Origin of the sequence: Halobacteriovorax sp. RZ-2, from assembly GCF_043196685.1 — a bacterium.
Taxonomy (GTDB): Bacteria; Bdellovibrionota; Bacteriovoracia; order Bacteriovoracales; family Bacteriovoracaceae; genus Halobacteriovorax_A.
The window spans coordinates 287,155-517,840 of record NZ_JBEBMR010000002.1 but is presented as its reverse complement, the minus strand read 5'-3'; the positions used below and the strand labels follow the sequence as shown (position 1 = coordinate 517,840).

Below are 230,686 nucleotides of genomic sequence, written 5' to 3'. Positions count from 1 at the left end.
TATACATCGGATTCGTTATCATAATATTGATCAGTATATAGACTATTTAAATCACCACCTAGAGCTGTGCCACTTCGACTTTCTCCAAATGGGAAGTACTTTTGGTTAAATACTACGTTTCCAGTTGAGTCAGTTCTTAAAACTGTCGATTGTTGGTGATTTTGATGAATATGGCTAAATGTACCAGATGAATCGAATGAAGCGATTCTCTGTTCGCCTAAGAATACGTGATAAACAGGATTACCTGAGTTCACCTCTGTATATTTACCAATGTATTCAGTTTTATTGGTACCTACAGATTTCTCAACTCGCATATTTTCATGATCATAAATATAATTTGAAGTAGTTGTTCCATCTGAAAAAGAATTTAGTCGATTACTTTCATCAAAATTAAATGTCTTAGTCCCTATATTTGATAAATTCCCAAAGCCATCAAAGGTGTAACTAGCTGAATCATAATTTGTTAAAACTTGAGGTCTTGCTTGCTCGTATGAATAAGACTTGACCACACCATCCACTTCTTTTTGAAGGATATTTCCAATTTCATCATAAGTTAGGTCTCGCTTCTTCACACTATTTAAGAAATACTCTTCTAATCTGTTTAATGAGTCATAAAAGAATTGTTCGGACTCAGAGTATACAGTTTCATCAATTCCAATAATTTTAGAACTGCTATCATAAGAATAAGTGTAATTTAAAAGATCATTTGTATTGTTAGCAATAATCAATGATAGTAATCGATAACTTTTGTCAGCCGAGTTATAAACATACTCATCACTAATACCGTTAGATCGATCAACTAAAGTTGGCATATTAAATTCATTGTAACTCACATTAGAAACTAATGAAGATTGTGCGCTGCCATTTTTGACGTAATCAACACCTACAACATGGTTATTATTTGCATAATTATAAAAAACTTCAAGGGAGTTCGAATTGATTTGAGGGTAGACAATAGAATTTAGTCTTCCATTCACCTCGTGATCAAATGTAGTAGTATAGCTGCCACTTGAAGTAGTCTGAGTTTCAGAAGCTAAAGAGTCATAGATATTATAATTATAAGACTTACTTCCCTGTCCATAATTAACACTTGTAAGCTTTCCTATTCCATAACTTGAAGAGACTTCATCATAATTTAAGACGATATTTGAAGCAGTAGAACCTGTACCATAATCAACCAGCTCCTTTCTCCCAAGCTTATCGTAATCATATTGTATTTCTCGAAATGATCCAATTAGGTTTGAACATGTTGCACCAGTGAAATAGTCATACTCTTTTCTACTGATAATAAGATTATCATTATTATGAGCATATTTAACAACTCCGACAGTAGGGTCTTCCTTACAAGCTCGTCTGTTTTGAAAATCAAAGTAAAAGTTTGTAGAAGACAAATGAGGATCTACAATAGATGTAACATTATCCATAATATCATGCAAATAAGAGTTCTTATGACCTTGATCATTTTCAACTTCACTCACACGAGAGAACTCATCAATGAAAGTAATTAATTTATGTCTGTTCTCATCATATATCGTTTTCTTTCCTACTTCGTACTTATTTTCAATAAAAGAAGGATCTAGTGTAGTATGCTGCGGATTGAAACGAAATTCTTCGCGCATTAAGGGGTCATATTGAACTACTGTCTGGCCATTAGAGTTCGTAATATTTTGATTAAAACCATTAACGAATATTGGGTTATATATTTTATATTCCTGTCCATCAATATTAAATTCTTTTCTAACTTGTGTATATGTTGAAGAACTAACTCCTTCTGATATTTTAAAGATTTCTTTTCCTTGAGTATCAAGAAACACTTTTTCATCAAAGGTATCTGCTTCGCCACTAACTTGTCTTGCTTTAGTAATTATCGTTGATAAAGTTGTATTTGAGCCAAAGCTATATTCATAAGAAATAGTCGGTAATAAAGAGGAATCAGCTGGCCCTATCATTTTAACAGGCCTTAAATAACTATCATATTCCAGGGCATGAACTCTTAAATTTTCATCTGTGAAACTTATCATAGTTCCGGTATCAATATCATAGTTTGCTGAAACGAGGTGTCCTAGTGGATTTTGAATTGAAGTTAAATTAATGAAATTAGCATCATAGAAGTAAGAGGTTTTATTATTACGGCCATCATATGACTCTTTAATATTACCAGAGTTATAATAGGTGTAATGAGTTTTTTCTACATATGATGATCCATCATATCTTTCGATTGAAGAAACATTACCATCACTCGTATAACATAATGAAAGATCGTCATACAATACTCTTTGAGATGCGACAAGAGTGTCATTAGAGTCATAGAGTGATTCTTCACAAACCTTATTTAAAGAGAATAAGCCAGACTGATCTAAAGCATACTGCTGAGTTAACTTTCGATATATGCTATCACTACTTGAGTACTCTGACTTTACAGACTCTGTTAAGAATCCATTTTGAAATGTATATGAATAGGTTGTTTTATTAGAGCGAGTGTTATTGCCATATTCATCCCCTTCGACTTTTAATGTTTCTGTTAGATTGGCCCTTTTACTCTCATTACTAAAAGATTCATCTAATAAAAAAGAATTATAAGTATGATGTTCGGACTTTAGAAGATCACCTAAAATGTTTTCGGTATCAAATGTAAAAATTGACTTCTCAGTTAATAGGCCCTTCAAGTAATAATCTAAATCACCTTGATTATATATTTTCTTTTGTACGTATGTTGGTCTAGAGTTATCTCCTAAATTAATCTCGACAATCTCATTAAAGCCCCTAAACTCGTTAGATATTCCGTTATAGTACGGTGACTTATATTGAATATCCTTTTCGATTAAACGAGAAGGGTATCCAAATATTGTTGTCTTAATTTTAGTAACTGCTGCAAATGAGACACCTGTACTATTCTCCTTATTCACCACTTCAAAAGCTGTACTTGGTGTATATTGTATTTCAACTTGTTTTCCTTGATTATTATCAATTAACCTTAAAAGGTTATCCCCAGTTTTATAAAAAGATAGGTATCTGAAATCTCTCTCATAATTTGTCCAAACAACATCTGACACACCATCACCATTAATATCAAATATATCAATATGAATATCTTTATCTGAATAATTTATTAATTTATCAAAATATTTAAAAATTGGAGAAAAACTACCATTTGATCGTCCATAAACAATAGCAACACCAGCTTTATTTGCGACTAAGTAATCAACTATTCCATCACCATTAAAGTCTGCTATAAACTTATTCAAAGCACTGTTTTTTGAAATTTGCCAAATTTCTTTATTTGATTCATCAAATCTTATCGATTGTACTTGTCCAAAATCACCATTACCAAGACTTGGGAAATAGTAGACCCCTGTTGAATCAATTTTTCCAAGATCAACAAGGCCATCACCGTTAAAGTCACTAATTAAAGTAGACTTACTTGCTAAACTTAATGCCTTAGATGACAGCGAAGGATAAATAATTTTCTTATATGAACTTTCACCATCACTTAAAATTGAAATAAGTTTTTCTGGTAAACGGATTAGGAAATCCAAGTGTCCGTCTCCATTTAGATCGATAGTTCGAACTTCACTTGAACTATAATTATAATGTGGAAGAAGCGATAACTTAGAAAATTCATTTGAAAATGAAAAGCTACCATTCTTATCAACTCCACCTTTAAATACCTTTGGCGCTAATCCTGAAACGACAAAATCAACAACTCTATCTCCATCAATATCCATTAATTTAGTTTGTTTAGAGTCTAAGATATTTATAAAACTACTATCAACATAGTGGCCTTCGAAGCCATTTCCATAGTTATTAGTCCATACCTTCAGACCATTTCTAGATGTTTCAATATAGTCAACAAGGCCATCTCTATTTAAGTCAATTGTCAAAGTATTGCTCGATTTAAAATTTGGTATTATAGAGTCATTAAAAGAAAATGATTGAACTTCAGGTGCTATGCTATTTCCGTACGAAAATTCAACAGGTGGATTTATATCCTCTCCTACTGAATCATCGACCCCCTTTACTGTGATACGCTCTAAATAAGGAATTTTTGCATTATTAGAATCACTATATTCTAAAATATAGTGTTTAATTATACGACCAGAATTAGACTTCACATATATATCACTACATAGCTTATCTAATTGTTCATATACACCTGAACGATATGAACTTTTAAAAGAATCGCTCTCCTGATACTCAAAAGTAATCTGATATTTATATGTAGCACCATTGTAGCCATATCTTATTTCATCAAGATACTTATAATTCTCGCCACTGTAGTGATAAGTTATCAGATTTCCAGATCGATCTTTTTCTTCACTAATAAGCCACTTTGTCGTACCACTTGATGATGAATGACGAGATGTAGAATTTACTCCAAAAACATCTTCACTCAGGTCAGAGTAATATATATTCCATATATTGTTTTCATGATGATAACGATTACCATTTTGATTTATTTTAGGTGCATACCAATTATCAGAATTACCATCAAAGTTTACTTTTATTAAATCCCCTTCAGATGAATAGAAGCTGTCACCTTCTTGAAATGAAGGAACACCATTTCTCAAGTTTCTTGAAATGTTTTTAAGATTTAAGTTCCAACCTAACCCAAATTCACTTATCCCATTTGAAGAATTATATATAATTCTAATTTTAGGCGCATGATCATTGACACCCTTTGGTAATGAGAGTGAATACTGATAATTAAAATTACCTGTATTTGATGAGTCAACAACTTCACCAGTAAAGCCAGAAATTGTTCCTGGCCCCGAAGGTAAAGAGAGTGCCTCAGGGACTATTCCTGTTGAATAGTCCTCTAAAGCAAGTAAGTTAGTATTAAAAATTAGTAAACCAAAGAGAATAATCTGATTGCGCACTTATACACCTTACAAAGTTAACTTAAGAGACTTTGAGTAAAATCCCGGATAATCGAGTAACTGACCTTCTTTTCTATATGAAGAACGAATCTTGAAGTTTACGGACTCAAGTCCTGTGTATCCTTCAGTGTCAATGGTCTTTTGACATTCAAAGTATTCACCCATATCAGTACAATTATCTAAACTATGAATATCAGATATTCTATAGCCGTTATTATTGTTCTTAGATGTATAAATTTGAAAAGATTCAATATTATCAAAAGCGACGCTGTCTTTAGAAATACTCCATTTAATATCAGCAGTTTGATTAACATCATCATAACTAACTAATTCTAAAGTATCAGGAGCTGAAGCACAGTAGTTCACAGGCTCACTTTTTAATAATTCTGTAGAGTTAAACCAGAAGACTAGTTTTACACCTTGTAGAATTGGCTCGCTATCTCCCTCTGTGTACATCTGAAGCATTGGGTCAGTTAAGTCCATACGCCAAGTTGTTGCAAAGCTAGTTTTTCGAAATGATTGCCTTTCAAAGAAACGACTATTTCTAAGTTCTGTATAATCAGAATTTACATCAGTAAGAATGCGACTACTCCAAGCATTGATTCTTCTTTGCTGTGCAGGCATCCAATAGTCGGTCTCCCTTCCATCTAAGTCATAAAATTGATTCTCTGAGCCATGGACAAGTAGTGATTTAGTACTTCTAACATACGGATTTTTAAAAAAGAGATGTTCTCTTGCTGGATCAAGATCAAGTAAAATCCCGACTTTTTCGATCATTACTCTAGTTTGATCATTTAGGCCAAAACCTGAGCACATAACATCTTCTAATCTAATTCTTAACTGTGTTTTTCTTTCTTTAGGATTTAATGAAATAAGTTCTTGCATTTCATCATAGCTTAAATCGTAAACAACAAATCCTCGATTAGGATTTAACAAATCATTCTCAGCAGTAATATCTAGAATCTGATCCTGCATTCTTTCCATATTTTCGTGGTAATAATCACCCTCAAAGTAGTTTGCTTTACTTCCTATCGACCTATAGTCACTGAAGTATAAATAATTAAAAGCGTTAACAACTAGAATATAATATCTATCCAAACGTTCTAAATTTTTAGAACGTACCCAATTTAAACCTTCAAGCTCTTGCTCATAAAACCTTCTTGAGGCATCAAGCAATAAAGACATTGATTGACGACTTTTATTCATTCGTGAATATGTTGCAATAAGTTCTCGAGTATTGTTTACTTTCTCTTCCGTATATTTAGCTTGTTCTTTACAATGCGTTACCTTAACATCTGTCAACTCGTGCCCGTGTTCTTTTAGCTTAATATCTCTTTTTATAATATTAAGTTCTATTAAATACCCTATCTCAGCTAATAAAATTTGCTTCACTTCAGAAGGATACTCTGGAAACTTTTTTTCAAATAAGTCTGATGCTAAAGAATAGGGATTAGGAATGTATGCAATATTCTCTAAGATATTTGATAGTCCACAGTTTTCGCCAAAGTCATCACATTCTTGGTCCATCCAAGAATAATACTGATCTAAATAATTACTAAATTTTGTAGCTTTACTAATTTCAACATTTAGTTCTCCATTATTCAACGCGAGAGCTAAATCGGAATCATTTGACCTTAACCAGAGTTTTCCACCTTCAATATAATTATCAATTTCAAAAACTCCATCAGCACCAACTTCAAAAACTTCACAGTTTGATCCATTTGGAACTTCAGAACAGTAAGACCCTATTAATGTGCCTAAAGGAATATTAGGAACAATACTCGTACTAAGCTTAAAACCATACGTTCCACCAACTCCAGCACTACTGTTTAGTGATTCTGAAGAACCTTGGCTTGCACTTCCTCCTACGCTAAAAAAGCCAGTACCAAAACCAGCACTCACTCCTTTTCCTGTTGAATTCGAGACTCCTTTAGAAGCAGAGTTACTAAATGAAAAGGAATATCCATCAGGACCAGACTTTAATGTACCAGTATTAATTCTATCAACAATATGATTATCACTTACCTCAATATTTTGTAACAAAAGCTTTTGTTGCTCGGGTAAAGTATCTCCTAGAAGACCAGTAAATGTTCCAACAACTTTTCTTACGGCATTTTTTAAAAATTTACCTACAGACTTAAAGAACATTACATCAATATTGCCATTCACACTTTCGTATATATGATCAGCCTTAAAAAAAGAGGTTGCACTTCGATTGGCCCAAGAGCCAGATGCATTTATTCTAACCTTTTCTCCTTGAGCAAACTCGATACCTGTATCTTGCCATCCTAAATTTGCTTTAACACTAAATGTTTCAGTTCCTGCTGAATTCGAGTATTTGTAATCATAAATTTTATCAAAATTGGAGTCAATATTCTTAACTAATAGATTATACTGTTCTATTGCTTTTTTATACTCCTCAGTTTCAAACTGATCTTGTGCTTCATAAGAGTTTACACATGATAAATACTCCTGATACTGACTTTGCTCACTTAAAAGATAATTTTCTTCACGGATCACACTCTGATCGACTCCGACTACGTTTAAGTCTTCATTGATGTAAGCTGTTTTAAGGTCAATAACGTTCTTATTTAAGCTTCTTGCTAACTCGTCATATTTCCTTTGTTGAGAAATTAAGCCGTTCAATCTATTTATCAAGTGCTCTTTAAAGTCTAAATTTGTTGCGTACACATCTGCAACATTAGAAATACGGCCAAGATTAGCAGCACCACTTAATAAAAGTTCAGCTTTTGAGTATGCTTCTCTTTTATAGAATAAAAAATCCTTTCCTAGATTTAGATTCCCTACCCCCTCTGGACATTCTACTCCAGAGCAATATACATTTCTATACTCCTCAAGAGCCAAATCTCTAAAGTTAAGGTAATCTTCTACAATACGATTATTTAGACTAAGGCTATTTGTGAAATCAATTTCTTGATTTTTTAATACTTTTACAACATCGTTTTCAAGTGCCTTAGCTTTTTCTAAATACGCATCTCCAAGAGCAATTGATGTCTTTGCAAGCAGTTCATCAGTTGTATATGCTTGAGTACATAATACAAAAAAAGAAGATATCAGTAATAATTTAATTTTCATTTTTAATCGCCTTTAACTTCAATAGTCGTTGCTTAATTATTTTTAATTCATCTAATCTGTCTGATGAATAAAAATCCACACTATTTATTCTCACCAATTCTTTTTCTAAAAGAGCTATCTTTTCAATATTCACCATTTTAGAATCTTTATTACTTGAAAAAGAATCGTAGGATACAATACTCAAAAGAAGCCCAAAAAATAGAAGAATAAAAAAGTATTTTTTATACATCACTCCCCCAACTTCTTAAAAACAACTGGATTTCTTTCGCTAGTTTTAATGAAATTACATCATTATTTTGTATTAATAACTCAGTTGTATAATTCAGTGAATTAACTACCTTATCCTTTAAAACATGATTTAAGTTGGAATCAAATACATCTAGTCCTACAATTTCTGATAGATAACTATATAGATTCACTTTCAATAATTTCTTACCTGCCTCATCGAGAGACAAATATAAATTCAATATTGTTTTGATCATTTTCTGATCGAAAATCAGATCAGTTATCTCTGATGAAATGTCGTTATTTTCTGAAATTAACAAATTTTTAAAATATGTAACCTTACAATCTTGATCACATGAACTTGGATCTAAATCAATTTCATACTGGCTTGAATTCAAAAGAATCCCACCTCTTTCAGTAAAAACTTGCGACAAGAGCGCTCTTGTTAATTCAATAAATCTAGATTTCTTCACAACATCATTTGTTCCAAGGTTATAAACTTTAGTGTCTAACAAAGTGACAATAGAGTCTGAATATTGATAAAATTGAAATAGATTGAAGAAGTGTTCACTTAAATCAATATTTAAACCTGACTTAAGTAGACCATTTGTTTCATCTATGACACCTTCATTTAAGACTCGTAATGAATTAGCCTGCGAACTAGACATATTAGAAAATACATAACTAACCTTAGATATACGACCACAATTTTCATTTATTAAAATATCGATCTCACAAGGGCCACTATCCCCCCAATCAATTTCGGTTAATGCTGAAAATAGAGAGGGCCATTTACTTTTAAGACTATAATATGAGTTATAAACGTTTATCTCTTGCGTATAATCTAAAACATCTGCATTTGAAGAAAACCTATTTTCACTAAAGTATTTATTGAATAAGGTATAACCGACAGATTCATTTAATAGACTTGTAATTGTATTCGAAATAAAAGATAAACCACTCTCCAAACGCTCTACATTAATTGATTTACCCGGCTCAAGATAATAGGCGGTCTCAAGATTTCTTTTCATACCGTTTAACCAATATCGATTTTTAAACTGCTCAGAAGCTTTGAGATGCAACTCACTCTGAGTACTTGCAATGGCAGAAATAGAGAGCAAGGCTAAAAATAGACCACGATTAATTAAAGACATCGTTAACTCCTTTTGGCCCATAACTTACATTGTAAGTTATTACTTTTGCCTTTACATTTAGTGCTTGATAGTCACTTCCGAAAGGATCTACAATATGCTGAAATGTAACTACATTATTTCCATTAGCCATATTTACTGTCCCACAAGTGCCTGCTTTAATCTTCTGTAAGTTTAAATATATATTTTCAGTACTATATAATCCCTCTAAGTTATCTGAGATTTCTCCTGTACACTTTGTCTCAACACACTCAGTAATTAAACAATTTCTAATTGATGTGCCATTAAGTAGTATGTCAACACTACCTTCTGCAATACTGTTATTTTTCTTGAATTCTAAGCTATTAACCCTATCTTTATTTAACAACGTTATAACTGTGTTATTCGGCTTCTTAACAGAATACGCAAGTTCTACTAGTTGTGTTTCAAAATTAAGATTAAAATTAAGATTTAAACTATTATATTGATCAATATTTCTACTTACCTGAACTATATTTCGTGAACGTAAAAGTGCTTCACGAAATTTTAAATTTGAATCTGTTGTCGAATTATCTTCAACACACGACATGAGACATAATAGACATGGTAAGATATATAAAATCCTGTTCATTTGTCTCTCCTCTTATTCTGTATCATTTTGCAGAATGATTGAATATTGAACCGTGCCGCCCTTACTTTCCAATCCTTCACTAAGGAAAAAATTATGCTTCATTCCTTCAAGATTATTTTCTAAGCAACTAGTAATATCAACTTTTTCATTTAAACTGAAAGATCCCGATAATTCAGATTGAAGTAAGCGATCAACAGTTGAATCAGTATTCCAACAATCTGTTTCATTGCATTTAGAAATAACTATATGCTTTAACTTACACTTCTTTCCAATACAACTTGTATCGGTAGGCCCAATACTTGTCCCCTCAGTTGTACATTCAATATTATTTCCAATGTATAGATCTAAATCCCCAAACTCTATGACAGGCGGTGCAGGCAATATTTTGGACTTTACTAAAGACTGTTGAGCATTATTAATGACAGTAACAGCAGTTGTATTTAATGCTTCTGTTTTAATCGTTAAATATACTTTTTGCGCATCTAAAAGTGTTTCAAAATTTAGTCTGTCGCTATTATTTACATCAATTTGTGAGTTCGATGTATATACAGAAGCTGTCTTCTTTACCAATTTTACAAAATCTTCGTTTAGACTATTTGCAAATGAAGAAGTAATTAAAAATAAACAATAAATATATCTCATAAATATTCTCCTTAATTTGACCTTAGTTGTCTTTCTATCCACTTATTAAACAGTAGTTCATATTGTGGACCAGTCGCTGCCTCAAAGTATATTTCATTGTTTGGTAGCAAATCATATCTTTCAGCAACACCAGGTTTCTTTTTACACCAGGGATCTGTAGCCTCATCACAATAAGCACATCTATTTTCTGTATTTAAAAGATAAGATGTTGTAGTTTGGCCTGTATAATCATCAATTACGACATATGGTCTTTGAAGTTTAAAATTCATTCCTTGTGCAGGACAATTTACTCCCTGAAAATAAATTGCTTTCATACTTGGTGCAATATATTCAGGAAAAGCGTTAGGAGATGAAACAGTATTACTATCAATTAATATCATTCGATATCCCCCTATATGAGTAGTCACATTCCCTTCAGTCTCTACAACACCTAAGATTGTTTGAGCCAATATCCAATTAGAGTCATAAGGTGATTCAGGACCATTTGAATTGTAGCTAAGAATACAATTAAAGTTGCTACCATCTTTAATTAAGTATAAGTACATAGTAAATGAGCCTTGACGAACAGAACCATCAAAAGCCCCTGGCCCATTACTAATTGTACCGGAAGAACTATATTTACAGACTATTTCTGTACTGTTAACTAAGAAGTCGTTACCAATATAAATAGCTCCTTTACCAATTTTACTATAGACCATAGATGCGTCATTAAAAAAATCAGAACTCGGAGCACTGCTTATATGAGGGAATCTTTCGACGTTTCTTACTGGTTCTTCAGGAGTTGGATTTAATTCTTCTGCTAGACCGTCAATCTTAACAATTACTTTTTTAGTTGAAGTGTCATACGCAAGTTCACCATTTGACATAGTCGATAAAGTAAAATCACCCGTAAGATACGGTAATACAAGTCTAATCGCTCCTGATGAGTAACCCTGTTGTATTATCAATAAAAATAAAAATGTCCCTACGACATATGAAATGCGTTTTTTCATTTTCGCTCTCTCCTTAAGCAGATTGTTATGAGTAAAAAATAATTTAAATAAAGATTTCAAAGGCATAACTTGAAGTCAATTTCCAGAAAGTTAACTCCTTAAACCTTTATTCTAGACATGACACACCTTATCCCTGGAGAACAAAAAACATTTACACGGGCCAAGCAATTATTCTGAATCTCAATCTAAAGAAATCCTTAAGAAAAAGTAAAAACAACAAAAGGTTTAAAGTCAGAAGATGTTTGAAAATAGTCTTGGGGAAAATAAAAATTTAAGCTGAAAAAAAATCTTTTACTTATGAAGCTACCTATATAGTTGCATATAAAATTTAATATAATCATATTTCGTATCTCTTATATAAAATTAAGGTCATTAGTTATCCCCTTAATATTAATCCCAGACTTGCGAATATAAATCTGCATCGTCTTCAAATCCTTCCAGCCTCCCATGGACATAACCTTAATGGGCTCAATCCCTTTAGAGAGCATGATCGTGGCCCAAGATGCCCGAAGATCATGGAAGCGAATAAGAGGTAGATTTAATTCTTTTAAGAAGTCTTTTAATGGCTTTGCCTGAGTGCCTGTTTCCCAATCCCTAATCCTTGGAAGTACAAACTCCCCTTCTTTATTTTCGTAAAGTTCTTTGATGACAGGCATAAGGCTTGGAGCAATTTCAACGACTCTGTCGTCTCCCGACTTAGTAGTCTTAAGGCCATTAATTTTATTCCAAGAATGGGTGATATAGATAAGTCGATTTTGAAAATCGACGTTCTCCCACTTAAGAGCATATAGTTCACCGTTACGAAGTCCTGTGTAGCAAGCCACAGCCCAGACAGGAAACCATTCATGGTTTCTTTCTTTTGCTTCTCGTAGAAGAATCTTTATTTCTTCTTCCTTAAGCATTTTTTTGATTTTCTCGTTCTTTTTAAATTTAAGTCTAGGGCAAGGATCGCGATAAATGATGTCGTGCTCAACTGCGTACCTAAAGACGGCTCGTAGATACTTAAGCATACTTTTTCGATGGGCCTCAGAAAACTTTGCACAGTCATCTAAGATGAAATCTCTAATTTCAGAAGTACTAAATTCGTTAATTCTTTTCTTTCCCCAAATATGAAAGGTATTGGCCTTTATACATTGCTCGTAATTTTTGAGCGTGTTCTTAGCGATTCCACAATTGGCGTAGTAGTCTAAAAACTTCTCGACTAGATCAGGCCAAAGAGGATGAAGGTTCTCGTTAAACTTCTCCCCCATTTTGATAATTAATTCTTTGTATACCCTTTCCGCTTCATACTTAGTCTTAATTCCCTGACGCCTTATGCTTTTAGATTGCTTCGTTACAGGATGTCTTCTGTGGTACGTGACCACGTAATGTTTCTTTTCTCTGTCGTATTTAATTCCCATTGCGACCTCCACTTAACCTATGAAGGTATTCAAAAAAGCTTTAACAGCTCTTAGTTTAGATGGCTCAAGCCTTTTAATTATTTCGATACACTCGCCACGCATATTCTCAGGAAGAATAATATCGCCGTGGAGCATCTTCTCGAATTCTTCATAGCTGTAACCGTAAACATCAAGGTAGCTTGCAATGATTGGTTTGGTGAGATCTCGCCTTCCATTTTCAGAATGACTAACCGTAGACTCTGAGATTCCCATGATTCTGCCTACGGCCCTGACTGATAAATTTCGTGACTCTCTAAGATACTTAAGAAGTTTCCCTTCTCTCGTTTCGACCTTGAGATCGCATCTTCTGTTCTTTTTCTTTGTCTGTTTTTTCTCGTTTTTCTTGGCCGTCATAACTACTCCTTTTGTGTAAAAACGCCGTTTAAGTAGCCCAAACCGATACACTGAGTAGTTGTTTAAAATCAGAAACTTAACTGCATTTTTTAGGCATTTTTTGGCATTTTGCTACACTGTATAGTTCATCAAAAATGCTATAGCCAAAATGTTAGCCACAAATAGCCACATCAAGACAATTTGAGACAAGTTAAGACAGGTCAAAGTGTCTGATAAAAACGCAAGTTACTGTAATTAAGTAGCTGATTTTAATAATGTTTAAGGAAAGAGGGCTTCCACCACCGGAATCCGATGGTGGAGGTGGTGGGAATCGAACCCACGTCCGAAATAGCGTCTTGATAGCGGCCTACGTGCGTAGTCTTCATTTATCGTCAGAAGACAAGACTGTCCGTGATACGTGACCTCGGCAAACCCCGGTGAGTGATTAACGAGATGCCCCGGCAGGCTCGAAACCTAGTTAACCAGCAGATTCAACTGGATTGCTACATTCTGTTTCTTGGCAGTAGCGCCTCACAAGACTAATCCTAATTAATTAGGCAGCCATTGGCATTGCATAATCGTCTGCAATTAACGGTGGACTCCTTTTTACCAGGACCGTGGAGACCAACCTGGACACGCCCGGATACCTGTCAACCATCCCGTCGAAACCAGGGCACCCCCATTAGATTTTGACTTGCGGATATTTGGAACAAATATACGTAAGCGGCAGTATAGCACAGCATTTCAAAAGTGGAAAGAGATCGGTTCAGAGTTTTTTCGCTGCGCGAGATTATCTCACATTATTTCTCAATTTTCTGAGACTTGTAATTACACAAGTCCACAAGTAACTGGGAAACAAAGAGATAAAGAAACCCACTAAAAAGTGAAGCACTTACCGCCAAGGCCATTCCCAATTCAAAATTTGTACCCTTCAGAGCAAGACAATAAAAAGTTATACCTGCAACAGTAATCGCACCAACAATATGTGAAACGCCAGCATAATATTCTAGTAAATCCAATAGTGAACGAACTTGATTAAATTGGGTTATTTTTCCAACACTAACCCCACTCTCATGTCCTAATATTGAATTGTAAATGAGGCCAAATATTGAAACGATAATCATAAATGCAACGAGAAAGAATAAGATTGAAATGCTTATGCTAAACTTCCCCTGTAAATAATTAATTGAATAGAAATATCCTAGTACTGGTGAGAGTAAAAGGCATGGCCATAAATATAAGCTCGTTTTATTTGAAAATTTCATTCTCTGTTTCCTAGTCTCTAAATTGAGGTCTTCCAAAATTTACTTGTAACTCTTTAAAATAATCCTCAAATTCTTCATAGAGTCTCCCTCGTAAATATTGAATTTAACGAAAGCTACTCCAATCTCATCTCAAAAACGAAATATTCCCAAATTGAAATAGAAACAATTTTAAGTGAAATAATTGATGAGTTCTATAGACTTGGATAGCCAGAAAAAGCAAAACCCCGTAAAAACGGGGTTCTGATTTGGTCAATTGTAGAAATCCTTTCAGGGACGTCTATAAAGCGAGTGTATCATAATTTTGACCGAGGTTCCACTTTCTCCTCCCAATGATGGGAGTTCAAGGAGAAAGTCATGGATGACTTATGGTCAATTGTAGAAATCATAATCTATGTAGTTAAAATTATTTTAATCTTACGGAAATTGTGATTTCGGGGGCGTAGTGAAAACTGCGCCCTTTTAAATTTAGTGATTAAGCACCGCCAAAATCACCTCAAGCGCCTCAACCTGATCATTGAGTCCCATGGTCTCAAAACTTGGAAGATGAACGAAGCCGGCCTTGGCGCGCATCTTTTTTTCTTCAATTATGTGGCGAATGCCATAGAAGACGTGATTGCACACGAAGCGTCCGCAGTCGCGAGAGATGGCCACGGGAATTTGCGCCGCAAGAAGGGCGTCTTCAATCTCCCCTATAGGAAGAGTGGAATCGAGAGTTGCAGCTGCTCCCTCAAAGATCACTTCGTTTACGGGGCAATTGCCTTCGTTGTCTGGGATGCTTGCATCGTTTAGGTTGTGAGCGAGGACTTCGAGGTTTACTTCCTGGGCCTTTTCGTTAAGGCCAAAGCAGATGATATAGTCGGGATTTAAAAAGAAGGCCTCCTTCTTTAAGATGGCCAAGCTCTTTTCAAAAACTGTGGGTAGAATTAATTTGTGAACCTCAAGGTGTGAGAAGTTGGCCGTGGTCGCCTCCACCACTTCCCCACTTGGGTTAATGAGATTATTTCCAAAGGCATCAAAACCTGTGATTAAAACTTTCTTTGCTCTCATATCATAAATCTCAGTATGCCACGTACTCTAACTTAAATCCCCACGCCTCTTCATCAATATTTGTGCGTGGATAGATTGAGTTATTCTTTTCACTATACGAAGTCTCACAACGTCCCTCACTCACCTCATCCATCGTCAGAAAATTTGTGCGAATGACACTTCCATCTTTTGTGGAGATGGCAAGTTCAGCTGCGCCGTAATGAAAGACAATCTCCGAATCTTTATAATTAATCTCAAGAAGGTTTTGCGTCACATACTTTTTGCCAAGTACCTTCACATCGGTGCGATAAATCATGTACTGATCCATCACAAAGAAATTATCACCTGATAAGATCATCTTACGAAATGAATCTTCCTCCGTTGTATAAGCGCCACTGCACTTATAAAGCGTGTTGATTTCAAATTTCCCACCAAGGTTTTTTAGCACGACTTTGCCTTCTCGATTTCGAGTCATGGTATGCCCAAGGTAGAGATAGGCCATGCAATCACCATCTGTAGAGATCGCTCCGGTATAACTTGTGGTTAAATCTCCAGGGTGGCGTGACTTTAGAAGATCTGCTGAAAGGCCACAATTATAAACCTCATCCTTCATTTGATAATCTTGATAACAGACATCCACTTGATGCTTTAGGGCCTTTAAGTAGTTAAGCTTCTGGCCAACACTTGTGCGAAACTTGGCCTGGCCTTCGGCGTCTTCGGGATAAAATGTCTTTTGAAGCTCGGCCTTAAGATCACTTTTGTAAGTGTCTGCGATGGCCTCAAGATTTGAGCAGTTATTTGCGTAAGAGCTAAGACTTAAAGTTGCGATTAGGATTATTTTTTTCATAGGAATATCCTCCCAAATTCTGATCCCATCGCCTAATAAAAACTTATGACATCTAATGACATATCAAGTACTTACCCTATCAATATATTCGAACAGATTCCGATAAGAAGTATGTGAAGAAATATGTAATTTCAATACTTTTACTCCTCTTAATGCTACTTAATGCCACGGCCTCTGCATTAGATGCTGCCCTATTAAGTAGTGCCCAAGAAATTATAAAAAAGCACGGTATTGAAGATGGCCTAACGAGCGAAGAGAAGTTTAATGCCTATATCGTCTTAGCATTTGAGCTTGAAACCTACGGCCACTTAGACAAGGCCATAAGCTTCTATGAAAAGGCCCAAAAACTTAAACCTAAAAAAGTTGACCCATTAGAGTTAGAAACATCCTACCTCTTTGCGCTTTATAAATTCGATCAGGCCAAGGCCAAGAGCTATTTTCAGTCATATCAAAAAGCGATTGCTTCCTCTATAGATTCCGATAAAGACGAGATTCTGCGTTTTTGGAAGAATGTCTTTTCTAATTCAAAACAAATTCAAAGTGGATTCTATGGCCAATTCTTTAAAGATAAGAATGTCAAAGAACTCATGGCCAAGAAGAAATACTCAAAGGCCCTAGCTCTTAGAAATCCTTCAGGACTAGAACATGCAAATATAAATGCCAAGCTTGAATACGACACTCTTTCACGTCTAAAGGGTAAAAAGCATGGCTTCTACTGTGAGCAAATGCTTAAAGAGTTTCCAAATTCCTACGCGGTCTCGATGGAGATCTGTCGCTATTTAAAATCAGGAAAGCTAAAACATAAGGGATTAGATGAGTTAATTGAAAGAGCAAAGAAAGAAGCTCCTGCTCTGGTGCATATAGCCTCTGCTCTTAAGGATATTAAGTAATGAAGTTACTGGTATCCATTTTCTTTCTCATTTCTTTACTAGCTCTCGGCTCGTGTAACCAAGCAGGACTAGGAGCTGTTACGGCGGTAAAAAATCTTATCACAACTCCTTATCGTGGAGCGAAGTCGGCCATTAGTAATTATCAATACAATCAAATTAAAAGCGCTGAGGAAACCAAGAGACTTTCATTTCAGCAACATGTACAACTTCTGTCATCTGAACAAGTGGATTGTCAGCGTCCGACAAGAGAAACAGCTTTTGAAGACTTTGGGAATATCCTTAAAGAAGTTCGCCAGCAGGTTTGTTCGTGTAAGAGTTGGGGAAGCTGCACAAGTGAGACTTGCTCATGTGAAACCCTATGTCCAAATAACTTTGATATTTTCAAAAGACGCGATCCCATAATTGAAAATAGCAAAATAAATAATTCAATGGCCTTTAGAAACTACGATTCCATCACATTATCAGATATTGAAGGGACTCAGGGGTATTGCTGGGGACATGCTTCTCTAACATCAAAGTTTAATCGCCTTGCCTTCTTTGATGGCAGTAAGAAAGAAGCTCGCGCTAACTTGGATGCTGCTCCAGATTCAAAAGAGCGCAAAGAATCCCTTGAATACTACAAGAAGATTATTGATGATATTGCCGATAATAAAGTTCGAAAAATCCCTGGTTTTAATAACCTTTTTGAGCTCTCATATCACCCAGACCTTCAATCATATCTTGCCACAAAAATGTCAAAAGAGTGGGCCAACAAGGCCATGACTTTTCAAGGCCTAAAGACAACATTGTCAACGTCACCAATGAAGCGTGAAGATTCTCAAAAGCTACTTGAGGATATAAAGAAGAAAATTGATAATAACCAACAGCCACAACTTGTCTTCACAAGAAAAGAAAGCGCTGGTTTTACTCATACAACCCTAATTTCTGATTATCGAATCGTCGATGGAAATATCGAACTTTGCGTACGAGACAACGACAACGAACCTTTTTTAAATCATATGTGTCACAATAGAATTAAAATCAATGAGAATGGCGGCCTTTACTACAACTTTCCAAATTGGGGAGAGCTTGGAGGAGCGACAATCGCTCACAATGATAATGCTGATGCTGCTGTTCAATTTCATGAGTTAAGAAGTCATTGTGCAAGTGAAAAAGATTGTCCACTAAATGAATAAAAAAAGACCCCTTGGACGAGGGGTCTAATTTTAATTATAAATTTCTTTGATTCTTATTTTGCTTTTACATCGATTACTTTACTTTGTAGTAATTCGCCTTTGTAAGAAACATCGACTTTAAACTTAAGTTTGTCGTCTTTTGTCTTTTTCTTAAACTTGTAAGTTAGGGCACCAGTTGCTGTTACACCGCGACCAGGAGCTGCAACCTTAGTTGATCCCTTCTTAAGTTCAACAAACTTATCCCCTTCTAGTACACTGATTGCAACATCGTAGCTTCCAGGAACAAAGTCACGTAGACCAGTTAGTTTTACTTTTACATCGTGGCTTCTAAACTTACAGTTAAATAGACCTAGCGTACACTTGCGATCCTTAACCTTGTCATCAAAATCAAGGGCAACTTGAACTTCTGGGTTAACCACAACGTTTGCATTGAATGTTGCAATTTCAGTGTAGCTTCCACTTAGCTCATCACCTGGGTAAGTTAACTCGATCTTCATTTCGATATCTGATCCTGGGCGAGCGTTATTTGCAACCTTAGCTTGGATAACATCAGTTAGTTCAATTTGTGCTTGTGCAGGTAGAACTCTTAGGTTTGCACGAGAGTTTACGATCTCAACATTTGAAGTCGCTGCTACAACTTTTGCACTGATTGCCCCACGGTTTGAAGCAAGCTTTCCGAAGTTTACAAGCCCAAGTCCGACAGAGAATTTTCCGTCTTGAGTTAGACCTTTTGCATCTTCAGTTTTAACACTTGTTTGTGCTGCTTGGTTTAGGCGAACAACAGCGTTACTAGCAAATAGCTTCTTTGCTTGTGACTTACCTAGAGCAAGCATTTCTTCTTTAGCTGCTTGGATATTCTCATCAAATCCAGCTTCCTGGCCATCGGCCGCACCATTTTTGAATGCAACCCCTTCACCTTCTAAGCGAGCTTCAGCAAAGGCAGTCTTGTAGGCCTTGTCGAAACCTTTTTGCGTTTCGGCCCCAAAGTTACCAGCGGCAGCTTCATCACGAGAACTCTCAAAGAAGTCCACGTAGCCTGCGAAGTAAGTATCTTTGTGACTAACATTAAATTCAGCTTTATAAGCGGCATCGTAAGAAGCACCACATGCTTTCTTGAACTCATTAACACCTTTGTAAACATCAAAACAATTTTTGAAATCTTCATCGATATCGATACGAGTTGGCGCAGTGTACGCATACTGAGGAAGCGCTTTTGTTTTTGCACGATCATTTTCATAAGATTCGATCTCTCTTTGCGTTTTTGCGATCTCTTGATCAACTTTAGAGTTGAAAGCTGAGCTTAAAGACTCAGGAGACGCTTTGTATTCAGGAGCGATAAAATCTAATGCTTCAAAAGCTGGTGAAACAAATTCTTGTGCCAATGAGAAGGCTTTCTCTAAGAAAAGGCTTCCGTTAACACTATTTGATAACATTACTCTATTTGTTGGTTTATTAGAGAAAGTCTCGCTCTTAACTTGCTCATATCCTTTTGGAAATTCTTGTGACTTTGCTAAGCTCTTGGCCTTTGCAACACCAGCTTCATACCCTTTTGCAAAACCTTCATCATAGCTTGCTTGAGAATTAACACCGGCCTCATACCCCTTTGTAAGACCATCTTCTTTTCCATCCACAAGTCCCGCAAGGTAGCCACGTAGCTCACCTAGCTTCTTCCCGTTGGCACTTCCAAAGAAGTTTGCATCTTCTTGGACATCAGCGCTTGCCTTGTACTCTCCTGCTGTTGCACCAGCGGCTTCCCCTTGAGAAGCTCCAAGAGCTTTTGCATCTCTTTCGTATTGAACGTAAAGGTTACTACGGCTTTGGTAAGCTTGGTATTTCTCATTTGTGATATCTTCAAGATCACTTGCAACAGTGTCTGCTCTTGCAAATTCTTCTTCTTTCACAAGCTTATCTTCTAATAGACGGCCTCTTTCACTTTCAAGATCTGCAATGCGATCTTCGTTACTTGCCATCTGTGATCTTTTCGATGCGATCACACTAGAGTTTTGCATGATTCGCTGAGATGAATCAGCGATGATATTTTGGTTAGCAACAAGTCTTTCACTTCTTGCCTGAGATTCTTCTTCAAGCTCAAGTCTTGTTACGTGAAGAGAATCAAGACGATCAACAAGTAGCTTGATATCTGATTCAACCACTGAAAGTCTTCTTTGGTATGAATCGCGCTCGGCCACAAGTGCCTTTTGTGTATTTCTAAGTGAGCCAACTTCACGACGTTGAGTCTCAAATTGATTCTTTTCGCGATTAAGCTCATTTCTAAACTTCTTAAGATCAGAGTCGATTAGAGCAACTCTTTGTGTCGCTTTTTGCTTTTGATCTCTAAGAGAAGCAATATCACCCTCAAGGCGTTTGATATCTGACTTCACCTGAGCAAGCTTAGCTTGTGCCTTATCAAGAGTTGACTTCGCTGATACTTGAGCAGTCTTAGCAGAGTTAAGTTCACTCTTAGCAGAAGCAAGTCTTTGCTTAAGTTTTTCAAGCTGAGGTGCCGCTTGTGCGATCTCGGCCTCAACGGCCTTGATATCTTGACGAAGATTTCTAACTTCACCTTTTTTCGTATTAACTTCAGACTCAAGGATAGCAATCTTATTGCTTCCACCATTGATTGTATTTTGCGCCTTTGCAATCTTCTTATTAAGTTGCTCAAGATCAGCAACAACTTTTGCTAGGCGTGTTTTCGTTTGTTGAATTTTATCTCTTAGGATTTTACGACGCTCTCTAAGATTCTTGATCTGGTTAGCATTACCACGGTCATTACGATCACCGGCCATTAAATCCTTAAGGGCCTGCTCTACTTGTACCATTTCAGCTTCTAGAACCGATCTCTTGTTATCAAGATTAGTCTTTTGAGAAGCAAGAGTTCCTCTTTCTGATTTAAGGCCATCAATTTGTGACTTAGCACTCTCTAATTCACTCTTTGCTTTTTCAAGCTCACTTGTCTTTGCCGACAGGGCCGTTTGAGCAGAGCTTAATTGAGACTGAAGATTACTTCTCTTTTGAACAAGAGGCTTAACAGCTTGTTCTTGCTTTGAGATTTTATTTTCGATTTGAGTAACTTTGGCCTGGGCCTCACTAACTTGTGTATTTGCAGCTTGAAGCTTTGAGCGAGCACTTGTTACTTGTGACTCAAAAGTTGAAACCTTTGACGTTGCTTGGGCAAGGTCTTGTTTCTTTGATTTCATTTCTTCTTGGATCTTTGGAAGCTTGATATTTAAGCGGTCACGCTCATCAATTGCTTTTGAGATATTTGATTCTAGGGATTTGATTTGATTTCTTGTTCGATCTAATTTCTTTTGAGCATTGCCCAGGCGATCATCATTTGTTCTAAGGCTAGAGAGAACTGAATCAAGGGCACGCCTTAGGTTGCGGGCCGTATTTCGAGGGCCAGCAAGCTCAGATTCTGTGCGATTGATATCGCTATTTACGTCACCGAGTGAATCAGCAAGTCTTTGAAGCTCTTGCTCAAGTCCTTGGTTTTCAAAACTTAACTCAGAGATTGTTGTCTCTAGGTTTATATTCTGTGCATTTAAATCTGAAACAACAGCGATGGCCTCTTCGATTTCTCTCTTAGAGATCGAGATCTCACTTCCGTTGGCCTCAAGTCTGGCCGCTAGCTCATGGATAAGATCACTGATTTGAGTGGCAGACATTCTGGCCGCATCACTTTGGGATTTTGCTGAGTTGTAAGAGCTTAGGTAGGTGCGGTAATCAATCTCGTCTGGTAATCCCGCATGTGCACTGGCCGCCATGGCCATAACTGACAATAAAACAACTTTTCTGCTTAGTGCATTTGATCTCATCATGATTCCCTCTCCTTTTGATCACTTTGATAAGAAGTGTTTTATAATTCCCTTTTGAAAATGTTGAGAGTGCTTCAAAAAGAAATTAATTTATTGAGGCGATTGTAAGTTTTTATCAGAAAATGACATTATGATTTGAAATATTTACAAGATTTAAAGGCCAAAAAGGCCCACCTATTTACTAAGTGGGCCCTTTTGACATTACTTCACTTTAACATTGAAAACTTTGGTATGCAGTACGCTCCCCTTATAGAGGACATCCATTTTGAATTTTAACTCTTTTCCACCGGCCTTCTCTTTAAACTTGTAAGTGAACTTACCTGATTCAATTTTCCCTTGGCCTGGAACTGGCATTTTTGCAGCTGTCTCGTTTAATTCAAGGTACTTACCGCCTTCTAGAACTTCTAGTTTTACATCAAACTCACCAGGAATATTGTCGCGAATCCCCTTAAGTTGGAACTTAATATCGTGCGATTTATACTTGCAAACTAGCCAACACTTTCCATATTCAACAGTCTCATCAAAGGCAACTGCATATCTGATATCTGGATTAGGCAGAACAACTGATTTAAACGTCGTCACCTCTGTGTACTTATCCTTCAGGCTGTCACCTGGATAAGTAAGCTCAATATCCATCGTTACAATAGAGCCAGGTCTCGCATTATTGGCAATCTTTGCAAAGATAACGTCTTTTAGATCAATCTTTGTTTCAGCAGGAAGTTCTGCTAGATTCACCTTCTTGTCAAAGACTTCAACGTTATCACTTGTTGAGATAACCTTAGCAGAGATAACACCCTTCTCACTTGCCATCATTCCGAAGTTAACAAGGCCAAGCCCAACTCCAAAATTACTATCTTGAGCAAGTCCTCTAGGATCACCACTTGTTAAGATAGCTCCTCTAGATTTATCAACTCTGACAACGGCCTGCTCTTGGAACAGGGCCTCACCTTTCATTTTCCCTTCAATTGCCATTTGCTCACGAAGTTCTCCAAGGTTCTCCTCTTCAGCTAGAAGTGCACCATCTTTCTTTCCGTTTTCAAATGCAACTCTTTGACCTTCAATCATTGCATCACCAAATCCATAACGGTGACCACGATCAAGACCTTGCTTATGAGTCTCTGGATGATCATTAGTTCTCGCTTCTTCTCTAGCATCAACAAATAGTTGATCATACTCTTCAAAGTAAACCTTACGGTGTGAAGCTAAGAATTCTTGGTCATAAATTTCATGATAAGACTCTTCACAAATTGTTCTTAGTTCTTCGACTTCTTTGTAAACTTTTTGACAACGAAGCTTCGCCTTCCCTTCAGTAATCTCAGTCGGTGCTGTGTAAACATATTCTGCACTTCCCTTAATCTCTTCAGTATTGCTTATTAGGGCCTCAATTTCATTTTCAATACGAACAATCTCTTCTTCATATGTTTCTTTTGAATCACCTAGATCAAAAGGTACGTGATCTGAGTGGTCATCATTAGCAGTGCTATCTTCATCAAGACCTGCAAGATAAGGCATCTCAGAAGACCCCATAAAGAATTCTCTTTCTTGAACCTTATTTGTCAGAACCACATGATTACTTGGAAGAACAGACATCTTTAATTCTTTTGCTTCCGTAAAGGCCGCATGAAAGTCTTCTTCCATAGCAACTTTCTTAGCGTTCTGTAGTCCGATTGCATATCCTTCGTGATGGCCAAGATCATAATCTTCTTGAGAGTTCACACCTTGGTTATAACCATCAGTCTTCCCTTGCTCTAGACCTTCCCCTAGACCAATAAGGTAGCTATCAAGCTCACCAACATTTTGCCCATTCATGCCACCATACTTATTAGCATCGGCCAATGCATCAGCAGATGCTGTTTCTGAACCGATACTTGCACCATCAGTGATTGCATCAACTTGTCCGAGAACTTTTGATTCACTCACATATTCATTGTATAGGTTTTGACGAGTCTCATACTGAATACGAGTATCCTGAGTTGTTTGCTCTAACTCATTAGCTCTTGCTTCAGAAATAACGAGAGTGTCTTCTGTATTCGTTTTTCTAAGCGTAAGCTCAGCATTTTCTTTTTCAAGTTTTTCAACAAATTCTTGACCAGCTTTTAACTCAGCTTGATTTTCAACGATGGCAGCAGTATTCGTTCTAAGACGAGAACGAGTTGTCACGATTTCATCAACAAGCTCAGACTTTCTCTTCTCTTTAGTCGATACAATAACGTTTAACTCTTCATTTCTCTTATGTGCATCTTCAGACATTTTTTGAGTTTCAAAGATTTTGTCATTGATACCTGAAACCTTCTTCTGTTGTAGGTCACGTTTTGCTTCAAGAGTCGTGTGATTTCTTGCAAGCTTGCCAGAGTTCACTTCAGTTTCAACTAATAAATTTTGAGTCTTAAGATGGTCATCTTTTAATTCTTTAAGAGACACTTGAGCAACTCTTAGCTTATCTTTAGCAAGAAGCTCTTTCTTTCTAAGGGCGTCTCTCTCTTCATTTAGGACTTCAATCTCTCCATTCACAAGTCTAAGCTGATGCTTTACCTCTTCGTATTCTGTAATCGAGGCACCAAGATCATCTTGCGAGCGCTTTAGCTCAAGCTTTGCTTCTGCTAAAGAAGCTTCAAGCTGCTTAAATCTTGGAGCAGCTCTAATGATCCTCTCATCAACTGCAACAAGAAGAGACTCTTGATATCTAAGTTTCTTCTCAGCACTTTCATATTGCTTCTCAAGGTGCATTAATTTTAATCCACCATCTTTAAGCTTATATTCAACAACTGAGAGCTTTCTCTTAATAACATCATGCTCATCATCTAAAATCTTAATCTCACCTTCTACTTCAAGCTTCTTGGCTAAAAGATCCTTTCTTTGAGAGGCTTGATCATCTCCCAATTGTAGTAAGTCGATTTCGATTTTTTCTAATTCATGTTTTTTGATTGTTTGATCAGCGTCGATTCTTTCCATCTCAGCTTTATATGCACTTGATTCAACTTTTAATGAATCCATCACTTCTTGGTACTTAATTAGTGCAACATGTGATTTTGCATATTCTTTCTTTTCGACACTGATATTAGAAAGAATTGTATCTCTCTTTCTCAGTAAAGGACGAATTGAGCTTGTTTGCTCATTATATTCAATATTGATATCTTCAGCTCTTAGCTTTGCTGCACGAAAGATTTCTCTCTTTCTTACAATAAAAGTATCAAGCTTTTCCATTTCTAATTCTAAAGGTCTCACTTTTGGAGCCACTAGATCGAGCTTTTTCTTATTAGCAGATACTTTCTTTAAAACACTGCTATAATCTTTCGTTAGGCTCTTTACTTCAACTGCTTTATTTTCAGTTTGTTTGCTTAAGAGTGTCACTCTTGCCTTTAGAGAAATAAGCTTATCCTTATTCTCTTTGCTAAGAGCTGTATTGGCCTCTAGCTCGGCCAGTGTTTCTTTTAAAATTGATTGCTCAACTTCAACACTCTTCTTTAAAGATGTTAGCATGGCCTCATTATTATTAATGATAACTCTACCTTCACTAAGCTCTTTCTTAACAGAAGCTAAGATTTCTTCAACCTGCCCCTGCTCTCTAACTAATTCACTTAAGTTAACTTCAAGAATTTCACTCTCTCCGCTTAACTCATCGATCATAGCAGTAGCATCAGCAACGATCTTCTTCGTTAACTCAAGATCATGAGTGTTTACTTCAAGCATCTCTGTCATCTTTAAGATTTCAGATTTAAGCTCTTCAACTTTGAATTTTGCTGATTGACTTTGAGTTTTTGAATTATCATAAAGCTTTGAATACTTCTGATAATCGATCTCATCCGGTAATGTTGCATGTGAAGCAACGGCCATAAGTGATAAAATAACTAATTTTTTACTAATTCCGATTGAACTCATATTCTCCCCTTCTTCTTAAAGATCAAAAGACTAACTTAATGCACAAAAAAAAGCCCATTGGTATAACCAACAGTCTCATTTGCGTCTAAAATTTGTGAGGAGTATTAAAGCAACTTGAGATTTAATTTAAATTTTGAGGATTGAAAAAATGCCTGGCCGCAACTTAAGCAGAGACAGGAAAAGACGGCGGCCAGGCTTTTACACACAAGATAAGGACTTTTCAATAACCTCAAATAAACATTATTTTGACTGATTCACATTGTAAATAGCTCTTCTCAAACTTTACCTTTTCTTTACTTAAATACTTGGCAGATATTAGAAAATTTTCTTGTTTTGAAAAATGGACGTTTTAATAAAAGAAACACAATCAAGTATGGGTTTTTAATAAACCGAGCAAAATACTCTAGTGAAATCTCCTTTTCTGCCGGTATCTAAACACCTAAATTTATTATATACTTTAAAGGTATAGCTATTTTCCAGATTACAATAAAATCTCTACATAAATGGAAAGGGGGAACAAATGAAAAAGCTTTTTACACTATTACTTTTAGGTTCTGCACTAGTTATGACTTCATGTGGTTCATCATCAAAAACTGATGATTCATCTTCTGTAGAATCTGTTGATTACAACAATGCTTCACTTGAAGTAAATGGTGACTCAGACTCTGGTAAAGCAGGTAATCTAAGAACTGTTTATTTCGCATTCAACTCTTCAGGACTTAGCTCATCAACAAAGTCAACTCTTGAAGCAAACGCTGACTTCTTAAAAGAAAATACTTCTGTTGAAGTACAAGTAGAAGGTCACGCTGATGAAAGAGGTGGACGTGAGTACAACATGGCACTTGGTGAAAACCGTGCACGTGCAATTAAGAACTACCTAGTAGCTCTTGGTGTTGATGCTTCAAGAATCTCAACGACTTCTTACGGGAAAGAAAGACCAATTTCATTTGGTCACAATGAAGATTCTTGGTCACAAAACAGAAGAGGAAACTTCGTAATTATTGCAAAGTAATCTTTAAAAAATGAAAAAATTAAAAAATAAAATCACATTTTTAATTTTACTTCTATCTTTGGGTAGCTGCGGTCTTACGACCGTACGCCCGAAGTTAGAAATGACTTATGCACAGGTTGCTTTCCTTGCGGCCAAGGAAGCTGGCGGACAAACACTCGCCCCTAACCTCTACCGAAAGGCCGAATTCTACTACTTAAAAGCGAAATCAAGCTACAAGAGAAAATTCTTTAATAAAGCTAAGAAGTACGCCATTCTTTCTAAGCAATTCTCAGAAAAGGCCGAATTCAAGGCATATCGTAAGAAAACTCTCGATAGCATTTAATATATCTTATTCGGAGAATTTCTCATGAAGAAAACTTCCCTACTTACTACGATTACATTAACTACATTAATGGGTGCTTCTATGACGTCTTGTAAAACACAAGAACAAATTGAGCGCGAACAAAAAATCAATACCATGTCTGTGCAAATGCAACAGAATCAAAAACTAAACGCTGACTCTGTTTCAAAGATGCAGGAGCTGCAAGATAGTGTTCTCCAATTCCAAGGACAACTTGAAGAGTACACTAATGGAAAAGATCAAAAGCTTGAAACTGTTGATCAAAAACTTCTAAAACTTGAAGAACAAAACACTGCTCTTACTGACGAAGTAACAAAGCTTACTGCTAAGATTGAAGAACAAGATAAATTCATCAAAGAAGTGCTGGCACTGTTAAAAAAAAAAGAAAGTAAGCGAAAAGAATTAGCAAAAGCTAAAAATCGCTCGCCTTATAATCAGGCCATGTTCCTTTATGGGAAAGGTAAATACAGTGAAGCTCGTCCAATCCTAGAGAAGCTTTTTAAAGAAGGTAAAATAAAAGGAAAAAGACGTGGGCGTATCATTCACAATCTGGGAATGATTTCTTATATCCAAAAGAGAAATGACGATGCTGTCACATACTTCTCGACTCTTTATACATCAATGCCAAGCTCTGCTTACAACGGTAACGGACTAGTCTATCTAGCAAGAACGTTTAAGAGACAAGGGCAAACAGAACAGGCCATTGTGACTCTTGAAGAGATGCTTAAGTCATTTCCAAAAAGTCGCCACGTCCCTACTGCTAAGAAGCTATTAGCTAGTTACAAAAAATAAGGTATGTAAATAATGAAACGAATTTTAGGACTCCTAGGCTTAACCTTTGCTCTTTCTTGCCAAAGTATTATTGACTTAGATCGTGATAGTGAAGAGATAAAGATTGAAGGACCGAAGTTTTCGATCCTCTTTTCTCACTCAATCTCTGGTGAAACTCATCCATGTGGCTGTCGCCAATTCCCTCTCGGAGGTCTTCCTCAAGTAGCGGGTTTTATGAGTGAATTTAAAAAGGATCATCAATACCTCTATATCGACACAGGTGATATGCTCTTTCCTTCATCTGTTGTCCCAGGACATATTGAAAAGTCTCAAAAATTTGCAGCGGTCTCACTGGCAAAGGGATTAGATAAACTTGGCCTGAAGTATACAATCCCAGGTGATCAGGACTTAGCAGCAGGACTCGACTTCTACAAAGAAGTTCTTTCTCAAGTTAGTTTTAAAGTCCTCGTTTCAAACCTTGCTGATAAAAACTCACTACCCCACCAAGAGTTTGCTAAGATTACTTTTGGAAAGAGCACAATCTTTCTAACAGGAATCGTTGCCGGGGGAACCCTACAATCTGAATACAGAGACCTATTTGTTAACCCAGTTAAAAACTTTAAGGACACAATAGCGAAGCTTAAAGAAGCAGGCTTTGATGAAAAGAATCCTCTTCATAAACTTGTTCTTATGTCTCACGCTGGACTTGACTATGATAAGAAGTTTGCTGAAGCATATCCGGTTATTGACTGGATCATTGGCTCTCACTCACAAAGCTTCACTAATTACTCAATTGATGTTGGAACAACTCAAATCGTTCAAGTTCTTTCTAAGAATCACTACCTTGGTGAAGTCGCCTTCTCTGCAGGGCCTGAAAAGCTAGAAAAGGAATTTTCTTACCATGAGATGCGCGAGCAATTAGGAGAAAAGATCCCAAATAATCCATTCACAACTTTTATTAATAACCACAAGCAAGAGCTTGATAAGATTCGTGACCAGGAACAAAAGAGCCTAAGCTTTGCTGACACTGGAATCAAGAAGCTTTCAGATACTAAGAGTTGTCTTGAGTGTCACTCTGATCAAGGTGATCACTGGGCAAAGACTCCTCACGCGATTTCTTTTGGAACGCTTATGATTGCCAAGGAAGAGAATAAAACAAGCTGTATGCAGTGCCACTCTCTTGGAATGAATGAAGAAGGTGGTTATATCAACCACAACGATATTGTGCACTTTAAAGACTTAAAAACAAGTGATGCAAAATTTAAGGCCCACAAAGACAAGTACTGGCAGGATGTAACAAAAGCCTTTAGTGGTGTGACTTCTGTTCGTAAGCTTGATTCTAAGAAGATTAAATCAATTCGCGTTGCATGGGATAAGGCCAATGAGAAACACAATGTGGAGCACTCATTTGCCAATGTACAGTGTCTTAATTGTCACGCTATGGTTACAGATCACCCATTTGCTATTGAAGACGAGACTCAAAAGAAGGCCCATACAAAGGCCGCGATTAAGAATAAGTGTCTTGGTTGTCACACAAGTGACCAATCACCTGAGTGGTATAAGAAAGATCGCGATGGAATTTATTCTGGAGTAAATGACGAGTACTTCGATAAAATGTATCAAAAAATGACACACTAAAATTTATAAGGGGGCCTCACTTCTTACTGATAGTCCCCTTTTCTTAACTTTCTTTCCACATCTTTTTTCTGCTGATCAGATCTCTTATCATGAAGCTTCTTCCCTTTTGCTAGGGCGATTTCAAGCTTAACACGTGAGCCTTTAAAATAGATGATCGTTGGAACAATCGTAAGCCTTTCGGCCTTTGCACGGTGAGCGATCTCAGCAATCTCTTTTTCATGTAAGAGTAGCTTTCTCTTTCTCGCCTCTTCGTGATTGAATTGATTTCCAAATTCATACTCAGGAATTTTGATATTATTGGCCCAAACTTCGCCGTTCTTATCAATTGTAATATGGGCCTCACCAATCGAGACCTTTCCCGCACGTAGAGACTTAACCTCAGTTCCCACTAAGGACATTCCTGCTTCGTAAAGTTCAAGTAATTGATAGTCGAACTTCGCTCTCTTATTTTTGGCTATTATTTTCTTTCCCATAATTTACTCATTTAAATACTTATATAAATTTTGAAGGTCCTCTAATTTTAGCGCTTCTGCTCTAACTGTCAAAGGCTGATTGATTTTGGCCAAGGCCTGTTCAATCTTATCCGCAGGAGCATAGGTCTTAAGAACCTTACCAAGCTGCTTTCTCTTAAATTGAAAGACTGCTCTTAAGAATTTCTCAAACTTCGTAAACTCAGAAAGAGGGATCACTGGACTCTCCAGGCGTTCAAAACTAATAACAGCTGAGTCAACCTTTGGCGGAGGAGTAAAGGCACCAGGAGGCGCTTTAACAAGCAGAGATGTCTTAAAATATGTTTGTGATAAGGCCATTAGTGAGCCCATGAAATTCTTCTTTGAAGCGAAGGCAAAGACCTTATCTGCCACTTCTTTTTGAAACATCAGCGTCATATACTTAATAGATGGAGTCTGTAAGAACTTAAGAAGTAGTGGAGTTGAAATATTATATGGCAGGTTTGAAACAAGCCATGTCCTATCCCCTAGCCCCTTTTCACCGATAAAGGCTTCAAAATCAAATGCTAAGGCATCTGTAAAATTAATATTTTCGGCCTTAACAATTGGCGCTAGATATTCAATCATGCGCTCATCTTTTTCAACCACGTGAAGGTTTTCATTATGAGCAGCTAAATTCTTTGTCAGAATTCCCGGACCTGGCCCGACTTCAATAATATTGCCTGCAGACTCAGCAAAGTCGTCTGTAATTTTTGAAATAATATTTTGATTATTTAAAAAGTGCTGACCGAGATCTTTATTGGCCCAAGGTAGTTTTGTTTTTGACTCATCCATGATTAGGCCTTCCTATGTTCTTTCTTATTAATAAAACGTGATCTCGCATCGATACTTAGTGTGTCTGGATATTGAATACGACTATTATAATTTCTAAAAGCATAATTTGCGATCATGGCACCGTTATCAGTACAGAATTTAGGCTGCACAAAATGCACTTGCTTATACTTTTCTTTTAAAACTTGTCTCAGATAGCTATTACAAGCAACTCCACCACCAACAACAATTGGAAGGTTATTAAATCCTTTCTCTTTTGCGGCCTCAAGGGCGTAGCGAAGCTTAAGCTTAAGAGCTGAAACAATGGCGTGCTGGTAAGAAGCACAAATATCTTTGGTATCCTGATTGATATCTTCTGGTGACTTCACAAGATACTGAGGGTTCTTATCAAGGAACGTTCTTAAAGACGTCTTCACCCCTGAAAAGCTTAGGTTACAATCTTTTGATCCCTTTAAACCAATTGGGAATTCAAAGCGATTGATATCACCTTCTTTGGCAAGGTCATCAATAATACGGCCAGCTGGATAGCCAAGGCCCATAAGCTTTCCACCCTTGTCATAGGCTTCACCTGCGGCATCATCAATCGTCGAGCCAAGAACTTCAATCTCATCACTTGCTGTCACAAGTGTGTAGAGACTATGTCCCCCACTGACTAAAAGTCCTAAGTATGGATATGAGACTTTCTCTGTAAGATGAATTGCTTCAAGGTGAGCAAAGAGGTGGTTTACTGCAAAGAGGTCAACTTTCTTTAAAAGAGAAATTGTCTTAGCAGCATTAAGTCCCGTTAAAAGTGGCCCAAGAAGCCCTGGGAAAGTTGTCACGCCAACAAGATCAATATCTGAAAGCTTCACACCGGCCTTAGCAATTGTCTGCTTGATAAGAGGAGCTAGCTTTTCGAGGTGATTTCGCGAGGCAATCTCAGGAACAACTCCACCCCATTGGGCAAGCATCTGCTCTTGAGAAAATAGCTCAAAGGCCAACACTTCAGGAACCTCTCCTTGAGAAATCTTATCTGGATCTCCCTTGAGAACTGCAACTGATGTGTCATCACAACTTGTTTCAATACCTAAAATATATTTAGTGGCCACGAAATATTCCGATCTTACGAGTAAATAATAAGATGCACCCTATCATTATTTTAAGATTTTATCGACAATTTTGATGATTTTTTCAAAGTGATCGCGTCCGAAATTATCCGCTAAGTACTGATAAATAGTACGGCTTTCGTCGAGGTTGTAATTGCGAAGCTCAATCTGCTTAGCAAGTTCATGAGCAACAATAAAGACGGCCGTTAGTGGCTTGATCTGATTGGCATAAAGTCCACGAGGAAATCCTGAACCATCCGGCCTTTCATGGTGATTGATTAGAATCTCATACATATTCTGATCAGTTAGCCCTTCTTTCTCAAGCATCTCACTCATCAAGCGCCCATGCCCTAGAACGACGTTCTTATCATAATCAGAAAGCTCGGCCTTAAGTAGTTCTTCTTGGGAAGAAATACGGGCCAGAGCCTCATCTTCAAGAAGAAGATCGTGAAAGACAGAGGTGCGGATTATGGTTTCAATATTATCCTTCTTTCCCCATGCTAGCTGCTTTAAGATCTCAACCCCAAAGAGGCTCGTCAGATAGCAGTGGTCATAGAGATAATTAGTCATATTCTCGCGCTCTTTTAAAAGAGTTTTAAGCTTAAGACTTCCCTGCGCAAGTTTTGAAATATTTGAAATATAGCTATCGACAACAGTCGATGTTCCAGTGCTAATTCCATAGCGGCCAACAAGACGCTTAAGAGTCATCATTGACTTCTGAGCAATATCTAAGTGTTCAGCTGGAGTGGAAGGATCATACTTTAAGAATGAAACCTCTCCTGCTTTATTCACATACTCATCAATATCGTCCTTGTTGATATAGAGGTAATTAATATCGCGATCCAGATAGCTTTCAATTTGAGAAATTGTAAATGTATCCCCGCGGTGAATAACCTTTACGAATTTTGAATCACTAAGTTTTACGTAAGTATCACAGATGGCCAGTGTTCCCCTAAGGAAGTATTCAGTATTGATCTTCTTATAAGCACTACTAGACTGAACAAAAGTCGAGATCCCACCAAGTTGTGTTAAGAGCTTTTCAAATTTAACAAATGAAAATGGCTTTGGCAGATGCTCTCTTTTCTTGTGATAAGTTACATCTCTTTCAAAATTTACAAATTCTGCTTCAGTATATGAAGTGATAATAAGAGATGGAATATTGCAATCGATAGCATCACAAAAAGAGAAGATATCCTCATCCCCTTCTCGGAAATAATCTGAAACGATTAGCTTGAAATCTTTAGATGACTGAAGCTTTGCCTTTAATTCCTTAAAATTAGAAACACGAACAACATTCACACCCTGGAAAGCATTCTCGATTCCCAAGACATAAATATCACTAAGTTCAAAATCTGGTTCGGCCACTAGTACGTTAAAACTCATAGAGGATATTTTAACACTTCCATGCTTAGAAACTAGAAGGAACTTTGTGCTTTAACGAACCCAGTATAAAACCATTGCGATATAGCAGCTTAAAAAGACAGCACCAGCAATGCGGTAGAAAGACCTTTTTGCAAAACAAAGTGCAAGTAAGAATAGGGCCGCAAATATCAGAGCAGACATCTCAGGTATAAAGTTTTCTGCAATTTTGATTTTGTAAAATGCTAAACTTCCCAGAACGAAGGCCGCATTGAAAATATTTGAACCGATAATATTTCCTGTGATGATATCCGAGTTCTTCCCCTTCTTGCTTGTCATGATGGCCGTAACAAGTTCAGGAAATGAAGTTCCAAAGGCAACAAAGATGGCCGAAATAACATAATTTGAAATTCCAAATTCTAGAGCGACAGCTGTTCCACTCTTAACAAGTAACTCTCCCCCACCATATAAAAGAGCGAACCCAGCAAAGAGATGAATGATTTCTTTTGGCCCAATTTTCTCTTCCTGACTTTGAGGCTGTTTCTGGTCTCCAAGGTGAGCACGTTCCTTTTTCATTGAAGCGAATGTGTCCCATAGATAGAAGGCCATAAAACCAATAAGTAGTGCACTTCCCCACCAGTAAACCTGGTCTTGTAAAAGAACAATTGCAAGAATGGCCGTAAGCGCTAGATGTAGTAGAAGTTGTTTCTTAATCTCTTGTCCAGAGATGAAAAGGCGCCCCATAAGTCCCGACACACCAAGAATCAGAAAGAGATTTGCAATATTTGAGCCCACGATATTTCCCAGAGCAATCCCCGGCTCACCGCGATAACTTGCCAGCTGAGAAACAAAGAACTCTGGAAGAGATGTTCCGAAACCAACAATGAGAAGGCCAATAACAAGTGGTGATAATCCAAGGGCCAATCCAATCTTTTCCGCGGACTCCAGAGCAAACTCCGCACCGTAGTAAAGCATAACAATAGCAAGAATTAATAACACAACTTGTAAAACCATATTTTATTTCCAATAATTAGCTTATGACTAATTCAAATAAGACATCTAATAAAAATCTCAACGACATTTTTTCTAAGTTTAACAAAAAGACATTCAAATATCTAAATATTTCGACATGCTTGATTGCAGATGCCTTTGTCGCTCTTTACCTTTATTTAGTTTATGCTAACCCGAAGACCTATCACGAAAGCTTTAAGATTGCTTATCAATCACTAAGACTTGTTGATCCAAGCATTGCAGATGGAATAAAGGATCCAAACTTTCAAAATCAGCTTATCCAACTGATGATTCAGACTGTGATATCAATTATTTGTATCTACCTTGTCATTCACTTTATTATTTATATTTTTCGTATCTATAATAAGAAATTTGCTCACGGCTATATCAAATTCTACGCCTGGACAGGTGGGGTGCTCATGACAATCATAGCGCTCTTTAACCTTGGGACACCAAGGGTTGCCATGTTCTTAATTCCAGGGTTACTTCTACTCTTTAATGCACTGGGATTTAAGCACGAGAGTCAAATGAAGGAAGAATAAAATTTGTTAAGTGAGGAAGGGTCCAATCAGGCATGCTACGAGCTTGCCCCTTAGCTTTTTGTAGTCCACAAACTGCAAGCAAGAATGAATCGAAGGCCCTTACATTCTTTACAATAACTTCTAGGTCATTATCGTAAATAAAGATTCCTAACTTATTTTCAATCTTCTTCACAATATCAAGACGGGCCTCTACCCCAAGGTCAAGATCCGTTAAGTTGACGATATTCTTTTTAAGAATAATTCGACTCTTAAGCAGTTCAAGTAGAATAAGATTCACATGCCCTTCATAGAATTGGCACTCTTCTGGAAAGTGTCTCTTCATATAAGAGAAGCGTGAAAGCATCATAAGAGATGTATTTCCAAATGAATCGAAAGTTGTATTAAATAGTTCTAAGAGTTGATCGTGGTAAGAACACCAAATCCAAAAATCAAGTGAGCGATTCCAATAAGGAATAAAGCCTTTCTTAAGCCTTCTCTTAAAAGACTTTGAAAGCATAAAGTCATTTGATTCTTTTCCAAATGTGTCGCGATAAAAGTGAGTGAGATCCTCAAAATTTCTTTTGCGCTCATACTCTTTTGGATTCTCTTCTTCCATCTTGCGATCTAACTCTAGGATTGATGCAATATCTTCGCGAACCTTCTTCACATCCCCTACTGGACATTTTGCAACACCAGGACACTTAAGGTCACAATTGTGACAAGGAGGTTTTGAAAGTGGAAAGTCGATAATAACGTGTTCAAGATTATACTTATCAATCCACTGGTTGAGGATATCATCTCCGTCCTCAACATCTTCATCGCGAACTTCATCTTTTACATGAAGAATTGATTTAAGAAACCAGCGTCCGCTTCCCTCGTGGTGATCAAGAAGACAGAAGAAGAAATTATCTCTTCGCCCACCCTTCATTGAAAGTCCTGCAACACGATTGAAGCTTAAATTCATAATGGTTTCTCGACACTAAATTCTAACACCTGCATATCTTTTGCACGTGATAGTTCTTTTAAAACTTGGCCCTTGTGTTGAGGTCCATGTGCAAGTAAGAAGCATCCGCCTCCTCCAGCTCCACATACCTTCATTCCAATAACCAAATTTTTTTCACGTAATTTATTATAGATCTCACGCATATCATCTGTGACGATACCTGAGAAAAGTTTTTCTCTTTGAGCACCTTCTTGGCAAAGCATTCCAAGAAAGTCATCGTACTCACCATTTCTAATGGCGTTGTAAGCACTAAAAGTAAGATCACGAATTTTTCCAAGCCCTTCTCTTACACCATTTTGGTTATCAAAGAAGTCTTTATAGACTTGCCAATTATTGATGGCCGAAAGTCTAAGTTGTCCCGAGTACACAAGTGTTAGATGTGACTCCACAAAACTTTTAAACTCTTCATTGTAGAGCTGCTCAACTTCAATACAACTATTTGTAGCCTTAAGAGCAAGCACCCCTCCATAAAGAGCAGGATAGTAATCTTGATATCCACATGGGCCCTTATTTAAAATCTTGGCCTCAATATTTTGAACTGTATTAATTGCGGTTTGACGATGAAACTCAACACCAGCGTAATCACATAGCGCCTTATAAACAGTTACTCCCATCGATGAAGAACCACCAAGGCCTGCACCTGGAGGAGAACCTGACTCCGTCGTTAAACGAATTCCACTTGTTAACTTAAAGTGATGAAGGATCTGAGCAAGAAAAGAGAGTGGCCCAAAAGTGTCACTATCAAAATCTTCATAAGTAAAATCAACGCTAGAGTGTCTTGTGACAGAATCGTAGTCAATTGAAACAAACTCAACGCCTTCAAATTCAATTTCCTCAACCATAACCTTGGCCTTAAGTGAGGTCGCAAGATTTAGAGTTATTGTATGTCTTAAGACCTGATTTAGAGGAACGATATCAAGTGTTCCACCAAGAAGGTCAACGCGAACTGAACCTTCGGCCTTGGCAATCATATTATCCATTATAAATTCCAATATACGGAAGCTCTCGGTAGCGGCCATCGTAATCAAGCCCGTAACCGATAACAAATTTATCTTCAATCTCAAAACCGAGATAATCGATTTCAACATTATGTTGTGTTTTAACTTTCTTATGGAGAAGAGTCGCTAATTTAATTGTCTTAGGTCCTCTCTCTTTTAACATCTTAGTAAGCTCACTAATTGTTAAACCAGTATCCACAATATCTTCCACAAGAATGACATTCTTGTCTTTGATATCAACTTTAATATCTTTGGTGATTGAGATCTTTCCAGTACTTTCAGTACCCTTGTAAGAGCTCGCTCCAATGAAGTCAAAATATACTGGAGAATTCATTTGGCGAATGAGGTCGGCCACGAAGATGAAAGCACCGTTTAAAACTCCGATGATGACAACTTCCTCTCCTTGAAAGTCTGAATCGATCTTAGCTGCTAATTCTTTAATTCTTTCATTAATCTTCTCTTCAGAGAAGTAAGTTTCGATTGCCATGAATTCTTCCTTAATTCCTATACAAATGAATTATTTAAAATTTCTCCAACGCCACCTGCGCCAGGAACAATATATTGTTTTCCAGTAAGGCCAACTTCTTCATCCCATAGAGTTCCTGGAATCGTCTTTAAGACGTGATCAGGAGATAGCCCACGATCTAAGCGCAGAGCATAGATCTCAACATCAGGATGGTCTTTTTGCATTCTCTTAATATACTCAGGTGTGACGATAAGATTAAGTGAAATATACTTAAGTGCACGTCCCTTAACTTTGTCTTTATAGTGTCCAATGGCAAATGACATTGAACCACCTGTGGCACCCATCGGATCAGGAAGGAGAACGATAGCGTTTTCTTGGCCACCGCCAATCTTTGATCCTGAAACATCAACACCTATCACCTGCTCATTCTCATCAACCTTACGTTGAACATAGAAGTGATCTTGGCGAATGAGTTCTGGGTTTAAAAAGTAATTTAGGTTTTCAAAACAGATATGACTTGGAAAAGTTCCTGCTCGTGCAAGGTCGACACAAAGAACAGGTTGCTCTCTCTTTATCACTTCTTGCTTAAAGATGGCCTTATCTGTAAGTCCGGCCATACGAGAGCGAACTTCTACAACTTCTTTAGGAAAAGAGTTTCCAAGTACAGACTCAAGTAGAATGAAATAGAGTTTATGAATTAAGTGATTTAGTTCTGGCTGAATGACACCTTCACTTGAAAAGCGCGCAAGTAAACTCTCAGCAAGAGGATTGGAGAGAATGAAAACATTCTCTCCATATTTATGTTCGATTTGACTTATTTTGTAATGATTCGAATTTTTAGATTGTGTTTTCATTGTTCAATTTCACCTCGCCATTAGAGTTTACCTCTTTTAGGCCTCCAAGTGAAATCGAAAATGCCTTAACATCTTCATCTTCTTCGTAGTAATCAAAGTGAGCTCGACAACGTGCTTCGTAAAGATCGGCTTCACCTACTAAGACAGTTTTTGAATTGTCAGTTGGTAATCTGTATGACTTCGAAGCAGGTGCTCCACAAACAGTACAGATTGCTTGAATCTTCATCACATCATCAGCAATACATAATAGCTCAGGCATTGGGCCAAATGGCTTTGATTTGAAATCCTGATCAAGACCAGCACAAATAACGCGAATTCCACGACGTGCTAACTTTGAAACAACTTTAATAATAGTTGCATCAAAGAATTGAACCTCATCAATTGCCACGATACGAGTTGAATCATATACCTTCTGTAAGATTTCAACAGCGTCTTTGACTGGTTCAGCTTCCACGTGTCTCTCTGAATGGCTTACGACATTCGTTTTGTGATAGCGATCATCAATAACAGGTTTGAAAATTTGAACTTTTTGACGAGCAATTTGTGCTCTAGTTACTCGACGGATAAGCTCTTCCGTTTTTCCAGAAAACATTGGGCCGCATACGACTTCAATGCCACCAGTTGCGTGTGCGTGACTTGCGTACATTGACTTAAACTCCTCTTAATGTCAGATATTTTTTTGTGTTGTGTCTCTAAATTCTATTATGACGGCCGGGCCAGTTTTAGGCCACTTACATCTTCTTTCAAAACTGGAAGGCAACGCGCTCAACGCGTAAAGACTAAATAAAGCTTATCATGAGCATAAGGTACATCATCATAAAGAGCATGAAGCCTACAATGAGTAAAATCGGAGACATAAGAATGAAGAAGCTCTGCACAAACGAGAAGCGAAGATTATAACGCAGACCAAAGTATAGGTAGATTGCCTGAGAAATAAATTTTAAAAAATCTCCAAAGATTGGAATAATTAAGAAGAAATTCCCAACTAACGCACCTGCAATCACGTCTTCTAACTCAATATCCTTTAGGTCTTTATCAAAGAGACTGGCAAAGATTGTGATAATTAAACGCCAAAACTTAACAAATACCCAAGCTGAAAGTGGGAAGAAGACGACTTTAAATAGTGTCGAAAATAGAAAAAGTTTTTGCTGAAACTCACTCGATGAAAAAACAGCTGGCAAGAATCCATCTTCTGCCATTTTCCCTGCGAGGTTAATTCCAATATGAATTTGTGCTAGTGAGTAGAGGCCATAGATAAAAACAAATGGCCAAGAAGCTAGGGCGAAGTCAGCGAATTTTAAATTAATTCCGCGCTCACTCTCCTCTTTTACGATCTCAAAAAGTCTCGCTTCTTTGATACGCTCAATCTCTAACCTATGCTCAGCAATATTTGAGTTCACAAGTTTAGGATAAAGAAGATATTTAATGTATTGAATATATATTTCTAGCACGTCTTTATTTTAATCGAGTTCCTAATAAATTGAAACTAGGCAATGACCTACTTTTTCAGTTCAGTAAAGAAGAACTCTTTTGGTGTTTGTAAAACTTCACGAAATTTCTCGTATGGAATACTTGAGCGATCTCGATTCTTATCCTTTGCATCTGCTGGGAAGGCCGTCTCAAAGCGAGCAATAAGCCACGTCGTCTTTGTGCCATCTTTAACGGCCAAATAAAATGACTGATTTAATTCAATCTTTTTGCCCACCATGAAGCTAACAATTTTTCCATTGGCAAAATTAAATGTGATAGTCTCTGCCCCATCAAATTTTAATAAGGCCTCGTTAATATCTTCACTATCGAGGATGCGATCAACCTTTAGCTTCTGAAGCTCATCGTAGAAAAGATTAAGATTCTCTTCAATTGCATTTTCTACTTCAATTATATTTCCCGCAACGCTGATTGAATTAATCTTTCCGTAAGTTGAAAAACTTAGAATACTTCTTTTCTGATTTATCAGGGCCACTTCTTTTTGCTCATCTTTTTCAACTAAGAAGTAAGCAGCAAAGATAGAAAGAACTAATATGATAAAGAGATAACGATTTTTCATTAAGCTGAAAACTTCCTTCTCTGGAAAAGAACCAGAGCAATCACAAGGTATGCTAGAGGAAGAACAACAATCGAAAAGTAGAAGATCACTTTCTTTTCAATATCTGAAACGAGAAGTGGAATCTCTTTAAATACCACCGAGTGAAGTGATGTTAATTGTCCTTGACCAGATAACCAGTGATATAGGTTTGAAATATACTTAAAGTTACTTTGGTAGCTAAAGAATTTATTTGAAATGAAGGCCGAATTCCCAATGGCCACCATTGCAGGAACACCATCTCTTGTAAGGGCCGCGGCCATATCAATTGGCCCTTCGATATCTTCACTATCTTTTTTCACATCCCCTGCAATCACCGAGATCATCTTCTTCTCGGCCCAGCTCTGTGGTGTGGATGTCGCTAGCGCGTGGTAACTTCCCTGCTCTTCTTGAGAAAGAGTTGATGAAATTGATGAAACAAGTGGAAAGAAAACTCTCTCTTTAAAGTCAGAGTTAATATTTAAAGAATCAAAGCGAGAAATTATTGGTGCTGTTCCCTTTGATGACTCAAGCCCATTTACAGGGTCCATCACAATATCATTAGCGATATTAAGACCGTTTGTAGAAAAGAACTTCTTAAGATTTGGAAGTTTTTCTCCGTGAAAATTAGGCATGATCGCAGCGAAGATACGGCCACCATCAAAGTAATAACTTTCTAATTTTGAAATCTCTTCTTTTGAAAAATCATTTGTTGGCTCAAGTATTGTGAAGACATCACAAGATTTTGGGATCTCATTTGCTTTTAGAAGATCAACAATATTTAAGCGATAAGCAGATTGCTTTAATACATGTAGAAGCCCTGTGAAGCCATTATCTGAGCTATCTTGAAATTTCGCATTATAATTAAAACAAATTGCAGGATCTTTTTCTCTTTCAAGACGAATTAGGCCATTGGTAATTCCTAGTTCTAGAATACGAGTCACCACAACTTTCTTAAGTTCTGCACCATCTTGCTTGGCCAAGACAATTGAAGGCGAAACAGTCACTCCATACTGAGCAATCATATCTGGCCTTAACTCTGGATCATAGAACTTTGTCACAAGAGAAGGATTTTGATTCTTATAAAGCTCAAGAAGAGAAAGGATCGCGTTCTTTGAGTCTTTATTAGAAAAGACCACCATCTCTACTTTATCATCAATCTTTTTAACTGTTTTAACAGTCAGCTCAGAAAGAGTATTTAATTGTCTTTTACTTAAGTCCCAAATTGGCCCACGTTTAAAGACAATAAGATTTAAAACGGCAAGGATACAAAATAGTAAGAAGAATGCCGTAAAGTTAGAAAGAAGATTCTTTCCAAAAGTACTTTTTACAAAATTTCTAACTTCTTCAAGGTGAAAGTAGAAAGTTAGAACAGTTAGGCAAAGAGCGATAATAAATGTCGCACCTACTAAGAAGATATGCTCAGGGATAATGAGAAATAAGAAACAAGCGATTAGATAGAAAATTGCACATAAGCTTAGGGAAATCTTTTTCATTTTCTAACCCCCAAATTACGAATGCCAATGAAGCTAAAGAAGCCGATAAAAGAAAAGATATAAACTAAGTCAAAGCTTGAGACTGCTCCCCTAGCAAAGTAGAAGATATGTGAGCTAAAACTAAAGTATCTCATCATGGCCTGAATCATTTCATTATCAATAACATTCGAGCTTGCATAAATAATTAAGAAAGAAAAAAGTGCACCAAATGAAATAACAATGGATGCAATATAAGAGCGACTTAATAAAGAAGCGTTAAGCCCAACAATTAAGTAACAAAGCCCTAGTCCATAAATTCCCAGCATATTCGTAAATAAAATGGCAAAGTCGTTAAAGCCTTTTGGCGCTAAGAAAAGAGGAAGTATAAAAATAGGTAAAGTAATAAAGACGAGCTTCGTTGCAGCTGCCAAGTACTTGGCAAAGAAGATTGAATCATCTGTTAAATTTGAAAGCTTTAGAAGCCCAAAGGTATTTTCTCTCTTCTCTTTAACAAAGGCCCCCATCGTTAGCATTGGAGCAAAGAAGAGTAGAATAAAATTTAGGGCCGAAAAAGTCGGAGCGATCACAAAGTCCACAATTGTCTTATTTGTTAACTGTGGTGCCATTTGAAGATTATTATAGAAAATTGCAGACATAATAAAATTTGAAATGGCCGCAAAGATATAAATAATCGGAGAAGAGAAGCTTTCGCTAATTTCTTTCTTATATATAAGTTTAATACCTTTAAAGAGAGGAAGTTTCTTATTCATGCGTCTCCTCCTTCTTTGCCGTTAGCTTCTTAAAGATATCCTCAAGCCCAACCTTGATATTTTGTTGCGATAAAATAGCTAAGTCATTTTGAGCAAAGTACTTTGAAAGTGTAATTCTTAAGTCACTATCTTGTGTTTGCCCACTAAACTCGTAAACGCCATCCTTATTAATAAAACTTATTCCCATCTCTTTTAGGCCCTGAAGCTTTGCTTCATCCACTGATTCAAACTCAACTTCAACTCTTTGAGAAACTTCAAGCTTCTTCTCAATATCTTTAATTGGCCCATGAGCGACGATAACCCCTTCATGTAAAATTGCGATATCATCACAAATCGAAGCAAGATCACTTAGCTGGTGAGAAGAAATAAAAATTGTATGATCTTTAGAAAGATCCTTAATCACATCTTTAATTTGAATGATGGCATGAGGGTCAAGGCCAACTAACGGCTCATCTAGAACAAGAAGCTTTGGGTTGTGGCAAATTGCAGCAGCAATCCCTACTTTTTGTTTATACCCCTTTGATAGATTTTCAATTCTTTGGTGCGCGACTTCCTTAAGCCCACACTTGTCGATAACTTCTTCAATTGAATAAGTCTTATCTGCAATCTGATAAATCTCTTGGACGAATTTTAGAAATGGCCTCACACACATATGGCGATATAAAGCAGGCTCTTCAGGTAGGTAGCCGATCGTTAGCTCGCTATCTTTAATAAGACTGCCAGCTGTATACTCCTGCTCTTCAAGGATGATTTTCATAAGAGTCGACTTACCTGCACCATTTGGCCCAAGAAATCCTAAGACTCCTTTGCGACCGATTGTGAGATTCACCCCTTTGAGAACATCTTTACCAGGAAATGTTTTTCTAATGTCCGACAACTCTACAAGGTTATTGTCACTCATTCCATAAGTCCTTAAATTAAAAATCCTTCTTTAAAATCCTAACAAAAAATGAAACAATAAGAAAAGTCTTAAAATTTAATCATTTACCTAACTCTGCCGACTAGGATAAATATGACCAGAAATGTAGATCGCTTTAAGAAGCTTATTGAAAAAGCTAATAATATTGTTATTACAACTCACATCTTTCCAGATGCCGATGGTATTGGAAGTGAGATTGCCCTGTGTATGGCCTTAAGAAAATTAGGCAAGAATGCAATTTGTATTAACGAAGAAAAGTTATTCGATCGCTATCGCTATCTAGATCCAGATGGTGTGATTACAAATTACAATGATTCAAAAGACTACTTTGATAAAATTGATCTATTTATCGTAACAGATACTAACGCTCTTCCAAGAATTGGAAAGAACGTTCAAGAGCTTGTTTTAAAATCAAGTGAACTTCTATTTATTGACCACCACCCTTGCCCTAAAGAGATCGCGGCCATTCACTGCGTGGACTCAACAAAGGCAGCAACAGGAGAATTGGTTGGCGAATTAATCGAGGCCCTTGGTGTAAAATTTGATAAGAAGATGGCCTTGGCCCTCTATACTTCAATCATTATCGACACAAGCTCATTCCGCTACCCTACAGTAACAGGAAACACTCACCGAATTGTTGCCAAGCTTATGGATACGGGAATTTCACCTCCGCAAGCCTTCAATCAAATCAACGGTGTTAAACAAGTTGAGTATATGAAGCTCATTGGAAAGGTTCTTTCATCTTGTCAGATGAGTCCAAACGGCAAGGTCGCTTGGATTTCTTTAACAGAAGAAGAAATTGAAAGCTTTGGTTGTGAAACTGAAGACACTCATGGCTTTATCAATCACCTTCTTATTCTTGAAGGAATCGAAGTTGCTTGTATGTTTAGAGAAGTTGGCGACAAGGTTAAGATTTCATTTCGCTCAGTTAACCAGACAGTTGATGTTGGCGTGATTGCACAGGCCCTTGGTGGTGGTGGGCATAATCACTCTGCAGCGACAATCATTGATGGAAACCTTGCTAAGGTTATTCCTGAGGTCATTGAAAAAATTGAATTAATGATTGAGTAGAAACGACTCTTTATTGATTAAGAATCTTTGCTAGAACATCTCTTTCTTTATCAGAAAAATTAAATGCTCCTGCTGTTAGCACACCCTTAAGCTTTTCTTGAGTTGCTGGATCCTTTGGATCATTCTTTGCGATATCCCCAAATGGCTCACCTTCTGGAGTAATCTTTACTTCGGCCTTTGTTGCCTCTTTGATAACTTCTGCTTTCTCTTGAGCAGGAACAGGTGCTGCTGCAGGTGGCTTTGGAGCCGCTTGTGCCTGCTTACTCGCCTTGTGTTCAGCGATAGCAGCTTTCATTTTTTCTTCTTTTTCTCTTTTGTGATTTTCGATCTTGGCCTTTATTTCGCCTCTACTTAGCTCAGAAGGCCTTTCACGACGAACAATCTTTTGTCCGCTAGTTGATCTAGGAGCTACAGAATCCGAAGAAACCTCGCTGCGACTAACTCTCTTTGTTGCAGGATTTGAATTCGTTCGTAAATTTGTTCTGTCACTTAATAATCTCACCCTTCTATTTTAACCTTTTCCCCTAGCAGATGTTAGGTGGAAAATTTCGTGGGATCCCCCCTCCTCGCACAAGGTTTCGACCAGTTACCTAGGCGGTGGCCATTTTCTACGGCAGTTTTCAAAGTAAAATTCTCAAGTAGTCATCCGGCCGTCACCCCTCAAAAAAAGTCATGGAGCCCTCTTCTAACCTACTAAAATCATTCAAAGAATTTTCAAAAAATTTACATTTTTTTCAAAAAAAGTTAATTCGCTCCAACATCACCTTGTTTAAATTCTTGATTTCTTCATAATGCATTTATCGAAATTGAAGAGAGAACGATTTGTGGTCTTTGTCGTACGTCAGTGGAGTTCAATTAGTTGTAAAAGAGCACAAGCCTTCAAAGAGACTTCTATTAAAAGGAAAATTAATAATCAATAGAAAGTCATTTGAGGTAATTATGAAAAATTCTGTAGTATTTAAGCAATCGAAACTTTTAATCACTTCTGCACTTGTTGCCCTGTCGCTACTTACGACGTCATGTGGTTCAGGGGACAGTTCAAAGAACATGGACATTCCAGGTGTTGATGGCCCAACAGTTGTTCTTCTAGGCGATGATATCTTAGTTGATATCGTTCTAGAAAACATTTCTGTAGAAGGTGGTGCTCGTTACAACATCCCTAACTACAACAACTCTTATGTTGAGGTTTCACCAGACCTTCAATCTAACGGTACATTACTTGCTTTCTCTGTATCGCTAGATGATATTTTTGGAGATAAAGTTGATCGTTTAGATCCACTTACTCTGCCAGGTGGACGTGCCATTCCAGGTGTTTCTGGTGGTGCCCTTCCAGCAGTTGCTTTCTCAGTACCAAGTATTAAGAACATCGCTTTTTACGTAGGTCCACAAATCTTTGGTATTTGGGTTCCAGTTAAAAACCTTAATATGGCAGGTGCAATGCTTACAACTCGTTTCTACACAGATAGTAAGAGAGTTGGTAACCTTTCACTTGTTGGTGAAGATGCAAATGGTGAAAACGGTGGTTTCTTCCTAGCGCTTACAGTTTCAAGCTCACAAGAAAGATCACTAGAGAGACTTGCTGATAGATACTAATTAGTAGTCCAAAAAATTCTGTAATATCTGACCAAAACATTCTATACAGGAAAAATGCCCCTAGGAATCTAGGGGCTTTTTTTTTCTTCAAAAAAAATTAAGAACCCCTTCATATCTGTCGATAGATGAACATACGAGAGAATTTTTTCCTATAAACTAGTGAGGTATGGATATGGAAATCACATTAAGAAAAAGACTACTGACAGTCGTAGCTCTACTAAGCTTCTCTTTCTTCTCTGTTTCTTGTGGAGAAGGAAATGTTGACATCCCAGGTGTTGATGGACCAAATGTTAATCTTCTAGAAGATAATGTTGTTGTTTCAATGGTACTTGAAGATGTTTCAATTATGGCAGGTGCTACTTACAAAGTACCTAAATACAAGAAGTCATTTATCGGACTTAACCCTAACCTAGAAGGTGCAGGTTCAGTTCTAACTTTTACAGTTTCACTTGATGATATCTTCTCATCAGATGTAAACAGACTAGACCCTAAGACTCTTCCTGGTGGACGTATGATCCCAGGTGTAGCAGCAGGTGCTCTACCAGCAGTAGCTTTCACTGTTGAAAAAGTTAAGAATATGGCATTTTACGTAGGTCCAAAAGTTTTTGGTATTTGGGTACCACTACAAAACTTTAACCTTTACGGATTTGCATGGACTAAATCATTCAAAGCTGGTGACAAGAGAGTTGGAAACATCTCACTATTTGGTCAAGATGAGAATGGTGAAAATGCAGGTTTCTTCCTAGCTCTATCTGTTAAATCAGCATACGAGAAGAGACTTAAAAAACTTTCTAGAAAGTATTAAGCATCCGCAAAATTGACTGGCATAGGCCAGTCTATTGTTTGCGGTGCTAGCTCCCCTGCTCTTTAGCTAGACAATAGGAGCGAGAGCGAGGGTTCAAGCCCGAGCGGTTCGACTCAGGAGCAATGGAAAAATTAAAGCACAAAAAACAAGGCCCGCTTAAAGCGGGCCTTTTTTATTCAGCTTGAGTAACCCAAATCTTCCACCTAAATTTCGTCTCTTCATTATTATCAAGAACAATCTTAATTGGACGACTTCTCCCCTCGAGATCATTAATAACAAAGAACTCATTCCCTAGAATGCTCGTCATATTATAAAGACCTTGATGAAGGTTATAATCGATTAGGTATTTAATAAACGTTAAACTCATTGGCGCCTGAAGGCTTCCAAGGTTATCCACTCTCTTCATTTTAGAAAGTTGTTTTCTTGTTTGATAGCTTCTTAAAGAACCGTTGAATCTCTCAAGAGTCTTCTTTGAGAATTTATAATCATGCTTGAAAGAAGTCATAGCAACTTCTGTCTGCTTCTTTGATTTCTCATAATTTAAGACGGCCGTTTCAAATGCAGAGAAAACAATTTCCTTAACAGGCTCTGGCTTCTTTGGTTCAGGCTTAGGCTTTCTGACAATCTTAATCGTCTTAATATCAACAGTCTTTACCACCTTAGGCTTCTTCACTTCAACCTTGGCAACGATTTTAGGTTCTTCCTTAACGACCTTTTCTTCAACGAGAGTAATTCCCTTCTCATCAAATTCACGCAGAGAACCAAACCAGAATACCTTTAAGTCATCCTCACCCTTTAAAGCGGTACGAATGATTTCAGCACTCTTATTATCAATGGCGACCTGATCCTTCGTCATTTCTTCATAACGAGAAAAACAGGCCTCTCCCTTCCCACTAGCATTAATAATTTTATAAGCACTAGTCGTTAGGATTTCTTTTTTAATCTCTTCAACGTTAATTGCAGATAGGTAGTAATCTTCTTCACTACATAAACTTTGAATTTCACTTTTAACAAATTGACAGCTTTTAATAAGCGAAGACTTACTATCTCCACCAAAGCTCTTATTTAAAATCTTAACTAAGCTTGGATGGTAATTGGCCAGGTCAAAGCGACGATCTGTTTGTAACTTGATTGGGTACTTCCCCCAGTCCACAATATCAGGAAAATAGTCTGAAACCCTTTTAATAAAGAGCTTCATATCTTTTGACTTTGGTTTACATGACTTAAAAATCCCATCGTAATTTAGTGAGCAGCTTTTTTCATCACCTAATTGGTAAAGAGCAATACTCGACTGGCGATAGAATTCATATAGACTCGCGATACTTGTTAAGCGAACAAGGTAGCGCATATATTCAATATTCTCGGCCATCTCGTGCTTTGAACAAGCAAAGTTTGGATAGATATAGCGATCAAATTCTTGTGTTAGATCAAAGATAGCAGGCTCAAGCATTTGACTAAAATAAGTGCGCCCAGTGACCTCATCTAAGAACTCTTGTTTTTCATTCTGATAATCAATAACTAATCTTGGATCGAGTGGACCTTCATAGACTTCAAAATCCCACTCACCCTTTTTCACGTCTAAGGCCGAGGCAGAAAATCCCAAGGTTAAAATTTGTAAGTATTTAAAAATATTCATCCTCTTTATTTTACCCAGATAAGACTCAGAGCAGGAACATAGGTAATAATGGCCAAACAAATTAGTAAAATAAAGAGAAACGGCAAGGCCGAGCGATACAGTTCAGTAATTGGCCTCTTAAATCGAATTGAACTAATGAACAGGTTAATTCCTACAGGAGGAGTAATATAGCCGATTTCTAAATTTGTTAAAAAGACAATGGCCAAGTGAATTGGGTGAATATCAAATTCTTGGGCCAGTGGTAGGATAAGTGGAACGACCACAATTATCGCACTAAAAATGTCCATTAAACTTCCTACAATTAAGAGGAAGACGTTCAGAAATGCTAAGAAGGCATACTTATTGGTAAGGATATGGTTGAAGGCACCAAAGAGCTGATTTGGAACCTCTTCATCAACTAAGAAATTTGTCAGCCCAAGAGCGCAACATAGGATAATAAGGATAGCACCTACCATCGTCATTGAGTCCACAACAATTTTTGGGACATCTTTTGTAAAGCTAAGGTCACGATAGACAAAGCACTCAATCATTAAAATATAAAATGCCGTAAAGGCCGCAGCTTCAGTTACCGTTACAACCCCACCGTAGATTCCGACAAGGACAGCAGGCACTAAGAATAGCTCAAAGGATGCACCTTTAAGTGCAAGTAATACTTCTTTTAAGTCAAACTTCCCTTTTTCACTACGCTGTTTCGGGGCCTTTAGAATTGAATAAATAGCAAGTCCAATAATAAGAAGCATCCCTGGTACAATTCCGGCCTTAAAGAGTTGATCAATATCAACACCAGCAACAATTCCATAGAGAATAATTGGTAAGCTTGGCGGAAATAGCAGCCCTAGGGATCCCGACGTCGTGATAAATCCCATCGTGAATTTATCATCATGGCCACGATTCATAAGAATTGGATAAATTAGTCCACCAAGAGCTACGATTGTTACCCCACTGGCACCAGTAAAGGCCGTAAAGAAGGCACAAAGAACAAGCCCTACTATCGCAACGCCACCAGGCATCCAAGAAAGGAGTGCATTTGTGAAACGAAATAATCTCTTTGGTGCATTTGATTCAGCAAGTAAGTAACCTGCAAAAGTAAAAAGTGGAATCGTTAGGATTGTCGGAGCAGAGGCCAGGCGGTAAATCTCAACAGAGACGGCCGATGGCTCAATACCGTTATGAAAGAATGCAGCAAGTGCAAGTCCACCTAGAACGACAAATAAAGGCACTCCAATTAGTGCCAAAACAAGTGCGGCAATACTAATTGTTATGAGGCTCATACTCTTCCTTAAAATTTAAAAAGGCCAAGATCGTACGAAAAAAAATCAAGGCAAAACCACATGGAATAATTGCAACTAAGACAGAAGAATGTAGACCAAGCGAAGTTAAATTTCCAAATTGTTTTTCAACATTATAGAACTGAACACCTGAAGCAAAGAGCCAAGTTGTTCCCACAATAATACATAATTGAGTCAGCTTATTTAAAAAGAATAAGGTGCGATATTTACCTTCACTCTCCAAGTACTTTGGGAGAATCTCAATTGAAATATGCCTCGACTTACCACTGGCAAGAGTTGCACCCAAGAAAGCTAGAGCAAAGACCAGATGGCGAACAACAGGATCCACCCAAGAAAAAGAAATATCAAACCAACGTAAGATAATGGCCAAGACACTTAGTCCTAGCATAATAGCGACGTTGGCCACAACGAGCCAACCAACAATTTGATCTGTAACTTCTTCTACTTTTCGTATCATACTTACTTCTGAGCTTTTAAACTCTTTTCTAATCTCTTATAAGCTTCTTCAGAAAATAGTTTTCCCTTAAGCTTTTTAATTGTTGCTTCACGAACTTCGTAACCGCGTTTGATATCTGCATCGCTAAACTTAACAAATTCAACACCTGATGCCTTCATTAGATCAAGAGCATCTTGATTATCTTTTTCATTCGTTGCTTTAACAAGATCAATATACTTCTTAGAAATTGTAAGAACCTTCTTTTGATTTGCAGGTGAAATTTTTTTAAATACCTTATCATTTACCAAGAATGCCCCAACAGACATTGTTAATGGGAAATCAATTAAGTACTTAACTTTAGTGTTCCACTGCATTGAAAGAATTGCTAATGGCGGAGCATAAGCTGCTTCAATAATACCAGTTGAAAGTGATGAGAGAACATCTGGAAGAGGAAGTTGAACTGAAACAAGCTTCATTTCTTCTAGAATTGTTTCAACAAGAGGGTCCCCTTCCCATGACCAAATCTTTACACCTTTAAGGCTATCGATTGAAGAGATTTTTGTTTTTGAAACAAAGTAAACCATTCCAATATCAAAGAAGCCTAGGTTTACAAAATTACTTTCGTTAATTTTCTTATTTAAAAATGGTGTTAAATCATCAAGAGTTTTTAGGGCCTTTTTACGATCATGAAAAAAGTTGAATGGAATTTCAACAACGCGAACATCGCCGTTGATATCACCTAATGTCTTTGCAGTAAAAACACCGCCATGAAGCTGACCAACGCGAATCTTTCTTAAAACATCAGGCTCATCTCCTTGTGATCCACCAAAGTAGAACTTCACTTTTACTTCACCATTAGTTTCTTTCTTAATGGCCTTTGCCATCTTCTTTAAATTCTTCGCCCAATTCGTTCCTTCAGGAGTTAGAACACCAACCTTTAAAGTTAGGGCCATAACATTAGTCGTTAGTAATAGAATTAGTAATGCTTTCAATTTTGACATGTTTTTTCCAATTAGAAGATCTCGTCTTCTAAGCCTTCAATTATTTTTAATCTCTTACGTGCAATTAAATTAAATAGGTTATTGTAATCAACTTTTGGTGTTTCGATCTTTCCCCCACTCCAATAAGTTGGCTCCATATTCTCTCTGTTAAATTTATTCATTTCTAACTTTTGAGCACGGTAAGTATTTTCTTCAAACATTGGTACTGCATAGAATTGAATATATGAGAGTCTAACGAGCATATTATTTGGCCACTTTTGGATAGCCTCTTCAAATAGGCGCTTACCTTTAATTGGATCACCTCCTAGACCACGTGGTCTGGAAGCGGCATAAGAAGCATTGAAGATATCACAAGCACCTTGGGCAAGATTAGCATTCTTCCCACATGACCAATCATACATAACTTTTGCAAGAGGTAGGTAAGCAACGGCACGCATGTTATCTCTTTGAAGATTAATGATTGCGGCAAGTGTTTGTCCTGTGTAGAAAACACCTTCAATATCTGTGGCATCATCACTGAAGTTATCATTTAATAATTTTTGAAATTCTTCAGGTGATGAAATATAGCGAGTGAAATCAAAATCTTTGAATCCCTTCACTTCAAAAAAGAGAGCTGAGTAATTTAGGGCACGAGTGTAATTTGCTAAGGCATTAGTGCGAAACTTTGAATTTGATAACTCTTGTAGTTGATCTTTAAGATAGTAAGTTTCATCAATAGCAAATGCCTTACCACTATAAGCTTTAATTAAAGTAACAATGAATTCAGGATTTTCGCGATCAGCGGCGTAGAGGTTTTCAACTAATTTGATATTGCTATCGATTGTCGATTCAAATAAGTCCCAATTGTCTTCAGTGAAAACGGCCTCAGATGTTTCAAAAATCATATCCCCCATCTGATTCGTGGCAACTTTCTTGATACTTGAGCAAGAAACTAGATTTATGAACAATATCACCACTGCCAATATTTTTTTGCGATTCACGGCCCATCCTTATAATTAATATAGTAGTAATTTGCCTTATCTATTTAGTAATTACAAGTGGTTAATGCATTTTCATTGACGCCCAAATCCCTTAGTGATAGCTGTGTTGCACCATTTCTAACCTCGTGATATAATTGGAAAATATTTGGAAAGGCTTAATTTCTAACGAGATTGCGCCGAGTAGATATTTAAGTTATTAAACTTTGTCACGGAGTGACCATTGAGAGTAGTTTTTCTACGAGTAGATGAACTACTTACCTAATCGGATTTGAGTTCTGGAGTCTCTTGAATCTTATTACGATTAAGGTAAGTGATTTTTTAACCTTTAATCGTTTAATAAGGAGATGGAGATGTCATCACAAGAAACATCTAACGAAAAATTATCGTCTAACACTAACAACAGCGTAATTGGACAGATTAAGCAGCAGACTCTTCGTAAGTCAGCTTCACTTAAGCCAAGAAAATCACTTTTAAAAGTGAGAAGCTTAAGACCAACTCGCGCAGTTCTTGGTAGAACAGCAACTCAAGAAGACGCGGAATAAGAAATAAGCTTACAGCTTTCTTCTTATTTATCTTCTCTTGCGGTTTCGCTTAGGCGAAATTAGCTGCTTGTCGTACGTAGCTTTTAAGCTACGTAGCGTTTCCTCGCGTATTTCTTCTAATTTCTTTAGCCTTTCATCATGTAAATGGTTGAGGTAATTCTTTTTGGCAACAAATAAGTTATTGATATAGGTAACCTGGAAAGCTCTTAGCTCTCGGTAACATAGGTCTTTTTCTATCTTTGTTAACTTATGCTGGCTGGACTCAATATCTTTATGATCTAAAACAAATGTCGAGTAATCCCCAGAACAAACGCCTTTTTTAAGATCAATATACTTATCAATTTCCTTTCTGATGACCTGAGTTTTTGTCACGTAATCCTTTGGTGGGATATTCTTCACCTCTTCGATTTTCGCATACATGACCTTACTCATCTCTTTTTCAGATTGAGTCTCACCTTTTTCTGCTTGAGCATAAACAGTCAGAGTCGGTATGAATAAAAGAGTCATTAAAACTGATTTCAATTTAGGGCCTTCTTTATCTTAGCTAAGTAATATTCAGTATCTTTATTATGCGCAAAGACGAAGCTTATGGCCATTTTTTTAAACTTCGACTGGAGTCCATGAGTAAGTTGAACCTGAATTTTTGCTACGCCAAATTTCTTTGCAACAAGCTTTTCAATACCGGCGTTGGCCTTACCATCCTCAGGCGGAGCTTGAGTGCTAACAATAAGTTGTCCCGTTTCGGCAACACTCACCTTTTCAACCTTTGCCCCAGGCTTTGCCCAGACTTCGACCTCAAGTACCAGCTCATCGGCATGACTTGAGACCGTAGTAAAATTTAGTTTTTTAGAATGGAGAAAGTCACCTATTGGAATAATTGTCTCCAGTTCTTGCTATCGAGTCCCATCTCATTAAGAAAGGTTTTCATTTCCGCAATAAAGTCAGCAAGCGGGAAACCAACAACATTTGAATATGAGCCACTCATATGCTCGACAAAAAGAAGGCCCTGTCCTTGAATCCCGTATGATCCGGCCTTATCAAGCGCCTCATCACTTTCAAGATAAAGATCTAAAATCTCAGGTGAGATATCTGTGAATTTAACTTTTGAGCATCTTGAAAAAGTATATTCTTTATCACCACATGCCATATAAACAGCAGTGAAAACATCATGCTCTTTCCCAGACAATTCTAATAACATCTGCCTTGCATGCTCACGATCATTTGGCTTTCCTAGAACCTTATCTCCAATGGCGACAAGAGTATCAGAAGCGACAACAAAGACCTGATTATCTTTTGGAAATTCTTGTGAAAAGATGTCTCGCCCTTTTAGCTCGGCCAACTCTTCGACAATATCTTTAGGATGTTCTTTCGTTGTTATTTCTTCAACATCTGATGGTTTAATTTGAATCGGAACTTTCATCCAAGATAGTAGTTCCTTGCGACGTGGACTTCCTGAGGCCAGGATAAATTTCAGTGTAGATACCATTTAACTTCTTCCATAGTTCTTGTTTTTCAGAATTGAGCTTTGGAAAATAACTTTTCGCATTCTCCATCGCACCAACTTTATAGTAACTTTCTTGTGCCTTCGTGTAAAAATCTTTTCGTAACACCTCTTTATCGCGGCGATTAGCACGACTGAGGACAGATTTACGGAAGCGATCAGCAATAGCAAGATTAGTCGTTTCAACTTCTCTGACATTAGTCCATAAGAAATCAAGACGCTTCTTGAGCTCTTCTTTGCTCCACAGCCTTAGACCAAAGTTTCTTGCAAGCTGAACTTCATTGCCAGTAGCAAAGAGCGGCTTCCCATAGCGTTCTAAAAATATTTCCCTCGTGTAGTAGATACCGTAGATACGTTTGGTAAATAATTCATTTTGGCTTAAAACTTCAGTGTCTTTAGTGACAAACATATTGCGATTAATGAATGAGAACTTATACCAGCTTCCATATTCTAGGTCTTCAAAACTATCATTTTCATAACCGCGTAGGTTTATTTTGGGAGTCGTTGCCAATTCATTTTTATAACCAAGTTGTTCCTCATCTCTAAACTTTAAGTAACTGTCATCCCCTATCGAAACATATGTTTCAAAAGATGGGGCATAGGCTTCAAAAGAATAAAGTGGAGACTGAATAAAGAAGCGACTCTTTCTCATAACACTCTTATTATTCTTTTCAATCGCCTCATTAATGAAGCGTGTACGAGATTTATAACGTAGCCCATCTTGAAAAAGATATTCATTTAAAGAGACCTCTTTATCAAAAACAACAGGGTTCGTTTTATTAATTGGCAACGGAAAGAAAACTGCATCAGTGTCTCTTTGTTCAAGATCTGCAAGCTTTTCTTTTGAGCGTGAAATTAAAAGAATATTTCCGACGTTCATTCGAATATTGAAGAAGACCTCGTCTCTTAGAATATTCATTTCTTTTAGTGAAATTGAACTTTCAGGGGCCATGCGAATAAGCGTCCCATCAAAGAGCATAAGCCAAAGATAGCTATCAACTCCTGTTTCGATATCATCATTTTCTTTTATAAGAGAACGGTATCCAACTTGATTATTCCCAAGAGCTCGAAAAAGAGTACACTCACCCACGCATTTTATGACACGTCCTATTTCTTCATCAATGCCCGAGATCTTCTCAAGGTCACGCCATAAAGGGTAACTTTCCTTAAAGCGTAATTCTTCTTTCCACTCATCAAAGTCTAACCATTTCTTGGCCTTAATTTGATCCCACCTAATTAGGGACTTTCTATCATCCTTGAACTTAGTTTCAAGATCTGACGGGCCAGCAAAGGTTGAAAGTGTAATGGTTAAAATCAATAAAATACGTAGCATCATGAAGTTTATCGACAATTTCGGCCACTGGCCCTAAATCTGTAAGAAATTGAGACTTTTTCGGCACTTTATGCCCTATCCAAACTGTCAAAATCATAGGTTTCGTGTTAAATTTTGGGCCAAATATTAATTTACACAAAACTATAACAGACAAGGTTGATACGATGAGTCAGGATAACGGACAATTTTCTTTTGTTAACACAGAACATGAAGTCTTAAAATTTTGGGAAGAGAATGAAATTTTCCAAAAATCACTAGAGCAAACAAAAGAGAAAGAGCCTTATATTTTCTATGATGGCCCTCCATTTGCGACAGGTCTTCCTCACCACGGTCACCTACTTGCTGGAACTCTAAAGGATATCGTTCCAAGATATTGGACAATGAAAGGTCGCTACGTTCAAAGAAGATTTGGATGGGATACGCACGGACTTCCAATTGAGCAAGAAATTAATAAGAAATTACAAATGACGGCACACGAAGCACTCGAAAAACTTGGTGTTGCTGGATACAACCAAGAGTGTCGCTCAATTGTTGATCGCTACACAACTGAATGGCGTAAAACTGTAACTCGTCTTGGACGTTGGGTAGATTTCGACAATGACTATAAGACAATGGACCCTACTTTCATGGAATCATGTTGGTGGGTATTCAAATCTCTTTGGGATAAGAATATGGTCTACAAGGGAACAAAGGTTGTTCCTTACTCAACTGGTCTTGGTACAGGACTTTCAAACTTTGAAGCAGGTCTTGATTACCGTGATGTTCAGGACCCAGCAGTTACTGTTCTTTTCAAATTAGATGACCCAGAAAAAGCAGGTGCCGATTACGTCGCAGCTTGGACAACAACTCCATGGACGCTTCCATCTAACCTTGCACTTTGTGTTGGGCCAGATGTTGATTACGTTCGTGTAAAAGATAACGACCGTGGTGTTACAATTATCTTCGCTGAAGCAAGAGTTGAAGCATTCGCTAAGAAGCGTAACCTTGAAGTTATTGGTGAGTCTTTCAAAGGGACTGAACTTCTAGGTCTTAGATATGAGCCACTATTTGATTTCTTTGCAAATCTAAAAGAAGAAGGTGCGTTTACAATCTTTAATGACGAATACGTAACAACTGATAGTGGTACAGGTATTGTTCACCAAGCACCAGCATTTGGTGAAGACGATAATAGAATCTGTAAAGAAGCTGGCATGATGGCAGAAGTTTGCCCAATCGATGATGCTGGTCAATTCACAAAAGAAGTTCCAGCATACGCAGGTCTTTACGTAAAAGATGCTGATAAAGAAATTATCAAAGAGTTAAAAGATAATACAAAGTTATACGATCATGGAAACCTCGTTCACAGCTACCCATTCTGCTACCGTTCAGGGACTCCACTAATCTACCGTACAATCCCTCAGTGGTATGTAAAAGTAGAAGAGATCGTCGACAAGCTTGTTGCTAATAACAAAGAAATTCACTGGGTACCAGGACACATCAAAGCTGGCCGTTTTGGTAAGTGGCTAGAGAATGCTCGCGACTGGGCCGTATCTCGTACACGTGTTTGGGGAACTCCACTTCCAGTTTGGATTAATGACGAAACAGGAAGCATGAAGTGTATTGGTTCAATCGAAGAACTAAAAGAGCTTTCAGGTGTTGAACTTTCAGATCTTCACCGTGAATTCACTGATGAAGTGACATTTACAATCGAAGGCGAAGAAGGAACTTACAAGCGTATTCCAGATGTATTTGACTGTTGGTTTGAGTCTGGTTCAATGCCATACGCCCAACTTCACTACCCATTTGAAAATAAAGAAATCTTTGAAAACGGATTCCCAGCAGAGTTCATTGCTGAAGGTCTCGACCAAACACGTGGTTGGTTCTACACACTGACAATCCTTTCAACGGCACTATTTGATAAGCCAGCTTTCAAGAATGTTATCGTTAACGGTTTAGTTCTTGCTGAAGATGGAAAGAAAATGAGTAAGTCTCTAAGAAACTTCACAGCTCCAGATGAGCTAATGGAAGAGTTCGGATCAGATGCTCTAAGACTATACCTTATCAACTCAGGACTTGTGAAAGGTGAAGAGCAGCGCTTTACTGATGCTGGTGTAAAGGACATGGTTCGTCGTGCCCTACTTCCTTGGCTAAACTCTTTCAAATTCTTCCAAACTTATGCATCAATTGATGGATGGAATTTTAATGAGCATGCTGAAAGCGGTGATAATATCACTGACAATTGGGTTATCTCAAAACTACAAACTCTTAAAGAAAATATTGAATCAGAAATGGCACAGTACCAACTTTACAACGTTGTACCTGCCCTATTCCACTTCATTGAAGACTTAACGAATTGGTATATCCGTCTGAACCGTTCACGTTTCTGGGGAGAAGGCCTAACAAGTGATAAGAATCAAGCATACACTGCTCTTTTTACAACTCTTAAAGAAGTAACGATTGCCATGGCACCATTTGCGCCATTCCTATCGGAACATATCTTTAGCGAGCTTAAGAAGTTTGATTCAAGTGAAAAAACTCTTTCTGTTCACCTTTGTGACTACCCTGTTGCTAACACTGAACTTAAGAATGTTGTTCTTGAAGATGCCGTTGATAGAATGCAACAGATTATCCTACTTGGACGTCAAAAGCGTAACCAGGTACAAATTAAGGTTAAGACTCCACTTGCTCGTCTAAGTGTCATTCACAAAGACCAAGCTTTACTTGATGAAATCAAGAAGCTTGAAAGCTATATCCAATCAGAGCTTAACGTTAAGTCTGTTGAGTACACAACTGATGAAGACCACTACATCAAGCTCTATGCGAAACCAAACTCTCCAGTTCTTGGTAAACGTCTAGGAAAAGAATTTGGTAAGTTCATGGGACTAATTTCAAAACTTGGTGCTGCTGAACTAAATGAATTAGAAGAAAAAGGAAGCTTAGAGCTTGCAGGTGAAACTTTTGCGCCAGAAGATATTCTAATCTTTAGAGAAGCAAAGGAAGGAACTCAGGCCCTTTCAAACCGTTATATTTCAATTGATATCGACACAAACCTTTCAGAGGAATTAATCCTTGAAGGTCTTGCACGTGAGGTTGTTAATAGAATCCAAAGAACAAGAAAGGATTCTGGATTTAATGTTGAAGATAGAATTGAAGTTAACTTTGCTGCTACTGATCTTCTTGCAAAAGCAATTGAAACTCACACTGACTACATCACAAAAGAAACTCTTGCTAACTCTCTAACTGTTAGCACAGATACTCTTGAGCATGAGTTCAAAGTTGATGATGAGAATCTAAAAATGACGATTGTAAAAGCTTAATAAGCACATAAAAAAAGCCTCCACTATGGAGGCTTTTTTTATTCTTTAATTAACATATATCCAATCGGTTGTGGATTTAGATCAAAACATTCATTTCGTTTATAATCTTCTTTTGCATCTAAAATAGTACCTTGAACTTCAATACTTCCCGAAGCAGCTTTCATCACAATCTCATCTGCTACGACAAACCATTTCCCAGTTCTAACTTCTCGATCTGTATATTTCAAGATTCCAGTTATTAAACACTGTTTCTTCTTTTTAATAAAAAGTGTCCCAGACTCTTCATCTATTTCATATACTTCAGAAAATTCTTTCACTTCTTTAGAGAAATGATTAAATAACTTCACCTCATATTTTGATAAAACTGAAATACTTACTAATTCTTGCCCTTTCTTAGGTTTAGAGATCACTCCATTTTTCATTACGCGTGTGACTAACCTTGTTTCTTCAGCTTCATAAAACTCAGCTTTTTGAACAAGAGCACCAGTATAGATTTTTTCCATCCTCAAGTTTTCACATCCGTCAGGTTGAACTAAGTTTTGAAACTCTTCAAAATTCACTTTTCCTGTTACACACTTTAAAGATTTTCCTAAATCATATTTAATATTTTCCCCATTAGTAAGAATTAGGGACTTTGTCTGCAGATAGACTTCATGTGAAAGAAAGTTTCCTTCTTCAAGTTCAAAAAACGTAAGTTTTCCTTCGTTTTGATTATAAACAGCTTCATTTGATAAAACCTTCCCATATTTTGAAATCAATATGAAACGGCCTTCAATAACATCTTCACCTAGATTTATTTTAAGATTTACGAAGTTCTCTACTCCATCTTCATAAATGTTTTGATTGTTAGAATAATCAAAATTAAATAGAAATATTTTTTGGTTTGTAATACCGATCTTATTACACTCACTATCGCTAAATAGAGAACTCTCTAACTTATTACATTCAAGTAGAAATGATTTGCTTGAGATCATTGCTTGATTAGCACTTTCTTTACTTTTGTCACTACCTGAGCCACAAGAAACTAATACAAATAACATAACTAAACTTAATACTTTCATAACTCTCCCTATTCCTTAACTACTACAAATCCAGTTAAGACAGGCTCAACAGGATAACACTTTTTTTGACGACTTATTTTATAGCTAGATTTATCTTTTATGATATTAAGACCTTCATAATAACTAATGTTCAAACGATGTAAGCTCTTGTCGATATTAACTTTAAAAACTTCCATCACTCCTACAGTTACACAGTAACTTGAATCATTTAAAAAGTAGTGAAGGCCATATTGGTCAATACTTTCAAGATAAAATAAACTTGGATCGACTTCACTTTTTTCAAAATCACTTACTGATACATATTTAAAATTTACGAGATCTCGATTTGGTAATTTTATTGGACTATTTACTGTAGTAAGCGCTAAAAGTCTTCCATTGATCGAAACAGTCTCCACTTTTGGAATAATAACCTTGGCTTTTACAAGAGGAATGAATTTTAAATTTTCACACTGACCTTTAAGATCTGCAAGATTCACATCATTAATATTAAAAATACCTGTATTACAATTTAGATCTTCCTCTGGTGATACGACTTTCGGATGATCTCCCGTAAAATAATTATTAAGCTTTAAGTAAATTTCATGGGCCGCAAAATCTCCACGATTTAACTCTTGAAACTTAAGAGGACGACTTCCGTCATATAAAGTATCTTCACTTAGTCTTTTTCCATATTTAGATACAAGGTAGAATCTTGCATGAATCATTTCTTTAATTGAAATTTCAAGTTCTACTTCGCCAAGCTCTGGATACTTCTTCATATCGATAGCTTGCTCGTCCATATCAATAGAGAAAAGAAATTGTTTATCTTCATTGATAAAAGACATAGGGCACGTAATTTCCATGTCTGTAATATTCGTTTTTATTGATTCACATTGAATTTGTGTTGCAGTTAGTGACTGGCCTTTAAAGCTCGGATTAAGATTTTGACCAAAAAATGCTCTTTCATTTGGTTTCCCACAGGAAAGAAGTAGGATCATGGGAATCAGAAAAATTGAACGCATAAAAAATCTCCTTAGAATTAATTTTTGCCGTTATAGCGAAAATCAATCCTAAGGAGACTATATTTCTAGTTTGAAATAGATCTTTTTAATTTTGGGATACCTAAGCGCCAAATCCCTTAAGCTGCTCACCTCCAACTAGGTGAAAATGCGTATGAAAAACACTCTGACAGCCATGCTGGTTAACATTTGAAACGACACGAAAACCATTTTGTTCGAGATCATTCGACTGCGTGAATTCCTTGATGGCATCAAAGACTTGGGCCATATCATCGCGATTCATCTCATTGATATTCTTTGAATGATTGCGGTGAATAAATAAGTAGTGCTCTTTTGCTAACGGTTGAATATCTTGAAATGCATAGACATTCTCGTTTTCAAATACCTTTGTCGAAGGAATCTCACCATTTAGAATTTTGCAAAATAAACAATCACTCATTACGCTTCTCCCTATTCGTTTACGAGTTCAACACTTGCACCAAGCTTCTTAAGCTTCTCTGGTAGATCTTCATAACCACGCTGAAGATGGTAGACACGATCAATTTTCGTTTCACCGTATGCACAAAGGGCCGCAAGAACGAGGGCCGCTGATGCACGAAGATCAGTACACATAACAGGAGCTGCCGTTAGAGGCTTTCCACCTTCAATAAAGACAGAGCTACCAAGTTGCTCAATACTTGCACCAAGACGAGTAAGCTCTGGCACATGCATGAAACGATTTTCAAAAATATTTTCTGTTACTAGTGAGTTCCCTTCAACAACTGTTAAAAGTGCAACCATTTGCGCTTGAACATCAGTTGGAAAACCAGGGAATGGCTCAGTAATAACTTTTGAACCTTTTAGTGAAGACGGGTATGTTTTAACAAAATCATCACCGATCTCAAGCTTTGCTCCCATGCCTTGAAGGTTTTCAAGAACATTGAAGAGATGCTTTGGGTTGAAGTTTTTTACCGTAACCTCAGACTTCGTCATAAGGCCTCCGATAATATAAGTAGCGGCCTCAATACGGTCACCAATTGCTTGGTATGTTCCGCCGTTAAGCTCCTTAACTCCGTCGACAACAATACGAGATGTTCCAATTCCTGAAACCTTCGCTCCTAATGCGTTTAGGAAGTTTGCAAGATCATCAATCTCTGGCTCCATTGCCGCATTCTCAATAATTGTCTGACCATCAGCAAAGACTCCGGCCATGATTAGGTTCTCAGTTGCACCAACTGAAGGGAACTTTAGTTTTACATGAGCGCCCTTAAGGTGATCCGTTTCTGCATAAACATAACCACTTTTCATTTCAATCTTAACATTCATCTTCTCAAGATTATCGAGGTGAATATCGATTGGACGAGTCCCAATGGCACAACCACCAGGAAGTGAAACCTTTGCTTTTCCAAGGCGCGAAAGAAGTGGCCCAAGAACAAAGATCGATGCACGCATTGTTTTTACAAGTTCATAAGTTGCTTCATGAGAGCTAAGAGCTGAAGCGTCGAAAGTAATATCCTTACCATTGCGATCACATTGCACACCCATCATCTCAAGAAGTTTAAGCATTGTATTAATGTCACGAAGCTTTGGTAGGCTCGTTAATGTAACTTTCTTATCTGTTAAAAGGATTGCCGCTAAGATTGGCAGACAGGCATTCTTGGCCGGAGATATTTCAACTTCACCAGAAAGACGTGCTGGTCCTTTAACTATAATTTTATCCATTTTTAATTCCTTTTAGAAAACGGTAGCGATCTGTATAGTCCTTAATCAGTTCAAGATTAGAGAATTGATATTCACCTAAAATATCTTTTAAGTGTTCTAAATGCAATTCACTACCTTCCATTATGAACAGGCCACCGGCATTCAACTTCTCCTCCACTTGTTGGAAGAAATTTCTAAACCAATTATCGTAATCTTCATCTTTTAAGTAAAGAGCAAGATGGGGCTCAAAACGATGAACCTGTCCATGCACTTCACTTAAATCAGCGTCCTCCTTAATATATGGAGGGTTACTAATTATGATGTCGAATTTTTCATTGAGATTTGTTAATAAATCAGATTCTTCAAAGACGATTTTTACAGTCTTTGGATAGCGATATCGGTGAAAGAATTTATTGGCACGAGCAACATCTAGGGCCTTTGGACTAATATCACTGGCCACAATTCTCGCTTCAATTTCTCCAATTTCTCCCGCTAAACTTAGAGCAATGGCACCACTTCCTGTTCCGATATCAGCAATAGAGATATCATTGAGCTTATTCTTTTTAATATACTCCGAGGTCCACTCCACCATGATTTCAGTTTCACTTCGAGGGATTAGAACATTTTCATTTATATAAAAAGATGAGCGGTAAAAGAAAGCGCGATTGCTAATATATTCGAGGGGGATTCCCTGTCTGACTTTTTTTAAGAATTCTTCGATGACACCTTTATTTTCAGAAATATAAATGTCATCGAATTGAGACTCGAGGATGCGACAGAAGTCTTTCAGCTCGGCCTTTAAACGAGAAAGAGTAATTCCAGGGTAGTTTGCCTCTAAGAATTTTTTATTCTCATTAAAGAACGAGCCGATGTAGTCCCCAAGTGTAGTAAAGCTCATGCTACTACTTATTCCTCTTGGCCTTTAAGCAACTCTGCTTGGTTGTGAGCAATTAGAGCATCAAGAACCGGTGCCATATCTCCCTCAATAATTTTATCAAGAGAGTAAAGAGTTAGACCAATACGGTGGTCAGTTAAACGTCCCTGAGGATAGTTATAAGTTCTAATACGCTCAGAACGATCACCTGTACCGATTAGGCCTTTTCTTTCAGCTGCTTCTTCAGCATTCTTTTCTTGAAGCATTTTATCGAAGATACGTGCTGCAAGAATCTTTTTGGCCTTCTCTTTATTTTTAAGCTGTGACTTTTGGTCTTGGTTATAAACTGCAATTCCTGTTGGAATGTGAGTCATACGAACCGCAGAGTCAGTCGTGTTAACGTGCTGTCCACCTGAACCAGAGGCACGCATAACCTCAACACGAACATCATTCATATCAAGTTCCCACTCAAGATCTTCAGTTTCAGGCATTACTGCCACTGTAATCGTTGATGTGTGGACACGCCCTTGAGATTCTGTTTTTGGAACACGTTGAACTCTGTGTACACCAGATTCATATTTCATCTTTGAGTAAACTTTCTCACCAGAGATTGAGAAGACAACTTCTTTAATCCCTTCATCATTTTCAGAAAGAGAATCGATTTCTACTTTCCAACCAACTGAGCGAGCGTAGTTTTGGTACATTCTTAGAACATCACCAGAGAAGATCGAGGCCTCATCCCCACCAGCACCGGCACGGATTTCAACCATAACGTTCTTATCATCTAATGGATCTTTTGGCAGAAGAAGGATCTTAAGCTCATCTTCAAGCTCAGGAATTAATGGCTCATTCTCATCGAGAACTTCTTTTGCCATCTCCTTCATATCAGGATCATTTTCCTTAAGCATCTCTTTTGCTTCGGCAATATCCTCTTTGATTTGCTTATATTTTTTGTAAGCAATAACAACTTCTTCAAGATTTGCACGTTCTGCTGAAATCTTTTTGAACTCCTCTTGCCTATCATATAATGTTGGGTCTGCCATTTTTTCAGTCAGCACCTCAAAGCGCTGTACTACTGAATCAAGCTTATCAAACATGCTCATTTAAAATCCTTTTAGCTTTTTCTTAGCTATTCATTGAGTCCATGAATTCTGCATTAGTCTTAGTCTTCGTAATTCTTTGAAGCATAAATTCCATTGCATCAATTGTACTCATTGGGTGAAGAACCTTTCTAAGAACGTAAGTTCTTTGTAGATCTAGTTGATCCATAAGTAGGTCTTCCTTACGAGTTGAAGATTTATTGATATCAAGAGCTGGGAAGATTCTCTTCTCAAGAAGCTTTCTATCAAGTTGAATTTCAGAGTTACCAGTACCTTTGAATTCTTCAAAGATAACTTCATCCATTCTTGAACCTGTATCAACAAGTGCAGTAGCGATGATTGTTAGTGAACCACCATTTTCAATATTTCTAGCAGCACCGAAGAATCTCTTTGGTCTGTGTAGTGCATTTGAGTCAACCCCACCAGAAAGGATCTTTCCAGATGGTGGAACAACAGTGTTATATGCACGAGCAAGACGAGTGATTGAGTCAAGAAGGATGATAACATCTTTCCCTGCTTCAGTTAGACGTTTTGCTTTTTCAAGAACCATCTCTGCTACTTGAACGTGACGGTTTGCTGGCTCATCAAATGTTGATGAAACAACTTCCGCATTAACATTTCTCTTCATATCAGTTACTTCTTCCGGTCTTTCATCAATTAGAAGAACGATAAGAACTGAGTCTGGGTGATTTTCAGTAATTGCGTTAGCAACTTCTTGTAATAAATGCGTCTTACCAGCTTTTGGAGGTGCAACGATTAGACAACGTTGACCAAACCCTTGTGGTACGAACATATCGATCATACGAGTTGAGTAATTGCTTGGATTAAACTCAAGATTGATCTTCTTTTGTGGGTATAGTGGAGTTAAGTTATCGAAAAGAACTGTCTTCTTGTGAGCAGCAGGCTCTTGATCGTTGATTGTGCTTACTTTTAAAAGAGCAAAGTATCTTTCGTTATCTTTTGGTGGACGAATCTGTCCTTCTACAGAGTCACCTTTCTTAAGGGCGAACTTTCTAATTTGACTTGGTGATACGTAAATATCATCGGCACCAGGAAGGTAGTTATATCCAGGAGATCTTAAGAAACCGAAACCATCTGGTAAGATTTCAAGAACACCATTTCCAAAAATGTCCTGTTTCTCTTTTGCGTGTGCTTTTAGAATAGCAAAGATTAGTTCGTGTTTTTTCATCCCCGCAGAGTTTTCAATTTTTGCCTTTTCAGCAATCTTGTTTAACTCTTTGATTTCCATCTCTCTCAATTCACTTAAATGCATAAAATGTACTACTCCTGAAATATCTGAATATATAAAATTGGATTTATTTAGAATTTGCCTCTATTAATGATCCATTAATGGCATGGATTTATAAGATTAAATTGGTTGGTATTGATTTAAATAGATAAACTCATCATAAACCCTCCCCCTTTCCTAGTCAAGCTGACTTTAGAGATTGACTTGCGGCGCCAAAATGGGCATAACTACCTAATATGAATGAGTTTTCTAGCTATCCTAAATTTGAAGAGTTTCGCGGTCTTAATATCCTCTCCATCGACTTTGGTGAGAAGGTCATAGGCCTTGGCTTCTACTGCCCTGGGCGTGAGCCGTTTCCAATTGGTGCCGGTCGAATTATCAATAAAGGAATCGCACACTTTTACAGTGAGCTCGAACAAGTTATTGAGGACCAAGTTGTGGAAGTTATCGTCATGGGTATCCCATACTACGTCGATGGTAACGAAAGTGAGAAGACTAAAGAGCACAAGGCCATCTTCAACGCATTAGTTGAGAAATTTCCTAGTGTAAAATTCTACCAACAAGATGAAACCTTAACGACAAAGTCGGCCAAGGAGCGAATGCTAAACTCTCCGGAGTACAATTTTCAATTTGATCCAACAAAAATTGATGAGCTTAGCGCGGTGATCATCCTAGAAGATTTCATAAGAAGTTAATTTCACAAAATCTAAAAATAAGATATCCTATTGTTATTATGACAAAGAAAAACTTATTTATTTTTTTGGTGCTTGCACCTGCATTATCGATCTGCCTCTTAGTGGCACACACTTATTACAACATTTATCATTGGCAATACGGTGGCCCTGAAACTGAATTCCAAATCAATAGTGGAGACACTTTTGGAACGATTAACTACCGTTTAGCACAAGACAAGATCATCTACTCTCCGCGCCTCTTCCATCGCTATGTAAAATTTGAAGGAAAGCTAACAAGCTTTAAGGCCGGCCGCTATGTCATTCCTAAAGGAATAACAATGGATGAGCTACTTGCTCTACTTATCAGTGGAAAGAGTTTGGCCGTAAGAGTAACAATCCCAGAAGGTTATAACCTCTTTCAAATTGCAAAGGCCTTGGCCGATGAGAAAATTGTTGATGAAAAAGATTTCATTAAAGAAGCAAAGGACAAGAAATTTGTTCACTCTTTAGGAATTCCAGCAGACCGAGTAGAAGGATATCTTTACCCTGATACTTACCAATTCCATGAAAAGATGAAGGCCCGTGCGATTATCCACCGCATGTATGACAACTTTAAAGACAAAACAAAAGACTTAGACTTTTCAAAAGTAAGACTAACAAAGCACCAGCTTGTCACTCTTGCCTCAATGGTTGAAAAAGAAACGGGTGCAAAATTTGAAAGGCCAACGATCTCGGGTGTTTTTCACAATCGTCTAAAAAAGAGAATGCGTCTTCAATCTGATCCAACAACGATCTATGGAATTTGGGAGTCATACAAAGGTAATATTAGAAAGAAACACCTTAGACAGAAAACTCCATACAATACTTACAAGATCTCAGGTCTTCCAGTTGGGCCAATTGCCAACCCAGGACTTGCGGCACTCAAAGCTGCACTTAGCCCTAAGAAACACGATTACCTTTACTTTGTTTCAAAAAATGATGGGACTCACGTTTTTTCTAAAACATATAAAGAACACAGTCAGGCCGTTGATTTTTGGCAAAAGAACAGAGCAAACCGCAAGGGGCGTAGCTGGCGAGATCTTAATAAGAAACAATAAGAACTAAAGAAGTATTAATTTATGAAACTATGGTCATCATTCGATCAAGAATATATTCTCAAAAGGCTTAATGAGCTCTATGAGGAAGGCGCTGTTTTGAAATTTTGGCAAAACAACGAAGACATGCGCGAAGAGTACACTGCAACTTTCAACTCCGTTACAATTGAAAAATGTTCGATTAAATTAACAAAAGAAAGTGCACCTTACTACACTCGAATCGCACCCCTTTCTCCTGTATTCTTTCACTACCCTGCTGGGGATATGATATTTAAAAAAGATATTTTCAAGTTAGAAAATGGTGGACTTTCATTTAAGACACCTAGTGAAGTTCGCATGCGTGATCGACGAAGTGTGGAGAGGTTTACTTACAAATATCCAGACTTCAAAAATATCTCTTATAAAGTTGAAGGTGAAGATGAAACTCAACACGATATCATTCTCGACATATCACTAAGAGGGCTTGCTTTTGTTATTGATGCCAAAAGAAAAGCTAAGTACGAGATCGGTAAAACAGTTTATATCACTTCTATAACGGATCAAGAGCTACCACAACAACATGAAGCGAAGATCGCTTCAGTTAACCGCTACCGCGTTTCAGGAGAAGGCCTACAAACTCACCTTCTTCGCATTGGTGTTGAATTCACACAAACGCTAAATTCAATTACATATGATTCAATCGGCTCTCTAGTTAAGAAGAGACAAAATAAATTAAAAGGGCTTGATACAAACCTATTTAATGGTTTAAACCCTGATGATTATCAAAAGCAACTTGCAAAGATTCACGATAAGAATCCTCAACTTGCCATCAATATTTCTGAGTCAGTAGAAGATATCGATCGCCTTCGATATATGACGATCGATATGAAGCGTGAATTCTTCTTAAACTTTAGCCTTGATCTTATGGCCTGTGCCTTAAGGATGTCGTCTAAAGAGTTAATCAACGATCTTCTATCTGAAGTTACTGCTGGTGTACGAGAAGAGTTTCTCATGAAGTATGATCAACCCAAGCCTGCTTCAGCAATCAATAAGGCACAAGACGAATTAAGAAAATACATCCATGAGAAGGAGCGCTCGGGCGAGCTAGTTCTAAGCCCGAAGTCTTTTGTTAAATATGTTTAGTCTCCTGTCTCTTCTCGATGATATCGCAACAACATTTGATGACGTGGCCATCATGTCAAAAGTTGCTATCAAGAAAACCAGTGCACTAATGAGTGACGATCTCGCAGTTAATGCCGGAGTCATTCACGGAGTAAATGCCGATCAAGAACTCCCTATGGTCTGGAAGATCTTTGTAGGCTCCCTCTTAAATAAACTCTACAGCATCTTAGGAGTTGTTGCTCTTACTTACTTCTACCCTCCAGCGCTTCAAGTTGTTCTACTAATTGGTGGAATTTACTTGGCATATGAAGGTGCCCACAAGGTTTTAGAAAAAGTTACCAAGCAGGATAGTAAGAAGAATCTGGCAGAGATAAGTGAAGAAAAGAAAGTTTCAGGTGCAATTCGCACGGACTTAATTCTTTCAATTGAAATTATCGTTATTGCACAAAATAGTATTAGTGGCCCATTTGTTAATCAGCTTATGACTCTTGTTATTGTAGGGCTTCTGGCCTCGATTCTAATTTACGGTCTCGTTGCTATCTTAGTTAAAATTGATGATCTTGGACTCTATCTAATCAGAAAAGAATATAAGAAACTTGGCTATGCCTGTGTCAGCTCAATGCCTTGGATTATGAGAGGACTTGGAATTGTCGGGACAATTGCCATGTTTCTTGTGGCCGGCGGTATCTTCGCTCATAGCTTTCACTTGGACCTCTATACCTATGAAGTACTTCAAAACCTATTTCTAGGGCTTGTGGGAGGCTTTTCGGCCCTTATCCTTCTAAGCATTCTATCGCATATAAAATCAAAGTTCTTACGCTAATTATTGGCATATCTCTTAATAAGCATCTCCCTAAACGACTGTAATCACAAGAAATTTAGTCTACACTAAATTAAAGTTTATTATAGCGATAGACGATAATTTATTTAGTTAACTGTCTGAGGGAATTATGAAAATTATCAATATGCTACTAATTTCATTCGCTATCATCCTAACTTCATGTGGGGGAAAAACCTCAAATGTCGAAGTTAAGCTTCAAGGAGCATTCTCTCAAGTAGCAGGTCTCTTTGATAATGGTGCTGTTATGTTAGCAGTTGGTGGCCCTTCAGATAAACCTCCCCTTCTCTATGTTGTTCCCCTTTCACAGGCAACTCTTGATCACGAGTTTGATAATGGTAATTGGAAAATTATGGTTTTAGGCTGGCATGGTTCAACGGCCGGCGAGATGATGGAAGGTGATCTCTATTGCTCTGTCGTAAAGAATGCTGTAATTCCAGAACAAACAACATTTAATTTTAATCTGACAAAAGTCGATCAAACGGCACCGGCAAATGTTGTGGATACAGGCCACCCTTGTGCTGAATTTATTGATGGACTTCAAACGGCCAAGTATATGTCTATCTGTGAAACAACAAGTTGTAATATGGGTGAATACGTAAGGTTTAATGCAACTGACTTATCTTTAAAGTTTGGTATTCCTCACTATGAGGGACCTATAAATCGTGACCAAATCTATACTCAATCAAAATTTACTGAATCAATGAATACTTGCTATAGCAGTGCTAATGGTAATCTTTTAGATGGTGGCGACTACGCAAAAATGGTTCTTGATGCTTCCGTTGGACTGGTTCTTCCAGTAAGACTAACAGGAGGCTTTCACTTACCTCTTAGAATTGAGGGTTATGAAGATAAAGATGGTGGAACAACAGATTGCTCGATGGGACTTAATGGCAAGCTTGCAACGATGAATAGTATTGGTGAAAAAGATACTGCTGGAAATGATCGTCACTTCTATGATGGGACATACTTTACTTACTTAATGCCTCCGACTCCATTTGAAATTTCGATTACAAATTCGAATTATTCATTTGAAAGAAACTCTTCGACTACAGTACAGGTGGGTGGCCCATATGATGTTGGGAATGATACCTATCAAGGCAATTCCATGAATTATACTTGTGAATACAAGGTCGCAGGAACAGATGATTCGACTTTTGTTGCCTGTGGATATCCAATTGGCTCTGGCCCTATCTCATATGATATGACCACAGGTGATGTTGTTCTTGATGGAAATACAACGAGCTTTGATCTTGGTGAGACATTTGAGTTTAAAATGATTGGATCGTATTATGATGATGGTTCAAGTATGACAATTTATTCTCCAGAAAAGCGATTCAGTGTAATGGCAAATCCTATTGTTATGATTCCGGATTCGGATTTCATACCAGCACCGGGATCAAATGTTGATATTACAACAGGTGGAAACACGACAATTACATTCAATAATAACACTGATAGTATGGTGAGTTTTACTATCTCTTCAACTCCAGACACCTTATCAATCACAGGAGACATTTCATGTTCTCCCTATACGACTTGTACGCTTACAATCGCAGGCTCTCCTGCAGGTACAGGAAATTTTGACTTAAATGCCAATGGTCAGCTTTTCAACTACACATATTACTAAGATGGCACTAAGAAATGGCATTTCCTTGGCCAATCGCTCATCTAAAGCTTTGAAATCCCGTAGATTTTTGTCCCTTATTCTTTAAAGGTTAAGATTGGCTTAACCGATAAGTTTTGTGGATTAAATTGAATTTGGGGACCGTATGCACCGTCATATTTTTGGATTATTTCTTGTTTCACTTCTTCTCACTTCATGTGGAGTAAAAACATCAAACACAAAAGTTACCTTTTCTAAGTCACAATTTTTAGTTGGTGATTTAAGTTCTAACTTTGATGGTGGTGTTCTAATCTTTGGACGAAATAATACGACGAAACAAGTGTTTCAAATTGGACTCGATCCAAGTTCATCTTCTGAAATTGAAATTGAGCTTCCTTTTGGTAATTACGATGTAAAGGCCATTGGTTGGCACCAAGGGACAACTCCTACGAACTTAACTGGAACAAAGTATTGTTCTCAAATTAATACTGAAGTTGATTCAACTGAAACACCAATGAATTTAGTAATGACGACGGCCAACTGTGCATCCCTGACTAATACAGTAGTTCACGACAGTACGACTGGAAATCAATTTAAGGTTGAAACTTGTCATGGAGTTGTTCAAGTATTTGGAAAAGGAAAAAGAGATAGCTGTGATGAAGCTCCAAGTAATGCTCAATCACTTAAGATTCGCTACCCTTCAATTAATGCTGAAGGAGTTGTCGATCCTAGCTTAACTCTTGAATCAAAATGCTTAACACCAAATGCTGGTGATATTTTTACTTATGATCTAACAGCTGATTACAACGTTGTTACTAGTGATAGTGGTTTTTATAATCCAGTTGAAATTGTAGCCTACTATGATGCTACTTGCTCTGGTGCCTCTCAAGTTAAAAGGATTCCAAGAACTGCAGGACTTCCTTCAGAAGAGCATCTACTGGCAACAGAAGACTCAATGAATGGCCTAACTCTCCTAGTAGGTTTTGACTCTTGTGCCTTTGCAGGGGCGTCAACAAGCTCTCCGTTTGCGGCAGATAGCGCGGCTTCAAGAGGAACGAATATTATTTGTACAGCAGCTCAGTTTAACAATATTGCTTCCTACCCTTCTGATGAATATATCATTGGAAGAAAGATCGACTTTGCAGGTAGTGCTCCAGCAACAAGTAGCACTGATTTCACAGGATATATTGAAGGAGACATTCTTCTAAGTATTAATAAGCAACCGCATATTATTGGTGCGACAGATTCGTTATTTAATAGTATCGGAAGTAATGTAACTGATGAGTCTGCAGGTATTGAGAACTTAAATATTAATGTTAACTCTCTTACTGGCGGACCTGTTATTGCCAAGTACTTAGGTGACTCTTCCGAGTTTCATGAATTAACAATTTCAGGCTCAATGACTAACTCGACACCATCTGCAACGCCTTCAGGGTCAAGTCTAGGTTACTCATGTGGTGCACTTGTTAATCAGTCATACTACGATGGGACGACATCAAAAAGTCTAAACACTAGATTCGAAAGAATTACTTTTGAAAATTTTAATCTAAAATGTACGGGCCTTCCTGCTTCTGATAGCGCTTATGTAGGCGCACTAGTTGGTGCCCTAACAAGTGGTTCAGCTGATGCGACTTATAATCGTGAAGTTCAAATTTATGATGTAAAAGGTAATATTAATATTGAAGTTGATTCAACAAATACACAACAATCTGTTGGTGGACTTATTGGATTCTCTGAGAATAATACAAATATTAATACTTATAGTAATAATTATACTTTTGCGAATACTTATACATCTGCAGCTCCAGCGATTATTGGTGGTGTCTTAGGACAACAACAGTCAACTGCTGCCAACTACTATGGCCGTCTTGAATTGGGAGAGAATAATATTCACTTAGCAATTAGTAGTGACCTTCCTTACAATACAATTCAAGGTGCCGGAGGGATTGCAGGGAAAATCTTTAATCCAGAGTATTTACAAATTCGATCTTCGATCACGACAGGAAGTATTGATACAACATTAAAGAATGCTGGTGGACTTATCGGTCATGCCGCTTTCACAAACCCTAGTGATTCATTTGGTATTCACAATTCAGCAACAAGAACAAGGGTTAGCGCTGATGGTAGTGCAGGTGGTTTAATTGGAAGACTTAACCTAGATGGAAGTTCTGCAAACTTTAGACTTAACCATGTTGAGACAAGTTCCATTACAGGAGCAGCGGCCAGCTCTTCAGGATTAGAAGGTGTTGGTGGTGCCCTAGGGACTTTAACATCAACGGCCAGTTATTCTTCTGTAAACTTTGATAGCAACTTCTATTCGGGACTACTCTTTACAACTCTTGGTTATGCTACAGGAAACTCAAGTGGCTCTCTTATTGGAGTTATGTCGGACACAAATACTTACGTGATGGTTAATGGTCACCACTACACGAGATGGGGAACTAGTACTTCTCATATTATCGACTTCATTGGATTTATCAATGAGACAACTCTAGCAAACGTCCTAGATAGAATCACGACAAATCAAGTTGTTTACCAAGGCTACACTGATAGCTCAACAGCACTTCTTCAAAGTGCCCTAAGATATGGAACACCTGGTGGTGAGATCAGCCTAACTTTTAACGAACTTGCTAATAAGTTTCTACCTTCGACTTTTACTGGTAGCCCATTCTTTACTCCAAATGGTGATTCTAAGTTAGATGTAGCATTTAACCGCTTCATGAGATTTGCAACAAATGGCCGCGCGACAGTAACAGGCTCGGAAGGAAGTCCATTTCTTCTTTCAAACTCATCTGATTTATTATTCATTAAGAACAATTTATTCTTGAGTAATTTCAATTTTAGATTAACGGCCAATATTGATATGGGAGGACAATTCCTTCAGCTATCTGATGATAATATTCCATTCAACGGCTCACTTGATGGTGCCGGGTTTACGATTTCAAATATTAATAATAACTATACTGGCCTATACAAAAGCTATAATGGAATTTTTCCTTATGTTGAGTACGGACGAATTAAAAACCTAAGAATTGCCAATTCTATTATGAGTTTTGATTGCGATGCCTCTGGTGATGCTGGTTTATTAATGGGAAGAATCAGTCGCTATAATAACTATGGTGATGACCGCGCACAATTTTACAATATTCAATTAGAAAATAATACGATTGCAAGCAGTACTGGTTGTGCAGCGACAGGGTTAGTTGCCGGTACCTACTCTACAGAGAATAGCGGTGAAGGGATATTATTTGAAAATATAAGTGTGAAAAATAATAATTTTGCGTCCCCTACTGGTTCCCTCTTTGTTGATCGAATTGATTACTCAACGTCAGCGGCTGAAACATTTGCCTTTAGAAACCTCGAGTTTATTGGCAATATGTTCACTGATCCAGCGCCTGTTAACACGTATGCATTCTTCTCAAATAAAGGAGTGAATACATTTAATGTTAGTTATGAAAATGTTCTCTATGTAGGACATAAAGACGGCCATAACCCAACAGATATTCACAGCAATAATAATGCTGGTTCAGCAACTTCTCTAAGTAATCACTACGTCTTTATCAACCCAACTTCATTTGCTGGAGTTCTTGATACAGGGATTCTTACAAATGGAACAAACTACGCCCTTTCAGATATGGCAACGACAACATTTGATAAGTACTTCGTTGTAAATTCAACAACTGGGGCAGTAGATCTTAACCGACCATATATCAAAGAAGAGATGGATCAACGATAAGCATAGTTTAATGCCAATAAATTTAGGCGAAAAAAATAAGGACGCGTTCAGCGTCCTTTTTTTATTACCGGCAGAACTTACCGATATTATTGGTAAAAAGAAATTAACTTAATTATTTTCCCGCCACATACGAAGAGTGCCTACAATAGGTTCCCAAGGAGCTTCAGAGCGAAGCAAAGGCTGAGGTTTTAGGGCAACTATTGAAAATGAATTAAAAGCAACAATTGCCGACTTTTAAAACAACTTTTGAACTAAATAAATTCAGGGTTAAAATTAAGTGTCGCGTAATAGTTTAACCAACAAACTTTGCTTGTTTTACTTCGTTAAGGAGGAGGACTAAATGGAAGCTGAAAGACTAGAATATTTTAAAAAGAAGTTATTGGCCGCTAAAGCTGAGATTCTTAACGGTGGTATTCTAACAAGTACTGAAGACCTTAAGATGTCGACAGATGATTTACCTGATGAAGGTGACGTAGCAAACGCAGTAATTAACCAACAGGTTACATTTAATATGCGTGCTAGAGCGATGACTAAGCTGAGACAGATCGAAGAGGCGCTTCACCGTATTGAAGACGGTACTTACGGACACTGTGAAGATTGTGACGAGCCAATTGGTAAGAAAAGGCTTGAAAACCAACCATGGGCCGATCTATGTATCACACACGCTGAAGAAAGAGAGCGTGAAGAACAACACATGCGAAGAGCATCTTAGCTTTTTTCATATTCCAAATGTTAGTAAAAAAGCCTGCAGTTGCAGGCTTTTTTTATTATAGGGCCATCCCCTCGTCTACGCTAAAGGTCTCCTTCTTTATATAAACATATTTCGATATATCCCTTTTTAAGACTTTCTTAACCTGTTCATTTGATTTGAGGATCTCCTCTACCTTAGGACTCGTTGTACTTGAATTTGTGTTATTAATTGGTGCTACGATCATGACATATGCAAAGACAAAGATACTGATTGATAGTGTCCAAATTGTTTTCACTGAATTACCCTCCATGGTAAGTTCTTCTTCTGTTCATAATTAAGCACGGGCCATGCCAAAGTCTGATATAATGATTACGGTAACTTAATAAAGTGGAGTAATGAACACGGTGGCCTTTTGGCCTTATTTTCTACCACCACTTTCAAAATAGTGTATAAGATTTTGACACCTATCTATAAACTATCCATATAGGCTATAGATGAACGGTTTAAGTAGGTAGAATCCTGTCATAGTGTTGGCACATGCTGTGCATTCTATAACAGTGAGTTTGAGTTACTAAGGAGCACTTTTTGAAACTAAAATCTTTTCTACTACTTTCTACTTTAATTGCTAGCTCTTTTGCTTTTGGAGCTGGTGAAGGTCAGAAATTATCATTTGATCAATTAAGACAACGTGTTTTCAAAAAAGAATACCAAAAAGAAACATCTAATACTGATGTATTAAGATCTCGTTTTTCAAGCTGGGGAATTAAGAATAACTTTGCACAAGGTTCAATTAATCTTCCAGGAGCACTTAAGAAGCTTACAACTCAAAAAGAAGTTGTAGTAGCTGTTATCGATACAGGTATTGATCCAACTCACCCATTCCTTAAAGATAATATTTATGTACCTAAAGGTGATGCTAGCATTACTAACTTTGGCCTAGACTTTTCTAAAGGTGCAGATAATGTAAATACTCCATACGATAAGAACCGCCACGGAACTCACGTTTCAGGAATTATTAAATCAGTATTTCCAAATGTTAAGATTCTTTCACTTAAGTATTACAACCGTCATGCTTCTGGTAAGGATAACTTAAACTCAACAATCAAGGCACTTCGTTATGCAGTTGATCTTGGTGTTGATATCATCAACTACTCAGGTGGTGGACCAGAGCCAGATTTAGAAGAACTTGAAATCCTAAAGAAAGCAGAAAGAAAAGGTATTATCGTTGTTGCAGCAGCAGGTAACGAGCAAGAAAATATCGATAACAAGAACACAGCTTACTTTCCAGCAAGCTACAAGTTATCAAATATCATTACAGTAACTGCTCACGACCAATCAATGAAGATTCTTAACTCTTCAAACTGGGGAGCACAAACTGTAGACGTTTCAGCACCAGGATATAAGATTAACTCTGCTATCCCAACATCAAGAAACGGACTACTAACAGGAACTTCACAAGCAACAGCATTTGTTTCAGGTGTAGCTGCAATGTTAAAAGCTGGATACCCAGGTCTTTCAGCTAAGCAAATTAAGAAGATCATCTCAATCACAGCTAAGAAAGAGATTACTTTTAATGGAAAGGTTAAGTCTTCAGGACGAGTTGATGCAACAGCAGCAGTTGAGCTTGCAGAAAAGCTAAACACGAAAACAAACGGAAAACTTGCTAGCTACAAAGGAAGCAAGAGAGAAGTAGCAAACACTCCAAAAGTAATTATCAGAAAATAATTAAATTCCTAGATGGCCCTTAAATAGGACGTAAGCGCAAGGGTCGTCCCCATAACAAAAATCACCCCAAGCATTCCATACAATAAATAAGATACCTTAAAGAATCCCATCATTTTATAATCTAGAAAGCTTTCGACTTGGCTTTTGTTAAGCTCACGCGTTTCAGAAATGGCCTCTTTGATACGCTCATAGAGAGAGATCTCTTCGATCCCCTTTTGCGTATAAGGCTGCCAAATTTCCTGTTCACTTACACCTGAGTTCATCATTTCAATAACGATATCAACAAGCTCTTGTAGGTACAAAGGCCTAAGTACATCGTTCTTCGAATCCTCACTGTAGAAGTAATCAAGAAGATTATTGTAGCGGCGACGGACTTTGATCATGAATTTCTTAAACTTCACATCACCTTGGAAAATCGCAGGATTTTCCATTTCTAGAGGAGATAGTGTTAGCCAATACCTTTCACGAAAAGTATAAAAGCTCTTCTCCCCTAATGGTTCTCCTAATGGATTAAAAGATAAATCGAAGTCGCATTCTTGGCAGCGATCTTCAATGATATTTTCACTTTCGCACTTAGGACATGTTATAAGTTGCACATCCTGTGCAATATTATCTTCCATGAAGAGATGTTGATGTTTTTGTATGTCGTTTAAGAATTCTTTATCCATAAGAATATTGTAATTTCATAAGCTTAGTATTGGCAAATGTTAAATCATATACGACAATAAAGTATGTCTAGCCTGCTGAAAAATAAATTCTTCCTGCCAGTTGTTCACATTCTTGCAGGTATCATTTACGCATTAAATTTCCCATTCATTGGAAAGTTCACAATCTTTCCGACAATCTTTTTAAGTGCCGCCGTTCTTTTTTACGGATTAAAAAGTGAAAATCGTTTTAAGCATAATCTCTTAAATATTTTCTTATTCTGTTGGGGGTATAATTTTGCAGGCTATTACTGGCTAACTTTTACCTTAAATGAATTTGGAAATTTATTCTTTCCTTTTAACTTTATTCTGTGGCAGCTTTTTTCAGTTATTATTGCCCCACAATTCTATCTCTTTCTCATCATCTTCTTCTTTTTAAAGAAGCATGTGAAGATCGATACTTTAGCTGGAGGAATCCTCTATTCACTAATCTTTGTGGCCCTAGAGTACTTCACTCCACAACAATTCCCGGCCCTTTTTGGCCACCCATGGCTTAAGATCTCTCCATTTCTAAAGCCAGCAAGACTCTTGGGTGTGCCTTTCTATAGTTTCTTAAGCTTATTTATAGGACACCTTATTTTCATGTTCTATCAAAAGCAAAGACTCCCTAAGGCACAAGGTGGAATTATCCTAGCACTCTTACTTGTTAACTTTGGAGTAGGCCCGATCAAGGCCAAGGTTGGAGACGATCTTAAGATTCGCATTGTTCAAGGAAATATTGGGAACGACTTAAAACTTAAGTCTGAACAAGGACTTAGGCTTGCTTCTTCAGAGGTTATTAATATCTATAAGGACCTAAGTCTAGCTGATGGAGTTGATGATATTGACCTCGTTATTTGGCCAGAGACATCATACCCGAGATTTGTTTTTTCAAGAGAGAATAAAAAACTCGCGGGTGAATTAATGGACCTTTTCGTTAATAGTGAAGCCAGCTACTTCTTTGGAACCTATGATCTTGCCTCAACTAACCCTAGTGTTTTAGAAAATACGTATAATGCGACAATCTTATCTCGCGGTGAAGGGATTATTGATCAGGTTTATCATAAACAAGTTCTTATTCCATTTGGAGAAGGGCTACCATTTGGTCCACTGAATAAGTACCTTGCCCCTCACCTAACAAATATTTCATTCTTTGCCAGTGGAACTAAGTACACAAATTTTGAAGTCAAAAATAAGAATTTTATTTCATTAATCTGTTATGAAGTTCTCTTCCCTCGCTATGTAGGCAAGTACATAAAAGAAGTTAAGAAGCGTGGAGAAAAGATTGATTTCATCGTCAACGTCACTAACGATTCATGGTATGGGCCTTACTCAGAACAAGAGCAGCATCTATTCTTAGCAAAGTGGCGCGCTGTGGAGTTCAACCTTCCAATCATAAGAGCGACAAATACAGGAATCTCTGCAGTCATCAAGCAAGATGGACGAGAGCTCATTCGTACTGAGAACTTTAAACAAGAGATAAAGGATTTTTCACTTTAAGATTAAAAGCCCTCTTTTAAAAGATCGTGCATACGGATGAATCCCTTGAATTCATTTCCATCAATAACAGGAAGCACATAAATCTTATTCTGCTCCATTGATGTAAGAGCATCAATAGCAAGGTCATCTGATGAAACCTTTTTAGGCTCAGTCGTCATAATCTCACTTAGCGCTGTCTCAAGTGCATTGGCATTCTTAGCAATAGAGCGTCTGATATCACCTTCCACAAGAATTCCGCTAAAGCTACCATTATCAATAACAGCAAGAGCACCTAGAGGCTTATTCGTCATTTCAAGAACTGCATCTTTTAGAAGATTAGATGATTCAAGAATTGGACACTCTTTAGCGATCCACATGAGATCTTTTACTTTCATTGTAAGTGACTTCCCTAGCTTTCCACCTGGGTGGTTAATGGCAAAGCCCTCACGTGAAAGGCCTACAAATTTCTCATAAGCAACAGCAATGGCATCTCCCATAGCAAGTGCGACCGTTGAAGAAGTCGTTGGGGCCAGATCATTAATACAGGCCTCACGTTCAACAGAACAGTCAAAAGAGATCCCACACTCGAGAGCAATTTGCTTTGTTAAATCACCAACAAGGGCAATACGATTTTCTTTTCTAATTCTTAGGAACGGAATGAGTTTTAGGATCTCACTTGTCGTTCCTGACTTCGATAAGAAAATAATGGCATCATTTTCACTGACTCTCCCAAGGTCACCATGAAGGGCCTCTGTAGGATGAAGAAAGATAGAGCGCAGACCTAAGGAACTAAATGTTGAAGAAAGCTTCTCACCAATAAGGCCAGACTTTCCTACACCACATAAGACCATTTGTCCGTTGTGAGCATGGAGATATTCGAAGACATCTGTCAGTTTGTTACACATCTTCTCATCCAAGAGATCAATAACTCTTAGAATTGAATCAGCTTCAAGTTTTAAAACTTCCTTCATCTGACCAAAATGCTCCACTACCATCTCCTTTGGTGTCAATTTTTCTATCTCGATCGAGTCTATGACTATGTTATTATAATTATATGAAAATGTTAAAAATAATAGTGCTTTTTTCCCTGCTATTTGGTTGTAGTTCATATGAACAATTTGAACAATTAGTTGAAGAATCAGAAATTCCTTCAAAGACTTACAAGTCTAACTTTAACCAAACGTGGCAAGCAGTTCTAGAAATTATGCAACAATACGATATTTCAGTGAAAAACCAAGAAGCTGGAGTCGTAAAAACACGCTGGATCAATAATACGAGTCAAATTAACTTCTCTGATGCCTTCGGTTCTAAAGAAATGGTTAAGGCAGCTCAATTTAAATTAGTTATAAATGTCATTAAAGGATATCGCGGAAAACAAGAAGTCTCTAAGGTTTCAATCTATCGTCGCCAGATGATTGAAAAAGACTTTCTCCAAGGATGGCGCCTAGTTCGCTCAGATGGAATCCTTGAAAAGACTATCCTCTACCGCATCGATCGTATTCTCAAGAGAGAAGCAATGATCAAGAAAATTGAAGAACAAAAAGCAAAAGAAGCAGAGAAAGAGTTATTCTAGTGAATAACGCTTTCTTCTTCTAATTTATTAGTTACGATAACAACTTCATCTATTTCTTCAACAACTTCCTCAACTCTCCCCTTTCTTAAAATTTTACGCTTAAAGAAAACCATAAAATCTCTTTGGATAAGTAGCATACAAGGAAGAACAATAAGAGTTAGAACTGTGGCAAAAAGCAGTCCCCACCCCATACTCATGGCCAGCCCCTTAGTGAATCCAGCATCTCCACCAATTGCGTAGGCCATTGGGAAAACACCACCAAGAGTTGTGATACTTGTTAGAATAATTGCTCTAAGACGGCTTCCTGCTCCTTCTAGGATCTCAGGGCGGTGAAAGCTGAACCAATCACTTCTTTTCTCGTTAATCGTTACAACAAGAAGTAAGCTATCATTAACAACAACACCGGCCATCCCAATAATTCCGATAATGGCCATTAAGCTAATATCTAGTCCCTGAAAGTAGAAGGCCCAGATAACACCAATAACTCCAAATGGAATTGCAGAACAAATAAGCAGTGGCTGCATAATACTTCTAAGAACAATTGCAAGAATGAAGAAGATACCAAGAAGCGCAAATGCAAACTTCTTAACCATCGAATTCTTATTCTTTCTCGACTGTTCATCAGCATCTTGTGCATTAAACATTAGATCTGGATATTTTTTAGAAAGCTCTTTTGTTAAAAGATCAACTTTCTTAATTAGTACTTCTTTTTTAATAATATCTTTATCAAATGGTAGATCAACAACAACCTTTCTCATTAAGTTTGAGTGTCTAATTACTGATTGCTTCTTCTGCTTCTTCCAAGTACCAATCTCTGAAGACTTAATGACTTCACCATTTGCAAGAACAACAGGAAGGTTTCCAAGCTCTTCAAAAGTTAGATCATCCCCATCAGCAGCATAAGTTAAGAAACGGATTTTGCGATTTCCACTTGTGTACTCATAAACTTCATTCTTATTAATAAATTGAACAAGTTGACTCGAAACCTGGCCAAGAGAAAGTCCACGAGACTGAATCTCATTTTTCTTAGGAGTAAATACCCAAGCATCTTTAAAAAGAGAATCATCAAGATCCACCGACTTGATACCTTCAATCTTTAAATCTTCAATGGCCTTCTTAGTATACTCTGTTACCTCTTCAACATTGAATGGTGACAGTGACTGAATTGTTACTTCAACAAGGTTTTCACGACTTTCATCATTCCCACCTTTTGCAATCTTTACTTCCAGCCTTTCAAACTTACCTGTTTTCTCTAGCTCTTTTAGCTGATTCTTAAGATAGTCTTGAACATCCTTCTTATTGGCCTCGACATTATTATCAAGTTGAGAAAAGGACACTCGATAACTAAAGTATTGTGGCCCTTCTTGTTTCTTACCATTTGTATAATTTTGGCCAATCGTAAATTGATAGTTATTATACTTATTCTTATCAATCTTATTCATCACCTCTTCAACAGAAGCAAGTTGCTTATATGAATCATCAAGGCTTTCAGACTCTTTTAGGGCACCAATGAACTCCACTGTTTCAGATGAAATACTTAAGTTGAAATTGAAATTAATATTCTTACTAGCAAAGATGATTGAACCGATCATCGCTGCAACAAATCCTGTTAAAACGATATAGCGCCATCTGAGGGCCCCATCGAGAAGTCTTAAGTACCCACGTTTGAATCGTTGAAAGTAATTTGATTCATGATGTGCATTGGCCTTTGTTACAAAGTGCTTTAAGTGATTTGGAAGAATAAAGAAACTTTCAAATAAACTTAAAAGAAGCGCAGAGAATACAACAACAGGAATAGCCATTAAGATATTTGACATCGAATCCTTTCCAACAAGGATTGGTGCAAAGGCAATTAGTGTTGTTGCAACTGTTCCACAAATAGGCTTCCAAGTAGAAAGAACCGCACCAACAGCGGCATCTTTGGAACTTGCTCCCTTTTCAAGGTTTTGCATATATTGTTCAGAAATAATAATGGCATCATCAACGAGAATCCCAATAACAAGAAGCATCCCAACAACTGAGATAAGGTCAATGGAGATCCCCATTGTCTCAAGAACAGTAAAGGTAAAGAAGTAAGCAAGTGGCATCCCAATTGATGTCATAATTGCAGTTCTAAAACCTAGAAATAAACAAAGAGTGATAAGAACAAGAATGATCCCCATTAAAGCATTAGACTGAAGAGCATTGATTTGCCTCTCAATAAATGCAGGGCCATCCTCAACACTAATGATATTTATTTCTTCTGGAGCTTCTTTATTAATTTTAGCTAGCTTTTCTTCTAGCATTTCTTTTAATGTGATCGAGTCTGCTTCAACATCTTTAAAGATATTAAAGCTTATACCTGGTTTACCATTTGTGTAATTAGTTCTGTTAATCTTTGGTAAACGGTACTCAAGTGTTGCTAAGTCTTTAAGGCGAAGCGTGTGGCTTGAGTTATTAGAACGAATTAAAAGATTATTAAGGGACTCGATATCATAGTTTAGATTTTCAATTTCAATTGAGTAAGAATCACTTCCTTTGCGAATACTTCCTAGAGGGTAAATTCTAAATGTTTCTTTAATCTTATTGTAAATATCAGAAGGAGCAATTCTGTAGCGGGCCATATTATCGACATTTAGCTTAATATAGAGATCTTTAGTGTAGCCGTAAGTATCAACCCTTGAAACACCATTAACCCTTTCAAGCTCTTCTTCTATTTTTAAAAGCCAATTCTGGTGGAGATCGCTATTTTGATCAAAGTTTAAAATTGCGTAGTAGTTAAACCAAGAATCTGTTTGCTTAATATGGCGAACAACAATGTCTTTAGTTTCAGAAGGAAGATCTCCACGAATCGTTTCAATAGCATCTTTAATACGTGTTTCAAGATCATCAATTTCTTCAAACTCATCTTTTACATCAACATTGATGCGCATATATCCCTGTTGTGAGTTTGACCAAATCTTGTCAATACCAGCACTACCTTTGATGGCACGTTCAATCGGATAAGTTAGAAATCTTTCAACTTGAGAAGCACCTGCACCAGTTAGTGTGGCAGTGATTTGAATTCTTTTTGATGACCAGTTAGATATCAAGTCTCTTTTCATATGGGCCAGGGAGATAATCCCAAAGAGCACCATCATGATACTTAATAAGTTTACTAGAAAGCTATTTCCTACAAAGTATGAAACTAGTTTTTTCACAAGCTACTGTCCTATTTAGATTTTTAAAAACAGTAGCTTGTAGCACTAAAAATGTGAATTTGTTTAGTTTTTGAGAAGTTATATCGAATTTACACTCACTAACCTATTGAAAATAGATTAATAGGCCATGATATAAGTCACCCAAGACTCACAATTCTCTTCAACAGTTGAGCGATAGAAGATACCGTCACCAGAACCATCATCATCCTCACCTTCCCAGTAAGTGATAATATTCTCAAAACCAGCATCTTTCATGATGTCCTTGATCTCACCAATTGACCAATGTCTCCAGTCATATGAGAAGGCCTTACGATAAAGTTTTCCATCATTATGTGTTTTAAAGTGAATATAGTATTGTACTTCTTCTGTTAGAGGATTGTAGCTATCACAATCCCAGAAGTATGTATGATCGTCGTGCTCAGTTTCTTCCTCTAGCTCTTGACGACACTCTTCACCACCAAAGATATCAACCATAAAAACACTCTCTGGCCCCATATTCTTCTTCACCTGCTTAAAGTAATTAAGAAGAACATTTCTTTCTTTGAAAATGAAGTAAGAGAAATTAAAGGCAACAGTAACATCTGCTTTAAAGTCGTAATCATCAAGCACGTTTCCATTGATATAATGCATACGTGTTTTCTCTTCATCCGTTAGACGAGAGTAGTGATTTTCAATTCCATACGCTTGTGGTTCTTCATCAAGATCAATCCCCCAAGCTTCACGCTCACCACCTTCTTTAACCCAGTCACATGCCATTGCGGCCGTTCCACCAAAGTCTTCTCTAAGAGTTCTTGGAGAGCGTCCAAAAATCTTCTTATACTCTTTGTTGATAAATTCAATATCAGCTTCGTGATTTTGAACTGACTTTTCATAAAGTTGGTACTTCAAATTCGTTGGAATTTTCGACATTAAATACTCTTTTGTTATCTATTTATATGATTTGACTTCTTTTATGCCAGAATTGTAACTCATATTGATTGAATTTTTAACCTTAAATCTCAAATCATTTGTTTTATAGACACTACGTGCCAGAGAGATAAATTCATCACCAAAGTCACAGGCCTTCTCTTTCAAACGAATATCGTCTTCAATTACCCAAAGCTTTTCATTAATCTCTTTAAGCTCTCTGATAAACTTATCCATACCTTCTAAATTTAGTTTGGCCAAAGTATTTGCAAGCTCATCATATTCTGCTTGGGCAAGACGGACACGCTCAGCATCCTCAATTCTTTCCGTTTTAATTTTTAAAATTGTCATTTTATCAACTAACTCACCGAGAGAAACGGGACATTCAATTATCATCTTATACCTCAATATCAATATAATTAATTTCTACAATTGTGTATTCAAAATCATCACCTGGGGCCTGAACAATAACTTCATCCCCTTCTTCCTTGCCAATCATGGCCCTTGCAATCGGAGACTTCCAACTAACAAGTCCCTTTGTCGTATCAACTTCATCAACTCCTACAATGGAGTACCTCTTCTCGTTGCCATCCTCATCTTCCAAGACGACGGTTGCACCAAATTGGATTTTTTCAGATGAGACAGAAAGTGGGTCCACAATTAAGGCCGCGTTTATACGAGTATTTAAAAAGCGGATACGTCGATCGATTTCACGAAGCCTTTTCTTTCCATATTGGTAGTCAGCATTTTCTGATCGATCGCCAAGAGAAGCGGCCCACTTAACAGTTGCTGTCACCTCAGGTCTTTCCGTCTTCATTAAAAAATTCAACTCTTCTTCAAGCTTAGCGTACCCACGTGGTGTTATATAATTATCTTTCTTTATTGCCATATTGATTTAGAATTCCTTCTACTCCATTTTCCACTAAGTCCATTACTTCTTCAAAGCCCCTAGCTCCGCCAAAATAAGGATCAGGAACTTCTTCATAAGAAGTATATGGGCCACTACAGAAGCTATAAAATAACTTAACCTTATTCTTATACTTTCCCTCAATGTCTAGCTTAAGAATATTTTGATAATTTGACTTATCCATTGCAACGATTAGGTCAAATTCTTCAAGATCATCTTTCGTAAAACCTCTCGAAATACTAGGAAGTGTGTAGCCCCTTTTATAAGCATGCTCTTGCATACGTCGATCTGCCCCTTCTCCCGCATGATATGCACTCGTTCCAGCAGAATCCACCTGAATATGTTCAAGTAAATCGAGTTCCTTAATTCGATGAAGCAGTACCCCATCAGCGGCAGGTGAACGACATATATTTCCAAGACAAACAAATAAGATTTTCATATTAAAATTATGATAGAATCGAGGGTGAAAGTAAATTTAAAGGAATAAAATTATGACAGTTCAAAGAATCAGAACAATGGGTGATCCCGTATTAAGAGAAATAGCACAAGACTTTACAAAAGAAGAAATTCTAAGTGAGGAAACAAAGCAGCTTTTAGAAGATATGAATGATTCTATGATTGCAGTTGGTGGCATCGGAATCGCAGCTCCTCAAATTGGAGTTTCTAAGAAAGTTACAATTATCGATGTACCAGAGGACTCTCGCTACGAAGATGCTAGTCCGAGTGGAAAAATGATTATCTTCAATCCTAAGATAGAATTCTTAACAGATAAAGAAGATGGATACTGGGAAGGCTGTCTTTCTGTTCCAGGCCTTAGAGGTTATGTAGAAAGACCAAATCATATTCGCGTGAGCTATTTAAATGAGAAAGCACAAGAAGTTGTTTTTGAAGCTAGGGACTTCTTAGCAACTGTTTTTCAACACGAGATCGATCACCTCTACGGAAAGCTTTACGTCGACAATGTTAAAGATATAAAGAAACTCGTTTACGAAGAAAATTTATAGCCATAATAAAAGGCCCTCATAAGAGGGCCTTCTTTTTTTGTAGAAGGTATTTTATTTATTCTGAAACAATCGCACGCATTACATCTAGAGTTTCAGGAGAAAGAGAAGATTCGTAGCGCGCCCAAATTTCTTTAGTCTCTGCTACAGAAGTGTCACGATCCATTTGTGCAACAACTTCTTCAAGAATTAAATTCGCTTCTTCAACTTCCGAGTTGTAGATTGCAATTTGATCAGCATTCACACCCTTGATAGATCCATAAACAGGACCAAACTCTGCTAGACCTTCATCATCTAAAAGAATTAATCCAGCAAGACCAATTTTAGCGGCCTTTACCCAATCCTTCTGATCACCAGAGAAGATTGCTTTTACTGAGTAACCAACACCTACTTTCATTGCAAGAAGTCCAGTGTAAGCGATGTAGCAGTTACCAGTTAACATACCAACTGCTGCAGATGCATTAAACGAAAGACCTGTTGCAAGAATTAGACTTAGAATTACCTTTTTCATTTTTTTTCCTCCATGTTTTTTTGGTTGTAAATAACGATAACGTCCATCCGAATTTTTCTAAACTTAAATAAAGGTAATATGTCGAGAGACATTTTATAAAAAATGACCAGTGTTTTTTACAAGCGATAGAGTCTGACTTTACCACCGCATCGTGTTTTCAAGGCATTACGAATAAGAAGTAAAGTTTTTGCATTTAAAAACCGACAAGAGAAGAAGGATAATTACTAATTAGAGAGACATATTATGAGTGAAGGTAAGAAACAAAGTTTTATCGCTTTAGCGTGCGTACTTAGTGTTAATACATTTGTCGCATATCAATTCTTTTCAACATCAAAATTTGATAACGTCTATTCGAAAGAAAAGATCCAAGAACGAAGGGCGCCGGCCTCCCAAAAGGTTCCAGGAGAATACAAAGAGTATCAACAGCTCTTTCCATTTGAAGACTTTGTTATCTACGAGGATTTTAACGGAAACGTTGATTACAAGATGTCTGTCGACTTCTGGTCTGACAAAGGCGCAAAGTATTTCACAAAGAATGGAAAAGAAGCAATTGAAAAGGGTCTTACGGCCGGCTTCAAAAGACTTATTGAAAAGGGCAATCAAGATGGAACAACTCTTAAGTCAGAAGTTCTTCCTGAGCTAACAAAGGAATTCCTTAATACCTTTGTCTATACAATTAAGGTTCACAAACTCATCGATTCAAACTTTGAATTCGATATTATGTTTACGCCTTATAACAAAGATACTGTTTCATACAAAGACGAATTAAAAACAAACCAGCTTATAAACCTTGAATCTCAAGGAACACTTTATGAAGCTTACCAAACATATAATAAGAATTTTTCTCATCGTGTGCTAGACACACAAATTCCAATTTCTAATGATGTCTATCAATATCTTGGTGGAGCGATCACTTTGACTTCGGAACTAATTGATACGGACTGGAAGATCTCTCAGCCTATTCCAAAGCCTAAGAAGAATGGTGTTAAAGGATATGTACGACTTCGTAAGTACTATCGAGTTAACTACCCTACTGACTTAAAGGTTGAATCTTTTAAATCGAAGTACTTAAATATTACGGAGCAAGAATTTGAAGCAAAGAAAGAGATGCCTCATGTTCTTACTGTTGATACTATTTATGAATACAATCTTTCTAGCCTAATTCCAAAGAAGACAAAAACTATCTTTCACTTTGGTGAAATCGTATCTCTTGATAAGAAGCATGATAGCTTTTTCAAGAGAATCTTTAGCTTCTTTAGCAAGAAGAACGATATTAAGACTTCAAAATTTAAAATCAAGGGCGACTACTCAAACGGTACTATTCGTACAAATTTCAATGGTGAAATTAAAACACTTGTCTACAGTCACAAAGACAAGAAGTTTACTAAGAAGAGTCGTGTAACAACAACCCCTAGGGATTATGACTTAAGAATGCATGTGAAAGATGCAATCAAGAAGACTCTTCTACAAGAAAACACTGAGTACCTTGTAGAAAAACTTAACTTAGAAAAATTTATTAAATAATAGGATCGACTATGAAATCGACGAAGAAATTATTAACGACAGCTCTACTATCGACACTTGCAGTACAATCATTTGCCGCAAGCTTCAACATCAAGGATCGACTTGACTCTCAAAAGTTATTTCTAGAGTCTTATCAGTCAGTCTATGGCCAACGTGACTATGCTCATGCGCCATCTTTCTTTGATACGATCAAAGAGCTAGACAAATCAAAAGAGAAAGCCGCTGTTAAATTTCTTAAAGAAGTCGACAGTGTACTTCCAAGTAAGATTGCCATGCCGGTTACTTACTGGACAAAGGTCTCGCCAAATGAAAAAGAGCTTGGAAAAGTTATCTACTACTTCCTGGCCTACAAACTATTTATCCTTAGAGACTTTATTGATAACCCACTTACCAAAGATAAGGATAAGAAAGCGGCCCAAAAGCTTCTTTCTAAAATTACTAGAAAGGGAATCAATTCAAATTCTATTTCAACATACTTTCCTACTCTGAAACTTCAAGCAATGAAGATCGCTAGCAGTAAAGATGTTATTGAAAGCATTAAAGAAAATGAAATTGCAACGATCGACTTCACTGAGACATTTAGTGATATTAATAACTACTCACTCTCTGCCCTTGGTTTTGTGCCATCAAATAAAACAGAGATTGTTTCAGAAAATGAAAGATCTCTTGAGCGTATCGATTGGCTTAACCAAAGGGTTATCTTTGCTGGTGGAACGCTAGACTTTGATTCAGACTATATCAAAATGCCAACAGCTGATGATCCTACTGGAAATATCATTTTTAAACAGGATCCAATCTACATCAAGATTCGCGATATGATTGCAAGTTCTAAGGACTCAATCTTTATCGATATTTTCCTCTTCGGAGGAACACTAGGAGCAACTCTTTCAGAGTACCTGCTAGATCAGACGAAAGAAAAACTTAAGGCCAATCCAAATTTTAAGGTTGTCCTTCTCCACGACTATGCCACTAACTACAATATGTTAGATGAAATGATGCCGATCTTTGAGTATATCAAAGAACGTCGTGAAAAAGATCCAGTATTAAAAAAGAGTGTCTCTCTACTACAAGCAAATATTCAGCGCCACCCTCCAGGGATTCCTTTTGGTATTACAAAGCTAATTCCAAAAACTGCTGAAGCGATTAAGTATTTTGAGTCAGGTAGTACTTATTTTGAATCAAAAATCGACCACTCGAAAGTTATTGTCGTTGACGGTAATACGGAAAATGCTCAGGCATATTTTGGTTCAAAGAACTGGACCGATCACAGTGGCGGTTACTACTACGATGATGCAATCTATGTGACGGGAGCAGCTGCCGGACTTGTCCAGGCCTCTTACTACCGCGACCTCGAGGCGGCTCTAACAGAAGATCCAAAAGAGCTCATTGGGTTCTATTATAAAGAGCAAGGCTTTGATAACCGCGCCTATCTCTCTAAAAAAGATCAAATCCTAGAAGATATGAGAGTTAAGAAAGAGAAATATGAAGTAAAGGGTGATTCAGTTATTCGCCTTGCTGAAGCCGATGTTGATGGAACAATTAAAAATGTTCGAAATATCTTAGTTGATATGATCTCAAAGGCCGAAAAGAATATCTTCATGGAGCAGCTATTCTTATATGATTCATATGTTATCGATGCTCTTGTAAAAGCAAAGAGGCAAAACCCTCTTCTTGATATCAAGCTTGTTATCGACCATAACGGAAACTTTGGAATGAATGGACTTCCAAATACTTTATTCGTTAAAAAACTTGTTGATGCAGGAATTCAAGTACGTGCTCGTAAGACTTATGGTATCACGGCGAATTTCCCAGACGGTTCAACTAAAGAATATCACCAAGAAAACCACAGAAAGATCACGTCAATTGATGGGATAACTGTTCTAGGTGGTTCTTCTAATATTAACCCAGATACTCTTCAGGGTTCATTTAGAGAGTTCGGTGCTCAGATCTTTGATAAGAAAGAAGTAGCAAGCTTTGAAAGACGCTTTAGTCGCGACTGGCATGATTCAGATAAGATGGAAATCTTTGATATTGAAAACTTTGAGGCAAATATTCAAGGAGTAGCCTTAGGTAAACGCTCTTCGGCCATTATCAATGGCCTTGGTAGTATGATCTACAAGTCAAAAGACGATATCGAAAAACGTCACAAATAAAGACTTCTATATTTAAACAGGTAGCTGTTATCCGCAACAGCTACCTGAATTTCCTTTATCTTCAAAATATTTTTTAACTCTTTTAGGAAGCTCGACAAATACGAGTGAGCGAAGAAGTAGCATTGTAAATGCAACCGCTAGTGAAATTTCCCACCAGCTTGATGACTCATGATTGTGATGAGAAATATTAAAGTTAAGTGGCCAAGAAAAAGCACTGTATAGGTAATCCGTTAAGAATGAAAAACCTAAGGCAACAAGTGCGATTGAAAGAAGGTTAATCACAACTCCTCTCTTTCCAATATACTGACCGATAACGAGAATATTTGAAATATTCGTTGCAGGACCTACTAGAAGAAATAGTAGCGCCATACCAGGGCTCATTCCCTTCATCACAAGTGAAGCTGCAATTGGTGTTGTTGCCGATGCACAAATATAGAGAGGAATTCCAACAAGAAGGATTGCTCCCCTTCCGGCCCAACCAGAAAGGCCATCAAAGAAATTTGCAGGAAGAGCAAAGTCAATAAATGCTCCGGCCACAATTCCAAAGGCCAACCAAATGGCCATATCATCAACAAGTTCAATAAAACCAAAGTGAAATGAAGCTTTCGCTTTCTTTGCAAAGCTCTGCTTTACAATAACACTTTCATCTTTCTTTTTAGAACTTCCGCAACAACTCGGCTTAACTTCTGCTTGTACCTGATCAACATCTTTATCAGTCTTAAAAACTAATTGGAGTGCTCCTGCAACAAATGCTGATACAAAGGCAGCGATCGGACGAATAATTGTCATAGGGATATCCATCATTCCATAAGTCATGGCAATTGAATCAACTCCTGACTCAGGCGTTGCAATTAGAAATGCAGAAGTAGCGGAATTTGAAGCCCCCTGCTTCTTAAGAGTAGCGGCCGTAGGAATAACAGCACAGCTACATAGAGGCAAAGGGATTCCAAGGATAGATGCTTTAATGGCACCCATTAGGCCCTTACCACCCATGGCCTTTTTAATTCTCTCTACTGAGATAAATGCCTTAATAATACCGGCAACGAGAAGCCCAAACATTAAAAACGGGGCAGAGACTAAAATATAATTCCAAAGTGACGTTAAAAAACTCATAAATTTTACCTTTTTTTCGTAGGCTAATCTTAACAGAAATATTTTAAGACGTCCTTTATTACTGGCTTTTTCGCTCTTCATTAGACAAATTTTATAGAAGGGCGAAAAAAAATTGAACTTTTTTTAAATTTTTCTATTGACGAATGAAACCGAAGTCCCTATATTAAGTCTTACGAAATGAGGGGGCGTAGTTAAGTTGGTTATAACGTCTGCCTGTCACGCAGAAGGCCGAGGGTTCGAGTCCCTTCGCTCCCGCCATTTTTTTTCATTTCGCAACATTCAAGTTTTAATCTCTTCGGAGACTAAGATATTAAAAGCCGAGTTAACCCACTCGGCTTTTTTTTTGTTTGCGGCCATCTGCAGGAGCAGATGACGCAATTCAACCCAGAAGCGACCACGATGGGAGCTTTCGGGTAACCAGCTCTGCAATCTCAATCACATTTTCGATAACACTAAATTTCAAATAAGAAATGCCAGTATGGCAATTTGATGCTGAACAACTCATGACCGACCACGACGGGAGGTCAGGAGAACCAACTAAGCAATCCCACTAACATTTTTTGAATGACTATTTTCTTTCATGAAAAGCAGTATGCTAATTGAAGCCGTGCAACCCTGATGAGCGACCACGGTCAGCTTCGGCTCCTGCCTCTCGCTGACATACCGGTCATCCTGACCATAATGGGAGCGAGAGAGGGTAACCAGCCAAGCAATCCCACTAACATTTTCAATATCACTAAATTTCAAATAAGAAATGCCAATATGGCAAAATCATCACTCTCCCCTTAAAGGGTTCTTCTTAATGGATTTGATAAAAATTCTTTACGAGTAAAAACAAAAAAACAGTACCCTAAAGTACTGTTTTTAAGTTCTATATAACTTTTTCTTGATTAATATGAAGCTGACATATTCGGTGTTGTTTCTTTTTGAGAGTATAGTTCATAAAAATACCCTAGCGTATCTTCTACTTTACTATATTGGCCTCCAAATATAACTCTAGAAGCTCCATTACGACTAAGCTTGAAACTTACTTCCTCAGCCGAATAAGATATAGTGTTATTGAAGAAAGTACTATGAGACACTTTAATCTCTGTCTTATTCCTATGAATTTCTTTTAAAGAATCAATATAACTATTTTCTGATAAGAAACTAATCGGAAGAAGATACATACTTCTATGTGGAATATATTTAGATTTGTCGTACTCACGTACTGGTTTGTCTTCTAAATGAGCAATGTCTTTAATAATATCAATAGTACAGTTTGAAAGAGAAGTCGAAATACATTTATTACCTGCATGTAATGTTCTACCTCTGATTAGGCTTTCTAAGGTATTGCAAAGGTTAGAAGCTTTAGATTTACAAAGCTGTGCAATCTTCTTGTGAGTTCTATTCTCGACATCTTTTTCCCATCCATTAACTCCTTCAGACTTAGTTCTAAGTTCAGACATTTCTGAATGAATTTCATTAATCTCCTGGAAGAATTCTGCAATATCACTTTCTAGTGATTCATCTGCTGTGTAAGTATTCTTTCTTCTTTCGTATACAGTTTTGATTTTATTTTTTAGAAGAAGCTTAAGTTCTCCATTGAATGACATATTAATATGCTCAACAAGGTCTCTATAATCAGATTCATTGTTTTCTTTTAAGACTTTAGATCGCTCTAATGATGTAGTTAATATGTTCGTTACTTTTTCTTCTACAAGCTTTACTTTTGCAGGGTTTACTAGTGAGTCAAATGTCAACACAGGTGTTGCTTGAGCTGAAACGCTTGGTAGTGTTAAGAGTAGTGAAAAACCAATAATAATCTTGTTCATAGTGTCTCCTCGGCTAAAGTAAAAATGTGAATACAAATCAACTTTATAGATTATCTTGATCGAGAAACAGACCTATTGAAGAATTTTTATGGAGAAAATAAAAGTGTCTAAAAAGTATACATAAGAATCTGATAGTTTTGATGATCAGATTATTGAAATAATCGTAAATAGTGGGAATTCTAATAACTAACCGTACATTCTATTACTTACGTCTATTCTTCATATATGTTATCGCAAAGTCATATGCATCTTGACCCTTTGGAACATTAACATCGGGCTTTATACCTATAGACTCTATAAATCTGTTATCTCTATAGCTATTAAATGTTGAAGGTATATTTATCTGAATGCGACTTTCAGGAAGTACGACAAACCCAAGATTACCAAATTGAACCTGACCAGCTGTGTTCTCACCGACTCTTGTTACATCATCAATATATTCAAAAAAGTCTATTGTACTTTCACATGAAGATGCACAAGCACGATCTTGTAAGATCACAACAGGCCTTAATGCCTTGGCCTTAACAACTTTAGGTAACACTTTATTTACAATAGCGGTCTCTTGTTTATAGTTAGTATATTTTTGCTTATCTCTTTTAATAAAGTCCGTAAAAAAATCTTTTTGTTTCTTTGATTCTGCATTATATGCCAAGAAAGAAGATAAGTTCGCTCGACTTTCTAGACCTGGCCTTGTAACGACTTTGTATTGATTTGCATATGGTGTAGAAAACTGAGAGCCACCAGTTAATAATTTTGCTAACTGATATCCAATAGTATCATCTCCTCCACTATTACCTCTTAGGTCAACGACAACAAAATCGATCTTATCTAAATGCGTCTTAATTTCTCTAAGCATCCCATCCCATTTATTTGAAGAGGGTGATGCAAACCAAGAGATAGTGATAACGAGAACGTTACTATTACCTTCAACAACTTTTTTTACCGTCCAAAGTCTCTTCTCTTCACTATCGATTCTTTTACCGACATTTCCAACGAATGTATTTCTCGCACATTTCCTAGGGCCAAACTGAAAAGTCAAATGCTCATCTTGAACATGAGAAAATGATTCCCCTAATACATTACAAAAATCTCCTGGTTTAATCGATTCAATATTTACAACAGATTCTTTTAATTTTTTAATTCCTAGTTCTACGTTATTTTTATTTTTAAAAAAATAACCTGAGTAGGAATTTTTAAGAGTATATTCAACAAGATTTACATCTAAATCTATTTTTTCCTTGTTCAATATGGGGGGGGCTTCAACTTTTATTGATGGATCATAAACCAAAGAATACTCTTCCTTATTTGTTGAAGAGCAAGAAACTAATATTGAAAAAAATGAAAATGTTAAAATGAAAAATCTCATATAAATATTATCGGTTTTTCGTTAGCTTTCCTTAATAAATCAAACAATTTACTTAAAAAGAAATACTGTAATTACATCTCGGTATCGCGTCCCTGCAATCTCACGAAGCTGACACTCGTTCCATTCTTTCGCAACCCTATGCAGACTCAGCGATCAGAGCTTACGCTCTCACCGCAGGTCAAGCTTTCGGTACTGTAATATTTATATTAAGAACTCCTGTAGTTTTTACAAAACACTGAAATTATAACTATATAAGTTGCGACTCATATTTAGATTCCTTATAAGAGCATATGTATCAATTATTAGCTCTTGTAACTATTTTCATATCGCTTAAGGCTTTTCCTTATAACTTTGCTAATCAGTTTAAAGATCACCGTATGGTCACATGTCATAGTAAAGATTCTCGAGGTCAGATTCAGGTGTTTGACGTTGTTGAAAATATTTATAGTGCTCAACAATACCTTCACTCCAAAGAATATAAAGTTACAACTACTACAGGTCACAGCTATGGCAACCTAAACAATGATCCATTGTATTTTCTCTCTGATGATTTTTGGGGAGTACCAGGAAAAATTGTACAATCACAAAATTGCTTATTCTCAAATCCAGCTCTCGTAGATACTCATGTTAACACTATAAAAACAATAAGAATCGTAAAAGAGCACTTAGGGTTTAATAGCTTTGATAATAAAGGGTCGGAAGTAATTTCAGTGCTTTTAAAAAAAGGTTCATTTAATGATAATGCAAAGTGGTGGGATAAAGATAAAAATATAATTACATTCGGGCAGAGTTCAGATATTTCAGATCACACACACTTGTCTGCAAGTATTGGAATCGTTGCCCATGAATTTGCTCATGGGCTGTTAGCAAATACAATAGAACTTGCTTCCGAAGGTGACCAGGGATCACTCAATGAAGCATTTGCAGATATTATCGGGGTTTTTGTTTGCTTTAAAAATAATCCAAGAGCAGATTGCTATCAGTTAGGACATGAAGCATATATTGGTCAAGGTAATTGCTTACGTGATATTTCAAACCCAGAACAAAATGGTCAAGCAAGTAACTTTGACGAATACAAGCCTAATGGCCCTAATGTTTATTATAATGCAGGCATAGTAACGAATGCTTTTTATCTCTTGTCTGAGGGAACAGCTGAATTTGAGGGTGTAGGATATGAAGTTGCAACTGAAGTTTTTTTCAATGCTTACATGAAATATCTTAATAAGAATTCAACTATCAGGGATATAAAGTTGGCAACAGTTAAATATTTAAATGAAGCCCAAGACTTAAATCATAAGCAAACACTTAAAACCCTGCTTTCTGTATGGAAGCATATTGGGCCATAAAAGAAGCAATCCCACTAACCTATTTCAATCTACTTCGCTTTACTTGCAGCACGTCTGCGTCTCGCACTTCTTTGCTGATTATTCGACTTACTCGTTTTGTTGCCTTTAGACTTCGCACCACTTCTTGAAGAAGCCTGCTTCTTCTTTTCTGGACGTCGATTATTTTGAGGTTGTGTAGGAGCTCCTGCGACACCATGAAATGGGTGATCCTTATCTTGAGGAATTTGATACTTAATCGTTTTCTCAATATCCTTTAAAAGATTCTTTTCTGTGTCATCACAAAATGAAATAGCAACTCCATCTCGGCCAGCTCTTGCTGTTCGTCCGATTCTGTGAACATAACTCTTAGGATCATCTGGAAGATTGTAATTAATAACGTGAGTGATGTGAGAAACATCGATTCCTCGAGCAGCAATATCAGTTGCAACAAGAACTCTAATGTCACCTTTTCTAAATCCACCAAGGGCCTTCTCGCGTGCACTTTGCGATTTGTTCCCATGAATGGCCGCGGCCGTAATTCCCACTTGTTCAAGATGCTTTACGACACGATTTGCACCATGCTTTGTTTTTGTAAAAACAAGCACGTGCTCAATCGTTTGATCTTCTAAAATACTTTTTAAAAGTTTTGGCTTATTTGTTTTATGAACGAAATTAATTTTTTGATCAATTCTTTCGACAGTTGTTGACTCTGGAGTAACCTCTACTTTCTTGGGCTTAACAAGAAGCTTCTTTGATAGATTCACAATATCTTGAGGCATTGTTGCTGAAAATAATAGAGTCTGTCTCTTCTTTGGAAGCTTAGCAATGATCTTATTTACATCGCGAATAAAGCCCATATCAAGCATACGATCGGCTTCATCAAGAACAAAGGTTTCAAGTTGAGTAAATTTGATATGATCATCACCCATGAGATCTAGAAAGCGACCTGGAGTTGCAATAATGACATCCATTCCCTTCTTTAACTGTTGAATCTGAGGCCTTGGTTTAACTCCACCAAAGATAACCGTACTTTTTATGCCTAGGCCCTTTCCGTATTCTACAATATTTTCATTAATCTGCGATGCTAATTCTCTCGTTGGCGTAAGAATGAGAGTCCTCATATGTCTTGGCTTTGTTTTAATTTTATTAGAGCCAAGATTATTTAGTATTGGTAGCGAGAACGCAGCAGTCTTTCCAGTCCCTGTTTGAGCAATCCCAAGGATATCTCCACCATTTAGTAAGTGAGGGATTGAGCCCGCCTGAATAGGAGTAGGTTTTGTATAGCCCTTCTTTTTGAGGCTAGAGAGAATTTCAGGTAATAGTTTAAGAGAATCAAATGAATTGACTGATGACATAGTAAATATCCTTGCTTTAAAGCATTAGTGCCGTTGCTTAATCCAAATACTAGCAAAGGCAAATATTTAAAATGTATCCAGATCAATACTCTTCATCTCTTTATTTATGGTACAAGTCAATCTTTATCATTCAAAGTGTAAACTATATTTACTGACGCCCTTTCTTAGAAAGGATTTTATTTAACGAGTTCGCGAACTTCTGCTTATCCTTGGGGCCAAATGCATCGGGGCCACCTGTGACCATTCCACCGTCTCTTAGCTCTTGCATGAAATCTCTCATTGAAAGGCGCTCTCCAATATTCTCTTCATCATAGAGCTCTCCGCGTGGGTTAATAGCAAGCGTCCCTTTTTTTACAACCTCTGCTGCCAAGGGAATATCAGCAGTAATAACAAGGTCTTGAAGTTCAACATGTTCAGCGATGTACATATCAGCGACATCGGCTCCACTTTCAACTTTTACAAAAGAAATTAATTCATGAAGTGGAATATTCATATAAGAATTTGCAACAAGAACGAGTGGGATTTGTAAACGGATGGAGGTTTTAAAAAGAACCTCTTTTATAACTTTAGGGCAAGCGTCCGCATCCACCCATATTTTTAATTCTTGTTTTTTCATTAACTAAGTTCCTATAATTCCCATTTAAAGTTCATGAACATTAAAAAGAAATATATCCTTCTTTACTTCTAGCGAACTCAACACCACTACCACTTTCTTCCAAATAAAAAGAGTATTCGGAGCCTTTGCTCGTAGCAAGGTCGTTTAAAATAACTTCAAATGAATTCGTGCCATTATATGTTTTTGGAAGTAATCGATACTGATCCCCTGCTTCATCAGTTACGACTAATGTGCATGAAGCTGGATTAAGTGCTCCATTATCAAGATCGTGAGAACACCAACCGTTAAGATCTCTTAAGTCAGGGTTGGTAGAAATATCTTCTCCTACGCTAGTTTTAGCAATCATCGTTGTTAAATCAAAAGAAGTATTTTGACATACTTGAGTACAACTCTCGCCTGCTGATGCTCGAATATCTTTTTGTTCCTTACAAATACAATAATCTTCAATAACAACAGAGTTATCTGGTCTTATTGTCGATAATTGAGCAAAAGACTGTATTGAAATTAAAGATAATAATACCATTTGTTTCATGAAGAACTCCATTTAAAGATTATAAGTTACAATTTTAACAAATTTAGTATCATATACTAGACATAAATTAATGCCGTTTAATAGATAAGCTAACGAGAGAGAACGATGAAGATAATTGTTTTTAGTACCCATAATTTTGAAAAAGAATATTTATTAAAGCAAGCGAATGGACACAAAGTCACATTCATCAAAGAGCAACTTAATCAAGAAACTGCACCACTTGCTAAAGGTCATGATGTAGTTTGTGTTTTTACAAATGATAAAGTGAATAAAGAGGTACTAGACCAGCTAAGTGATTTTGGTATTAAATTAGTCACTCTACGATGTGCAGGCTTTAATAATGTCGATCTTGACTATGCTAAGTCTAAGTCCATCCCAGTAACAAGAGTGCCAGAATACTCTCCTCAGGCCATTGCAGAGCATACGATGGCAATGATTCTAACTTTAAATAGAAAAACTCATAAGGCGTATAATCGCGTTAGAGAGAATAATTTTAATCTCGATGGACTTGTCGGTTTTGACCTTTATAAGAAAACGATTGGAGTTATTGGTACGGGTAAGATTGGGAAAGCCTTTTGTAAGATTGCCCTTGGTTTTGGATGTCGAGTTCTAGCGTTTGACCTAACAAAAGACACTGAGTTAGAGAAGCTGGGTGTTGAGTATGTTGGATTTGATGAAATTTTAAAAGAATCGAAGATCATCTCACTTCATATTCCTCTTAATAAAAGCTCATACCATCTCATTAATGATGCCAATATTGCTAAAATGCAAGACGGTGTCGTTCTTATTAATACAAGTCGAGGAGGGCTCGTCGATACGAAGGCCCTTATTAAAAACCTAAAAGAGAAGAAGATATTAGCTGCAGGTCTTGATGTATATGAAGAAGAGGAAAATCTATTCTTTGATGATCACTCTCAAGACGTACTTCAAGATGATGACCTAGCAAGGTTAATGACTTTTCCAAATGTTCTAATTACTTCTCATCAAGCTTTCTTAACTCATGAGGCATTAAGTAATATTGCACAGACAACATTTGAAAGTATTAATTCAATTGAGAGTCAGAATTTTAAATATCTTGTTTGATATTATTTTCTGATATCGGCCAAGAAACGGTCCCATCTAAATGAGATGGGATCAACTGCATGCTTCATAACATAGTCATAAGACATATAACCATATCCTTCATCGCCCCACTCACTTGACCAACTATTTTTAAATTGAAAAATTCTCTTTTCTTTGTCGTATCCAGTAAAGTGAATCGCATGGCCATAGCAGACGACTTCACCCGATTCACACTTTGCAAAAGTTTCATCAGGAAGTGTCACATGGGCATTTTTCCAAAGTGGAGAATAAACGAGAACTGTTGCAACAAGGCCATTACCACTTCTAATTTCGTCTTCGTATAAATCAGTTTTGGATTTCCAAGAGCTCCACAGATTTGTGACCATTTTAACTTCTAACCCATCCACCTTCACTCTCTTAAGCGAGCTAGTATCGACTGGAGCATGAGAGAAGCAATAAGACGGCGCACTTTCATCAAATGGATCATATTGTGAGCAAGGGCCTTTATTTTCAAAATAACTCATTTGGTAAGGAAGCTGGGTCTCCTCGACAAAGAAGTATTGATTGCGAAAGTTACGTGCAATTTCGTAAGTGTACCCATGCTCAGCATTTGGATATTCTCCAAAGTGCTCTTTTCCATAGTAGATTTGAAATTGCTCTGAAATATCGAACTCCATATCAAATCTCTTCTTAATAGCACCCTCAAGCATGGCAGTTACCGCAAAGTATGCACATGTATTTCTGTCTTTTTGGTTCTTAACTGGAGTTTGATATTGTCTAATCGACACCATTTCAGCGTTAACACCAAGAGATAATAATAGGCTTAAGATTATGATTTTCATGAATTTCCCTTCTTTATTCTCGCTGAATTTAATAGAAAGGAAGAGCTTCTTCAAATGACTTCTAAGGAATCAGTTACTTTTACAATATTGTTGAACTGTAAGGGTTTGAAAATATGTACAAATAAGAAAGCCTCCGCTTAAGGAGGCTTCGAAATTATTTAATAATGATAGTACCTAAGTAGTTAAACATAATATGCTCCTTCAATTATTCACCTAATCAGATTTAGATGATGAAAAAATCATACCCTATATTGAGATAGCGCAGAACAACAGATTTCAAAGTACCAAAATATGGAACTAATTAAAGTTATTAGTTAATTTAAAAATTAGAAAGCATTTGATCTAAGTGCACAACTTGTAAAACACCACTTTGTGAATGCGCTAACTTCGCCTCTTTAAAGATTAGAGTCGTGGGAATGCCACGAATACCATACTTAACCGAGATCATTGGATTCTTTTCAGTATCGATTTTATAAAACTCTGCAGACTGCCAATTCTTTTGAGCAAACTCCGTAAAAGTTGGTCCATACATTTTACACGGGCCACACCAATCTGCGTAAGCGTCAACAAAGACAGGAAGCTCAGAGTGTTGAATAATTTTTTCTAGCTTATCAAAGGTAATACTTTGAACCTTTGCTCTAGTGTCCAAGTCTTTAGAACATTTTCCACATACAGCTCCACTGGCAGAAAGCTTTGTCGTATCAATTCGATTAATTGCACCACATGAATCACAGATAATAATTTTCTTCATTTAATTCTCCTCACCTAATTATATCAAAAAGCCTATTGAAAATATTTGATGGAGATCAATTATTTACAACTCACTATCGCAGGCGCTTTCTGTATCAATTCATCATTTGTCATGGCCTGGGCCATAAAGAGTGCAAAATCAATACGGCGTGTACGATTCTTTGCAAGATCAGGATCACCTACATGCTCTCTCCAAATAGGAAGTCCTTCACTCTCCCCTTCCTCAAGATCACTGGCCCTAACGACTGTCCACTTCTTATCGCTTGCGAAGATTTTTTCACAGGCCCTTTCTTGGTCGCTAATATCAACAAGCCTAAATAATTTTGCGATGAAGGCGATAACAGGCACGAGAAATTTAATTTGCCAATTATACTTATCTTTTCCATCTCTTGAGATATGCCATCCGCAAGAGAAAATAAGTCTGGCACCTTCTTTTGCAAAATCGAGAACGGCCTGGGCAGTACCTGATGAATAATCGTTAACCCCCCAAGGGACGAGAACTGTTAGGATCCCATCACAACCTTCAACGGCCTTTTTAATGATCTCTCTATCATCTGTCTGACCAGGAAAAATAGTAATCTTATCGCTAAAGGCGTCTAGCTTTGAAACACTTTGACTTCGGCATACAGCATTGACTTTATAACCTCGTACTAAACAATGCTTAAGCATATACTGGCCAAGCTTTCCAGATGCTCCAATAATACAAACTTTCATTAAAACCCCATTTAATTAATGATAAATAATATATAAACAAGCAACAATAGAAAGTAAGCACTCTGTTAGACTTAAGTCCTTTATGCGACCAGCTACAATATATAAAATAGTATGTACAAACAATCCCCACATTATCCCTGTTGTAATTGAGAAACTTAGTGGAATAAGAACAATACATAAGAATGCAGGAATCATTTCTTCAAATTTTTCAAAATTTATTGATGAGATATTCTTAAACATGAGAATCCCAACAAAGATAAGAACAGGGGCCGTTGCATAGCTTGGAATGGACTGTGCAAATGGAGCAAGAAAGAGAAACGGAAGGAAGCAGATTGCTGTAATAACTGATGTTAATCCTGTGCGGCCACCGACACTTACACCAGCGGAACTTTCGACAAAGGTTGTCGTCGTAGAAGTTCCAAAGAATGCAGAAAAGAGAGTCGCAAGTGCATCAACAGTTAGGGCCTGTTTCATATTCTTAATTTCACCCTTTTCATTTTTAAGACTGGCCGTCTCTGCGACGCCAATAAAAGTCGACAAAGAATCAAAAAGATCAGTCATCATAAGAGTGAGAATACTTGGGATATAAGCAATTTTTAAAGCCCCCAAGATATCTGCTTGCATAAAGTAGCTAAAGTCAGGAGTTGCAAAGAAGTTTTCAGGAAGAGTCGACTTTCCAAAGAGAGCTCCTAGTGTCCAAGTAAAAAATATCCCTATCAGAAGACTTCCAGGAATATTCTTCTTAAATAAGGCAATAATAAGAACAAAACCAAGGATGACCGCTGTCCCCTCAATTGAAAGTGGTGCTGTTTGAACAAGTGTTACTGGATGGTCAATGATAATGCCGGTATTCTTAAGACCAATGAATGCAAGGAAAATACCGATCCCAACGGCCATGGCCATTCTTAAATTCTTAGGAATCGATTTAACTAACTTCTCTCTAAATGGCGTCACTGACAAGATAACAAAGACAACACCTGACCAAAAGACAAGGCCCAAGGCTTGCTCCCAAGGGATTTTTTGGTCGAGAATTAAAGTATAAGTAAAGAAAGCATTAAGCCCCATTCCAGGAGCAAGGGCAAAAGGTAGCTTTGCGATGAGGCCCATAAGAAGAGTTGCAACAAAGCTGGCCAAAATAGTCCCTGTCATAACAGCAGAAAAGGACATTCCTGTACCATCTGATGATAAGATGAGTGGATTGACAAAAATAATATAACTCATCGTTAAGAAGGTTGTGATTCCTGCTATGACTTCTGTGCGAATACTATTTTCTTTCATACATGTATTCTATCATTTAAGTTCAGGACAAAAAAACTTAAATATATTTACACATACGATAATTAATAAAATTCACTCCTCTTAATGTCACAACCTGTTTCTCTATCATCTCAAAACCCATTTTCAAAAAGAAAGGTTTTGCAGTGATACTGGCTTCAAGAAAGAGCTTTTGAATAGCATGAGATTTAGCACATTTTTCAATTTCAAGATAAAGCTTCTCACCTACTCCTTGGCCTATATGCTCTGATGAGATATAGAAGCGGTCGATATGGCCATCTAGCTCAAGATCACTAAAGCCTGCAATCTCTTGATCGACTTCGATAATGAAGACTTCTCTGTTAGAGAAAGACTGGCACCACTCATCGAGGTCACGCTCTTTAGGGGCCCAAGCATTTACTTGAGTAGAATTATAGTCATTTATATTAACAGTATGGATAGTCCTGTTAAATAGCTTAAGTAATTCGAGACTATCATCTTCTCTATATTTTCTGACACTAATACTCAAGGGGCTTCCTATTTTCAATCAAAATACCACAAATAATAATGAAGGCACCGAGTAGAAATGATGTCCATTGAATCTTTGCTCCCCAGAAGATGACGTTAACGAGAATGGCCGCAGGAATAACAGCATTATTCATAACAGCGAGCTCTCCATAAGAGACCAACTTAGCGCCAGTATTCCAAAGGTAGTAACACACACCAGAGGCAACTAGGCCAAGCCACAGTAAAACACCCCATTGCAAAGTTGAAATTTGAGAAAGATCAACTGTTGTCCTTGAAACTAAGACGATTGAAATAGGAATGAGCGCACCTAAGAAGAAGAGTGCAAATTTTTGCATCTGATTTTGCTCAGAGATTACCTTGCGGTAAAGAACTTGTCCTAGACCAAAAGAGATATTTGCTCCCTGTACAAGCAAGAAGCCAATAATATAATCATTTGAGATCTCACTCCACTTTATGATGGCAGCACCAAAAACAACTAAGATAACACTGAAAAGTTGTCTTAAGATAAATCGTCTCTCGATAATATTTCCAATAATTGAAATAATGAGAGGTGTTGAAATGGTAAAGAGTGCTACTTCTGATACAGATAGATACTTAAAGGAATTGTAGTAAAAGAGATACATGACCCCAATTTGCAATATTCCAATGAGCATCGTCTTAAGAGATTCGACTCTAAAAAGAGCTCTGAAATTTAAAAATGGGACAAAGACTAAGAATGCGAAAAAGAGTCTTAGAAATATGGCCAGATAGGTATCCATCTTACCAGCAATATATTGACCTATTAGACTAAATGAAAATGCCCATAAAACAGTAACAAGTATTAATCTTTTCATTAGGCCATACTAGCTTCTAACGGATCCCTTGAAAAGTTCCATTGAAGAAATAATCGAGTTGCCATTTTTGTGAACTGATTGCCTGTTTACTAGTAGGTTGATCCCATTTGGGATAAAGACGAAATCCACGCTTTCCTTCTTTACCTGCACTAGAGAGGATACCTTTTTTCACAAGAGTATCTTTTGAAAATAAGAAGTACCCCTGTTCACCTTCTGTATCACAAATAATCAAAACATAATCGAGAGAGTCGTTTAGATGGTAGGGTATTGTTTTTCCACTTTCGTCTCTCTTCCACAACGTGACAAATTGGCCAACTTTCTTAGGTGTTACTTTTGAAGATCGTTGAATATAGTTCTTTCCTTCATAAGTATATGAACAACCATTATATTCCTGCGCTTCCTCATGAATCATATATGAATCAAATTTTTCACTTATCTTTTTTATGTCAATCTCTCCGATAAAAACTCTTCCAATACTTCTAATTTCTTTGAACTAGAGGGCCTACGAGAAGTTAGAAAGAATAAGCTATGTGATGGTAGCTCCCAACTCTTGAATAATTCGACGAGTTCACCACTTTGAATCTGTTCATCAACTAAGTAGCGAGGAACATTTAAGATTCCAACACCAAGTTCACAGGCCTTTATAAGTGACATCAAATTATTCGACTTATATGATCCCTGTACTTGAATATGACTTATCTTTTGTGCCTTCTTAAAGCTCCAAATAAAAGGACTATCTCCCCTTAGATATAACAAACAATTATGCTTACTAAGAGATTCAAGATTCGTCGGCCTTTTAAAATGATCAATATAGCTTGGAGAAGCACAGATAACACGATCAATTTGGGTGACTCTTTTCATATAAAGAGACGAATCCTTTAATTGAAATGCGGTCCTAATGCTTAAGTCAATATTATGCTCAACAGGATCAAGAACTCGATCCGTTAAAATGAGATCAATCTCGACATAAGGATAATGTAGTTGAAATTCAGCAAATATTGGGGCCAAGAAGCTCTGTCCAATTGTCGTAGGAGCAGTAATACGTATGACTCCCTTTACCGAATCAACAACTCCATGGAGCTGTTCTTCTAAGTTATTCAATTCCTCTAAGAGGTTCTTAGACCTCTCTAGTGTTAGATGCCCCTCTTCAGTGAGAACAAAAGATCGAGTTGTTCTTTTAAATAGAATGACACCTAAATAACTTTCAAGCTTTTGAATCTCTTTTGTAATATTTGAAGCCGAAGTTCCTAATACCTTTGCCGCTTTGGCAAATGTCCCCTCACGTGCAACAACAGTTGCAACTTGTAGGGCATATAAACGGTCAAATGTGGTTTTCTCAATTATTTCCATATTGGAAATAAATTATTTCAAATTAACCTTATTGTTTCAACTACAAAGATGATTTAAATTTGACATGTAGCAGATCAAGGGGACTATTATGAAAAAGATAAAAGTAGTAATCATAGGAGCAGGCTTTGCTGGCATAGCCTTGGCCAAAGGACTTGCCAATAAGGATTCATTTGAAGTCGTTATCCTAGATAAGAAGAATCATCATCTATTCCACCCCTTACTCTATCAGGTTGCCTCGGCCTCTCTTTCGCCAGGTGATATCTCAATGCCAATACGTGAAATTTTATCTCATGCCAAAAATATCAAAGTACATATGCAAGAAGTGGTTTCCATCGATAAAGACATTAACATTGTAAAATGCAAGAGTGGTGATGAATATCAATATGACTATCTTGCAGTAGCGACAGGATCAAGGCCCTTTTACTTTGGTAATGAGGATTGGGAGAAGAGTGCCCCTGGCCTAAAGACTCTAACTGATGCTCTTAATATTCGAGACCGTGTCCTTGATTCATTTGAAAAAGAAGAGATAAAGCTTAATGAAGAAGAAAAGAAGCTAAATATTGTTATTATTGGTGGTGGCCCTACTGGTGTTGAGCTGGCAGGAGCATTTGCAGAAGTGGCCTATAAAACTCTTGTAAACGAATACCGCGACTTTGATCCCAAGTTAACTAGGGTCTACCTTATCGAAGGGGGCCAGCAGATACTTTCTAGCAATACTCATCCGACTTCAGAAAAGGCAAAGAAATACCTAGAAGATTTGGGAGTAAAGGTTTTAATAGGTGAAATTGTTGAAGAAATTGGTGACGATTATGTGCAAACAAAGAATCAGAGAATAGAGTCGAAGAATATCATATGGGCAGCAGGAAATCGTGCAACAAAGTTAATCTCTAAGCTTGGTGTCGAACAAGACAGAATGGGCCGAGCAATAATAGAAGAAGACTTAAGCCTAAAAGATTATCCTGAAATTTTCATCTTAGGTGATGCTGCAAACTTTAAATCGCAAGACGGAGCCCCTCTCCCCTCTCTTGCTCCAGTTGCGGCCCAACAGGGCAAGCATCTTGCTAAGCAGTTAATCAAGAATAAACGTTTTGCTTTTAAGTACCTAGACAAGGGTTCCATGGCCACAGTGGGAAAGTACAAGGCGGTCTTAGAATGGAAAGGAATTAAGCTAGCAGGACCTCTTGCCTGGCTGTCCTGGAGTCTTGTTCACATATTCTTTTTAATTAATTTTAGAAATAAGCTCATGGTCTTTATGCAATGGGCATGGTCTCTTATTTCTAACAAAAGAAGAATACGAATTATAAAGTAGCGACAAAGCGGCCCTTAAAGCTTGCTCTTATGCTGTCTCCTACCATGATCTTCGAGTGAACATTTAAGCGGCCGACCTTTCGACGCTTAAGAGATCGAATGAAACTAGTAACTGAAGCCTCGTCAATTTCTGCCACAGCTTCAAAGTCTGAATCAACTGGCATAAGGTAATCGATTTCACTATTTTGAATAACGAGGGAATTAAAATCAATATCGTGAATTTTCATCGTATGGTGAGTTAGGAGATAACAAGAAAGAATTGCGAGAGTGTTAATACTTCCACCAAACGCCGTTCCTTCATAATTAATATTCTTATTTAAAGGAGCTTTTAGTACGATTTTCTGATCTTCTACAGTCTTAATCTCAAGATTCATTTCTGAGACGACTGGAATCGACTCTAGTAGATCACGCTTGTATTGTTCGGAAATCTCTTTCATTTCAATTACCTCCACCTCTTAAATTATAGTATAAGCATATGAAATTACGTCTGTCTAATCTCAGAACAGGCCCTCTTTTTTTCACATTTTCACATTCTGTTTATGTAATTAGTTAAGATATTCAAAATAATTAAGAGGACGACATATGAAGAAATTGATAATGCCACTAACTATCCTATTATCTTTTTCAGCTCTTGCTAATGCGCAAGACGTAAGGGATATGCGATTTAACATCAAACCAAATATGATGCTGGCACAAGAAGACTCTTATTCACGAATGGCCAGAGAGTATGTTGAACTTTCTGATAAGTACAAAGATATAGTAATTGGGGATAGTGAGCAATCAGCTAGAGCTGCCTCAATCTTCTTTGAAAAGTATATAAAGAATAATGAAGAGAGACCTCAAGAATTTAAAGTCTTAGGATTAAGTCGTGAGTCGGCCCTTTTCTTATCGAACCCTAAGTCAGATTATTTCACTGAAAATGATGATCCTTGTAGTGCTCTTCACAATCAAGGTGATATTTCAAATAAATGGTGTCATGCAGGTTTTTCTAAGGTTGCCTACGCTGTGGCCAAAGAAAATGGTCTAGGAGAATTTCTTTCACAAGGTGCAGGTCTACTTGTTTTTGTGATCAAAGAGTTTGGTGATAAGAATTATGACTTCTCAGATATTAACACTGCTCCAATCGGCGGAAAGATTGGACAAAATACTGAAGTTTACACAACTTTTATGTTAGACGGTGCAACTTACTTTGAATTCTTAACAAGGTTTTAAGAGGCGAAATTTACAAAATAACCGATTTAAAACGGCGATTCTTTATCTTACCATTTCTAAGACTGTTAAGAACGTGTTTAACGAGCTCAGACTTTACAGCAACGTAAGTTCTTCTCTTTGTCACAGAGATATCGCCAATTTCATTTGAGTCTATTTTAGCTTCACCAACAATTGCGCCAACAATATCTCCAGGGCGTAGCTTGTCTCTCTTTCCTCCACGAATATAGATCGTCGCCATCTCAGGTTTAATATTATATTCATTCTCACCAGAAAGAGTTTCTAAGTCTTTTAATTGATAATCTGTTTTTTGATATTCACAAATTTTCTCAAAGCTTTCTAGTTCTTGTTCAACAAGAAAACTAACAGCTCTTCCTTCGCTTCCCGCTCGTCCAGTTCTTCCAATTCTATGAACATAAACTTCTGGGTCATTAGAGAGGTCAAAATTCACAACAAGGTCGAGATCTTTAATATCAATACCTCTTGCCGCAACATCAGTAGCGACAATTCCATTTAAGCTCTTATTTGAGAACATCGTTAGTGCAGCAGTTCTCTCGTTTTGATCAAGGTCACCGTGAATTGACTCAACAATTATTCCGTTCTTACATAAATCATCGGCCACAGTATCAGAGATTCTCTTTGTTTTACAAAAGACAATAAAACGCTTCGCCTGATAGGCGGCCAAAACTTTAATAAGAGCAGACATCTTATCTTTATGAGATTCTAGTTGAAAAAACTCTTCTTTGATATTTGATCCTTCATGAGTAACGTCAACACTTACCCTTACGGCATCATTTTGTAGCCTCTTACTAAGCTCTTCAATGTCCTCAGGAAAAGTGGCTGAGAATAAGAGCGTTTGACGATCTCTAGGAACATAGGTCGAGATTCGTGAGATATCGTCAATAAAGCCCATATCTAACATTCGATCAGCTTCATCGAGTACATATTGCTTTACAAAATCAAGAATGAGAATTTTTCTCTTAAGTAGCTTTATAACTCGCCCAGGAGTTCCAACTATAATATGAGCACCGTGTCCGAGTGATTTCTCTTGATGATATTCAGAGCTTCCACCCGTAATCGTTAGAACCTTTAAGTTTGGAATAGCTCGAGCAAGCTTTCTTAACTCCATGGCCACTTGTTCAGCAAGTTCTCTTGTCGGACATAAGATTAAGCATTGAGGTCTAATTTGTTTTAAATCGATAGAGTTAAGAACTCCCAGTCCAAATGCAACGGTCTTCCCGCTACCTGTTTTGGCCTGAGCGATTATATCTTTTCCCTCAAGAATAATAGGTAGAGCTTCCTCTTGAATAGGAGTCATCTCTTCAAATTTTAAATCTTTTAGGTTTCTCTTTAAACGGATATCAATTTTTAAACTAGCGAAATTATTACTCATAATAATCTTTTCTCTTTTTATTGACGCCTCGTCAACCAAAACAATAAGAGTTAATCACCACAGCTTAGTTTAAATGAATTTTCTTACAATCTTGAATAAATCCTCACACTCCTGCTCACTAAAGTGTGCATTGAATTCTCCAGAGATAATTTCATACATCTCGGATGCAGATTTAATTTCAATATCTCTTCTCTGCTCACCACATATTTCCGAGTACAGAAGATTACTAATAAATCTTGTCCCATTTTCAATTTGCTGAGAGAGAACTAGTGATGTCGTAAACTTTGAATCATCATGCGTATTGGTATAGTAGTTGGCCACTTTAAAGTCAGCATCATTATAATTAGCAAGGTTGAATTGATAGAGAGAAAAGAAACCATCTTTCTTTGCAATCTCTAGTTGATAATCAACCTCATTTATTTTTGTAACTCGATAAACTCTCTTATTAAAGCTCTCAACCTCTTCTCCACTTAATGGAATAGCTGCTCCAGGAGTATAAGGGCCAAAGCCCACATCAACTAGATATTGATTATTATCAATCATAATAACAGTGGCCTGATGAGATCTTGGTTTATTATCAGGAGTATCTCCATAGACAACTCGACCAAGAACTCTCCTAACCTCGTTTTCCCCTTCTTTCAATTGTGTATAGAAGTATTGATTATTTTCAAAGCAATAACCTCCACGTTTTCTCACAATTAACTTATCGTAAAGACTTTCTGTATCTAGTTTTAGAATGGCCCTATTACTAATTAGTATATCAATATTGTTGAAAGTATTTTTAACTAAGAAGTTTTTGATTTCATTATTTAATTGTTTCATTAATAGCACTCCAATTGATTAAGTATACACCTGTAAATAAAAAGGCTACACCTAGAATCTTATAACGATTTATTTCAATCACAGGTAAGTCGAAAAAACCGAAATGAGAAACAATCATTCCAGCTATTATCTGTCCTGTGATTATACCACTTAAAACCTTTGAAACCCCTAAAATTGGCATTAACCAATAAACGAGAGTTAGGCCCGCAATACTTAGGATACTACCTGTCACCCAAAGATAGAGAGGGATCTCTTTTATAACTTGTAAGTTTGGTATCTTAAGACGTGTGCTTACAAAAATTAACATCATGAAAACGGCACTAAAAAAGTAAAGTACAAACGAGGAAAAGAAAGGGTTTTGAGTATACTTAGAAAGTTGGCCATTTAGACTACTTTGTAAAAGTATAAGGCCCCCCGATAAAATAGATAGTAGAACTAAAACAAGATTTGTCATGCCCTTACTATATAGAAATTTCTAGGCCACTTCCTTTACATATGTTGAAAATAATCAATTAATTGATTTTCTTATTCGGCTCAATTGAGTTGGCGTAATTCCAAGCTTCGATGCTAAGTGATAAAGAGGAACGCGTTTTGCTAGGCCAGGGTTTTCTTCAATGAATGAGAGGTAGCGCTCTTTGGCCTCACCATCCAGTAGAGAGATTTCCACAGGCTCTTTTTCTTTTACCCAATGCCTCTCAAGGTATTTGATATGGTACCACTTTAAGTCTTCGTACTTATCAAGTAACTGGCGATATTTGGCATGATCAATTTCCACTAGAACTGAATCCTCTAGTGTTTCGATACAAATCTCAGAAGGACTCTTATCAAGCGAGGCCACTACTGCAGATGGAAACCTTCCTTCATCAAAGAAGTTCTTGTTAACTTCCTTGGCGGCCTCATCCTGTCCCATTGAGTAGGCCCTAACAAGGCCTTTATAGACAAAGTAGAACTTTGTTGGGGTGTCACCAAAGTCGACTAAAACTGTCCCCTTTTTAAATGACTTCACTCTAAAGGCTTCTTGCAGCTCTTCCCAGCAATTACTTGATAGCTCGTGGTACGAATTCATGACTTCATTTAAAAATTTGATGGCTTCCATTGCTAATATTTTAATGATGAAACTAAGCTCAGACAATAGTCTTACTAGAGCTTAATAATTTTTGCTTAGAGTTTTTTTATAATAAAAATCAGCAATTTTTAGCAAAAGCCCTCTAACACACCGTTTTTTTTGAGCTTTGACGCGTTCAACACAATGTATTTACAAATAAAATGCCAATATTTTCTATAAAGTTATTTAGAAAACATTCGATAACCCAGTTAACAATATTATTTTATGCTAATAAAAAAGGATAGTTAATGAGCATTAGTAAATTTTCCCTAAACAAAAAATTGGTTCTCGGGTTCTTATTGGCGGGCCTACTACCTTCATTAACAATAACATTCGTCGTTCTAAATAATGTCGACAAGACTCTTCATAAGAATGCTGAGAATATGCTAATTTCGATACGTGAAGGACGCAGCTTTCAGCTCGAGGAATTATATAAGACAATGGGTGGCCAAGTCTCGGCCCTGGCCCAAAATATTTCAACGATTGATGCCGCAAGACAATTTAAAAAATCTTTTCAATCATTTGAGATAGAAACTAGAACTGACTTTAATGCAGCTAAATCAGCACTCACATCCTTTTATGCTAATGAGTTTGGCGGTCAATATAATAAAACTAATATTGGAAAAGAATTTGATAGAACAAGTGAAATTATTAGAGAGTTAAGTAAGAATGAATTACTTCTTCAAGACGCCTTTATTAGTTCTAATAATAATCCTCTAGGATCAAAAGATGCACTAGTATCACTTAAAGATGGTACAAATTATTCTAAAACACATGAAAGATATCATGATGCATTTCGCACTTACTTAAATAAATTTGGTTATTATGATATTTTTCTAATTGATGCTCAAAAGGCCGAAGTTATTTATTCTGTCTTCAAAGAAGCTGACTTTGCAACAAACCTTAAGACTGGTCCATATGCAAGTTCAGGACTAGCGCAAGCATATAACCTAGCAGTAAATGCAAAATCTAAAGATGCTGTTTTCTTTACAGATATTCAAAAGTATTACCCAAGCTACGAATCACCTGCTCAGTTTATCTCAGCACCAATCTTTGAGAATGATAAGTTAAGTGCTGTACTAATTTTCCAAGTACCAGTTGCAAAGATCAATCAAATCTTAACAAGTGATGAAAAATGGAAAGAGCAAGGTCAAGGAGACTCAGGAGAAACTTATATTATCGGTAAAGATAAAGTGATGAGAAGTGTTTCGAGAACTCTTGTTGAAGACGAAGCTAACTTCTTTAAGACTATGCAAAAAGTAGGTCTAAGCGAAAGCGCGATCAATTATATGAAATCGAAGAAAACATCTGCCCTTGCAGCTAAGATTGATACTCTTGGTGCAGATAATGTTGTTCTAGGAAAAACTGGAGCTGAAATCTTTGAAGATTATAGAGATATAAATGTAATTAGTGCATACAAGCCACTAAGTATTGCAGGACTTGACTGGTATATCCTAAGTGAAATGGATGAAGATGAAGCACTGGCATCACTTTATACAGTAAGAAAGGTTATCATGACTTTAATTACAATTTCAGGGATTGCAATTTTACTTCTTGCTCTAACATTTGCAAAAACAATCTCTAATAGCCTTGTAAAGCTTGCAGAGGGCCTTAAGCTTGGAGCACATAATGTTCTAAACTCGGCAAACGCTCTTGCACAGAGTTCATCTGATCTCTCTTCAGCAACTGAGCAGCAAGCGGCCAGTTTACAGGAGACATCTGCTTCAATTACTGAAATTTCAGCGATGGTCGATAGGAACTCTGAAAATGCTAATACGACTTCTGACCTTTCTGAAAAGAGTCAGGCCAAGGCACAAGAAGGTAAAGAGTATGTAAGCAGTGTAAAACATAAGATTGAGGATATTCATAAGAATAATGAAGTCCTTATTCAAAGTGTAGAAGAAAATAATGTTGAAATTCAAAATATTACAAAAGTAATTGATGAGATCTCGGAAAAAACAAAAGTTATCAATGATATTGTTTTCCAAACGAAGCTACTGTCTTTCAATGCTTCAGTTGAAGCGGCCAGAGCAGGAGAGCATGGAAAAGGATTTGCGGTTGTAGCAGAGGAAGTTGGTGCCCTAGCTGCAATGAGTGGTACGGCGGCCCAAGAAATTACGGAACTACTTGAAAGAAGTATTGGCCAAGTACATCGTACTGTTGAAAACTCAAAGTCTAAAATGTCTGGGATTATTGAGCACGGTAAGAAATCTGTTGATGAAAGTTTAGTTGAGATTAAAACATGTGACTCTGTATTAAGTGAGATTCTAGAAAGCTTTAATGAAGTAAATAGCTCTGTTAGACAAATCGCTGCCTCATCAACTGAGCAATCAGCAGGTGTAAACGAGATCACAACAGCTGTTCAACAGCTTGATGCAGTAACACAACAGAATACATCAGTTGCACATACTTCTTCATCAAAGGCAGCAGAACTGAAAGAGCAGTCAAATGATCTTTCAAGAATTGTCGAAGATATTCAAATGATTGTATTTGGAGAAAATGTTTCAGATGCGCAACCGGTAGCGGCAAGTCCAGTTAAGCCAGTGATCAAGATGCCATTTGCTAAAAAGAAGAAAGATCTAGAATTAGTTGATGCAGATTCAATTAGTGCAGATGATTCAAGATTTAAAGATGCAATATAAGGAATTGCGCCACGAAAGTGGCGCTTTTTTTTAAAGAAGTAACAACTTTTAGAATATTAATTAACTTTGATCTTGAATTATTTACTTAGTAAATACATAGTCAGATGCCCTGAAGTCAGTGGCTAGATAAGACATGAAAGTTATATTTTCAAGCTTCTCACTTCCATAAAGAAGCTCCTCTCTCTTTGACCTCTTAGCAAATTCTAATTGTAAATCATCAAGGGCCTTAAGATAGTCTGTGACTGACTCTTTTTTTAAGTAAAAGCTTCCTCTAGATCCACGTGAAGTCTTTTGCTCTAACTTGAATTGTTCCTGGGCATATTCGAAGAAATATCGATCAATATTAAAACTTACCAAAGCACCTAATTTTGAAGAGATATTAATATCACTTCCTTTAAATAGTAGCTTTACGCGATCATTTTCTCCCAACTCAATGAGATTAACCTTATCCAAACTTCTAAGCATTGATAGAGACTCACTCTTATCAAGACGGTGCTTTTTAACAACGGCCTTCCAGTCTCCATCACTAGAAAGTAACTCTGTGAAAAAGTGATAGATAATTGGTTTTTTTAGGAATAAAGCTTCTTGTTTATCATCTAATTTTAGGACTGAGTCGTTGGACTGTTGGGCAATCGAAAACAGCTCTCCTAAATTGATATTTAGCGCATCACATATTTGGTCTAATTTACTTACAGAACAGTCCTGGCCGGCCATAAGCTTCTTAAGGCCCGATTCAGACATGTCGATACGAGCGGCCAAGTCCTTATAGTTAACCTTTCGAACTTTCATTACGTCTTTTAGTGCAACAAATACATCATTTCTCATTTCATTCTCCTTGCTAAGTAAGTTAATGAAGAGAAAGTAGTTTACCTCTGAACTATTTTAAATAACTAACACAAAAGCACCAATATTTGGTACCAAAAAGCTGATTTAGGGTAAATTTTATCGAATTTATCCCTTATTTTTGAGTTAGGAGACGAGATAGAGCGTGAACACCCCCAGCATTGACTACGTTCTTAAACCCGAGTCTCATAAGGTGTAGTCTGGCCATGGAGCTTCTTCCGCCAGAAGCACAGTAGACAATGACAGACTTATTCTTGTCGAGTTTTTCAAATTCAGCGCCTAAGCGATCGATTGGAATATTTATTGAATTCGGTATTGAGAATCCTTGAAACTCCCCTTCGCTTCGAACATCGACTAATTGATAATTATTCTCTTTTAAGATTCTTTGAACTTCGTTCTTGGCCTTAAAAAAGCGATAAATTCGCCACATGACAAAGGCGAAAGTAAAAATAAAAATCATATTTTGTCGTATAAATTGAATAAGTTCTTCCATATAAATCATCCTATGCCACTATCTTGAATAAATATTTGATGTAGGTCAAATATCATTTAACTATTTAAGTGTATGCTAATTTTAAATTAAATAAAAAAAGGAATAATATATGAAATCGATGACAGCTATTTTTACAACAATTCTCATGGCATTGTTCTTTACGGGATGCTCTACTTCTCACAATGTTGAAAAAGCACCTATTGTTACAACATATGATGAAGCAAAAGTTGTAAGCCACTTAGCAATTGCCCCACAACCGACAAAGCTTACTTTAAGTAAGGCAAAGAAAGATGGTTATGAAGTCGTTATAAATCTAAGAGGAAAGAATGAGTTCAAGGGTTATGATGAAGAAGCAACAGCAAAGATGCTTAATCTTGAGTATCACCAAATTCCTTTCTTCAATAAAGACAAGGAGATCGATGAAAACTCTCTAAGTGAGATCTCTAAAATCATTAACAATAACAAAGACAAGAAGATCTATATTCACTGCTCAAGTGGTAATCGTGCCGCTGCTTGGTATTTAACTCACCTCTATCAATATGAAGGACTATCAAAAGAAGAAGCTACTAAGACGGCCAGAAAAGCAGGCCTAACAAAGGCCCCTCTAGAGAAGAAGGTTATTAACTTTCTAAATGAGAAATAATACCTATTTTAGAATTTAATAAATCCGATATAATGAGTTGATAACGCCATTTTTTAAGAGGGAGAAGACATGAAGAAGTGCATGCTTTTAGGTATGTTCGTACTTGCTATTAGTTGTAACAAGCAAGAGGTTAAAGAATTTGATGATAAGGGATTACTTTCAGAAGTTGATGGAGTTCTTTCTCCACTACCTGCATCTTTAATTGATGCAAAATCTAACAAAGACCTTATTCACTTAGGAAAGACACTTTACTTTGAAAAGAAGCTATCAATAAATGACACCATTTCTTGTAACTCTTGTCACAAACTTGATCAGTTTGGAGTCGATAATCTTCCAACATCACCAGGTCATGATGGGACCCTTGGTGGACGTAACTCTCCAACAGTTTACAATGCCGCCCTAAACTTCTTACAGTTCTGGGATGGAAGAGCAAAAGACGTCGAAGAGCAAGCATTAGGACCTATCCTAAATCCAGTTGAACATGGATTAGCACAGGCTTCAGATGCTATGAAGAAAATCGATACACAAGAGTATCGAGCACTTTTTGAAAGAGCATTTGGGAACAAAGAAGCATTCAACTTCAATAATGTAGGTGTTGCCATTGGTGCTTTTGAAAAGACACTTCTAACACCTAGCCGCTATGATGAGTACTTAAACGGTGATCATTCAGCTCTAAGCTACCAAGAAAAAGTTGGGCTTAAAAAATTCAATGAGATTGGATGTACGACATGCCACGATGGTGCCAATATTGGAGGTGGAATGTTTCAAAAGCTAGGACTTGCTGAAGAGTACCCGACTAAAGATAAAGGTCGTTTTGAAGTAACTAAGAATGAAGATGATAAGTTCTTCTTCAAGGTACCTACTCTAAGAAATATCACAAAGACAGCACCTTACTTTCATGATGGAAGTGTTAAAACACTTGATGAGGCGATCACTATTATGGCCAAGCACCAACTAGGTGTTGAAATCTCAGCTGAAGACAGAGAAAGTATCAAGGCCTTCCTTGGTTCTCTTGAAGCTAAAGCTTTACCAAAACTATAATTAATAAAGGCGTGAATCTTCACGCCTTTTTTCACTTTTCCTGATAATAATCATCTAAATCCGATTAAATTTATCTAGAAGACTCCGATAATTTAAATATGGGAATTCTAAAATTTAAGACATATTTCAAAAAAGAAGAATTAGAAACACAACCGACTCAAGAGCATATTGAGCTTACTAATAAGTTAGCAAGTACCCAAGGGAAGGTTCAAGAGCTTATAAGTGAGAATGACTTTCTTTTGCAAAAGATTGCACTGTTAGAAACAGAGAATTACAAACTGAAAGACGGGCTTTCACAGATTCAAAAGAACTTAGCTGATTCAGTTGGAAATAGCACCCAAGCACTTGATAGATTAACTGAAGTAGATGCTTCATTTGACAGTATTAGAACAGACTCAAAAGAGATTCTAGAAGACGTCTCAAGCCTTAAGAATAATATGGAATACACTTCAAAATCTTCACTTAATATTGAAGAAGGAGTGAAGGATATCCTTGAAGCAATTGAAGGGATTTCAACAATTGCCTTCCAATCAAAGTTACTCTCTTTTAATGCTTCTGTTGAAGCTGCCCGTGCAGGAGAAGTTGGGAAAGGTTTTACTGTTGTTGCAGAAGAAGTTCAAAAGCTTGCAACATCAACTACAGACCTCCTAGAAAATATTAGAAGTAAAACGGATTCTTTTATCTCGATCTCAAAGCAGCTACAAAGTTCGGCAAATGAGTCTCTTAATAAAACAAATCACATCAACGATAAAATTAATCAATTTGATGAAAGTATTTCTCAAACAACTGTTAAGAATAAAGATGCCCTCTCAGATATTTCAGCAACTAATGATGAAGTATTCATGAGCTTAGCAAAGCTTGACCACGTTATTTGGAAAATAAATACTTATATTTCAGTCATCGAAGAAAGGCCTGCCTTTAACTTTGTTGATCATCATAACTGTCGTCTTGGAAAGTGGTATTATGAAGGAGAAGGTAAGGCCAGCTTCTCTCGCCTATCAAGCTTTCCTTGCATTGAAGGTGATCATGCGGCCGTTCACTCAGGAACAAAGGTCATTTTTAACTATCTAGACAATGTTAAGAATAATATCGATGTTATTACTGACGGCTTTCAACAAATGGAAGATGCCAGTGAAGAAGTTTTTAGAGGACTTGATCGAATCCTGGCCGAGAAGAAAGAAAGATAAAAAATTTACTATTTTAACTTCTACAACATTTCAGAAGCTTGCCACTCATTCTAAGGGAGGCAGGCCTCACATCGCAGTCTAGGATTCACATCTTGTGAAAACATTGTTTGCTATATCGTGAAATTTTATTTACATAATTCTCACCACTACATAGTTTTAGTTTAGATTTTTTAGAACATATGATTCAACAGAATCAAGCTAACTATAGGGAGAATTAAATGAAAAAATTAATCACGTTTATTGCCGCATTATTTGTAACAACATCAGTTTTCGCTGGTATGCCTACTGAACACGACTCATGGGAGACTATTAAAGACAACTTCATGAGAGTTACTTTCAATGAGCCTGCACTAAATCTAGATAATGGTGGTGCAACTTCAGTATTTTTCACTTGTCTTGATGGAGACACTATTAGAACAAAAAAAATGCTTAAAAGATGTGTTGAATGGCAACACCGTGGCGGTGATAGAGATAGCATCTGTACTGCTTATACAAGCTTCTATGGAACAGCTGAAATCGTATCTGAAAGAGAAAGATGTGTACGTTGGTCACACCAAGGTCGAAGAGATGGACGTCAATATTGTATGCAGTACGAAACATACACATATACTCACCCACTTTCTTACGACATCGATGTACATAAAACACTTCACGGTAGAAGACATGACAATAAGCTAGGTAGAAAACTATTCACGAAAAACTACACAATTGAAGCTTGTGAATAATTAAAAGATAGATGAAGGGCCCTTCCCTAAAGGGCCTTTCTTCACTTAGGGAACAAATGGAAGAAAATCTTAAAATACAAGATCCAAGAATTTCAATTTTTGACTTTGAAAGTTACTGTGACTTCCTTATTAAGGCCGGTATGCCTGATGGCCTTTATTCCCACACTGCAAATAACTTAAAAACTTGGGCAAATCGCCTTGGGTATAAATCCCCTAGTTCACTAACAATGGTCATCAAAGGACAAAGATCCCCTAGTCTTGAAATGATCAATGCAATTTCTGAAGATTTAAAATTAAATATGAAAGAGAAGCAATATTTCATGCTTCTTGTTCAGCTAGAAAAAGCACAAAGAAAGAATAAAGACACTAAAGAGATATTAAAGAAAATTGCCACGTTGAACTTAAAAGAGAATGGAATTTCACTTAGTCTAAAAGAATTTAATGCGATAAGTGACTGGTATTTTCTTGCAATTAAACAACTTATCTCAATGCCTTCATTCGTTGAAGATAATCAGTGGATTCATCAAAAACTTAGAAAGAAAGTTCCCCTTAATCAAATTAAGTACGCAATTGAGACAATGCTTGAGACTCAGACTATCGGAAGAAATGAAGAAGGTCGCTTAATTGTCCTAAAAGAAGGACTTGTCACAACGAATGATGTCCCGAGCTCAGCAATTAAACGCCACCATCATGGAATGATTAATCGTGCTCTTGAATCAATTGAAGAACAATCTGTGAATGAGAGACAAATAACAGCAGTCACAATGAAAGTAAAAGAAAGTGATATTGCTGAAGCTAAGAAGTATATCTTCGAGTTTATTAAAGATTTTAATGAGAAGTTTTCAACACACGATGCTGACAATCTTTATCAGCTAAATACACAATTCTTTTCCCACACGGATCAAGTTGTTAAGCACTAGGAAGAACGATGAGAAGTTATTTAATTTTATCAGTATTACTATTTTCAAATTGTATTTTTTCAAAAGAACTTGAAAGGCTCACCCCTTCCCAAAGCTATATCTTAACAAAGAACTTTAATAAAAAATCGCTGCCTATCATGAAAGCACTAGGCTCAGGTGATATTGTTGGTAATGGTTCTGGACTAGTTGAACAAAACTTCACCTTTGCTTATTATAATCTTCAAAATGCAATCTTTAACTGCCTTGGCAATAAATACGAGTGTCAGATCGATGCTCAAGAAGAATTAATTTTAAGAGAGATTAATCAGGCATTCATCGCTAAGGCCTATATGAAAAGACCCCTTATCTTTGTTAGTAAAGAATTTGCTGGGGATTTCTTCCACAACGAAGTTGATATTACCTCTCGCATTGCAAAAACAGGCTTTAGTCGACGAGGTCACATATTTATAAATTTAGAAGAGTCTCAATTTATTACGAATGATATTCCAGCAATGATTAGCATCTTAATACACGAACTAGGACATCAAATTGGAATTATCAGTCATAGTTTCCTGGATCAGTTAGGGACAAAAGTTAGGAATCAATGGAATAAGAATTGGCAGTCTTTTGAATTTGAAGTTAATGGGACACCATTAACACTTCGTCTACTTTCAAATGCAAATAACTATATTAGTTCGAATCTTAGTTATACATATAATGGAAAGTTTGAACACCTAGGTGAGACTATTTATAAGCACTTGTCTTGTGGAGATAAAGAAGTTGTTTATGGATTTAATTTGAATAATGGCCATTGGCAAAGACCCACTTACAGCGACAACAAGACGACTATCACAATGAATTTTTGGTTGGACACTTATTGTGAGAACCAAGACAAGATGATGAGAGTTAAGCAAAGCGACTTATCAATTCAATTCACTCACAAAGATGGCAAGATTCAAGCGAGGATTATAAATCTCTAGAAAGGTTCAATCCCCTCACCATCAATAACATTGATATTGTAGTGTATTTTAGGGCCCCCATCTGATATTGAAGCGCTTAACGAGAAAGTTGAGCTTGAGTTAGGGGCCTTTAAGTCTCCTTCTACTGTGCAGACACCTGTAAAAGCACCTTCAAATCCGTAGACCTGTCTTTTTATACACTTTAACGAATTCGAATGAATTCTAATATGATGACTTCGTTGGATTTTATCTTTTTCAACTAAGATTTGGGCCACTAAACCATTTGCAACGGCCTGTTTCTGACACGTCTTCTCGTTTATCTCTAGCTTCTTCTTGTGAATTCTAATACTTGCTTTCCCATCATACATGCTAACAGAATCTAATTTCATATACTTTTCGCCAACATAAGCAGCAACAGGAATATTCGAGTTCAAAATAAATTTATAATCACCACATTTTACCAGGTAACTATTAAAAGTTAGCCTAGGTAATCTTTCGATGATTTTATTAGAGATAATATAATTATCATCATTAACTCCACTTGCTCTAAGAAGCTCGTGTAGAACAAGCCATTTCACATTATCACTTCTTTTAATGTAGTTAAGCCAAACCTCTTCATTTAAAGTAATCTGACCTTCCCTCGCAAAGGCATCAACAATTGAGCCTGTATTATCAATTAACTTCTTTGAAGTAACTTTGATAAATTTGATATCGAGGATTTCCTCTAGACTGTTTAGAGAGACCAGGCCTTTAATTGATTTGGGATGACTTCTTAGCTCATTTAAGATTTCCCTAGCTTCAGAAATAAAGTAGTGGCGAATATTGTCTCCACCACCACTGCTTCCGACACCAAGTCGTTGAGTTTGAACTTTATAATTCTGATAAAAGTCTTTCTTTATCTCCTTAGGAATTTCTAAGGATGGTATACACTTTACTTGCTCAGCTAGTGCAGATTGAACCAAGAATAAAGATGTTATAAAAAATAGGCCTTTCATCATATCTCCAAATTTATCATCAACTAAATGATACACATATCTTTTTGAAATAATTACGTCCAATGTCTGTGAACTAGACAACTACTCTTCACATTGAAGCAAAAGCACATTGTATGAAGATTCCCTTACAGAGATCATAAAGTCACAACTTGAGTTTGGCGCTTTTAAATCACCTTGAACAAGACAATAACCAAGCTCCTGCTGGCCCCTTTCATTCTCAGAAAAGCATTCAAGAGATGCAGGCTCAATATTAATTAGAAACTCTTCTTCAATAACTAGCTGATCAGTGAGAACTCTTGAGCTTAAATCTGAGGCGCTGGCCGCTGCCACAGAAAGTGAAATTAAAGAAATTAATACGTAAGTTACTGTTTTCATTTATGCCTCCATTGGTATTTATTAATGTGAAGGCTTTATATCTAAATAAATGACACGTCTCTATATAAAAGTTATAACTTTATTACTTATTATGTTATAAAATACTAACTTATGAATACTTATGATTTTACTGACTATAGAGAATACCTAAGAGAATGCCTTGGCCCAAAGTCGAAGAATTTGACGAGGAAATCCCTGAGCGAAGAGCTTAATTGCCAGCTTTCCTTTATCAACCAGGTACTCACTTTTCGCTCACACCTTTCTCTAGAACATGCAATTAAAACATCAAATTATCTACAATTAACGGATGAGGAAAAAGACTATTTTCTTCTCATGGTACAAAAAGATCGTGCTGGAAGTGTGGAACTTGAAAAGTATTTCCTCGAAAAAATTAATGAAGTACAAAACAAGCGTAAGGAGATCACAAATCGAATAAAGGCCTCCAATACACTTACGAGTGAAGATCAAATGAAGTACTACTCAAGCTGGTACTATGTTGCAATTCACATTCTAACGGCCCTTCCTACATTCAATGAAGCTCAGGATATCGCATCTCATTTAAAGTTAAGTATTAAAGTTGTTAAGGATGCACTTGATTTTCTTATTGATAAAAACTTTGTCACAATAGACTCTAATGGCAATCTTGCCATTGGTAGTACGAGAATCCATCTCCCCCAGGGCTCTGATATGCTTCCACGCCATCATGTTAACTGGCGACAAAAGGCCATGGAATCAGTTGATGATGTGAAAGAAAATGATCTTCATTATTCAAGCTTACTTGGTATTTCAAGAAAAGACCTCCCTGTGCTAAAAGAAAAAATTTTAAAGCTACTCGAAGATTTTGAAGTCGTCTTAAACGAAACGGGGGAAGAAATTCCAGTTGTCTTCACATTGGATCTATTTGAGTTATAAGAATTCCATATTTAACCTTTCTTAAGGTTTGGCCTAATAAGTTTCTATACTAGAATCTAAACAGTAAGAAAGGAAATGTGATGGAATTTAGAATCGAAACCGATAGTAATGGTGAAATTAAAGTAGAGTCTTCTCGCTACTGGGGAGCACAAACTCAACGTTCATTGCAAAACTTCAAGATTGGCAGGGATCATTTTACACGTGAAATGATCAGAGCACTTGGAATCCTTAAAAAAGGTGCAGCACTTGCTAACCTAGAGCTTGGAAAACTTTCAAAAGACAAAGCTGCTCTCATAATACAGGCCGCTGATGAAGTTATTGAAGGGAAACTTGATGAGCACTTCCCTCTTGTTGTTTGGCAAACCGGTTCTGGAACACAAACAAATATGAATGCAAATGAAGTTATCTCAAACCGCGCCATTGAAATCAGCGGTGGGATTATGGGATCTAAAAAACCAATTCACCCTAATGATGATGTCAACAAGTCACAGTCATCAAACGACACCTTCCCAACGGCCATGCATATTGCAGCAGTTGAACAAATTGAAGATCGTTTAATTTCATCACTCAATCGTCTTATCACGGCCTTTGAAAAGAAAACAAAAGAGTTTCAAGATATCGTAAAAATTGGAAGAACACACTTAATGGATGCAACTCCACTTACTCTTGGACAAGAGTTTTCCGGCTATACAGCACAACTTCAAGGAGCGAGAAAAGACATACTCCATTCGATAGAAAACTTAAGAGAACTTGCTCTAGGAGCAACAGCAGTTGGAACAGGACTTAATACACATCCAGAATATGCAAAACTAGTGGCGCAAAAAATCTCTGAAATCTCAGGAAAGAATTTTGTGACGGCCCCAAATAAATTTGCATCCCTTGCAGCACACGATGCGCTTGTTGCGGGCTCAAGTGCTATGAGAAGACTTGCTACGGCTTTGATGAAAATTGCAAATGATATTAGGTGGCTGGCCAGTGGGCCACGCTGTGGGATTGGAGAAATCTCAATCCCAGCTAATGAGCCAGGCTCATCAATCATGCCAGGAAAAGTAAATCCCACACAATGTGAGGCAATGACGATGGTATGTGTACAAGTCCTAGGTAATGATGCCACGATCGGTTTTGCTGGAACTCAAGGAAATTTTGAGCTTAATGTTTATAAACCTGTTATGATTCACAACTTCCTCCACTCACTCACATTACTTGCTGATTCAATGGATTCTTTTAATAAAAATTGTGTCATTGGAATTAAGCCAAACCATGAAAATATTGAAAAGCATCTAAGTAATTCTCTAATGCTTGTGACAGCTTTAAATCAATATATTGGCTATGATAATGCAGCTAAGATTGCAAAGAATGCACATGCTAAGGGATCGACGCTTAAGGAGTCAGCAATTGAATTAGGACTTTTAAGTGCTGATGACTTTGATAAATTTGTTGTGCCATCTAAGATGACACAACCTTTATAAAAATATTACTGTTTATTGTAGTGATAAATTGGTGAACCACCGGCTTCACGACATGTCTTATAATTTGTAAAAGTATCTTTCACACTTAGAACAAGCTTTCCGTCGTTATACTCATAATCAAAGATTGATCCATTTGATTCAACACCAAAATGTTGCTTCTTTAAAATGCCTTCCCATACACCAAGGTTACACTTAACTTTAGTCATTTCAAGTCCACCTTGATACTGACCTGGGCCAACATAATTGAAATCACCTGAATTAACTTGAGTACAATTTAGTAAGTATGGTGCCCACTTTGCACTCTTTGCAATTGCCGTCATTTCAGCTTTTTCCTCTTCAACCTTAAGAGTCACATTATATCTCATAAATGCTCCACCAAGTTTAAGAGTCTCTCCTGTCGTACACTCAATACGATCAAGAAGATATGTCCCTTGAGGGATTGTTGCAAATGCTGATGCTGCCATTAAGAATGCTAAAATTGTTTTCATTAGAAACTCCGTTTATTAAAAATGCTTTATTTTATATTGAATACTCATTTTAAAATTTCGACCTACTTCATGAATATATGAGCCGTGTCTTCGATATGATTTATCTGTTAAGTTATCAAGTCTAGTCGTCATCTTAAGACCATTTAGGATCCCAGATGAGAACTCTTTTGAAGCAAAGATATTGTGAAGTGTATAACCAGGCGTTGCCGTTGTTCTCTCAAGAGAAGCAGGATTCACTCGATCTTGCCTCATGGCCATAAGAGTATCATAACCAAGTTTTACACCATATTGATCGAGATGATAATTTACCCCGAAAGTATATGTATTAGCAGGCATATTAGAAAGCCACATCTTTCTTGAATTATCCCAACCTACACTTCGTGAATAACCTGCAGCAAGCTCAAATTGATCGTAGAGATACCTAAGATCAAATTCCTGTCCATACAAAGTCACTTTATCTCGATTAATAAATTGAGTTGTTCCATTTTTTCCATCAAAAATGGCATAGTCGATAATCTCTTGATCAATATAGTCACGCGCTTTTGAGACATAACCACTTGCCCTGAAGCTCAGAAGATCCATATCTGAGAATATTTGCTTCTTAAACTCTGTTCCAATCTCAATTGTATTTGATATCTCTGGTTTAAGGTCTAAGTTTGTCACAAAGTAGTTATCAGAGATAAAGAACCCATCACCTGGACGGTGTAGTCCAGTTGCATAGACTTCTTGAACGTCTGGTGAGTTAAAACCTTGTGAAAAGTTAGAGAAGAAATTAAAACCATTGTATTCATAATTTACTAAGATTTTTGATGAAAGATTATTATCTTTTACATCACTAAAGCTTGAATCCTTTGACTCAAGTTTATAATCACTAAAACGGATACCTGGTGCTAGGCTTAGTGCGCCAACTTTATAATTCAACTGAGCAAAGGCAGCGGCCTCAGTAATCTGTCCATCTGGATAATCTGAAACACTACCAGTTGAACTCTTACCTGTTACCTTATCAATTGTTGCATCAGCACCAATAACGAGTTTTAAATCATCTCTTAAAGAGAGTTGATCTTTTATTCGTGTACCAATTGTTTCGATATTTCTCTCTTCCTTTCGGCCATCACTATCACGCTCTTGCTTATTAAATTGTTCAGAGAAATAGAGATTTCCGACAAGGCCCTTTCGCTTGTACTCAGCACTAACAGACTCACGCTTTATGATTGTTCTTCCGTGAAGAGTTGTCAGATCACTTGGTGGATCAAGAGTTGCGTTTAGCGGAGATTCATCTTCAAGATTATAGAGTTCAGCATTTAGTTTTATCTTTTGAGAGTTCTTTAGATCAAAATTAAATTTCGTAGAAAGATTATATGTTTCAAAAGCAGAGTTTTTAAGAGTTGTCTCATCGCTAAGTTTTAGATCTTTTGAATCTTTAAAACTAGCGCTAAGAAGGTAGTCTCCACTATTCATGAGTCCAAAAGTTTTCACTGACTCTGCATTCATATTTGAAGCTTCTTCAAAAGAATACTTAACGATACTTCCATACTTTTCACCGGCATTGAGGTAGTCGCGTCCATCTTTAGTAACAAATGACATTCCACCACCAAGACTAATTCCTTGTGAGTAATCTGTATTTGATTTGAAGATATCAACTTTTTTAATACTATCCGGATCAACTGCAAGATGGGAGTAGTTGTGATTTGAAAAATAAAAGGTTTGTTTTACACCATCGATATTTACAAATAGCTTATTTGCTTCGAGGCCACGAACTTGTGGGGTTTCACCAATAGCGCGTGGACCGCCTTTAGTTGTCGCACCGGATGTCTTCTTTAGAACATCATCGATACTTTGAGCGACTTCTTCTTCAAGCTCATCAGATGTGATCTCATCCTGTAAACCTAAAGCAGCACTTTGCCCTTCTTCATAAACCTCTAGCTCGTCGGTAATATAAATCGACTCAAGACGATTTACGTCTTGCGCAAAGATAAGAGAATGTGTGAGAAGGCCTAGAAATACTAATTTGTATTGGCCATCAAACTTTTTTATCATGCAGGCAAACTATCATATTTGAAATGATTTTTGGAATGGTTTTAGTAAAGAAGTTAGTTTTTACAGTGCGTTAAGGTAATTACAATAACTCATATTTAATAGGAATTGCGACCTTTAAAACCTCTGACTTTAGAAAGTCTGGCATCTGAGGAAGATCTCCAAGGGCCTCAATTGTTTCAAGGGCCGACTTATCCAGAATGGCATGGCCACTGCCCTTTTGAATTTGAATATTTGAAAGGTTACTTGGGTATGAAACCTCAAAGTAGATATCAACAATCCCTTGTTTTTTTAACATCTTGGCCACTCTTGGGTAGCGTTTTTGAGCAAGAATTTGATCCCTAATCGTTTTGAGGTACTTGGCCTTCTCACTCGCCTCTCCAGCATCGGCGACCTTTTTAATCACTGGAGCGTTCTCTAGAGACTGCTCAACTACCTTAGTGACCTTTTTCTGTATCAACTGCTTTGAACGGGCCTTCTTTTGAGTAAGCTTCTTGGGAGATTCAGTGATCTTCTTTAACTTCACTAAGCGTCTAACCTGAATGGCCTGGGCCTGATTTGCTGAAAAATACACATTCGAAGACTTTGGCTTCAAAGCTGAAGCTGTCCCAAATACTAATATTCCATGAATTCCTATCGAAATAATTGTCGAATAGAGAAAACGATTCTTGCGCATAGCTCTTATTATCACCAAATGGCCTTAAATTCACAAATGCTTTTCTATTCATGAAGAATTTTCAATGAGTAAGAGGGAGACAAAGCTCCCTCAAGATTAAGCGGCCTTCTTCTTTTCTTTGGCCTCTTCCTTCTTATGATCTTTTTGTTTAGTTTCGCTGGCCTTAATATCATTTGGGCCAATGATATCGAATGTTGGAACAATGGTTTTCACACGAGTTCGATAGTCCATATAGCGACTCCCCCATTGCCTAACAAGATCTCTTTCTTCAATAGAAACCCCTCCGACAATATAGGCAGAAAAGATTCCACTAAACATCAGATGGTCAACAGTCATTTCTGGAGTAAACCACATCCCTATCAGAGCTCCTGTCATAATTGGGTGACGATCGAAACTGTACATCCAGCTTTCTTGAAAAGGGACTCGTTGAATTGGCCTTCCTCGATAATAATTATAAGCTTGCTCCAACCCAAATAATTCAAAGTGATTTAAAGCAAAACTTGCCACAAAGAGATAGGCCCATCCAGCAACCCCAATACTCATAATGAGAGTCGATGCCATCGTATTTTCGATATTCCACATGACAACGCCATTCTTAGGCCAAAATAGAATTGCACAATGAAGAGTAATACCAGACATCAATACATAAAGAGATCGTTCAGCGGCCGCTGGAATATACTTATTAATAAATTTTTTAAACCTCTCCCTGGCCATGATTGTATGCTGAGCTGCAAATAAAGCACTAAGCCCTATGGCAATAGCGAATGCACTACCAAGAGAGTCCGTTGTGTAATCAACAATTCCATATTGAAATGGAATTAAGCCTAACATGCTGCCGATCCAACCAACGAGAGCGGAAAAGCCAATTAAATAACTAATCACCCCAAATGCTAAGACACCTGTTTTGTTCGTCATATTATCCTTCCTATGTTGTTGTGAGTTCTTTCATTATAAAATGAATAACAACATGGAAGTAGAGCACTAAAAGCGCCATACGAAAGAGGTGTAAACACTTAATAGCACAGCAAGTTTAGACAAATTAGTAAAAATTGGCTTTTTATAAATTCTTAATTACTTTGCATCTCTCTTAGAACCATTTGCAAAATACCACCATGTGTATAGTAATCCACTTCGGCCTGAGCATCGACTCTTAGAATAACTTCAAACGTCTCGATACTGCCATCTTCACGTTTCATCTTAATCGAAAGCTCTTTACGAGGAGATATCCCCTCTTCAATACCCTCGATCGAAAATGTTTCAAGACCTGTTATCTTAAGTGTTCTAGCGCTCTGTCCTTCTTTAAATTGCAGAGGAAGAACGCCCATGCACACAAGGTTACTGCGATGGATTCGCTCGTAACTTTCAGCTAACACCGCCTTAATACCTAAGAGCGTTGTTCCTTTAGCGGCCCAATCTCGAGAACTTCCTGATCCGTATGCACTTCCTGCCACAACAATAAGAGGAACTTTTTCTGTTTGATAACGTTTAGAAGCATCATAAATACTCATTTGTTCGCGACTTGGTAAATGAGTTGTCCAAGGCCCTTCAGTTCCTGGGGCCATTTCATTTCTTAAGCGAATATTTCCAAATGTCCCACGGATCATAACTTCATGATTTCCTCGACGAGAGCCAAAGCTATTGAAGTCTTTTTGTGAAACACCTTGTTCAATTAAATACTGACCTGCTGGTGAATCCTTACCAATAGTTCCTGCCGGTGAGATATGATCTGTGGTGATAGAGTCACCAAGTAAACACATAACCCTTGCATCACTAATATTTTCTAATGGTGCTACTTTTTTAGGTAGATTTACAAAGAAGTCAGGCTCTCTTACATAAGTTGAATCACCTTGCCACTCGAAGAGATCACCTTTAGGTACGGCCATGCTTTTCCACTTTTCATCTCCTGCAAAGATTCGCCCATACTCATATTCATATTGTTCAGAACTTACAGAGGAAGAAATGAGCTCTTGTACTTCGGTTGCAGAAGGCCAAATATCTTTCAAGTAAATATCTTTACCATTTTCATCCTGGCCAATTGCTTCACTAGATAGGTCACAAAGAAACGTTCCAGTTAGAGCATAAGCAACACACAGAGGAGGTGAAGCCAAGTAACTAGCTTTAATCTGACTGTGCACTCGTCCTTCAAAGTTTCTATTTCCTGATAAGACAGAAACAACCGCTAGGTTATTATCATTAATATCTTTTGCAACATCTACCGGTAGAGGCCCAGAGTTACCGATACAAGTCGTGCAGCCGTAACCAACAAGATTAAAGCCTAGCTCTTCAAGATAAGGTAGAAGTCCTGCTTTTTTTAAATAATTTGTTACCACTCGAGAACCTGGAGCAAGAGAAGTCTTAACCCAAGGCTTCGTTTTGAGCCCGGCCTCAACGGCCTTCTTTGCCACGAGCCCTGCAGCTAACATGACAGATGGGTTTGAAGTATTTGTACAACTTGTAATTGCAGCTATCGCAACATCACCGTGTTTAATAACTTTGCCATCATTTTTTTCAACCTTAAAATTATCATCAAATGACTTACGAGCACTATCAAGCCCCACTCTTTGTTGAGGAAGTTTAGGCCCAGCTAAACTTGGAACGACACGACTTAAATCGAGATCAAGTACTTCACTAAATTGTGGCTCCTTGTCTCCATCTCTTCTAAATAGCCCCTGCTCTTTTGTATACTTTTCAACTAACTCTACCTTGTCACCTCGACCAGTCATAACTAAATAATCAAGAGTAACTTGATCAACAGGAAATAAGGTTGCTGTTGCACCAAACTCTGGTGACATATTTGAAAGAGTCGCGCGATCTGCAATACTTAAATTACTTAGGCCATCTCCGAAGAACTCAACGAATTTGCCAACAACACCGTGAGTTCGTAACATCTCAGTAAGCGTTAGTACTAAATCAGTAGCAGTTGCACCGGCCGGAAGAGTTCCTTTCGTTCTTACACCAATAACAATTGGTTCTGGTAAGAACATCGGTTGCCCAAGCATTGCGGCCTCAGCTTCGATTCCACCAACTCCCCATCCTAGAACCCCCAGTCCATTAATCATAGGTGTATGAGAATCGGTTCCAACTAATGTATCAGGAATCGCCCAGCCTTTTTTACTTTGAACAACATGACCAAGATGTTCTAAGTTTACCTGGTGGCAAATTCCCATCCCAGGAGGAACAACACGAAAGTCTTGAAAGGCTTGCTGTGCCCAATTTAAAAGAGCATATCTTTCAGCGTTTCTTTCATATTCAAGTTCAAGGTTTTTTTCATATGCCTGCGCATTTCCGAAATTATCAACTTGGACAGAGTGATCAATAACGAGATCAACCCCGACATAAGGATTTACTTTCTTTGGATCACCACCAGCCCTTGCCATGGCACTTCTCATCGCGGCCAAGTCGACAACAGCAGGTACTCCCGTAAAGTCTTGCATTAAGACACGTGCGGGCATAAACGCCAGAGATGCATTCTTATCGTAGCCGCTTCCCCACTTTACTAAAGCCTCAACGTCAGTTAATTTCACGTCTTTTCCATCAACTCTTCTTGCAATATTTTCAATTAGAATTTTAATGGTATGTGGAAGAGTATCTAACTCGACATCATACTTTTCACATAAGCTTTTTAGACTTACATACGAAAGTTTTTCGTTTTCTAGCTCTAATAGCATCTCTACTTCTTTGGTCATATTTTCCATAAAGAACCCTTGATATAAATTTAAAAATGTTTTTCTATATTTTACTTTTCGGATAAATATTAATGATATTAAATTTTTATCATTTAATAATTTTTGAATTAAGTGATAGAATAAGAGTAATTAACTAGACTAATAAGGAATGTATATGAGTTATGAATTACCTCCGCATAACGTCGGTGTTGAAGAGTTTAAAGGCAATAAGATTTTTAAAATTTATAAAGTTGATGATGAAGGTAACGAACTAGAAAAGTACGGTACTGTTATGAGCTTTGGTTTAACAAAGGCCAAGTACATTCTTGAGCACGTTGATGAAATCAAAAAATTTGTTGATACATTTTCTAAGGAATAGAACAAGGATGTTTAAAATGAAAAAAGTAATCGTTATTTTATTATTAACAATGCCTATTTTTGCTAGTGAATGCTACAAGTCGTTATGTAAAGACGATAAGGTCATGGATGTCTTTGGTTGGTCAGGGTTTGTAACAAGCTTTGATGAAGCAAAGGATGTGGTGGAAGTAGAACTTGCCCACGGGCCAGGTACATATTCTTTCCCATATGCAGAACTAGGGAGATCGGTTGAATGTTTTGAAAAGATCTGCGTCGAAGATAAAGTTATCGACAAATACAATGAAGTCGATATCGTGCTTGAAATCTATACTCACGGAAAGGCCCGTGTTTACTCACCTGATCGCGATGGTGAGTTCATCATGGATACAAAAACTCTAATCAAATACTAATAAGTGATGTCAATCTGGCCAGGAAACTGGCCAGGTCACTTAATTTTTCTTAAGTTTCTTACTTTTGACAGTTTCTGCACCAAAAGTCTCCTATCATATTTGCAATAAACAATTTGAACTACTATAGTTTTTCCAAATTAACTTAGGGATAAAAATTTAATTTTGTAATACATAGGATAGTAATATGAAGTACTTTTTATTCCTTGCCATTTTAGTGCAAAGTTATTCATTCGCGTTTTCTCATGAAAGCACTCTCAACAACGAATTAAAGTCGTTATTCAATGGATTCAAAGAAGATATTATTTTTAATATCAATAAAGAAGTTAAAGAAAATTTTAACAATAAAGAAATTGGAAGCAATTTAAAGCTTATGAGTGCAAATATTGCTGAAACCAATATTCTCGACTTTCCGATTGAGTTCTATGAGATTACTGATAACAAAATTGTTGTCGGTATTCCTGACTCAAACAAGTGGAAGTTAAAGCTTAGAGCTCGCTTAAGATATAAAACGAAATGGTTTCGTATGACAAAACTTATTAAGCTAAATATTAAAGAGCTAAAGTTTAAATACGTTATCAACTATGTCAGAGACGAAAATAGCGTCATCAGAGTGAAATCAGTTGAGACCATCGATAAAAAATTAAAAGTTGATCTTAAAGCATCTAATGTCCTTATTAATGGTATTCTTGTTGCGGCCAAGAAAGTATTAAAAAAGAAAATTAACAAGTCTTTTGACAAGCTCCTTATTCAAGGTAGCGAGCAGTTAAAAACAGTATTTGTGCTAAACGAGCGCTTTAGGCAAGCAACTCCAGATCGACTCAAGTCTCCTCCAAGGTATAGTTTTTCAGACCTCGAGGATACGATTGAAAATATCGAAGAGAAAATTGCTCAAAAACATATGATAAATGGAACTGTTTTAAACCTTAGATATAATCAAAATGATTATATTTCTTGGTTTGATGCCTATGGGCCAAACGGACAAGGGACAAAGGGTGAAGTTGTTGGCTTCGGTACGTTCTCAGATGCAGCGATTTGGAATGGTGCTTATCTTGCTTCACAGGCCTTTCGCTACAGTGTCTCTCAAAATGAGAAGGCCTTAAGTAATATCAGGACAAATCTAGAAGGAATTGGAAACCTACTTGGTGTAAATGGCTTTACTGGCCTTCTTTCAAGATCAGCTCAACCCCTAAATAGTATGGCCGGTCGAGCACTGATGAAAGATAGAGACCCTCTTGATTATGAGATTGTTGATTACAAAGGCGAGAAATGGGTTAACCATCACGAAAAGAAAGGTATCACAAGAGATCAGTATACTGGAATTATCTTTGGCCTAACAATTACTTATGACTTAATTGAAGATGAAGAGATTAAGACGAAGGCAGCTTCTTATTATCGTATGATGCTTGATTATCTAATCAGAAATAATTGGACGATATCTGAAGACCGTGAAATCAGCATCACTCCTGCAAAGGTTATCGCGCCGACAGTTTGGTTTGGAAGTCCTGAGCAGCAACTTAATATGCTTGTCATTGGCGAGCACATGTTCCCTGGTCAGTATACGCAAGAGCTAAACCGCATGTCTGAGTTAAGTAAGACGGCCTATATTTTTCACAATATTACTGCCAAGGATAATGTAAATAAGTATTACAAATTCAACCTACTTAATATGCACTTTTATAACTACTTTAGGTTAGAAAAGAATCAAGAGCGTCGTGCAGATATGCTTAGGTCTTATAAAGTCATTAAATATAGTACAGGTCACCACGATAATTCTTTCTTTAATTTAATTGAATACTCTTTTAACCCAGAAGCTGTATCAGAAGAAAAGATTACTCGTATTCAAGAAAATCTCGTGCGTTTCTTAGAGCGTTCGCCAAGGAATGTAAGTATTGTAAAACCACCACTTGAGGATATCGAACTTGTCCAATACCCTGAATACGGCGGAAAAGGCTTCATGTCGATCTCAGCAGATGCTCTTGATATTAGACATCGCCACCCTGGCGGTTCATTCATGTGGCAAAGAGAGCCTTACACAGTTGGTTATGAGAAAAGAGGTGCGGCCGCAGATGAAAATCCAGGCTACGATATCACCCTAATTTACTGGATGAGTAAGTACTACGGCCTGTAGTACTTATTCATACCAAAGAATTAATTCTAAGCACTCTCCTTCATCGGGAACCATGTAGTGAGACTTATTCGGCTCAATGGTAATGAGGCTTCCTTTTTGAACAGGAATCGTTTGGTTTTCAAGATGAATTATTCCACTTCCGGAAGTAATGAAGACCACTTCCCCTCTTGTATGCTTATGAGGACGCCCCGCCTTCGAAAATGAGAAGAAGTTAATTTCTTTAATCTCTTTTGTTTGAATTGTTTTGATGTAACCAAATGATGTCTCTTTCATAAACTCTCCTTGTCTCACATTATAAGAAAGAAGAAGTATAGAGAAATTCATAATTGGTATACTTACTATTCTAGGTAGGAATAAAACCTGACCGAGTTGTCTCACTCGGCCAGGCATATCGTCTTATCTTTTCAGATCAAAGCGATCAGCTTGCATTACCTTAGTCCAGGCCTTAACGAAGTCTTGCATGAATTTCTTCTGTCCATCGTTAGCAGCATAAACTTCAGCAATAGCTCTTAGTTCTGCGTGAGAACCAAATACTAAGTCGACTGGAGTTGCAGTGTACTTAACCTTTCCTGATTTTCTATCAACACCATTGTATAGACCAGGAGTGCTTGATTTCGTCCACTTATTGTCCATCGTCAGAAGGTTTACAAAGAAGTCATTTGTAAGTTTTCCAGGACGCTTAGTGAAGACACCATTTTTTGATCCATCAGCATTTGCGTCAAGCGCACGCATACCACCGATTAAAACAGTCATTTCAGGAACAGTTAGACCTAACATATTTGCTTTATCAATTAGCATATAAATAGGAGTTCTTCCTGAATCTTGCGTATAGTAGTTACGGAAAGCGTCTGCCTTTGGCTCAAGATAAGCAAATGAAGTGACATCTGTTTGTCTTTGAGTTGCATCACCTCGTCCAGAAGCAAATGGTACCTTAACTTTGTTACCAGAAGCCTTCTCAATTGCAGCTGCTCCACCAAGAACAATTGTATCGGCCAGTGAAACGCCATATCTTTTACTAATCTTTTCAAGCTTAGGAATTACTGTATCAACATTAGATACTTTATTAATTGCCCAATCTTTTTGTGGCGCCAAGCGGATACGTGCACCATTAGCACCACCACGCATATCAGTTCCACGATATGTAGAAGCTGATGCCCAAGCAGTTCTAACAAGATCAGATACTGATAAGCCTGACTTTAAAATATCAGATTTAATTGCCGAGGCCGTTGTATTAGAAATCTTCTTCCCTTTAGGAGTTGGATCTTGCCATTTAAAAGACTCCTTCGGAACTTCTTTACCAATATAGCGCGCTTGTGGCCCCATATCACGGTGAGTAAGCTTGAACCATGCCTTAGCAAATGCATATTCAAATTTCTTTGGATCATCTAAAAAGCTTTTCGAGATTTTTGCATAAGAAGGATCTTCCTTAAGAGCAATATCTGTTGTGAACATGATTGGTGCGTGGAATTTATCTTTTACGTGTGCATCAGGAACCATATCCTTTGCACCTTCATCTGTTGGAATCCACTGGTGTGCACCTGCTGGAGATTTCGTAAGCTTCCAATCAAATGACCATAAGTTATCGAGGTAACCTGTAGTCCATTGTGTAGGAGTTGCATTCCATGCTCCTTCAAGTCCTGAAGTAATTGTATCTTCCGAGTGACCTTTTCCACACTTATTCTTCCAACCAAAACCTTGGTTCTCTATTGGAGCTCCTGCTGGATCAGACTCTAAACAATCTTGAGGCTTATGAGCACCGTGTGCCTTACCAAAAGTGTGACCACCAGCAATTAGCGCAACAGTTTCTTCATCATCCATTCCCATTCTTCCAAATGTTTCACGAATATCTTTTGCTGCTAAAAGAGGATCAGGCTTTCCGTTTGGTCCTTCAGGGTTAACATAAATTAGCCCCATTTGAACGGCAGCAAGAGGTCTTTCTAGCTCTCTCTCACCTTTGTATCTCTTATCTCCCGCAAGCCACTGAGTTTCAGGGCCCCAGTAAACAAGATCAGCTTCCCAATCGTCTGTACGTCCACCGGCAAAGCCAATTGTTTTAAATCCCATATCTTCAAGAGATACGTTCCCAGTAAGAACCATTAAGTCGGCCCATGAGATTTTATTTCCGTATTTCTTTTTGATAGGCCAAAGTAGCCTCCTGGCCTTATCTAGGGAAACATTATCTGGCCAACTATTAAGTGGTTCAAAACGTTGTTGACCACCACCGCCACCTCCGCGGCCGTCGTGACTTCTATATGTACCAACACTGTGCCATGCCATACGAATAAAGAATGGCCCATAGTGACCGTAGTCTGCTGGCCACCAGTCTTGTGATGTTGTTAATGTTTTTCTGATGTCTTTTTTTACTGCAGAAAGATTTAGCTTTTTAAATTCTTTTGCATAATTGAATTTAGATCCTAGTGGACTTGATTCCACTGAGTGTTGTCTTAGAGGTGTTAGATCGATTCGGCTAGGCCACCAAAAACTATTTGGCTTGGCTTCACCGCTTGCGAATTGCTGGCCCATATTTTCATTTGAGTTAGATGCACAACTCAAAAGTGCTACAGTAGCAATTAACAAAGGTAGTTTTCTTTTCATATTTGGCTCCTTTGAAAATCTATGTTTTCGATGCAATCAGTATCGATGAAAGACAGGTCTAAAGATAATATATTTCGTCTATATCAGGATAGATTTTAGCTATAGAAGCACAAACTTAATTTTTCTTAACTATCAACCCACATGGTCATAAACATCATAAACCACTAGAATTACAACACTAAGAAAGAGAAAATAAAAGAGGCGGGATTATTTAAAAGGAAAAAATGACAAATGGCCCTCCACATATTGGCGTACAGAGGGCCTTTAAATTTACTTTTTCGTTTTCTGAAGCTGAGCTAATTTTTTTGAGACGTGGTCGGCATCTAACATTGGATCAACATCACGATCAATTGCCACAATCTTTAAGTTTGGATCAATAATAAAAGTCCATCTTTTTGAAATATTAAAAACGGCCATCTTCGCTCCAAATTTCTTTGTCACCTTCCCGTCCTCATCAGAGAGTAGATCAAATTGAAGAGAATGCTCTTCATGAAAAGCTGCCTGATCTTTTACAGAGTCAGTACTGATTCCATAAACTTCAGCACCTAGTTTTCTAATTGATTTGATACTATCGCGAAAAGCACAAGCTTGTTTAGTACAACCAGGAGTTCCTGCTTTTGGATAGAAATATAAAACAGTCCACTTCCCTTTTCGTGACATCATTGAAAAGTCTTTGCCCTCATGATTCTTTACCGTAAACTTCGGAACACTCTGTCCTAGCTTAATTTCTTCCCCATGGGCAAAAGAGAACATGATACACATGACAATTAATAAACGACTGATTACTTTCATATTTCCTCCAGAAATTAAAAATTAGTTAATTTTATCTCTCTTAATTATATATACGCAATAAACTTCAAAATAGATCACTTAAACATAAGTTCTTTTTAAGATTTGAAAGTGCTATAATCGCCACATGACTGATAGACAAATTGAGTTTCATTCAAAATTTGGCACAATCTATATTTGCGCTAATGAAAATGGTGTTTCTTATCTTGGCTGGGAAGATCAAGAATACGACGGCCCTCACTATGAGGATGATAAGCGTATCGCAAAATATCTCAATGAGGCCCACGATCAACTCGAAGAATACTTTGCTGGAAGCCGTAAGAAATTCTCCATACCTCTAAGCATTAACAAAGGTACGGATTTTCAAAAACAAGTTTGGGCACAACTTCTGGATATTCCCTACGGTGAAGTGACGACTTATTCTGATATTGCTCAAAAGGTCGGATCTCCAAACGCCGTGCAAGCAGTTGGAAGTGCCAATGCCAAAAATCCAATATGTTTAATCATTCCTTGTCACCGCGTCATCGCAAAGTCTGGTGAGCTTTCGGGCTACGTAGCTGGAGCAGATATTAAAGAGGCCCTTCTAAATCATGAGGGTGGTATGTGGACGCTTTTCGACAATTCAATGACTTGAGCATGATCTAGACAATTGCTCTGGGCATAAATTAAAGCTTCTAGGCATGGCCATACATCCCCTACACTAACTCCCTATGTCATCTCACAAAAGGTAATTTGAATAACTTTTGCAAAAGAGAAATATAGACGAAGATAGGCCCACAGTGTTAAATTTGAACCCATGAATGAAAATAATAAGAATAAAAAAGACATGCGTCCAAAGCAGGACATCCCAACAATCCTATCTCGCGTTAGCCGCCCTAAGAAAGCTGTTATTACAGCAGGTATGCCGTATGCAAATGGCCCAGTTCACATTGGTCACTTAGCAGGTGCTCATGTTCCAGCAGATATTTACTCACGCTGGATGAGGCTACTGGTTGGCGATGATAATGTACTATTTGTTTGTGGTACAGACGACCATGGTTCAACAAGTGAAGTTGCGGCAAAGAAGCTTGGTAAGACAACGCAAGAATTCATTGGTGAAGTTCATGCAAAACAATCAAAGACAATGGAGCGCTACTCGATTGGCCTTGATACATATACTGGAACTTCAAAGGAAGAAAATTACGAAGCCCACAAAGAGCTTTGTCAGGACTTCCTTAGAAAAATGCATGCCAATGGAATGCTCGATAAGAAGACAAGCCAGCAATGGTTTGATCCAAAACTTAATATGTTCCTACCTGATCGCTACGTTCAAGGTGATTGCCCAAATCCTGATTGCTCAAATACAAAAGCATATAGTGACGAGTGTGACGTTTGTGGGAAGAACTATGATCCACATGAGTTAAAGAATCCAGTTTCTGCAGTAAGTGACGCGACTCCAGAACTTAGAGATACTGATCACTGGTATCTGAATATGTGGAAAGTAACTGATCAGTTAATTGAATGGTTAAACACAAAGCAGAAAACTTGGAGAAAGCCTATTCTTCAAGAAGCTTTTGGTACGGTTTATCCTTGTGTAACTTTCACAAATAAGTCTGAACCAGCATATAAAGAAATTAAAGAAGAGCTTCCAAAGCATAAGAGTCGTTATGCTCCTGGTAGAAAGGTTCTTGTTCAATTTGAGAACTTAGCTGATCTTGCATCAGGTAAGAAACAATTAGAAGATAAAGGAATTGAGTGTGAACTGAATGATGGTTGGGCACACAGAGCGATTACTCGTGACGTTTCATGGGGAATTCCAGTTCCAACAGATATTGAGCCAGGCATGGAAGGAAAAACTCTCTACGTATGGCCAGAGTCTTTAATTGCACCGATTTCATTTACAAAAGTTGCTCTTAAGAAGAAAGGTCTGGACCCAGATCTTTATAAAGAATTTTGGACAGACCCTGAAGCAAAGGTTTTCCAATTCCTTGGAACTGATAACGTTTTCTTCTACGTTCTTATGCAGGGAGCGATGTGGTTTGGTGTCCAAGAAGATCCAATGAGACAAGCAGTAAAAGGTGAATTCCAACAAACTGACGTCTTCTCTAACTTCCACCTACAAATCAATGGTGAGAAGATGAGTAAATCAAAAGGAAACTTCTACACTGGTGATCAGCTTATTGATGAAATGGGATACACAGCAGACCAAGTTCGCTACTTCCTTTCAACTCTAAGTCTTTCAGAGAAGGCTTCTAACTTTGACTTTGAAGTTTTCAAAGCAAAGAATGCATTCCTTGCTGGGCCAATGAACGCTTCATTTGAAAAACCAATCTCAGCTTGTCACAAGCAATTTGGTGGCGTGGTTCCTAAGGGTGAGCTTATCGGTAAGACTGAAAAAGAAACTCTTAAGATTGTTCAGCAATATACGAAATTCATGGAAAAGGGAGAATACCCAAAAGCACTTGGTGCCCTTGAAAACTATGCTCGTATTATTAACGGACTATTTAATCAGTACAAGCCTCACGATGACCGCTTTGATGAGAAAGAAAGAACTGATGCACTTTACTCTTGTTTCTATATTCTAAGAAATATCTTAGTAATGCTTAGGCCATTTGCACCGGAAACAATGGAGAAGCTTCGTGTCTCTTTAAATCTTCCAGAGAGTGTTTACTCGATTGATGAGCTTGCAAAAGAATTCCCAGAAAATCATAAGATTGGGGAACAAGTAGAATACTTCCCAGCAGTTGATGCTGAGTAAGAAATAACAAAGGGCCTTTTAAAGGCCCTTTTTTTATTAATCTAAATCTTCTAGCTGACTTTTTATTTTATCTTTTAATTGTTCAAAATTAATATCTTCAATTTCAACGATCATCCCATCCTCAATCTGCCTTGCTTCTACATCATCGAGATCATCTTCATCTGCAACTCCGATTACTTGCTCTAGAGCAATGGACATATCTCTGTGAACAAATGGATCGAGCTCATCAAGGCCTGCTGCAAATGTCGTCCCTACGGCCGTTCCCGATGGTACACCAAAGAAGAACCCACCAACAGCAGCGACTCCACCATCAAGACTAACTCCTGTACCAATATAGTAAGCGGCCGTGGCCTTTGCTCCAATAATTAAACCGAGGTAAGCAGAAACTGCTAAGATTGCGACATCAGCACCTGCTGCATAAAGAGCGTGGCGTCCATTCATATCGGCCATCTTTTTAATATCGCTTCTGGCAAATGTTCTGTAATCAGAAAAGAGATTACGGCATTTAAGCTCTTCTCTATTCCCATGACATTCTTCGAAGATATAACGGTCATTAACAATTTCCGTTGCCTTAATATACTTATAAGGAGTCTCTTCGGCCTGAATAAATGTCGAGGCCTGATTAAGTTGTGAGAGTAAAAGAACTCCCGTTAGAACAATTTTCTTCAGTTTTGGGCTTAGTGTTTTCATAGCTTAAATTTATCAAAAAAATAGATCGAGATAAGCTATTTGGTAAGAATTCCAGAGGGTGAACATTCCTTAGTCACCGGTGTAAGTCTCTGAAACATGGCCATCAACGAGGAAAATCTCACGATCTGCCATTGCTGCATAATCAGGGTCATGGGTTACCAGAGCAATTGTCGTTCCCTTCTCTTTATTAGTTTCTTCTAAAATATTCATCACAATCTCAGCATTTGCCGTATCGAGATTTCCTGTGGGCTCATCTGCAAAAATATAACTAGGTTCCATAATGAGGGCCCTGGCAATGGCCACTCGTTGCTGCTCACCACCTGATAGTTGCCCTGGAAGCTTATTACGAGTATGTGGAATATTGAGTTTTTCAAGTAGCATATTTGCACGAGGCTCATACTTTTTTAAGAGACCAAGATTTCGAGGAGGTAATAGGATATTCTCTAAGGCCGTCAGCTCTGGAAGTAAGTAGTGGAATTGAAAGATAAATCCAATATGACGATTTCGAAACTCATGAATTTCATCAACACTCATATGAGTAACATTCTTTCCATCAATATAAATATGGCCAAATGTTGGTTCATCGAGAGAGCTAATAATATAAAGAAGGGTTGATTTTCCACTTCCAGAACGTCCTGAAATAGAAACAAACTCTCCCTTATTTATCTCCATGGAGATATTGTGAAGAATACGTTGAGGTGGATCTCCAAATTCTTTTATAATACTTTCTGCTTTTATCATCACTCGCCCCTTATGATATCAATTGGAGTCATTCGACTTGCTGATAGAGCAGGAAGAAAGCTTGCAACCAGCGAAGCAACAAGGGCCGCAACAAATGCAATGATATACGTTGAAGGTGTATAATCCATAAGTAAGTGATTATCGCCACCAATATTTATATTTAACTCAATACTTTCGACAGCTCGACAAATGATGAATCCCAGGATTAGCCCAACAGCTCCACCACTTACACCAAGGAATATACCTTGATACATAATAAGCTCAAGAATTCGTTTGGGGCCATAGCCAATAGAGCGTAGAATAGCGATCTCCTTTCGCTTTTGGTTAATCATAATTGTTAGAACATTATAAACCCCAAAGGCAGCTACAATAAGAATGGCAATTGTAATAAAGTAGCGAACTATATCTTGCATCATTATCATTTCCATAAACATGGGATTAGACTCTTTCCAGTCTTCAACTTTATCATGGCTTAATAGAGACCACTGATCAGCAAGCACTTGTGACTTATTCATGTCGAATAGTGATACTGCTATTTCAGAGACTCGCCCAGGTGTCTTATTAAGTTTTTGTACATCTTCAAGGTGAGAGAATGCTATGGACTTATCTGCTCGATCATCTCCGAAAGAAAAGAGTCCTACGATTTTAAATGAGTTTTTATGTGTCAGGCTTCCCGCAATGACCTCTACATACTGACCAACACGTGCTCCAATTTCTTCAGCAGCAGCGGCACCAAGAATGATCTTATTTCCTCCACTAGCAAGTGACGAGAAATCACCTTCCACCATGTAATCAGGAATATCACTAATTCTGATTTGTCGTCTGGCATTTGTTCCAATGAGCCCCATACTGTGAGTAAGATCACCACGCTTTAACATAACCTGTATTGTTAAGCGGGGGCTAAAGTCATAGACATCTGGATGATGAGAAAGACGATCTGCCCAACCTTGATAATTTTCTAGTTTTGATTCACTTCTTTTTCCATAGGGAGGGGTGACCCAATCGACTTGTTTATTTTCATAAAACCATTTATTAACGAGGGGGCGATCAATAAGATCTTCTTTACCAGAGATTAATATATGAGCAGTATTATTTAAAAGGGCCTTAATGATATATTGCCTAAGCCCGAGCTGAATTCCAGAGATAGCTACGTAGAGCATCGTACCGAAACTAATGCCTAAGAGAATAAGGAGTGTTTGCTTCTTTTTAGAAAATAGTTGCTTCATCGACAAGAACAGCATGACTACCTCTTAATGAATAATAGGTCTGTAAGCTTAATATCTCCCGAGACAACCTCAACCCACATTCCATCATTATTTCCTGTGACGACTTCGACTTTTTCTCTCTTCTTATCTCGCATGCGAAGAACTTTTCCATTACTAATGGCCTTAACAGGAATTAAAAGTACTCCCATTTTCTTTCCAACCTCGATGACCACATCAGCAGTCATGCCAGGAAGGATACTTTTTTCAAGCCCTTTCACTTCGATGCGGGTGATGAACTCACCTTCTCTTGGATAAATCGTTTTTACATATCCTTCATATTTTTTTTGAGACTGGCTTTCAAAAATGATTCGCGTTTTTTGATTTGGGATAACTCTTAGTGCGGCTTCTTGCTCTAGTGAAACTTCAATAAATTTTTCATTAAGATTTTGCATTCTAAGAACAGTCACTTGTGGTAGGACAACTTCTTTTTCTTTATTAGCTATAAGAGTGACTGTGCCGTCAAAAGGCGCTTTAAAAAGAACACGGCCATCGAAACTAACAAGGCGGTCACCTTCTTTAACTTTTTGCCCTTCTTTAACATAGAGTTTCTCAACTAGAGATAGGACACCAATTTTCACATTAAACTCTTTATCAGTATCGACTCGCCCTAGGCCATAAATGGCCTCCACAACATCGCCTTTTTTAGGAGAGATTAATTCATAATTATTTTTAAAATAGAAAACTCTTAGAAGGATCGCAGATAAAACAAAGATAACGACAATGGTGAAGATATATATCTTTTTCAAGCAAAACTCCTAGGGTACACATTTTTTATTTATTCTCGCATACCCTAGTGGCCAATATCAAAAGAAATTTTGACGTTTAAGATAAGCAATTAAATCTTCACTATATTTAAGATGAGACTCTTCTGTATATTTCGCTTGCGTATAGACTTGGGCCAAATTCTTTGCTCCGACGTCTTTAATCATTTGATGTAATCGCGGGTTATCACGATAACGCTTCATCCCCTCGACCTCTCTTTCTCGATATATCTCTAGCACCTCTTCATCTGAGTATTTATGATATTTCTCATAGTGAATTAGGGACTCAAGTGGAAGCCTCTTTCTTAAGTCAGGTGCCTCGTCTGGATAGCCTAGAGCAAAGCCTACGACAGGAACGACATTCTCAGGTAACTCTAAGATCTCACCAATTTCGCCAGCACTGGCCAATGTTGTCCCCATGTAACAAAGTCCCATCCCTAGACTTTCAGCGGCTAACGCTGCATTCTGACTAGCGAGAATGGCATCAATTGAAGCAATCATAAAACTCATATAATTATCAAAATTGTTAGCTGCTTCACTTAATGTAAGCCACCTTCTCATACGATAGAAGTCAGCACAGAATGTTAAAAAGATGGGAGCATCCATTAGCATACTTTGTTCAAAGTGGGCCTGGTACATCTTCTCTTTCATTGCTCTATCTCTTGTCACAACAACTGAGAAGGATTGCATATTTCCAGAGCTTGATGCACTTGCCGCGGCACTTAGAATGAGTTCCAAATCACTTTGTGAAATATCCTTATCTGAAAATTTTCTAATTGAACGATGAGAGTGTATTTGTTGAATAAACTCATTCATGGCACGAGTCCTTTCTTCCAACAAAGTTAGCAAAGACAATTTTATCTTGAAGTAGAGTTCCCTTTATTTGACACTGATCAAGAAGCTCGGCCAGTAGTTCAACTTTAAACTCTTTGCCTCTCTCCTTTGCGATAAAATCACCAGATACAAAGCGATCATTTAATTGACCAGTAAATGATGATTGAAAAACTCTTGGTACTTCAAAGATACCTGTCACTTTCTTGGATGCTGAGATATTTGATACTGTAAAATAATCTTTAAAAAATTTACCGCCAATATTTACTTCAAGTTCATAGCGGCCAATATAATTCGTATTTGCAAAAGCACTTTGTCCTAATATAACAAAGCATAAAATAATCTTCTTCATGATTACCTCTTAAATTTTATATAAAATAGATCGAAATTTATTATTAACTAATAATGTGTGAAAGGCGCACTAGCGCCACCAAAGGATAGAAATAGAGATTGCATAACGGCAAAGTCGACAATTCATATTCACAAAATAGAATTATCAACTTTATCCGTAAACAATTTCTTTCTTACAAGAACTCTCTTTATTTTGCTTTTCTTTCAAAATAAACGAGATCAATGAAAATCGAAGTCGCGAGAATAATTTTCTTCTCCTGCTCCGTTAGTGTCTGACTTTTTAAATCGATGGCGAAGTTGTCGCGATCAGTAAACATTTCTGAAAAGAGTCCAGAAAACTTTTTCAACACGAGTGCAACCTCTTGGCCACGGGAGTAAAATGGATAAGTCCAAGGCTTCCAAATTGGTGAACGCATCTCCATGATGATATTCCCTTGAGCATCTAAGACATCAAATTTCTTTGTTATTAAAGAAAATCTTTGCTGAAGTGAACCAATCATTTGGCCATTTAAATCCAGTACTTCAAGGCGCTGAAAAAGGAAGCAAAATGGGTGCTTAGCAATCATATACTCATTGCGAGCTTGGTCAAAGAAGTGAAGATCAAATGTCCTCCAGTGCCCTAGGAACTGGCGCATAATAAAGCCAAGAAAGCCTTTTTGTTGTTCTGCTGCATAGCCAATAGGATTCTGTGCTTCATCCAAGAATTGATACTTATTTCTTGTCTCATAGCCCAAAAGCTCCCAATTTTCTCTTACCTGCTGCACAAGTAGCTTACTATGCTGATTTAAGTCCATTTTTCCTCACATTTATTCAAAAAACTTATGAACTGATTTTAACATATTTTCTAGCTAACTTATTATTTTCACGAGGAAAATAATTATACTCGGACAACTCTATAATTTCTATTTGAACTAAATATTATTGAACTCAGTTTATTAATACGGTAAATCTATATATGTCACATCGATAGGAATAGAATGAATTTAAGAATAAACCCCAAAAGGCCAACAGAGAGTATTAAAGATATCTTAAGGATTATGGACTTCACTCTTGGTCCATTTACAATGCTCTTTGCAATTTGTGTTGGTGTGTACGAGTATCAAATCTCACAAAGACTAAATAGCTTCTTTGGAATCTTCGCTTTTCTTATTTTCAATCTCACAATTTCTCAAATAAGTATTCGAGTTAAGAACTCTCTAAATATTGAGGTCTTCAGACAAATTTTTGCAATCTGTGTCCTCTGCCCTTTTGCAGTTTATATCGTTGATGGGCCATTCTCACCGTTCTGGTACCTTTATCTCATTATGATTGTTGCCAGCAATAATATCTTCTTTGAAGTAACTGGAAAGCATATCTATAGTGGGCTTATCACCCTCTTAGCTGTTATTAGCTATATCACTTCAAGTTACTTACTTCTTGATGAGCCAGAAACTTCCCTTATTATAATTCATTCTCTGACTATGATTATGTTAAGCCTACTCTTCTACAGACTCCTTAGTCTTGTGGATCGCACTTATCGAAGTGAAGTGAATAAGTCGATTGCCTTACAAGAAACAATGGATAAGCTTAATAGCACTAAAGAGAGCCTTATCTATAGTTCACGCTTAAGCGCAATTGGAGAGATGGCCGGTGGGATTGCTCACGAAATAAATAACCCTCTAACTGTTATCTACGGATCTATTTATCAAATTAAGCGCCTACTAGATATTGGGGAAATAAATAAAGAGAAATACGATATTCACATTCAACGTATTCTTGAAACAATTGATCGCATCACTCGTATCATCTCGAGTCTAAAAGTTGTTTCACGTGAGTCAGCTGAGATAAAAAGAGAAGTCATCTCTCTTAAAGATATTCTTGTTGATGCAACGGCCATTTGTGCCGAGAAATTTAGGGCCCATGGCATCGAGCTTAAGTTTGATCTCGAGGATAAAGCCTTTAATGTGGAAGTTGATGCTGATAGAGTTCAAATCTCTCAGGTTTTTATCAATCTTTTAAATAACTCTTATGATGCCATTGAGACATCTGAATCTTCTTGGATCGATATTTCAGTCAAAGAGGTTGAAGACTTTGTTCTTGTCAGCGTGAAGGACTCTGGCCTAGGAATTGGCACGGACCTTCAGCGAAAAATATTTGAACCTTTCTACACTTCAAAAGAAGTCGGAAAAGGAACGGGATTAGGACTATCGATTTCAAAAGGAATTCTAGAAAAGCATCAAGGGGAATTATTCCTAGACACAAGTGAGAAAACAACTTGCTTTGTGGTAAAGATTCCCAAAGCAAGTTGAATAGTTTCTATATTAGAAACAAGCAATATACGAATCACCGATGCTACCTAGGAGCTTAGACCCAGATTCATCGAGAATATTTCCATAAGAGTTACCACCGTCACAATGATCTTCAACAGTAACGACGATTGTATAGACTGTACCAGTTTGTGTCGCCTCAAGCCTTCTAAGCTCTAAGGCATCTGTACAGTACTCATAATCAAAATCAGCTAATCCAGTGTACTTTGCAAATTCTTCTTTTGATAATTTAGGAAGGCGCTCAGAGTAAACCTCAGTGTATTCATCACGATCATAACTTGAAGCAAGATCAACATTATTTAACTCTGGACAGGCCATAGCTGAGCTAAAAAGAATAACTGATAAAAGAACAACAACTGATTTCATAACGACCTCCACATAAACACAGGCTTTATTTACCGCGGAGCCGTTCAGTTATCAATTATATTAAAAATATAGATTTCATCTAATTATGAGATATTCACAAGATGCCCATCTTCACTGGGTGACTGCGTTATCTCCCAACGGTTCCCGTCTGGGTCCATCAAAAGAAAGCTCTTCTCTCCCCATGGGTGATCCTTTGGTTCACCACTCACCTCAAATTGATACTCTGAACTTAAGGCCATTAATTTCTTATAGAAATCATCCACATTTTCAACTGTCACTCCGTAAGAGACTTGAGCTGGATTATCTACTAATTCAAAGAATTTAGAGGCCTTTCCCACTGGACGAAAGAAGGCCACGCGACTTTTGTCAGGAAGGACAAAATCTGCAAAGTCTTCATTGGCAAAGTGGGCCTTAACACCAAAGACATCTGTGAAAAAGTTCGAAATATTCGTAACATTCTTAGAAGTAATTACTAAGTGAGAAAGTGCTTTGATCATAATTCATCCTATTTCTATTCATGTTATAACAATTCGATTGACTTAGGTAGCCTTTAAGATTAAATCATCTCATCCATTATTTTGGTGGCCAATCCTTCCTGCCACCCTTTGAGGCCCTAGGCCTAGTGAGAACATTTAAATGCAAGAGCTTGATGCGCTGATCGAATCCTTAACCGAGAAGCGATACTATGTGAGCGATACGCTTATTTCAAACGAATTAGCACGTGCCCTAAAGGACGAGGCCCAGACGCGTTTTCATATCGGAGACTTTCAGGAAGCTAAGGTAGGACGACAACTAACAAAGCGACTTGACGAAAGAATCCGTGGGGATCTCACTTCGTGGATTGAAGGAGATATGGCCGAGCACCCGCTGGCCCTTCAACAATATTTAAAATTTCTTGATAATCTCAAGGATCAACTCAACCCTATTTTCTACCTAGGAATTCGATCTTACGAAGGACACTTTGCCTGCTATGACGAAGGAGCTTTCTATCGCAAGCATGTCGATCAGCACCGAGGAAGAGGCCTTAGACGCCTAAGTGTGATTCTGTACTTAAGTGACATGAGTGAAGCTGATGGTGGAGAGGTTGTTATCTATCATCATGAAAGACAAGATGAGGAAGTAACTCGTATTAAGCCTATGCTTGGAAGACTTCTTATCTTTCTATCTGAAGACCTTCCTCATGAAGTTCTTCCTGCATATAAAGCGAGGCTTTCACTAACAGGATGGCTGAGGGCCTAATTGTTAAGATTTTCTAACAACACTCCATACTATGTTCAGATTTTATGGCCAAGATAATGCTGAATTAGAAAGGAGAGATTTATGAAAATGAATGAAGGCAATGCAGATCGTATTATTCGAATTATTGTAGGAATGGTCCTTATTTCTTTAGTTGTAATAGGTCCTAAAACCTATTGGGGTCTTATTGGAGTCGTTCCATTAATAACAGGAATCCTCGGTATATGCCCAGGATATTCACTACTTGGCCTCTCAACTCGAAAGAGCAAGAAGGCCCACTAGAATTTAAACTATGATATAATCTCTATTAAAGAGAGGTCGTGGTTTGAATACAGGTTTGAATACTAAAGAGCTCATAAAATCAGAGTTAGGCCTTGATGGCATAACTCTCTATATCGACAAGAGAAGTAAATTCTTCTTTTTCATGAAGTATGAAAAAGAGAACTTTATGGTGCTTTTAAAAAATGAAATTGAACCTGAAGCTCTTCCTTTAATGAGAAGATTTACAGATGAGTATCCGGAGCTTCCAACACTCATCAAAGAAACAGACTCTCTTATTCTCTATGACATACCAAATGGAAAACTCGCAAGGCTCGTCGAAGAAAAGGTTGATGAAGACCTAGCAAAGAAAGTCACAGAAATTCAAATTCGCTTAAATGAACTGACGTCCCCATATGGTTATCATTTTGAGTGGCAACTCAATTACTTTTTTATTACTAAAAGTAAGCTTATGTATATTGATTTAGAAACATTAGAGTTTGGAGAGGAAACGAAGACAATAGATATTCCAATCTATGATCAGTTGAGCTTAGAAGAGCGCGTGAAGCTTAAAATCCAAAAAGAAAATAAGAGATTAAGCAATCACGAGCGCTTCACAAGGTGGCTAAAGTAACTCCTACATAAAGAGGTAAATACTTAGGCCAATTAGGAATAAGATTCCTACGATCTTTCTTTCCTTCTTCATTGTATAAGCTAGATATAGCCCACTTAAAATGATTAGCAGTAAGAAAATTCCGACAATCTTTTCAACATACCTTAGAAACTGCGGTCCATGACCTTTATGAAGTTCAATCAATCTTTTTAGAAGGTTTGGCTTCACGTAAGAGATATGAGTTCCATCTTCTTTTACTTGAAACTTATAGTAATCACGAGTTGTTGGTCTAGTAATTGCTCCATCCCCGACTGTTTTAACATAGGCAAAATCGTAACCTTCATCGATTTCATTTAACTCAACTGAAATATTTTCTTTTGTTAATTGCGCCTTTGAAAGTTGGACGACTTTCACAGGTTCAACAACTTCACTTCCTTTAAAACCTAGTAAGTAAGAAACACCAGTAAAGGCCATCATTAAAAGTAATGGCGAAGCGAGAGCTGATAAGTAGAGGTGAATCTTAATAAAAAACGGGCGATTAAATTTCATATTCTATCCTTTAATTCCACAACGAGAAAATGCTTGTGGTAGTGATAATAAGTTTAGGCCAATTTCTTCATCCATCTTTCTTTCAATCTTTTGAACAATTGGAAAGAAGTAGATTTCAGTTGTCACTGCAACTGTAGCGCGAAATAGGTGTCCACCTTTACAAGAAAAATCCTCATCACCTAAAACAGTATGAATATGAAAAAATGGTTTTCCATCTAAATGGGAAAGATTTCCATCAAGACTTAGAAGCTCAAAGTCACCCTTAAATTCTTTGCGATCATATGTTTTCGTATCAAGGTGGTAGAAACCAAGCTCAACGTCTTTCAAGGCCCCTATACCTTTTAGCATACCAGCGCCAAGCTTTTCCGCTGCCGCAAACTCTTCTAGGGACGTAAAAAGATCTTCGTCTTTATATAATTTGATTAAATAGCATTCTTCTTGCTTGATATATTGCATGGTAAGCTCCTGATTTCACTGTGTAATTATAACAACTTCACTATTAATGTCTCGACTCGTTGCTCCCTGAAAAACTTCTACACTCTCTTTACTCAAACGAGGCCAAATGATAGTAATTGAGCATGAGAACGCTTCCCTTCATTCTCGCCTTCTTAATACTATTGGCCCAAGAGTCAATGGCCATGGAGTGCTTTAAAGAGCACCTTGACGCCGCAATCTCAAGCAATCGAAACCGTCGAGAAATTTACTCAGATCATACAAATACTAAGAGTAAAAAAATTTCAAATAGCCTGATCTTCGCAGAAAAAATATCTCTTATCTACGCAAAGCTATTAAAACCAAGTTTAGAAAAGTATCGTCGTGCCGGTATCCCAATCCTATGCCTCGACTTTATTGAAATGAGCAAGGCCCCAAATATACCAAGAGACTTTTCTATCCCTAATTATAAATATCAAGATATTGATTCAGTTGATATTAAGGGACTTCGTTCAGAGATTTCTAAACGACTTAAGACTGAAGACTATCTTGGTATCGTTGAGTTTATCGAAGAGGAAGTTTCAAACGAGAAGAAATATAGTCAGTATAATTGCATGGTAAGACATGTTCTTGAATCCCTAGGCCGTAGCGCATTTTTAACCCCATACTATATTGAACATGCCAGCAGCTTAGGACTAAAGTCTCCCAAGAATTTACTAAACAAATATCTAAGAAGAAATATCTTTGCCCTTAAGTATTCTCACTCTCTCGATAAAAAGGCCGCTTCCCTTCAAGAAGAGGGAATTTCAATTTTATGTGGAGATGTCCCTCATATTCCGATAAGATTAGACTATGAGATGGAACTTTCTAAATACTAAAATTGGTCTTGCTCTTGGTGGAGGTGCCGCAAAAGGTATCGCACACATTGGCGTCTTAAAAGCATTTGAAGAACAAAGAATTCCAATTTCCTATTTATCAGGAACAAGCGTTGGCGCTATTGTTGCTTCTTACTATGCCTTTGGTAAGAATTACGACGACTTTCTATCCTTAGCAAAGAAACTAAATTATAAAGACACAATAAGCTTAACAATTCCTAAGAAAGGTTTTTTTAGTACGAAGTCCATACGAGAAATGCTCATCAAAGATCTTGGTGATGTAAATATCGAAGATGCAAGAATTCCTCTGGCCATTTGTACGACTGATATTTCAACTGGTGAACAAGTCGTTTTCTACAAAGGAAATTTGGCCGATGCAGTTTGTGCCTCTGTCTGTGTACCTGGTGCATTTGTTCCTCAGGTAATCAATGGCAGAACTCTCGTTGATGGAGGTATAACAGAAAATGTTCCCGTCTCCCCACTTGAAGATATGGGCGCCGGAATTATCGTTGCAGTCGACTTAAATGGAGTACAAAAGTATCAAGAACCTGATGATACTTTCGCTATCATTAGTAATGCCATGGATATTGCCATTGACCTTAGGACACGAGAGCAAATTGAAGATGCAGATATTATTCTCTCACTCGACTTAAGTAAGTATAATCGCCTCGATAATTCCAAGTGCATTCAAGAACTCATCAATGAAGGTTATTCTCCGATGACTAAAAATCTCTCTAGCTTAACTTGGTATCGCAGAGCGAGTTATCTCGAGTTCTTTAAGAAACTTATCATCGAAACAATCCCATTTAAAGTACCTAAGGTAATTTCAAATCTTTACAAAGAAAGACTTGCTAAGATCTCTATCAAATAAGCTCCTTTTTTATTTCTTTTAAATGCGATAAAATTTAAAGAAATAATTTAAGATGGAGTTTACATTGTTTGATATTAATCGAGTCTTTACACTAATTTCAGGAAAACTAACTTTTTGGTACGAAGCATTTATTAAAAATATCCCAAACTTAATCGTTGCAATCGTTGCCCTATTTGTTTTCTTCTACCTTGGTAAAACTCTACGTAACTTAGTTAAGAAAGTTCTACAAAAAGTTTCCTACAAGAAGTCTGTTAATGAAATTCTAGGGACAACGACAAATGTCATTGTCATTGTTGTTGGTATTTTTACGGCCTTAGAAATTATAGGTCTTGAGAAAACTGTTACATCAATTCTAGCTGGGGCCGGGGTAATCGGTTTAGCACTAGGTTTTGCCTTCCAAGAAATTGCAGCAAACTTTGTTTCAGGTGTTCTAATTGCTTTTCGTGAGCCATATCAAATTGGTGATATTATCGAAATTGATAAGATTGTCGGTCAGGTAACAAATATCGAATTAAGAACAACGGGAATCACGACTTACCAAGGACTTGAAGTTTTTATTCCAAACAAAGATATGTTTACAAAGCCTTTTATTAACTACACAAGTACGCCACGACGTCGTGTGGATATTTCCGTTGGTGTTTCGTACCACGATGATCTTGAAAAAGTTGAAAAGGTAACAAGAGAAGCACTTGAGGCCATTAATGGAAGGCTTGAAAATGTTCCTGTCGAAGTTTTCTTTGAAGAATTTGGTGCAAGCTCAATCAATCTGACGGCCAGAGTATGGATTGACTATAGAGCAGGAGTCGCATTTTATAAGGCACGCCATGAGGCCGTTATGAACATTAAAAAATATTATGATAATAATGGAATTACAATTCCATTTCCGATTCGAACAATTGAGTTTTCAAATCAGCTTGATGTAAATAAGGGCTAATTGCGTCCAGTACACATTCTTTCCCAGCCCTTAACATCCTTAAGGGCCTTATTATAATCACTACGGCATCCTTCATTAGGAACATATGAATAATAGAGGGAGCCGTTATTGATTTTTTCCATAATCTCTCGCCCTTCACCTGGTACGAATGCAGGACAACCAAAACTTCTTCCCATGATATTACCGCGGTTATAATAAGCCTCGTGCATAACAACACCTTGCGAACGGGCCTTATCATTAACACCTTTTGAGAGGCCATCGAGGCGCATTCCATTATAATTTCTTCCTGAAGCTCTAAATGTTGGCCAACCTCTTTGCCCTTTCACTCTTTCATCATGACTACTAGACATATAAAATTCACCAGTCTTAAAAAAGCCAGGTCTCGTCATTGCCCACTGATCATGCTTAGGCTTCGCCCTTGCAGGCACACGACAGCGAACGAGTCTTCCAACATGATTTGATGCCCTAGTCACTCTACCACTATCAGTGATTGTCGCATCAGCGTAAGTGACACCTCTAACCTTTCCGCTACCATGAGACACTTTATAATTCTTAACCTCACCAGTTTTCATATCCAATAAGAAGAATCGTTTATGTTTAGAGTTCTGAGAGTAGTCTGCAATTGTAATATAATTCTTATTTTTAAACTTACTCTTATTCTCCTTATAATAAAGGAGTGACTGCTTTAGGGCCTCTATAGGAACACCCTGATCGAGAAATCTTTCATAGAATTGGCAATCCTCACCTCTTGCAGCAGCTTCAGCTAAGGCGAGACCTTCTTCTAGAGCTCTTTTGGCCTCTGGAGCATGGTTATCTATTGCTGTATTGGGATCGCAGGTAACTGCACTTTCAGGAGTAGAAACAGGGTCCATTTCCATATCTTCAATTGCTTCATTTACGACATTATCAATTTGATTTTCGACGTCATCGACATAATTTGAGTTAGACATGTTTTCATAGGTATTAACAACAACGGCATTTGCGTATGTATGTAGCACCAGTACACAAAGCATCAAGTAAACCTTTCTCACGTCTCCCCCTCTCAAAGATATCTCTCAATACCTTATCGGGAAACTAGGTTATTATCTTAACAATAATTCTTTATAACTCAATAAAATCAAGAGATTACACCGTCTTCAACAATAGTCTCTTCAATGACTTTACGCTCTTCTTCAGTAATTGGATCTGTTAGATTCTTAATCCATCGATTCTGCTTGATGATGAAAATAGCAATTGAGGCCCCAAGAATATTCCCCACGACAAATGAAAGATAGATTCCAGTTTGACCAAGAGGTGTATGTTTTGAAAGAACATATGCAATTGGAAAACGAATGACCCATAAAGAAACAATGGCCACCATCATGGAGATCATTGGACTTCCCCCACCTCTCATGGCACCTGAGGCAACTTGTTGAACCCCAATAAGTCCAAATGTTAGAGCGATAATTCTAATGAAGTTTGCCCCTTCGTTAATGACAGCAATTTCATTTGGAACAAAGATTTGTAAAGTTTGCTCAGCGAAAATAAAAAAGCCAACTCCAGCAATTGAGAGAGCAATAAAGATTACCCATAGGGCCTTACTCGTAACTTCTTTGGTTCTTTCAATTTTTCCCGCACCAATATTTTGACCAACCAAAGTTGATGTTGCCATCGCAAACCCTAAGCTTGGGATAATCATTAATGTTAGTACTCGAATTCCAATCCCGTAAGCAGCTAGTGCGATGTCACCGAAGGTCGCAATGAGAAATGTCATCACCATCATGGCCATTGCTCGAGAGGATTGTTCCGTCGAAGCAGGAAAGCCAAGGTGAATAATTTTTTTGGCCAAAGAGAAATCAAAAGAGATCTTTGTGAAATCTATTTTTATTCCACCCTTACCTTTTGCAAGTAAGTAGAGTCCAATAACTGCAGATAGTCCTTGAGTACAAATCGTTGCGTACGCAGCACCATCAACTCCATATGCCTTAATTGGGCCATATCCCATAATTAAGATGGGATCGATAATAAAGTTTAAGACCACAGAGAAGAGAACAATATAAAAAGGTGTCTTAACATCTCCGACTCCTCGGTACAGAGATTGGAACATCATATAGAGGTAGCTAAATATCAGACCTATAAATGAAATCCTCAAATAAGAAATCGTAATATTTTGAATCTCAACGGTCGGAGTCATTGCACGAATGACATAAGGAATAACGGCATAAGCAATACCAGCTAAGATTGCTGATGTAATGAGAATAATAAATAAAGTATGAAGACATACCTTAGAAACCATCTTTGTATTTTTTTGACCTGTATATTGAGAAACTAAGATTGTTCCTGAAACAGCAAAGCCTGCTCCCATAGAGATTAAAAGAAAGATTACAGGAAATGAAAGGGAAAGGGATGCGATAGCATTTGTCCCTAAGCGCCCTACCCAAAAAGTATCCGTTAACTGATAGGCCGTTTGTAGGAAATTGGCCATGACGATCGGTATTGATAATTTAAACAAAGACTTGATGACAGATCCTTGTGTAAGGTCATGAACTCCCACAAATATCCTTTAGTTAGTGACCTAACTAATTTTAGGCCGCATGTAACTCTTGTGTATCATCATCCTCTTCATCTAATTCTTCAATCTTTTTTTTTACGAAACACTCCTGAGCGGCTTCTAGATCTTCTTTTAGTTTAGTCACTAAAAGAATTTTATCCCCTTTTTCAAAAACAGTTGCACCATCCGGAATAATGAACGCACCATGCCTTTTAATAAAAAGTACGATTGCTCCAGGAGGAAGTCTTAAATCGACAACTCGATGTTCAACAGCATAATCAGTTTGTCTGATCTCTAATTGAACAATACCGTGTTTTGTTTGTTCAAGTAGTTCCATATCAACAGGAAAATTTGCTTCATCTTCTTGCTCAACAACAAGTCCTAATTTCCTTGCAACAAACTTTAGAGATGATCCCTGCATAAGAGCTGAAACAATCACAACAAAGAACACAATATCGAATAAGACGTGGGCTTTTTCTCCAATGTGAGTTGCTGCAAAACTTGCAAAAACAATTGGTGTTGCCCCCTTTAGTCCGGCCCATGAAACAAAGAGTTTTTCATTTAAGTTGAAACGACTCTTAATTAAACATAGGAAAACAGTTATTGGTCTTGCTGCAAATGTTAAGAAACAAGCAATGAAAAGTCCTGCCGGAGCAACTGTCAGAAGCCGACTTGGAAAGACGAGTAGTCCTAACATAATGAAGAGACCAATTTGCGAAAGCCAAGTTACTCCATCAAAGAATAATGAAAGTAAGTTCTTGTGTAGAATCTTTCGATTTCCAATCATCATCCCAAAAACATAAACTGCTAAGAAACCATTTCCGCCAAGCTTTGTTGTTAAAGAATAACCAAGAAATAACATGGCCATTGTAAGTGGTGGATAGAGTCCATTAAAGTCTAGTTTTACCACGTTATTGATTAAGATGAATGAGCGAGCAGTTACCCAACCACCAATTAAACCAATAATAGGATTTGAGATAAACATGATAGCCGTCGTTTGGGCATCTCCCATTCCTTGCTCAATGAAGCCAATAATGACAGAGACAAGAAAATAGGCCATGGGATCATTACTTCCCGATTCAAAACGAAGAATATTTTTAACATCACCAACTTGTGCCGTTGGATCCTTAAATGCAGAAAAGACAGCAGCAGCATCAGTTGCCGAAAGAATGGCACCGATGAGGAGAGATTCAAGTAAACCTAAGTCTGTTACAAGATGAGTGAAGCCACCAACTAAGAAAGTCGTGAGCATAACTCCGATAGAAGAAAGAACAACTCCTCTTCCAAAGTCTTTTTTTACTTTGCTAAATGGAGTTTCAAATCCCCCATTGAAAATAATTAGGCATAGAGCAACTAAGCTTAAAGAGTGAGTTAACTCGTAATTACTAAAGTTAATTCCACCAATTCCATCTGAGCCGGCCATCATCCCTATGAAGAGAAATAGCACAAGAACCGGCAGACCAAAGCGGCTTGAAGACTTGCTGAGCACAATGCTTAAAAGAAGTAAGATTGATGCTCCTAATAGGAAATTATTTAAGAACTGCTCCATAGGACTGGGCTTATCGGCAAGAACTACCAAAACTTAAGTAAAAACATCAGGTTATTAAGTTTTTTTTAGAGAGTATCAATCAAAATTTCATACTAACTTTACTCTTTAGCCGGACGGGAGTATGAATAAATAAATTAATATTTCAACCATCAAACAAATATTAAAGGATCGAAAAGATGAAAAAACTCCTTCTAGTTATTCTCATGATATCAACAACTTACGCCAACGAACTTACACCTAGTGCAACAGATATGAAGTTTGTGACTGATTTTACGACTTTTGCCTGTAAGAGCTTTCGCGATAAAGTAGCTGCACCAAATGAGATTGCGGCCCTTGATGTCTCTTTTACAAAGTTAGGGATCTCTGACTCGACAAGAAGAATTATTCTTGATGTTCAATCTAATGATGGGCAATGTTTCTATAGCGCTGACTTCTCAAGACAAAAGGGTTTTAAGAGACTTGATTTTGAAACATCATATATGACCGACTCTCCAAATTGTATGGAACTTAAAGAAGAGCTAGACCGCTACATTTCTCCAGGTTTTAAATATATCATTAAATACAATGCCTATATTTCTATGCTATTCTTAACAAAAGAATTAACAAGCGTTTGTGATGAAGTAAGCGGAAATAAACTAATCGAGTTTCAGTGGAAAATTTAAAAGAAATTGAAAAATATTGTTTAAATAAATCAAATATCCCAAGTGATCTTTGCGTTGAGCTGGGCGATTATACAAAAGATAATCACCCTCTTGGGCGCATGATCTCTGGCGAGCTAGTGGCCTCTCTTTTAGGCTTCTTTATTCGTTCAAATAATTACAAGAATATTTTAGAGATTGGAACTTTCACTGGCTACTCTGCTTTGGCCATGGCCGAGAATATTCCGAGTGATGGAAAAGTTATCACAATTGATAAGAATAAAAAGATTAATACTTTTGCAAAATCCTATTGGGACCGTAGCGAAGTAGGAAATAAAATAGAGGCCCGATTCGGAGATGCAAATCTAGTTTTAAAAGATTTAGCTGGTCAAAAATTTGATCTCGTCTTTATCGATGCAGACAAAGGAAGTTATAAGAACTACCTTGAGCTCTCTCTTGAGCTACTGAGTGAAAATGGCATGATCGTAGTCGATAACGTGCTTTGGAACGGTAAAGTTGCTAGTGAGACCATCGATCCAGAAGATAAGACGACGAACGCTCTTGTAGACTTTAATAACTATATTGAATCGAGAGATGACCTTTATAAGACCATGCTCCCTATTCGTGATGGACTTTATCTGATTCAGAAAAATAGATCTGTTTAAAATCTTTTTTCATACTGATTAAGTTTATGAAGTACTTATCCCCTTCACTTAGAACTTTATCTAATTTTCCAACATGGGAGTCTCTATCGTATGCAAACTCACGTGCGCTATCATCGTGATGAATAATTCCAACAAATGACTTAAACTTTGAATTTAAACTTGCATACTTCCCCATTGCGAAGTCACCATCTGAATTTCCTAAAACAAAAACTGGAACCTTTCCAATATGTTCTAAAATCCCCACAGGTTTATTTTCTTTGTCATTTAAGAAAGCAAGCTTGGCCTGATTTTGAAATTCAACTTTACCATTTTCAGAAAATTTCTTTCCAAATCTTGTCCCAATTATCTGATACGAAGGGAGATCATAGACTATATTATTTAAGGCCCTAACAAAGTGAGTTCCCCCACCCGTGACAATAAAAACCTTAAAATCAAATGCTTCTAGTGTTCTCATCAGCTCAACGCTTGGAGCATAAACGAGTTGCGTGTACTTCTTCTTTAGCTTCGGATGCTTTTTAGTTGCAAGCCACTTGGCCATATACTCCATATATTCATCATTAGTAACTCCGGCCTGCATATCAAGCAGGGCCTGATAAAGCTTTCCCTTATCTTTTACATTTGGAAATTGCTCCACCACCTCGTCGACTAGAGTATTGCTTCTATTATACTTCCCAACAATGATATCCTTATAGAAGTCCAACAGCGCTATAAACTGAACATACATTGGGTACTCCCCCCAAAGTGTTCCATCATTATCAAAGACTGCTATTCTCTCACTCTTAGGAATAAAGTTTTTAGACTTCTCGTCCGAGATATCTTTTAAATAAGTCTTAATCTTTTTTGTTACAGCAGTGTCATTCCAATATTTAAGCTCAGCTTTTGGAGAGGACTTTTTGTTACATGAAATAAAAAGAAAAATAGATAGAAAAGAAATTAGAAATATTTTTTTATGCATTTACTACTCGTCTATTGTTAAGCTCATATAAAATACTTGCTTATCCATCCCTACTGGAAGTTCAAAAGGAATTGTTACTGTTCTTGGCCCGGTGATGCGATCATTCTTTACACCATCTCCTACAAAAACTTCAGGAGTTGCTCTCTCAACAGTCAGCCCTGTAATCTTATTAATTTCGGCCTTTGCTTGACCAAGCACCATATTTACAAACTCAGCAGCGGAATCAGAAATTTCTGCATTAAGCTCTTTTTCATTCTCAGAGAACATTGTGTTGTAAATTGTTAGAAAACTAGCTTTATTAAAACAAAGAGCAAGTTCCCCATTGATCTTCTCACTACTTATTCCTATTAGCCCTACGATATCAACGGTATCTTTAAATTCGTAATTAGGATGAACCTCACCTGCCAGCAGTGGAATATTTAGTTGTTTTTTGAATACTTCAAGTAAAGCATTCAAGAATGGTTCGATTAACTCCATTAATAGCTCCAATTTCTCAATTAAGTAATTTTAATTGAGAAAAACACTTCGCACAAACAATTGCCCCATTTTGCCGATAAACAGACTATTTTTAATCTAGTTTTTTTATCAGTTTCTAAGTCTCTGTAATGAGTGGCCCAATAATTAATGATTCCAAATAAGTGTTATCTCAAACCAATGATAGTTGGCATTTTTAGCTAAAGGATCGATTGTACAAAAAAGTTAATCATAGTTAAGATAAATAGACACAATTTAGGAACGTAAATATAAATGATGAACATAAAATAGTTTTTTATAAAGGAATCTTGTTATGAAAAAAATTTTAGTTATGGCCATCTTATTTGGCCAATTTGCCCATGCTCAGTTTAAATCGGAAGATGAAGTAACATTCATTGCTTCTGGTGGAAATACTAACAAAAAGACCTATGACTTTGCTTCCCGCAACTCATATAAGTGGGAAACGAATACTCTTACTTTCAATGGGACTTATTCTTACGGTGAATCAGATGATGAAGTTGATGATGAGAATTGGAGTGCCCTACTTCGTTTCGACCATGTCCTTTCAAAGAAAGTTGATATCTTTGCTGCCGACCTATTTGAATCAGATCGATTTAAAGGTTTCTGGGCAAGAAATAATATCGACGTCGGTTTTAAGTATAAGTTTATTGATGAAGATAAATTCAAAATGCTAGCTGAGCTTGGTTATCGTTATACGAGAGAAAACTTCGTTCAAAATGAGCCTGATAATCATGAGCAAAAACTGCGTCTATACTACGAAGTGAGTAAAGAGCTAAGAAAAGGTGTAACAGCTCGCTACTGGCTCGAATATATTCCAAGTGTACAGCATAGTGAAAACTATATTATTAATATGGAGCCTTCAATTCGTATGCTAATTAATAGCACATTCTCTCTTAAAGCTGGTGTCCTTTGGGAATATGAGAATCAACCAGTTGAAGGAAGAGATCAACACGATTACAAAACAACAATTAGTCTTCTGGCGAATTTTTAGGAGAATAAATGAAAGAATTATTAAACGAAGCCAATGTTGAAAAACTAACGAATATTGCTGCAGATTATGGGATTCAATTTATTAAAGTAATTGTTGTCCTAATTATCGGACTTAAAGTTATCAATTTCATTGATAGACTTGTTGATAAAGCACTTCAAAAGAAAGAAGTTGAACTCTCTCTAAGAGGATTCATTACTTCAATTGTAAGTATTGCCCTTAAGATAGGGTTATTTATTACTATCATTGGAATGGTAGGAATTAAGACGACTAGTTTTGTTGCTATGCTTGGTGCCGCCGGTCTGGCATTTGGTATGTCACTTCAAGGAGCTCTTGGGAATCTTGCAGGTGGTGTCCTTATCCTTTTCTTCAAACCATTTAGAGTTGGAAATGTTATTGAAGCACAAGGTTTTATTGGGAAAGTAAAAGAGATTGGTCTTTTTTGCACAATCTTAAATACGGCAGATAATAAGACGGTTGTTCTACCAAATGGTTCTCTTTCATCGGGAAGTATTGTTAACTATTCAGCTGAAAGTATCAGAAGAGTTGATATGATTTTTGGAATTGGCTATGGCGATGATATTAAGAAGGCCAAGGAAGTTCTCATGAGACTTACAAAAGAGCACCCTTTAATTCTTAACGAGCCTGAAACAGTTGTTGCTGTTTCCGCCCTTGCAGATAGCTCTGTTAACTTTGCTGTAAGGCCATGGGTTAAGTCAGCTGATTACTGGCAAGTAATGTTTGATATGCAAGAGAATGTAAAATTAGAATTTGATAAAGAAGGAATTTCAATTCCTTTCCCTCAAAGAGATGTTCATATCTATCAAGAAAAATAAGATCTAATTTCTATAGTCGAAAAGGTTCTTTGCTTACGCTTAGAACCTTTTTTCGATACCAATACCTAAGTAATGTTGAATATCTAAGTTTGGATTAAGAAAAGACTTTCCATATTTTTCATATTCACGAGTATAGTGATCATCTTCAATCCCCATCCCCGCTTTAATATAGACAACTGACTTCTTCGTTGTGTAAACATTTGTCTTGGCCTCAACACCGTAATAGTGGTTCATCTCACCCTCTTGAGTATATTGCCCATCATAATAGAAGCGTGTCTCGACAGCTGGAAATTTCCCATTGCTATCTTGTGGTTCAAACTTAACCTTAAATTCGCCTCCCACTCCAATATAATTCTCATTTCCACTTATATGAGAGAGTTGGCCACCAGTATATAACTGAGAAGTTGTTGAAATAGTTCCTTCATCATTTTTATAGTCATAGATCTTTCCAACCTTAAAAGTGGCCTTAGGTGAGATGACTTGCTCCATATGGCCATAATTCTTATACTGAACTGTACCAGCACCTTTAGACATCTTATGCCAGGCCCTTTGAGTATTCATAGCAAGGCCATTATCATCTAGAATCGTTAGCCCTGCACCAAGTTGGACAAAAGATTTCTTATCATCACCTAATTTTCGGTAAACACTAATATCGATATCGTCTCGATTAATACCTTCTTGATTCCAACTTCCATCATCATTTTGGTAGCAAAATCTTTCGTATAAACGCCCACGTATTTCAACCATTCCACATGATTTTTCAACAAGCTTTGTATAGGCCCTCGAATTATAGCTTAATAGGACTTCACCATTTTCAAATTTTAACTTAGCAGAAAGTTTGGCCCCAAAAGTTAGTCCTCGATCATCCCCTTCAATACCATCACGTTCGTTAAAATTAGTAACACCAAGGGCCATAAGACCACCGTGTAATGGGTTATCGTTAGATGTATTAACTTCAAATTCAGCACCTTCAAGCTCTCCTAGACCAAAGAAGCCTTCTTTTTTTACATCAAGTTTTTCAATTTCGATCTCTGCAGTAAAAGCGACTTTATCATCTCCAATATTTATTCGAGAATCACCGCATCCGTAATTATCTGCTTCATTAATTTTAGCAGCAACAGCTAAACTCTCTTGAAGAATCTCTTCAGGAGCAGGGGCCGAAAGATGGTACGTTTGCTTTACTAATTTTAAGCGCCTTTCAATTTCTCCGTGATCCTCAACAGGAATGCGATTAAATTTTTCAAGAATTAAATCGTTGTAGCGAAATCTAGAATACTCTGAAACCGACTTTCCATCTCGAAAGATAAATTGATCTTTACTTCGATCATAGGTGATTGAAGTCTCTCCATTGCGATAAAGGACTCCTGACTCAGATGCCCCAACAGAAAGCGAGACTCCCATGCATATGAATAAAATAAAATATAGTTTCTCTCTTAATATTCCCACGTCTCACATATCGGTAACTTACACAAAGTACCTTAGTAAAAGAGTAAGTTATCCTAAAATTTCATATACTTATCTCCGCTTAATCTGTTATAAATTAGAAGTGAAGAACAAAATCCAAGTCCTATTTGAAGATGATCACTATATTGCGGCCACTAAGCCTAGTGATCTTTTAGTCCACCCTTTTAAAGAAAGAAGCTCTGATCGTAGAAGTCTACTTAGATCTCTCAAGAAGCAAACAGACCTATACCTCTTTCCGATTCACAGGCTTGATAAGCCCGTTTCAGGAGTTGTCCTTTTTGCAAAATCAAAAGAAGCAACAAGACTTATGAAAGAGCAGTGGAATAGTGACAATGTCTCTAAACACTATGTTGCCATGGTTAAGGGGATTGCAGAGAAAGAAGGTGTATACGATTTTCCAATTAAAACGGATAAGGGTATTCAAGACGCTAAGACAGCGTTTAAAAGAATCTCAACGAATGAAGAGTATAGTCTCGTTGATATTGAAATCTTCACAGGCCGACAGCATCAAATAAGAAAGCATTTCTCACGACGAATGCATAATTTAGTTGGTGATACTAAGTATGGACACTCTTCAATTAACAACCTTTTTAGAAAAGATTATAAATTCTATCGCATCTTTCTTCATTCATATAAATTGTGCTTTAAGCACCCTATCACTCAAGAAGATATCGTTATTGAATCTCCTGTGACTGAAGATTGTCTAAAAATTGCAAAGGATCTATTTGCTTTTGATCTCAGCAATATAACCAAGAAGATTGAAGAAAACTGACCACAGATTTGGATCACTTAACTTCTCTTCCTGAATATCTTCCACAGCAGAAAGAATTGTTTCGTGATTTCTTAGGTTAGAGATGAGTTCAAAAATTCCCTCTGAGATGACCTGAATTTGCATCTTCTCTTCTCTCTTATAAAGAATTGTTAACTCATTGCCTTGAATGTCATTAAAGGTCTTACTACTATCCCCTTTTCGCATCTGCCAAAGCTCGGATAACTGAATATCACATGAAAAAAGAGAGAAGGTGTCTCTCAGCTTTAAAGGGGTTTCAAAGACTCCCTCTCCTAGCTCTTGAGGATTAAAGGATTTTAGATTATCTTTTTGATGAAATAAGTGCCAAAACGTTTTTTCAAATTCTGCAAGGTCTTTAATGAAAGAAAACTCTTTTACACGAGAGGCAATGAAATCAGGAAAGTCATCACCGTAATGAAGAAGATTAGTAAACTCTGAAGGCCTAGATTCAACATAAGAAAGTGAGATATCCAGAAAGTCTTCGTCTCCTAAAACAAACCAACAAGTCTCATAATTATCACCAATTACTTCTTGCAAGCGTGCACGATAATCGTTTTGATAAACTTCCAGCACTTGCTCATTTGATAATTCTCCAATGGGAATCATCTCAGTCATAATATCTTTTGAGATATCCTTAGTAAGGACACCCTTTAAAAATTTATTTTGAAACTCATGATGATTCATAATTGAGCTCCTTTAAATATCTCCTTTGCCTTTAAGACTTCAGCTTCTAAGACAGGAAACTCAGGAATGTCTTCATCCCATTCGAGAAGAATTGGAACATCAAATTTATGACAATATTTTTTAAACAATTGCCATACCTCGGCGTGAACAGGATGAGAGTGGGTATCAAAGAGATGCGTTCCAAGGTCAGAGTAGCCGGCCAAATGAATTTGAGAAACGTTCTTAGAGTCAATTGTTTCAAAGAACTCACTGGCATCAAAGTTTTGGTTAACTGCATTCACATAGACATTATTAAAGTCTAAAAGAATTTTACAACCACTCTTGTTGGCCAATTCATTTAGAAATTGGGCCTCAGTCATTGTGGAGTTTTTCAGGGTGAAATAAGCAGAGAGGTTCTCAAAGGTCATCTCCCTACCATAGAAATCTTGCACCCTCATGACTTTCTCTGTAATTGAATCGAGATTTTCTTCGGTATACGCAAAAGGCAAAAGATTGTGTAGGTTTGAATGGGCATGCCCTGTCCAACACATATGATCACTTGTCACGAAAGGATCGAAGTTATCATATAACTCTTTTGCCTTTTTCATATAGTCAAAATTTAAGTCTTCGCTAGATGCAATCGATAGAGAAACTCCATGAAACGCTATTGGATAATCGGCCCTAATCTTCTCGAGCATTTTATATGGCCGTCCAAAAGTTCCCATATAATTTTCGAGAAGTGCCTCAAACCACTCAACACCTTCTTGAGATTTTGAGTGCTCATTTTCTAAATATGGAAAATGAGTATGTCTTAATCCAACACCGTATTTTTGCATTTCTTACCTTTTAGCGACTTTTCCGCCTTTAGCTTCACAGTCTTCTTTTGAAAGCTTAATTAAGCCTTTACCTTTACAAGAGTTTTGTCCACCACACTTAAGCTCTGCTTGGCATCCGTTCTTACCGTTACAAGCATCAACCTTACCGTGACATGCCCCTTGACCTTTACAAGAGTTTACTCCGTAACACATTACTTCATTCGCTGAAGTTTCAGGCATCTTAGTTTCTGTTCCCGTACAAGAGATCATTAGACCTGCAACTGCAGCACCCATTAATAGTGATTTTTTAGAATTCATAACATTCTCCTTTAGTATTTCTTTTAAGAAGCTTAAATTCTTCTTACTTTGTTATTCGAACTTATAATTAAAATAGTTACACTCTATTTAATCTTTTTAGTTAATTTAAAAATTAATAAACCTAAAGTTGTAATCACAATAATTGGAAGATAATGAGATACAACTAAGTGTTGAGTTGAGAAAGAGCATCCAAAGTACAGAATGACCAATGGAATCATACCACTTGTTAAAAAGCCTGTCGCAACAGTTGCACTACTAAAGGCAATAAAGCCCTTTTTAAGCATATAGTAATTATGAACAAAGCCAATAATCATCAGAGCACTTAACTCTTGATAGCAATTTGCACGATGCTCATGTGTAAGATCGAGTCCGACTGGGTAAATAATATTAAAAATAATGAGTCCTAGTAAAATTAGAAATGGAATAAAAGCAAGCTTGGCCTTCCTTTCACTAAGAAGTCCAGGAACAGTATTAGCAAAACCAAGATACGAGCCTATACCAAGAGCAACGATGGCAAATAACACTTGAATGATAAATTGTGCATTTAACATATACTTAAATTCAATTGGTGAACTTATTGAAATAGCAATGAAGCTAAGAAGAAATTGTGGCACGGCCCATAGCAACGCACGAATCCCCGGAGAGGCCAATCGTTTTACAGGCCTTAAGTCACTGACCAATGAATTTATTAATTTTTCATTTTCCATTATTAATCCTAACCGCTTTTTTTAGCTTTGCCATTGCGCGAGAAATTCTCGTTCGAGTTGCCGCTTCAGAAATTCCAAGCTCCCTTGAAATCTCCTTGGTCTTATGGCCCTCAAGCTTTGCCATCAAAAGTGGCCTACGTAATTCTTCTGTTAGATACTTCTCAATAAGCATCTCTAATTGCTGTTCTACAGCAAGTCGTTCTATATTGTTATTCGTTGCATTGGCCTCTTTTGTGACGGCCTCATCAAAGATTTCTTCTCTTTCTTCTAATTTCATGTATTTACGAATGTAATCAATAATTCGACGCTCAATAATACAGTTAATCCAAGGCATTATTGGTCTTTCAGGAGAATATGTTGGGAGTGAATGATGAATACTTATTAATATTTCCTGACATATATCGTCGCGGTGAGATTCGTTAAATACTTTAAAAGAAACAATTCGTTTTATTGTTTGAGATACGGTTTCCAAAAAGGCGTGATATGCCTCTGTATCGCCGCCTTGGGCAAGAATAACTAGTTTCTTTAAATCATTCACAGAGCAATTTTAACATAGTATATTTATTACGAAACTAAATCATGAGGTGTATTTTTGAAAATTTATCATATCGTATGGTCGATGATTGCCGTTCTTGCTTTCCTCTTTATCCTTACTCCTTACTACCGTAAGAAGGAAGAGAAAAAGAACAAACTAGAAAGAGAATATTACTCTCTTCTTAAGAATGAAATGGACAAGGAAGAGCCTTCTAAAGAATTAATAGAAGCGGCCAAGAAAGTTCACACATCTAACTACATCGATACAGATGAGAAGTTAATTGCACAAATTAATAACGATAAACAAATGATGAAAGCAATTTAATAGGAAATTAATATGAACGATGAAAATAATAATGAGAACCTATTAGAAAGACTAGCTAATGACATCGATGATGCAAAGTGGGATCTCTTAAAACCACATCATGAAAGAGAAGCATTATTTATGATCACTGATGAACTTGAACTTGCTGCTGTTGGCTTTACCATGGCCCGCGATGAGGTTGAGTATATTAAGAAGTGGCTTGCGGATGAGCAAATGTTTCGCCCAACTGATGAGCAAATTGGAACATGGGAAGAAGAGAATACAGAATTCCAATACCTCATTGTTCAACCATATGTTTTAGTTAAGATTAAGAGAGAAGGACTAAACTAATGAAGAGACTCGCTAGACTATCACTGATTACCGCAATTCTTATTACGACAGCATCTTGCTCAAAAGAATTCCTTATTCAAGAGTCTACGAGTCTGGACAACTTCACTTGCCCATCAATCGACAATTGTCTTTCTTCAAAAGAGAAGAAGGCCTCTTCTAGCTATATCATGCCTTTTAAAATGCTTGGGGCCACACCTGAAGAAAATATTGAAAAGATTGCAAGTGTCATCAGAAAGATTGGTGGCTACAAAATTGAAAGAAATGATGTCTACCTAAAGGCAACAAATGAGGATGTTCAACTTGAGTTTATCTTCAACCAAAAAAGCAAGCAAATTGAAGTACGCTCTCAAGTTATAAAGCAAAGCTTCTTCTCATATAACCAGGGAAGAAAAGATATTGAGGCCGTTCGCTTTAACTTCTTCCAAGGTAATTTCTAGTCATTTATACCTAGTTAAAGACATTCCTAAGATATGTTAAAATTTCTTCAGTGAAGAGATTTATCCTACCTATATTCTTACTAATATCATCAACTACTTTTGGCGCCGTTGATACTGGCGACGGTAGTGATCTTTCATGTAGCTGGACAGGATCAATCCCTAGTGGAACCTATAATTGTACGGACCTCACAACAACAGGTGCAATTACAATTACGGGAGCTAATCCCCTCATCATAAAAGTTCAAGGCGATGTAACCATTAACCATTCAATTTCGGTAGCAGAAGGTGTGGCCGGTGGATATGCTGCAGGAACAGGCCCGGCGACAATTCCTGGCTCACAAGGATCAAGCGCAACAGATGCCGTTTGTGGAGGCTCTAGCTTCTCTGATATTGGAGGCAGTGGTGGCGCTGGTGGATCACATGCAACGATAGGTGGTAATGGTGGCTCAGGTGTTTCTTCTGGCTCAGTTGATGGATCAGATACTCTTAGTGCCCCAGGTACAACAACTGCAACATATGACTCTGCCTTAAATCTTGAAGCACAAATGTTTGGTGGTGCTGGTGGTGGAAACGGTGGCGGTGGCTGCGAGCAAGGTGGTGCAACAGAAGGTGGAGCAACACCTGGAGGAAGTGGTGGTGGAGTTATTCATATCGCCGCAGGTGGAGATATGTATATCAACGCTCCTATTCTGGCCAATGGTGGAGCTGGACAGCCGGGCACAACTTCAGCCTTTGGAGATTCTGGTGGCTCAGGTGGTGGTGCCGGTGGAATTATCTTCTTACAAGCAGTTGGTAATATCGAACTCAATTCAGCTCTCGATGCCTCAGGAGGAAACGGTGGTGCAGCTGGTGGAGTCCTTGGAAGAGCAGGAGGAGACGGAGGCGATGGAATTATTCGTCTTGATGAACTTGACGGAGTCATCACAGGAGTTGGTGGATCTTACTCGCCTAATCCAACCATCGTAACACTTGGGGCAAGTGGCTTTGAAACTCTTCAATCAGGAATTGAGCCAGGGTGTGCGGTTAGAGAAGATATGACACCGAATAATGAAAGTATTCTCGGTGCCATCGTTCTTATGATTTTATTATTTGGAATTAATTTCTTAAATATTAAAAAGAGCAAGGAAGCTTGTTAGAACTGGTGATTCATCATCACCGATAGACTCAGTATTTCCATTACCTAGTTGTCCCTTACTACCATTACCAATACATTTTACAAGGCCCTCATCCGTCGTTAAGAAACAGTGGTGATTTAGCCCACCAGAAACTTGTGAAACACTCTTACCTAGTTCAATTGCAGGAAGGTTTGCAAGATCACCTGTAATCTTAGCTGTCCCTACTTGACCTAACTTACCTGACGATCCATTCCCCCAACACTTGGCCTCTCCACCTTTAGAGATTGCACAAGTTGCTGTATTAGAAGCCACAACAGATGCTACTTCAAAGCCTAAATCAAGTGCTGTGTGATTCTCTAGTGTTTCATTATCACCCATGGCCTCACTAGTTCCATCCCCTAGCTGTCCTTGAGAGTTATGCCCAAAACAGTAAACTGTAGAGTCAGAAAGAAGGGCACAAGTATGAATACCACCGGTTGTAACAGCAATAACTCCCTTAGGGGTTGGAGTAGCTAAACTTGGTGAGTTAATACTATCTGTATTTCCTAAACCAAGTTGTCCGTGAGTTCCACGTCCCCAACACTTAAGAGTTCCACCTGATAAAATTGCACAGGCATGATAACTCATAGATGAAATATCCATTTGAATTGCTTTAGCACCAAGTGCCACAAGATTACCTTCGGCCGGTGTTTCATCATCACCAATAATTTCCGTATCACCTGTTCCAAGTTGGCCGTAATAATTTTGTCCCCAACAACGAACATCACCTGTCGTTAAGAGAGCACAATTATGATAAGTTCCACCATATAGCTTTCTTACAATTCCACCAATTTGAGTATAACCATATTCAGACAGCTGTTCGTCATCTCCAAGCGTATCAGTTGATGCCATCCCTAACTGTCCATAAGTATTATCACCAAAACATTTAACTTTATTAGATTCCGTTAGAATACATGTGTGAAGATTTCCTGCAATAACTTGTAGTGCAAGTTCTCCATCTAAATCAATGGCAGGAATCGAATTAATATCTTCATTATCACCACGATCAACAGTATCTCCCTGACCAAGCTGACCTTTTGAGTTGTCTCCCCAACACTTCACTTCACCATTGGCAATAAGGGCACAAGAGTGAGAACCACCTGCAACGATCTGAATGACTTGCTTTGATACAGAAGGTTTCTCACAGTACTGAACTGCTGCAATTGAGAAAGGCCCACGCTCTTCGTTTAAGGAAACAATATTAAGTTCAGTATCATATGAGTACTCAACTTCCTTTCCATCAACAAAAGTACGAATGGTATTCGTATCAATATTTGCGACCTCTAGATTAAATGAATTAACAGGATCAATACGTGACATGGCAAGTGTACCTAATTTAGATAAACCATCACCATACTCACCTGTTGCCATATCGACAGTGAACCCACCACCGAACTCGACAAACTCTTTATACCCATATCCAATTTCATTTTCTCCACCAAATGGGATAGTACTTAAATTATTATAGATAACTCCACCTGTTACAAGCGGGCGATCAGTATAGCGGGCCTTTAACTTATCAAAGACACTCTTTGGAGTAACAACCTGTGTATCTCCATCAAAACATTCTGTAATACGTGAGCGATCCTCACCACCTTGTGGATCAGGAACAGGTGTTACACCTTCCGGATAGATGGCACAAATATCCTGCTCATCAGCGACAAAGACAACAACGAGGCCCGCATCTTCTCTAAAGAAGCCCTGTTCTTGAATATTGCTATAGTAATCATCTTCAAGCGCACGATTAAGAGATGCAAGACCGGCCTCTCCACCATCTGTACGGTAGTCACCAGCAGGATTTTCCATTTTAGTTCTTAAGTGTGCTTTAATTTCATCTATAGTAAGTGAACGATTCGAAAGAATCGTTGGCTCAGTCGACTTTGTATATAACGTCCCAAAACGTGAAGACCCCGAACCATGGCCTAGCATAACTGCGATATTCACATCAGCTGCTGCAGGAAGAACATCTAAGAAAGCATTAAAGCCTTCTGCAATCTGTGCCCTTTCCGCAATGATTGAAGCAGACGTATCTGGAATAACCAGGATATCGATATTTCTCGTAATATCTTCTTCTTTAGGTGCATACACATCTTGGTAACAAGCGACATCAAGATTTGGAAGCGTTGGTAAATCAGCTCCCGGAACATTAACTAAATCCTCAATCTCATCTTGTGGAACACAAGAAGAGGCAACCAACATTACCCCAACGAGAAAAGCAAGTAGCTTTACCGAATATAAATGTGAATGTGGCCTTCTTTCTCTCTTCAAAATGCCCTCACAAGTTCTAGTTTTAACCTGTCTTAATTATAAAGCGCCCATCGGCATGCCCCGAAAATGGCCTTACTTTTTGTGGTTTTCAATAACTTAGAAGGGAATATCAAGATTACTCGGCCAAAAATCTGGCCCATATACTGGTCAGTCCATAAAATATATTTTCTAGTAATTATATTGAATAAGAAGAGCGATATTAGTAGAGTCGGCTTCAATCTTGGAATTACTTCGCGTCTCTAAGTTAATCCCAACTTCGTAATTACGATTAATCTCATAACTAACTTTAGCGCTAAGGCCTGCATAATTTAAGAAGAAATAATCGAGTGAAAGGCTTAACTTTTCATATTGAAACTTACCAGTAAGTCCGAGGTTAAAATAGAACTGTGCACTTGAAGTAACTTCGCTACCATTATATTCAAGTTCACTACGGTACTCTAGAAGTGAAGTTAGCCCATAATCAAAACTCTGATATTCTTTTAGGACTCGTCCCTTAAAAATTGATTGATTAAAGCCAAGATCGTTAAAGACAACTCCACTTGAATGCTTAAGTTCAACAAGATAGTGATAGCTATCAAGCTTTCCTTTGTGGCCACCATAAAGAGAAATGAAATTCATATCATCAACAACAATTTTCTTTCCATTGTTAATAACTTCATAATTTGTTTTTTCTGGGGCGTAGCCAAAGTACCAGCTCTTTTCTCTTATCGTATTTTTAGAAATCATCACTTTCTCAACCTTTCTAGGTTGAACGACTTCTTTTCGAGCAACATCTACCCTTCTCTTCTTTGAATAGATAATATCTTTTTTCTCGATGGCCTTAACACGCCAGTAAAAGCTGGATTCCAATTTATTTCTAAACGTATATGTTGTCTTCTTTCCAAGAGGTATTTCTTTAACACTTGTAAAGTACTTATCCTTTGAAATTTCAATAAAGAACTTATCACCTCGAACTTGATTAAACTTCATCTCGACTACATCGCCTTCATTAATAGCAAGGCCGTGTCTTGGAGAGATAAGATCAATCCCCTTCGCTCCACCAAATTTCTTTGTAATGATTAAATCTTCTAAAGCAGAGAATGGACTTTCTTGATTCCAAAAATCAATTGCTGAAACTCTCCATTGAAAGTGACCTGTTAAGTAGTCATTCCACTCAAAACGATTAAGCTTCACTTTTTCATCAACAATGATTTTTTCACCATCAAGAATCTGAATACGATATTCTTTAACATCACTAACAGGCTCCCACTTTAGCTCAATATTATCTTGCGCAAATGCCTGATCAATTAATAGATTTAAAATGGCCAGAGGGAGAGATTTTTTTATAACCTGAACTCTCTTTTCCACTTTATCAATACGAGGTGCCTTTGGCGGTGGTGGAGGCACAATAATAATCTTCACAGGAGGAACGAATTTATTCTCTTCATTCTTCACACGCCAGTAATGAATCCCTAGTTCTTTAATAAGAAGCTTTGTATTACTTTCCGAGGTTTCAATTGTTTCTTTAATCGCCTTAAAGTTTCGATCGCGAGAGATCTCAACTACAAATTTGTCACTTCCCTGCTGTTGCCAAGTAAGATCAATTACATCTCCCGGCTTTTTAACGACAATCTTACGGCCCTGTTCAAGAGCACTATTGTCATTATCAAAAGTTACACGATACTTATTCTCTTTTGAGCGTGCGATCACTTCATTATTTAAGACATACTCAAGTGACCAAAGGTACTCTCCACTTTCACTCACAGAAGCTGTAAATGTGTTTCCAGCAACTAATTGTCTTTTACCATTTAAGACGAGATAAGTACTCACTTCACTAAAGAGGTCTTGTGTTTCCCAAGAGAACTTAACAACGCCATCATTATAAAAATAATATTCTTCCCCATTAAATGGTCTTTTTAAAACAATATCTCCAGGCTTTGCGACGGCCTTTATTAAGACAGGCTTAGAAAAAAGTGCATAAGGATGTCGTTTATCCTTATTACGATATGAAACTTCATAGTCTCCGACTTTTTCAAAAGTAAGCCTAAGCTCTCCTTCGTCATAGTCATAATCATCCCATAGCTTTCCGTTAACCATTAACTCAATTTCATCAAATGCCTGAGTATAAATAAGTTTTTCATTATCTACTAAGATCGTATTTTGTGTTTCATCTAGATTTTCAAATTCAGGAACGACTTCATAAACAACCTCAAAAGACTTCTCTGTTGAAACATTATTTTCATCATTTACCTGCCAATAGAAAATCCCCTCAGATAAGTTTTCAACGCTAATCTCAAGGCCATTAACTTCATGGGCCTCTCCATTTTCAAAGGCCGAGCGAGACTTCGATACAAATAACTTCCCTACTTTTTCATTGAAGTTAAATTTAATTGAATTCTTCTCATTCACGTAAAAGACATCACCATCGAGCGGTAAAAACTCACTTGGCCAGCTTTGCTTAATAGTATAACTTTCGTCTGTAAGAAGAACTTTTACACCCTTTTCAATTGTTTCTTCGCGGTCACCAAGCTTAACACTTGCCTTCCCATCCAGAACTGAAAGTTCCTTGTTACCATTTGAGTTTGAAATCTTAATCTTTGAATCATTCGAAGTGATCTCATATATCTGATCACCTACTTTTACGACAAAGGCTTCATTGGCATTATTAAGAGTTGCAAAGATAACACCTTGCTCGATATTAAGATTAATCCCATCCGTTTCTTGAGTGATTTTGAAGAGACTTTCTTCAGACACTTTGATGCGATTGCCAGAACTAAACTCTAACTGTGCTGTAGAGTTCTTATCAGTGAAAATTCGATCGTTATGAAAGAGGGCCTCGTTTGAACCTAGGTCATGCCAAGAGAAGTTATCAAAACTTCTTCTTCTCACATCATTTTGTAACTCGAAGACCTGACCTAAAGTAATTCGCTCCCCACCCATGATTGGTGGAATATATGATGTATTGAAAACTTGGTTGCCAGCAAAGGCCGCAACACAAAGGCACATCAAGATTAGAAATGTATCAACTAATGAATTTAGTCGCCCCAAAATTGTTCCTGGTACTCTTTTCTCATTCTTGCGCATGACGCAAATCGTTAATATCATTGTATCTAAATTATCAATAGACTTCTACATAGGTAAATAATGGGCAAGAGACCGACATTTCCGATCAAGCTTAAATTAATATCGCTAAACACAGCGCTACTAATTATCGTTATCGCTTTTCTAACGAAATATGCCACTCACCTCTTTGAAAAAGATAAGAAGGCTTACCTCTACGAGAACTCGCTATTTAATGTCACAAGTGTTGCTAAGGAGATGAACTACACTCTTAATAAAATAGAGAATGATCTTCAGAATTTAGCTCTTATAAAAAATAATAAGCTAAGAGCAAAGGCGGTTGCAGAAAGTAAGTATATCCTCGCCTTTATTGAAAAGAACCAATTCATCATTAATAAAGATTTTGAAAAGAATGAAAATGACTTTAAATTAGCGATTCCAAAAGATACGAGAGATAATTCACTTAGCTCTTTCAAATACAAGGAAGACCTTTTTGTCATTCTCACTAAAAAGATAAACAAAGGCCTAACTTCAATCGTTATCAAGGCCAATATCTTAAATAACCTTCTCTCACAAAATCGAACGTATAATACGCTTGTCTTTAAGGACGGTAATCTCGTTCTTGGTAATGACCTCATTGGCCTTCATAATTATGATAAGAATGAGCTTAAAGGTAATAATATCGTAAAGAAGCTTACTTTTAATGATGATGACTATTTGGTTTCTCTGGCCCAAACAAAGGCCTTCGCTCTTTCTATTGTCTCGACGATCTCTGAATCAGACGCCCTATCGGTAACGAAGTTTCTAGTCCAAAGAGCAATCTTCTTTGCAATCTTTATTATTGCCCTATCGACAATCATCATTGTCTTACTATCAAAAACAATTTCCAAACCAATTGAGAAGCTCTACCAAAGGGCCATCAGCATTGGTCAAGGGGACTTTGAGTCGACAGTTGAAATCAAGACAAGAGATGAGCTTGGAACTCTTGGCGATTCTTTTAATCAAATGAGTCGTGAAATTCTTGAATATATTGAAGAGATGAAAGAAAAGGCACGCCTAGATGAAGAAGTAAAAGTTGCAAAGATGGTGCAAGAAGAATTCTTTCCATCAAATGATATTGATACTCCTAATGTTAGACTTAGCTCTTACGCGGCACCAGCTTCAGAGTGTGGTGGTGACTGGTGGGGACACTACGAATTTAATGAATACATCATTACTATTATCGCGGATGCTACAGGTCACGGCCTACCTGCGGCGCTCCTAACTTCGGCGATAAACTCGGCCTTTAATAGTATTAAAATAAGACTGTCAGAGGATGAGACACAAATCTCTCCTGCACGAATTACTTCACATTTAAATAAGGTTATTAACCTTTCAAATAACAAGATTCTTCTTACGGCCTTTGTTTCCGTCTACAACACAAAAACAAAGGAATACTCATATACCAATGCTAGTCACCTTGAAGTACTTAAGGTCCCAAAGAAATCTGAAATCTCAAAAGCAGATATACTTCCCCTACTTGAAGCAAAGGGGCCAAGATTAGGTGAAAGCTCGGACTCTAAATATGAGTACGAAACCATTATTCTCGAGCAAGGTGACCTGCTTGTGTATATGACAGATGGAATCACTGAAGCTGAAAACAGTGATGGTAAACAGTGGGGACTTAGAAAACTACTAAAGATCTTAATGACATATGGAGCCCACACGGGTACCGAGATTCGTGATACAATAGTTTCTATTGTACACAATCACAGAGGAAGTGATTCATTTGACGATGATCTCACTCTCATCTGCCAGGAAATAAAGTGATGTTCTTATGGGTATAGAATTTAAGATTGAGAATTCAAAATTTAAAGAGGTTGAAGCATTAGATTTTCAAGCTCCAAATTTAAATCTTAAAATTAGTGATGAGCTTTCAGGTTCATGCGATATCTTCTTAAGTCGCTACGACACGCTCGTAAATCTAAAGTACCTAAAGGATAATAGAACCAATCATCTGATTGGAACCTCCCCTTGCCTTCAGGATGAAATTAAAAATATCATTTCGTACCTAACAAAACAAAGGCCAAATAATCTCGAAAGTAGAATTAACTCAAAGAAAACAAATAAGATATCGATCAACCTCGAAAATGAATTTGATCAAAAATGTAATATTCTTTTAAACGGCATTGACCTAAAAGATTACCACGAAAGCTTTGAGAATAAATTAAAATTGATTACAAATGAATTTTACACAAATGATATTTTTCATCGAGTAAGCAACCAAAAACATGGAGAAATTGAAATTTCTCAGGATGAAAATAAAACGATAGTGCACTACAAGAGTTATACTAGTGTGGCCAAATCTTCAATCATTGGTTCTCTCTATCGTGCAGCCGTAGAGAAGACCCCAAGGCAAGAAGGAAGAGGTGCAGGACTGGGTCTATACTTAATATTCCAAAACTGTGATCGACTTCATATTGTCGCAAATGAAGATAGCACTAGTTTCTACCTCTATATCGAAAAGAATAAAAGGTATAAAGAAATTAGTAAGAGAATACCATCGATAAGTTTTTATAATTTAAAGGATTAAAATATGAGTAACTTAAAGGTCGAGATAAAGACTGAAAATGATGTAACAATTTTAAATTTAACAGGAAGAATTGATGAGGACGCGGATCTAACTCCTATCCTTGGAGTTAAGGATCAAGACCTTCATATTAATTTCAACGCTGTTGAAATGATTAATTCTTGTGGGATTAGAGAATGGATTAATATGCTTGGAGAATTAACTGGTGCAATCACCTACTCTCATTGTCCTCAGACTGTCATTGAACAAATTAATATGGTCCACGGCTTTATTAAACCAGGAATAAAAGTAGAAAGCTTCTACGCTCCCTACTATGAAGAATCTTCTGATGATGTAAAGATGATACTAATTAAAACTAGTGATGTCGTTGATAACAAAGCACCAGTCATGAAAAATGATGATGGTGAAGAACTAGAATTTGATGCTATTGAAGCGCAGTACTTTCAATTCATTAAACAAATGAAATAACCAAAGAAGTAACTGATGGCTAAATACGAATTATACGACTCTATTTTTGAACCAATCTGTGTCATTAATAATGATAATGAGATTATCTACTACAATCACTTCTTTGCTTCTTTCTTCAAGAAGTCACCAAGGGTGTTAAAGAAGTCACCTAAGCTTAGTTCCCTATTTACAGGTTTTGATATTGAACATTTTCTCGAAGATATTCATGATGTTAAGGTCGGGCCTGAAGTCGAGATATTTCTCGATGATCAGACATTTTACCATGTCGTCATCAAAGTTATTGAAAGTGAAAATAATGAAAAGGTAGTTTGTTTCAACGATATCAGTATCGAAAAGAATCTCTACACAAAGTATCGCTTTCAAATTGAAGAACTTAAACAAATCCATAATCAAATTATTCAAGCGGACAAGCTCAGCACTATTGGTGAAATCACGGCAACGATTTCACATGAAATTTCAAACCCCTTAACAATTGCTTCGGGAAATATTGAACTAATCAGTGTCCTCTTATCTGGAGAAGAATTAAAGGAACAAGGAATCATTAATGAAAGCATTAATGATACTCGTGACTCTATTGATCGTATTACAAAAATTGTAAAAGGCCTAAAGAGCTTCCTTCACAATAAAGATAGTGAAAAGAAATTTATGTCACTAGAGGAGATTATTGAAAAGTCTTTAACTCTTTTAAAGCTACCGATTGAGCAAAATCAAATAGAGCTAGACTTCTCCCCTTCGACCTCTTCGATTGTTAAAGTAAACCCAATTGAGATTGAGCAAGTTATCATTAACTTAATAACAAATGCGATTCATGCACTAACTGAAGCACAGACGAGTTCACCAAAAATTGAAGTCACAATCTCTAGCAACGATGTTTGCTATCTCTTAACGATTAAAGATAATGGGCCAGGTATTCCAAAAGAAAATCAAGGCAAGATCTTTGATTCTTTCTTTACGACAAAAGAGGTAGGAGAAGGTACAGGTCTTGGGCTTTCAATTTCTTCAAAGATCATTGATTCTTATTCTGGTTCACTCGAATTATTAGACTCAAAATCAGGATGTGAATTTCAAATCACTCTCCCAAAAATGGAGACGACAACATTCACAGATAGTGAGTTAAGTACAAATCATGAATTTAAGAAAGTTCTTGTGATCGATAATGAACCAAAGATTCTCAATCTCTTTACTAATTTCTTTGCTCAAGGGCCAATTACTCTAATCTTTGCATCAAATGCTGTTGAAGCGAAAAGAATCTTAGATGGGACTGATGTTGATGCTATTATTACAGATTATGATATGCCCAAAGTAAATGGTGTTGAGTTTGCAAAGGATATCATCGATCTTGGTATTCAAGTCCCTACATATATTATGTCTGGGGTAGCCGATCGTGCAAAGATAGAGAGCAACAAAGAAGTTAAAGGCTTTATTGAAAAACCATTTAATAAAGAAGATATTTTAAATATGCTTGGTATAAAAAATGAGGAGCAGGACTAATGGCGATGTCCCCTTCTAAAAATTCACTCGCGCCTAGAAAGCCTTCTATACTCATCGTTGATGATGAAGAAAAGATTTGTTTTTTAATAAAAACCTTTCTTGAGCAGACAGGTGCTTTTCGAAATATTGTCACGGCCGACACTGTAAGTGTTGCACTTCTGAAGCTGAGAAATGAAGAGTTTGATCTTGTTATTATTGATTACAAACTGCCTGATAAAGATGGTACCTACTTCATCGATATCGCTAGTAAGTCAATGAAGTATCAAAAAATGAAATACCTTCTTATTTCAGGGTTCTTAGATAACCGATCAATGGTGAGTGTCATCAACTCAGGTGTAACGAATGTTCTTGTTAAGCCTTTCTCTAGAGATGATCTTGTGGACAAGGTCTTTAATCTTTTAAAGCTTAGCAAATAACTTCGACGTCGTTTAAATACTCATCTTTTGTAATTAAGTACGACTTATAGTGATTACTATACTGCTCCACTTCCTGTGGTGTTAACTTTCTTTTTACAACAGCAGGAGTCCCGATAATGAAGCTCTCAGGAGGATAGACCTTTCCTGGAGGGACAACACTTCCGGCCGCCACTATCGAGTTCTTACCAATGACTGCACCATCTAAGACAGTGGCACCCATTCCAATAAGACAACCTTCTTCCACAGTACAAGCATGCAGAGTCACGCTGTGACCAACACTAACATTCTCTTTAATGATTAGAGGAATATTGTCTTCTACATGAAGCATCGTCAAATCTTGTATATTGCAATTGTCTCCGATATGAATTTCATTCACATCCCCACGGGCCACAACTTGAAACCATAGAGAAACATTCTTTCCTAAAAAGACCTTACCAATAACATCGGCCGAGTCTGCGATAAAACACCCTTCAGCAATAGTTGGTTCAATATTTTTGTAACGATATAAAGTCATTTATCTCCACCCAATTACTTCGTAGCCTTTTTCAGCAAGACAACGATTTACAAAACGCTGCTTAATTTGATCTTCACTAAGCCCTGCGGAAGCAGCTCCACTTGCACCACCAATAGCGGCGCCCTGAGCAGCACCTTTTCCAGCATTGCCACCAAAGACAGCACTTGCAACAGCACCAACAATAGCACCCCATGCAGCACCTTTTCCACCTTCACGCACCATTTGTCTTCCACGATCACTCTCTAAAAATTCATCGGCCTTGGCCATACAAATCTCAATATCGCGATCGGCCTGTACCTTTCCATACTTTTGATAAGCTGAGTTTGGATAAAGTTTCGGCTTCGATGCACAAGCTGTAATCGTTAAAAGAAGTAAAAGTGAAAAGATCTTCATAGTTTCTCCCAAAAAAAAAGCCGCTTAGAAAGCGGCCTCTTATTGAAATTAAATTTTAGTTCTTAACTCCGCCCCATGGCACCTTTGATAAGTAAGCCGCTAGGTCCGCAATATCGTCAGCAGAAAGCTTTTTTACGATTGTTAACATTTGTTGGTTAACACGGGCCCCTGATTTCATATCAAGAAGTTGTTTCTCAATATACCATTCCATTTGCCCACCGATTCTTGGTGCTTTATTTGCTGCTTTACCAGAACCATCTTTAGCGTGACATGCAATACATTGCTTATAAAGTTTATCAGCTCTCACTAGCTGTGGAGTATCAAGAGGGATTAAAGTTTTTTCTTCAATAACTTCATCAGTTACTTTCGGAGGTGCTGTAACTTCAGCATGCTTCTTAGCAAGCTCAGCTACCTCAACAACGTGAGCAGCGTGTGCTTTCTTTGCATCTTCAAAATTATATTTATCATTGTTGACTTCAATACTCTGATAACCAGAAAGGTTCATAACAAGAACTAGCCCTACTAGAGTAAGGGAAAAAAGCACTAAACGATACATCGTTTCTCCATTCAAAAAATTAATCTACTTTTAATGGCTTAAGTATAAATCCACTGACTTATTTTGGCAATTCCTTTAGCAGGACATCTCCAAGATAACGCGACACACATAATAGACGATCTACATTATAGGGTTTATAATTCGCCCTGATATTTTACTAGTAAATTCAGGAGCTTTTAATGCAGTACAACTTTGGTGAAATTGAACCAAAATGGCAGAAGTTTTGGGACGACAACAAAACTTTTAGAACAGACTCAACAGACAAATCTAAACCTAAATACTATGTATTGGACATGTTCCCATACCCTTCAGGAGCTGGTCTTCACGTAGGTCACGTAGAAGGTTATACAGCAACAGATATTCTTGCTCGTTTCAAAAGAATGAACGGACACAACGTTCTTCACCCAATGGGTTGGGATTCATTTGGACTTCCAGCAGAAAACTATGCCATTAAGACAGGTACTCACCCAAATGTGATTACAAAAGAAAATATTGGAAACTTCACAAGACAACTAAAAGCTTGTGGTTTTTCATATGATTGGGATCGCGAGATCGCAACATCAAGTATTGACTACTATAAATGGACTCAATGGATCTTCACTCAACTTTATAATAAAGGTTTAGCCTTTGAAGATGAGATCTCAGTTAACTGGTGTCCTGAACTTAAGACAGTTCTAGCTAACGAAGAAGTAATTGACGGTAAATCTGAAGTTGGTGGTCACCCGGTCGTTAGAAAGCCAATGAAGCAGTGGATGCTAAAAATCACTGAATATGCAGATCGTCTTTTAGAAGACCTTGATGATCTTGACTGGCCTGAGTCTCTTAAAGAACTACAAAGAAATTGGATTGGACGCTCAGAAGGTGCTCAAGTCTCTTTTGCTGTAAAAGGTGTTGATTCAAAGATCGATGTTTTCACAACTCGTCCAGATACTCTATTTGGTGCAACATATATGGTTCTAGCTCCTGAACACGACCTTGTTGCACAAATCACAACAGACGATAAGAAAGCTGAAGTTGACGCCTATATCAAAGAAGCATCTCTTAAGTCTGATCTTGATCGAACAGATCTTAACAAGAATAAGTCAGGTGTTTTCACTGGTGCTTATGCAATCAACCCACTTAATGGAAAAGAGATTCCAGTATGGATTGCAGACTATGTTCTCATCTCGTACGGAACAGGTGCGATCATGGCCGTACCAGCTCACGATGAAAGAGACTGGGAATTTGCTAAGAAGTACGATCTAGAAATCATTCCAGTTCTTGAAGGTGGCGATGTAAATGAAGCAGCTTTCACTGGAGATGGAACACATATTAATTCAGGATTCCTTGATGGCCTAAACAAGGAAGATGGGATTGCAAAAGCAATCGCTCACCTAGAAGAAAATGAAATTGGAAAGAAAGAGATTAACTACAAACTTCGCGACTGGTTATTTTCTCGTCAAAGATACTGGGGAGAACCATTCCCAATTCTTAAATTCGAAGATGGAACAGTAAGATGTCTTGATGAAGATGAACTTCCAGTAGGTCTTCCAGAAGTTGAAAAGTACGAACCATCAGGAACTGGTGAATCACCTCTTGCTCGTATTGACGACTGGTTATACCTAACTGATCCAAAGACAGGAAAGAAAGCAAGACGTGAAACAAATACAATGCCTCAATGGGCAGGTTCTTGTTGGTACTACCTTCGCTTTATCGATCCTAAGAACTCTGAAGTTGCTTGGGATAAACAACTTGAAGAATACTGGATGCCAGTAGATCTATACGTTGGTGGTGTTGAGCACGCTGTCCTTCACCTACTTTATGCTCGCTTCTGGCACAAGGTGCTCTTTGATCTAGGACTTGTTTCAACAAAAGAGCCATTCCAAAAACTTTTCAACCAAGGTCTTATCCTAGATGAGCATGGTGAGAAGATGAGTAAGTCTAAAGGAAACACTGTAAATCCAGATGACATCATCAAAGAATACGGAGCAGATGCTCTTAGACTTTATGAAATGTTCATGGGGCCACTTGAGAAAGTTAAGCCATGGCAAACAAAAGGTGTAAAAGGTGTTTTCAACTTCCTTAGAAAGTCATTTTCTTTCTATGGTAATCCAGAAAATACTTATGAAGGTGCAGAAACAAATCAAGACGTTCTAAAACACCTACACAAGACAATTAAGAAAGTTACTGAAGATGTTGAGAACCTACGTTTTAACACGGCAATCTCAGCAATGATGGTAATGAATAACGAAGTTATTAAACTTGGTAAGGTTTCAGTTGAAACTGCTAAGGCGTTTACAAGACTTCTTTCTCCATTTGCTCCACACGCTGCAGAAGAGATGTGGGCAAACTTAGGTGAAACAACTTCTTGTTCTCTTGCCGCTTGGCCAGCATTTGATGCTGACCTTGCAAAAGATGACCTAATTACAATGGCCATCCAAGTTAATGGTAAGACGAGATCAACAATTGACGTTCCAGCGGATATTTCAAAAGAAGACTTCCTAGCTCAAGCAAAAGCTGATGAGAAGGTTGCGAAATTCCTAACGGGAACTATTGTTAAAGAGATCTACGTACCAGGTAGAATCTGTAATATTGTTGTTAAACCTTAAGTAGCACTCACCCTAAGAGCAAACTTGTTTAAAGGAAACTTGAAATGACTAAAAATACATTCTATGCAACGACTGCAATTGACTACCCAAATGGAAGACCCCATATCGGTCACGCCTATGAGAAGATCGTAACTGACTCATACGTTCGCTGGAATAAACTTCTTGGAAAAGAAACTCACTTCCTAACAGGAACAGATGAGAACGGACAAAAGCTAATTGAATCAGCAAAAGCAGCTGGACTTGATACACTTGAATTCGTAAATGCTAATGTTGAAGTTTTTAAAGAACTTTGTACAAAAGCAAATATTCAATACAATGACTTCATCAGAACAACAGAAGAGCGTCATGCTGATACATGTGTTGAACTATGGAAGAACCTAGAAGCAAAGGGACTGATCTACCACGGTCACTACTCTGGGAATTACTGTCTTTCATGTGAGTCTTTCTATACTGAAGCACAAGCTCCAGATGGAAATTGTCCAGAACACCACAAGCCACTTGAACTTAAAGAAGAAGAAGGTTTCTTCTTTAAGCTAAGCGAATATCAAAAATGGATTATTGATCACCTAAAAGCTAATCCAGACTTTATCGTGCCACAAGCAAGATACAAAGAGATCCTCTCTCGTCTTGAAAATGACGACCTAAGAGATCTTGCGATCTCTCGTCCAAGCCAAGGTTGGGGTGTACCTGTTCCAGGTAATGAAAACTTTGTTATGTACACTTGGTTTGATGCTCTCATTAACTACTACTCTGCTTTAAACACAGACCAGAGAGAAAAGTTTTGGCCAGCAGATATGCACGTTATTGGTAAGGACATTCTTTGGTTCCACTCAGTAATCTGGCCATGTATGCTAAAGGCCGCTGATCTTCCACTTCCAAAACAAGTTTATGTTCACGGAATGGTACTTGCTGAAGATGGAAAGAAAATGAGTAAGTCACTTGGTAATGTTGTTGATCCATTTGAAATGCTTGAAAAATATCCAACGGATACTTTCCGTTACTATATGCTAAAAAATATTTCTTCTTCAGGTGATGGAAAATTCTCTGAGCAAGAATTAGTTGATAAGCACAATAGTGAGCTTGCAAATGACTATGGTAACCTTCTTATGAGAGTTATCAAATTAGGTCTTAAGAGCTTCCCTGATAAAGTTTATACTGCACAAGGTGTTACTCAAGAGATCGATGCGCTTCCACACTTTGAGCGCGCTAAAGAGTTCATGGAAAGACGTGAGCACAATAAAGCAATTGATGCTATTTGGGATCTAATCGTTAGCCTTAACCAATACGTTAACGACAAAGAACCTTGGAAGCACAAAGCTGATGAAGCAGCATTTGCACCAATCGCTTATAACTGTTTCTACGGAATGGCCGCAGCATCTTATATGCTTCAAGCTTTCCTTCCTGAGTGTACAAAGACTGCTCTTGAATATATTGGTTCAAGTGTAAATGGGTCTGAGCTTATGGAATTTGGTAAGGCGACTTATACGCCTCAACCGCCGGAGGCGCTTTTCCCGAAAGTAGAATTAAAATAACTGCGGCATCTTAGCGAAGCTAAGATTTGACGCTGTTATAGCTCCCTTACACTTTAGCTAGAAAATAATTTCAACAAGCCTGCGTTTATGCAGGCTTTTATGTTAAGGATGAATTGTATGTCAGCGAGAGGCAGGAGCCGGAGCTGACTGTTGTCTCAGGAGCAATGGGAAAGTTGAAGAATAAAACGAAAAGAAAAATCTACAAACACTCATTAACAATATCATCATCAGAATAGAATTTTGCACGCCCTACGATTGTTCTAGTATCAATAATACTTCGAATGTCATTTGTGATTTCCATAAGAGGTGAAATTTTATCATTCTCTATAGTTGCTTTGATATTAGCAAAATTCTTTAAAACAATGGTATTTTCCACAACTTCATATGTACTTGATAAACTAGTTGTAAAAATCATTTGATCGACATTTGCAGGAAATGGATACTCAGAATAGGTCATGTCATACGTCTTTGCATTCCTATTAAGAATTATCTTAATCTGGGCCATGTAGCGCTCGCCTGCGATTTCTCTTGAAAGAATTCCAGTGAATGATAAGGCCCTATGCTGGCGAGTATTATTTGAACAATTACCTATGGCCTGAGAATAGAATGCTTCTTCAACAGAGAGGCTCTCCAAAGGATTAAATTTTCCACCTACGACAATGTCACTCTTTCCACATGACGATAAAATTGAAACAAGTAAGAATAAAGTAAGAAAATTCCTCAACATCAACCCCTAAGTAAATTAAAACTTAATTTATTGTAGGATACATAAAATGTTATTGAAAGGAATTATTATTGAGGGCAATTGATATTAATCATTATCGTTTTGAAACAACCGAAAGCTGCGCCTACGACGGCCAGCTTCGGTTAATATTTAAATCACATGATATTAATAACAAGGAACTTTGACGACGTAATCTCCATATTTATCGACAGAATATTTTTTGAGGTTCTGAGCTCCACTACCAGGAATTTGATATACATTTCCGCCACTGATGATGGACTTCCAATTACCACTTCTAGCATGTAGGTAGAAGATTCCATTAGGGCTAACTGCTAACTCACTTGTTTCTCCTGCTCCTACAGTATAGAAACCTTCCCTCACCCATTCACCTTCTACATTTTTGTAGTTAAGTGCGATTCTAGTAAAATCGTTTCGACACGTATTTTTAACAAGAATACGTACAAGATTATCTTGTTTAACTTTTTTCGTAATCCACTTCTCTTCAAATTCATTAGTCGTCGAAAAGCTTCCATCAAAAATTGTATTAATGATTTTCTGTCTTTCTTTAGATAGAAAACTACCGTAGTTCATTCTAGGACTCTCACTAGTGATAACTCCATGAATATAGAAATTATCGTATTCTGAGTTGTAGACAAAAATTGGAGAACCACTTTGTCCTTTAATAACATCACATTCTACATTTAATGAAAGATGGTTATAATTACTATTAGAGATATCACAGCCTGTTTCATAAAATTGTTTTGCATTCGGCTTATCACTAGGATAACCAATTGTTAGTGTTTCACCACTTGGGAATGATTCTTTTCCCCAGTAGCCATGAGTTCCAACGATTTGCCCTGCGTGCCTTCCATCACTGTCAGCACCAAGCTCAAGTATCGCAATATCTTCAGAAGAAGAAAAATTCTCATTATCATAAAGTTCAGGATGATAGACACGAACAACTGGATAACGTCCGCTATCAAAATTATCGACACCATCGATCCCTGGATAAAAGTATGTATTCTTAAGTAAGTTATTTGTATCTGAGAGGTATGCACAGTGAGCTGCTGTAATAACAAATTTATTTTTTATAAGTGTCGCGCTACATGTTGCAACCTTTTTAATTCCAGAGTTTCCAAGTTTTACATCAGACCTTAACTGGCCAACTTTTCGATAGAAAGTTTTATTTAAGTTATTGATCGTTGATCTTCGATCATCTTTTCCAAGAATTGAATTACTACTACCTGCCTCGACTGCTTTCTCAGTAATTGCACTGTCATTTTGACAAGAAGTAAGCCCCATAAGGACTGCCGTAATACAAATAAGCTCTTTTGCTCTGATCATAGTAAAACCTTTCATTAAGTTGATTAATGATTAGATTTTAGAACTTCTGCGAGTAAATATCTTCTATTGTGAACATATTTCATAGGCCGTTCAAGACAAGTACGGCCAGAAGCCATGTGTTATTAAGCACTTAGGCAATAAAAAAGCCTCCATTCGGAGGCTTAATTATTCGTTGTTTTCCAAATTCTACTAAATTCCGTGTTGTGAAATTAGTCGTTGTCGTATTGATTTGAGCAATTCATATAGATTGGAAGGTGGTCACTCATTACCTCTTTTAGATAGCTGTAATAAGTCTTATCAAATAATTGAGAGTCGATCACACGATCGTAGAACTCTTGCTTGCTTTCTTCGATATCGAATCTCTTCACAAGCTGACCACTCTTTACCGTCATTTTATTTTCAATAGAACGTACATAATTGCTTACAAGTGACTCTACTTTTTCACGGCCACCAGCTTTTAAGCGGTACATATCTTTTTCTCTTGTCGTTGAATAATACATAGCATTTGAACGAACTAGGTATCTTCTATTAATGAGGCGAGAAAAATCTCCTTCAATGAAGTTGAAGATCTTAGCAGCACCATCACCTTGGCAGTTAGTCGTTTCACTAGGATCAAAAAGGAAATGATCGTAGTTACTCTTTGTCCCATGAGTAATTGTTCCGTCAGAAAGGCTCTTTCCAACGGCCATTGAAGTTGCACCTTCAATTCTAATCTCTAGGTTTGAGAAGTCATTAAAGAAAGTTTCCCAATAGTTATTTGAGCTCTCTAAATTAAAGTCACCCAGAATAATATAGTCTTGTTCGTAGTATGACTTTCTTAGGTAGTCGACAAACTCGGCCATTAGTCTAACTTCGGCAAAACGAGCATACTTAAGTTGAGTTACACCTGGCCCAATATCTTTATAGTCTTCGACACCATAAACATTTTTAAGAATTTTTTTCTGAAGAGCTTCGTCTGAAGGAGTGTTATGAATAACGTGCGTTGCAAGTAGAGTAAAATCAAACTCACCTGATTCAAATGTCGAAATAAATGGCCTTCTTGAAAATAGCCCATCTACATCACGCCCAAAAGTCTTCTCATCTAAAACAGGAAGACAACCAAACTTACCATTTCTTCCATAACGATCACGACAGTAGTTAGTCTTCTTTAGGCTAACAACGCTACTTCTATAGTAGAAGCCTGTTAGTTCTTTTACAGTCGCATTCTCACTTCCTTCTTGCTTGCCTGATAGAACAAGAGACCAAGAAGAATCTAGCTTTTGTAATTCTTTAAGAAGAAGAATATATCCTGGAAAATCGTATTGTTCACGAATAAGAGCTAGCTCATTTCGTGTTGTTAATGAGTTTAGGTCACTATTAGTTGTTTCAATTTCAGTTAGACGGTTTGTGTAGTACTCAACGATTGCGTCATTGTGTCTCTTACTCAGTCCGTTGTTTGAGGTAAGCTCAATTGCTGCAACAACATCCCAGTGATTAATCACCTCAGCAACTAATTGATGATCTTTGTATTCTGTTTGAGTCGCACCTGGCTTAAATAAATTAAAGGCACCAATGCGAACATTCTTTGACTCTTTCTTAACTCTCTGGCGATCGTAATTACCAACAAACTTAGAGTAGATTTGATATTCAGTTTGGCACTCTACTTCACCTACTGCACCGGCCAGGAAAATTCTTAGGCGACGACAAGTTTCAATCTCAGATTCTGTCGCTCCATCGATACTTGCTAAGGCCAAGTTTGGCAGTAAAAAAGTAGATAAAACTAATACCTTAAATAAGTTTACCATAATACATTCCCCAAAGTGAGGCGTCATTGTACCCAAGTGAATATCTTAATTCAAGAATTGTTCATCTTTATAACATCCTGATTTCCTTGATATTTCGAGGATTCACAACCATAACACACAGCTCCTTACTAAATATTTGATCAAAATTAGCCGATATTTAACTTAAGAAATTATCAGAAGAGGGTTTGAATGAAATTATCATCAAAAATAGTATTCCTAATGCTTACGAGTCAATTATCATTTGGTTCGGTATTCAGTGTATTCAAGTCGGCAGGTCACGGCCTAGATGAGCTATTAGTCAAAAGTGGGATCGCAGATCAAGAAGTGAGATCTGTTGTTGCCAACAATATTGAATTAGCTATGAAAGATCTTTCTCATACTGGAAAGAAAGAAGACTTTAGCATGAATACTTTAAAGATGATGGTTTCTGGATCTCAAGATAAGGCCCGCTTTCAGAGAGTAGAAGAAGTCTTTTCAAAAGAATCGGCCACTCCTGAAGAAATTAAAAACGCAATCAATAACTTTGTCTATCTGTCACAACGTTATGGTTATAATAAGAGCGGTATCCTTTCATGTGCACCGTGTGTGAATAAGAATCTATCTGATGCTGGTTTTAACTTTGTCCTATCGGAGATGAAAGATGATTACTCACAAAGAATCTTTAAGGTGATGTCTCGTTATAGCTCACCTGTTAAGTTATCACGCCAGATCAACTCTGCAGTTAAGTCTCAGAAATGGTCAAGTCGTACACCAATGCTTAATGCAACGGATGAAGAAGCACTACTTTACTTTTTAACAGCAGAGAAAGTTGGTTCACCTGTACAAAAGGATTTAATCGCGGCCATTAGAGATGTTTCAGTTAGTGGTGGAAAGGTTGATCTATTCAGCAATACAAACGGACACAAGTTCTACTCTTTCCTATCGAGTGGATTTAGTGATGCAGAAATGACGGAACTAACTCGTCTTTTAAAAGCGACATCTGATGAGATGAAAGATACGAAGAAAGGTACGATGGATGCTTTCTTTGATGTTCTTCAAAGAGAAGCGGATGAAGCAAGAACACCAGCAACTCGTCAAAAGAAGCTGGCACTGCTTGAATATTTAAGAGATCCAGATACTAAGTGTTTTTCTAAATAGACTAAAAAATTTCGACGCTACCAAGTGTTCCATTGTCCTTAATTTGTAGAACTTTGAGAGCATTTAGGTAGCGTTGTAAGCTTCCAATATTTTCTTTTTCAATTGTATCTCTCATAACTTTATAAGCTAGTCCCGAAAACTCAGGTGCCTTAAATAGTCCTTCAACATCAGCACTTGCCCATAGGTAGCGAGATAAAGTGTTCTCAATAGTTCCATTTGGAGAATAAAGAATTCTATTTAGCTCTGAAAATGTTTGATCAGGAGTAAGGCCATCAAAGCTTACACCGTACTTATTCATAAACTTAACAGTAGCGCGATCACTTTCTAAATTTCTAATAATACCTGAAATTGCCTTCTCTTTTACTGTCGCAATCATCGTTTCAACTTCTGTAACTTCTTTTTTAGTCATCTTTGGAAGTGCCTCAAGAACAGATACTTCAAGTCCACGGTATAGATCACCTACAGTCTCGGCCATAAGAACTTTCTTCATTCCAAGAGTCTCACGAGCTGAGCGACGAGCAACTTCAGAGATCAGTCTTGCACGTGCAGTAAAGATCTTTCTCATTAATACACCTTCTCCAACAGCTGAGATCACAGGAAGTCTTTTTCCAAAGAACCCACCAGTGTGAGGAGCACCTTGAATTAGCATATAAGGGAAGTCTCTCTTTCTTAGAGGAATCTTCACAAAAATCTCAGTTAATACATCTGCATTCTTAGCAATATAATCAGCTAATTCTGCTTCAGGAAGTCTTTGTAGTTCATCATAGATCTTAAGGAACTGACGACGGTTCTTAGCAAGGTTTGCAGTATTCTCATTCCAAGCACGAACAATCCAGTTTGTCCCAGTCATATATTGACCCTGGTCTGCTTTTCTCACTCTTAGTTTTGAGCGTGCAGCTTTTGAAGAGTTGCTTAGTTTAGAAGCATTAAGCCTCTTCACATAGCTTCCCATATAGTGTCTTAGCTCTAGTGGGCTACCATTAAAAAGTTTTGAAACAGTATTTCCAAGGGCCTCATCTACTTGAGAGTAATTTAAGTTAACAGCAACATCACTTGTATAACGATAGATTCCACCATGTGAGCGAGTGATTGCTTCTTCAACACTTGCAACAATATTCTTAATTGCTTTGTTATAACTCGTCTGAGATAGCTTTCCAGCTGTATAATTAGCTTCAATACGATCCATTTTCTTAAGAGTTTTCTCAACGAACTCTTCATCTAAATCTAGGTTTCTTAAATTCTCAGCGATATCATCCATCGACTTAGAAGAAAGCATTTTCTTAAATACATCACTATATTTTTTAAGTCCTAGAACTAGTTTTGCAAATTCAACTTCTGATTCATTAACGATAACAGAAGCATCTTTTCCAGATTGTTTTAATGCTTCTTTAATTCCTAGTTGTGAACGATTCTTTACAATGGCCTTCAGTGATTCTTTGAAGATTTTTGAACCAACTGAAACACTTCTTGTCAGGATTGAAATCATTGAGATTGTTCCAATAACTTCAAATGCCACGGCCATCCACCCTCTTGCAACATTCTCAGTAGAGTTTGAATCAGTGAAGCCAAGATCGGCCATTTCACCTACATATTCTTCACTTCTATCAGCACGAAACTTTACTTTTGTTTCTAAGCGAATTGCATTTGCTTGCATACCAAATCCGACGGCACCAGCACCAGCGATAGCTAGTCCACATAGTCCACCAGTAACGATTGTACATGAACCAGCAGCTAGAACAGCTCCCATACCAAGTAGGAATCCAAATACACCATTAAACATGGCCCACTTTTCATCGCTATTCCAATCATCCATTCTGTCCATTAACTCTTTTGGAACAGCAGGAATTCCAAGAAGCTGATTAAGCTGGTCTTGAATTTTAACTGTTGCATAAAAGTTCTCTTTAAGACTATCAATATCGTCTTCATCAATTTGGCAAAATTTATTCATCTTCTTATAAGTATCTTGCTGACGCTTAAGAGCTGATCTCTTTAAAATCTCTTTATATACTGGAGTCTTAAGATCCATATTTAGCTTTAAAAAGTTATGCACTAATTCATAGTCATCAAAGATATCAATACTACCTGGACGAGAATCAAAGATTTCCGCTCTTTCTGTATGTGACTTAGCTGCTAAGATCTCTTTATAAAAAGCGATTTTTTCAACATCTTCTTCTTGTAGACGAGCACTAATATCTTCTGTTGTTTGATACAGTAGGCGCCCTTCAATTGTTTCATTTGCAGCATCTTCAATTTGATTACGCTCTAAAGTTACCTTATTCGATAAAGAATCGATTAGTTCAAACGCTTTCTTTCCTGAGTTAAGCTCTGCTGTCATAATTTGAGTCGTATCTTTGTTAAACTCATCAAAGATTGTATTCCATAGTCTCTTATACTCATCTTTCTTTAACTCACTAGTTAGAAAGTTAGGTCTGATACTACGGTTCACTTTAAGGATCTCTGCGGCTTCTTCAAGATTCTCAAGGTAAGCATTCATGTTGTTATTAAAACACTTATAGCTATAATCAACTCTCATTCCACGAGAAGTTTTCTTATATGTCTTAACTCGACCATCTCTAATATTTTGAAGCTCCTCACGAGCGACAAGATAACCTAGTCTCACTTTTGCTAGAGGGTTTAGCGCCTGCATTTGATCTAATAAATAATCGTACTCATTTGTTACTAGCTCAGGAAAAGCTTTTGGTCCTGTTCTTAGGTAATCAAATACCTTTGCAAGAGTTACATAACTCTCCTTAACCTTTGCTTGATCCAGACGAGCAACAGGAATAAATTTTCCATCAATCTTTAAAGAATCGATATAACTTACAACTCTGTTAAGAACATTTGATTTTCTTGATAGTCCCTTACAAAGCTGAGCTGGGTTTCTATAACAAAAACCGAATAGCATATTATTATGACGTGAACCTACTTTAAACTCTTCTTCATCTTGAAGCTCTAGCGCCTTCTGATAAAGAGTATTAAGTCCCCAGTTACGGTAAGCTTCTTGAGAGTATAAAGATGGAAATTCAATAACAACTCTATTCTTCTTAAGTTCATTTTTGATTGAGTCACTAATAATATCTTCTAAGTTCTCAGTTCTGGCCTGGGCCATTTTTGATGCAAGGTATGGAGAAGCATTAATTGCTGAAGGATAAATATTTTCAACATACTTCTGATCACCTTCATAAATATCAACTTCAATTGTTTTTGATTCTGGAACAACAGCAATGATATCATTAATAAGAGCGATATCCTTAGTCGTTACCTCTTTAGACTTTCTTGTTCTTGATCCTCTCTCATAAGAATAGATATTTTTCTTATACGCCTGAGCAACTTCACCCATCTTCATATCAACAAATTTATTATATGCATTAACTTCGTCAAAGCCAGCCTTTAGAAATTTTTGGTAAAAATTAGTTCCTTCCTTACCTTTTGCCGCTCTTAGGAAGTTTTCAACTGAAGTAGAAGCAACCATTGTCTCAGCTAGAGGGTTTAGCTCCTCAGCTTCCCTAACACTCATAAGCTCTAGATTACCTTCATCATATGAAAGCCCTGAGTTCTTAATAAGGTTATCTAAGTATGTTTTTGCAACAGACTCATCAACCTTAAGTTCTAAAAGGTGTGGCCATGAACCATTAACTTCACTACGACAACTTTTTGGAATAACGATCTTATCTTCTTTAGACTCGATCATTAGGTCATAATTTTTAATTTGAGTTGCCATCATTTGAATCGTAAGGATTCTAAGAGCACGTAAGTAGTTCTTTGCACTTGGTGATTCATTAATTGTAACAACATCTCTTTTAGAGTTTAGGAATGTATTAAGCTTTAACTCAACATCACTTCCATCAATATCTACAGTAAAGAAAATCTTATCCTTCATTTCACCGTGAATCAGAAAGTTGTATAGCTCTGTATCCTCTTCAATGAAGTCTGTCGTAAGCTTAGGTAGAATCTCATTCATATTAATGGCCGACATATTTCTAAATGGAGATAGAATTACCTTAATGTCATATAGGCCCTTAACGATAGAATCATTGTAAGTAAGAAGTAGCTCTTCTTTATCTGCATAAGCTTCATTTGTATTATTGATAATATCTTCAATCTTAGTCTTTAGTGACTTCGCTCTTGAAAAGAACTTTAGAGCTTGGGCCGAATAAGTATCGATTTTTCTATTTTGTTTACGATTTAGTTTTTCATCAACTTCAACTTCAGCAATAACTGCAGCAATACTTGAGAATAGATTATCTCCTCTTGTAACTTTCTTTGCTTCTACTTGTTTTTGCTCTTCTTGGTAATCTTTTACACCACATGAGTTCTTCTTAATTGAATCAAGAAATGTAATGAATTCAGTTTGAAACTCAGCTTCACCTTGTGACTCTTGAGCGCTTTGAGCTTGAAAGCCTTGTGCAATTTGCGCCATTTCTTCTTCAGATAGATCGCTTGAAACGCTACCACGAAGATTCTTCTTAATCTCTTTTAGCTCTGCCAGAGTTTCGGCCAGGTCATAAACACTTGCCACAGATCTTGTATTTTCGATCGTCTGAGCAAACGCCATTTGGAATGAACATAGAGAAATAATAATGAATGAGATTAGCTTTTTAAGTTTCATGCCCTATATACTGCAATCACAGTGCCAACTAACAGGTACAAAACAACAATAATTTCATGCACTTACAGTATTACATGGTGTCTAAAAAGTGAACATAGTGTCTACTTCATGTGATTTGATCAAATGGCTTCATTCAAGGCAAAGTACATCGTAAATTCTTTTTCTCGACCGTAGGCGATGTCTACACGGGAATTAAGGTTTTGCTTAGGAAGAACCTTGTAGCGAATTCCTGTTCCAATATGAGCTAATGGGTCTGCTTCAAAAAGATCTGATGGAATTTCATTTCCAACTCGTGATTCTCCCCCAAAGACAAATCCTACCCCCGCAAAACCAGCAACGCCAAATTTTCCATTCATAATGGATTCAAAATAATGCTTATACTCACCTTCAAAACGGATCATATTCGCACCCTCATAAACTTTGCCAGTGTATCCGCGAGGGCCACGTGAGCCGTAGTTATAATTATAGTTTGGGTTCGTATCACCAAGATTGAAACTTGAATCAAAGAGCCAAGAAAAGAGATGATTAGAATTTCCAGCAAGCGAAATATACTGCGATAGCGTCGCCTCAAGAGTTGTAATATTGTCATCTCCACCAAGATTCTCACGATAGAAATTTGTACGCGTATTTAAATAGAATCCACTTGTTGGTGAAAAGGTATTGTCGCGACTATCGTAAAAAAGATTAAATTTTAATCCAGTATTGCTCGCATAATTTGCAGGGTTTATATCGGCCTTAAAAATAACCTCATTCCAAATAATCCCTCCACCAATAAATAAATCCTTCCACACTCTTCGATTAACGTTAACGACAACAGCTCGAATTTTATTTGAAGTATCAAGAAAGCGTTCAAGGTCAGCTTGAAACATCTGACTTAGAATATTTCCTTCAAGATACCCACCTGTTAGTCGCCACTTATCTTCACCTAAGTGAAGCTTAGCACCAATAGCACCCATGGCCGTTCCATTTGTTGTAATCTTTCCAAATGCACCAATTATTGAAGGTGGTACTGGCCTTAAGCTGTCCTTGTACTTTCCGTCATTTGCATCAAAGAGATACATTCCAATTAAATCAAGCCCAAGCTTAGTACTTGGCATATATGATGGGCCCGGCACAATGACAAATTGCTTATCATCAAGTCCAGACGTTGCTTTCACGTCTCGTTGCACTTTTTGCGCAAAAGTCATAGAATGAAGTAGAATTAACGCTAGTAATAAAAATCTCATTGGGGATGCCTATGTTTAAGATAGTTTTTATTTTATTTTTATCATTCTCTTTTTCTTTTGCAAATAATATTAATTTCTACCAATCGGTCTTTCCTAGGGCCACAAAGCTTAAGAAAGTGAGTGTTGTCGATACGATTAGTGACAATCCAATCAATACAACGATTCAAATTGCTTATGACAAAGATGGAAAGAAGCTTGGCTTTATCCGTGACGTGGATACAACAACAGGCTGTGATAGTGCATGCCTTCCAGTTGTCTTCACTCTTTTCTACAATACGAATTATGAATTTCTAAAGCTTAAGTCAAAAGTTGGGCTTACAAAGAAATTTCACAAACCAATGACTGACGATGATATCAATCGTCTTCATCTTCTTATTGGATTAAATCCAGCGGCTTTTAAGAAAGTTAAGCATCCGAAAGATATGACAGATGCTCTAACTGGTGCGACTAAGAAAGAGTATGTGGATGCAGTTGTGAAAGACGCTGCTTATTCGACGTTGAGAATTAATCTTTATAATCAAGATACAATTAAACAATTAAAAAATTTAAAGTTATAGAATAAAAAAAGGGAGCTTACTAGCTCCCTTTTTATTTTCATGAGGTTACTGGCCTCTTAGATCTTTTCTTAGAATCTTCCCAACATTTGACTTAGGAAGTTCTGTTCTAAATTCAATAATCTTCGGTCTCTTATAACCTGTTAGGTTCTCTTTGCAGAAGGCCATCAATTCTTCTTCTGTTAGGGACTGATCATTTTTAACAACAAATAGTTTTACAATCTCACCCGACTTCTCATGTGGTACACCAACAGCAGCACATTCAAAAACTTTAGGGTGAGTTACAATAATCTCTTCGATTTCGTTTGGATAAACATTGAATCCTGAAACAAGGATCATATCTTTTTTACGGTCAACGATTTTAAAGAAGCCATCTTCATCCATAACACCGATATCACCAGACTTGAAGAATCCATCTTCAGTCATAACTTTTGCAGTTTCTTCAGGACGTCCCCAGTAACCTTTCATTACCTGTGGACCTTTAATACAGATCTCACCAACTTCACCTGCATTTAATGTATTTCCATCGTCGTCTTTAATACAAACATCTGTTGAAGAAACAGGAAGACCGATCATTCCATTGTAATCTTTAAGATCTAGTGGATTGATACAAGCGGCAGGAGATGTTTCAGTTAAACCATATGCTTCAATTAATGGTGTTTTTGTAACTTCTTTCCATCTTTCAGCAACGGCACGTTGAACGGCCATCCCACCACCAAGAGTTAGTTTTAGTGATGAGAAATCAACAGTTTTAAAATCTTCGTTATTTAAAAGTCCATTAAAGAGAGTGTTAACACCTGTAAGGGCAGTAAAGTCCCACTTCTTAAGTTCTTTAATGAATCCAGGAATATCTCTTGGGTTAGTAATTAGAACATTTAGCGCTCCAATTTTAGAGAACGTAAAGCAGTTCGCTGTTAGTGAGAAGATATGATACAGCGGAAGAGGAGTGATAATAATCTCTTCACCTTCTTTAACAACTGGAGAAACCCACTCACCTGCTTGTAGTAAGTTGGCCACGATATTTCTGTGAATAAGCTCTGCACCTTTAGAAACACCAGTCGTTCCACCTGTGTACTGAAGGAATGCTAGATCAGAACTATTAATTTCAGGTTTCTTAAATTTAGACTCATCGCCTTTATCAAGGGCCTCAAGGAAAGACTTTGCTCCAGGAAGATCCCAATTTGGTACCATCTTCTTAACGTGCTTAATAACAAAGTTTACAAGTAGTGACTTTGGAAACTTAAGCATATCACCAATCTGAGTTACTAGAACGTGCTCAATTGGTGTGTTCTTTACAACTTCAGCAAGAACAGAAGCCGAGTTTTCAAAAATAATAATTACTTTAGACTGTGAATCAGTTAACTGATGCTCAAGTTCTCTTGCTGTATAAAGTGGGTTTACGTTTACACAAACCATACCAGCACGAAGAATTCCAAAAAGAGCAACTGGATACTGAAGAATATTAGGCATCATGATTGCGACACGGTCACCTTTTTTAAGCCCTAGATCATTTTGTAAATAAGAAGCAAACTTCTTAGAAAGATGATCGATTTCTTTATAAGTTAGAGTCTTTCCCATACAGTGGAAAGATGGCTTATCAGCAAATTTTGCAAAGCTTTCATCTAATAATGCTGGAATTGAAGGATATAATTCAGGATTAATTTCTTCAGCAACACCATTTTGGTAGTGCTTAAGCCAAGGTTTAGTCACAGGACAGCTCCATTTGTTACCATTAATAAATTTAGTCTAGATTTTATTGTATTTTAATTTTTAGCTACTTACAATACGCAATCTGTATGCGTGTTGCATTATAGTGAATGTATTTGAAAATTTCCTTGATGTAATAAATTTTATTAGATATAAGAGTGACCGTTTTGCAAAACACCACACACACTTTAGGCCCCCTGAATTAGGGGCCTTACTTATTTAGAGCCTATGACTAACTCTCACGACGATTCAAAAAAAGATTTCTATATAAATGAAGATGGTAATACTGTCTTCACAAAAGAGTTTCATCTACGTCGTGGTTACTGCTGTGAGAGCGGCTGCCTTCATTGCCCATTTGGGTTCAATGAGAAAGCTGATGATGATTCAAGTAGTATTCCTCTCGAACTTAGAAAGCAGGATTTAAAAGAAGAAGTCTCAGATGAGGATCTAGCAGAGTACTACCTCAAGGATTTCGAATAAAAATTAGACAATTGCAAAATTATTTTACCTTCTAACCCTACCTAAACCCCTGATATCACATTTAAATAATTGGCATTATTCCTGCACCTAAGACAGTGTCTAAATCTTGGAGGGAATATGAAACTACTTAGCTTAATCGCACTTTCGCTAGCATTCACACTATCAGCTCAGGCTTCTGTTAACTTTAAATGCTCTACAATGCGCAAGAATATTGAATTCAATTTAAAGGGAAATCAGATTCAAGTAGAAGGTCGTACTCCTGCCCAGGCCCTAATTGGACGCACACACAAAGTTGGAAACTCAGTAACAAAGCACTACCAACTTGCTGGCCAAAAATATCAAATTCACTTTGATGATGTGACGAATTCAAATGAGATGAATACTTATATCTCTATTCGTACTAAGAATGGGCACGAAGTAACATACCCACTAAGTTGTAATATTATCTAAACTTGTTTAACGACTAAAACCTTAGAGTCCGTTGTTGCCTTCAAGATAGCGGACTCAATATCCTTTACCACTGCCGACTCATACTCTTTAATTTCAGTATCATCAATTTCACAAGTACCTTCTAAAACAACAATCGAACTAATTCCGTTTAGAGAAAGGACACTTTCGTCTCCTGCTCCAAGTACTTTTACTCTTGCATTGAAGTAGTTATTACTTGTTAGCAAACCGCTTTTTTCAAGGTTCTTATATTGAAAATGCTCTAACTCATTAGCACTTGGTTTGAAGTTAATTACATCCATGGCCTTCTTTACATGGAGCTCACGAGGCTTTCCGTCAAGGCCCATGCGATTCCAATCCCAAACACGATAAGTCACACCTGAGTTTTGCTGAACTTCTACAAGTGTAACTCCCTCACCAATAGCATGAATTGAACCGGCCGGAATATTAAAGAAGTCTCCCTTTTGAACATTAATGAAATTCAAAAGCTCATTAACATTCTCACCTCTTTCAATGGCCTCTTGTAATCGATCTTTAGTGACCCCTTCTTTTAGGCCAAGATAAATTCCAGCATCATCATCAGCATCTAGAATATACCAACACTCATCTTTTCCAAGAGCATCTTCGTGGATATGAGCGTATTCATTATCAGGGTGAACTTGTATCGATAAGTTCTTACTCGTGTCGATAAATTTAATTAAATAAGTAAGGACCTTGCCTTCGAGAACTTCTTCGAGGCTTTGGCCATTTTCACAAAGAGAAAGTCCATTTTCTAAAGTTGAAACTTCCCATGTTTCACCTAATGGGCCATCAATCGAACCCTCAGGGTCTTTATATTTCTTTAACTTTTCGCCACCCCATACTGTGGTAACTAAATGTGGAATTTGCTTTAAAATCATAGTGCTATGCTATCGTACTTTCCAGCATGAGCAAAGAAGATTTACCTATTTTAATAAGGTTTAATATGCTTCAAATGCCTATAAAAGCTATGATAAAGCATGACTTTAAACTTCCCTGAACGTATCGAAATTCCAGTAATCACTCTTCCCAATATAGTTTTTTTCCCGGGAACATCCCTCCCTCTTTATGTTGTCGATGATATTTTTCAAGACATTTTTGAAGAGGCCACTTGTGCAGGAAATCCCGTTGGGATATCTCTGGCCATGGAAAAAGATTTTGAAACCTACTTCGCATACCCATGTGAAGTCTTTGGTATTGGACAACCTCTTATGATTGAAAGAGTGGATGGAAATACACTCAAGGTGTTGGTACGTTGTATAGGAAAGTGCAAAGTTAATTACCCAACGCAATCTAACCCCTACCCGATGTATAATGTAACGATTTTAAAAGATGATGAATGTGTCATGAGTAATATTGATGAATTCTATCGCCTTGAAAGTATTCTCTACAATTGGCTAGATATTAATATTCCAAATGATCAAGATCGCGACTACTTTATTGAAACCCTTAATAAGCCCGATCAAATTATCAATTATGTTGCCACTTTTATTATCAAGAGCCGTCAAATAAGACAGCTTCTCTTAGAACAAGATAATATCAATGATAAAATTAAAATTTTAAATTCTCTGATAACAGATGAACATATCTTTCATGAAGACCCTATCGTGGCACAGGCCTTTGAAGAATTTGTTAGTGAAAAACTTCAGCTAAAGCAGGCCAATTAAACAAGGGCCACAAGAATATTAATTAAGGCCATTGCACATGCACTAAAGAATGAAAGCGTGAAGTTATCATCTACTCGAGTAGACAATAATTCAATAAAGGCCGTTGCAATAGCTGTAAAGAAAGCAAAGATAATAATTTTCAAGCTTAGTGGAAAATACATAAGCCCATATATTGCCACAATTAAAAATGTCGTTAAAAAACATGCATACGATCCCTCAAAAGTTCGATCTTGCATTACTTTTCTTCTTCCATAACGAATCCCCACAAATGAAGATGCAGGGTCTGCTAGTGAAAGAATGATTGTTGCTAAGAGTGCAATTTGTTCATCAAAGAAAAAGAAAGAAAGTCCAATACCTAGAAGAAAGAAAGGCGTACCTGTAAAGCTATTAATCTCAGTATCTCTTAGAACCCCACGACAAGAGTTAATGAATACCTGATTAATTCCATCAAACTTCAAGCGAAGAATTTCAACTAGTGTAAATAAAGCACTTGCTCCAAGAACAACTATTGAAAACTTATGAGAATCAAGATTAGACAGAAGATAAATTGAGGCAATTCCCAATCCTGCAAAAACATGAACTAACTTTCTTAATAAGTGTGGTTCAAACTTACTTGGGAATCTATAAATACTTTCCATTACAACAATATATAATTTTAGAAAAATAAAATAAAGACCTTTTCGAGGCTTTTTAATTTTGGCTATAATGATGGAAAGTTAAGCAAGTAATACAAGGACGTATTTTGAATAATAGTACAAATTCACATTTAGCAGATGCTGGCCAATATCTAGGTGCATCAAACAATGGCAAGAAAATTTGGGCCATTGGTGGCGGAAAAGGTGGCGTAGGAAAAAGTCTTGTTACGTCAAACTTATCGATTTGCCTTGCCCTAATGGGAATGAAGGTAATTGCCATTGATATGGACCTTGGAGGTGCAAACCTTCACACATGCCTTGGGGTAAGTGTTCCATCGAAAACTTTAAGTGACTACTTCACTAAACCAAATACAAAACTTTCAGATCTAATCACTCCTACTCCTCTTAAGAATTTAAGCTTAATTAGTGGGGCACAGGATAATTTAGGAATGGCCAATCTTAAGGCCGCTCATAAATCAAAAGTTTTAAATGATCTTCGTGAATTAGATGCCGATTATATTCTTCTCGACCTCGGAGCGGGAACAACTAATAATACTTTAGATTTCTTCTTAGGAGCTGATCAAGGTATCTTAGTAACTCTTCCTGAGCCAACCTCAATTGAGAATACTTATCGCTTTATCAAGTCAATCTACCACCGCAAACTTCAGTCGGTTGATGACTTCTTAGAGCTAGGGCCACTTATTGAGAAAGTTCTAAATGGAAAAGTTGGTGAAAACCGCACTCCATCTGAAATTATTGAAAAGGCCATGCAAATCAATGAAGCACAAGGCCTAAAATTAAAGAGAGAAATCGAGGCCATTACTCCAAAACTAGTTATCAATCAGGCAAGAACGCAGGCCGATATTGATATTGGTTTTGCTATGAGAATCATTTCTAAGAAGTACTTCGGTATCAACTTAGATTACGTTGGATTTCTTGAATACGATGCAACGGTTTGGCAAAGTGTAAAGAAAAAGAGACCTCTCATTCTAGAGTTCCCAAATTCAGCACTTGTAAAGAATTTTGAGCACGTTATCAATCGTATTTTAAATCTAACGAAGAAAATTGTTTAATTAATTTAATGAGGAATAAATGAGTAAAGAGAAGAACTATTATGAGGTTTTAGAAGTTGCACCTAATGCTTCGGCCGATGAGATTCAAAAAGCGTATACAGCAGCAAGAACTGCATATAGTGGTGACAGTCTTGCCATTTATTCTCTCCTATCAGAAGAAGAGGCACATAAAGTACTTGAGCTTATCGAGGAAGCTTATAATATTCTAAGCAACCCAACGAAGAGAAAAAAGTACAATCAAGCACGTGGAATTGTTATTGAAGATGATACAAATTACGTTGCAACAACAAAGCCTGAAGATGAAAATACGATTAAAGTGACAAATCAGATGAATCGTCTCGTGGCCAAGAAACGCTACGGCCTAGAGTATGAACAGAACGCGGAGTTTGAAAAAGAAATTGAACAATGTAGTGAGTACACTGGTGAATTCCTTAAGAAAGTTCGCGAATACAAAAAAGTTGATGTTAGTCGCATGTCTGATATGACAAAGATTTCAAAAACATTTTTACAATATATTGAAAATGAAGAAGTTGATAAGATGCCTGCAATCGTTTACGTTAGAGGATTCGTCTACCAATATGCAAAAGTCTTAAAGCTAAACCCTGATCTAGTAGCTAACTCATACCTTCAAAGAGTTAAAGCTTTAAAGGAAGGCAATTAAATTGTCATGAGTGATCAAAATTCTAAGTTTGTTATTAAGATCACCCAAGAAGACCATGATGAGTTTACTCGACTCGATCAAGTCCTTGCTAGTAAGCTTGAGCAATCACGAAGTTTCTTAAAGGAGCTTTTTAAAAAAGGCTCCATTACTTCTAATGTAAAAATTGAACTAAAGAAAATGCCTGCCGTAGGTACAGAAGTTCTTGTTGATATACCTCCCCCAAGAGAGTCCACTGCAAAAGCAGAGAATATTCCACTTAAGATTTTATTTGAAGACGAGCATCTAGCTATTGTCGTAAAGCCTGTTGGAATGGTGACTCACCCTGCGCCAGGAAATTACACAGGAACTCTTGTCAACGCAATCCTTCATCACTGTAAAGACATTCAAGGTGTTGGCGATGAGAAGCGTCCAGGGATTGTTCACCGTCTTGATAAGGGAACGAGTGGTGTTATGGTTGTGGCAAAAAATCAAAAGTGTCACGAAGAGCTTGTAAAACTCTTTCAGGCCCATGATATTGATCGCTACTATGAATGTATCAGTGTAAGCACAAAGCTTGCTCCAGAAGGAAGATTAGAGTCTACTATCGGACGTCATCCAAATAATCGTTTAAAAATGGCGGTGAATGTACGCACAGGCAAGAACTCTATCACTAATTATAAAGTACTAAAGTATTACCAAAATCTAAGCCATGTTGAACTTAAGCTTGAAACAGGACGTACTCATCAAATTCGTGTTCACCTGAGTCAGCTTCTCAATGCTCCTATTCTTATGGACCCACTTTATGGTGTGCCCAAGAATGATCTCTTACGAGTTGATAACCGACTTAGGGCCATTATCAAAGATTATGAGCATCCTTTTTTACATGCAAAAATTCTTGGCTTCACTCACCCTATTACGAAAGAAAAATTATATTTCGAAGAACCACCTCCACCAATCTTTCAAGAAGTCCTCGACTTTCTTGAGTCGGAATCGGAGTAGATTTGGCAAAGCTACTTTATCAAAAGAAAATTTCAGATTATCTCTTTGAAGTTTATGATGATCGACCTGATTTTGAATTTGATGAAGTGAAGCAAATCCATTCCTCTATTGTGGTCAATGCTCCTGCTTCCAATGATAATGAAGCTGATGCAATAACGTCTGAGCTCCAGCTCGATCGCCCACTAGCGATAAAGACCGCTGATTGCTTACCCATAGTAATTATTGGTAAATCAGGAGTCGCAAATATCCATGCTGGTTGGCGTGGCCTAGCTGATCAAATTATCCTAAACGACGAAATTAAAAAGATTGAACCTGAAATTATCCTGATTGGTCCACACATAAGTGCTGTAAATTATGAGGTTAGCGAAGAATTTAAACAAAATTTTCCTAACTCCCAAGCTTTTGCCGTGATAGAAGGCAAGTTAACGTTCAGCTTAGAGATGGAAATTAGGGTACAAATTTCAAATAATTTCCCAAAAGCACATGTCATATCTACCAATATATGCACATTTGCAAATCTCAACTATAATAGCTTTAGAAGAAATCAAACAACTAAGAGAAATTATAATATTTTAAAAAGGAATTAAAATATGACTGATAGTTTTTTAAATCGCCTAAGTTTTAACAAGAGAGTTTTATTCTTCGTTGCAGGTCTTGCAATGTTTATCCTCTCTATTTATCTAACAAACCACTACTACCAAGTTAAATTCCCTGTTGGTTTTGGTTCGGCCTCTGCATGTAATATTAATTCATTCTTAACATGTGATGCTGCGACTCTTTCACCTCTATCAAATATTGCTGGTGTTCCTATTTCAATTTTTGGAATTGTTATGGGTGCCATGATAATGCTTTTTTATATGGTTGATAGTAAAAGAGCTGAAGGAAGTTTATTTCTTCTACTTCTCCTAAACGGTATTGGATGTCTTATCCTATTTATCTATTCTTTAGTAATGCTGGGAACTCTATGTCCATTCTGTACACTTTACTATGTCGCTTCTTGGCTTGGTCTGGCCATGATGTTTCAGTACAAAGCAGATCGTGATTTTGATGCGAAATTCTTTGTAACTGCTGCTATCTCTATGGTTATTAGTGGTTCTGTAGCCTATGGTTTTACAAATTCAAAAGTTGAAAACTCGACTGCAAGAAATGCACAAGTCGTTGCTATGTTTAAGAATCTAAATAACTTAGGAACTCCAGAAAAAGCTTCACCTTACCGTCTCGCTTCTTCTTCGGAGGATTTTAAAGATGCACCAATTCAAATGTCAGTCTTCTCAGACTTTCAGTGTCCAGCGTGTAATGCACTTAACCTAGTTCTTCCAACTATTGAAAAGAAGTACGAAGGTAAAATCAATATTCAATACTTCTTCTATCCACTTGATCACAACTGTAATGCTGGAATGAGCGGACCTCTTCACCAGCTAGCTTGTGAAGCTGCTTACCTTGCAAGCTGTGTTGGACCTCAGAAATTTAAATCAGTGCATGATGCAATTTTTGAGAACCAATCAAGCCTAACTGCTGAGTGGATTAGCAACAAAGGAAAAGAGTTTGGAGTAACTGAGTGTATGGCAAAGCCAGAAACAAAGCAGGCCGTTGTGGATATGATCGCTCAGGCCAATTCTTTTAATGTACAATCAACACCAACTCAGCTAATTAATGGTGTAAAAATTGAAGGTGTAAGGCCATTAAGTGACTATACTGCAATTATGGATCACCTTCTAAAAGAACATAAAGCTAAGAACTAATGAGTAAAAAAAAAGAAAGAATTATTCCTAAATATGCAGTGGGTCCGATCGAGACCCACTGTCATCTCGACTACCTCAAAGGCCAAGAATTAATTGATACTCTAGAAAAATGCCAAGAATATGGTGTTAATAAAGTTGTGACAATTGCGGTCTCTCCTGACAATCTTAAAAAAGTCAGAGAGCTCACGGCCAATGAAATCGTCTATGGTACTCAAGGGATACACCCTCATGAGGCCAAGCATATTACACAAGAAACTTATCAAGAAATTGAAGAAAGTTTAACTAACCCTAAGATTGTTGCTGTTGGAGAGATTGGACTTGATTACTACTATGAGTTTTCAGATCCTACGATTCAAAAAGAGGCCTTTGAAAAACAATTACAAATTGCATGTGATAATGATCTACCAGTTGTTATTCATACTCGTGAAGCGGATGAAGACACAAAGGCCATCTTGAAGAACTTCTCAACAACGCTTAAAAGAAAGGGCGTCATCCACTCTTTCACTTCGGGAATCGAGCTTGCAGAGTTTTGTTTAAGCGAAGGGTTTCACATCGGATTTAACGGAATTGTGACTTTTAAGAATGCTGGAAATGTTCGCGATGTCCTAGATATCGTTCCTATTGAGCAGATGCTTCTTGAAACAGACTCTCCGTATCTGACTCCAGTACCTTTTAGAGGACGTGAGAACGCCCCATTCTATCTTCCTTGTGTTGCAGACTTCATTGCAACTCATAAAGAAATAGATGCTCAAAAATTAATCGACGTTGCCAATAGCAACGCCGAAAATCTATTCTTTAAATTAAAATAATCCTTCAGTTGATAGATAGCGCTCACCTGTGTCGTAGCAAAAAGTTAGCACAGTTGAGCCCTCTGGCATCTCACTGATTTTCTTATCAACCGCCGCTAAAGACGCTCCACTTGAAATCCCCAAAAGAATTCCTTCTAAACGTGCTGCACTTCTAGCAAATTCAAAAGCTTCATCTTTTGTTATTGTGACCACTTCATCCAATAGCTCACGATTAAGAACACTAGGAACAAAACCTGCACCTATTCCTTGAATTGGGTGAGGTCCTGGATCACCACCCGATAGAACTGGTGAATCACTTGGTTCCACCGCAATAACTTTTAAAGCACTAAACTTCTCTTTTAAAACCTCTGAAACACCAGTGATATGTCCACCTGTTCCAACTCCAGTTATAAGATAATCAATCTTTCCATCGATATCCTCTAAGATTTCCTTTGCTGTTGTATCTCGGTGTACATCAACATTTGAAGGGTTATCAAATTGCATTGGCATCCACGAGTTAGACTCTTGCTCACAAATCTCCTGGGCCTTCTCTATTGCTCCCTTCATTCCCTTCTCTTTGGGAGTAAGAACAAGCTCAGCTCCAAATAGGGCCATCAAACGCCTTCTCTCTAAGCTCATACTCTCTGGCATTGTGATGATAAGTCGATAACCAAGAACTGCACAGGCCATGGCCAGCCCTACTCCAGTATTCCCAGATGTTGGTTCAACGATAACTGTTCCTTCTTTGACTAAGCCTTTCTTTTGGGCATCTTCAATCATTCGTTTTGCAATACGATCCTTAATTGAGCCGCCAGGGTTAGCACGTTCAAGCTTTGCATAGATTGTAATATTTTTCTTATTGGCCTCGGGAAAGAGACGATTGATTTTTACGAGAGGTGTATTTCCAACGGTATCCAAAATATTATTAAATTTCATAGGTAAGCTCCTCGGTACTAAATTGTCGATCCTTCACATCTAAGTGAACTTCGCTTTTATGATAAACAATTGATTTTTTCTTCACACTTTGTGTTAGCCAAACATTCCCACCAATCGTTGAGCCTTCACCTATTACCGTCTTTCCTCCAAGAATTGTTGCATGTGCATAGATCACGCAATCATCTTCAATTGTAGGATGGCGTTTCGTATTCTCTAATTCCTTACTGACGGATAAAGCTCCGAGGGTTACCCCTTGATAAATCTTTACACGATTTCCGATGATTGCGGTTTCCCCAATAACAACGCCTGTTCCGTGATCAATAAAGAATGACTCCCCAATTTTAGCTCCAGGATGAATATCGATTCCTGTTTTATTATGGGCGTATTCTGCAATCATGCGAGGAAAGATTGTTAAAGATTTTCCATAAAAGAAGTGGGCCAATCGATAAGAGGTAATGGCAAAGAGTCCGGGATAGCATAGAACAACTTCACAGATATTTTTTGCTGCTGGATCTCCTTCTAAGAGCGCTGTCGCATCAACTTCAATCTTCTTTGCAAGTGTTAATAATTCTAGACTGTAGCTTTCAATAAGTTTTGCCCTAGCATCTGTTTCGAGCTTTAAGTGATTTAAAATTTGATCTGCACTAATAAGATGACGATTGAAATACAACTCAAAGTCTTCATAATTAAGAAATTGCATTCTGACAGAACCTGGTAAAATTATATTGAGGGCCTCTTCAACAAAATCCTCAATCATCTCAGGCTTTATTTCTGTGTCATGACAAACTTTCTTCTTATGCTCGTAAAGCTTCTTTATCGTTTCCATCGCGCAATTATAACACGCAGTTAAGGAGACTTAATTCACATATTTCTTTATAAATGGTTAATAAAATAAGACTAGATTGTAAGTCATTGATTTGTATGACTATCGGTAGCTTCGAAGAATTTCATCTGAGTATTTATCAGCACAACTTAAGAGGTCTTTTTCGTTTTTAATGCCAAAGCACTCTTGAGCAATTTTAATATTTCGCCCACAGTGGAAGTCAGTAAACTCATCAGAGATTCCTGTAACCTTCTTAAGCCAACAGGCAGAGTGATAGGCCAAAGAATATAAAGTCGCGTATTTTCCTTCAGCACAAAAACCAAAGGAAGCAGAAACAACGGCCGCAATCTTTTTTTCTCCATTAACATCAACAAAAACCGGTCCACCACTATCGATATAGCAAGTATCAGTTTGCTTATTTCTCATATCGATTTCATTAAAGAATGCTTCGAAGATCGGGATATCGGCCACCCTCTTTTGCCCATAAATAATATTGGCATGAGCTGAGTCCATTGGCATAAAGCCGATTTCGCCTGTGTAGCCAAATCCAACAGCTGTTGTCACTGCACCAGGAATAATCTTGGCCAGCACTTCTCTTGGGTCAGTAAGAAGAGAATAAAACTTTTTAACTTTCAAAGGCACATCAACAGTCACAACAGCAAGATCAACTGTTTTCAAACTTGCCAGATCGGCCAGTGGCCCATTTGGGTATTTAAATTTTAAGCTCGGGTGTAGCTCTATACCTGTGACGCTATATTGGGCATCAAGACTCTCTCTCGTTGAGGCCGTCATAGACTTACCTTCACCTAGGTAGACGCGAATTGATTTGAAGTTCTTATTCTCAAGACAATGAGCTGCCGTAAGAATATGCATTGGAGTTAGGGCAACCCCTGTACAGAATGGGCGCCCAAGCCTAACGAGGGCCACGACGCTCTGATATTCACCTTTGCTCACAGCTTCTCCCCCAACAATTGCAAAGCAAGAGCTAGAGAAAACAACGCAAAGGATCATAACATATTTTAGCATGACACTTCATAGCATAATCAGTTGATAAAGACTAGAAAGGATTACGAGTTATTTTGCTGATTCATCTCATAGAAGGCGCGATAGAGGCCCGCAAGTTGTTGCTTTCTCTTGGCCAAGTAATTCTGATCCAAAACTTGGGTAATTTCTTGAAAAATTTCGCGATGCACATCGGCTGCTTCATCTATTTTAGTATGACCTTCTGGCCTTAAAATATTGATCACATCTGTCGTCTTAAAATCACGAGCAACATTAGGCCCATCATTGAAAATAAAAGAGCGATCCAGCATAAAATTGAGGTTCTTTTTTACGTTCTTTGGAATGATATCATTATCAAAGCCTACCGAGTCGAGAGTCACTAGAAGATTCACCTCTCGAAAACCGGCCTCTGCACTATTGAGTCGATTGGCCAAGTTCACAACTGCATCGCCCCCAAGAGAGTGGCCAACTAAGATAATTGGTTGATCCTTAGGTCGCCTAAGAACTTCCTCAAAAACCTTATCTTCCTCATTCCAGCTGACAAACTCTCCATCGCTAAAAGACTTAGCGATATCTTCAAGTCCACCTTTTGAGCTAAGAGTGGAAAGATGAAGTCCTTCTAAAAAGAATATTGCAGGCTTATTAATTGGTAGTAATTCCTTTACCGGCTCAACCTTTTTAACCTCACTACTCTCTTCTGGTACATTAACAGCTGACTTAGCAATTGTTGTCACAGCATCCACGGCCAACTTCTTTCCGGCCTGAGCAATAGCAAGAGCATCAGTTGATATTGATGCCTTGGCAGCAGCTTCGGCAACCTTAGCAGTTTTCTCCACAACTTTCGTTGCATTCTTAGCAAGCTTTTCAGGCACAGAGGCCTCACTCTTGATTCCACTTTCATAATCCGCTTTGGATTTGTAGTGAATGATATTTGATGGCATTTTTGAACTTGTCTGCATTAGTAAAATTATAGCTTGTTCAGCTATTTTTTGGGCAGTGAGCAAAATCGTCGCATCCTCTTAGAAATATGTGCTTTAGGTAGGCAATCTCTCTCTATTGTGGCATATTACAGGGGAATTTTTTTTTAATAATTAAGCACAGGAGTCAGGTATGTCTGGAAAGATCCGCGTTGGTATTAATGGTATGGGCCGTATTGGTCGTACAGTTCTTAGAGAAATCTTTAACCGCAATATTGAAAACTTAGAAGTTGTTGCAGTTAACTCACCAGGAGATATCAATGACTATGTTCACCTAATCAAGTACGATTCAGTATTTGGACGTTTCAACGGTGACGTAAGTGTAGATGAATCACACAAAATGCATGTTAACGGAAAAGAAATTTCTTTTCACAAGTATAGAGACCCAAGTGAAATTCCTTGGACACAAGATAAAGTTGATATCGTAATTGATGCAACAGGTGTTTTTAAAGATCAAAAATCTCTAATGAAGCACGTAACTGGAACAGTTAAAAAAGTTATCCTTTGTTGCCCAGGTAAAGACGTTGATAACACAATCGTTATGGGGATCAATGAGAATACTTACGATGCTGAAAAACACACAGTTATTTCAAATGCATCTTGTACAACAAACTGTCTTTCACCAGTTGCTAAAGTTCTTCACGATAAGTTTGGAATTACAAATGGTCACATGACAACTGTTCACTCTTATACAGGTGATCAAAATATCCTAGATGCTTCACACTCTGACCTTCGTCGTGCTCGTGCAGCAGCTGTTTCAATGATCCCAACAACAACTGGTGCAGCAAAAGCTGTTGGTCTAGTTATTCCTGAACTAAAAGGAAAGCTTGATGGTTTCGCAATTCGCGTTCCTACACCAAACGTTTCACTAGTTGACCTTACTGTTAACCTAGAAACAGAAGTAACAGAAGAAGAAGTAAATGCAGCTCTAAAAGAAGCAAGTGAAACTTCAATGAAAGGTATTCTTGGTTTTGAAGATGAGCCACTAGTTTCTGTTGATTACATGGGTATGAGAGAGTCTTCATGTGTAGACGCTCCACTGACAAAAGTAATTGATAAGAAGAGTGTAAAAGTTGTTACTTGGTATGATAACGAAGCAGGTTTCTCTAATAGAGTAATTGATCTTGCAGGCTTCATCGGTAGCCAACTTTAATACTTAAAAAGTAAATTAGGAAAAACTATGGCATTACAATTTATTGACAGCATTGATGAATCACAAATCAAAGACAAGAAAGTTCTTGTTCGTTTTGACTTCAATGTACCTCTAGATAAAGAAACTAAAGAGATTACTGATACAACAAGAATTGATAATGCTCTTGAAACAATCAAGCTAATCCTAGACAAAGGCGCATCTAAGCTAATTATGATGTCTCACCTTGGTCGCCCAAAGGGACAAGTTAATCCAGACTTCTCACTTGAGCCGGTTGCAACTTATCTTGCAGACAAGCTAGGAGAAGAAGTTACGCTAACTGAATCATGTCTTGATCGTGGTATTAAAACTCTACTTACACTTAACTCAAATAAGATCATCCTTCTTGAAAACCTTCGTTTTCACAAAGAAGAAACAGAAAATGATCGCGAGTTTGCTCGTAAACTTTCTGAATATGCAGATATCTATGTAAACGATGCATTCGGTGCTGCTCACAGAAAACACGCTTCAACTTATGAAATCAATGCATTCTTTAAGAACCATGCTTATGCTGGCCTTCTTATGAAAAAAGAAATTGCGGCCCTTTCAAAAATCACAGAAAGACCAGAGACTCCATTTGTTGCGGTAGTTGGTGGTGCAAAAGTAAGTGACAAGATCAAGATCATTGAAAGATTACTTTCAAGTGTATCAAGTCTTTTAATCGGTGGTGCTATGGCCTACCCTTTCCTAAAAGCAAAAGGAAATGAAGTTGGAACTTCTCTTTGCTCTGATGAAGACGTAAGTCTAGCAAAGAAAATTTTCTCTCAAAGTACTGCACATAAAATTGTTCTTCCAATTGACCACATCGTTTCAAGTGAGTTTGGTGGTAAGCCAGAAGCAGTTGATAAAGTAGGTATCCCAGATGGAAAAATGGGACTAGATATTGGTGAACAAACAATTGCAAAGTACAGCTCTCTTCTTCGTGAAGCAAAGACAATTCTTTGGAATGGGCCAATGGGAATCTTTGAAAATGAAGATTATGCCAAAGGTACTTTTGCAATCGCTGAAGCTTTAAGTGAGTCAGATGCCTACACTCTTGTTGGTGGCGGAGACTCAGTAAGTGCTGTAAACAAATCAGGACTTGCAAGCAAGATGAGTCACGTTTCAACTGGTGGTGGTGCATCTCTTGAGTTTATCGAGAAAGGTAGTCTTCCAGGAATTAGTGCTCTAAAATTTGGTGTTGAATAAAACTTAAATAATTAAAAGGGATGTAAATATGACTGAGAGAACGAAGTATATCGTAGGAAACTGGAAGATGAATCAGAACACAGAAGACGTTATCGCCTTCTTTGATACTATCGACAGCTCTAAACTTCGTCACGAAGCATGGATTGCTCCACAAGCGATCCACATCCCTATTTGTCTTCAAAATACTGACGACTTTAAAATCGGTGCCCAAAACTGTGCAACTGAAAATAGCGGAGCCTTTACTGGAGAAACCTCTCCTGCTTCACTAAAAGACATCGGTGCCCACTTCGTGATCATCGGTCACTCTGAGCGTCGTTCAATCTACAATGAAGACGATGCAACCCTAAATACAAAAACAAAGATTGCCCTTTCAAATGATTTAACAGTTATCTTCTGCATCGGTGAAACTCTTGAACAAAGAGAAGCTGGAAAGGTCGAAGAAGTTCTTTCAGAGCAACTTCGTCTTGGTCTTGCTGGTATTAACAGTGATAAAGTCATCATTGCCTATGAGCCAGTATGGGCCATTGGAACTGGTGTGACAGCAACTCCTGAGCAAGCGCAAGAAACTCATGCCTTCATTAGAAAATTCATCAATGAAAGCTTAGAAATCGATGGTGAGAAAACTTCGATTCTCTATGGTGGATCTGTTAAGCCTTCAAATGTAGAAGACCTCCTATCATGCCAAGACATTGACGGAGGCCTTGTTGGTGGTGCTGCCCTACAAGCGGACAGCTACATGGGTCTTCACGCTTAATTAATAAACGTGAACTTTCATTTCTTCAGTATCGTTACAACTTAATTCCTTGTAAGTCTGAACATCATCAATTGATGGCAAACTTCCCCTTGGTAAGTATAGATTCTTAGTAACTCCTAAGACCGTTCCGTCGGGCTTAGCAAAGACACGCCAGTCTGTTCCCCAATCTGTTTCAAAATCGAACTCACCTAAATATTTTCTTTCTTCACCAAAATATATAAGACTATCAACATTGATCTTCATATCACGACGAGCAAACTCCGGATGATATGGTAAGTAGAATTGAAACTCTTGGCGATCCCCTGCTTTAGCAGCTGGAAGAATCTTCAGAATTCCTTGTGAGTTAGTAATTGCAACTTCCATCGAGTCTTGAGTAAGTGTACGTACACCTTTTACAAGGTAGCCATTTTCTTTTGCGCAATGAAAGTAGTTATTAACTTTTAAAAGATCTTCTCTTCCATAAAAGTCATGACGGAAGATAAGTGATTTTTTCTTCAAGAAGAATAATCTCTTCTTTGTATAACCAAGTTGTCCAACTGATGCTTTCAGAGATTTCTTAAGTCCTTTACGTGCATCAATTTTCTTTGTGAATGAATGAGTTATTAAGTTTGGATTATAACGATAGTGTCCTTCGCGTGAAATCTCATTAAGGATTCCTTCAGCATCACATCCAACAAGCCCAAGGTAGCGAATATTTGGATGCACAGACTTAAAAAGATCCTTAACATCCTTTCCGTTAATACTTAGAACTGCACCCATATTATTTGAGCCAGTTGTATTCTGACTTGTTCCGGCCGCATGGGATGCCCAGAACACAGCAATATTATTTGGGTTGTGAAGCTGGCGACGTAGCTCATGAAAGTCCACACTATGTTTTACAACAATATTGTATCCAGACTTATCAAAGTGCTTCTTGAAGATTTTTTCAAGTTTTGGATCAATCTTCCAGCCCTTAGGCTTGTACCAGATACGTGGTGTTTCAAGAGATGTTAGTAATACGACATTTGGTTTTACATCTTGTGCATAAGTAAAATGCGCAGAAACAAACGTCAGGACTGAGAGTGACAAAATAATTAAAGCTTTCATGCCTGAGAAATTAGCATAAAAAAATGAACACTAAGGCCTAATTAAAGTTAAATTCAAATGTTAAAATTTACCAACAATTAAGCTTACTATTTGATATCAACTCTTAATGAAACTGGACAGTGGTCAGAAATAAAGCGTTGATACCAAGAGAGGTTTTCCAATCTCTTTGTATTACGGCTACTTCCACTACAAGCACGCCAAATTTCAACATACTTCGTTTCAGTATTATCAGAGACGTAGAAGTGGTCAAAAACATTTCCAGAGCCACCATTACGATAAGTATAATCGTAGTCACTAGTTCTTCTTGTCACTTCAATCGATTTAAAGGCATCACCTAGAACAACTAGGTCTGACTCTTTGTCTTCATAACGAGAATTTCGATAAGTATTTAAATCCCCAGCAATAACAACAGGAAGATTACTTTGGCGATACTCGAGAACTCTTTTATTTAAATTATTAACCTGCTCAAGGCGCGCATCAATAGAGCTAGGGCCGGCCTTAAGGTGAAGGCCTACTAAGTGAATTAATGGCTTCTTTGAATAACGATCAATGACTTGTCCATAAAGGGCCGGCCTTAAGTAAGGACGGTTTTCCATAAGTGGATAAGCATAGTCGTCATCACCTTTTTCAGGAACGATTTCAAGAGACTTCTTTAAACATATCATTAGGTGTTGGTGATTGAATTGCTCATGACGGTAGGAAACACAATGATGACCAAGGCCGTCCATTAGTTGCCCCAATCGATCCGTGTCGATAACTTCTTGGAAGAGAAAAATATCAGTATTGATATACTTCGTACTTAGAAACTCTGTAATAAAAGGATCACGATACTCGTCAGTTCTTTGTCCCGAGATTTCTCCTCCCAGTCCATACCAACGTAAGTTAAATGTTGTAATTTTTAAACTACTCGCAAAGCTATTTCCAGAAATTGAAAATACCGTTGCAGCACAGGCCAGCCATGGCCAAAGTCTCTTAAGTCTTCCCATATGAAAATGGTAAAGAAGCGATTGCCGAAGGTCAAAAGAATAATCCATTTAAGTTGCTGATATCACTTTCTGACCACTTTTTTTATTGAAATAATTTCTTACAACCTTCTCATTTTGCATTGCGTGGGATACACAATGCTCAAATCTGAAGGGAGACTGAATGAAAAAACTGCTATTTACGACACTAATTGCAAGTAATATCTTCGCTGGAGCAAGCTTTTGGGCGCTCTTCTCACCTCACCAAGGCGAGGAAGCATTTAATCAGATATACTCTGCAATCGATGGTTCAAAAGAAAAAGTTTGGCTAACTGTTTACAGCTGGTCGGATTCAAAAGTTGCAAAAAGTCTAGAGGTCGCATGTCTATCAGGAGTTGACGTAAAAGTTGTCCTCCACCCTAACCTAAGAAATAATTCTCGAGTTAATGATTACGCAACAGCAATTGAAGATGCTGGTTGTGGTGTAAAGTTTGCTTACAAGAAAATGCATGAGAAGTTTTCTATTGTCGATGATAAGTGGGCATTCAATTCAAGTGCTAACCTTTCAGGTGGTGCAAAATCTCGCTACTCTGAGAACTTTATTTTCAACAATGACTCTTCACAAGAAGGTCGCCTAACAATTAATACCCTCAACCGTGAGTTCAAGTTTCTATGGAACTCGGGGAAAGATATCTACACTTCAGAAGTACAAGAAGAAAACCTAGCATCTCTTGATCTTGAAAGTTTAAAGAATGATCCAAACGAAGAAGAAAATCCTTCCTTTGTTTCAAGTTCAATGAACTTTAAATACACAAACCTAAAACCATCATCTAAGAGCTACCTATCGGGACGTTATATTAAAATGACTGCTCGTAAAGTAAGTGGACAAAAGACATGGCTCGTTCGTGATGCCATGATTAAGCTAATCAATGAATCGCAAAAGAATATTCTCGTTAATGTTAATCACCTTGTTATCAAAGAAGTTGCTGACGCACTTTTAGATGCAGTTAAAAGAGGTGTCGATGTTAAGATTGTAGCTGATAATCAAGAGTATAAAACTAGTACAAAATCAAAAGAGATGACTCCTTACTTTGTTTATAATTGGAAGAAGCTTCCTGGAAATAAAAACAAGGTCGCACCAGTAAGAATTAAGTACTATTCTCACGCACCATCTCCACGCCACTGGGCCTTGAATCACCACAAGTACATGATCTTTGATTATGATGAGAATGACTTCTCAAAGACGAAATTAATGAGTGGTTCATATAATATTTCAGAAACAGCAGAGCTGACTCAGTTTGATAATATGTTCACTTACAAAGGTGAAACTTTCGCTCAACTCTTTAAAGACTTTAAAGGTGAATTTGATAACCTTTGGTTCTTAAATAGAGACGAAGATGATAGGCCAACTCAGGAAGCTTGGGATCGTGTTGCGAAACCTTATAATGGAAATATCTATCTTCACACAAAGATGCCTGTTTCTCTTACTTGGCCAGAAATCTACAAAGTAAGAAAGGCCGTCGCAAAAGCTGCGCCTCAATTCTTTAGAAATGCTTACAAGAAGCGCGACTGTTACCTTTTCAATCTTGAAAAGCAGATCTTCACAGGTTGTCCAAACTAAATAAACGATCAATTTCAATATATATAACTCATCAGGTCATAGACAGTACTTGTCATGGCCTCGATGTGTTGATATAAATTGTTGTTAATTTATCTATTTATATTGAAAGGAAATAAATTATGGTTACTGGTTTAATGATTTTTCACGGTGTTGTTTCAGTACTTCTAATCATCGTAGTTCTTCTACAATTTGGTAAAGGTGCAGAAGCAGGTCTTCTAGGTGGTGCTTCAGAAGCCGTATTCACAGGTAGCCAACAAGGTAATATCCTAAGTAAAATCACTGTAGTCCTTACAGTTCTTTTCCTAGGTAACTGTATTCTTCTAGCGAAGATTCAAACAGGTAAAGAGTCTAAGTCTCTTCTTGATAGTGCAGCACCAATTGCAGCTCCACTTAACTCTGATACAACAGCTCCAGCACAAGCTCCTGCTGAAGAAACAAAATCAGAAGCAGCTCCAGCAGCAAAGTAATCAAACACAAAATTACATAATAAAAAAGCTCCCATCGGGAGCTTTTTTTATTTCTTCTTCATTAATTTTATAATTGATTGTATCCCCATTTCTTGTGCGTACTGAGCAACGCTCTTGCCACTAGCATCTGGGATATTTGGATCGGCCTTCATTCCTAATAAAGCTCGAACATTATCAAAACGCTTATTCTTGATCGCAATATGAAGAGGTGTATCTCCTCTCTTATTCTTCTCATTTACGTCAGCGCCTTTTTTGGCAATATAGTAACGAATTGATTCTGGTGTTGATTTCTTTGCCATAGCAAAGAGCGAAGCAGGTCTTCTCTTCTTGTGAACGAGGCTTACCTCTGGAACAGAAGCAATTCCACGTGACTTTCTCTTTTTAGCAGCTTCAGCGGCCTTGGCCTCTGCAACTAGTTGAGCTTCATTTTTAAACTTATCTTCAACAAAGCTTACTTCATAATCACTAATGACAAATGAGCTATTTTCAATTTCATTGAGGTTTACATCCTCAAGTTGCCAATCCTTTTCAGTTTGAACAACTCTCTTTGGAGCATCACCTTTAAGATCGAGCTTCTCTTCCGAGATCCCATAAAGGTCTGCAAGGTAACGATACTCTGCTTCTTCACTTTCAGTTAAAAGCATTTCATTACTTTCAACTTTATTTAAAGGAAGAAGTCCCCCATGTTTTTCAAAAGAACCACATGAAGCTAGAACAACTAAAAATGTTAAAAATCTTAACTGACTCATCAACTCACTTATCGCCAAGAAGTTAAGATTTCTTTAGTCATTCTATGTTTACTTTAAAATTCAGGTATTTAGAAATAAATAGGGCCCGCAAAAGCAGGCCCTAATCATATATAGAAATTTAAATTAATCTCTAGAATGGGATATCATCAGCTGTGAATGAAGCGTTTGATGAAATATCATAACCTTGGTTCATATCATCTTGCTGAGGTGGCTCTTGGTTGAATGAGTTGTTATTTGACTGACCCATTGAAGCACCTTGACCTGCAGATGGAGCTGCTCCACCTAAGAATTGTACAGTTCTTGCATTGATTTCTGTTGTGTATCTCTTGTTACCATCTTTGTCTTCCCAAGATCTTGTTTGAAGTTGACCTTCTAAGTAAGCTTGACGACCTTTTGCTAGGTATTGACCACATAATTCAGCAAGTTTTCCCCAAACAACAACTCTGTGCCATTCAGTTCTTTCTTGTTTTTGTCCGTTTTTATCTGTCCAAGACTCACCTGTTGCAAGTGAGAAGTTACATACTGCCATCCCAGATGGTGTGTACTTAAGTTCTGGATCTTGTCCTAAACGTCCTACTAAAATAACCTTGTTTACACTCATTTGTTCCTCCAATCTTCTTCGCGTATAACTGAAACAATACTTTAGAATTCAACTATAACCGCAAGGTTGAGTATTACCTTAATACTTTACTACAATAATACGACTTTCTCCTATCGAGAAGTCATAAATAGCCTTGCAAAGACAAAAAAAAGAACAACTCGCGTCAAGAGCTTGAAATGATAAAAGTGGGAATTTGGAGATTCTAATTTTTTTTAATTCATGTCTGCAAAAGCTTGCTCAACATTCTCTGGAGCAATTTGAGCATGGCCACCTCTGGTCTGCCAAAACTCTTTTACTTTCGACTTAGCGATACGAACATCTTTTTTATACCAAGCTGCATCAAAGCCACAGTGAGGACATGGAATTTCTTTTTTAAAATTCAGTCTTAGTGCTGCTTCAAAACCGGCCCAGTATAGAAAGAATGAGAAGATTCCTGCAAAGCTCACAAATGGATAAAGCATTCCCGTTGTGGCAACAGTTAGCATAAACACTTGAAGGTAGTTCTTAGCATTCATATGTGGGTTTGTGATAACTGCCCTTTGAGTGCGACAAAGAGGACAGAAGAATTCAATATGCGCTTTCTTAAATTTGTAAGTACGCGTCTCTAATGGATTAAATGAATTCAATGTCTTCAATTATCGCCCTCCTAAGCATCGACAAAGTTAACAAACTTCGACTCCTTAATTTTACCAACTTAACTCCCCTGTTATAAGCAGGTAAAAAAGGTACCAGGCCCTGTTCTTATTCATCCTTGAGTCGAACAAGACCATAAGCCTGGTAGAGATAAGCACTCGTAAAAGCAAGTACTTAAAGATGACCGATGCGGCCATGGTTAAGGTGGTTAGCCTTGCCTGCACAAACGTTCTACTCCAGGGATCAGGCACCATATCCTTGGTACCCATTACTATTACAAGTTCAATGCCAAAAATAACTCAGTGCAACTAACTAAAAATAGAAAGTGTTCATATGAATTGACGCATAAATGCCACTTTCGGTAGCATTAAGTTACCGGAAAAATAAGGCATTATGACACAAGCACATCATTCACATTCAAAAGAACTAGTTAAAAATAAAAAAGGCCAAATCAGTATCTTCTTTGGAGTTACACTTGTGGCCATCTTCTCATTTATCGCATTTGTGGTGAATGTAGGACTCTTTGTAAAGGCCAAGATTAATTTGCAGAATGCAGTTGATTCGGCCGCTTGGTCAGGAGCAGCTTCTCAGGCCAGACAGCTAACAAATATCGCTCACCTAAATTGGGAAATGCGAAATACTTATAAAGAGTGGATGTTTAAGTACTACGTTCTTGGTCAACTTGCCAATGAGAACACTCACGCTAACACAACTGATACAATGAATTTCGCCTTAAAGAGATTTGATGAAACAGGATCTGACTTTAGTAGTGGTGTTAAAGGCGACCATTATAACGTTCCTTCTGTATGCCTTCACTTTGGTACAGGTAATAATGAAAACCTTTGTACAATCTATCAAATCCCAGGTCTTCCACGTTTTCACGTTGCGGGTATTCCAGATGTAAGTGAAGAGTTTGAAAGAACAATGGATGCATTTGTTAACTTGAAGGCCAAGAACTGCATGGTTCGTTCGACTTACAACTTCTCTGCCGCAAAGAACTACGCCTTTGCTGCAGGTGTTTCACAAAACGATGTACCAATTGCAGCTGCAGACCGCACTGGTGCTTGGATTGAATCGATGGAGCTTGCTCTTCGAATTAGAAATCTTGAGATGATTGTTAATCGCCCACCTGTTACTCAAGGTATCTGTGGTGGTGGCGCGGCCTCAGGTTGTATAAATCCACAACAACTAAGTATGGAAAATCAGTCGACAGGTATTCCAATTAACGACCGACCACTTAAGGCCTATTTCGCAGCATCTAAGTCTGTTGGTGGTGGAATTTTTAATGAAAGCTTTGGTTCTTCACTACAGAACTCATTAGTTCTTTATGAGCTAGCACCAAAAACTTTTACACCTTCACCACAATCTCTTTCAAGCTTTCTTATCCCACAGGATGCCAGTTATAACGGTGGGGAGCTTGTTGCTTCTTCAAAGCGCTACCTTGATCTTGTACCAATGATCATGAACTTCACAACGTTCTTTACAACTTTTGCACCAACGACTGAAGGTATTTCAACAATTGCCGTTCCGGACTCAAGTGGAACAGCTGCTGAGGCCTCATGTGCCTCGACAAAAACGGCCCTTCCTGTACCTGGTTATATTCTAGGTTTCTATAAGAACCCAAAGGTTGTGACTTACTATGCAGTAAAGGCAAAAGTTAAATACACAGGACTTTTAAATCCATTTGGACAAGTTATTGATATGGCCGCATACGCAGCGGCAAAGCCATTTGGGGGGCGTATTGGACCTGCTATTGTTTCTCCAACAGTAGGAAAAGACTACGCTGAATCAAGCTCAAACTCTGCTCGAATCGCTAATGCTTCTGGTTCAAGAAGTGCGAACTTTATTATGGGATTTACGACAACTGGTGATCCGAGAACAACTAATGACCCTACTGATGGTGTAAAGGTTCAAGGACTTCCTCTTCCAGCAACGTCAGATTTCTTCCTTGATGCAACAGATACGACAGCAGCAATTGGTGGAATTCCTTCAAACGTCGATGTTAAGTTTACAATTCCGAATATGATCTACAATTTAAACTCACAAACGACTTCTGAATCAGATCTCCCAACGCTTGCTTACAACCCAAATCCAAGTAATATCACAGGTGAAAATGCCGGATTATTTACAACGAAGCAATTTGTTGACCTGAGGGCCAATATTCCAAACTATACAGTTAATCAGGCCGGTGTAACGGCCCAAAATCTCCTGGAGGCGTTTCAGAATGTTCGTGCTCCAACCAATTACGATGCCATTAACTACATGGTTCCTACAGTTGATAGTTTAGAGACAGATACAACATCTGATCACTTTCCTTCTGTTCGCTATATTGATCCATCGGCCAAAACAATTGGTTACTTTGCTCCACTCTTTCACGGAACCCTTCTTTACAAAGACCGTGAAGCACTAACTGGAGTTCTAACTGACTACATCGATACTTTAAGTGACGCTGTTATTGTCTTTCGCAAGGCCCTTAGCTTTTATGCAACAAAGGTAAGAAATACTAGTGCACAGGATCCAACGGCCTATATTGACGCATCAAAGGCCATTTTTGATCCAGATGTTGACGGAGATCCAACCACAACAACAGTTGCCCTACCAATTCCGCAGTGCCAAAAGCAAAGTATCGCTTCTCGCTTTACATACTTCATTCTTGGAAAAGATGAGGAAGCAAAACCAGACAATTGTGAAACGATCCCACTACTAGGGGCCGTAAAGACCTTTATCAATAACAAGGCCCAACAAACTCAATCTAACCTCTACTATATTACGACGTATCGTCAAAATAATGAGGCCAACCCACCTTCGCCTTCTCTAAATAATAACTCACTTAGGACAGCATATGCTCCAGGTAAGGATTATGGCGGTGAAAATAATGGCCGTTCGGTGAACCCATTTACAAACAAGGGTAAGAACCATCGTCGAAATGCCTATTCAACAAAGCTTATTAGCCTCGTCTCAATAACAGATACTGCATCTGGTTACGCAAAGAATGAATCAAATTACATGGAGTTTCAGGCAGGTTTTTCACCAGAAGGCGAAACACCTCGAAGCCCAGAAGATGTGAAGGCCACAGGGGATGTTATTTCAAACCCTCTTCCAAAAACAGAGCTGTCTGAATTTGGCCCTGATTTATACTTCTAATCAATTTACCTAAATTTACCGATTCCCCTTTAGAATGGCCTGTAATGGGCCATTATAAACAAAAAAGAGCTTGCGAAATTTTAACGATCTTTTATATACTAGGGACGTATTTATAACTTTTTCGCGAGGTATATATGGCAAAGAAAAAAGTAGCCAAGAAGACTGCCAAAAAAACTGCAAAGAAAGCAACTAAGAAAGTTGCTAAGAAAGCGGCAAAGAAAGTAACAAAGAAAAAAACTGCAAAGAAAGTAGCTAAAAAAGTGGCAAAGAAAACTGCAAAGAAAGCAACAAAGAAAGTTGCAAAAAAAGCAGCAAAGAAAGCGACTAAGAAAGTTGCAAAAAAAGCAGCAAAGAAAGCGACTAAGAAAGTAGCTAAAAAAGCGGCTAAGAAAGCGACTAAGAAAGTTGCAAAAAAAGCAGCAAAGAAAGCGACTAAGAAAGTAGCTAAAAAAGCGGCAAAGAAAGCGACTAAGAAAGTAGCGAAAAAAGCAGCAAAGAAAGCGACTAAGAAAGTAGCTAAAAAAGCGGCAAAGAAAGCGACTAAGAAAGTAGCTAAAAAAGCGGCAAAGAAAGCGACTAAGAAAGTAGCTAAAAAAACAGCAAAGAAAGATACAAGTAAAAAAGACTCAACAACAGGTCTTTCTCGTGAAGAAGCAATTGCAATGTATAAAGAGAAACACAAGGATGCTCTTGATTCTCAACTAGCTGACTCACTAAAAGAATATGAGCTTGAAGACAAGCTTGCAGTGGCCGAAGAAACTAAGCTTGAAACAATTGAAGAAAGCGAAGATAGCGTTGGACTAGAAGCTACAGAAAACTACAGTGAGCCAGGACCAAATCTTCAAGAAGAATATAATCCTGACGATGAACAAGATGAAAAAGATGATATGAGCTTTGGATGGGGATACAATGATGCATTTGATTCTCCAGAAGAAGAAGTATCAACAGATGATCTTGATGAAGACGAAAGATATGCACTTGGTCTTGATAAGTCTGATGAAAATGAAGATGAGGATGATTTTTACTAAAATCTATTGAGATAAAATATAAATAACGAAAAAGCGGCTTTTGCCGCTTTTTCTATTTGGAACGATATTATGAAATTAGAATTTTTTTACTATACAGGTTGTCCATTTTGCCATCGAGTTATGGACGTTATTGAACAGCTAGGGATTAATTTAACTTATTGCGATATAATGAATGACACATCGGCCCTAGAAAGGCATATTAATACTACAGGAAGACGTACAGTTCCTTGTCTCTATATTGACGATAAGCCAATGTTTGAATCACAAGATATCATCAACTGGTTAGTTCAAAATAAGGATAAGCTTAAATAATTTTTTGAGGAAGTTATTCAATGGAAGTAAGAGACCCGGTCCACGGATCAATTCACATCTTAAAAGAAGAAGAACCAATTATTCGTGCAGACTTTTTTCAACGTCTTCGCAACATTAAACAACTAGGTTTCTCTGAATATATTTTTCCTGGTGCGACTCATACTCGTCTCATTCACTCTATTGGTGTGATGAAAGTTGGAGAGATGGCATTTGATCGTCTCTTTAAAAATCAAATCATCACAAAAGAGCACTTAAGAATTAAAGAAACTTTTAAGTTAGCTTGTCTTTTACACGATATTGGGCACGCTCCACTAAGTCACTCGACTGAAGTAGTGATGCCAAAGCTTAAGGATCTAAAAATTCCTCAAGAATATCTTCTAGGTCGTGACCTAACAAGTGACCGCCAAGCAACTCATGAAGACTACACGATCAAGGCCATTGCAGATAGCTCTCTTGCACACAGTTTAAAAGAAGTTGAAAAAACTTTTGGTGTTGAAAGAAAGTATATCGCGGATCTTATTCGTGGTGAAACTAACGATCATGACTATTTTAAGATTGATGGTATTAGCTACTTCCCTCTTCTTCATCAACTTGTTTCAAGTGAACTTGACTGTGACCGCATGGACTATCTTCTAAGAGATAGCTACTTCTGCGGGGTGAGCTACGGTTCTTACGATCTTGATTGGTTACTTGATAATCTTGAAGCTGCAATTATTGATGGGAAAGCTACATTAGGAATTTCTGAGAGAGCTGTCATCACTTTCGATGATTTCCTGCTAAGTCGCTACCACATGTTCATCATGGTTTACTTCCACTATCGTGCAGTTTGCCTTGAAAAACTTTTACAACGTTATTTTAAAACATCTCCATATGAGTACTTAATCCCGGCCGATATTGAAAAATATATTGAGCACGATGATTATCATCTTATGAAGATTTTAAGACACTCAAATAATCCATATGCAAAGGCGATTGTTAATAATCAAACGCCAGAAAAGATTTTTGAATCTTTCAACTCTTCACAATTGGCAACTCTTGAGAAGGTTCAAGCCTACTTAGAGTCTATCAATATGGAAGTGATTCGCTCTTCTTCAACTGGACGTCTATCTAAGTACTACGCAGCAGATAGGCCAAAGAACAAGGGGCAATACACGATGAAAGTTGTAAGGAATTCAAAAATGGGTGGTAAAACAGAGTACTTCGATATTAACGAAGCAACTGACCTATTCCACAAATTTTCGAAGTCCCATGCTATTAATAGACTTCATTGTGATATGGAAAAACTAAGCAAAGAGAATTTAGCAGAAATTAATAAAATTATTTCTTCAAATTAATCTTTGATTCTTTGGACTAGGCTCGTCAAGGTCGTCTATAATAAATAGATATGAATAAGTTTTCACTTTATGTGCTATTAATTTTGCTTTACCTCGGTATATCGAAGAGTTTTTCTCCATCTGAGAAGAGAACAATCTTTGTTCCAAATGCAAATGCATACGCAAATATTTTTAAGGGCTCACCTATTTCAGTTATTCTTGAAAGAGAGTTTTCAACAGGTGCCCTCATTAAAACTTATCACCACCGCTATCAAATCATTCATGCCTTTAAGGCACCACAAAGAATTAATGTAAGAATTTCTCGTGAGTTCTTTCTTGAGAACCAAGCAAATATAGGAATGTCTCTTTTTAGAAGATATGAAAATGATGTAAGCTCAACAGTTCCTATGCCTCCTGGCTCAATTTATATTGGCTCACCTGCTTATGGAACTTGGAGAACTTCAGATTCGGGACAGAAGGTTTGGCGCTTTCACCGAACATACAAGAACTTTCCTCAGCTTTTCCACTGGGGAGACTTCACCCCAACTTATGACTTCTATCGTAGAATGATTGTTCTTGAAAAGGCAAACTCTCCATTCTATGGCCTAAATAATGAGTTCGGAACAAAAGGTTCTGTAACGACAGCACACTACGCATTTAAGAAGAAGAGCGAAAACAAAACAACACTAAAAGACATATTGAAGAAATATACTAGTTTACCTAAGTGGGAACAAAAGAATGAATGAGTTATACGATAAATTAATTATTCGAATTATTTTTGCACTAATTATTTGCTTTATTATTTATATATATAAGCAAGCTCATTTAATTCTCTTTCCATCAATCAAGCACCAAATTTTAAAAAAATTCTCTCCATCGAAAAACTCAACTGACACGATCCACCTCTTTGGACGAATTATTGGTATTGGAATTATCTATTCAAATATTGTCATCAATGTTTCTGATGGGATGTACTTTGCACTAGGACAACTTTTCTTAGAGTCGATAATGGTTATCGCCCTCTACCTCGCTTCACTCTATATCTTAGAAAGCATTGTTCTCTACAATTTTGAATATGCTGATGAAATCTTACGTCGAAAAAATTACGCCTACGCTATTATATGTTTTTCTCACTCAATCTCGTTGGCCTATATTTTAAAAACAGTTATTAAGGTATCAAATAGCTCTCTGATTATGACGCTATTCCTATGGCTTTTTGCCGTTGTTCTCATAGGATTCTGCTCTAAGACTTTTCAAATTATTTCAAAGCTCTCTTTTAACAGGCTTCTTGTTCAAAAAAGCCTAGCTGTTGCAATTTCATACATGGGATTCATCTTAGGACTTTGTACGATTATCTCTTCTTCTCTTGATCACTCTCTTCAAGATATTAAGTGGTATACAATTCAAGTGATTCTAAAGATCCTACTTTCAATTATCATCATCCCTATTATTAGAAAGGGTCTTATTCTGGTCTTCTCAATTCAAGACGATCTACAAATTAAGAAAGACGATACTGACGATGCAAACCTAAGCGTAGAACTCGGTTATGGAATTTATGAAGGTGCTATTCTTTTCACTTCATGCTTCTTAACAACGGTTATCACTGGGAATATTTATTATGGAAATTTTTACCCGCTCTTCTAATTAGGGCCCGTTTTCTCATTGCTCCTCTTGTTTATCCGATATGGAGTTTGAACGAGGAGGAATTTCGTGGATTTAAAATATTTTCAAATGCTTGATTTTATCAATACTAGACTAACTAATATTGAACGCAACCTTGCAAAGATTGACGAAAAAGTCGACTTCTCAGTTTCACTTCAAAGAAATCATTTAATTCGCGTAAAGAACGGTGAATTCATTGATGATAATATGATTCTAATGGGACTCCCATATAATGACCTATCTCCTCGTAAGGCATTTGATGTCTATGAAGATAAGGACATGGATTATATTATTTTAGATATCACTCCAAAGGATTATGAAAAGCCTGTTAAGCTTGAGGGTGCAATTCATATTCCTTATGAAGATCTCGATCACCGCTATGTTGAGATCACAAATAAGACAACGCCAATCTTAGTTATTAGCGAAGATGGACTTAAGTCAATTCAAGCATGTGAAAAGCTGGTAAAGAAAGGCTTCTTTAACGTGAATAACGTTTCAGGTGGCTACAAGTTTTGGCCAGCAACACAAGGTTCCGTTGTTGTAAAAGTAGCTTAAACTATTTATTAAAAATCGAGTGATAGGTTGAGTTGAATTCTCGACTCTAATGTATGCCTTTCAACATTATTTAATTTGTTGTGCATATTCTCTAGAGTTGATTGAATTCTTTCAAGCTCAACCTCTCCAATTCTTCTCGAATAATTTCCTTCAATTAACTCAAGAACATCAAAGAGAGAGAACTTAAACTTCTCACCGTACTCAGTTAAATAAACGCGTTGTTCACGCTTATCAACTTCAGAAGACTTGCGAATGATATAGCCACGTTTTTGTAACTCATTTAAGTGACTCGTCATTGTTTGCTTCTTTAGGCCGCAAGCAGAACCAATCTCTTTGATTGTTGGGCCTTCGTTTTCACAAATATAAATAAGAATTTCAAGAAAGCTCGGCCTTAAGTCTGTAAAGCCTTTCTCTTGTAGATAACTAAGAATGTGATTACTGTAGATACGATAGATCTTCTTCAGTAAACTTCCAATTGCAGATACGTTCTTCATTGCATACCTCACTAACACGAATATTGTAGCGAGAGTAAAAAGACATAGTCAAATATTAGTACTATTTTAATCAAATCTTAAAATGAGCGCTCAAATCGATGAATTAATTCATAAGGCACTGATTTCACAAGTAACTGTCCCTGCTCCATCTCTCCACCTTCATGAATGGCGTCAGTATTTGGTAATTTAAGATCAGCAGTATGCACATATTCAAAATCTAACCCTAGATTCCACATATCTTCCTTTAGACGATCGAATAACTCGAATTCACTACCAAAGCCGGCCCCAAAAGCCTGTGGTGCGGATAGTAATAAGACAAGTGTTAAAAGTTTGATCATCTTTTTTGGCATATTTGCTCCATATTAAGGTGTATTACCTATATTGATGCATTATCGATGCCAAAAGCCCCCTTTTTTAAAAGAAGCGCCTCGTGTTCGAAATTGAAGTCGCGACCCCTATACAAACCCCAAAGGTTAAAAGAGATGAACCTCCATAGGACATTAGA

General features: G+C 37.3%; 222 protein-coding genes, 1 tRNA gene and 1 other RNA gene (2 of these 224 running past the window's edge). 90 read left to right on the top strand and 134 right to left on the bottom strand.

Annotated elements, in window-relative coordinates:
* The 13 genes from ABMA78_RS08560 to ABMA78_RS08500 all read right to left on the bottom strand — a co-directional run.
* Positions 1 to 4,877, bottom strand: partial view of an FG-GAP-like repeat-containing protein gene (locus ABMA78_RS08560; RefSeq protein ID WP_392858987.1) — the 5' portion only. It extends 622 nt beyond the left edge of the window; the window shows 4,877 of its 5,499 coding nt (coding positions 1-4,877); the start codon lies at positions 4,875 to 4,877; its stop codon lies beyond the left edge, outside the window.
* Between the two features lie 9 nt (positions 4,878 to 4,886).
* Positions 4,887 to 7,973 carry a hypothetical protein gene (locus tag ABMA78_RS08555; RefSeq protein WP_392858985.1) on the bottom strand — a complete coding sequence of 1,029 codons (3,087 nt, stop codon included), beginning with the start codon at positions 7,971 to 7,973 and terminating at the stop codon, positions 4,887 to 4,889.
* Positions 7,963 to 8,202, bottom strand: coding sequence for a hypothetical protein (locus tag ABMA78_RS08550; protein WP_392858983.1), 240 nt, complete (start codon positions 8,200 to 8,202; stop codon positions 7,963 to 7,965). The genes ABMA78_RS08555 and ABMA78_RS08550 overlap by 11 nt, the downstream gene beginning before the upstream one ends.
* The gene (locus ABMA78_RS08545; RefSeq protein WP_392858982.1) at positions 8,195 to 9,352 is read right to left on the bottom strand and encodes a hypothetical protein; all 1,158 of its coding nucleotides are present in this window, start codon (positions 9,350 to 9,352) and stop codon (positions 8,195 to 8,197) included. Before ABMA78_RS08545 ends, ABMA78_RS08550 begins: the two co-directional genes overlap by 8 nt.
* Positions 9,339 to 9,959 carry a hypothetical protein gene (locus ABMA78_RS08540; RefSeq protein ID WP_392858980.1) on the bottom strand — a complete coding sequence of 207 codons (621 nt, stop codon included), beginning with the start codon at positions 9,957 to 9,959 and terminating at the stop codon, positions 9,339 to 9,341. The genes ABMA78_RS08545 and ABMA78_RS08540 overlap by 14 nt, the downstream gene beginning before the upstream one ends.
* A gap of 12 nt (positions 9,960 to 9,971) precedes the next feature.
* Positions 9,972 to 10,601 carry a hypothetical protein gene (locus ABMA78_RS08535; RefSeq protein ID WP_392858978.1) on the bottom strand — a complete coding sequence of 210 codons (630 nt, stop codon included), beginning with the start codon at positions 10,599 to 10,601 and terminating at the stop codon, positions 9,972 to 9,974.
* Positions 10,602 to 10,612: 11 nt separating this feature from the next.
* Entirely contained in the window at positions 10,613 to 11,593 is a 981-nt protein-coding gene (locus tag ABMA78_RS08530; RefSeq protein WP_392858975.1) for a hypothetical protein, read from the bottom strand.
* Positions 11,594 to 11,946: 353 nt separating this feature from the next.
* On the bottom strand, positions 11,947 to 12,993 hold the full coding sequence (locus ABMA78_RS08525; protein WP_392858972.1) for a tyrosine-type recombinase/integrase: 1,047 nt from the start codon (positions 12,991 to 12,993) through the stop codon (positions 11,947 to 11,949).
* 12 nt (positions 12,994 to 13,005) lie between these two features.
* Positions 13,006 to 13,386 (bottom strand): helix-turn-helix domain-containing protein, encoded by a 381-nt coding sequence (locus ABMA78_RS08520; RefSeq protein WP_392858970.1) that lies wholly within the window; start codon positions 13,384 to 13,386, stop codon positions 13,006 to 13,008.
* Positions 13,387 to 13,678: 292 nt separating this feature from the next.
* Positions 13,679 to 14,046, bottom strand: a transfer-messenger RNA (tmRNA) gene (gene ssrA, locus ABMA78_RS08515).
* A gap of 119 nt (positions 14,047 to 14,165) precedes the next feature.
* On the bottom strand, positions 14,166 to 14,630 hold the full coding sequence (locus ABMA78_RS08510) for a hypothetical protein (protein WP_392858968.1): 465 nt from the start codon (positions 14,628 to 14,630) through the stop codon (positions 14,166 to 14,168).
* Positions 14,631 to 15,095: 465 nt separating this feature from the next.
* The gene (locus tag ABMA78_RS08505; protein WP_392858965.1) at positions 15,096 to 15,677 is read right to left on the bottom strand and encodes a pyroglutamyl-peptidase I; all 582 of its coding nucleotides are present in this window, start codon (positions 15,675 to 15,677) and stop codon (positions 15,096 to 15,098) included.
* A gap of 10 nt (positions 15,678 to 15,687) precedes the next feature.
* A complete protein-coding gene (locus ABMA78_RS08500) occupies positions 15,688 to 16,503 on the bottom strand; it encodes a hypothetical protein (protein ID WP_392858963.1) in 816 nt (271 codons plus the stop codon).
* 113 nt (positions 16,504 to 16,616) lie between these two features.
* Between ABMA78_RS08500 and ABMA78_RS08495 the strand changes: the two genes are divergently transcribed.
* Complete coding sequence (locus ABMA78_RS08495) at positions 16,617 to 17,393, top strand: hypothetical protein (protein ID WP_392858960.1); 777 nt, start codon at positions 16,617 to 16,619, stop codon at positions 17,391 to 17,393.
* Entirely contained in the window at positions 17,393 to 18,568 is a 1,176-nt protein-coding gene (locus tag ABMA78_RS08490; RefSeq protein WP_392858958.1) for a hypothetical protein, read from the top strand. The genes ABMA78_RS08495 and ABMA78_RS08490 overlap by 1 nt, the downstream gene beginning before the upstream one ends.
* Positions 18,569 to 18,621: 53 nt before the next feature.
* On the opposite strand, the gene ABMA78_RS08485 is transcribed toward ABMA78_RS08490, so the two are convergent.
* Entirely contained in the window at positions 18,622 to 22,386 is a 3,765-nt protein-coding gene (locus ABMA78_RS08485) for a hypothetical protein (RefSeq protein ID WP_392858955.1), read from the bottom strand.
* Positions 22,387 to 22,584: 198 nt separating this feature from the next.
* Entirely contained in the window at positions 22,585 to 26,262 is a 3,678-nt protein-coding gene (locus tag ABMA78_RS08480; RefSeq protein WP_392858953.1) for a hypothetical protein, read from the bottom strand.
* A 520-nt stretch (positions 26,263 to 26,782) separates the two neighbouring features.
* Between ABMA78_RS08480 and pal the strand changes: the two genes are divergently transcribed.
* The 4 genes from pal to ABMA78_RS08460 are packed head-to-tail and all read left to right on the top strand — an operon-like array spanning position 26,783 to position 30,023.
* Entirely contained in the window at positions 26,783 to 27,274 is a 492-nt protein-coding gene (gene pal, locus ABMA78_RS08475) for a peptidoglycan-associated lipoprotein Pal (protein ID WP_392858951.1), read from the top strand.
* 10 nt (positions 27,275 to 27,284) lie between these two features.
* Positions 27,285 to 27,596: a DUF4398 domain-containing protein gene (locus tag ABMA78_RS08470; RefSeq protein WP_040314832.1), complete on the top strand. Its 312-nt coding sequence runs from the start codon at positions 27,285 to 27,287 to the stop codon at positions 27,594 to 27,596.
* Between the two features lie 24 nt (positions 27,597 to 27,620).
* A complete protein-coding gene (locus ABMA78_RS08465; protein WP_392858949.1) occupies positions 27,621 to 28,406 on the top strand; it encodes a tetratricopeptide repeat protein in 786 nt (261 codons plus the stop codon).
* Between the two features lie 12 nt (positions 28,407 to 28,418).
* Entirely contained in the window at positions 28,419 to 30,023 is a 1,605-nt protein-coding gene (locus ABMA78_RS08460) for a multiheme c-type cytochrome (protein WP_392858947.1), read from the top strand.
* Positions 30,024 to 30,046: 23 nt separating this feature from the next.
* Here ABMA78_RS08460 and smpB read toward each other — a convergent pair whose 3' ends face one another.
* From smpB to ABMA78_RS08435, 5 genes are read right to left on the bottom strand one after another with little or no spacing between them, the layout of a single operon-like run.
* The gene (gene smpB, locus ABMA78_RS08455) at positions 30,047 to 30,496 is read right to left on the bottom strand and encodes an SsrA-binding protein SmpB (RefSeq protein ID WP_392858944.1); all 450 of its coding nucleotides are present in this window, start codon (positions 30,494 to 30,496) and stop codon (positions 30,047 to 30,049) included.
* Between the two features lie 3 nt (positions 30,497 to 30,499).
* Positions 30,500 to 31,306, bottom strand: coding sequence for a 16S rRNA (adenine(1518)-N(6)/adenine(1519)-N(6))-dimethyltransferase RsmA (gene rsmA, locus ABMA78_RS08450; RefSeq protein ID WP_392858942.1), 807 nt, complete (start codon positions 31,304 to 31,306; stop codon positions 30,500 to 30,502).
* A 2-nt stretch (positions 31,307 to 31,308) separates the two neighbouring features.
* On the bottom strand, positions 31,309 to 32,391 hold the full coding sequence (gene tsaD / locus ABMA78_RS08445; protein ID WP_392858940.1) for a tRNA (adenosine(37)-N6)-threonylcarbamoyltransferase complex transferase subunit TsaD: 1,083 nt from the start codon (positions 32,389 to 32,391) through the stop codon (positions 31,309 to 31,311).
* Positions 32,392 to 32,436: 45 nt separating this feature from the next.
* A complete protein-coding gene (locus tag ABMA78_RS08440) occupies positions 32,437 to 33,771 on the bottom strand; it encodes an HD domain-containing phosphohydrolase (RefSeq protein ID WP_392858937.1) in 1,335 nt (444 codons plus the stop codon).
* A gap of 51 nt (positions 33,772 to 33,822) precedes the next feature.
* Positions 33,823 to 34,761 (bottom strand): calcium/sodium antiporter, encoded by a 939-nt coding sequence (locus ABMA78_RS08435; RefSeq protein ID WP_392858935.1) that lies wholly within the window; start codon positions 34,759 to 34,761, stop codon positions 33,823 to 33,825.
* Positions 34,762 to 34,784: 23 nt separating this feature from the next.
* On the opposite strand from ABMA78_RS08435, the gene ABMA78_RS08430 reads away from it, so the two are divergent.
* Entirely contained in the window at positions 34,785 to 35,300 is a 516-nt protein-coding gene (locus ABMA78_RS08430; protein WP_392858931.1) for a hypothetical protein, read from the top strand.
* Here the strand turns inward: ABMA78_RS08430 and ABMA78_RS08425 are convergent.
* From ABMA78_RS08425 to ABMA78_RS08380, 10 genes are all read right to left on the bottom strand, one after another.
* Positions 35,269 to 36,243 carry a hypothetical protein gene (locus ABMA78_RS08425; protein WP_392858928.1) on the bottom strand — a complete coding sequence of 325 codons (975 nt, stop codon included), beginning with the start codon at positions 36,241 to 36,243 and terminating at the stop codon, positions 35,269 to 35,271. The two genes, ABMA78_RS08430 and ABMA78_RS08425, sit on opposite strands and share 32 nt — an antisense overlap.
* Positions 36,240 to 37,262: a hypothetical protein gene (locus ABMA78_RS08420; protein WP_392858926.1), complete on the bottom strand. Its 1,023-nt coding sequence runs from the start codon at positions 37,260 to 37,262 to the stop codon at positions 36,240 to 36,242. The genes ABMA78_RS08425 and ABMA78_RS08420 overlap by 4 nt, the downstream gene beginning before the upstream one ends.
* Entirely contained in the window at positions 37,255 to 37,767 is a 513-nt protein-coding gene (gene hpt / locus ABMA78_RS08415) for a hypoxanthine phosphoribosyltransferase (RefSeq protein ID WP_392858923.1), read from the bottom strand. The genes ABMA78_RS08420 and hpt overlap by 8 nt, the downstream gene beginning before the upstream one ends.
* A 17-nt stretch (positions 37,768 to 37,784) precedes the next feature.
* Positions 37,785 to 38,600 carry a uracil phosphoribosyltransferase gene (locus ABMA78_RS08410; protein WP_392858922.1) on the bottom strand — a complete coding sequence of 272 codons (816 nt, stop codon included), beginning with the start codon at positions 38,598 to 38,600 and terminating at the stop codon, positions 37,785 to 37,787.
* Entirely contained in the window at positions 38,584 to 39,246 is a 663-nt protein-coding gene (locus tag ABMA78_RS08405) for a thymidine kinase (RefSeq protein WP_392858919.1), read from the bottom strand. Before ABMA78_RS08405 ends, ABMA78_RS08410 begins: the two co-directional genes overlap by 17 nt.
* Before the next feature lie 133 nt (positions 39,247 to 39,379).
* Positions 39,380 to 40,051, bottom strand: coding sequence for a hypothetical protein (locus tag ABMA78_RS08400; protein ID WP_392858918.1), 672 nt, complete (start codon positions 40,049 to 40,051; stop codon positions 39,380 to 39,382).
* Between the two features lie 47 nt (positions 40,052 to 40,098).
* Positions 40,099 to 40,647 (bottom strand): hypothetical protein, encoded by a 549-nt coding sequence (locus ABMA78_RS08395; RefSeq protein ID WP_392858916.1) that lies wholly within the window; start codon positions 40,645 to 40,647, stop codon positions 40,099 to 40,101.
* Positions 40,647 to 42,158, bottom strand: a complete 1,512-nt coding sequence (locus tag ABMA78_RS08390; RefSeq protein WP_392858913.1) for a Gldg family protein — start codon at positions 42,156 to 42,158, stop codon at positions 40,647 to 40,649. Before ABMA78_RS08390 ends, ABMA78_RS08395 begins: the two co-directional genes overlap by 1 nt.
* On the bottom strand, positions 42,155 to 42,907 hold the full coding sequence (locus ABMA78_RS08385; RefSeq protein ID WP_392858912.1) for an ABC transporter permease: 753 nt from the start codon (positions 42,905 to 42,907) through the stop codon (positions 42,155 to 42,157). Before ABMA78_RS08385 ends, ABMA78_RS08390 begins: the two co-directional genes overlap by 4 nt.
* On the bottom strand, positions 42,900 to 43,808 hold the full coding sequence (locus tag ABMA78_RS08380; protein WP_392858909.1) for an ABC transporter ATP-binding protein: 909 nt from the start codon (positions 43,806 to 43,808) through the stop codon (positions 42,900 to 42,902). The genes ABMA78_RS08385 and ABMA78_RS08380 overlap by 8 nt, the downstream gene beginning before the upstream one ends.
* A 111-nt stretch (positions 43,809 to 43,919) precedes the next feature.
* Here ABMA78_RS08380 and ABMA78_RS08375 point away from each other — a divergent pair, with 111 nt between their 5' ends.
* Entirely contained in the window at positions 43,920 to 44,897 is a 978-nt protein-coding gene (locus ABMA78_RS08375; protein ID WP_392858908.1) for a bifunctional oligoribonuclease/PAP phosphatase NrnA, read from the top strand.
* 10 nt (positions 44,898 to 44,907) lie between these two features.
* On the opposite strand, the gene ABMA78_RS08370 is transcribed toward ABMA78_RS08375, so the two are convergent.
* Positions 44,908 to 45,399, bottom strand: a complete 492-nt coding sequence (locus ABMA78_RS08370; RefSeq protein WP_392858905.1) for a hypothetical protein — start codon at positions 45,397 to 45,399, stop codon at positions 44,908 to 44,910.
* A gap of 437 nt (positions 45,400 to 45,836) precedes the next feature.
* Between ABMA78_RS08370 and ABMA78_RS08365 the strand changes: the two genes are divergently transcribed.
* Positions 45,837 to 46,490, top strand: coding sequence for a hypothetical protein (locus tag ABMA78_RS08365; protein ID WP_392858903.1), 654 nt, complete (start codon positions 45,837 to 45,839; stop codon positions 46,488 to 46,490).
* Positions 46,491 to 46,662: 172 nt separating this feature from the next.
* Positions 46,663 to 47,295 (top strand): hypothetical protein, encoded by a 633-nt coding sequence (locus ABMA78_RS08360; RefSeq protein ID WP_392858900.1) that lies wholly within the window; start codon positions 46,663 to 46,665, stop codon positions 47,293 to 47,295.
* Positions 47,296 to 47,467: 172 nt separating this feature from the next.
* On the opposite strand, the gene ABMA78_RS08355 is transcribed toward ABMA78_RS08360, so the two are convergent.
* The 5 genes from ABMA78_RS08355 to ABMA78_RS08335 are packed head-to-tail and all read right to left on the bottom strand — an operon-like array spanning position 47,468 to position 52,604.
* The gene (locus ABMA78_RS08355) at positions 47,468 to 48,931 is read right to left on the bottom strand and encodes a hypothetical protein (RefSeq protein WP_392858898.1); all 1,464 of its coding nucleotides are present in this window, start codon (positions 48,929 to 48,931) and stop codon (positions 47,468 to 47,470) included.
* 5 nt (positions 48,932 to 48,936) lie between these two features.
* Complete coding sequence (locus ABMA78_RS08350; RefSeq protein WP_392858895.1) at positions 48,937 to 50,202, bottom strand: TRAP transporter large permease; 1,266 nt, start codon at positions 50,200 to 50,202, stop codon at positions 48,937 to 48,939.
* Positions 50,183 to 50,677: a TRAP transporter small permease gene (locus ABMA78_RS08345; protein ID WP_392858893.1), complete on the bottom strand. Its 495-nt coding sequence runs from the start codon at positions 50,675 to 50,677 to the stop codon at positions 50,183 to 50,185. The genes ABMA78_RS08350 and ABMA78_RS08345 overlap by 20 nt, the downstream gene beginning before the upstream one ends.
* Positions 50,678 to 50,679: 2 nt before the next feature.
* Entirely contained in the window at positions 50,680 to 51,657 is a 978-nt protein-coding gene (dctP, locus tag ABMA78_RS08340; protein WP_392858892.1) for a TRAP transporter substrate-binding protein DctP, read from the bottom strand.
* Positions 51,658 to 51,668: 11 nt separating this feature from the next.
* Complete coding sequence (locus tag ABMA78_RS08335; RefSeq protein ID WP_392858890.1) at positions 51,669 to 52,604, bottom strand: TRAP transporter TatT component family protein; 936 nt, start codon at positions 52,602 to 52,604, stop codon at positions 51,669 to 51,671.
* 383 nt (positions 52,605 to 52,987) lie between these two features.
* On the opposite strand from ABMA78_RS08335, the gene ABMA78_RS08330 reads away from it, so the two are divergent.
* Complete coding sequence (locus ABMA78_RS08330) at positions 52,988 to 53,179, top strand: hypothetical protein (protein WP_021268392.1); 192 nt, start codon at positions 52,988 to 52,990, stop codon at positions 53,177 to 53,179.
* A 27-nt stretch (positions 53,180 to 53,206) separates the two neighbouring features.
* Here the strand turns inward: ABMA78_RS08330 and ABMA78_RS08325 are convergent, their stop codons facing one another.
* From ABMA78_RS08325 to ABMA78_RS08310, 4 genes are read right to left on the bottom strand one after another with little or no spacing between them, the layout of a single operon-like run.
* A complete protein-coding gene (locus tag ABMA78_RS08325) occupies positions 53,207 to 53,701 on the bottom strand; it encodes a hypothetical protein (RefSeq protein ID WP_392858887.1) in 495 nt (164 codons plus the stop codon).
* Positions 53,698 to 53,985 (bottom strand): DUF167 domain-containing protein, encoded by a 288-nt coding sequence (locus tag ABMA78_RS08320; RefSeq protein ID WP_392860229.1) that lies wholly within the window; start codon positions 53,983 to 53,985, stop codon positions 53,698 to 53,700. The genes ABMA78_RS08325 and ABMA78_RS08320 overlap by 4 nt, the downstream gene beginning before the upstream one ends.
* A 59-nt stretch (positions 53,986 to 54,044) precedes the next feature.
* On the bottom strand, positions 54,045 to 54,599 hold the full coding sequence (locus ABMA78_RS08315; protein WP_392858884.1) for a Maf family protein: 555 nt from the start codon (positions 54,597 to 54,599) through the stop codon (positions 54,045 to 54,047).
* Positions 54,577 to 56,013 carry a hypothetical protein gene (locus ABMA78_RS08310; protein WP_392858882.1) on the bottom strand — a complete coding sequence of 479 codons (1,437 nt, stop codon included), beginning with the start codon at positions 56,011 to 56,013 and terminating at the stop codon, positions 54,577 to 54,579. The genes ABMA78_RS08315 and ABMA78_RS08310 overlap by 23 nt, the downstream gene beginning before the upstream one ends.
* 164 nt (positions 56,014 to 56,177) lie before the next feature.
* Between ABMA78_RS08310 and ileS the strand changes: the two genes are divergently transcribed.
* On the top strand, positions 56,178 to 59,309 hold the full coding sequence (gene ileS / locus ABMA78_RS08305; protein ID WP_392858879.1) for an isoleucine--tRNA ligase: 3,132 nt from the start codon (positions 56,178 to 56,180) through the stop codon (positions 59,307 to 59,309).
* A gap of 38 nt (positions 59,310 to 59,347) precedes the next feature.
* Here the strand turns inward: ileS and ABMA78_RS08300 are convergent, their stop codons facing one another.
* The 7 genes from ABMA78_RS08300 to rho form a co-directional block, all read right to left on the bottom strand.
* Complete coding sequence (locus ABMA78_RS08300; RefSeq protein WP_392858877.1) at positions 59,348 to 60,370, bottom strand: hypothetical protein; 1,023 nt, start codon at positions 60,368 to 60,370, stop codon at positions 59,348 to 59,350.
* Positions 60,371 to 60,378: 8 nt separating this feature from the next.
* Positions 60,379 to 61,371, bottom strand: a complete 993-nt coding sequence (locus tag ABMA78_RS08295) for a hypothetical protein (protein WP_392858874.1) — start codon at positions 61,369 to 61,371, stop codon at positions 60,379 to 60,381.
* 100 nt (positions 61,372 to 61,471) lie between these two features.
* Complete coding sequence (locus tag ABMA78_RS08290; protein ID WP_392858872.1) at positions 61,472 to 61,807, bottom strand: HIT domain-containing protein; 336 nt, start codon at positions 61,805 to 61,807, stop codon at positions 61,472 to 61,474.
* A gap of 11 nt (positions 61,808 to 61,818) precedes the next feature.
* Complete coding sequence (gene murA, locus ABMA78_RS08285; RefSeq protein WP_392858870.1) at positions 61,819 to 63,069, bottom strand: UDP-N-acetylglucosamine 1-carboxyvinyltransferase; 1,251 nt, start codon at positions 63,067 to 63,069, stop codon at positions 61,819 to 61,821.
* On the bottom strand, positions 63,062 to 63,946 hold the full coding sequence (locus tag ABMA78_RS08280) for a N5-glutamine methyltransferase family protein (RefSeq protein WP_392858868.1): 885 nt from the start codon (positions 63,944 to 63,946) through the stop codon (positions 63,062 to 63,064). The genes murA and ABMA78_RS08280 overlap by 8 nt, the downstream gene beginning before the upstream one ends.
* 8 nt (positions 63,947 to 63,954) lie before the next feature.
* Entirely contained in the window at positions 63,955 to 65,019 is a 1,065-nt protein-coding gene (prfA, locus tag ABMA78_RS08275) for a peptide chain release factor 1 (protein ID WP_392860228.1), read from the bottom strand.
* A 28-nt stretch (positions 65,020 to 65,047) separates the two neighbouring features.
* The gene (gene rho / locus ABMA78_RS08270; protein WP_392858865.1) at positions 65,048 to 66,295 is read right to left on the bottom strand and encodes a transcription termination factor Rho; all 1,248 of its coding nucleotides are present in this window, start codon (positions 66,293 to 66,295) and stop codon (positions 65,048 to 65,050) included.
* Between the two features lie 212 nt (positions 66,296 to 66,507).
* Here rho and ruvX point away from each other — a divergent pair, with 212 nt between their 5' ends.
* The 7 genes from ruvX to ABMA78_RS08235 all read left to right on the top strand — a co-directional run bounded on the left by ruvX (position 66,508) and on the right by ABMA78_RS08235 (position 76,032).
* A complete protein-coding gene (gene ruvX, locus ABMA78_RS08265) occupies positions 66,508 to 66,966 on the top strand; it encodes a Holliday junction resolvase RuvX (RefSeq protein WP_392858862.1) in 459 nt (152 codons plus the stop codon).
* Between the two features lie 38 nt (positions 66,967 to 67,004).
* A complete protein-coding gene (mltG, locus tag ABMA78_RS08260) occupies positions 67,005 to 68,042 on the top strand; it encodes an endolytic transglycosylase MltG (protein ID WP_392858859.1) in 1,038 nt (345 codons plus the stop codon).
* A gap of 21 nt (positions 68,043 to 68,063) precedes the next feature.
* Complete coding sequence (locus tag ABMA78_RS08255) at positions 68,064 to 69,161, top strand: FliG C-terminal domain-containing protein (protein ID WP_392858857.1); 1,098 nt, start codon at positions 68,064 to 68,066, stop codon at positions 69,159 to 69,161.
* The gene (locus tag ABMA78_RS08250; protein ID WP_392858854.1) at positions 69,154 to 69,963 is read left to right on the top strand and encodes a DUF808 family protein; all 810 of its coding nucleotides are present in this window, start codon (positions 69,154 to 69,156) and stop codon (positions 69,961 to 69,963) included. Before ABMA78_RS08255 ends, ABMA78_RS08250 begins: the two co-directional genes overlap by 8 nt.
* 127 nt (positions 69,964 to 70,090) lie before the next feature.
* Positions 70,091 to 71,608, top strand: a complete 1,518-nt coding sequence (locus tag ABMA78_RS08245) for a hypothetical protein (protein ID WP_392858852.1) — start codon at positions 70,091 to 70,093, stop codon at positions 71,606 to 71,608.
* Between the two features lie 142 nt (positions 71,609 to 71,750).
* Positions 71,751 to 75,320 carry a hypothetical protein gene (locus tag ABMA78_RS08240; protein WP_392858851.1) on the top strand — a complete coding sequence of 1,190 codons (3,570 nt, stop codon included), beginning with the start codon at positions 71,751 to 71,753 and terminating at the stop codon, positions 75,318 to 75,320.
* 340 nt (positions 75,321 to 75,660) lie between these two features.
* Positions 75,661 to 76,032, top strand: a complete 372-nt coding sequence (locus tag ABMA78_RS08235) for a TraR/DksA family transcriptional regulator (RefSeq protein WP_392858849.1) — start codon at positions 75,661 to 75,663, stop codon at positions 76,030 to 76,032.
* 55 nt (positions 76,033 to 76,087) lie between these two features.
* On the opposite strand, the gene ABMA78_RS08230 is transcribed toward ABMA78_RS08235, so the two are convergent.
* Positions 76,088 to 76,306 carry a hypothetical protein gene (locus ABMA78_RS08230; RefSeq protein WP_392858847.1) on the bottom strand — a complete coding sequence of 73 codons (219 nt, stop codon included), beginning with the start codon at positions 76,304 to 76,306 and terminating at the stop codon, positions 76,088 to 76,090.
* A gap of 290 nt (positions 76,307 to 76,596) precedes the next feature.
* Between ABMA78_RS08230 and ABMA78_RS08225 the strand changes: the two genes are divergently transcribed.
* The gene (locus tag ABMA78_RS08225; RefSeq protein ID WP_392858845.1) at positions 76,597 to 77,736 is read left to right on the top strand and encodes a S8 family serine peptidase; all 1,140 of its coding nucleotides are present in this window, start codon (positions 76,597 to 76,599) and stop codon (positions 77,734 to 77,736) included.
* A gap of 8 nt (positions 77,737 to 77,744) precedes the next feature.
* Here the strand turns inward: ABMA78_RS08225 and ABMA78_RS08220 are convergent, their stop codons facing one another.
* The gene (locus tag ABMA78_RS08220) at positions 77,745 to 78,404 is read right to left on the bottom strand and encodes a hypothetical protein (RefSeq protein WP_392858843.1); all 660 of its coding nucleotides are present in this window, start codon (positions 78,402 to 78,404) and stop codon (positions 77,745 to 77,747) included.
* A gap of 63 nt (positions 78,405 to 78,467) precedes the next feature.
* Here ABMA78_RS08220 and lnt point away from each other — a divergent pair, with 63 nt between their 5' ends.
* Positions 78,468 to 79,919, top strand: coding sequence for an apolipoprotein N-acyltransferase (gene lnt, locus ABMA78_RS08215; RefSeq protein ID WP_392858841.1), 1,452 nt, complete (start codon positions 78,468 to 78,470; stop codon positions 79,917 to 79,919).
* A 2-nt stretch (positions 79,920 to 79,921) separates the two neighbouring features.
* On the opposite strand, the gene ABMA78_RS08210 is transcribed toward lnt, so the two are convergent.
* A complete protein-coding gene (locus ABMA78_RS08210) occupies positions 79,922 to 80,887 on the bottom strand; it encodes an SIS domain-containing protein (protein ID WP_392858839.1) in 966 nt (321 codons plus the stop codon).
* Positions 80,888 to 80,958: 71 nt separating this feature from the next.
* On the opposite strand from ABMA78_RS08210, the gene ABMA78_RS08205 reads away from it, so the two are divergent.
* On the top strand, positions 80,959 to 81,471 hold the full coding sequence (locus ABMA78_RS08205; protein ID WP_392858838.1) for a hypothetical protein: 513 nt from the start codon (positions 80,959 to 80,961) through the stop codon (positions 81,469 to 81,471).
* On the opposite strand, the gene ABMA78_RS08200 is transcribed toward ABMA78_RS08205, so the two are convergent.
* The 5 genes from ABMA78_RS08200 to ABMA78_RS08180 form a co-directional block, all read right to left on the bottom strand.
* Positions 81,468 to 84,650 carry an efflux RND transporter permease subunit gene (locus ABMA78_RS08200; RefSeq protein ID WP_392858837.1) on the bottom strand — a complete coding sequence of 1,061 codons (3,183 nt, stop codon included), beginning with the start codon at positions 84,648 to 84,650 and terminating at the stop codon, positions 81,468 to 81,470. The two genes, ABMA78_RS08205 and ABMA78_RS08200, sit on opposite strands and share 4 nt — an antisense overlap.
* Positions 84,651 to 84,767: 117 nt before the next feature.
* Positions 84,768 to 85,559, bottom strand: a complete 792-nt coding sequence (locus ABMA78_RS08195) for a class I SAM-dependent methyltransferase (RefSeq protein WP_392858835.1) — start codon at positions 85,557 to 85,559, stop codon at positions 84,768 to 84,770.
* A gap of 18 nt (positions 85,560 to 85,577) precedes the next feature.
* Positions 85,578 to 85,952 (bottom strand): DUF6165 family protein, encoded by a 375-nt coding sequence (locus ABMA78_RS08190; protein WP_392858834.1) that lies wholly within the window; start codon positions 85,950 to 85,952, stop codon positions 85,578 to 85,580.
* A 1-nt stretch (position 85,953) separates the two neighbouring features.
* Entirely contained in the window at positions 85,954 to 86,445 is a 492-nt protein-coding gene (gene greB, locus ABMA78_RS08185) for a transcription elongation factor GreB (RefSeq protein ID WP_392858832.1), read from the bottom strand.
* On the bottom strand, positions 86,426 to 86,902 hold the full coding sequence (locus ABMA78_RS08180; protein WP_392858830.1) for a low molecular weight protein-tyrosine-phosphatase: 477 nt from the start codon (positions 86,900 to 86,902) through the stop codon (positions 86,426 to 86,428). Before ABMA78_RS08180 ends, greB begins: the two co-directional genes overlap by 20 nt.
* A gap of 52 nt (positions 86,903 to 86,954) precedes the next feature.
* On the opposite strand from ABMA78_RS08180, the gene def reads away from it, so the two are divergent.
* Entirely contained in the window at positions 86,955 to 87,467 is a 513-nt protein-coding gene (gene def, locus ABMA78_RS08175; RefSeq protein ID WP_392858829.1) for a peptide deformylase, read from the top strand.
* Positions 87,468 to 87,522: 55 nt separating this feature from the next.
* Here def and ABMA78_RS08170 read toward each other — a convergent pair whose 3' ends face one another.
* Entirely contained in the window at positions 87,523 to 87,975 is a 453-nt protein-coding gene (locus ABMA78_RS08170; protein ID WP_392858827.1) for a hypothetical protein, read from the bottom strand.
* 243 nt (positions 87,976 to 88,218) lie between these two features.
* Between ABMA78_RS08170 and ABMA78_RS08165 the strand changes: the two genes are divergently transcribed.
* Complete coding sequence (locus ABMA78_RS08165) at positions 88,219 to 89,499, top strand: hypothetical protein (RefSeq protein WP_392858825.1); 1,281 nt, start codon at positions 88,219 to 88,221, stop codon at positions 89,497 to 89,499.
* 11 nt (positions 89,500 to 89,510) lie between these two features.
* A complete protein-coding gene (locus ABMA78_RS08160; protein ID WP_392858823.1) occupies positions 89,511 to 91,652 on the top strand; it encodes a phosphatidylserine/phosphatidylglycerophosphate/cardiolipin synthase family protein in 2,142 nt (713 codons plus the stop codon).
* Positions 91,653 to 91,679: 27 nt separating this feature from the next.
* Here the strand turns inward: ABMA78_RS08160 and ABMA78_RS08155 are convergent, their stop codons facing one another.
* Positions 91,680 to 92,765, bottom strand: coding sequence for an SO_0444 family Cu/Zn efflux transporter (locus ABMA78_RS08155; RefSeq protein WP_392858821.1), 1,086 nt, complete (start codon positions 92,763 to 92,765; stop codon positions 91,680 to 91,682).
* Positions 92,766 to 92,946: 181 nt separating this feature from the next.
* Here ABMA78_RS08155 and ABMA78_RS08150 point away from each other — a divergent pair.
* A tRNA-Asp gene (locus ABMA78_RS08150) sits at positions 92,947 to 93,023 on the top strand.
* 632 nt (positions 93,024 to 93,655) lie between these two features.
* On the opposite strand, the gene ABMA78_RS08145 is transcribed toward ABMA78_RS08150, so the two are convergent.
* Together ABMA78_RS08145 and ABMA78_RS08140 are read right to left on the bottom strand one after the other, a co-directional pair.
* Positions 93,656 to 94,579 carry a hypothetical protein gene (locus ABMA78_RS08145; protein WP_392858820.1) on the bottom strand — a complete coding sequence of 308 codons (924 nt, stop codon included), beginning with the start codon at positions 94,577 to 94,579 and terminating at the stop codon, positions 93,656 to 93,658.
* A gap of 202 nt (positions 94,580 to 94,781) precedes the next feature.
* Positions 94,782 to 95,945 (bottom strand): S41 family peptidase, encoded by a 1,164-nt coding sequence (locus ABMA78_RS08140; RefSeq protein ID WP_392858818.1) that lies wholly within the window; start codon positions 95,943 to 95,945, stop codon positions 94,782 to 94,784.
* 290 nt (positions 95,946 to 96,235) lie between these two features.
* Between ABMA78_RS08140 and ABMA78_RS08135 the strand changes: the two genes are divergently transcribed.
* Positions 96,236 to 97,291, top strand: coding sequence for a M4 family metallopeptidase (locus ABMA78_RS08135; RefSeq protein ID WP_392858817.1), 1,056 nt, complete (start codon positions 96,236 to 96,238; stop codon positions 97,289 to 97,291).
* Between the two features lie 29 nt (positions 97,292 to 97,320).
* Here ABMA78_RS08135 and ABMA78_RS08130 read toward each other — a convergent pair whose 3' ends face one another.
* The 3 genes from ABMA78_RS08130 to ABMA78_RS08120 form a co-directional block, all read right to left on the bottom strand.
* A complete protein-coding gene (locus tag ABMA78_RS08130; protein WP_392858815.1) occupies positions 97,321 to 98,625 on the bottom strand; it encodes a DEAD/DEAH box helicase in 1,305 nt (434 codons plus the stop codon).
* Between the two features lie 148 nt (positions 98,626 to 98,773).
* Positions 98,774 to 99,241 carry a YaiI/YqxD family protein gene (locus ABMA78_RS08125; protein ID WP_392858813.1) on the bottom strand — a complete coding sequence of 156 codons (468 nt, stop codon included), beginning with the start codon at positions 99,239 to 99,241 and terminating at the stop codon, positions 98,774 to 98,776.
* 40 nt (positions 99,242 to 99,281) lie between these two features.
* The gene (locus ABMA78_RS08120) at positions 99,282 to 99,773 is read right to left on the bottom strand and encodes a hypothetical protein (RefSeq protein WP_392858810.1); all 492 of its coding nucleotides are present in this window, start codon (positions 99,771 to 99,773) and stop codon (positions 99,282 to 99,284) included.
* A 105-nt stretch (positions 99,774 to 99,878) separates the two neighbouring features.
* On the opposite strand from ABMA78_RS08120, the gene ABMA78_RS08115 reads away from it, so the two are divergent.
* Positions 99,879 to 100,856, top strand: coding sequence for a 2-hydroxyacid dehydrogenase (locus ABMA78_RS08115; RefSeq protein ID WP_392858808.1), 978 nt, complete (start codon positions 99,879 to 99,881; stop codon positions 100,854 to 100,856).
* A 2-nt stretch (positions 100,857 to 100,858) separates the two neighbouring features.
* Here the strand turns inward: ABMA78_RS08115 and ABMA78_RS08110 are convergent, their stop codons facing one another.
* The 8 genes from ABMA78_RS08110 to ABMA78_RS08075 all read right to left on the bottom strand — a co-directional run bounded on the left by ABMA78_RS08110 (position 100,859) and on the right by ABMA78_RS08075 (position 107,106).
* Complete coding sequence (locus ABMA78_RS08110) at positions 100,859 to 101,677, bottom strand: C1 family peptidase (RefSeq protein ID WP_392858806.1); 819 nt, start codon at positions 101,675 to 101,677, stop codon at positions 100,859 to 100,861.
* A 319-nt stretch (positions 101,678 to 101,996) separates the two neighbouring features.
* Positions 101,997 to 102,428 (bottom strand): thioredoxin family protein, encoded by a 432-nt coding sequence (locus ABMA78_RS08105; RefSeq protein ID WP_392858803.1) that lies wholly within the window; start codon positions 102,426 to 102,428, stop codon positions 101,997 to 101,999.
* Positions 102,429 to 102,487: 59 nt separating this feature from the next.
* Entirely contained in the window at positions 102,488 to 103,141 is a 654-nt protein-coding gene (locus tag ABMA78_RS08100) for an NAD(P)-dependent oxidoreductase (protein ID WP_392858801.1), read from the bottom strand.
* A gap of 15 nt (positions 103,142 to 103,156) precedes the next feature.
* Positions 103,157 to 104,419 (bottom strand): NCS2 family permease, encoded by a 1,263-nt coding sequence (locus ABMA78_RS08095; protein ID WP_392858800.1) that lies wholly within the window; start codon positions 104,417 to 104,419, stop codon positions 103,157 to 103,159.
* Positions 104,420 to 104,456: 37 nt separating this feature from the next.
* Positions 104,457 to 104,924 carry a GNAT family N-acetyltransferase gene (locus tag ABMA78_RS08090; RefSeq protein ID WP_392858798.1) on the bottom strand — a complete coding sequence of 156 codons (468 nt, stop codon included), beginning with the start codon at positions 104,922 to 104,924 and terminating at the stop codon, positions 104,457 to 104,459.
* Positions 104,914 to 105,756 (bottom strand): EamA family transporter, encoded by an 843-nt coding sequence (locus ABMA78_RS08085; RefSeq protein ID WP_392858796.1) that lies wholly within the window; start codon positions 105,754 to 105,756, stop codon positions 104,914 to 104,916. The genes ABMA78_RS08090 and ABMA78_RS08085 overlap by 11 nt, the downstream gene beginning before the upstream one ends.
* 16 nt (positions 105,757 to 105,772) lie before the next feature.
* The gene (locus ABMA78_RS08080) at positions 105,773 to 106,168 is read right to left on the bottom strand and encodes a MepB family protein (protein WP_392858793.1); all 396 of its coding nucleotides are present in this window, start codon (positions 106,166 to 106,168) and stop codon (positions 105,773 to 105,775) included.
* Between the two features lie 29 nt (positions 106,169 to 106,197).
* Entirely contained in the window at positions 106,198 to 107,106 is a 909-nt protein-coding gene (locus tag ABMA78_RS08075; RefSeq protein ID WP_392858790.1) for a LysR family transcriptional regulator, read from the bottom strand.
* A gap of 88 nt (positions 107,107 to 107,194) precedes the next feature.
* On the opposite strand from ABMA78_RS08075, the gene ABMA78_RS08070 reads away from it, so the two are divergent.
* Entirely contained in the window at positions 107,195 to 108,415 is a 1,221-nt protein-coding gene (locus ABMA78_RS08070) for an NAD(P)/FAD-dependent oxidoreductase (protein ID WP_392858788.1), read from the top strand.
* On the opposite strand, the gene ABMA78_RS08065 is transcribed toward ABMA78_RS08070, so the two are convergent.
* On the bottom strand, positions 108,405 to 108,851 hold the full coding sequence (locus ABMA78_RS08065) for a YiiD C-terminal domain-containing protein (protein ID WP_392858785.1): 447 nt from the start codon (positions 108,849 to 108,851) through the stop codon (positions 108,405 to 108,407). The genes ABMA78_RS08070 and ABMA78_RS08065 overlap by 11 nt on opposite strands.
* A 145-nt stretch (positions 108,852 to 108,996) precedes the next feature.
* On the opposite strand from ABMA78_RS08065, the gene ABMA78_RS08060 reads away from it, so the two are divergent.
* Positions 108,997 to 109,626: a hypothetical protein gene (locus tag ABMA78_RS08060; protein ID WP_392858783.1), complete on the top strand. Its 630-nt coding sequence runs from the start codon at positions 108,997 to 108,999 to the stop codon at positions 109,624 to 109,626.
* Between the two features lie 10 nt (positions 109,627 to 109,636).
* Here the strand turns inward: ABMA78_RS08060 and dbpA are convergent, their stop codons facing one another.
* The 4 genes from dbpA to ABMA78_RS08040 form a co-directional block, all read right to left on the bottom strand.
* A complete protein-coding gene (dbpA, locus tag ABMA78_RS08055; protein ID WP_392858781.1) occupies positions 109,637 to 111,016 on the bottom strand; it encodes an ATP-dependent RNA helicase DbpA in 1,380 nt (459 codons plus the stop codon).
* Between the two features lie 69 nt (positions 111,017 to 111,085).
* Positions 111,086 to 111,838 (bottom strand): arylamine N-acetyltransferase, encoded by a 753-nt coding sequence (locus ABMA78_RS08050; RefSeq protein ID WP_392858779.1) that lies wholly within the window; start codon positions 111,836 to 111,838, stop codon positions 111,086 to 111,088.
* Entirely contained in the window at positions 111,822 to 112,292 is a 471-nt protein-coding gene (locus ABMA78_RS08045) for a DMT family transporter (RefSeq protein WP_392858777.1), read from the bottom strand. Before ABMA78_RS08045 ends, ABMA78_RS08050 begins: the two co-directional genes overlap by 17 nt.
* Before the next feature lie 54 nt (positions 112,293 to 112,346).
* Entirely contained in the window at positions 112,347 to 112,934 is a 588-nt protein-coding gene (locus ABMA78_RS08040; RefSeq protein ID WP_392858774.1) for a Crp/Fnr family transcriptional regulator, read from the bottom strand.
* 257 nt (positions 112,935 to 113,191) lie between these two features.
* On the opposite strand from ABMA78_RS08040, the gene ABMA78_RS08035 reads away from it, so the two are divergent.
* Positions 113,192 to 115,585 carry a methyl-accepting chemotaxis protein gene (locus ABMA78_RS08035; RefSeq protein ID WP_392858772.1) on the top strand — a complete coding sequence of 798 codons (2,394 nt, stop codon included), beginning with the start codon at positions 113,192 to 113,194 and terminating at the stop codon, positions 115,583 to 115,585.
* 81 nt (positions 115,586 to 115,666) lie between these two features.
* On the opposite strand, the gene ABMA78_RS08030 is transcribed toward ABMA78_RS08035, so the two are convergent.
* Together ABMA78_RS08030 and ABMA78_RS08025 are read right to left on the bottom strand one after the other, a co-directional pair.
* On the bottom strand, positions 115,667 to 116,410 hold the full coding sequence (locus ABMA78_RS08030; protein WP_392858770.1) for a helix-turn-helix domain-containing protein: 744 nt from the start codon (positions 116,408 to 116,410) through the stop codon (positions 115,667 to 115,669).
* Positions 116,411 to 116,543: 133 nt separating this feature from the next.
* Positions 116,544 to 116,921 (bottom strand): rhodanese-like domain-containing protein, encoded by a 378-nt coding sequence (locus ABMA78_RS08025; RefSeq protein WP_392858769.1) that lies wholly within the window; start codon positions 116,919 to 116,921, stop codon positions 116,544 to 116,546.
* A 109-nt stretch (positions 116,922 to 117,030) separates the two neighbouring features.
* Between ABMA78_RS08025 and ABMA78_RS08020 the strand changes: the two genes are divergently transcribed.
* The 6 genes from ABMA78_RS08020 to ABMA78_RS07995 all read left to right on the top strand — a co-directional run bounded on the left by ABMA78_RS08020 (position 117,031) and on the right by ABMA78_RS07995 (position 122,396).
* Positions 117,031 to 117,564: a hypothetical protein gene (locus tag ABMA78_RS08020; RefSeq protein ID WP_392858766.1), complete on the top strand. Its 534-nt coding sequence runs from the start codon at positions 117,031 to 117,033 to the stop codon at positions 117,562 to 117,564.
* A gap of 69 nt (positions 117,565 to 117,633) precedes the next feature.
* Positions 117,634 to 118,605: a cytochrome-c peroxidase gene (locus ABMA78_RS08015; RefSeq protein WP_392858764.1), complete on the top strand. Its 972-nt coding sequence runs from the start codon at positions 117,634 to 117,636 to the stop codon at positions 118,603 to 118,605.
* Positions 118,606 to 118,703: 98 nt separating this feature from the next.
* A complete protein-coding gene (locus ABMA78_RS08010) occupies positions 118,704 to 119,792 on the top strand; it encodes a methyl-accepting chemotaxis protein (RefSeq protein WP_392858762.1) in 1,089 nt (362 codons plus the stop codon).
* Positions 119,793 to 120,010: 218 nt separating this feature from the next.
* Positions 120,011 to 120,517 (top strand): hypothetical protein, encoded by a 507-nt coding sequence (locus tag ABMA78_RS08005; RefSeq protein ID WP_392858761.1) that lies wholly within the window; start codon positions 120,011 to 120,013, stop codon positions 120,515 to 120,517.
* Between the two features lie 56 nt (positions 120,518 to 120,573).
* Positions 120,574 to 121,437 carry a DUF4423 domain-containing protein gene (locus ABMA78_RS08000; RefSeq protein ID WP_392858759.1) on the top strand — a complete coding sequence of 288 codons (864 nt, stop codon included), beginning with the start codon at positions 120,574 to 120,576 and terminating at the stop codon, positions 121,435 to 121,437.
* A gap of 8 nt (positions 121,438 to 121,445) precedes the next feature.
* A complete protein-coding gene (locus ABMA78_RS07995; RefSeq protein ID WP_392858756.1) occupies positions 121,446 to 122,396 on the top strand; it encodes a hypothetical protein in 951 nt (316 codons plus the stop codon).
* Here ABMA78_RS07995 and ABMA78_RS07990 read toward each other — a convergent pair.
* Together ABMA78_RS07990 and ABMA78_RS07985 are read right to left on the bottom strand one after the other, a co-directional pair.
* A complete protein-coding gene (locus ABMA78_RS07990) occupies positions 122,393 to 123,370 on the bottom strand; it encodes a hypothetical protein (RefSeq protein ID WP_392858753.1) in 978 nt (325 codons plus the stop codon). The genes ABMA78_RS07995 and ABMA78_RS07990 overlap by 4 nt on opposite strands.
* Before the next feature lie 81 nt (positions 123,371 to 123,451).
* Positions 123,452 to 123,745 carry a hypothetical protein gene (locus tag ABMA78_RS07985; protein WP_392858751.1) on the bottom strand — a complete coding sequence of 98 codons (294 nt, stop codon included), beginning with the start codon at positions 123,743 to 123,745 and terminating at the stop codon, positions 123,452 to 123,454.
* 111 nt (positions 123,746 to 123,856) lie between these two features.
* Between ABMA78_RS07985 and ABMA78_RS07980 the strand changes: the two genes are divergently transcribed.
* Both ABMA78_RS07980 and fumC read left to right on the top strand, forming a co-directional pair.
* The gene (locus tag ABMA78_RS07980) at positions 123,857 to 124,657 is read left to right on the top strand and encodes a TIGR02147 family protein (protein ID WP_392858748.1); all 801 of its coding nucleotides are present in this window, start codon (positions 123,857 to 123,859) and stop codon (positions 124,655 to 124,657) included.
* Between the two features lie 80 nt (positions 124,658 to 124,737).
* The gene (gene fumC / locus ABMA78_RS07975) at positions 124,738 to 126,126 is read left to right on the top strand and encodes a class II fumarate hydratase (RefSeq protein ID WP_392858745.1); all 1,389 of its coding nucleotides are present in this window, start codon (positions 124,738 to 124,740) and stop codon (positions 126,124 to 126,126) included.
* A gap of 5 nt (positions 126,127 to 126,131) precedes the next feature.
* Here the strand turns inward: fumC and ABMA78_RS07970 are convergent, their stop codons facing one another.
* The 5 genes from ABMA78_RS07970 to acnA form a co-directional block, all read right to left on the bottom strand.
* Positions 126,132 to 126,614 carry a hypothetical protein gene (locus ABMA78_RS07970; RefSeq protein WP_392858743.1) on the bottom strand — a complete coding sequence of 161 codons (483 nt, stop codon included), beginning with the start codon at positions 126,612 to 126,614 and terminating at the stop codon, positions 126,132 to 126,134.
* A 15-nt stretch (positions 126,615 to 126,629) separates the two neighbouring features.
* Positions 126,630 to 128,651: a TonB-dependent receptor domain-containing protein gene (locus ABMA78_RS07965; protein WP_392858741.1), complete on the bottom strand. Its 2,022-nt coding sequence runs from the start codon at positions 128,649 to 128,651 to the stop codon at positions 126,630 to 126,632.
* A 79-nt stretch (positions 128,652 to 128,730) separates the two neighbouring features.
* Positions 128,731 to 129,324: an energy transducer TonB gene (locus tag ABMA78_RS07960; protein WP_392858739.1), complete on the bottom strand. Its 594-nt coding sequence runs from the start codon at positions 129,322 to 129,324 to the stop codon at positions 128,731 to 128,733.
* Between the two features lie 96 nt (positions 129,325 to 129,420).
* A complete protein-coding gene (locus ABMA78_RS07955; RefSeq protein ID WP_392858737.1) occupies positions 129,421 to 130,239 on the bottom strand; it encodes a methyltransferase family protein in 819 nt (272 codons plus the stop codon).
* 152 nt (positions 130,240 to 130,391) lie between these two features.
* The gene (gene acnA / locus ABMA78_RS07950; protein ID WP_392858734.1) at positions 130,392 to 133,019 is read right to left on the bottom strand and encodes an aconitate hydratase AcnA; all 2,628 of its coding nucleotides are present in this window, start codon (positions 133,017 to 133,019) and stop codon (positions 130,392 to 130,394) included.
* A gap of 145 nt (positions 133,020 to 133,164) precedes the next feature.
* Between acnA and ABMA78_RS07945 the strand changes: the two genes are divergently transcribed.
* From ABMA78_RS07945 to ABMA78_RS07935, 3 genes are all read left to right on the top strand, one after another.
* Positions 133,165 to 133,368 (top strand): hypothetical protein, encoded by a 204-nt coding sequence (locus ABMA78_RS07945; protein ID WP_392858733.1) that lies wholly within the window; start codon positions 133,165 to 133,167, stop codon positions 133,366 to 133,368.
* Positions 133,369 to 133,384: 16 nt separating this feature from the next.
* Positions 133,385 to 133,756, top strand: coding sequence for a hypothetical protein (locus ABMA78_RS07940; RefSeq protein WP_392858731.1), 372 nt, complete (start codon positions 133,385 to 133,387; stop codon positions 133,754 to 133,756).
* A gap of 184 nt (positions 133,757 to 133,940) precedes the next feature.
* Positions 133,941 to 135,884 carry a hypothetical protein gene (locus ABMA78_RS07935; protein WP_392858730.1) on the top strand — a complete coding sequence of 648 codons (1,944 nt, stop codon included), beginning with the start codon at positions 133,941 to 133,943 and terminating at the stop codon, positions 135,882 to 135,884.
* A gap of 3 nt (positions 135,885 to 135,887) precedes the next feature.
* Here ABMA78_RS07935 and ABMA78_RS07930 read toward each other — a convergent pair whose 3' ends face one another.
* From ABMA78_RS07930 to ABMA78_RS07920, 3 genes are all read right to left on the bottom strand, one after another.
* A complete protein-coding gene (locus ABMA78_RS07930) occupies positions 135,888 to 136,157 on the bottom strand; it encodes an AraC family ligand binding domain-containing protein (protein ID WP_392858728.1) in 270 nt (89 codons plus the stop codon).
* Positions 136,158 to 136,280: 123 nt separating this feature from the next.
* The gene (katG, locus tag ABMA78_RS07925; RefSeq protein WP_392858726.1) at positions 136,281 to 138,479 is read right to left on the bottom strand and encodes a catalase/peroxidase HPI; all 2,199 of its coding nucleotides are present in this window, start codon (positions 138,477 to 138,479) and stop codon (positions 136,281 to 136,283) included.
* Between the two features lie 270 nt (positions 138,480 to 138,749).
* Positions 138,750 to 139,271 (bottom strand): peroxiredoxin, encoded by a 522-nt coding sequence (locus ABMA78_RS07920; RefSeq protein ID WP_392858725.1) that lies wholly within the window; start codon positions 139,269 to 139,271, stop codon positions 138,750 to 138,752.
* A 124-nt stretch (positions 139,272 to 139,395) separates the two neighbouring features.
* Here ABMA78_RS07920 and ABMA78_RS07915 point away from each other — a divergent pair, with 124 nt between their 5' ends.
* Together ABMA78_RS07915 and ABMA78_RS07910 are read left to right on the top strand one after the other, a co-directional pair.
* Positions 139,396 to 139,902 carry a methylated-DNA--[protein]-cysteine S-methyltransferase gene (locus tag ABMA78_RS07915; protein WP_392858722.1) on the top strand — a complete coding sequence of 169 codons (507 nt, stop codon included), beginning with the start codon at positions 139,396 to 139,398 and terminating at the stop codon, positions 139,900 to 139,902.
* A 162-nt stretch (positions 139,903 to 140,064) separates the two neighbouring features.
* Complete coding sequence (locus ABMA78_RS07910; protein ID WP_392858721.1) at positions 140,065 to 142,005, top strand: methionine--tRNA ligase; 1,941 nt, start codon at positions 140,065 to 140,067, stop codon at positions 142,003 to 142,005.
* 36 nt (positions 142,006 to 142,041) lie between these two features.
* Here the strand turns inward: ABMA78_RS07910 and ABMA78_RS07905 are convergent, their stop codons facing one another.
* From ABMA78_RS07905 to ABMA78_RS07875, 7 genes are all read right to left on the bottom strand, one after another.
* Entirely contained in the window at positions 142,042 to 142,695 is a 654-nt protein-coding gene (locus ABMA78_RS07905; RefSeq protein ID WP_392858719.1) for a hypothetical protein, read from the bottom strand.
* A 69-nt stretch (positions 142,696 to 142,764) separates the two neighbouring features.
* Positions 142,765 to 143,436: an ABC transporter ATP-binding protein gene (locus tag ABMA78_RS07900; RefSeq protein ID WP_392858717.1), complete on the bottom strand. Its 672-nt coding sequence runs from the start codon at positions 143,434 to 143,436 to the stop codon at positions 142,765 to 142,767.
* Complete coding sequence (locus tag ABMA78_RS07895; RefSeq protein WP_392858714.1) at positions 143,436 to 144,677, bottom strand: ABC transporter permease; 1,242 nt, start codon at positions 144,675 to 144,677, stop codon at positions 143,436 to 143,438. Before ABMA78_RS07895 ends, ABMA78_RS07900 begins: the two co-directional genes overlap by 1 nt.
* A gap of 2 nt (positions 144,678 to 144,679) precedes the next feature.
* A complete protein-coding gene (locus ABMA78_RS07890) occupies positions 144,680 to 145,447 on the bottom strand; it encodes an efflux RND transporter periplasmic adaptor subunit (RefSeq protein WP_392858712.1) in 768 nt (255 codons plus the stop codon).
* A 57-nt stretch (positions 145,448 to 145,504) separates the two neighbouring features.
* Entirely contained in the window at positions 145,505 to 146,278 is a 774-nt protein-coding gene (locus ABMA78_RS07885; protein WP_392858709.1) for a nitroreductase family protein, read from the bottom strand.
* Entirely contained in the window at positions 146,271 to 146,645 is a 375-nt protein-coding gene (locus tag ABMA78_RS07880; protein ID WP_392858707.1) for a hypothetical protein, read from the bottom strand. Before ABMA78_RS07880 ends, ABMA78_RS07885 begins: the two co-directional genes overlap by 8 nt.
* Before the next feature lie 187 nt (positions 146,646 to 146,832).
* A complete protein-coding gene (locus ABMA78_RS07875) occupies positions 146,833 to 147,438 on the bottom strand; it encodes a phospholipid scramblase-related protein (RefSeq protein WP_392858705.1) in 606 nt (201 codons plus the stop codon).
* Positions 147,439 to 147,621: 183 nt separating this feature from the next.
* Here ABMA78_RS07875 and ABMA78_RS07870 point away from each other — a divergent pair, with 183 nt between their 5' ends.
* On the top strand, positions 147,622 to 148,932 hold the full coding sequence (locus ABMA78_RS07870) for a sensor histidine kinase (protein ID WP_392858703.1): 1,311 nt from the start codon (positions 147,622 to 147,624) through the stop codon (positions 148,930 to 148,932).
* Between the two features lie 12 nt (positions 148,933 to 148,944).
* Here ABMA78_RS07870 and ABMA78_RS07865 read toward each other — a convergent pair whose 3' ends face one another.
* Together ABMA78_RS07865 and ABMA78_RS07860 are read right to left on the bottom strand one after the other, a co-directional pair.
* Positions 148,945 to 149,316, bottom strand: coding sequence for a hypothetical protein (locus ABMA78_RS07865; protein ID WP_392858700.1), 372 nt, complete (start codon positions 149,314 to 149,316; stop codon positions 148,945 to 148,947).
* Between the two features lie 83 nt (positions 149,317 to 149,399).
* Positions 149,400 to 149,813 (bottom strand): VOC family protein, encoded by a 414-nt coding sequence (locus tag ABMA78_RS07860; RefSeq protein ID WP_392858697.1) that lies wholly within the window; start codon positions 149,811 to 149,813, stop codon positions 149,400 to 149,402.
* A 190-nt stretch (positions 149,814 to 150,003) separates the two neighbouring features.
* Between ABMA78_RS07860 and ABMA78_RS07855 the strand changes: the two genes are divergently transcribed.
* From ABMA78_RS07855 to ABMA78_RS07845, 3 genes are all read left to right on the top strand, one after another.
* A complete protein-coding gene (locus ABMA78_RS07855; RefSeq protein ID WP_392858695.1) occupies positions 150,004 to 150,555 on the top strand; it encodes a 2OG-Fe(II) oxygenase in 552 nt (183 codons plus the stop codon).
* An 81-nt stretch (positions 150,556 to 150,636) separates the two neighbouring features.
* Positions 150,637 to 150,834: a DUF2892 domain-containing protein gene (locus ABMA78_RS07850; protein WP_392858693.1), complete on the top strand. Its 198-nt coding sequence runs from the start codon at positions 150,637 to 150,639 to the stop codon at positions 150,832 to 150,834.
* A 43-nt stretch (positions 150,835 to 150,877) separates the two neighbouring features.
* The gene (locus ABMA78_RS07845) at positions 150,878 to 151,444 is read left to right on the top strand and encodes a hypothetical protein (RefSeq protein ID WP_392858691.1); all 567 of its coding nucleotides are present in this window, start codon (positions 150,878 to 150,880) and stop codon (positions 151,442 to 151,444) included.
* A 3-nt stretch (positions 151,445 to 151,447) separates the two neighbouring features.
* Here the strand turns inward: ABMA78_RS07845 and ABMA78_RS07840 are convergent, their stop codons facing one another.
* Together ABMA78_RS07840 and ABMA78_RS07835 are read right to left on the bottom strand one after the other, a co-directional pair.
* A complete protein-coding gene (locus ABMA78_RS07840) occupies positions 151,448 to 151,972 on the bottom strand; it encodes a PepSY domain-containing protein (protein WP_392858688.1) in 525 nt (174 codons plus the stop codon).
* Between the two features lie 3 nt (positions 151,973 to 151,975).
* Positions 151,976 to 152,428: a PPC domain-containing DNA-binding protein gene (locus tag ABMA78_RS07835; protein WP_392858687.1), complete on the bottom strand. Its 453-nt coding sequence runs from the start codon at positions 152,426 to 152,428 to the stop codon at positions 151,976 to 151,978.
* Between the two features lie 122 nt (positions 152,429 to 152,550).
* Between ABMA78_RS07835 and ABMA78_RS07830 the strand changes: the two genes are divergently transcribed.
* The 3 genes from ABMA78_RS07830 to ABMA78_RS07820 all read left to right on the top strand — a co-directional run bounded on the left by ABMA78_RS07830 (position 152,551) and on the right by ABMA78_RS07820 (position 155,084).
* Positions 152,551 to 153,282 carry a hypothetical protein gene (locus ABMA78_RS07830; RefSeq protein WP_392858686.1) on the top strand — a complete coding sequence of 244 codons (732 nt, stop codon included), beginning with the start codon at positions 152,551 to 152,553 and terminating at the stop codon, positions 153,280 to 153,282.
* Positions 153,257 to 154,150, top strand: a complete 894-nt coding sequence (locus ABMA78_RS07825; RefSeq protein WP_392858684.1) for a patatin-like phospholipase family protein — start codon at positions 153,257 to 153,259, stop codon at positions 154,148 to 154,150. Before ABMA78_RS07830 ends, ABMA78_RS07825 begins: the two co-directional genes overlap by 26 nt.
* Before the next feature lie 64 nt (positions 154,151 to 154,214).
* Positions 154,215 to 155,084: a mechanosensitive ion channel family protein gene (locus tag ABMA78_RS07820; RefSeq protein ID WP_392858682.1), complete on the top strand. Its 870-nt coding sequence runs from the start codon at positions 154,215 to 154,217 to the stop codon at positions 155,082 to 155,084.
* Here ABMA78_RS07820 and ABMA78_RS07815 read toward each other — a convergent pair.
* From ABMA78_RS07815 to ABMA78_RS07805, 3 genes are all read right to left on the bottom strand, one after another.
* Positions 155,081 to 156,115: a murein L,D-transpeptidase catalytic domain-containing protein gene (locus tag ABMA78_RS07815; protein ID WP_392858680.1), complete on the bottom strand. Its 1,035-nt coding sequence runs from the start codon at positions 156,113 to 156,115 to the stop codon at positions 155,081 to 155,083. The genes ABMA78_RS07820 and ABMA78_RS07815 overlap by 4 nt on opposite strands.
* An 86-nt stretch (positions 156,116 to 156,201) precedes the next feature.
* On the bottom strand, positions 156,202 to 157,617 hold the full coding sequence (locus ABMA78_RS07810) for an MATE family efflux transporter (RefSeq protein WP_392858678.1): 1,416 nt from the start codon (positions 157,615 to 157,617) through the stop codon (positions 156,202 to 156,204).
* Positions 157,618 to 157,648: 31 nt separating this feature from the next.
* Positions 157,649 to 159,163: a potassium/proton antiporter gene (locus ABMA78_RS07805; protein ID WP_392858677.1), complete on the bottom strand. Its 1,515-nt coding sequence runs from the start codon at positions 159,161 to 159,163 to the stop codon at positions 157,649 to 157,651.
* Positions 159,164 to 159,339: 176 nt separating this feature from the next.
* Here ABMA78_RS07805 and ABMA78_RS07800 point away from each other — a divergent pair, with 176 nt between their 5' ends.
* Complete coding sequence (locus tag ABMA78_RS07800; RefSeq protein ID WP_392858676.1) at positions 159,340 to 159,825, top strand: hypothetical protein; 486 nt, start codon at positions 159,340 to 159,342, stop codon at positions 159,823 to 159,825.
* Positions 159,813 to 160,466 (top strand): O-methyltransferase, encoded by a 654-nt coding sequence (locus ABMA78_RS07795; RefSeq protein WP_392858673.1) that lies wholly within the window; start codon positions 159,813 to 159,815, stop codon positions 160,464 to 160,466. The genes ABMA78_RS07800 and ABMA78_RS07795 overlap by 13 nt, the downstream gene beginning before the upstream one ends.
* On the opposite strand, the gene ABMA78_RS07790 is transcribed toward ABMA78_RS07795, so the two are convergent.
* Together ABMA78_RS07790 and ABMA78_RS07785 are read right to left on the bottom strand one after the other, a co-directional pair.
* Positions 160,420 to 161,421 (bottom strand): HAD family hydrolase, encoded by a 1,002-nt coding sequence (locus ABMA78_RS07790; RefSeq protein WP_392858672.1) that lies wholly within the window; start codon positions 161,419 to 161,421, stop codon positions 160,420 to 160,422. The genes ABMA78_RS07795 and ABMA78_RS07790 overlap by 47 nt on opposite strands.
* Before the next feature lie 3 nt (positions 161,422 to 161,424).
* Positions 161,425 to 161,898 carry a chemotaxis protein CheX gene (locus tag ABMA78_RS07785; protein WP_392858671.1) on the bottom strand — a complete coding sequence of 158 codons (474 nt, stop codon included), beginning with the start codon at positions 161,896 to 161,898 and terminating at the stop codon, positions 161,425 to 161,427.
* Between the two features lie 310 nt (positions 161,899 to 162,208).
* Here ABMA78_RS07785 and ABMA78_RS07780 point away from each other — a divergent pair, with 310 nt between their 5' ends.
* The gene (locus tag ABMA78_RS07780; protein ID WP_392858669.1) at positions 162,209 to 162,907 is read left to right on the top strand and encodes a YdiY family protein; all 699 of its coding nucleotides are present in this window, start codon (positions 162,209 to 162,211) and stop codon (positions 162,905 to 162,907) included.
* Positions 162,908 to 162,915: 8 nt separating this feature from the next.
* On the top strand, positions 162,916 to 163,740 hold the full coding sequence (locus ABMA78_RS07775; RefSeq protein ID WP_392858667.1) for a mechanosensitive ion channel family protein: 825 nt from the start codon (positions 162,916 to 162,918) through the stop codon (positions 163,738 to 163,740).
* Between the two features lie 39 nt (positions 163,741 to 163,779).
* Here the strand turns inward: ABMA78_RS07775 and ABMA78_RS07770 are convergent, their stop codons facing one another.
* Positions 163,780 to 165,141 carry a hypothetical protein gene (locus tag ABMA78_RS07770; RefSeq protein WP_392858666.1) on the bottom strand — a complete coding sequence of 454 codons (1,362 nt, stop codon included), beginning with the start codon at positions 165,139 to 165,141 and terminating at the stop codon, positions 163,780 to 163,782.
* 145 nt (positions 165,142 to 165,286) lie between these two features.
* Between ABMA78_RS07770 and ABMA78_RS07765 the strand changes: the two genes are divergently transcribed.
* Positions 165,287 to 165,976 carry an RluA family pseudouridine synthase gene (locus ABMA78_RS07765; RefSeq protein WP_392858664.1) on the top strand — a complete coding sequence of 230 codons (690 nt, stop codon included), beginning with the start codon at positions 165,287 to 165,289 and terminating at the stop codon, positions 165,974 to 165,976.
* Here the strand turns inward: ABMA78_RS07765 and ABMA78_RS07760 are convergent.
* From ABMA78_RS07760 to ABMA78_RS07740, 5 genes are all read right to left on the bottom strand, one after another.
* Positions 165,926 to 166,678 (bottom strand): DNA-binding domain-containing protein, encoded by a 753-nt coding sequence (locus ABMA78_RS07760; protein WP_392858662.1) that lies wholly within the window; start codon positions 166,676 to 166,678, stop codon positions 165,926 to 165,928. The genes ABMA78_RS07765 and ABMA78_RS07760 overlap by 51 nt on opposite strands.
* Positions 166,675 to 167,493 (bottom strand): DUF692 domain-containing protein, encoded by an 819-nt coding sequence (locus ABMA78_RS07755; RefSeq protein WP_392858659.1) that lies wholly within the window; start codon positions 167,491 to 167,493, stop codon positions 166,675 to 166,677. Before ABMA78_RS07755 ends, ABMA78_RS07760 begins: the two co-directional genes overlap by 4 nt.
* Before the next feature lie 3 nt (positions 167,494 to 167,496).
* Positions 167,497 to 167,790 carry a hypothetical protein gene (locus ABMA78_RS07750; RefSeq protein ID WP_392858657.1) on the bottom strand — a complete coding sequence of 98 codons (294 nt, stop codon included), beginning with the start codon at positions 167,788 to 167,790 and terminating at the stop codon, positions 167,497 to 167,499.
* A gap of 83 nt (positions 167,791 to 167,873) precedes the next feature.
* Positions 167,874 to 168,497 (bottom strand): NrsF family protein, encoded by a 624-nt coding sequence (locus ABMA78_RS07745; RefSeq protein WP_392858656.1) that lies wholly within the window; start codon positions 168,495 to 168,497, stop codon positions 167,874 to 167,876.
* Positions 168,487 to 169,035 (bottom strand): RNA polymerase sigma factor, encoded by a 549-nt coding sequence (locus tag ABMA78_RS07740; RefSeq protein ID WP_392858653.1) that lies wholly within the window; start codon positions 169,033 to 169,035, stop codon positions 168,487 to 168,489. Before ABMA78_RS07740 ends, ABMA78_RS07745 begins: the two co-directional genes overlap by 11 nt.
* A gap of 54 nt (positions 169,036 to 169,089) precedes the next feature.
* Between ABMA78_RS07740 and ABMA78_RS07735 the strand changes: the two genes are divergently transcribed.
* Genes ABMA78_RS07735 through ABMA78_RS07720 form a run of 4 tightly spaced genes read left to right on the top strand, consistent with a single transcriptional unit; the run spans position 169,090 to position 171,259 of the window.
* Complete coding sequence (locus ABMA78_RS07735) at positions 169,090 to 169,356, top strand: hypothetical protein (RefSeq protein WP_392858651.1); 267 nt, start codon at positions 169,090 to 169,092, stop codon at positions 169,354 to 169,356.
* A gap of 12 nt (positions 169,357 to 169,368) precedes the next feature.
* On the top strand, positions 169,369 to 169,686 hold the full coding sequence (locus tag ABMA78_RS07730) for a DUF2288 family protein (RefSeq protein WP_392858648.1): 318 nt from the start codon (positions 169,369 to 169,371) through the stop codon (positions 169,684 to 169,686).
* Positions 169,686 to 170,123 (top strand): DUF1499 domain-containing protein, encoded by a 438-nt coding sequence (locus ABMA78_RS07725; RefSeq protein ID WP_392858645.1) that lies wholly within the window; start codon positions 169,686 to 169,688, stop codon positions 170,121 to 170,123. The genes ABMA78_RS07730 and ABMA78_RS07725 overlap by 1 nt, the downstream gene beginning before the upstream one ends.
* A 50-nt stretch (positions 170,124 to 170,173) precedes the next feature.
* Positions 170,174 to 171,259: a hypothetical protein gene (locus tag ABMA78_RS07720; RefSeq protein ID WP_392858643.1), complete on the top strand. Its 1,086-nt coding sequence runs from the start codon at positions 170,174 to 170,176 to the stop codon at positions 171,257 to 171,259.
* On the opposite strand, the gene ABMA78_RS07715 is transcribed toward ABMA78_RS07720, so the two are convergent.
* Positions 171,227 to 173,545: an RCC1 domain-containing protein gene (locus tag ABMA78_RS07715; RefSeq protein ID WP_392858641.1), complete on the bottom strand. Its 2,319-nt coding sequence runs from the start codon at positions 173,543 to 173,545 to the stop codon at positions 171,227 to 171,229. The genes ABMA78_RS07720 and ABMA78_RS07715 overlap by 33 nt on opposite strands.
* A 168-nt stretch (positions 173,546 to 173,713) precedes the next feature.
* A complete protein-coding gene (locus ABMA78_RS07710; protein ID WP_392858640.1) occupies positions 173,714 to 176,608 on the bottom strand; it encodes a FecR domain-containing protein in 2,895 nt (964 codons plus the stop codon).
* A 60-nt stretch (positions 176,609 to 176,668) separates the two neighbouring features.
* Here ABMA78_RS07710 and ABMA78_RS07705 point away from each other — a divergent pair, with 60 nt between their 5' ends.
* The 5 genes from ABMA78_RS07705 to ABMA78_RS07685 are packed head-to-tail and all read left to right on the top strand — an operon-like array spanning position 176,669 to position 181,528.
* Positions 176,669 to 178,393, top strand: a complete 1,725-nt coding sequence (locus tag ABMA78_RS07705; RefSeq protein ID WP_392858638.1) for a SpoIIE family protein phosphatase — start codon at positions 176,669 to 176,671, stop codon at positions 178,391 to 178,393.
* Positions 178,394 to 178,400: 7 nt separating this feature from the next.
* A complete protein-coding gene (locus tag ABMA78_RS07700) occupies positions 178,401 to 179,156 on the top strand; it encodes a hypothetical protein (protein WP_392858635.1) in 756 nt (251 codons plus the stop codon).
* A gap of 3 nt (positions 179,157 to 179,159) precedes the next feature.
* The gene (locus ABMA78_RS07695; protein ID WP_392858634.1) at positions 179,160 to 179,621 is read left to right on the top strand and encodes a hypothetical protein; all 462 of its coding nucleotides are present in this window, start codon (positions 179,160 to 179,162) and stop codon (positions 179,619 to 179,621) included.
* Between the two features lie 15 nt (positions 179,622 to 179,636).
* The gene (locus ABMA78_RS07690) at positions 179,637 to 181,112 is read left to right on the top strand and encodes an ATP-binding protein (protein WP_392858632.1); all 1,476 of its coding nucleotides are present in this window, start codon (positions 179,637 to 179,639) and stop codon (positions 181,110 to 181,112) included.
* Complete coding sequence (locus tag ABMA78_RS07685; protein ID WP_392858630.1) at positions 181,112 to 181,528, top strand: response regulator; 417 nt, start codon at positions 181,112 to 181,114, stop codon at positions 181,526 to 181,528. The genes ABMA78_RS07690 and ABMA78_RS07685 overlap by 1 nt, the downstream gene beginning before the upstream one ends.
* Here the strand turns inward: ABMA78_RS07685 and ABMA78_RS07680 are convergent.
* From ABMA78_RS07680 to ABMA78_RS07670, 3 genes are read right to left on the bottom strand one after another with little or no spacing between them, the layout of a single operon-like run.
* The gene (locus tag ABMA78_RS07680; RefSeq protein ID WP_392858627.1) at positions 181,518 to 182,042 is read right to left on the bottom strand and encodes a gamma carbonic anhydrase family protein; all 525 of its coding nucleotides are present in this window, start codon (positions 182,040 to 182,042) and stop codon (positions 181,518 to 181,520) included. The genes ABMA78_RS07685 and ABMA78_RS07680 overlap by 11 nt on opposite strands.
* Complete coding sequence (locus tag ABMA78_RS07675; RefSeq protein WP_392858625.1) at positions 182,043 to 182,435, bottom strand: cell envelope biogenesis protein OmpA; 393 nt, start codon at positions 182,433 to 182,435, stop codon at positions 182,043 to 182,045. It abuts the gene before it with no gap.
* 55 nt (positions 182,436 to 182,490) lie between these two features.
* A complete protein-coding gene (locus tag ABMA78_RS07670) occupies positions 182,491 to 182,991 on the bottom strand; it encodes a c-type cytochrome (protein WP_392858624.1) in 501 nt (166 codons plus the stop codon).
* 179 nt (positions 182,992 to 183,170) lie between these two features.
* Between ABMA78_RS07670 and leuS the strand changes: the two genes are divergently transcribed.
* Entirely contained in the window at positions 183,171 to 185,579 is a 2,409-nt protein-coding gene (gene leuS / locus ABMA78_RS07665) for a leucine--tRNA ligase (protein WP_392858621.1), read from the top strand.
* Positions 185,580 to 185,623: 44 nt separating this feature from the next.
* Positions 185,624 to 187,111 carry a methionine--tRNA ligase gene (gene metG, locus ABMA78_RS07660; RefSeq protein ID WP_392858618.1) on the top strand — a complete coding sequence of 496 codons (1,488 nt, stop codon included), beginning with the start codon at positions 185,624 to 185,626 and terminating at the stop codon, positions 187,109 to 187,111.
* 199 nt (positions 187,112 to 187,310) lie between these two features.
* On the opposite strand, the gene ABMA78_RS07655 is transcribed toward metG, so the two are convergent.
* From ABMA78_RS07655 to ABMA78_RS07645, 3 genes are all read right to left on the bottom strand, one after another.
* On the bottom strand, positions 187,311 to 187,835 hold the full coding sequence (locus ABMA78_RS07655) for a hypothetical protein (RefSeq protein WP_392858615.1): 525 nt from the start codon (positions 187,833 to 187,835) through the stop codon (positions 187,311 to 187,313).
* A gap of 165 nt (positions 187,836 to 188,000) precedes the next feature.
* Positions 188,001 to 189,179: a trypsin-like serine peptidase gene (locus tag ABMA78_RS07650; protein ID WP_392858613.1), complete on the bottom strand. Its 1,179-nt coding sequence runs from the start codon at positions 189,177 to 189,179 to the stop codon at positions 188,001 to 188,003.
* A 209-nt stretch (positions 189,180 to 189,388) separates the two neighbouring features.
* Positions 189,389 to 190,963: a hypothetical protein gene (locus tag ABMA78_RS07645; RefSeq protein ID WP_392858610.1), complete on the bottom strand. Its 1,575-nt coding sequence runs from the start codon at positions 190,961 to 190,963 to the stop codon at positions 189,389 to 189,391.
* Positions 190,964 to 191,152: 189 nt separating this feature from the next.
* On the opposite strand from ABMA78_RS07645, the gene ABMA78_RS07640 reads away from it, so the two are divergent.
* The gene (locus ABMA78_RS07640; RefSeq protein WP_392858608.1) at positions 191,153 to 192,100 is read left to right on the top strand and encodes a hypothetical protein; all 948 of its coding nucleotides are present in this window, start codon (positions 191,153 to 191,155) and stop codon (positions 192,098 to 192,100) included.
* A 1-nt stretch (position 192,101) separates the two neighbouring features.
* On the opposite strand, the gene ABMA78_RS07635 is transcribed toward ABMA78_RS07640, so the two are convergent.
* Complete coding sequence (locus ABMA78_RS07635) at positions 192,102 to 196,709, bottom strand: hypothetical protein (RefSeq protein WP_392858606.1); 4,608 nt, start codon at positions 196,707 to 196,709, stop codon at positions 192,102 to 192,104.
* Positions 196,710 to 196,828: 119 nt separating this feature from the next.
* Positions 196,829 to 197,935 (bottom strand): BamA/TamA family outer membrane protein, encoded by a 1,107-nt coding sequence (locus tag ABMA78_RS07630; protein WP_392858603.1) that lies wholly within the window; start codon positions 197,933 to 197,935, stop codon positions 196,829 to 196,831.
* Positions 197,936 to 197,946: 11 nt separating this feature from the next.
* On the opposite strand from ABMA78_RS07630, the gene ABMA78_RS07625 reads away from it, so the two are divergent.
* Positions 197,947 to 198,492 (top strand): hypothetical protein, encoded by a 546-nt coding sequence (locus ABMA78_RS07625; protein WP_392858602.1) that lies wholly within the window; start codon positions 197,947 to 197,949, stop codon positions 198,490 to 198,492.
* Between the two features lie 45 nt (positions 198,493 to 198,537).
* Here ABMA78_RS07625 and ABMA78_RS07620 read toward each other — a convergent pair whose 3' ends face one another.
* The gene (locus ABMA78_RS07620) at positions 198,538 to 200,199 is read right to left on the bottom strand and encodes a long-chain-fatty-acid--CoA ligase (protein WP_392858600.1); all 1,662 of its coding nucleotides are present in this window, start codon (positions 200,197 to 200,199) and stop codon (positions 198,538 to 198,540) included.
* Positions 200,200 to 200,424: 225 nt separating this feature from the next.
* Between ABMA78_RS07620 and ABMA78_RS07615 the strand changes: the two genes are divergently transcribed.
* Entirely contained in the window at positions 200,425 to 200,676 is a 252-nt protein-coding gene (locus ABMA78_RS07615; protein WP_392858597.1) for a DUF5522 domain-containing protein, read from the top strand.
* A gap of 117 nt (positions 200,677 to 200,793) precedes the next feature.
* On the top strand, positions 200,794 to 201,126 hold the full coding sequence (locus ABMA78_RS07610; protein ID WP_392858596.1) for a hypothetical protein: 333 nt from the start codon (positions 200,794 to 200,796) through the stop codon (positions 201,124 to 201,126).
* Here ABMA78_RS07610 and ABMA78_RS07605 read toward each other — a convergent pair.
* Positions 201,123 to 202,022 carry a type I phosphomannose isomerase catalytic subunit gene (locus ABMA78_RS07605; protein WP_392858594.1) on the bottom strand — a complete coding sequence of 300 codons (900 nt, stop codon included), beginning with the start codon at positions 202,020 to 202,022 and terminating at the stop codon, positions 201,123 to 201,125. The genes ABMA78_RS07610 and ABMA78_RS07605 overlap by 4 nt on opposite strands.
* Positions 202,023 to 202,121: 99 nt before the next feature.
* Between ABMA78_RS07605 and ABMA78_RS07600 the strand changes: the two genes are divergently transcribed.
* A complete protein-coding gene (locus ABMA78_RS07600) occupies positions 202,122 to 202,808 on the top strand; it encodes an LON peptidase substrate-binding domain-containing protein (RefSeq protein WP_392858592.1) in 687 nt (228 codons plus the stop codon).
* Here ABMA78_RS07600 and ABMA78_RS07595 read toward each other — a convergent pair.
* A complete protein-coding gene (locus tag ABMA78_RS07595) occupies positions 202,805 to 203,446 on the bottom strand; it encodes a diacylglycerol/polyprenol kinase family protein (protein ID WP_392858591.1) in 642 nt (213 codons plus the stop codon). The genes ABMA78_RS07600 and ABMA78_RS07595 overlap by 4 nt on opposite strands.
* 104 nt (positions 203,447 to 203,550) lie before the next feature.
* On the opposite strand from ABMA78_RS07595, the gene ABMA78_RS07590 reads away from it, so the two are divergent.
* The 6 genes from ABMA78_RS07590 to ABMA78_RS07565 are packed head-to-tail and all read left to right on the top strand — an operon-like array spanning position 203,551 to position 208,706.
* On the top strand, positions 203,551 to 204,516 hold the full coding sequence (locus ABMA78_RS07590) for a P-loop NTPase (protein WP_392858590.1): 966 nt from the start codon (positions 203,551 to 203,553) through the stop codon (positions 204,514 to 204,516).
* Positions 204,517 to 204,535: 19 nt separating this feature from the next.
* A complete protein-coding gene (locus ABMA78_RS07585; protein WP_392858589.1) occupies positions 204,536 to 205,177 on the top strand; it encodes a helix-turn-helix domain-containing protein in 642 nt (213 codons plus the stop codon).
* A gap of 6 nt (positions 205,178 to 205,183) precedes the next feature.
* On the top strand, positions 205,184 to 206,155 hold the full coding sequence (locus ABMA78_RS07580) for an RluA family pseudouridine synthase (RefSeq protein ID WP_392858587.1): 972 nt from the start codon (positions 205,184 to 205,186) through the stop codon (positions 206,153 to 206,155).
* A gap of 2 nt (positions 206,156 to 206,157) precedes the next feature.
* Positions 206,158 to 206,742, top strand: a complete 585-nt coding sequence (locus tag ABMA78_RS07575; protein WP_392858586.1) for a polyphenol oxidase family protein — start codon at positions 206,158 to 206,160, stop codon at positions 206,740 to 206,742.
* Positions 206,743 to 206,745: 3 nt separating this feature from the next.
* Positions 206,746 to 207,897 (top strand): thioredoxin domain-containing protein, encoded by a 1,152-nt coding sequence (locus ABMA78_RS07570; protein WP_392858584.1) that lies wholly within the window; start codon positions 206,746 to 206,748, stop codon positions 207,895 to 207,897.
* On the top strand, positions 207,897 to 208,706 hold the full coding sequence (locus ABMA78_RS07565; protein WP_392858582.1) for a TatD family hydrolase: 810 nt from the start codon (positions 207,897 to 207,899) through the stop codon (positions 208,704 to 208,706). The genes ABMA78_RS07570 and ABMA78_RS07565 overlap by 1 nt, the downstream gene beginning before the upstream one ends.
* Here the strand turns inward: ABMA78_RS07565 and cysK are convergent.
* From cysK to ABMA78_RS07545, 4 genes are all read right to left on the bottom strand, one after another.
* On the bottom strand, positions 208,698 to 209,621 hold the full coding sequence (gene cysK, locus ABMA78_RS07560) for a cysteine synthase A (RefSeq protein WP_392858580.1): 924 nt from the start codon (positions 209,619 to 209,621) through the stop codon (positions 208,698 to 208,700). The genes ABMA78_RS07565 and cysK overlap by 9 nt on opposite strands.
* Entirely contained in the window at positions 209,611 to 210,447 is an 837-nt protein-coding gene (gene epsC, locus ABMA78_RS07555; RefSeq protein WP_392858579.1) for a serine O-acetyltransferase EpsC, read from the bottom strand. Before epsC ends, cysK begins: the two co-directional genes overlap by 11 nt.
* A gap of 99 nt (positions 210,448 to 210,546) precedes the next feature.
* Positions 210,547 to 211,470, bottom strand: a complete 924-nt coding sequence (locus ABMA78_RS07550; protein ID WP_392858577.1) for a S1 family peptidase — start codon at positions 211,468 to 211,470, stop codon at positions 210,547 to 210,549.
* Between the two features lie 41 nt (positions 211,471 to 211,511).
* Entirely contained in the window at positions 211,512 to 212,405 is an 894-nt protein-coding gene (locus tag ABMA78_RS07545; RefSeq protein WP_392858576.1) for a hypothetical protein, read from the bottom strand.
* A gap of 151 nt (positions 212,406 to 212,556) precedes the next feature.
* Here ABMA78_RS07545 and gap point away from each other — a divergent pair, with 151 nt between their 5' ends.
* From gap to tpiA, 3 genes are read left to right on the top strand one after another with little or no spacing between them, the layout of a single operon-like run.
* Positions 212,557 to 213,576: a type I glyceraldehyde-3-phosphate dehydrogenase gene (gene gap / locus ABMA78_RS07540; protein ID WP_392858575.1), complete on the top strand. Its 1,020-nt coding sequence runs from the start codon at positions 212,557 to 212,559 to the stop codon at positions 213,574 to 213,576.
* Between the two features lie 27 nt (positions 213,577 to 213,603).
* Positions 213,604 to 214,800 (top strand): phosphoglycerate kinase, encoded by a 1,197-nt coding sequence (locus ABMA78_RS07535; protein WP_392858574.1) that lies wholly within the window; start codon positions 213,604 to 213,606, stop codon positions 214,798 to 214,800.
* A gap of 28 nt (positions 214,801 to 214,828) precedes the next feature.
* Positions 214,829 to 215,554, top strand: a complete 726-nt coding sequence (gene tpiA, locus ABMA78_RS07530) for a triose-phosphate isomerase (RefSeq protein ID WP_392858572.1) — start codon at positions 214,829 to 214,831, stop codon at positions 215,552 to 215,554.
* On the opposite strand, the gene ABMA78_RS07525 is transcribed toward tpiA, so the two are convergent.
* Together ABMA78_RS07525 and ABMA78_RS07520 are read right to left on the bottom strand one after the other, a co-directional pair.
* The gene (locus ABMA78_RS07525; protein WP_392858570.1) at positions 215,555 to 216,640 is read right to left on the bottom strand and encodes a hypothetical protein; all 1,086 of its coding nucleotides are present in this window, start codon (positions 216,638 to 216,640) and stop codon (positions 215,555 to 215,557) included. It lies immediately after the preceding gene.
* An 86-nt stretch (positions 216,641 to 216,726) separates the two neighbouring features.
* Positions 216,727 to 217,626 (bottom strand): endonuclease/exonuclease/phosphatase family protein, encoded by a 900-nt coding sequence (locus ABMA78_RS07520; protein ID WP_392858569.1) that lies wholly within the window; start codon positions 217,624 to 217,626, stop codon positions 216,727 to 216,729.
* 160 nt (positions 217,627 to 217,786) lie between these two features.
* On the opposite strand from ABMA78_RS07520, the gene ABMA78_RS07515 reads away from it, so the two are divergent.
* Both ABMA78_RS07515 and secG read left to right on the top strand, forming a co-directional pair.
* Entirely contained in the window at positions 217,787 to 219,223 is a 1,437-nt protein-coding gene (locus tag ABMA78_RS07515) for a phosphatidylserine/phosphatidylglycerophosphate/cardiolipin synthase family protein (RefSeq protein ID WP_392858568.1), read from the top strand.
* A 119-nt stretch (positions 219,224 to 219,342) separates the two neighbouring features.
* Positions 219,343 to 219,690, top strand: a complete 348-nt coding sequence (secG, locus tag ABMA78_RS07510; protein WP_392858565.1) for a preprotein translocase subunit SecG — start codon at positions 219,343 to 219,345, stop codon at positions 219,688 to 219,690.
* Positions 219,691 to 219,737: 47 nt separating this feature from the next.
* On the opposite strand, the gene ABMA78_RS07505 is transcribed toward secG, so the two are convergent.
* The 3 genes from ABMA78_RS07505 to ABMA78_RS07495 all read right to left on the bottom strand — a co-directional run bounded on the left by ABMA78_RS07505 (position 219,738) and on the right by ABMA78_RS07495 (position 221,675).
* The gene (locus ABMA78_RS07505) at positions 219,738 to 220,439 is read right to left on the bottom strand and encodes an ankyrin repeat domain-containing protein (protein ID WP_392858563.1); all 702 of its coding nucleotides are present in this window, start codon (positions 220,437 to 220,439) and stop codon (positions 219,738 to 219,740) included.
* 130 nt (positions 220,440 to 220,569) lie between these two features.
* Positions 220,570 to 221,040: a single-stranded DNA-binding protein gene (locus ABMA78_RS07500; protein WP_021268448.1), complete on the bottom strand. Its 471-nt coding sequence runs from the start codon at positions 221,038 to 221,040 to the stop codon at positions 220,570 to 220,572.
* 212 nt (positions 221,041 to 221,252) lie between these two features.
* Positions 221,253 to 221,675 carry a hypothetical protein gene (locus ABMA78_RS07495; RefSeq protein WP_392858560.1) on the bottom strand — a complete coding sequence of 141 codons (423 nt, stop codon included), beginning with the start codon at positions 221,673 to 221,675 and terminating at the stop codon, positions 221,253 to 221,255.
* Positions 221,676 to 222,066: 391 nt separating this feature from the next.
* Between ABMA78_RS07495 and ABMA78_RS07490 the strand changes: the two genes are divergently transcribed.
* The 7 genes from ABMA78_RS07490 (at position 222,067) to ABMA78_RS07460 (ending at position 229,687) form a co-directional block, all read left to right on the top strand.
* Complete coding sequence (locus ABMA78_RS07490; RefSeq protein WP_392858558.1) at positions 222,067 to 224,817, top strand: Tad domain-containing protein; 2,751 nt, start codon at positions 222,067 to 222,069, stop codon at positions 224,815 to 224,817.
* Positions 224,818 to 224,951: 134 nt separating this feature from the next.
* Positions 224,952 to 225,845 carry a histone protein gene (locus tag ABMA78_RS07485; RefSeq protein ID WP_392858556.1) on the top strand — a complete coding sequence of 298 codons (894 nt, stop codon included), beginning with the start codon at positions 224,952 to 224,954 and terminating at the stop codon, positions 225,843 to 225,845.
* A 69-nt stretch (positions 225,846 to 225,914) separates the two neighbouring features.
* Positions 225,915 to 226,157, top strand: coding sequence for a glutaredoxin family protein (locus ABMA78_RS07480; RefSeq protein WP_392858554.1), 243 nt, complete (start codon positions 225,915 to 225,917; stop codon positions 226,155 to 226,157).
* Positions 226,158 to 226,177: 20 nt separating this feature from the next.
* Positions 226,178 to 227,491, top strand: coding sequence for an HD domain-containing protein (locus ABMA78_RS07475; RefSeq protein ID WP_392858553.1), 1,314 nt, complete (start codon positions 226,178 to 226,180; stop codon positions 227,489 to 227,491).
* 50 nt (positions 227,492 to 227,541) lie between these two features.
* Positions 227,542 to 228,216 carry a hypothetical protein gene (locus ABMA78_RS07470; protein ID WP_392858550.1) on the top strand — a complete coding sequence of 225 codons (675 nt, stop codon included), beginning with the start codon at positions 227,542 to 227,544 and terminating at the stop codon, positions 228,214 to 228,216.
* A complete protein-coding gene (locus tag ABMA78_RS07465) occupies positions 228,209 to 229,114 on the top strand; it encodes a hypothetical protein (protein ID WP_392858549.1) in 906 nt (301 codons plus the stop codon). Before ABMA78_RS07470 ends, ABMA78_RS07465 begins: the two co-directional genes overlap by 8 nt.
* Positions 229,115 to 229,180: 66 nt before the next feature.
* Entirely contained in the window at positions 229,181 to 229,687 is a 507-nt protein-coding gene (locus ABMA78_RS07460) for a rhodanese-like domain-containing protein (protein WP_392858547.1), read from the top strand.
* An 8-nt stretch (positions 229,688 to 229,695) separates the two neighbouring features.
* Here the strand turns inward: ABMA78_RS07460 and ABMA78_RS07455 are convergent, their stop codons facing one another.
* The 3 genes from ABMA78_RS07455 to rodA all read right to left on the bottom strand — a co-directional run.
* The gene (locus ABMA78_RS07455) at positions 229,696 to 230,181 is read right to left on the bottom strand and encodes a MarR family winged helix-turn-helix transcriptional regulator (RefSeq protein ID WP_392858546.1); all 486 of its coding nucleotides are present in this window, start codon (positions 230,179 to 230,181) and stop codon (positions 229,696 to 229,698) included.
* 77 nt (positions 230,182 to 230,258) lie between these two features.
* Positions 230,259 to 230,531, bottom strand: coding sequence for a hypothetical protein (locus ABMA78_RS07450; protein WP_392858544.1), 273 nt, complete (start codon positions 230,529 to 230,531; stop codon positions 230,259 to 230,261).
* Positions 230,532 to 230,595: 64 nt separating this feature from the next.
* A protein-coding gene (gene rodA / locus ABMA78_RS07445; protein ID WP_392858542.1) for a rod shape-determining protein RodA crosses the window boundary here: on the bottom strand, positions 230,596 to 230,686 show its final stretch. Its footprint extends 1,022 nt past the window's final position; the window shows 91 of its 1,113 coding nt (coding positions 1,023-1,113); its start codon lies off the right edge, out of view; it ends in the stop codon at positions 230,596 to 230,598.

Coding starts and splice junctions, on each gene's coding strand:
- ABMA78_RS08555 (WP_392858985.1), bottom strand. CDS start 7,973: ATGAAAATTAAATTATTACTGATATCTTCTTTTTTTGTATTATGTACT.
- ABMA78_RS08550 (WP_392858983.1), bottom strand. CDS start 8,202: ATGTATAAAAAATACTTTTTTATTCTTCTATTTTTTGGGCTTCTTTTG.
- ABMA78_RS08545 (WP_392858982.1), bottom strand. CDS start 9,352: ATGTCTTTAATTAATCGTGGTCTATTTTTAGCCTTGCTCTCTATTTCT.
- ABMA78_RS08540 (WP_392858980.1), bottom strand. CDS start 9,959: ATGAACAGGATTTTATATATCTTACCATGTCTATTATGTCTCATGTCG.
- ABMA78_RS08535 (WP_392858978.1), bottom strand. CDS start 10,601: ATGAGATATATTTATTGTTTATTTTTAATTACTTCTTCATTTGCAAAT.
- ABMA78_RS08530 (WP_392858975.1), bottom strand. CDS start 11,593: ATGAAAAAACGCATTTCATATGTCGTAGGGACATTTTTATTTTTATTG.
- ABMA78_RS08525 (WP_392858972.1), bottom strand. CDS start 12,993: ATGGGAATTAAATACGACAGAGAAAAGAAACATTACGTGGTCACGTAC.
- ABMA78_RS08520 (WP_392858970.1), bottom strand. CDS start 13,386: ATGACGGCCAAGAAAAACGAGAAAAAACAGACAAAGAAAAAGAACAGA.
- ABMA78_RS08510 (WP_392858968.1), bottom strand. CDS start 14,630: ATGAAATTTTCAAATAAAACGAGCTTATATTTATGGCCATGCCTTTTA.
- ABMA78_RS08505 (WP_392858965.1), bottom strand. CDS start 15,677: ATGAGAGCAAAGAAAGTTTTAATCACAGGTTTTGATGCCTTTGGAAAT.
- ABMA78_RS08500 (WP_392858963.1), bottom strand. CDS start 16,503: ATGAAAAAAATAATCCTAATCGCAACTTTAAGTCTTAGCTCTTACGCA.
- ABMA78_RS08490 (WP_392858958.1), top strand. CDS start 17,393: ATGAAGTTACTGGTATCCATTTTCTTTCTCATTTCTTTACTAGCTCTC.
- ABMA78_RS08485 (WP_392858955.1), bottom strand. CDS start 22,386: ATGATGAGATCAAATGCACTAAGCAGAAAAGTTGTTTTATTGTCAGTT.
- ABMA78_RS08480 (WP_392858953.1), bottom strand. CDS start 26,262: ATGAGTTCAATCGGAATTAGTAAAAAATTAGTTATTTTATCACTTATG.
- pal (WP_392858951.1), top strand. CDS start 26,783: ATGAAAAAGCTTTTTACACTATTACTTTTAGGTTCTGCACTAGTTATG.
- ABMA78_RS08470 (WP_040314832.1), top strand. CDS start 27,285: ATGAAAAAATTAAAAAATAAAATCACATTTTTAATTTTACTTCTATCT.
- ABMA78_RS08465 (WP_392858949.1), top strand. CDS start 27,621: ATGAAGAAAACTTCCCTACTTACTACGATTACATTAACTACATTAATG.
- ABMA78_RS08460 (WP_392858947.1), top strand. CDS start 28,419: ATGAAACGAATTTTAGGACTCCTAGGCTTAACCTTTGCTCTTTCTTGC.
- smpB (WP_392858944.1), bottom strand. CDS start 30,496: ATGGGAAAGAAAATAATAGCCAAAAATAAGAGAGCGAAGTTCGACTAT.
- rsmA (WP_392858942.1), bottom strand. CDS start 31,306: ATGGATGAGTCAAAAACAAAACTACCTTGGGCCAATAAAGATCTCGGT.
- ABMA78_RS08440 (WP_392858937.1), bottom strand. CDS start 33,771: ATGAGTTTTAACGTACTAGTGGCCGAACCAGATTTTGAACTTAGTGAT.
- ABMA78_RS08435 (WP_392858935.1), bottom strand. CDS start 34,761: ATGGTTTTACAAGTTGTGTTATTAATTCTTGCTATTGTTATGCTTTAC.
- ABMA78_RS08430 (WP_392858931.1), top strand. CDS start 34,785: ATGACTAATTCAAATAAGACATCTAATAAAAATCTCAACGACATTTTT.
- ABMA78_RS08425 (WP_392858928.1), bottom strand. CDS start 36,243: ATGAATTTAAGCTTCAATCGTGTTGCAGGACTTTCAATGAAGGGTGGG.
- ABMA78_RS08420 (WP_392858926.1), bottom strand. CDS start 37,262: ATGGATAATATGATTGCCAAGGCCGAAGGTTCAGTTCGCGTTGACCTT.
- hpt (WP_392858923.1), bottom strand. CDS start 37,767: ATGGCAATCGAAACTTACTTCTCTGAAGAGAAGATTAATGAAAGAATT.
- ABMA78_RS08410 (WP_392858922.1), bottom strand. CDS start 38,600: ATGAAAACACAATCTAAAAATTCGAATCATTACAAAATAAGTCAAATC.
- ABMA78_RS08405 (WP_392858919.1), bottom strand. CDS start 39,246: ATGTACGCAAGTCACGCACACGCAACTGGTGGCATTGAAGTCGTATGC.
- ABMA78_RS08395 (WP_392858916.1), bottom strand. CDS start 40,647: ATGAAAAATCGTTATCTCTTTATCATATTAGTTCTTTCTATCTTTGCT.
- ABMA78_RS08390 (WP_392858913.1), bottom strand. CDS start 42,158: ATGAAAAAGATTTCCCTAAGCTTATGTGCAATTTTCTATCTAATCGCT.
- ABMA78_RS08385 (WP_392858912.1), bottom strand. CDS start 42,907: ATGAATAAGAAACTTCCTCTCTTTAAAGGTATTAAACTTATATATAAG.
- ABMA78_RS08380 (WP_392858909.1), bottom strand. CDS start 43,808: ATGAGTGACAATAACCTTGTAGAGTTGTCGGACATTAGAAAAACATTT.
- ABMA78_RS08375 (WP_392858908.1), top strand. CDS start 43,920: ATGACCAGAAATGTAGATCGCTTTAAGAAGCTTATTGAAAAAGCTAAT.
- ABMA78_RS08365 (WP_392858903.1), top strand. CDS start 45,837: ATGAAAAATTCTGTAGTATTTAAGCAATCGAAACTTTTAATCACTTCT.
- ABMA78_RS08360 (WP_392858900.1), top strand. CDS start 46,663: ATGGAAATCACATTAAGAAAAAGACTACTGACAGTCGTAGCTCTACTA.
- ABMA78_RS08355 (WP_392858898.1), bottom strand. CDS start 48,931: ATGAATATTTTTAAATACTTACAAATTTTAACCTTGGGATTTTCTGCC.
- ABMA78_RS08350 (WP_392858895.1), bottom strand. CDS start 50,202: ATGAGCCTCATAACAATTAGTATTGCCGCACTTGTTTTGGCACTAATT.
- ABMA78_RS08345 (WP_392858893.1), bottom strand. CDS start 50,677: ATGATACGAAAAGTAGAAGAAGTTACAGATCAAATTGTTGGTTGGCTC.
- dctP (WP_392858892.1), bottom strand. CDS start 51,657: ATGTCAAAATTGAAAGCATTACTAATTCTATTACTAACGACTAATGTT.
- ABMA78_RS08330 (WP_021268392.1), top strand. CDS start 52,988: ATGTCATCACAAGAAACATCTAACGAAAAATTATCGTCTAACACTAAC.
- ABMA78_RS08315 (WP_392858884.1), bottom strand. CDS start 54,599: ATGAAAGTTCCGATTCAAATTAAACCATCAGATGTTGAAGAAATAACA.
- ABMA78_RS08310 (WP_392858882.1), bottom strand. CDS start 56,013: ATGCTACGTATTTTATTGATTTTAACCATTACACTTTCAACCTTTGCT.
- ileS (WP_392858879.1), top strand. CDS start 56,178: ATGAGTCAGGATAACGGACAATTTTCTTTTGTTAACACAGAACATGAA.
- ABMA78_RS08300 (WP_392858877.1), bottom strand. CDS start 60,370: ATGAAAGTATTAAGTTTAGTTATGTTATTTGTATTAGTTTCTTGTGGC.
- ABMA78_RS08295 (WP_392858874.1), bottom strand. CDS start 61,371: ATGCGTTCAATTTTTCTGATTCCCATGATCCTACTTCTTTCCTGTGGG.
- ABMA78_RS08290 (WP_392858872.1), bottom strand. CDS start 61,807: ATGAGTGATTGTTTATTTTGCAAAATTCTAAATGGTGAGATTCCTTCG.
- murA (WP_392858870.1), bottom strand. CDS start 63,069: ATGGATAAAATTATAGTTAAAGGACCAGCACGTCTTTCTGGTGAAGTT.
- ABMA78_RS08280 (WP_392858868.1), bottom strand. CDS start 63,946: ATGAGCTTTACTACACTTGGGGACTACATCGGCTCGTTCTTTAATGAG.
- prfA (WP_392860228.1), bottom strand. CDS start 65,019: ATGTTTGATAAGCTTGATTCAGTAGTACAGCGCTTTGAGGTGCTGACT.
- rho (WP_392858865.1), bottom strand. CDS start 66,295: ATGCATTTAAGTGAATTGAGAGAGATGGAAATCAAAGAGTTAAACAAG.
- ruvX (WP_392858862.1), top strand. CDS start 66,508: ATGAATGAGTTTTCTAGCTATCCTAAATTTGAAGAGTTTCGCGGTCTT.
- mltG (WP_392858859.1), top strand. CDS start 67,005: ATGACAAAGAAAAACTTATTTATTTTTTTGGTGCTTGCACCTGCATTA.
- ABMA78_RS08255 (WP_392858857.1), top strand. CDS start 68,064: ATGAAACTATGGTCATCATTCGATCAAGAATATATTCTCAAAAGGCTT.
- ABMA78_RS08250 (WP_392858854.1), top strand. CDS start 69,154: ATGTTTAGTCTCCTGTCTCTTCTCGATGATATCGCAACAACATTTGAT.
- ABMA78_RS08245 (WP_392858852.1), top strand. CDS start 70,091: ATGAAAATTATCAATATGCTACTAATTTCATTCGCTATCATCCTAACT.
- ABMA78_RS08240 (WP_392858851.1), top strand. CDS start 71,751: ATGCACCGTCATATTTTTGGATTATTTCTTGTTTCACTTCTTCTCACT.
- ABMA78_RS08235 (WP_392858849.1), top strand. CDS start 75,661: ATGGAAGCTGAAAGACTAGAATATTTTAAAAAGAAGTTATTGGCCGCT.
- ABMA78_RS08220 (WP_392858843.1), bottom strand. CDS start 78,404: ATGGATAAAGAATTCTTAAACGACATACAAAAACATCAACATCTCTTC.
- lnt (WP_392858841.1), top strand. CDS start 78,468: ATGTCTAGCCTGCTGAAAAATAAATTCTTCCTGCCAGTTGTTCACATT.
- ABMA78_RS08205 (WP_392858838.1), top strand. CDS start 80,959: ATGTTAAAAATAATAGTGCTTTTTTCCCTGCTATTTGGTTGTAGTTCA.
- ABMA78_RS08195 (WP_392858835.1), bottom strand. CDS start 85,559: ATGTCGAAAATTCCAACGAATTTGAAGTACCAACTTTATGAAAAGTCA.
- ABMA78_RS08190 (WP_392858834.1), bottom strand. CDS start 85,952: ATGATAATTGAATGTCCCGTTTCTCTCGGTGAGTTAGTTGATAAAATG.
- greB (WP_392858832.1), bottom strand. CDS start 86,445: ATGGCAATAAAGAAAGATAATTATATAACACCACGTGGGTACGCTAAG.
- ABMA78_RS08180 (WP_392858830.1), bottom strand. CDS start 86,902: ATGAAAATCTTATTTGTTTGTCTTGGAAATATATGTCGTTCACCTGCC.
- def (WP_392858829.1), top strand. CDS start 86,955: ATGACAGTTCAAAGAATCAGAACAATGGGTGATCCCGTATTAAGAGAA.
- ABMA78_RS08170 (WP_392858827.1), bottom strand. CDS start 87,975: ATGAAAAAGGTAATTCTAAGTCTAATTCTTGCAACAGGTCTTTCGTTT.
- ABMA78_RS08165 (WP_392858825.1), top strand. CDS start 88,219: ATGAGTGAAGGTAAGAAACAAAGTTTTATCGCTTTAGCGTGCGTACTT.
- ABMA78_RS08160 (WP_392858823.1), top strand. CDS start 89,511: ATGAAATCGACGAAGAAATTATTAACGACAGCTCTACTATCGACACTT.
- ABMA78_RS08155 (WP_392858821.1), bottom strand. CDS start 92,765: ATGAGTTTTTTAACGTCACTTTGGAATTATATTTTAGTCTCTGCCCCG.
- ABMA78_RS08145 (WP_392858820.1), bottom strand. CDS start 94,579: ATGAACAAGATTATTATTGGTTTTTCACTACTCTTAACACTACCAAGC.
- ABMA78_RS08140 (WP_392858818.1), bottom strand. CDS start 95,945: ATGAGATTTTTCATTTTAACATTTTCATTTTTTTCAATATTAGTTTCT.
- ABMA78_RS08135 (WP_392858817.1), top strand. CDS start 96,236: ATGTATCAATTATTAGCTCTTGTAACTATTTTCATATCGCTTAAGGCT.
- ABMA78_RS08130 (WP_392858815.1), bottom strand. CDS start 98,625: ATGTCATCAGTCAATTCATTTGATTCTCTTAAACTATTACCTGAAATT.
- ABMA78_RS08125 (WP_392858813.1), bottom strand. CDS start 99,241: ATGAAAAAACAAGAATTAAAAATATGGGTGGATGCGGACGCTTGCCCT.
- ABMA78_RS08120 (WP_392858810.1), bottom strand. CDS start 99,773: ATGAAACAAATGGTATTATTATCTTTAATTTCAATACAGTCTTTTGCT.
- ABMA78_RS08115 (WP_392858808.1), top strand. CDS start 99,879: ATGAAGATAATTGTTTTTAGTACCCATAATTTTGAAAAAGAATATTTA.
- ABMA78_RS08110 (WP_392858806.1), bottom strand. CDS start 101,677: ATGAAAATCATAATCTTAAGCCTATTATTATCTCTTGGTGTTAACGCT.
- ABMA78_RS08105 (WP_392858803.1), bottom strand. CDS start 102,428: ATGAAGAAAATTATTATCTGTGATTCATGTGGTGCAATTAATCGAATT.
- ABMA78_RS08100 (WP_392858801.1), bottom strand. CDS start 103,141: ATGAAAGTTTGTATTATTGGAGCATCTGGAAAGCTTGGCCAGTATATG.
- ABMA78_RS08095 (WP_392858800.1), bottom strand. CDS start 104,419: ATGAAAGAAAATAGTATTCGCACAGAAGTCATAGCAGGAATCACAACC.
- ABMA78_RS08085 (WP_392858796.1), bottom strand. CDS start 105,756: ATGAAAAGATTAATACTTGTTACTGTTTTATGGGCATTTTCATTTAGT.
- ABMA78_RS08080 (WP_392858793.1), bottom strand. CDS start 106,168: ATGATTCATGAGGAAGCGCAGGAATATAATGGTTGTTCATATACTTAT.
- ABMA78_RS08075 (WP_392858790.1), bottom strand. CDS start 107,106: ATGGAAATAATTGAGAAAACCACATTTGACCGTTTATATGCCCTACAA.
- ABMA78_RS08070 (WP_392858788.1), top strand. CDS start 107,195: ATGAAAAAGATAAAAGTAGTAATCATAGGAGCAGGCTTTGCTGGCATA.
- ABMA78_RS08065 (WP_392858785.1), bottom strand. CDS start 108,851: ATGAAAGAGATTTCCGAACAATACAAGCGTGATCTACTAGAGTCGATT.
- ABMA78_RS08060 (WP_392858783.1), top strand. CDS start 108,997: ATGAAGAAATTGATAATGCCACTAACTATCCTATTATCTTTTTCAGCT.
- dbpA (WP_392858781.1), bottom strand. CDS start 111,016: ATGAGTAATAATTTCGCTAGTTTAAAAATTGATATCCGTTTAAAGAGA.
- ABMA78_RS08050 (WP_392858779.1), bottom strand. CDS start 111,838: ATGAAACAATTAAATAATGAAATCAAAAACTTCTTAGTTAAAAATACT.
- ABMA78_RS08045 (WP_392858777.1), bottom strand. CDS start 112,292: ATGACAAATCTTGTTTTAGTTCTACTATCTATTTTATCGGGGGGCCTT.
- ABMA78_RS08040 (WP_392858774.1), bottom strand. CDS start 112,934: ATGGAAGCCATCAAATTTTTAAATGAAGTCATGAATTCGTACCACGAG.
- ABMA78_RS08035 (WP_392858772.1), top strand. CDS start 113,192: ATGAGCATTAGTAAATTTTCCCTAAACAAAAAATTGGTTCTCGGGTTC.
- ABMA78_RS08030 (WP_392858770.1), bottom strand. CDS start 116,410: ATGAGAAATGATGTATTTGTTGCACTAAAAGACGTAATGAAAGTTCGA.
- ABMA78_RS08025 (WP_392858769.1), bottom strand. CDS start 116,921: ATGGAAGAACTTATTCAATTTATACGACAAAATATGATTTTTATTTTT.
- ABMA78_RS08020 (WP_392858766.1), top strand. CDS start 117,031: ATGAAATCGATGACAGCTATTTTTACAACAATTCTCATGGCATTGTTC.
- ABMA78_RS08015 (WP_392858764.1), top strand. CDS start 117,634: ATGAAGAAGTGCATGCTTTTAGGTATGTTCGTACTTGCTATTAGTTGT.
- ABMA78_RS08010 (WP_392858762.1), top strand. CDS start 118,704: ATGGGAATTCTAAAATTTAAGACATATTTCAAAAAAGAAGAATTAGAA.
- ABMA78_RS08005 (WP_392858761.1), top strand. CDS start 120,011: ATGAAAAAATTAATCACGTTTATTGCCGCATTATTTGTAACAACATCA.
- ABMA78_RS08000 (WP_392858759.1), top strand. CDS start 120,574: ATGGAAGAAAATCTTAAAATACAAGATCCAAGAATTTCAATTTTTGAC.
- ABMA78_RS07995 (WP_392858756.1), top strand. CDS start 121,446: ATGAGAAGTTATTTAATTTTATCAGTATTACTATTTTCAAATTGTATT.
- ABMA78_RS07990 (WP_392858753.1), bottom strand. CDS start 123,370: ATGAAAGGCCTATTTTTTATAACATCTTTATTCTTGGTTCAATCTGCA.
- ABMA78_RS07985 (WP_392858751.1), bottom strand. CDS start 123,745: ATGAAAACAGTAACTTACGTATTAATTTCTTTAATTTCACTTTCTGTG.
- ABMA78_RS07980 (WP_392858748.1), top strand. CDS start 123,857: ATGAATACTTATGATTTTACTGACTATAGAGAATACCTAAGAGAATGC.
- fumC (WP_392858745.1), top strand. CDS start 124,738: ATGGAATTTAGAATCGAAACCGATAGTAATGGTGAAATTAAAGTAGAG.
- ABMA78_RS07970 (WP_392858743.1), bottom strand. CDS start 126,614: ATGAAAACAATTTTAGCATTCTTAATGGCAGCATCAGCATTTGCAACA.
- ABMA78_RS07965 (WP_392858741.1), bottom strand. CDS start 128,651: ATGATAAAAAAGTTTGATGGCCAATACAAATTAGTATTTCTAGGCCTT.
- ABMA78_RS07960 (WP_392858739.1), bottom strand. CDS start 129,324: ATGCGCAAGAATCGTTTTCTCTATTCGACAATTATTTCGATAGGAATT.
- ABMA78_RS07955 (WP_392858737.1), bottom strand. CDS start 130,239: ATGACGAACAAAACAGGTGTCTTAGCATTTGGGGTGATTAGTTATTTA.
- acnA (WP_392858734.1), bottom strand. CDS start 133,019: ATGGAAAATATGACCAAAGAAGTAGAGATGCTATTAGAGCTAGAAAAC.
- ABMA78_RS07945 (WP_392858733.1), top strand. CDS start 133,165: ATGAGTTATGAATTACCTCCGCATAACGTCGGTGTTGAAGAGTTTAAA.
- ABMA78_RS07940 (WP_392858731.1), top strand. CDS start 133,385: ATGAAAAAAGTAATCGTTATTTTATTATTAACAATGCCTATTTTTGCT.
- ABMA78_RS07935 (WP_392858730.1), top strand. CDS start 133,941: ATGAAGTACTTTTTATTCCTTGCCATTTTAGTGCAAAGTTATTCATTC.
- ABMA78_RS07930 (WP_392858728.1), bottom strand. CDS start 136,157: ATGAAAGAGACATCATTTGGTTACATCAAAACAATTCAAACAAAAGAG.
- katG (WP_392858726.1), bottom strand. CDS start 138,479: ATGAAAAGAAAACTACCTTTGTTAATTGCTACTGTAGCACTTTTGAGT.
- ABMA78_RS07920 (WP_392858725.1), bottom strand. CDS start 139,271: ATGAAAGTAATCAGTCGTTTATTAATTGTCATGTGTATCATGTTCTCT.
- ABMA78_RS07915 (WP_392858722.1), top strand. CDS start 139,396: ATGACTGATAGACAAATTGAGTTTCATTCAAAATTTGGCACAATCTAT.
- ABMA78_RS07910 (WP_392858721.1), top strand. CDS start 140,065: ATGAATGAAAATAATAAGAATAAAAAAGACATGCGTCCAAAGCAGGAC.
- ABMA78_RS07905 (WP_392858719.1), bottom strand. CDS start 142,695: ATGAAAACACTAAGCCCAAAACTGAAGAAAATTGTTCTAACGGGAGTT.
- ABMA78_RS07900 (WP_392858717.1), bottom strand. CDS start 143,436: ATGATAAAAGCAGAAAGTATTATAAAAGAATTTGGAGATCCACCTCAA.
- ABMA78_RS07895 (WP_392858714.1), bottom strand. CDS start 144,677: ATGCTGTTCTTGTCGATGAAGCAACTATTTTCTAAAAAGAAGCAAACA.
- ABMA78_RS07885 (WP_392858709.1), bottom strand. CDS start 146,278: ATGAATGAGTTTATTCAACAAATACACTCTCATCGTTCAATTAGAAAA.
- ABMA78_RS07880 (WP_392858707.1), bottom strand. CDS start 146,645: ATGAAGAAGATTATTTTATGCTTTGTTATATTAGGACAAAGTGCTTTT.
- ABMA78_RS07875 (WP_392858705.1), bottom strand. CDS start 147,438: ATGGACTTAAATCAGCATAGTAAGCTACTTGTGCAGCAGGTAAGAGAA.
- ABMA78_RS07870 (WP_392858703.1), top strand. CDS start 147,622: ATGAATTTAAGAATAAACCCCAAAAGGCCAACAGAGAGTATTAAAGAT.
- ABMA78_RS07865 (WP_392858700.1), bottom strand. CDS start 149,316: ATGAAATCAGTTGTTGTTCTTTTATCAGTTATTCTTTTTAGCTCAGCT.
- ABMA78_RS07860 (WP_392858697.1), bottom strand. CDS start 149,813: ATGATCAAAGCACTTTCTCACTTAGTAATTACTTCTAAGAATGTTACG.
- ABMA78_RS07850 (WP_392858693.1), top strand. CDS start 150,637: ATGAAAATGAATGAAGGCAATGCAGATCGTATTATTCGAATTATTGTA.
- ABMA78_RS07840 (WP_392858688.1), bottom strand. CDS start 151,972: ATGAAATTTAATCGCCCGTTTTTTATTAAGATTCACCTCTACTTATCA.
- ABMA78_RS07835 (WP_392858687.1), bottom strand. CDS start 152,428: ATGCAATATATCAAGCAAGAAGAATGCTATTTAATCAAATTATATAAA.
- ABMA78_RS07830 (WP_392858686.1), top strand. CDS start 152,551: ATGAGAACGCTTCCCTTCATTCTCGCCTTCTTAATACTATTGGCCCAA.
- ABMA78_RS07825 (WP_392858684.1), top strand. CDS start 153,257: ATGAGATGGAACTTTCTAAATACTAAAATTGGTCTTGCTCTTGGTGGA.
- ABMA78_RS07805 (WP_392858677.1), bottom strand. CDS start 159,163: ATGGAGCAGTTCTTAAATAATTTCCTATTAGGAGCATCAATCTTACTT.
- ABMA78_RS07800 (WP_392858676.1), top strand. CDS start 159,340: ATGAAAAAACTCCTTCTAGTTATTCTCATGATATCAACAACTTACGCC.
- ABMA78_RS07790 (WP_392858672.1), bottom strand. CDS start 161,421: ATGCATAAAAAAATATTTCTAATTTCTTTTCTATCTATTTTTCTTTTT.
- ABMA78_RS07785 (WP_392858671.1), bottom strand. CDS start 161,898: ATGGAGTTAATCGAACCATTCTTGAATGCTTTACTTGAAGTATTCAAA.
- ABMA78_RS07780 (WP_392858669.1), top strand. CDS start 162,209: ATGAAAAAAATTTTAGTTATGGCCATCTTATTTGGCCAATTTGCCCAT.
- ABMA78_RS07775 (WP_392858667.1), top strand. CDS start 162,916: ATGAAAGAATTATTAAACGAAGCCAATGTTGAAAAACTAACGAATATT.
- ABMA78_RS07770 (WP_392858666.1), bottom strand. CDS start 165,141: ATGGGAGTCTCGCTTTCTGTTGGGGCATCTGAGTCAGGAGTCCTTTAT.
- ABMA78_RS07760 (WP_392858662.1), bottom strand. CDS start 166,678: ATGAATCATCATGAGTTTCAAAATAAATTTTTAAAGGGTGTCCTTACT.
- ABMA78_RS07755 (WP_392858659.1), bottom strand. CDS start 167,493: ATGCAAAAATACGGTGTTGGATTAAGACATACTCATTTTCCATATTTA.
- ABMA78_RS07750 (WP_392858657.1), bottom strand. CDS start 167,790: ATGAATTCTAAAAAATCACTATTAATGGGTGCTGCAGTTGCAGGTCTA.
- ABMA78_RS07745 (WP_392858656.1), bottom strand. CDS start 168,497: ATGGAAAATGAAAAATTAATAAATTCATTGGTCAGTGACTTAAGGCCT.
- ABMA78_RS07730 (WP_392858648.1), top strand. CDS start 169,369: ATGAACGATGAAAATAATAATGAGAACCTATTAGAAAGACTAGCTAAT.
- ABMA78_RS07725 (WP_392858645.1), top strand. CDS start 169,686: ATGAAGAGACTCGCTAGACTATCACTGATTACCGCAATTCTTATTACG.
- ABMA78_RS07710 (WP_392858640.1), bottom strand. CDS start 176,608: ATGCGCAAGAATGAGAAAAGAGTACCAGGAACAATTTTGGGGCGACTA.
- ABMA78_RS07705 (WP_392858638.1), top strand. CDS start 176,669: ATGGGCAAGAGACCGACATTTCCGATCAAGCTTAAATTAATATCGCTA.
- ABMA78_RS07700 (WP_392858635.1), top strand. CDS start 178,401: ATGGGTATAGAATTTAAGATTGAGAATTCAAAATTTAAAGAGGTTGAA.
- ABMA78_RS07695 (WP_392858634.1), top strand. CDS start 179,160: ATGAGTAACTTAAAGGTCGAGATAAAGACTGAAAATGATGTAACAATT.
- ABMA78_RS07690 (WP_392858632.1), top strand. CDS start 179,637: ATGGCTAAATACGAATTATACGACTCTATTTTTGAACCAATCTGTGTC.
- ABMA78_RS07685 (WP_392858630.1), top strand. CDS start 181,112: ATGGCGATGTCCCCTTCTAAAAATTCACTCGCGCCTAGAAAGCCTTCT.
- ABMA78_RS07680 (WP_392858627.1), bottom strand. CDS start 182,042: ATGACTTTATATCGTTACAAAAATATTGAACCAACTATTGCTGAAGGG.
- ABMA78_RS07675 (WP_392858625.1), bottom strand. CDS start 182,435: ATGAAGATCTTTTCACTTTTACTTCTTTTAACGATTACAGCTTGTGCA.
- ABMA78_RS07670 (WP_392858624.1), bottom strand. CDS start 182,991: ATGTATCGTTTAGTGCTTTTTTCCCTTACTCTAGTAGGGCTAGTTCTT.
- leuS (WP_392858621.1), top strand. CDS start 183,171: ATGCAGTACAACTTTGGTGAAATTGAACCAAAATGGCAGAAGTTTTGG.
- metG (WP_392858618.1), top strand. CDS start 185,624: ATGACTAAAAATACATTCTATGCAACGACTGCAATTGACTACCCAAAT.
- ABMA78_RS07650 (WP_392858613.1), bottom strand. CDS start 189,179: ATGATCAGAGCAAAAGAGCTTATTTGTATTACGGCAGTCCTTATGGGG.
- ABMA78_RS07645 (WP_392858610.1), bottom strand. CDS start 190,963: ATGGTAAACTTATTTAAGGTATTAGTTTTATCTACTTTTTTACTGCCA.
- ABMA78_RS07640 (WP_392858608.1), top strand. CDS start 191,153: ATGAAATTATCATCAAAAATAGTATTCCTAATGCTTACGAGTCAATTA.
- ABMA78_RS07635 (WP_392858606.1), bottom strand. CDS start 196,709: ATGAAACTTAAAAAGCTAATCTCATTCATTATTATTTCTCTATGTTCA.
- ABMA78_RS07630 (WP_392858603.1), bottom strand. CDS start 197,935: ATGAGATTTTTATTACTAGCGTTAATTCTACTTCATTCTATGACTTTT.
- ABMA78_RS07625 (WP_392858602.1), top strand. CDS start 197,947: ATGTTTAAGATAGTTTTTATTTTATTTTTATCATTCTCTTTTTCTTTT.
- ABMA78_RS07615 (WP_392858597.1), top strand. CDS start 200,425: ATGACTAACTCTCACGACGATTCAAAAAAAGATTTCTATATAAATGAA.
- ABMA78_RS07610 (WP_392858596.1), top strand. CDS start 200,794: ATGAAACTACTTAGCTTAATCGCACTTTCGCTAGCATTCACACTATCA.
- ABMA78_RS07605 (WP_392858594.1), bottom strand. CDS start 202,022: ATGATTTTAAAGCAAATTCCACATTTAGTTACCACAGTATGGGGTGGC.
- ABMA78_RS07600 (WP_392858592.1), top strand. CDS start 202,122: ATGACTTTAAACTTCCCTGAACGTATCGAAATTCCAGTAATCACTCTT.
- ABMA78_RS07595 (WP_392858591.1), bottom strand. CDS start 203,446: ATGGAAAGTATTTATAGATTCCCAAGTAAGTTTGAACCACACTTATTA.
- ABMA78_RS07585 (WP_392858589.1), top strand. CDS start 204,536: ATGAGTAAAGAGAAGAACTATTATGAGGTTTTAGAAGTTGCACCTAAT.
- ABMA78_RS07580 (WP_392858587.1), top strand. CDS start 205,184: ATGAGTGATCAAAATTCTAAGTTTGTTATTAAGATCACCCAAGAAGAC.
- ABMA78_RS07570 (WP_392858584.1), top strand. CDS start 206,746: ATGACTGATAGTTTTTTAAATCGCCTAAGTTTTAACAAGAGAGTTTTA.
- ABMA78_RS07565 (WP_392858582.1), top strand. CDS start 207,897: ATGAGTAAAAAAAAAGAAAGAATTATTCCTAAATATGCAGTGGGTCCG.
- cysK (WP_392858580.1), bottom strand. CDS start 209,621: ATGAAATTTAATAATATTTTGGATACCGTTGGAAATACACCTCTCGTA.
- epsC (WP_392858579.1), bottom strand. CDS start 210,447: ATGGAAACGATAAAGAAGCTTTACGAGCATAAGAAGAAAGTTTGTCAT.
- ABMA78_RS07550 (WP_392858577.1), bottom strand. CDS start 211,470: ATGCTAAAATATGTTATGATCCTTTGCGTTGTTTTCTCTAGCTCTTGC.
- ABMA78_RS07545 (WP_392858576.1), bottom strand. CDS start 212,405: ATGCAGACAAGTTCAAAAATGCCATCAAATATCATTCACTACAAATCC.
- gap (WP_392858575.1), top strand. CDS start 212,557: ATGTCTGGAAAGATCCGCGTTGGTATTAATGGTATGGGCCGTATTGGT.
- ABMA78_RS07535 (WP_392858574.1), top strand. CDS start 213,604: ATGGCATTACAATTTATTGACAGCATTGATGAATCACAAATCAAAGAC.
- tpiA (WP_392858572.1), top strand. CDS start 214,829: ATGACTGAGAGAACGAAGTATATCGTAGGAAACTGGAAGATGAATCAG.
- ABMA78_RS07525 (WP_392858570.1), bottom strand. CDS start 216,640: ATGAAAGCTTTAATTATTTTGTCACTCTCAGTCCTGACGTTTGTTTCT.
- ABMA78_RS07520 (WP_392858569.1), bottom strand. CDS start 217,626: ATGGGAAGACTTAAGAGACTTTGGCCATGGCTGGCCTGTGCTGCAACG.
- ABMA78_RS07515 (WP_392858568.1), top strand. CDS start 217,787: ATGAAAAAACTGCTATTTACGACACTAATTGCAAGTAATATCTTCGCT.
- secG (WP_392858565.1), top strand. CDS start 219,343: ATGGTTACTGGTTTAATGATTTTTCACGGTGTTGTTTCAGTACTTCTA.
- ABMA78_RS07505 (WP_392858563.1), bottom strand. CDS start 220,439: ATGAGTCAGTTAAGATTTTTAACATTTTTAGTTGTTCTAGCTTCATGT.
- ABMA78_RS07500 (WP_021268448.1), bottom strand. CDS start 221,040: ATGAGTGTAAACAAGGTTATTTTAGTAGGACGTTTAGGACAAGATCCA.
- ABMA78_RS07490 (WP_392858558.1), top strand. CDS start 222,067: ATGACACAAGCACATCATTCACATTCAAAAGAACTAGTTAAAAATAAA.
- ABMA78_RS07485 (WP_392858556.1), top strand. CDS start 224,952: ATGGCAAAGAAAAAAGTAGCCAAGAAGACTGCCAAAAAAACTGCAAAG.
- ABMA78_RS07480 (WP_392858554.1), top strand. CDS start 225,915: ATGAAATTAGAATTTTTTTACTATACAGGTTGTCCATTTTGCCATCGA.
- ABMA78_RS07475 (WP_392858553.1), top strand. CDS start 226,178: ATGGAAGTAAGAGACCCGGTCCACGGATCAATTCACATCTTAAAAGAA.
- ABMA78_RS07470 (WP_392858550.1), top strand. CDS start 227,542: ATGAATAAGTTTTCACTTTATGTGCTATTAATTTTGCTTTACCTCGGT.
- ABMA78_RS07465 (WP_392858549.1), top strand. CDS start 228,209: ATGAATGAGTTATACGATAAATTAATTATTCGAATTATTTTTGCACTA.
- ABMA78_RS07455 (WP_392858546.1), bottom strand. CDS start 230,181: ATGAAGAACGTATCTGCAATTGGAAGTTTACTGAAGAAGATCTATCGT.
- ABMA78_RS07450 (WP_392858544.1), bottom strand. CDS start 230,531: ATGCCAAAAAAGATGATCAAACTTTTAACACTTGTCTTATTACTATCC.